This window comes from Acinetobacter sp. NIPH 817 (assembly GCF_000368405.1).
Lineage (GTDB): Bacteria > Pseudomonadota > Gammaproteobacteria > Pseudomonadales > Moraxellaceae > Acinetobacter.
The window spans coordinates 1,533,391-1,764,076 of the sequence record NZ_KB849420.1; the positions used below are offsets into that span (position 1 = coordinate 1,533,391).

At 38.5% G+C, this 230,686-nt stretch carries 200 protein-coding genes, 3 pseudogenes and 1 riboswitch (1 of these 204 cut by a window edge); of the genes and pseudogenes, 59 read left to right on the plus strand and 144 right to left on the minus strand.

Features of this window, described 5'->3' with window-relative positions; translation table 11 throughout:
• On the minus strand, positions 1-704 hold a 704-nt coding region (locus F968_RS20730; protein WP_004793035.1), incomplete at its 3' end, for a KGG domain-containing protein.
• A 474-nt stretch (positions 705-1,178) separates the two neighbouring features.
• On the opposite strand from F968_RS20730, the gene F968_RS10900 reads away from it, so the two are divergent.
• Entirely contained in the window at positions 1,179-1,580 is a 402-nt protein-coding gene (locus F968_RS10900) for a DUF6367 family protein (RefSeq protein WP_004793037.1), read from the plus strand.
• A 138-nt stretch (positions 1,581-1,718) separates the two neighbouring features.
• Positions 1,719-2,597, plus strand: coding sequence for an SDR family oxidoreductase (locus F968_RS10905; protein ID WP_004793039.1), 879 nt, complete (start codon positions 1,719-1,721; stop codon positions 2,595-2,597).
• Between the two features lie 56 nt (positions 2,598-2,653).
• On the opposite strand, the gene katE is transcribed toward F968_RS10905, so the two are convergent.
• Together katE and F968_RS10915 are read right to left on the minus strand one after the other, a co-directional pair.
• Positions 2,654-4,798 (minus strand): catalase HPII, encoded by a 2,145-nt coding sequence (katE, locus tag F968_RS10910; protein ID WP_081399534.1) that lies wholly within the window; start codon positions 4,796-4,798, stop codon positions 2,654-2,656.
• A gap of 43 nt (positions 4,799-4,841) precedes the next feature.
• Positions 4,842-6,260, minus strand: coding sequence for an iron-containing redox enzyme family protein (locus F968_RS10915; protein ID WP_004793043.1), 1,419 nt, complete (start codon positions 6,258-6,260; stop codon positions 4,842-4,844).
• A 316-nt stretch (positions 6,261-6,576) separates the two neighbouring features.
• Here F968_RS10915 and F968_RS10920 point away from each other — a divergent pair, with 316 nt between their 5' ends.
• The 3 genes from F968_RS10920 to F968_RS10930 all read left to right on the plus strand — a co-directional run bounded on the left by F968_RS10920 (position 6,577) and on the right by F968_RS10930 (position 7,983).
• Positions 6,577-7,053: a CinA family protein gene (locus F968_RS10920; RefSeq protein ID WP_004793045.1), complete on the plus strand. Its 477-nt coding sequence runs from the start codon at positions 6,577-6,579 to the stop codon at positions 7,051-7,053.
• Between the two features lie 280 nt (positions 7,054-7,333).
• Positions 7,334-7,552 carry a hypothetical protein gene (locus tag F968_RS10925; protein ID WP_004793047.1) on the plus strand — a complete coding sequence of 73 codons (219 nt, stop codon included), beginning with the start codon at positions 7,334-7,336 and terminating at the stop codon, positions 7,550-7,552.
• Positions 7,553-7,665: 113 nt separating this feature from the next.
• Entirely contained in the window at positions 7,666-7,983 is a 318-nt protein-coding gene (locus F968_RS10930) for a hypothetical protein (RefSeq protein ID WP_004793048.1), read from the plus strand.
• 90 nt (positions 7,984-8,073) lie between these two features.
• Here the strand turns inward: F968_RS10930 and F968_RS10935 are convergent, their stop codons facing one another.
• Entirely contained in the window at positions 8,074-8,502 is a 429-nt protein-coding gene (locus F968_RS10935) for a hypothetical protein (RefSeq protein ID WP_004793051.1), read from the minus strand.
• 266 nt (positions 8,503-8,768) lie between these two features.
• A complete protein-coding gene (locus F968_RS20355) occupies positions 8,769-8,915 on the minus strand; it encodes a hypothetical protein (protein WP_081399535.1) in 147 nt (48 codons plus the stop codon).
• 904 nt (positions 8,916-9,819) lie between these two features.
• Here F968_RS20355 and F968_RS20650 point away from each other — a divergent pair.
• Positions 9,820-10,122 (plus strand): hypothetical protein, encoded by a 303-nt coding sequence (locus tag F968_RS20650; protein ID WP_004793054.1) that lies wholly within the window; start codon positions 9,820-9,822, stop codon positions 10,120-10,122.
• Here F968_RS20650 and F968_RS10945 read toward each other — a convergent pair.
• Positions 10,115-11,020, minus strand: coding sequence for a LysR family transcriptional regulator (locus F968_RS10945; protein WP_004793055.1), 906 nt, complete (start codon positions 11,018-11,020; stop codon positions 10,115-10,117). The genes F968_RS20650 and F968_RS10945 overlap by 8 nt on opposite strands.
• Positions 11,021-11,131: 111 nt before the next feature.
• On the opposite strand from F968_RS10945, the gene F968_RS10950 reads away from it, so the two are divergent.
• The gene (locus tag F968_RS10950) at positions 11,132-12,370 is read left to right on the plus strand and encodes an SGNH/GDSL hydrolase family protein (RefSeq protein ID WP_004793056.1); all 1,239 of its coding nucleotides are present in this window, start codon (positions 11,132-11,134) and stop codon (positions 12,368-12,370) included.
• Between the two features lie 49 nt (positions 12,371-12,419).
• On the opposite strand, the gene F968_RS10955 is transcribed toward F968_RS10950, so the two are convergent.
• From F968_RS10955 to F968_RS10975, 5 genes are all read right to left on the minus strand, one after another.
• Positions 12,420-13,775, minus strand: coding sequence for an MFS transporter (locus F968_RS10955; RefSeq protein WP_004793057.1), 1,356 nt, complete (start codon positions 13,773-13,775; stop codon positions 12,420-12,422).
• Positions 13,776-13,875: 100 nt separating this feature from the next.
• On the minus strand, positions 13,876-15,159 hold the full coding sequence (locus F968_RS10960) for a DcaP family trimeric outer membrane transporter (protein WP_085944193.1): 1,284 nt from the start codon (positions 15,157-15,159) through the stop codon (positions 13,876-13,878).
• A 280-nt stretch (positions 15,160-15,439) separates the two neighbouring features.
• Positions 15,440-16,111, minus strand: a complete 672-nt coding sequence (locus tag F968_RS10965; RefSeq protein ID WP_004793059.1) for a class I SAM-dependent methyltransferase — start codon at positions 16,109-16,111, stop codon at positions 15,440-15,442.
• Between the two features lie 72 nt (positions 16,112-16,183).
• Positions 16,184-17,878 (minus strand): AMP-binding protein, encoded by a 1,695-nt coding sequence (locus tag F968_RS10970; RefSeq protein WP_004793060.1) that lies wholly within the window; start codon positions 17,876-17,878, stop codon positions 16,184-16,186.
• Between the two features lie 109 nt (positions 17,879-17,987).
• Complete coding sequence (locus tag F968_RS10975; RefSeq protein ID WP_004793061.1) at positions 17,988-18,605, minus strand: TetR/AcrR family transcriptional regulator; 618 nt, start codon at positions 18,603-18,605, stop codon at positions 17,988-17,990.
• A 144-nt stretch (positions 18,606-18,749) separates the two neighbouring features.
• Between F968_RS10975 and F968_RS10980 the strand changes: the two genes are divergently transcribed.
• The 5 genes from F968_RS10980 to F968_RS11000 are packed head-to-tail and all read left to right on the plus strand — an operon-like array spanning position 18,750 to position 25,263.
• Complete coding sequence (locus tag F968_RS10980; protein WP_004793062.1) at positions 18,750-19,922, plus strand: isovaleryl-CoA dehydrogenase; 1,173 nt, start codon at positions 18,750-18,752, stop codon at positions 19,920-19,922.
• Positions 19,923-19,946: 24 nt separating this feature from the next.
• Entirely contained in the window at positions 19,947-21,548 is a 1,602-nt protein-coding gene (locus F968_RS10985; protein ID WP_004793063.1) for a carboxyl transferase domain-containing protein, read from the plus strand.
• A 9-nt stretch (positions 21,549-21,557) separates the two neighbouring features.
• Complete coding sequence (locus tag F968_RS10990; protein WP_004793064.1) at positions 21,558-22,361, plus strand: enoyl-CoA hydratase/isomerase family protein; 804 nt, start codon at positions 21,558-21,560, stop codon at positions 22,359-22,361.
• A gap of 11 nt (positions 22,362-22,372) precedes the next feature.
• A complete protein-coding gene (locus F968_RS10995) occupies positions 22,373-24,364 on the plus strand; it encodes an acetyl/propionyl/methylcrotonyl-CoA carboxylase subunit alpha (RefSeq protein WP_004793066.1) in 1,992 nt (663 codons plus the stop codon).
• Positions 24,361-25,263, plus strand: a complete 903-nt coding sequence (locus tag F968_RS11000) for a hydroxymethylglutaryl-CoA lyase (protein ID WP_004793068.1) — start codon at positions 24,361-24,363, stop codon at positions 25,261-25,263. Before F968_RS10995 ends, F968_RS11000 begins: the two co-directional genes overlap by 4 nt.
• 252 nt (positions 25,264-25,515) lie before the next feature.
• Here F968_RS11000 and F968_RS11005 read toward each other — a convergent pair whose 3' ends face one another.
• Positions 25,516-26,457, minus strand: a complete 942-nt coding sequence (locus F968_RS11005; RefSeq protein WP_004793070.1) for a LysR family transcriptional regulator — start codon at positions 26,455-26,457, stop codon at positions 25,516-25,518.
• Between the two features lie 204 nt (positions 26,458-26,661).
• Here F968_RS11005 and F968_RS11010 point away from each other — a divergent pair, with 204 nt between their 5' ends.
• Positions 26,662-30,144 (plus strand): indolepyruvate ferredoxin oxidoreductase family protein, encoded by a 3,483-nt coding sequence (locus F968_RS11010; RefSeq protein WP_004793072.1) that lies wholly within the window; start codon positions 26,662-26,664, stop codon positions 30,142-30,144.
• Positions 30,145-30,217: 73 nt separating this feature from the next.
• Here the strand turns inward: F968_RS11010 and F968_RS11015 are convergent, their stop codons facing one another.
• Both F968_RS11015 and F968_RS11020 read right to left on the minus strand, forming a co-directional pair.
• Complete coding sequence (locus F968_RS11015) at positions 30,218-31,021, minus strand: thioesterase family protein (RefSeq protein ID WP_004793073.1); 804 nt, start codon at positions 31,019-31,021, stop codon at positions 30,218-30,220.
• Between the two features lie 196 nt (positions 31,022-31,217).
• Entirely contained in the window at positions 31,218-33,020 is a 1,803-nt protein-coding gene (locus F968_RS11020) for an acyl-CoA dehydrogenase C-terminal domain-containing protein (RefSeq protein WP_004793075.1), read from the minus strand.
• A gap of 302 nt (positions 33,021-33,322) precedes the next feature.
• On the opposite strand from F968_RS11020, the gene F968_RS11025 reads away from it, so the two are divergent.
• On the plus strand, positions 33,323-33,772 hold the full coding sequence (locus F968_RS11025) for a PaaI family thioesterase (RefSeq protein WP_081399537.1): 450 nt from the start codon (positions 33,323-33,325) through the stop codon (positions 33,770-33,772).
• A gap of 20 nt (positions 33,773-33,792) precedes the next feature.
• Here the strand turns inward: F968_RS11025 and F968_RS11030 are convergent, their stop codons facing one another.
• From F968_RS11030 to F968_RS11055, 6 genes are read right to left on the minus strand one after another with little or no spacing between them, the layout of a single operon-like run.
• A complete protein-coding gene (locus tag F968_RS11030) occupies positions 33,793-35,010 on the minus strand; it encodes an MFS transporter (protein WP_004793079.1) in 1,218 nt (405 codons plus the stop codon).
• Positions 35,011-35,028: 18 nt separating this feature from the next.
• On the minus strand, positions 35,029-36,345 hold the full coding sequence (gene dcaP / locus F968_RS11035; RefSeq protein WP_004793080.1) for an outer membrane trimeric porin-like protein DcaP: 1,317 nt from the start codon (positions 36,343-36,345) through the stop codon (positions 35,029-35,031).
• Positions 36,346-36,383: 38 nt separating this feature from the next.
• The gene (locus F968_RS11040) at positions 36,384-37,037 is read right to left on the minus strand and encodes a 3-oxoacid CoA-transferase subunit B (RefSeq protein WP_004793083.1); all 654 of its coding nucleotides are present in this window, start codon (positions 37,035-37,037) and stop codon (positions 36,384-36,386) included.
• Positions 37,037-37,705 carry a 3-oxoacid CoA-transferase subunit A gene (locus F968_RS11045; protein WP_004793084.1) on the minus strand — a complete coding sequence of 223 codons (669 nt, stop codon included), beginning with the start codon at positions 37,703-37,705 and terminating at the stop codon, positions 37,037-37,039. Before F968_RS11045 ends, F968_RS11040 begins: the two co-directional genes overlap by 1 nt.
• Before the next feature lie 47 nt (positions 37,706-37,752).
• A complete protein-coding gene (locus F968_RS11050) occupies positions 37,753-39,036 on the minus strand; it encodes an MFS transporter (RefSeq protein ID WP_212749651.1) in 1,284 nt (427 codons plus the stop codon).
• 58 nt (positions 39,037-39,094) lie between these two features.
• Entirely contained in the window at positions 39,095-40,249 is a 1,155-nt protein-coding gene (locus F968_RS11055) for an acyl-CoA dehydrogenase family protein (RefSeq protein WP_004793088.1), read from the minus strand.
• A gap of 311 nt (positions 40,250-40,560) precedes the next feature.
• Between F968_RS11055 and F968_RS11060 the strand changes: the two genes are divergently transcribed.
• The 6 genes from F968_RS11060 (at position 40,561) to F968_RS11085 (ending at position 47,132) form a co-directional block, all read left to right on the plus strand.
• Positions 40,561-41,349 (plus strand): enoyl-CoA hydratase, encoded by a 789-nt coding sequence (locus tag F968_RS11060; RefSeq protein ID WP_004793090.1) that lies wholly within the window; start codon positions 40,561-40,563, stop codon positions 41,347-41,349.
• A gap of 29 nt (positions 41,350-41,378) precedes the next feature.
• Positions 41,379-42,140 carry an SDR family oxidoreductase gene (locus F968_RS11065; RefSeq protein WP_004793091.1) on the plus strand — a complete coding sequence of 254 codons (762 nt, stop codon included), beginning with the start codon at positions 41,379-41,381 and terminating at the stop codon, positions 42,138-42,140.
• A 61-nt stretch (positions 42,141-42,201) separates the two neighbouring features.
• Positions 42,202-43,725, plus strand: coding sequence for a 3-hydroxyacyl-CoA dehydrogenase (locus F968_RS11070; RefSeq protein WP_004793094.1), 1,524 nt, complete (start codon positions 42,202-42,204; stop codon positions 43,723-43,725).
• A gap of 14 nt (positions 43,726-43,739) precedes the next feature.
• Positions 43,740-44,945 (plus strand): 3-oxoadipyl-CoA thiolase, encoded by a 1,206-nt coding sequence (locus F968_RS11075; RefSeq protein WP_004793095.1) that lies wholly within the window; start codon positions 43,740-43,742, stop codon positions 44,943-44,945.
• A gap of 107 nt (positions 44,946-45,052) precedes the next feature.
• Positions 45,053-45,895 carry an IclR family transcriptional regulator gene (locus tag F968_RS11080; protein WP_004793097.1) on the plus strand — a complete coding sequence of 281 codons (843 nt, stop codon included), beginning with the start codon at positions 45,053-45,055 and terminating at the stop codon, positions 45,893-45,895.
• Between the two features lie 64 nt (positions 45,896-45,959).
• The gene (locus F968_RS11085) at positions 45,960-47,132 is read left to right on the plus strand and encodes an MFS transporter (RefSeq protein WP_081399538.1); all 1,173 of its coding nucleotides are present in this window, start codon (positions 45,960-45,962) and stop codon (positions 47,130-47,132) included.
• 39 nt (positions 47,133-47,171) lie between these two features.
• On the opposite strand, the gene F968_RS11090 is transcribed toward F968_RS11085, so the two are convergent.
• Complete coding sequence (locus F968_RS11090; protein ID WP_004793100.1) at positions 47,172-48,143, minus strand: NAD(P)H-dependent flavin oxidoreductase; 972 nt, start codon at positions 48,141-48,143, stop codon at positions 47,172-47,174.
• A gap of 221 nt (positions 48,144-48,364) precedes the next feature.
• On the opposite strand from F968_RS11090, the gene F968_RS11095 reads away from it, so the two are divergent.
• Entirely contained in the window at positions 48,365-49,174 is an 810-nt protein-coding gene (locus F968_RS11095) for an enoyl-CoA hydratase (protein ID WP_004793101.1), read from the plus strand.
• 66 nt (positions 49,175-49,240) lie between these two features.
• Here the strand turns inward: F968_RS11095 and F968_RS11100 are convergent, their stop codons facing one another.
• Both F968_RS11100 and F968_RS11105 read right to left on the minus strand, forming a co-directional pair.
• Positions 49,241-50,086, minus strand: coding sequence for an IclR family transcriptional regulator (locus F968_RS11100; RefSeq protein WP_000996083.1), 846 nt, complete (start codon positions 50,084-50,086; stop codon positions 49,241-49,243).
• A 185-nt stretch (positions 50,087-50,271) separates the two neighbouring features.
• Entirely contained in the window at positions 50,272-51,489 is a 1,218-nt protein-coding gene (locus F968_RS11105) for a CaiB/BaiF CoA transferase family protein (protein ID WP_004793103.1), read from the minus strand.
• Between the two features lie 331 nt (positions 51,490-51,820).
• Between F968_RS11105 and F968_RS11110 the strand changes: the two genes are divergently transcribed.
• Entirely contained in the window at positions 51,821-52,972 is a 1,152-nt protein-coding gene (locus F968_RS11110; RefSeq protein ID WP_004793105.1) for an acyl-CoA dehydrogenase family protein, read from the plus strand.
• Positions 52,973-53,033: 61 nt separating this feature from the next.
• Positions 53,034-54,284 (plus strand): MFS transporter, encoded by a 1,251-nt coding sequence (locus tag F968_RS11115; protein WP_004793106.1) that lies wholly within the window; start codon positions 53,034-53,036, stop codon positions 54,282-54,284.
• Positions 54,285-54,490: 206 nt separating this feature from the next.
• Here the strand turns inward: F968_RS11115 and phnX are convergent, their stop codons facing one another.
• The 8 genes and pseudogenes from phnX to pobA form a co-directional block, all read right to left on the minus strand.
• Positions 54,491-55,306, minus strand: a complete 816-nt coding sequence (phnX, locus tag F968_RS11120) for a phosphonoacetaldehyde hydrolase (RefSeq protein ID WP_004793108.1) — start codon at positions 55,304-55,306, stop codon at positions 54,491-54,493.
• Positions 55,307-55,340: 34 nt separating this feature from the next.
• Positions 55,341-56,528: a 2-aminoethylphosphonate--pyruvate transaminase gene (gene phnW / locus F968_RS11125; RefSeq protein ID WP_034596264.1), complete on the minus strand. Its 1,188-nt coding sequence runs from the start codon at positions 56,526-56,528 to the stop codon at positions 55,341-55,343.
• Positions 56,529-56,554: 26 nt separating this feature from the next.
• Positions 56,555-57,709: pseudogene (locus tag F968_RS11130) on the minus strand (TIGR03364 family FAD-dependent oxidoreductase).
• A 103-nt stretch (positions 57,710-57,812) separates the two neighbouring features.
• Positions 57,813-59,522 carry a putative 2-aminoethylphosphonate ABC transporter permease subunit gene (locus tag F968_RS11135; RefSeq protein ID WP_004793114.1) on the minus strand — a complete coding sequence of 570 codons (1,710 nt, stop codon included), beginning with the start codon at positions 59,520-59,522 and terminating at the stop codon, positions 57,813-57,815.
• Complete coding sequence (locus tag F968_RS11140; RefSeq protein ID WP_004793116.1) at positions 59,516-60,718, minus strand: ABC transporter ATP-binding protein; 1,203 nt, start codon at positions 60,716-60,718, stop codon at positions 59,516-59,518. The genes F968_RS11135 and F968_RS11140 overlap by 7 nt, the downstream gene beginning before the upstream one ends.
• A gap of 22 nt (positions 60,719-60,740) precedes the next feature.
• Entirely contained in the window at positions 60,741-61,778 is a 1,038-nt protein-coding gene (locus tag F968_RS11145; protein ID WP_004793117.1) for a putative 2-aminoethylphosphonate ABC transporter substrate-binding protein, read from the minus strand.
• Positions 61,779-61,869: 91 nt separating this feature from the next.
• A complete protein-coding gene (locus F968_RS11150) occupies positions 61,870-62,592 on the minus strand; it encodes a UTRA domain-containing protein (RefSeq protein ID WP_004793120.1) in 723 nt (240 codons plus the stop codon).
• A 174-nt stretch (positions 62,593-62,766) separates the two neighbouring features.
• Positions 62,767-63,981, minus strand: coding sequence for a 4-hydroxybenzoate 3-monooxygenase (gene pobA, locus F968_RS11155; RefSeq protein WP_004793122.1), 1,215 nt, complete (start codon positions 63,979-63,981; stop codon positions 62,767-62,769).
• Positions 63,982-64,122: 141 nt separating this feature from the next.
• Between pobA and pobR the strand changes: the two genes are divergently transcribed.
• Positions 64,123-64,938 carry an IclR family transcriptional regulator PobR gene (gene pobR, locus F968_RS11160; protein WP_004793124.1) on the plus strand — a complete coding sequence of 272 codons (816 nt, stop codon included), beginning with the start codon at positions 64,123-64,125 and terminating at the stop codon, positions 64,936-64,938.
• A 55-nt stretch (positions 64,939-64,993) separates the two neighbouring features.
• Here the strand turns inward: pobR and F968_RS11165 are convergent, their stop codons facing one another.
• Positions 64,994-65,590, minus strand: coding sequence for an NAD(P)H-dependent oxidoreductase (locus F968_RS11165; protein WP_004793126.1), 597 nt, complete (start codon positions 65,588-65,590; stop codon positions 64,994-64,996).
• A gap of 98 nt (positions 65,591-65,688) precedes the next feature.
• On the opposite strand from F968_RS11165, the gene F968_RS11170 reads away from it, so the two are divergent.
• Positions 65,689-66,600: a LysR family transcriptional regulator gene (locus tag F968_RS11170; RefSeq protein ID WP_004793128.1), complete on the plus strand. Its 912-nt coding sequence runs from the start codon at positions 65,689-65,691 to the stop codon at positions 66,598-66,600.
• Between the two features lie 104 nt (positions 66,601-66,704).
• Here the strand turns inward: F968_RS11170 and F968_RS11175 are convergent, their stop codons facing one another.
• Positions 66,705-68,084 carry an L-serine ammonia-lyase gene (locus F968_RS11175; RefSeq protein ID WP_004793131.1) on the minus strand — a complete coding sequence of 460 codons (1,380 nt, stop codon included), beginning with the start codon at positions 68,082-68,084 and terminating at the stop codon, positions 66,705-66,707.
• A 450-nt stretch (positions 68,085-68,534) separates the two neighbouring features.
• On the opposite strand from F968_RS11175, the gene F968_RS11180 reads away from it, so the two are divergent.
• The 3 genes from F968_RS11180 to abaF all read left to right on the plus strand — a co-directional run bounded on the left by F968_RS11180 (position 68,535) and on the right by abaF (position 73,292).
• Positions 68,535-70,106: an APC family permease gene (locus F968_RS11180; RefSeq protein ID WP_004793134.1), complete on the plus strand. Its 1,572-nt coding sequence runs from the start codon at positions 68,535-68,537 to the stop codon at positions 70,104-70,106.
• Positions 70,107-70,259: 153 nt separating this feature from the next.
• A complete protein-coding gene (locus F968_RS11185) occupies positions 70,260-71,840 on the plus strand; it encodes an aldehyde dehydrogenase (NADP(+)) (protein ID WP_004793136.1) in 1,581 nt (526 codons plus the stop codon).
• A gap of 162 nt (positions 71,841-72,002) precedes the next feature.
• Positions 72,003-73,292, plus strand: coding sequence for a fosfomycin efflux MFS transporter AbaF (abaF, locus tag F968_RS11190; RefSeq protein WP_004793138.1), 1,290 nt, complete (start codon positions 72,003-72,005; stop codon positions 73,290-73,292).
• Positions 73,293-73,358: 66 nt separating this feature from the next.
• On the opposite strand, the gene F968_RS11195 is transcribed toward abaF, so the two are convergent.
• The 6 genes from F968_RS11195 to F968_RS11220 form a co-directional block, all read right to left on the minus strand.
• Positions 73,359-74,111: an AraC family transcriptional regulator gene (locus tag F968_RS11195; RefSeq protein ID WP_004793140.1), complete on the minus strand. Its 753-nt coding sequence runs from the start codon at positions 74,109-74,111 to the stop codon at positions 73,359-73,361.
• A 44-nt stretch (positions 74,112-74,155) separates the two neighbouring features.
• The gene (locus tag F968_RS11200; RefSeq protein ID WP_004793142.1) at positions 74,156-75,418 is read right to left on the minus strand and encodes an FAD-dependent oxidoreductase; all 1,263 of its coding nucleotides are present in this window, start codon (positions 75,416-75,418) and stop codon (positions 74,156-74,158) included.
• Positions 75,418-75,648, minus strand: a complete 231-nt coding sequence (locus F968_RS11205) for a 2Fe-2S iron-sulfur cluster-binding protein (protein ID WP_004793144.1) — start codon at positions 75,646-75,648, stop codon at positions 75,418-75,420. The genes F968_RS11200 and F968_RS11205 overlap by 1 nt, the downstream gene beginning before the upstream one ends.
• Positions 75,649-76,752, minus strand: coding sequence for an NAD(P)/FAD-dependent oxidoreductase (locus tag F968_RS11210; protein WP_004793146.1), 1,104 nt, complete (start codon positions 76,750-76,752; stop codon positions 75,649-75,651).
• Positions 76,749-77,681, minus strand: a complete 933-nt coding sequence (locus tag F968_RS11215; RefSeq protein ID WP_004793147.1) for a 4-hydroxyproline epimerase — start codon at positions 77,679-77,681, stop codon at positions 76,749-76,751. The genes F968_RS11210 and F968_RS11215 overlap by 4 nt, the downstream gene beginning before the upstream one ends.
• Before the next feature lie 179 nt (positions 77,682-77,860).
• Positions 77,861-78,544, minus strand: coding sequence for a GntR family transcriptional regulator (locus F968_RS11220; protein ID WP_000174668.1), 684 nt, complete (start codon positions 78,542-78,544; stop codon positions 77,861-77,863).
• A 420-nt stretch (positions 78,545-78,964) separates the two neighbouring features.
• Between F968_RS11220 and F968_RS11225 the strand changes: the two genes are divergently transcribed.
• Positions 78,965-79,870 (plus strand): DMT family transporter, encoded by a 906-nt coding sequence (locus F968_RS11225; RefSeq protein ID WP_004793150.1) that lies wholly within the window; start codon positions 78,965-78,967, stop codon positions 79,868-79,870.
• Positions 79,871-79,926: 56 nt separating this feature from the next.
• Here F968_RS11225 and F968_RS11230 read toward each other — a convergent pair whose 3' ends face one another.
• Positions 79,927-80,862: a dihydrodipicolinate synthase family protein gene (locus F968_RS11230; protein ID WP_004793151.1), complete on the minus strand. Its 936-nt coding sequence runs from the start codon at positions 80,860-80,862 to the stop codon at positions 79,927-79,929.
• 544 nt (positions 80,863-81,406) lie between these two features.
• Between F968_RS11230 and F968_RS11235 the strand changes: the two genes are divergently transcribed.
• Entirely contained in the window at positions 81,407-82,030 is a 624-nt protein-coding gene (locus F968_RS11235; protein ID WP_004793153.1) for a hypothetical protein, read from the plus strand.
• A gap of 74 nt (positions 82,031-82,104) precedes the next feature.
• Here the strand turns inward: F968_RS11235 and F968_RS11240 are convergent, their stop codons facing one another.
• The 3 genes from F968_RS11240 to F968_RS11250 all read right to left on the minus strand — a co-directional run bounded on the left by F968_RS11240 (position 82,105) and on the right by F968_RS11250 (position 83,659).
• Positions 82,105-82,539 (minus strand): I78 family peptidase inhibitor, encoded by a 435-nt coding sequence (locus tag F968_RS11240; RefSeq protein WP_004793154.1) that lies wholly within the window; start codon positions 82,537-82,539, stop codon positions 82,105-82,107.
• 159 nt (positions 82,540-82,698) lie between these two features.
• The gene (soxR, locus tag F968_RS11245; protein WP_081399172.1) at positions 82,699-83,166 is read right to left on the minus strand and encodes a redox-sensitive transcriptional activator SoxR; all 468 of its coding nucleotides are present in this window, start codon (positions 83,164-83,166) and stop codon (positions 82,699-82,701) included.
• Between the two features lie 199 nt (positions 83,167-83,365).
• Positions 83,366-83,659, minus strand: coding sequence for a hypothetical protein (locus F968_RS11250; protein WP_004793158.1), 294 nt, complete (start codon positions 83,657-83,659; stop codon positions 83,366-83,368).
• 439 nt (positions 83,660-84,098) lie between these two features.
• Between F968_RS11250 and F968_RS11255 the strand changes: the two genes are divergently transcribed.
• Positions 84,099-84,758: an epoxyqueuosine reductase QueH gene (locus F968_RS11255; protein WP_034596265.1), complete on the plus strand. Its 660-nt coding sequence runs from the start codon at positions 84,099-84,101 to the stop codon at positions 84,756-84,758.
• Positions 84,759-85,035: 277 nt separating this feature from the next.
• Here F968_RS11255 and F968_RS11260 read toward each other — a convergent pair whose 3' ends face one another.
• Positions 85,036-86,514 (minus strand): MocR-like pyridoxine biosynthesis transcription factor PdxR, encoded by a 1,479-nt coding sequence (locus F968_RS11260; protein ID WP_004793164.1) that lies wholly within the window; start codon positions 86,512-86,514, stop codon positions 85,036-85,038.
• Between the two features lie 111 nt (positions 86,515-86,625).
• On the opposite strand from F968_RS11260, the gene F968_RS11265 reads away from it, so the two are divergent.
• Positions 86,626-87,081 carry a GNAT family N-acetyltransferase gene (locus tag F968_RS11265; RefSeq protein WP_004793166.1) on the plus strand — a complete coding sequence of 152 codons (456 nt, stop codon included), beginning with the start codon at positions 86,626-86,628 and terminating at the stop codon, positions 87,079-87,081.
• A 38-nt stretch (positions 87,082-87,119) separates the two neighbouring features.
• Here the strand turns inward: F968_RS11265 and F968_RS11270 are convergent, their stop codons facing one another.
• From F968_RS11270 to F968_RS11360, 19 genes and pseudogenes are all read right to left on the minus strand, one after another.
• Entirely contained in the window at positions 87,120-88,277 is a 1,158-nt protein-coding gene (locus F968_RS11270; RefSeq protein ID WP_004793168.1) for a winged helix-turn-helix domain-containing protein, read from the minus strand.
• 77 nt (positions 88,278-88,354) lie between these two features.
• Positions 88,355-89,308 carry a M15 family metallopeptidase gene (locus F968_RS11275; RefSeq protein ID WP_004793171.1) on the minus strand — a complete coding sequence of 318 codons (954 nt, stop codon included), beginning with the start codon at positions 89,306-89,308 and terminating at the stop codon, positions 88,355-88,357.
• Positions 89,309-89,315: 7 nt separating this feature from the next.
• Complete coding sequence (locus F968_RS11280) at positions 89,316-89,939, minus strand: hypothetical protein (protein ID WP_004793173.1); 624 nt, start codon at positions 89,937-89,939, stop codon at positions 89,316-89,318.
• Positions 89,940-89,951: 12 nt separating this feature from the next.
• Positions 89,952-90,758 (minus strand): type IVB secretion system protein IcmH/DotU, encoded by an 807-nt coding sequence (gene icmH / locus F968_RS11285; RefSeq protein ID WP_004793176.1) that lies wholly within the window; start codon positions 90,756-90,758, stop codon positions 89,952-89,954.
• Positions 90,759-90,775: 17 nt separating this feature from the next.
• Entirely contained in the window at positions 90,776-92,140 is a 1,365-nt protein-coding gene (gene tssK, locus F968_RS11290) for a type VI secretion system baseplate subunit TssK (RefSeq protein ID WP_004793177.1), read from the minus strand.
• 16 nt (positions 92,141-92,156) lie between these two features.
• Complete coding sequence (gene tssA, locus F968_RS11295) at positions 92,157-93,251, minus strand: type VI secretion system protein TssA (protein WP_004793180.1); 1,095 nt, start codon at positions 93,249-93,251, stop codon at positions 92,157-92,159.
• Between the two features lie 21 nt (positions 93,252-93,272).
• Positions 93,273-95,954 (minus strand): type VI secretion system ATPase TssH, encoded by a 2,682-nt coding sequence (gene tssH, locus F968_RS11300; protein ID WP_081399539.1) that lies wholly within the window; start codon positions 95,952-95,954, stop codon positions 93,273-93,275.
• Positions 95,955-96,102: 148 nt separating this feature from the next.
• Positions 96,103-96,366 carry a PAAR domain-containing protein gene (locus F968_RS11305; RefSeq protein ID WP_004793184.1) on the minus strand — a complete coding sequence of 88 codons (264 nt, stop codon included), beginning with the start codon at positions 96,364-96,366 and terminating at the stop codon, positions 96,103-96,105.
• 16 nt (positions 96,367-96,382) lie between these two features.
• The gene (locus F968_RS11310; protein WP_004793187.1) at positions 96,383-97,150 is read right to left on the minus strand and encodes an OmpA family protein; all 768 of its coding nucleotides are present in this window, start codon (positions 97,148-97,150) and stop codon (positions 96,383-96,385) included.
• Between the two features lie 2 nt (positions 97,151-97,152).
• Entirely contained in the window at positions 97,153-98,112 is a 960-nt protein-coding gene (tagF, locus tag F968_RS11315) for a type VI secretion system-associated protein TagF (protein WP_004793188.1), read from the minus strand.
• A gap of 37 nt (positions 98,113-98,149) precedes the next feature.
• Entirely contained in the window at positions 98,150-101,971 is a 3,822-nt protein-coding gene (tssM, locus tag F968_RS11320) for a type VI secretion system membrane subunit TssM (RefSeq protein ID WP_004793190.1), read from the minus strand.
• A 30-nt stretch (positions 101,972-102,001) separates the two neighbouring features.
• Entirely contained in the window at positions 102,002-103,411 is a 1,410-nt protein-coding gene (locus F968_RS11325; RefSeq protein WP_004793192.1) for a hypothetical protein, read from the minus strand.
• On the minus strand, positions 103,408-104,406 hold the full coding sequence (tssG, locus tag F968_RS11330; RefSeq protein ID WP_004793195.1) for a type VI secretion system baseplate subunit TssG: 999 nt from the start codon (positions 104,404-104,406) through the stop codon (positions 103,408-103,410). The genes F968_RS11325 and tssG overlap by 4 nt, the downstream gene beginning before the upstream one ends.
• The gene (gene tssF / locus F968_RS11335; RefSeq protein ID WP_004793197.1) at positions 104,370-106,181 is read right to left on the minus strand and encodes a type VI secretion system baseplate subunit TssF; all 1,812 of its coding nucleotides are present in this window, start codon (positions 106,179-106,181) and stop codon (positions 104,370-104,372) included. Before tssF ends, tssG begins: the two co-directional genes overlap by 37 nt.
• A 16-nt stretch (positions 106,182-106,197) precedes the next feature.
• The gene (gene tssE, locus F968_RS11340) at positions 106,198-106,674 is read right to left on the minus strand and encodes a type VI secretion system baseplate subunit TssE (RefSeq protein ID WP_002048404.1); all 477 of its coding nucleotides are present in this window, start codon (positions 106,672-106,674) and stop codon (positions 106,198-106,200) included.
• 78 nt (positions 106,675-106,752) lie between these two features.
• Entirely contained in the window at positions 106,753-107,256 is a 504-nt protein-coding gene (locus F968_RS11345; protein WP_003651052.1) for an Hcp family type VI secretion system effector, read from the minus strand.
• A gap of 49 nt (positions 107,257-107,305) precedes the next feature.
• On the minus strand, positions 107,306-108,787 hold the full coding sequence (tssC, locus tag F968_RS11350; protein ID WP_004793199.1) for a type VI secretion system contractile sheath large subunit: 1,482 nt from the start codon (positions 108,785-108,787) through the stop codon (positions 107,306-107,308).
• Positions 108,780-109,283 carry a type VI secretion system contractile sheath small subunit gene (gene tssB, locus F968_RS11355; protein ID WP_003651049.1) on the minus strand — a complete coding sequence of 168 codons (504 nt, stop codon included), beginning with the start codon at positions 109,281-109,283 and terminating at the stop codon, positions 108,780-108,782. The genes tssC and tssB overlap by 8 nt, the downstream gene beginning before the upstream one ends.
• A 16-nt stretch (positions 109,284-109,299) precedes the next feature.
• A pseudogene (locus F968_RS11360) lies at positions 109,300-109,990 on the minus strand (hypothetical protein).
• An 823-nt stretch (positions 109,991-110,813) separates the two neighbouring features.
• Here F968_RS11360 and F968_RS11365 point away from each other — a divergent pair.
• Positions 110,814-111,818, plus strand: a complete 1,005-nt coding sequence (locus tag F968_RS11365) for a formylglycine-generating enzyme family protein (RefSeq protein ID WP_004793204.1) — start codon at positions 110,814-110,816, stop codon at positions 111,816-111,818.
• Between the two features lie 2 nt (positions 111,819-111,820).
• Here the strand turns inward: F968_RS11365 and F968_RS11370 are convergent, their stop codons facing one another.
• From F968_RS11370 to F968_RS11405, 8 genes are all read right to left on the minus strand, one after another.
• Positions 111,821-114,784, minus strand: a complete 2,964-nt coding sequence (locus tag F968_RS11370) for a hypothetical protein (RefSeq protein ID WP_004793206.1) — start codon at positions 114,782-114,784, stop codon at positions 111,821-111,823.
• Positions 114,785-114,787: 3 nt separating this feature from the next.
• Positions 114,788-117,574 (minus strand): DUF2345 domain-containing protein, encoded by a 2,787-nt coding sequence (locus F968_RS11375; RefSeq protein ID WP_004793208.1) that lies wholly within the window; start codon positions 117,572-117,574, stop codon positions 114,788-114,790.
• Between the two features lie 438 nt (positions 117,575-118,012).
• The gene (locus tag F968_RS11380) at positions 118,013-118,471 is read right to left on the minus strand and encodes an SUKH-3 domain-containing protein (protein WP_004793213.1); all 459 of its coding nucleotides are present in this window, start codon (positions 118,469-118,471) and stop codon (positions 118,013-118,015) included.
• 73 nt (positions 118,472-118,544) lie between these two features.
• The gene (locus F968_RS11385) at positions 118,545-118,853 is read right to left on the minus strand and encodes a hypothetical protein (RefSeq protein ID WP_004793214.1); all 309 of its coding nucleotides are present in this window, start codon (positions 118,851-118,853) and stop codon (positions 118,545-118,547) included.
• A gap of 149 nt (positions 118,854-119,002) precedes the next feature.
• A complete protein-coding gene (locus F968_RS11390) occupies positions 119,003-119,308 on the minus strand; it encodes a hypothetical protein (protein ID WP_004793215.1) in 306 nt (101 codons plus the stop codon).
• Positions 119,308-124,113 carry an RHS repeat-associated core domain-containing protein gene (locus F968_RS11395; protein ID WP_004793216.1) on the minus strand — a complete coding sequence of 1,602 codons (4,806 nt, stop codon included), beginning with the start codon at positions 124,111-124,113 and terminating at the stop codon, positions 119,308-119,310. Before F968_RS11395 ends, F968_RS11390 begins: the two co-directional genes overlap by 1 nt.
• A 9-nt stretch (positions 124,114-124,122) precedes the next feature.
• Positions 124,123-127,320: a type VI secretion system Vgr family protein gene (locus F968_RS11400; RefSeq protein WP_004793217.1), complete on the minus strand. Its 3,198-nt coding sequence runs from the start codon at positions 127,318-127,320 to the stop codon at positions 124,123-124,125.
• Between the two features lie 104 nt (positions 127,321-127,424).
• Entirely contained in the window at positions 127,425-128,321 is an 897-nt protein-coding gene (locus tag F968_RS11405; RefSeq protein WP_004793218.1) for a LysR family transcriptional regulator, read from the minus strand.
• Positions 128,322-128,419: 98 nt separating this feature from the next.
• Here F968_RS11405 and F968_RS11410 point away from each other — a divergent pair, with 98 nt between their 5' ends.
• The 4 genes from F968_RS11410 to F968_RS11425 all read left to right on the plus strand — a co-directional run bounded on the left by F968_RS11410 (position 128,420) and on the right by F968_RS11425 (position 132,075).
• A complete protein-coding gene (locus F968_RS11410; RefSeq protein WP_004793219.1) occupies positions 128,420-129,760 on the plus strand; it encodes an MFS transporter in 1,341 nt (446 codons plus the stop codon).
• Entirely contained in the window at positions 129,753-130,154 is a 402-nt protein-coding gene (locus F968_RS11415; RefSeq protein WP_004793220.1) for a hypothetical protein, read from the plus strand. The genes F968_RS11410 and F968_RS11415 overlap by 8 nt, the downstream gene beginning before the upstream one ends.
• A 95-nt stretch (positions 130,155-130,249) precedes the next feature.
• A complete protein-coding gene (locus tag F968_RS11420) occupies positions 130,250-131,194 on the plus strand; it encodes an ABC transporter permease (RefSeq protein ID WP_004793221.1) in 945 nt (314 codons plus the stop codon).
• Positions 131,194-132,075, plus strand: coding sequence for an ABC transporter ATP-binding protein (locus F968_RS11425; RefSeq protein ID WP_004793222.1), 882 nt, complete (start codon positions 131,194-131,196; stop codon positions 132,073-132,075). Before F968_RS11420 ends, F968_RS11425 begins: the two co-directional genes overlap by 1 nt.
• Before the next feature lie 50 nt (positions 132,076-132,125).
• Here the strand turns inward: F968_RS11425 and F968_RS11430 are convergent, their stop codons facing one another.
• The 5 genes from F968_RS11430 to F968_RS11445 form a co-directional block, all read right to left on the minus strand.
• On the minus strand, positions 132,126-133,148 hold the full coding sequence (locus tag F968_RS11430) for an ABC transporter substrate-binding protein (RefSeq protein ID WP_004793223.1): 1,023 nt from the start codon (positions 133,146-133,148) through the stop codon (positions 132,126-132,128).
• Positions 133,145-134,956: an allophanate hydrolase gene (atzF, locus tag F968_RS11435; protein WP_004793225.1), complete on the minus strand. Its 1,812-nt coding sequence runs from the start codon at positions 134,954-134,956 to the stop codon at positions 133,145-133,147. Before atzF ends, F968_RS11430 begins: the two co-directional genes overlap by 4 nt.
• Positions 134,957-134,968: 12 nt before the next feature.
• A complete protein-coding gene (locus F968_RS11440; RefSeq protein WP_004793227.1) occupies positions 134,969-135,403 on the minus strand; it encodes a CopG family ribbon-helix-helix protein in 435 nt (144 codons plus the stop codon).
• A 4-nt stretch (positions 135,404-135,407) separates the two neighbouring features.
• Positions 135,408-135,533, minus strand: a complete 126-nt coding sequence (locus tag F968_RS19810; RefSeq protein ID WP_001000625.1) for a hypothetical protein — start codon at positions 135,531-135,533, stop codon at positions 135,408-135,410.
• 192 nt (positions 135,534-135,725) lie between these two features.
• Positions 135,726-136,079: a winged helix-turn-helix transcriptional regulator gene (locus tag F968_RS11445; RefSeq protein WP_004793228.1), complete on the minus strand. Its 354-nt coding sequence runs from the start codon at positions 136,077-136,079 to the stop codon at positions 135,726-135,728.
• Between the two features lie 92 nt (positions 136,080-136,171).
• Between F968_RS11445 and F968_RS11450 the strand changes: the two genes are divergently transcribed.
• Positions 136,172-136,708: an NAD(P)H-dependent oxidoreductase gene (locus F968_RS11450; RefSeq protein ID WP_004793230.1), complete on the plus strand. Its 537-nt coding sequence runs from the start codon at positions 136,172-136,174 to the stop codon at positions 136,706-136,708.
• A gap of 40 nt (positions 136,709-136,748) precedes the next feature.
• On the opposite strand, the gene uca is transcribed toward F968_RS11450, so the two are convergent.
• From uca to F968_RS11475, 5 genes are all read right to left on the minus strand, one after another.
• Positions 136,749-140,354 carry an urea carboxylase gene (gene uca, locus F968_RS11455; RefSeq protein ID WP_004793233.1) on the minus strand — a complete coding sequence of 1,202 codons (3,606 nt, stop codon included), beginning with the start codon at positions 140,352-140,354 and terminating at the stop codon, positions 136,749-136,751.
• Positions 140,355-140,356: 2 nt separating this feature from the next.
• A complete protein-coding gene (locus tag F968_RS11460) occupies positions 140,357-141,010 on the minus strand; it encodes an urea amidolyase associated protein UAAP2 (RefSeq protein ID WP_000217380.1) in 654 nt (217 codons plus the stop codon).
• Between the two features lie 15 nt (positions 141,011-141,025).
• A complete protein-coding gene (locus F968_RS11465; protein WP_004793234.1) occupies positions 141,026-141,766 on the minus strand; it encodes an urea amidolyase associated protein UAAP1 in 741 nt (246 codons plus the stop codon).
• Between the two features lie 28 nt (positions 141,767-141,794).
• Positions 141,795-141,890: riboswitch (guanidine-I (ykkC/yxkD leader) on the minus strand.
• 188 nt (positions 141,891-142,078) lie between these two features.
• Complete coding sequence (locus F968_RS11470; protein ID WP_004793236.1) at positions 142,079-143,242, minus strand: zinc-dependent alcohol dehydrogenase; 1,164 nt, start codon at positions 143,240-143,242, stop codon at positions 142,079-142,081.
• A 236-nt stretch (positions 143,243-143,478) separates the two neighbouring features.
• A complete protein-coding gene (locus F968_RS11475; RefSeq protein WP_004793237.1) occupies positions 143,479-144,429 on the minus strand; it encodes a 3-hydroxyacyl-CoA dehydrogenase NAD-binding domain-containing protein in 951 nt (316 codons plus the stop codon).
• Between the two features lie 203 nt (positions 144,430-144,632).
• Between F968_RS11475 and yddG the strand changes: the two genes are divergently transcribed.
• The 3 genes from yddG (at position 144,633) to F968_RS20465 (ending at position 146,779) form a co-directional block, all read left to right on the plus strand.
• Complete coding sequence (yddG, locus tag F968_RS11480; RefSeq protein ID WP_004793240.1) at positions 144,633-145,565, plus strand: aromatic amino acid DMT transporter YddG; 933 nt, start codon at positions 144,633-144,635, stop codon at positions 145,563-145,565.
• 127 nt (positions 145,566-145,692) lie between these two features.
• Entirely contained in the window at positions 145,693-146,124 is a 432-nt protein-coding gene (locus F968_RS11485) for an SRPBCC family protein (protein WP_004793242.1), read from the plus strand.
• A 421-nt stretch (positions 146,125-146,545) separates the two neighbouring features.
• A complete protein-coding gene (locus F968_RS20465) occupies positions 146,546-146,779 on the plus strand; it encodes a hypothetical protein (RefSeq protein WP_004793244.1) in 234 nt (77 codons plus the stop codon).
• A 54-nt stretch (positions 146,780-146,833) separates the two neighbouring features.
• Here the strand turns inward: F968_RS20465 and F968_RS11495 are convergent, their stop codons facing one another.
• The 16 genes from F968_RS11495 to F968_RS11575 all read right to left on the minus strand — a co-directional run bounded on the left by F968_RS11495 (position 146,834) and on the right by F968_RS11575 (position 165,587).
• Entirely contained in the window at positions 146,834-147,388 is a 555-nt protein-coding gene (locus F968_RS11495; RefSeq protein WP_004793246.1) for a TetR/AcrR family transcriptional regulator, read from the minus strand.
• Positions 147,389-148,017: 629 nt separating this feature from the next.
• A complete protein-coding gene (locus tag F968_RS11505) occupies positions 148,018-148,326 on the minus strand; it encodes a hypothetical protein (RefSeq protein WP_034596269.1) in 309 nt (102 codons plus the stop codon).
• A gap of 97 nt (positions 148,327-148,423) precedes the next feature.
• Positions 148,424-153,109 (minus strand): RHS repeat-associated core domain-containing protein, encoded by a 4,686-nt coding sequence (locus tag F968_RS11510; RefSeq protein WP_004793248.1) that lies wholly within the window; start codon positions 153,107-153,109, stop codon positions 148,424-148,426.
• A gap of 13 nt (positions 153,110-153,122) precedes the next feature.
• A complete protein-coding gene (locus tag F968_RS11515) occupies positions 153,123-153,449 on the minus strand; it encodes an EexN family lipoprotein (RefSeq protein WP_004793250.1) in 327 nt (108 codons plus the stop codon).
• A 324-nt stretch (positions 153,450-153,773) separates the two neighbouring features.
• Positions 153,774-154,994, minus strand: coding sequence for a chloride channel protein (locus tag F968_RS11520; RefSeq protein WP_004793252.1), 1,221 nt, complete (start codon positions 154,992-154,994; stop codon positions 153,774-153,776).
• 302 nt (positions 154,995-155,296) lie between these two features.
• Positions 155,297-157,015 (minus strand): acetyl/propionyl/methylcrotonyl-CoA carboxylase subunit alpha, encoded by a 1,719-nt coding sequence (locus F968_RS11525; protein ID WP_034596271.1) that lies wholly within the window; start codon positions 157,013-157,015, stop codon positions 155,297-155,299.
• Complete coding sequence (locus F968_RS11530) at positions 157,015-158,598, minus strand: 5-oxoprolinase subunit B/C family protein (protein ID WP_004793256.1); 1,584 nt, start codon at positions 158,596-158,598, stop codon at positions 157,015-157,017. Before F968_RS11530 ends, F968_RS11525 begins: the two co-directional genes overlap by 1 nt.
• Before the next feature lie 32 nt (positions 158,599-158,630).
• Complete coding sequence (locus tag F968_RS11535) at positions 158,631-159,446, minus strand: putative hydro-lyase (RefSeq protein ID WP_081399540.1); 816 nt, start codon at positions 159,444-159,446, stop codon at positions 158,631-158,633.
• A 2-nt stretch (positions 159,447-159,448) separates the two neighbouring features.
• The gene (locus F968_RS11540; protein ID WP_004793259.1) at positions 159,449-160,213 is read right to left on the minus strand and encodes a LamB/YcsF family protein; all 765 of its coding nucleotides are present in this window, start codon (positions 160,211-160,213) and stop codon (positions 159,449-159,451) included.
• A gap of 34 nt (positions 160,214-160,247) precedes the next feature.
• The gene (locus tag F968_RS11545) at positions 160,248-161,501 is read right to left on the minus strand and encodes an NRAMP family divalent metal transporter (protein WP_081399177.1); all 1,254 of its coding nucleotides are present in this window, start codon (positions 161,499-161,501) and stop codon (positions 160,248-160,250) included.
• A 340-nt stretch (positions 161,502-161,841) separates the two neighbouring features.
• Positions 161,842-162,753 carry a LysR family transcriptional regulator MumR gene (gene mumR, locus F968_RS11550; protein WP_004793262.1) on the minus strand — a complete coding sequence of 304 codons (912 nt, stop codon included), beginning with the start codon at positions 162,751-162,753 and terminating at the stop codon, positions 161,842-161,844.
• A gap of 90 nt (positions 162,754-162,843) precedes the next feature.
• On the minus strand, positions 162,844-163,023 hold the full coding sequence (locus F968_RS11555) for a zf-HC2 domain-containing protein (RefSeq protein ID WP_004793264.1): 180 nt from the start codon (positions 163,021-163,023) through the stop codon (positions 162,844-162,846).
• Positions 163,017-163,637 (minus strand): RNA polymerase factor sigma-70, encoded by a 621-nt coding sequence (locus F968_RS11560; protein ID WP_004793266.1) that lies wholly within the window; start codon positions 163,635-163,637, stop codon positions 163,017-163,019. The genes F968_RS11555 and F968_RS11560 overlap by 7 nt, the downstream gene beginning before the upstream one ends.
• Entirely contained in the window at positions 163,634-164,395 is a 762-nt protein-coding gene (locus F968_RS11565) for an HvfC family RiPP maturation protein (protein WP_004793267.1), read from the minus strand. Before F968_RS11565 ends, F968_RS11560 begins: the two co-directional genes overlap by 4 nt.
• Positions 164,346-165,209 (minus strand): HvfB family MNIO-type RiPP peptide maturase, encoded by an 864-nt coding sequence (locus F968_RS11570; RefSeq protein ID WP_004793271.1) that lies wholly within the window; start codon positions 165,207-165,209, stop codon positions 164,346-164,348. Before F968_RS11570 ends, F968_RS11565 begins: the two co-directional genes overlap by 50 nt.
• Before the next feature lie 69 nt (positions 165,210-165,278).
• Positions 165,279-165,587, minus strand: coding sequence for an HvfA family oxazolone/thioamide-modified RiPP metallophore (locus tag F968_RS11575; RefSeq protein ID WP_004793273.1), 309 nt, complete (start codon positions 165,585-165,587; stop codon positions 165,279-165,281).
• 162 nt (positions 165,588-165,749) lie between these two features.
• On the opposite strand from F968_RS11575, the gene F968_RS11580 reads away from it, so the two are divergent.
• Positions 165,750-166,352, plus strand: a complete 603-nt coding sequence (locus F968_RS11580; protein WP_004793274.1) for an HvfX family Cu-binding RiPP maturation protein — start codon at positions 165,750-165,752, stop codon at positions 166,350-166,352.
• Here the strand turns inward: F968_RS11580 and F968_RS11585 are convergent.
• The 12 genes from F968_RS11585 to F968_RS11645 form a co-directional block, all read right to left on the minus strand.
• Positions 166,349-167,146: an SDR family NAD(P)-dependent oxidoreductase gene (locus F968_RS11585; protein WP_004793277.1), complete on the minus strand. Its 798-nt coding sequence runs from the start codon at positions 167,144-167,146 to the stop codon at positions 166,349-166,351. The genes F968_RS11580 and F968_RS11585 overlap by 4 nt on opposite strands.
• Before the next feature lie 92 nt (positions 167,147-167,238).
• Entirely contained in the window at positions 167,239-168,183 is a 945-nt protein-coding gene (locus F968_RS11590; protein WP_004793279.1) for a DUF4424 family protein, read from the minus strand.
• Positions 168,184-168,305: 122 nt separating this feature from the next.
• Complete coding sequence (locus F968_RS11595; RefSeq protein ID WP_004793281.1) at positions 168,306-168,650, minus strand: hypothetical protein; 345 nt, start codon at positions 168,648-168,650, stop codon at positions 168,306-168,308.
• A gap of 315 nt (positions 168,651-168,965) precedes the next feature.
• Positions 168,966-169,424, minus strand: a complete 459-nt coding sequence (locus tag F968_RS11600) for a hypothetical protein (RefSeq protein ID WP_004793283.1) — start codon at positions 169,422-169,424, stop codon at positions 168,966-168,968.
• A 252-nt stretch (positions 169,425-169,676) separates the two neighbouring features.
• Entirely contained in the window at positions 169,677-169,871 is a 195-nt protein-coding gene (locus F968_RS11605) for a hypothetical protein (RefSeq protein WP_004793285.1), read from the minus strand.
• Between the two features lie 172 nt (positions 169,872-170,043).
• The gene (locus F968_RS11610) at positions 170,044-170,361 is read right to left on the minus strand and encodes a hypothetical protein (protein WP_004793287.1); all 318 of its coding nucleotides are present in this window, start codon (positions 170,359-170,361) and stop codon (positions 170,044-170,046) included.
• A gap of 160 nt (positions 170,362-170,521) precedes the next feature.
• On the minus strand, positions 170,522-171,214 hold the full coding sequence (locus tag F968_RS11615) for a hypothetical protein (RefSeq protein WP_004793289.1): 693 nt from the start codon (positions 171,212-171,214) through the stop codon (positions 170,522-170,524).
• Positions 171,215-171,216: 2 nt separating this feature from the next.
• Positions 171,217-171,774, minus strand: a complete 558-nt coding sequence (locus F968_RS11620) for a hypothetical protein (RefSeq protein ID WP_004793291.1) — start codon at positions 171,772-171,774, stop codon at positions 171,217-171,219.
• 176 nt (positions 171,775-171,950) lie between these two features.
• Positions 171,951-172,655: a hypothetical protein gene (locus F968_RS11625; protein WP_034596275.1), complete on the minus strand. Its 705-nt coding sequence runs from the start codon at positions 172,653-172,655 to the stop codon at positions 171,951-171,953.
• Between the two features lie 284 nt (positions 172,656-172,939).
• Entirely contained in the window at positions 172,940-174,235 is a 1,296-nt protein-coding gene (locus tag F968_RS11635; RefSeq protein ID WP_004793295.1) for a serine hydrolase domain-containing protein, read from the minus strand.
• Positions 174,236-174,247: 12 nt separating this feature from the next.
• Positions 174,248-175,414 carry a carbohydrate porin gene (locus F968_RS11640; protein WP_004793297.1) on the minus strand — a complete coding sequence of 389 codons (1,167 nt, stop codon included), beginning with the start codon at positions 175,412-175,414 and terminating at the stop codon, positions 174,248-174,250.
• Between the two features lie 267 nt (positions 175,415-175,681).
• Positions 175,682-176,233 carry a TetR/AcrR family transcriptional regulator gene (locus tag F968_RS11645; protein WP_004793299.1) on the minus strand — a complete coding sequence of 184 codons (552 nt, stop codon included), beginning with the start codon at positions 176,231-176,233 and terminating at the stop codon, positions 175,682-175,684.
• A 677-nt stretch (positions 176,234-176,910) separates the two neighbouring features.
• Here F968_RS11645 and F968_RS11650 point away from each other — a divergent pair.
• On the plus strand, positions 176,911-177,669 hold the full coding sequence (locus tag F968_RS11650; protein ID WP_004793301.1) for an HD domain-containing protein: 759 nt from the start codon (positions 176,911-176,913) through the stop codon (positions 177,667-177,669).
• Positions 177,670-177,732: 63 nt separating this feature from the next.
• Here the strand turns inward: F968_RS11650 and F968_RS11655 are convergent, their stop codons facing one another.
• Positions 177,733-178,332: a TetR/AcrR family transcriptional regulator gene (locus tag F968_RS11655; protein WP_004793303.1), complete on the minus strand. Its 600-nt coding sequence runs from the start codon at positions 178,330-178,332 to the stop codon at positions 177,733-177,735.
• A 180-nt stretch (positions 178,333-178,512) separates the two neighbouring features.
• Between F968_RS11655 and F968_RS11660 the strand changes: the two genes are divergently transcribed.
• Genes F968_RS11660 through F968_RS11670 form a run of 3 tightly spaced genes read left to right on the plus strand, consistent with a single transcriptional unit; the run spans position 178,513 to position 181,384 of the window.
• Positions 178,513-179,565, plus strand: coding sequence for a sugar phosphate isomerase/epimerase family protein (locus F968_RS11660; protein ID WP_004793304.1), 1,053 nt, complete (start codon positions 178,513-178,515; stop codon positions 179,563-179,565).
• A 21-nt stretch (positions 179,566-179,586) separates the two neighbouring features.
• On the plus strand, positions 179,587-180,486 hold the full coding sequence (locus F968_RS11665; RefSeq protein WP_004793307.1) for an alpha/beta fold hydrolase: 900 nt from the start codon (positions 179,587-179,589) through the stop codon (positions 180,484-180,486).
• Positions 180,470-181,384 carry an alpha/beta hydrolase gene (locus F968_RS11670; protein ID WP_004793308.1) on the plus strand — a complete coding sequence of 305 codons (915 nt, stop codon included), beginning with the start codon at positions 180,470-180,472 and terminating at the stop codon, positions 181,382-181,384. Before F968_RS11665 ends, F968_RS11670 begins: the two co-directional genes overlap by 17 nt.
• A gap of 142 nt (positions 181,385-181,526) precedes the next feature.
• On the opposite strand, the gene F968_RS11675 is transcribed toward F968_RS11670, so the two are convergent.
• Positions 181,527-182,900 carry a putative bifunctional diguanylate cyclase/phosphodiesterase gene (locus F968_RS11675; protein ID WP_004793310.1) on the minus strand — a complete coding sequence of 458 codons (1,374 nt, stop codon included), beginning with the start codon at positions 182,898-182,900 and terminating at the stop codon, positions 181,527-181,529.
• Positions 182,901-183,209: 309 nt separating this feature from the next.
• Here F968_RS11675 and F968_RS11680 point away from each other — a divergent pair, with 309 nt between their 5' ends.
• Entirely contained in the window at positions 183,210-183,908 is a 699-nt protein-coding gene (locus tag F968_RS11680) for a DUF1826 domain-containing protein (RefSeq protein WP_004793312.1), read from the plus strand.
• Positions 183,909-184,248: 340 nt separating this feature from the next.
• The gene (locus F968_RS11685) at positions 184,249-185,871 is read left to right on the plus strand and encodes a WD40/YVTN/BNR-like repeat-containing protein (RefSeq protein WP_004793314.1); all 1,623 of its coding nucleotides are present in this window, start codon (positions 184,249-184,251) and stop codon (positions 185,869-185,871) included.
• Between the two features lie 159 nt (positions 185,872-186,030).
• Here F968_RS11685 and F968_RS11690 read toward each other — a convergent pair whose 3' ends face one another.
• A complete protein-coding gene (locus tag F968_RS11690; protein ID WP_004793316.1) occupies positions 186,031-186,489 on the minus strand; it encodes a DMT family transporter in 459 nt (152 codons plus the stop codon).
• A gap of 24 nt (positions 186,490-186,513) precedes the next feature.
• Entirely contained in the window at positions 186,514-187,902 is a 1,389-nt protein-coding gene (locus tag F968_RS11695) for an amidohydrolase family protein (RefSeq protein ID WP_004793318.1), read from the minus strand.
• Positions 187,903-188,036: 134 nt separating this feature from the next.
• Between F968_RS11695 and F968_RS11700 the strand changes: the two genes are divergently transcribed.
• Complete coding sequence (locus tag F968_RS11700) at positions 188,037-188,951, plus strand: LysR family transcriptional regulator (RefSeq protein WP_004793320.1); 915 nt, start codon at positions 188,037-188,039, stop codon at positions 188,949-188,951.
• A gap of 124 nt (positions 188,952-189,075) precedes the next feature.
• Here F968_RS11700 and F968_RS11705 read toward each other — a convergent pair whose 3' ends face one another.
• Positions 189,076-189,504, minus strand: coding sequence for an MAPEG family protein (locus tag F968_RS11705; RefSeq protein ID WP_004793321.1), 429 nt, complete (start codon positions 189,502-189,504; stop codon positions 189,076-189,078).
• Between the two features lie 95 nt (positions 189,505-189,599).
• Positions 189,600-190,070, minus strand: coding sequence for a Csu type fimbrial protein (locus tag F968_RS11710; protein WP_004793324.1), 471 nt, complete (start codon positions 190,068-190,070; stop codon positions 189,600-189,602).
• Between the two features lie 515 nt (positions 190,071-190,585).
• Between F968_RS11710 and F968_RS11715 the strand changes: the two genes are divergently transcribed.
• Positions 190,586-191,023: a DUF2147 domain-containing protein gene (locus F968_RS11715; RefSeq protein ID WP_004793326.1), complete on the plus strand. Its 438-nt coding sequence runs from the start codon at positions 190,586-190,588 to the stop codon at positions 191,021-191,023.
• A 224-nt stretch (positions 191,024-191,247) separates the two neighbouring features.
• Here F968_RS11715 and F968_RS11720 read toward each other — a convergent pair whose 3' ends face one another.
• From F968_RS11720 to F968_RS11760, 10 genes are all read right to left on the minus strand, one after another.
• Positions 191,248-191,631: a carboxymuconolactone decarboxylase family protein gene (locus tag F968_RS11720; protein WP_000064100.1), complete on the minus strand. Its 384-nt coding sequence runs from the start codon at positions 191,629-191,631 to the stop codon at positions 191,248-191,250.
• The gene (locus tag F968_RS11725; protein ID WP_004793328.1) at positions 191,628-193,085 is read right to left on the minus strand and encodes an NAD-dependent succinate-semialdehyde dehydrogenase; all 1,458 of its coding nucleotides are present in this window, start codon (positions 193,083-193,085) and stop codon (positions 191,628-191,630) included. The genes F968_RS11720 and F968_RS11725 overlap by 4 nt, the downstream gene beginning before the upstream one ends.
• A 138-nt stretch (positions 193,086-193,223) precedes the next feature.
• Positions 193,224-194,393 carry a hypothetical protein gene (locus tag F968_RS11730; protein ID WP_004793329.1) on the minus strand — a complete coding sequence of 390 codons (1,170 nt, stop codon included), beginning with the start codon at positions 194,391-194,393 and terminating at the stop codon, positions 193,224-193,226.
• Between the two features lie 25 nt (positions 194,394-194,418).
• A complete protein-coding gene (locus F968_RS11735; RefSeq protein WP_000081163.1) occupies positions 194,419-195,825 on the minus strand; it encodes a purine-cytosine permease family protein in 1,407 nt (468 codons plus the stop codon).
• 38 nt (positions 195,826-195,863) lie between these two features.
• Positions 195,864-196,007 carry a hypothetical protein gene (locus tag F968_RS19825; protein ID WP_075382724.1) on the minus strand — a complete coding sequence of 48 codons (144 nt, stop codon included), beginning with the start codon at positions 196,005-196,007 and terminating at the stop codon, positions 195,864-195,866.
• 122 nt (positions 196,008-196,129) lie between these two features.
• On the minus strand, positions 196,130-197,599 hold the full coding sequence (tgnC, locus tag F968_RS11740; RefSeq protein WP_004793331.1) for a (Z)-2-((N-methylformamido)methylene)-5-hydroxybutyrolactone dehydrogenase: 1,470 nt from the start codon (positions 197,597-197,599) through the stop codon (positions 196,130-196,132).
• An 11-nt stretch (positions 197,600-197,610) separates the two neighbouring features.
• Positions 197,611-198,648, minus strand: a complete 1,038-nt coding sequence (tgnB, locus tag F968_RS11745) for a flavin-dependent trigonelline monooxygenase oxygenase component (protein ID WP_004793333.1) — start codon at positions 198,646-198,648, stop codon at positions 197,611-197,613.
• 2 nt (positions 198,649-198,650) lie between these two features.
• Entirely contained in the window at positions 198,651-199,583 is a 933-nt protein-coding gene (tgnA, locus tag F968_RS20150; RefSeq protein WP_004793334.1) for a flavin-dependent trigonelline monooxygenase reductase component, read from the minus strand.
• 30 nt (positions 199,584-199,613) lie between these two features.
• Positions 199,614-200,405, minus strand: a complete 792-nt coding sequence (locus F968_RS20155; protein ID WP_004793335.1) for an alpha/beta fold hydrolase — start codon at positions 200,403-200,405, stop codon at positions 199,614-199,616.
• A complete protein-coding gene (locus tag F968_RS11760) occupies positions 200,374-200,976 on the minus strand; it encodes an amino acid synthesis family protein (RefSeq protein ID WP_000420415.1) in 603 nt (200 codons plus the stop codon). The genes F968_RS20155 and F968_RS11760 overlap by 32 nt, the downstream gene beginning before the upstream one ends.
• Before the next feature lie 152 nt (positions 200,977-201,128).
• Between F968_RS11760 and F968_RS11765 the strand changes: the two genes are divergently transcribed.
• Together F968_RS11765 and F968_RS11770 are read left to right on the plus strand one after the other, a co-directional pair.
• Positions 201,129-201,791: a GntR family transcriptional regulator gene (locus F968_RS11765; RefSeq protein ID WP_004793336.1), complete on the plus strand. Its 663-nt coding sequence runs from the start codon at positions 201,129-201,131 to the stop codon at positions 201,789-201,791.
• A gap of 62 nt (positions 201,792-201,853) precedes the next feature.
• On the plus strand, positions 201,854-202,138 hold the full coding sequence (locus F968_RS11770; RefSeq protein WP_001277471.1) for a DUF1330 domain-containing protein: 285 nt from the start codon (positions 201,854-201,856) through the stop codon (positions 202,136-202,138).
• 67 nt (positions 202,139-202,205) lie between these two features.
• Here the strand turns inward: F968_RS11770 and F968_RS11775 are convergent, their stop codons facing one another.
• The 10 genes and pseudogenes from F968_RS11775 to F968_RS11815 all read right to left on the minus strand — a co-directional run bounded on the left by F968_RS11775 (position 202,206) and on the right by F968_RS11815 (position 211,619).
• Complete coding sequence (locus F968_RS11775; RefSeq protein ID WP_004793338.1) at positions 202,206-202,850, minus strand: glutathione S-transferase family protein; 645 nt, start codon at positions 202,848-202,850, stop codon at positions 202,206-202,208.
• A gap of 104 nt (positions 202,851-202,954) precedes the next feature.
• A pseudogene (locus tag F968_RS20365) lies at positions 202,955-203,212 on the minus strand (TetR family transcriptional regulator); the annotation flags it as partial.
• Between the two features lie 134 nt (positions 203,213-203,346).
• Entirely contained in the window at positions 203,347-204,663 is a 1,317-nt protein-coding gene (locus F968_RS11780) for an MFS transporter (RefSeq protein ID WP_004793340.1), read from the minus strand.
• Between the two features lie 113 nt (positions 204,664-204,776).
• The gene (locus F968_RS11785; protein ID WP_004793342.1) at positions 204,777-205,715 is read right to left on the minus strand and encodes a hydroxymethylglutaryl-CoA lyase; all 939 of its coding nucleotides are present in this window, start codon (positions 205,713-205,715) and stop codon (positions 204,777-204,779) included.
• A complete protein-coding gene (locus tag F968_RS11790) occupies positions 205,712-206,905 on the minus strand; it encodes a CaiB/BaiF CoA transferase family protein (protein ID WP_004793343.1) in 1,194 nt (397 codons plus the stop codon). Before F968_RS11790 ends, F968_RS11785 begins: the two co-directional genes overlap by 4 nt.
• A gap of 111 nt (positions 206,906-207,016) precedes the next feature.
• Positions 207,017-207,943: a LysR family transcriptional regulator gene (locus F968_RS11795; RefSeq protein WP_004793346.1), complete on the minus strand. Its 927-nt coding sequence runs from the start codon at positions 207,941-207,943 to the stop codon at positions 207,017-207,019.
• Between the two features lie 277 nt (positions 207,944-208,220).
• Positions 208,221-208,811: a cytochrome b gene (locus tag F968_RS11800; RefSeq protein WP_004793348.1), complete on the minus strand. Its 591-nt coding sequence runs from the start codon at positions 208,809-208,811 to the stop codon at positions 208,221-208,223.
• A gap of 12 nt (positions 208,812-208,823) precedes the next feature.
• Complete coding sequence (locus F968_RS11805; protein WP_004793350.1) at positions 208,824-209,888, minus strand: catalase family peroxidase; 1,065 nt, start codon at positions 209,886-209,888, stop codon at positions 208,824-208,826.
• Positions 209,889-209,921: 33 nt separating this feature from the next.
• Positions 209,922-210,554 (minus strand): hypothetical protein, encoded by a 633-nt coding sequence (locus tag F968_RS11810; RefSeq protein WP_004793352.1) that lies wholly within the window; start codon positions 210,552-210,554, stop codon positions 209,922-209,924.
• A 204-nt stretch (positions 210,555-210,758) separates the two neighbouring features.
• Entirely contained in the window at positions 210,759-211,619 is an 861-nt protein-coding gene (locus F968_RS11815) for an EamA family transporter (RefSeq protein ID WP_004793354.1), read from the minus strand.
• Between the two features lie 118 nt (positions 211,620-211,737).
• Here F968_RS11815 and F968_RS11820 point away from each other — a divergent pair, with 118 nt between their 5' ends.
• Positions 211,738-212,205 carry an Lrp/AsnC family transcriptional regulator gene (locus tag F968_RS11820; RefSeq protein WP_004793356.1) on the plus strand — a complete coding sequence of 156 codons (468 nt, stop codon included), beginning with the start codon at positions 211,738-211,740 and terminating at the stop codon, positions 212,203-212,205.
• 87 nt (positions 212,206-212,292) lie between these two features.
• Here F968_RS11820 and eat read toward each other — a convergent pair whose 3' ends face one another.
• Positions 212,293-213,708, minus strand: a complete 1,416-nt coding sequence (gene eat / locus F968_RS11825) for an ethanolamine permease (RefSeq protein WP_004793358.1) — start codon at positions 213,706-213,708, stop codon at positions 212,293-212,295.
• A 180-nt stretch (positions 213,709-213,888) separates the two neighbouring features.
• On the opposite strand from eat, the gene F968_RS11830 reads away from it, so the two are divergent.
• The 3 genes from F968_RS11830 (at position 213,889) to F968_RS11840 (ending at position 217,633) form a co-directional block, all read left to right on the plus strand.
• Positions 213,889-214,890 (plus strand): phosphotransferase enzyme family protein, encoded by a 1,002-nt coding sequence (locus F968_RS11830; RefSeq protein ID WP_004793360.1) that lies wholly within the window; start codon positions 213,889-213,891, stop codon positions 214,888-214,890.
• 74 nt (positions 214,891-214,964) lie between these two features.
• Positions 214,965-216,290, plus strand: coding sequence for an HAD family hydrolase (locus F968_RS11835; RefSeq protein ID WP_004793361.1), 1,326 nt, complete (start codon positions 214,965-214,967; stop codon positions 216,288-216,290).
• A gap of 308 nt (positions 216,291-216,598) precedes the next feature.
• Complete coding sequence (locus tag F968_RS11840; RefSeq protein ID WP_002157169.1) at positions 216,599-217,633, plus strand: AraC-like transcriptional regulator QhpR; 1,035 nt, start codon at positions 216,599-216,601, stop codon at positions 217,631-217,633.
• Between the two features lie 150 nt (positions 217,634-217,783).
• Here the strand turns inward: F968_RS11840 and F968_RS11845 are convergent, their stop codons facing one another.
• The 4 genes from F968_RS11845 to F968_RS11860 form a co-directional block, all read right to left on the minus strand.
• Complete coding sequence (locus F968_RS11845; RefSeq protein WP_002157177.1) at positions 217,784-219,124, minus strand: aspartate aminotransferase family protein; 1,341 nt, start codon at positions 219,122-219,124, stop codon at positions 217,784-217,786.
• Between the two features lie 245 nt (positions 219,125-219,369).
• Positions 219,370-219,924, minus strand: a complete 555-nt coding sequence (locus F968_RS11850) for a TetR/AcrR family transcriptional regulator (protein ID WP_004793366.1) — start codon at positions 219,922-219,924, stop codon at positions 219,370-219,372.
• A 662-nt stretch (positions 219,925-220,586) separates the two neighbouring features.
• Positions 220,587-221,048, minus strand: coding sequence for an Imm26 family immunity protein (locus tag F968_RS11855; protein WP_004793368.1), 462 nt, complete (start codon positions 221,046-221,048; stop codon positions 220,587-220,589).
• 110 nt (positions 221,049-221,158) lie between these two features.
• Entirely contained in the window at positions 221,159-221,389 is a 231-nt protein-coding gene (locus tag F968_RS11860) for a hypothetical protein (protein WP_004793371.1), read from the minus strand.
• A gap of 227 nt (positions 221,390-221,616) precedes the next feature.
• Here F968_RS11860 and F968_RS11865 point away from each other — a divergent pair, with 227 nt between their 5' ends.
• The 3 genes from F968_RS11865 to F968_RS11875 all read left to right on the plus strand — a co-directional run bounded on the left by F968_RS11865 (position 221,617) and on the right by F968_RS11875 (position 223,411).
• Entirely contained in the window at positions 221,617-222,198 is a 582-nt protein-coding gene (locus F968_RS11865; protein ID WP_004793373.1) for a histidine phosphatase family protein, read from the plus strand.
• A 61-nt stretch (positions 222,199-222,259) separates the two neighbouring features.
• Complete coding sequence (locus F968_RS11870) at positions 222,260-222,682, plus strand: hypothetical protein (protein ID WP_004793375.1); 423 nt, start codon at positions 222,260-222,262, stop codon at positions 222,680-222,682.
• 222 nt (positions 222,683-222,904) lie between these two features.
• Entirely contained in the window at positions 222,905-223,411 is a 507-nt protein-coding gene (locus tag F968_RS11875; protein ID WP_004793377.1) for an SMI1/KNR4 family protein, read from the plus strand.
• A gap of 89 nt (positions 223,412-223,500) precedes the next feature.
• On the opposite strand, the gene F968_RS11880 is transcribed toward F968_RS11875, so the two are convergent.
• The 4 genes from F968_RS11880 to paaX all read right to left on the minus strand — a co-directional run.
• Positions 223,501-228,654, minus strand: coding sequence for a DUF4011 domain-containing protein (locus F968_RS11880; RefSeq protein WP_004793379.1), 5,154 nt, complete (start codon positions 228,652-228,654; stop codon positions 223,501-223,503).
• Between the two features lie 198 nt (positions 228,655-228,852).
• Positions 228,853-229,236 carry a PaaI family thioesterase gene (locus tag F968_RS11885; protein ID WP_004793381.1) on the minus strand — a complete coding sequence of 128 codons (384 nt, stop codon included), beginning with the start codon at positions 229,234-229,236 and terminating at the stop codon, positions 228,853-228,855.
• A gap of 75 nt (positions 229,237-229,311) precedes the next feature.
• A complete protein-coding gene (locus tag F968_RS11890) occupies positions 229,312-229,917 on the minus strand; it encodes a DapH/DapD/GlmU-related protein (RefSeq protein WP_004793385.1) in 606 nt (201 codons plus the stop codon).
• Positions 229,904-230,686, minus strand: the 3' portion of a protein-coding gene (gene paaX / locus F968_RS11895; protein ID WP_000062822.1) for a phenylacetic acid degradation operon negative regulatory protein PaaX. It continues 183 nt past the right edge of the window; 783 of the gene's 966 nt are visible here — the last part of the coding sequence; the start codon falls outside the window, past its right edge — the gene reads right to left on this strand; its stop codon occupies positions 229,904-229,906. The genes F968_RS11890 and paaX overlap by 14 nt, the downstream gene beginning before the upstream one ends.

A 230,686-nucleotide genomic window follows, 5' to 3' on the forward strand; every position in this document is an offset into this window, starting at 1 on the left:
CCTCGACCTCGTCCGCTAGAACGGCTACCGCGATCGTCATCATCATCGTCGTCACGGCTGCGGCCACGGCCTCGGCCACCTGAACGGCCGCGATCGTCATCATCATCGTCATCATCACGGCTGCGACCTCGGCCTCGGCCACCTGAACGGCTACCGCGATCGTCATCATCATCGTCATCACGGCTACGACCGCGACCACCTGAACGGCTACCGCGATCATCATCATCGTCATCACGACTGCGGCCACGGCCTCGGCCACCTGAACGGCTACCGCGATCGTCATTATCGTCGTCATCATCACGGCTACGACCGCGGCCTCGACCACCTGAGCGGCTGCCGCGATCGTCATCATCATCGTCATCACGGCTGCGACCTCGGCCTCGTCCGCCTGAACGGCTACCGCGATCGTCATCATCATCGTCGTCATCACGGCTACGACCGCGACCACCATTTTTATGGCTTAAGGCACCCGCTTCACGAGCTTCCTCAGATGTAAATTCATGTGCATTACCGCTTGCATGCGCAGCTCGACCAGCTTCACGAGCTTCTTCAGAAGTAAATTCATGCGCATTACCACTGGCATGGGCTGCTCGCCCACCTTTGCTTGCTATTTCTTTAACTCTTTCAGAATCCATACTTGCAAATCCACGATTTGAAGTACCTGTTCTATTGTTATCATCATCTTCATATCTAGTATTAGCCATAGTTATATCTTCCTATATTTATTTATAGTCACTACCGCTTTTGGTTAACGGATTTAATTAAGATAGAAGATCTATAATATTTTCCTACCGATGCTGTGTATCAATCAATTTAAATGTATATAAAATGAAAGAGTAAAAATTTTATAACTTCATTATTTAAATAAGAATTTATACATTTTACTTTTCTTCATATTTTACTCTTTAAATAATTAGATCACTTATTATTACTTAACTGAACATTACAATATATTTTTACAAACAGATTTAAAATATTTATACAAACAACAAAACAACTCAGCTATAAACAAAAAGTAAAATAATGAAACATACCTAATTAAATAAACACAGATAAAAACACTTATTTTCAATAAAAAACAATAATATATATCATTACATTTTCAAATTGAATTTACTTGAGAGATTAATATTAATATTTAAAACTGATTTTATTAAGACGATTTGAGTAGTTTAGCCATGCAATTAAAAGATCAAGAGTCAACACTACAATACATCCATATTTCTATCCCCGAAATTCTATTAGGTCATATTAAATCTAAGAATTCATGGCAAAATTATGATCAAGAATGGAGTTATAGATTAGATCCCCCACATGCAAGCCATCCCTTCCAAAGAGACTTATACATTATTAAATCAAAAGATATGAAACAAGAAGATATAAAATTATTGCTCGACAATATAGTACATCAAGATAATAAAGCTCCACACAATATAGAGAGAGCAAAAAAAGTTATTCAGGAAATATTAGATTTATCTAACAATATACCAATAGAAAATTGGTTAGACGACACAGGTAACCGCTCTATTATTGAGAGTATGATTGATAAAAATAAAATCAAATTAATGGATATTATGTAATTCTAAATTTAAAATATTTTTTTACATCCTTATATATAAAATAACAAAGAAAACTTATTAAAAATTCATTTTACTTATATTTACAAAACAACAGTTCACCCTAGGAAAATTAGATATTCATACAGAGGTATTTAAAACATGGAAAACTCAACAAATCAGTATCCGACTTCTGCTCCAGCACAAGTTCAATCTCATCAACCAGGCGATCAGGAAAAAATGCATCCTGAACCAGAGATTATAAAAAGCTCCCATAAAGGTAGCGAGAAGTTAAAAGGTAAAGTTGCAGTTATTAGTGGTGGTGATAGTGGGATAGGCCGTTCTGTCGCTGTATTGTTTGCCCGTGAAGGTGCCGATATTGCCATCCTTTATCTTGAAGAAGATGAGGATGCCGAAATCACTAAACAACTCGTTGAAAGAGAAGGACAACATTGTCTTTTATTAAAAGGTGATATTTCTGACCCAGATGTTGCAAAACTCGATATTGATAAAGTTCTACAACAGTACGGCAAAATTAATATTTTAGTGAATAATGCCGGTGTGCAATATCAACAAAAGGAAATTGAAAGTATTAGTAATGAGCAGTTAGAAAAGACATTTAAAACTAATATCTTTCCAATGTTTTATCTTACTAAAGAAGCTATTCCTTATATGGAAGAAGGCGACAGTATTATTAACACGACCAGTATTACCAGCTATCAAGGTCATGATGAGCTGATCGATTACGCAAGTACTAAAGGTGCTATTACTACTTTTACGCGCAGCTTATCGAACAATTTAATGAAACAGAAAAAAGGAATTCGGGTAAATGGTGTGGCACCAGGTCCGATCTGGACACCCTTAATTCCTAGTAGTTTCGATGCGGAAACCGTTGCAGAATTTGGTAAAGACACACCAATGGGAAGAATGGGACAACCCAGTGAAGTTGCACCTGCTTATCTATTCCTTGCCTCAGATGATGCAAGTTATATTACAGGTCAGGTAATTCATGTAAACGGTGGTCAAATCGTAAATGGTTAATCCCTAAGATATAAAAAAGCCCTGAAAGATTTATCTTTCAGGGCTTTTTTTGTTTATTAAGCTGGTACCTGAGCGGCTATTTGTTCTCGTGACCAAACACGATGATCCATAATCAGTTTTTTGAATTTTTCAGCAATAGGCTGGAATTCATCTTCAACTAAAGTGCCCTCATCGGCAACTAAACCTAGCGGTTCAAGCAAGTCAGATTTATTACCTAAAAACGCAATTGGTTTTAAATGCTTATAAGCTTCGAGTACATAATGGCGCGCTACGCCATCTTGCAGCACAGCATTTAAGTTTTCGCCATCAGGAATAATCACCGCATCATAAGCAATTGAAGGTTCAGCCATTTGCATACCATCAGCCACAATAATGTTGTCTTTATGGTCTTTTACTGGAGCCAAGCTCGGTGCTAGTAAATGAACAACCGCACCTTCTTTAATCGCCCAATTTTTAATAGCTTCAAGGGTATCTGACTTCACAAGGTTATGAATTAGTACAGCAACTTTTCGGCCTTGAATATCTTCTGGTGGGAAAGCTAAGAAAGATAATTTAACCGATTTTTCAACTGCGGTTTTCTTATAATCTAGAGTCAAATCAGGAACTTCAATTCCTAAATTAGCGCCTACTTGTCGAGCTAAGTCGAGATCAATATTTGCCAAAATTTGTTGAACTTGGCGCTCACGAATGTGTTTTCGTTGTACTTTACTTAATTCAAAAGTATAGGCATCGACCACATGCTTTTGCTCATGAGGCGCAAGGCTCTTGTAGTAAAGGCGCGGTTGTGAAAAATGATCGGAGAAGGTTTCACTTCTTTGACGAAGTTTGTGTCCACTAATTTGTTCAGGATAGCTTTCAAAACCACCATTTGAAGCAGCGGGTGGTGTTTCTGCTGGCCAATCATTATCAATTGAGTTTGGTTGATAGGAAGCCTGCCCTTTGTGAATCGTATGTTGGTGGATACCATCACGTTGATTGTTATGGAATGGACACACTGGTTTATTAATTGGAATTTGATGGAAGTTCGGTCCACCCAAACGACTTAACTGTGTATCGGTGTACGAAAATAGGCGTGCTTGTAAAAGTGGGTCATTTGTAAAATCAATACCTGGCACAATGTGTCCCGGACAGAAAGCCACCTGCTCTGTTTCTGCAAAGAAATTATCTACATTTCTATTTAAAACAAATCGGCCGATTGGTGTTACTGGAACCAACTCTTCAGGAATGATTTTAGTTGGATCTAGCAAATCGAAGTCAAAGTTCATTTCATCTTCTTCTTCGACAATTTGTACACCCAACTCCCATTCAGGATAAACTCCATTCTCAATCGCTTCATAAAGATCTCGACGATGGAAATCTGGATCTTTACCTGCAAGTTTTTGAGCCTCATCCCACACTAAAGCACTTAAACCTTGTTTAGGGGTCCAATGGAATTTCACAAAATGTGATTTCCCTTGGGCATTAATAAGACGGAATGTATGAACACCAAAGCCTTGAATTGAGCGTAGATTACGTGGAATAGCACGGTCCGACATTGCCCAAATTACTGCATGAGCTGACTCAGGAACTAAAGATACAAAATCCCAGAAAGTATCATGGGCAGTTGCTCCTGTTGGCATTTCTGTATCTGGTTCAGGTTTTACCGCATGAACAAAGTCTGGAAACTTAATACCGTCTTGTACAAAAAACACTGGTGCATTGTTGCCGACTAAATCGAAATTACCTTCTTGGGTATAAAATTTAATCGCAAAACCACGAATATCACGAACGGTATCAGCAGAGCCACGAGGTCCCTGCACTGTTGAGAAACGTACAAAAATTGGTGTTTGAATGCTTGGATCAGTTAAAAATCCTGCTTTTGTTAAGCGCTCATTTCCTTCATAAGCTTGAAAGTAACCGTGCGCACCGACACCGCGCGCATGCACAATACGTTCAGGAATACGCTCATGGTCAAAATGAGTAATCTTCTCTCTTAAAATAAAGTCTTCTAATAGCGTTGAACCACGAATGCCCGCTCTTAAGCTATTCTCATTATCCGCTATTTTAACACCTTGGTTTGTGGTTAATGCTTCATTGGTTGCATCGTCTCTGACTGAGTCTAATTGTTCAGTTTTTTGGGTAGTATTGGCTTTATTTGCAGCGTCAGCACCAGCCATTTCACTTGTTTTATTTGTTGATTTAACATTATCAGTCATGTTCATTACCTATGTTTTTAAAGTTAAACGTGGGGTGAGTAAAAAAACTTCAAGAGTTAGTTTTGTTAAAGGAACTTAAATATGGAAAAAGGAGTTCGACATATTTACGCGTGCTCCAAAGTCCAATGCTTTTATGATGTGAATCTGGGGCCAAAAACGGGGTCAGCTTGCAAATTTTTATGGCAAGATCATGTGACTTCTGAACACGCTCTTGGAGTGCATCTAGTTCGCCATCGGAAATATAGCTAAAGAGATAATCTTGAATGCGCTGGCTATTCTTTAATTCCCTGCTATAGGCCAAGAAGTTAGAAGAATGATCACTACCTGCAATCCAGTCATGAATAATTTGACGTTCTACAGGGTTAAATACCCCAAACATTTTTCCATTTTCTTCATTAATCATTCGCCAGAACACACTTTGTTCTGGGTCGGTATTAAATTTAATCCACTTGTGATCAATAAGATGTGTAACCAGCCCTTTAACGTCTTCTGGATTTGATAACCATTGATTAATCGTTTTACATCCAAACTGTCTAGTTTCGTTATGAATGAGCTGACCCACGAGCGCTTTTCTTTTTAAAATTTTAAGGACCAAATCTTCAAGATTTAAATTTTTAATAATTTTTGAAGATGAAACACCATGACCATTAAGCGCAAAACCGCGCTTCAATTTATTAAAGAAAAGTTCTTTATCTCTGTATTTATCGTAAATATTCTCTATAACTTTAATTGCTTTATCTGCATGCCCGTTATCAATGTTATCGATAGTGATGTGCAAATTAAAATATTTAGAATCAATACCCAGTTCCGCAAGCTCATAATTACTGATGAGTAGGTGCAGTGGCAGTTGCTCATAACCTAAATTAAAGCCGACAATTTCAGGAATGAACTCAGGTGGAGCATAACCAAGCGCCAGCTGAATCACGGCATTATGATAATATTCGTCCTCTAAAAGCAGATCAAAACTATCAAGTCCGAGACCACGTAGCAAGTCATCATAGATACAGACATGGTTTGCTTTCGGCTCACCTAGTCCGAGCTCTTCCAAATAAGTAATAATGAGGTCATGAAAAACCGGATCATTCCAGTAGTGAACTGAACTATATAGCCATGCACCATCTACTTTTTTAGTTGGAGAAACCTTAATTAAAAATTCGAATGCCTGACCAACATTCTTAAAATACTCTCTCTCACCCCCGTTTTGTCTACGGTTTAGGTAAGTCTGAAATAATTCACAATTTTCTTTATTATCATTCTCACACCATTGTTTAACCGTATTTATAGTGGCAGGAAAATCAATTTCCTTTTGATCTATTTTATCAATTTCTTCATTAAGAAAATCTTTTGCTTTCTTTTCTTTTTCAAAACAAGAAATATCAGGATCAAGGAAAAAAACAAATAATTCGTAATAGTTTTGTTGATTATCTTGTAATAAGTCTAATAATCTTTCTTTCACTACAACAGGCATTTCTATTCTCCTTTAGTGAGATATAAATCACCATACTTCAGCTAAACTATAATCCCAGACTATCTTTGTTATATTACGTTATTAAGAAATAATCTATAATTTTAAAATCATTAAATTTCAATTAGATAAGAAATAACACAAAATTACATTCTCACCTTTAGAATTATTTAACCATCTGTTTTTATAAAAAATATATAAACAATAAATTTACATTACATTTGAGTTACTTTAAAAATCATAAAGTTTAAAAAGTTAACAAAAATAAATTAAAAATAATCTTATAACTAAATTAAAAACAGTTTTAAGGAGAAAACCAATGTTTAATTCATGTTGCAAATTACTCGCACAAGAAAAAATTAAAATTGCACTTTTTGAAAGTGCTTCGGCGGGCTATTTAGCTTATCGCTTCTCTTTAAGCCCCTACTCAGGTGATATTCTTATTGGAAGCTTAGTCAGCTATGACTTACATGTCAAAGAAAATACACTTCATATCTCACCTGAACTTATTGAAAAATATACACCTGAATCGATGCAAGTCACTATAGAGATGATCAAAAAAGGCAAAGAACTCCTACATGCCGATCTTTATATTGCCTGCACAGGCCTCTTAAAAAAAGGAGGTTCTGAGACTAAAGAAAAACCTGTAGGCACCTTTTTTTATTCTATTTATTATAAAAATAATTTTTATAACTTTAGAAGACTATTTAAAGGCCCACCATGTCTTAAAATTAGACAACTTATTTATTGCATTTCTAAAGATATAGAATACATAATATTAGATAATAAAAAATAAATTCATTTTAATAAAAGATAACATATACACATTTAGAAATGACCATAGCATTTATTTAACACCATTTTGCCCAAATGTAATTTTATCTATCTTCATATTAATTATGTTTACTGATAAAAATTACACTTTATAGAAATCAAGGTTTTATTTAATTTTCAAAGTTACAGTTAAATATAGGGTAACACCCCAAGGCTACACATTAAAAATTTTCATGTTTTAATAAAGCTATCTGAAGCTCTCAGATAAAACACACATCATAAATGATATGAGGTAATTAAAGATGAGCACTACTAATAATCAAAGCAATCAACGCGATAATCAACAGCAACAACAACAGCAAAATGACAACCGTAACAATCAGCAACAGCCAAACGGCAATCAACAGCAACAAAACAATCAGCAGCAACAACAGCAAAATGACAATCGCCGCCAACAACAAGGCTCGAATCAAAAAGATTCAGGCCAACAAAACTCAAATAACAATAATCAGCAACGCTAATCCGATGCTGACTTAAATGTCATTTGATGCGGTCATTCATTTTATTTAGGAAGGTGCCCTCACCTTCCTAAATTTACCATAAGCATAAAATTAAATAAGATGAGGAAAAACTGATGACAGATCAAAATAGCGATCACGCACGACTGCCAGCCGGCGACCATAATTATTCTGACACTTATTGGCGCGAAAGTTACCTTACTCGTCCTTATTATCAAGAAGCTCAGCTTACTACTCCAGATCTCGATTATGACCGAGACTTTTCGACAGCCTATGAATTAGGTCATCGTGCACGTGCTGAATCGGAACAAGGCACTCAGTTTGAAGATGTCGAAGGCGGTTTGGAACAAAAATGGGAAGAACTCAAAGCTGAATCTCGTTTAAAATGGGAACATGCTAAACAAGCAATTAAAGATGCTTGGAATGGAAGATAAGTTGTTTTTATAACATTCTCTTTTAGTCCAAAACTAAGAGCCTACTTCCGATTGGCCCTCGGAAATAGGCTCTTTTTTATATATCACTATTTAACTTTCTTTTTTCTTAAAATATTCAATAATTTCTTCTCCATTATTAACTGGTTTTACCGGAGAAGAATGTGTTTCTTCATAGGCGTAGTCAGGTAAAGCAACTTTAGTTTGAATAGGCGGTAATTTTTCCTGCCCGCCTGTAGTAATTCTTTCAATAAAACCTGCAAGCCACAGTACAAATTCTTGTGTATTTTTGCTCTTTGGAATAAGGCTTAAATCCAATTTAATTTTAGATTCTTGCAAGGGTTTAATCAGTAATTCAGCAAAATCAATGTAATTGTATAAAAGCTTAAGCTTTGTCCCCTTAAGCTCATGTCTGAGTTCAATCATCAAATTGTTAAGATCCTCCATAGGTTCATCTGTAAAGCCTTTTTTTTCTTTAACATTTTGATAGATTCTCTCAGCTATTCTTAAGTACTGGGGCATATCCTTACCTTTATAAAACTCTCATCATTAAAATGAATTTTGGATGAATATAAGTAATTTATTGTATTTATTTTATTAATTTTTTGAAACTATAATTTAATAACGAAACAATTCAATAACAACAAATTTTTAAAAAGATAATATCAACCTAATTCATTGATTAATTTTATCTTTTTATATAATTATCTTTTTTATTGTGTTACATATTTTATAGAAAATAACGATAAAAAAACTCACGTAAAAGTGAGTTTTCTTTGAGGAAATAATTATGAGTTTTTATCCATTTGTTGAGGAACGGTCGGATCATTAGAGCCATGTGTTCCATCATCATCTGTTGAATGTCGATCTTGGCAAGCGCTCATACCCATCGCGATTGCAAATACTGTACTCACTGCCCAAAAAATTCTTAACATTGAGATCACCATGATTAATCTTAAAATCTAAGCTTATGAATAACATTATCTTCTGTTGACCTACCGCAGTGGTTCTCTTAACTTTTGTAGATTATGCAAGCTTTTGTAAAAATCAAACTTAAATAAATGATCAAAAAATATCATTCTTGCAATTGATATTTTAATTAAATTTTGGCATTAGCTAATTATTTCAGTTTGTCATATTCATGAAAGTAAAATTATTCATCCTTTCCGAGTTTGTGTCTTATTAAGTCAATGATTACAAACAATATATAAATTAACAATTAATAAATATTTGATATATAAACATTAAAACTCAATTATAAAGATTAGGTATAATAATTAATCAAACCTTTAAATACCAAATAATCAGTTATTTTATTAATCAAAATTTAAAAATATTAATATTTGTTTATATAAACCAATCTTTTATTTTTGCAATTGACCCGCTTTAACGCTCAGCTTATGATGCTCCCGCTGACCTATTTTGTCAGTCGGTTTTAGCAGACCGTCTACCTAAGTGCACTAAAAACACGTTTTTTGGTGTGGAGCCCCTCGTGCCTTTGACGGAGGAACGGGAGTGGGACACCTTCGGGTGTGCTGGTTTCTTAGGTATCAGTCTGCTAACCCTCTTTCGTTTCACCACCATAATTAATAGCAGTGATTGGGCGTAACTTCTTTTATCAAGGAGTCTCTAATGACTATTATTTTATATCATTTTATTTTTCTTCATCTTTATTATCTTATCGTTCAGTTGAAAACACTTTTAAAGAATTCTTGCCATCTTTTCACCTATCCAAACTTTTATCTTTATACGGAAAAAATCTCAAGATTTAACGCCAATTAAAGATTAGAACATCTCTATACCAAATCGAACGATAACAACAACCAACTAAGAGCAATTATGATGTTTTTTTTATATCGTATTGTTTTAATGTGCATCCTATTAATAAGTTCTATAAGTTTATTAGGTTGCAGATCTATCAGTAAAAATGAATTTAACAGACATTGTGTTTGGGCAGGACGTGCACTTTCACAATGTAATTGTATTTATAACTCTTTAGAAGAACATTATTCGCCACAATTTGTAGAAAACTTACCTAAAGTAAGCTTACAAAATATTGATGCGGATATGCACTTTGTGGAAACAATGAATGAAACCATGCACCAATGTCAGTTAAGTGCCAGAAAAAACTTAATTAACTAATCTTTGCCTGTTCTACCAAGAAATCTAAAAATGCCCTTACGCGTTTAGGGACATATTTGTCATGTCCTATCCAAACAGCATGAAATTCTTCAGAAGCATTGATATTCCAGTCTTCAAGAATTTTAACCAATAGTTTTTGCTCTAGAGCTTTTCTGATTTGGAACTCATTGAGCTGTGCAACGCCCAGACCTGCAAGTGCTAACTGTAAGATTGCTTCTCCATGATTTACTCTCAGCACTTGAGTAGGTGCAAGCGTGATTTCTTGCTCGTCTTTTTTAAAGAACCATGTTTTATTCTGGCGCTGATAACTTACATCTAAAAGCTGATGTTCATAAAGCTCTTCTGGGTGCTGCGGACAACCATACTTTTCAATATATGCAGGTGAACAGACGTAATGTTTCTGCGTGCTTCCGAGTGAGCGAGCAACCAAATTTGAGCTTTTTAAAGGTCCTGTCCGAATTGCAACATCAATCCGTTGCTCAACTAAATTAATAACTTCATCACTCAAATGAGCCTCTAATTCAATTTGTGGATAGCACTCGTTAAATAGCGAAATACAAGGCAATAAAAAATGCGTCCAATATGAAAAACTGGTATGAATTCTAATTCGCCCTTGCGGCATATGATTTGCGGTAACTGATTGTTCTAGTTCATCTAAGTTATTGAGTATGTGAATGCCTTGCTCATAAAACTGACATCCTTCACTGGTAAGCTGAAACTGGCGTGTTGAACGGTTAAGCAACCTAACGCCAAGTCTTTTTTCCAACCGAGAAATTAACTTACTGACCGCAGACGGCGTCATGTCACAAGCTCTTGCAACGGCAGAGAAACTTCCAAGCTCGACCACTCGAATAAAAATTGCCAACTCGCCAGACCGATTAATATCAAAATATGACATAACAAAAGCTATTTATGAATTTCATTCACAAATCTTATTCCGCTTATGTCGCTATAACAAGCCAGCAATTTGTTTCAAGATAACTTTAATTCGTTTTAAAGAGTTCACAAAATGAAACTTTATCAACCCACCCTATTCTCTCTCATTTTATTTACGAGCTTTGCACAAGCAGAAGTAAAAAAGAGCCAATGGATTACCACTTGGGCAGCCAGCCCCCAAAAAGTCTGGAATAAAGATTTCGTTTTCCCGACCAATATTCCAGATCAAATATCTAATCAGACCATCAAACAAATCAGTCAAATTAGTTTAGGCGGTGAAGCTGTTAGGCTTGTTTTCACAAATCAATATGGGGATCAACCGCTTTATATTGATAAAACTACTGTAGGACTAATCAAAGGAGAAAGTCTTAAATCAAAGAGTGCTTATCCAGTTTATTTTTCTGGAAAACTTAAAGCACAAATTTTACCTGGCAAACAACTGATTAGTGATCCAATCCAATTACCAGTTCCCGATCATGAACAGTTAATGGTAAATACCTTTATCCAAAAACCAACGGTCTTTAAAACTTTTCATTGGGATGCGAAACAAACCAGTTGGCTCATTACGGGTAACCAGACCACGAACTTAAATACGCCTAGCAGTGCAAAAAAAACAACCGCACGATTATTATTATCGGCTGTAGAAGTAAAACCAAAGCGTAAAGCCCATGTTGTTGCAGTCGTTGGAGACTCCATTACTGATGGAGCAACTGCAACTTTAGACGCAAATGCAAGATGGACCGACTTTTTAGCTAAGCGCTTATCGCCACATCAAGTGGCTGTCATTAATAGTGGAATTTCAGGGAATCGACTACTTACAGACGGTATGGGCGACAGTGCTTTAAAACGTTTAAACAGTGAAGTATTTCAATATTCAGGTGTGAAAACATTAATTGTTTTGGTGGGTATTAATGATATTTCATGGCCCGGTACCGCATTTGCACCTAAACAACAAATACCGACTTTTGAAGCACTCACTCAAGGTTATAAACGTGTTGTAGATGAAGCACACCGCCAAGGTATTCAAGTGATTGGAGCAACCTTATTACCATTTTCGGGAGCTTTACCAAATACTCCTCTTGATAACTATTATCAGCCTAACAAAGATAAATTACGCCAGCTTATTAATCGCTGGATCAGAACCAGCCATACATTTGACGGTGTACTTGATCTTGAGCAAGGCTTAAAAGACCCTAAACATCCTGATCGATTAAATCCAATTTATGATTCAGGAGATCATTTACATCCTAATGACCTTGGTAATCAACAAATGGCAAATCTAGTTGATGTAAACCAGTTACTTCATAAATAAAAAGTCCAGATACAGGTAGGAATTTACTCCCTACCTGTATCAATATTGATTAATTACCTTCTAACTCGGCGGTAAGTTTCGGCGTAATAGGCGGTTTTTCAACGGTATGTCGTCGAAGCACCATAACGGCGAAAAGTGCTAAAATCGCAGGGATTGCGATCATCACGAAATTCATCTTATGTGGCAACTCTAGTACTAATAACATGCCCGTTAAGATTGGACCAACAATTGCCCCAATACGACCAACACCAGAAGCACAGCCAATTCCAGTAGAACGCACACTTAATGGATAATATTGCGCTACATAGCTATAAAGCAGAATTGAGGTACCAATCGTTGCCGCTCCTGCCACAGTGACCAAACCATATAAAACATAGGCTGGAGACTTAAAGCCTAAACCGATTAATGCTAAAACACCCGCAAGTAGCATTCCCATAATTACCGGTTTTAAATGGAATTTATCAGACAAAATACCGCCGCCGATTGAACCGATCATTGCGCCAACATTTAGAGCAAGCAAGAATAAAATACTTTTGCCCAATGAATACCCTGCTGCCAGCATGAGTTTTGGTAACCAGCTACTTAACGCATACACCATGAGTAAGCACATGAAGAATACGAGCCAGAACATGAGTGTATTGAAAGCACGGCCTTGTTGAAATAATCCTTTTACAGAACTGCCTGTGGGAACATTATCTTCATTAAGCACTAATTGCGTATGGGTTGTTAGTGTTTGTTCAGGAGAAATTTTTTGAATAATTTTATGTGCCTGTTCAGTTTTACCTGTTTTAACTAAAAAAGTTAATGACTCAGGTAAAAACTTCCAAATGACAGGTAATAGAAATAGTGGAATACCAGCAATTAAAAACATAATTTGCCATCCCTGACTTTCAACCAAATAACTACCAATTAAGGCTGAAAGAATTCCCCCAATCGCATAACCACTAAACATAGTCCCCACCAGAGTACTGCGTATACGTTTAGGTGCGTATTCCGAGGTCAAAGCAACTAGATTTGGCATAACCCCACCAATGCCTAGTCCCGCCAAGAACCGAAGCACCCCAAACTCAAGTGGGCTTGATGCAAAAGCACCTAAAAAGGTAAAACCACTAAAAAGAGTGACACAAATTAAAATCACATTTTTACGGCCTATTTTGTCTGCCAAAGTTCCAAAGAACATTGCCCCAAACATCATTCCGCATAGTGCTGTACTTGCTAACATCCCCGCCTGTACAGCTGTTAATGACCACTCTTGCATTAGCAAAGGCAGTACAACGCCATAAATCACCAGATCATAACCATCAAAAACAATAATTAATAAACACCAAAGCAAAATGCTCCAGTGAAAAGGGGTAAATCGGGCCTGATCAATAACTTCATTTACATTTAATTTAGATGTTGTCATTTACTCACCTCCTCTGTGAGATAAATTCATATTTAATTTTTTAAAACGACATATTGCACCCTAAAGAAAAAACAGATTATTCAAGGTTTTGTTGAATAAATTAAAAGTCATAACTCGCCATCATATTGAAGCGGTTATCAATCCCGTTACGGCCATCAAAAGTTTCTCGCTCGCCATACACATATTCGACCCCCAAGGTAATTGGCTTGTAAGGGTTATACAGTGCATTTACCCAGCCTTGCCAAAGCTCTTTGTTTTGAGTGGTGTTATTACGTTGTAATTCGGCAAAACGGTTGTCATCTTTGGCTTTCATATAGCCATAAGCTAAGGTTGAACGAATTTGTGGCGTAAATTGATGAGTGATACCTAAAGAAATGGTGTCAAACTCATTGCTATGCATATTATTTTGATCATCTATTGCATAGCCGCTATTACTCCATAGCAAGAAACGCCCATCTCCTTTGACATGGTAATAATCGGCTTTGAGTAATGTATCGGGCATAATTTGATATTTACCGCCGAAGCCCACGCCCCAAGCGACTTGCTCATCATTATTCGTTCTTTTTTCGGCAACTAAACTACGGGCAGATAACATCGAACCATTGGCAAACTTATGATTTAAGCGTCCTACCAAAGCTGGTAAGCGCATTTTATTGTCAGGGTCAGTTGTCGCAGTATATTTCGGGTCTTCCACACTGACTGCAAAACTGGTATTTGCCGTAATGTTATCGCTGTATCGAACCAACGGCGATCTTAATAATGCACTGCCTACAAATGTACCTGCATCAATCGTTTCCGGATAATATTCAGGTGCTATAAATGTTGACCACGTTTGACCGATGAGCCATTTATCAAAGGTTAAATAAGCATGGCGTATCCGAAACTGATCACGAGTTGCAGCTCCAAAGAAGTCCATTTCCAGTTTCCCGCCCACATCACCCATAGCAGTTGGGGTTTTAAAATTCAACCCGAAACGTGTCACATTAACGGTACTGTGTAATTGGTCTTTTTGAGCAGATTCTTCTGGCGTATTTTCGAGTGGAACCCCGCTAATATTGTTATACATAGCCGATGCACCTTTCATTTGATAAGAAGCATCCGCACGTATATAACCGTATAAGTTAAATTCTGCACCAGACTTGGTTAAACCTTGCTGTATTGGCGATACGGCTCGAGGAGTTACTGAATTTGCTAGTTCCACTCGCCCTGGCGATAAAGATTTTTGCGCCTCCATGTTAGCTTGTAACATAGCCCGTAACTCTTTCACTTCTTGGCGAAGTTGTTCTATTTCAGGATCTGTTTGACCTGCAAAAGCAGAAGACACAAACAGAGTCACAGAAATTGCCAATAGACTTTTTTGAACCGTTGTATTTAAAGCATTTATCATAAAACTTTCCTTTTTTGATCTTTAATTAGACTTAAAGATCTCGACATCCTTTTTGTTATGTACCTATCTAAAACAGGCCCTTAAACATCAGACTTTCTTCCTCTAGAAAGTCTTCCATCATATTTTTTAGACAAAACCTCCCTTAAGCAGCATTGAGGCCACTTTTTAATGTGTTATAGGTAAAGCTAGTTCTTCTAATTTTTTTTCGTTTTTTATATTCTCTTCCTCATTGAGAATATTTAGGTGTTAAGACAACATTCCTTTGCCTCTACTGACATTATTTTTTTGCAATAAAACCCTGATAAGTCAAAATTTGCGCATACGACTGTATGCTCTCGAAACCAGTTTTTTGCAAAAGTTTTATATATCCTTCAGTAGTTAAGCTAAAAAAGTCTTGTGCCATACGCTCTAACATTTTCTGACATTGCTCTTCCGTTAAACCTTGAGCCAAGCATAAATAACGTAGTGCTTGAAGCTGTTGTGGGTTTACACACGTCATTAAATCGTAGGTAAGTAAAACTGCTTTTTCTTTTAAACGATCATAAATATCTTTAAAAAAAACAGGTTTTATATCATCTGCAATAAAATGCGCCACAAGAATAGAAAGTGCAGCATCAAAGCAATTCTCAAGAGATAAAGCTGACGTTTCACCGTGAACAAAGGTGACTTGAGCAGATTTATCTAAAAGTTCAACCTGTTCTTGGGCTTTTTGCAGCATGGTCAAAGATGGATCAACTGCTGTAAATTTCCAGTGAGGATGTCTTTTAAGTAAATATTCAAGTTCATAACCCGTACCACAGCCCACAATTAAGATATGAGCATTTGGTGGTAACACCGATTGCAAAATGGCATCCACCTGTTGATGGATGACTTCATAACCTGGAATTAATTTACGAATATGTTCGTCATATCCTTCGACTACTTTGGGGCTATTAAAGTCTTTTGCCATTTTGTTTTATCCTCTATTTAAACTGCCTTTAAATTTATAGTTTGCTGCACTTTGAACGGGCTTTAGACTTCTTTAATCAAAGACATTTCCAGTTAAATTAAGCTCAGCTCGCATAATTTCCTGCAATTTAAACTTTTGTGCTTTGCCCGAAGCAGTCATTGGAAACTCATTAAAGAATCGGACATAGCGCGGCACTTTATTATGAGAAATGTGCTCTTTGCAGAATTGGCGAATACTGTTTTCATCAATTTGATGATGTTCATGCAAAATAATACAAGCACAAAGTTCTTCGCCATATCTCGCATCTGGTAAACCAATGACTTGCACATCGCTTACATCGGGATGGGTATATAAAAAGTCTTCAATTTCTTTTGGAAAGAGATTTTCCCCACCACGAATCACCACATCTTTAATACGGCCTTTAATTTTAATAAAACCGTCTTGGTCCATTTCGGCAATATCACCCGTATGCATCCAGCCAGCCGAATCAATAACCTCTTTGGTCTTTTCCTCTTCGCCCCAATAACCAGCCATCACGGAATAACCGCGAACGCATAGCTCACCCAAAGTTCCTTGCGGAACAATCTGCCCTTCTAAATCGACAATTTTAATTTCAACATGCGGGTGAACATGCCCGACTGTGCTTACTCGTTTATCAATCGAATCATTTACCGAGCTTTGTACACTCACTGGCGAAGTTTCAGTCATGCCATAACAAATGGTGATTTCAGACATATGCATACGGTCTATCACACGTTGCATAATTTCACGTGGACAAGGACTACCTGCCATAATGCCCGTTCTTAAACTCGACAGGTCAAACTCATTAAACTGTTCATGCTCTAAGGTGGCAATAAACATGGTTGGCACGCCATAAGCTGCCGTACAACGTTCTTGATGAATCGCTTTTAAAGTTTCTAAAGGATTAAATACCGCCGATGGATAGACCATGGTTGACCCATGCGTTACACATGCCAGATTCCCCATCACCATGCCAAAACAATGAAACAACGGCACAGAAATACACACTTTATCTTGAGGGGTTAAGCGAATCCCTTCACCAACAAAATAGCCATTATTTAAAATATTATGGTGGGTCAACATGGTCCCTTTAGGGTTACCTGTTGTACCTGAGGTAAATTGAATATTAATCGTTTCATCAAACTGATGTTGCTTCGCTAATTGTTTTAATTGTTCAAGCTGCTCAGAAGTTGGTGTAGTAACTAAATCACTAAAGCGATGAATGCCCGTATGTTGTTTGTCATCAATTTTAATCACAAATTTTAAATGTGGCAGTCGCGCTGAACTGAGCACTTTGTCTGGACTATTGGTTAACTCAGGGGCAATTTTCGTGAGTAGTTCTTGGTAATCAGTCGTTTTGAATTGAGAAGCTATAATCAATCCTTTGCATGAGACTTTATTCAACACATATTCAAGTTCATGACTTTTATAAGCTGTATTCAGGTTAACTAAAATAATCCCTGCTTTAAAAGCTGCGAATTGGGTTACCGTCCATTCCACACAGTTAGGCGACCAGATGGCTAATCGGTCTCCTTTTTTTAATCCCAATTTTAAAAGGCTACAAGCGAAAGCATTTACTTCATCCTGTAAAGCTTTATAGGTTAATCGTCTGTTTTGATGAAAACTGACGATGGCTTCCTTTTCTGCATATTGCCGACAGGCCTGATCGAATTGTTCACCAATGGTCATACCCAATAAGGGCTGTGTGCTTGGTCCCGAGGCGTAGCTTAACCGTTCTTGTTGCATTGAATCATTCTCCTTGATTCTTCTAATTCTCTTCTTACCTGATCTAATTGTTGTTACTGCAACTACTTTTCCAAACCGCCTACTTTGTAATGTTTATCCTTTATATGCCCTATTTCTTCTGCACAGCATCTACACAAAAGTCAGCAATCTGTTTTGAAAAATAGTCTTTGTGCGCATGATCAAACTTTGTATTTTGAGCTGGGTCTAGGGGTTCAACCACCACATAGGTCATGGCACCGACCACACACAGTGCTGCTGTATTTAAATCATCCAAGACAAACTCACCACTTGCATTTCCATCCGCAAGTATTTTTTTAATACTTTGTTTAATCAATTGCTTTACACGAAAACGCTCATGTTCAACCGTTGAATCGACGGGTTCAAACATGAGTGAATATGCAAGCTGAGGACTATTTAGTGCCCGTTTTACAAAGGTTGCCACCGCCTTATGTAATTTCTGCTTTGCCGATAACTCACTTTCAGTAATCGAATCAATCACCAATAGTTCTGTATTAATAGCTTCAGACAAAACTTCAATCAGCACTTGGCTCTTATTATCAAAGTAGCGATAAACCAGTCCACTAGATACACCCGCTTGCTCTGCAATTGTTTGTATTTGCGCGTCTTTAAATCCTCCCTCTGAAATTATTTTTCTGGCTGAATTCAAAATCGATTTACGATTTTGCTCCATCCGCTCCTGCATTAAAGATGATCGTTTATAGCTCATAATTTATTCTCTAACAAATAAAATGAATTGTAAATCATTTTATGAATATGTATTCACTTTTTCAAAAAATCATTGTATGTTACTTATCAAATACCCACAAAATATTTTATGGACAACAAATATAACCAATAGGATGAAAATATCATGAACCTACGCAGCTTGAATTTCGGTCTAGATGAAACTTTAATTGCGCTTCAAGATTCAGTGGCCGCTTTTTGTGCAAAGGAAATTGCACCAATTGCTCAACAAGTTGATCAAGACAACAAATTCCCTGCACATCTCTGGAAAAAATTCGGAGATATGGGCCTTTTAGGTATGACGGTTTCTGAAGAATATGGCGGTGCCAATATGGGTTATTTAGCTCATATTATTGCCTTGCAAGAAATTTCCCGTGCTTCGGCAGCCATTGGTTTGTCTTACGGTGCTCATTCTAATTTATGTGTAAACCAGATTAACCGTAACGGTAACGAGCAGCAAAAACAAAAGTATTTACCAAAACTGATTTCTGGTGAATATGTGGGTGCCCTTGCCATGTCTGAACCGAATGCGGGTTCTGATGTCGTTAGCATGAAACTACGCGCAGAGCAAAAAGGCGATCACTTCGTTTTGAACGGTTCAAAAATGTGGATTACTAACGGCGGTGATGCAGATGTACTCGTGGTTTACGCTAAAACTGATCCGCAAGCTGGCGCGAAAGGCATGACCGCTTTTTTAGTTGAAAAAGGTATGAAAGGCTTTAGTCACGGTAACCATTTAGACAAACTCGGTATGCGTGGCTCTAACACTTACCCACTGTTTTTTGACAATGTAGAAGTGCCTGCTGAAAACGTACTCGGTGGTGTCGGTAACGGCACAAAAGTACTGATGAGTGGTTTGGACTATGAACGTGCAGTTTTAAGTGCTGGACCTTTAGGCATTATGGATGCCTGTCTAGATGTGGTCATTCCATACTTACACCAACGTGAACAGTTTGGCCAAGCTTTAGGTGAATTCCAGCTTATGCAAGGCAAACTTGCCGATATGTATTCAACTTGGTTGGCATGTAAAGCACTCGTTTATGCTGTTGGTGCTGCCTGTGACAAAGCTGACCATGACCGCAGCCTACGTAAAGATGCTGCAAGTGCCATTTTATATTCTGCCGAAAAAGCAACATGGATGGCTGGTGAAGCAATCCAGACTTTAGGCGGCAACGGTTATATCAATGAATTCCCTGCTGGTCGTTTATGGCGCGACGCAAAACTTTATGAAATTGGTGCAGGAACTTCTGAAATTCGCCGCATGCTGATTGGCCGCGAACTCTTTAATGAAACCAAATAATAATTATAAATAAGGACGCATCTTATGAACCAATTACAAAGCAAGATTAATGTTCGAAGTGAAGACTTCAAAACAAACCAGCAAGCCATGCAAACATTGGTCACAGATCTAAAACAAGTTGCCCAGCGTATTGCTTTAGGCGGTGGTGAAAATGCCCGTCAAAAACACTTGGCTCGAGGTAAACTTTTACCCCGTGAACGTATTGATCAACTGATTGATGTCGGCACGGCATTTTTAGAAATTGGTCAGTTGGCAGCGTACAACGTTTATGAAGATGATGTTCCTGCCGCGGGTGTGATTGCGGGTATTGGTCAAGTCAACGGCATCACTTGCATGATCGTTGCCAACGATGCAACGGTAAAAGGCGGAACGTATTACCCACTTACGGTTAAAAAGCATTTACGCGCCCAAGAAATTGCTGAACAAAATCACTTGCCTTGTATTTATTTGGTGGACTCGGGCGGTGCCTATTTACCAATGCAAGATGAGGTTTTCCCAGACCGTGATCACTTTGGGCGTATTTTCTATAACCAAGCACGCATGTCGAGCCTAGGTATTGCCCAAATTGCTGTAGTAATGGGTAGCTGTACCGCAGGTGGTGCTTACGTTCCTGCCATGTCTGATGAAACCATTATTGTACGTAATCAAGGTACGATTTTCTTAGGTGGCCCTCCTTTGGTAAAAGCGGCAACTGGTGAAGTGGTAAGCAGTGAAGACTTAGGCGGTGGCGACGTGCATACACGTCTTTCGGGTGTAGCTGACCATTTAGCCGAAAATGATGAACATGCGATTGCCATTGCACGAAACATTGTTGCTAACCTCAATAAAAAGCCAAATGACTTAAGTAAACAAGTTGATGAACCATTGTTTGATGCATCGGAACTCTATGGCGTGGTGCCAAGTGATGCACGTAAACCTTTCGATATTCGTGAAGTGATTGCCCGCATTGTAGACGGTTCTCGTTTTGATGAGTTTAAAGCACGTTTTGGTTCAACACTCATTACTGGTTTCGCTTCACTCTATGGTATGCCAGTCGGCATTATTGCCAATAACGGGATTTTATTTTCAGAGTCTGCACAAAAAGGTGCGCACTTTATTGAGCTGTGCACTCAGCGCAATATTCCATTGTTATTCCTACAAAACATTACGGGCTTTATGGTCGGTCGCCAGTATGAAAATGAAGGAATTGCAAAAAACGGCGCCAAATTGGTGATGGCTGTTGCAACCGCAAATGTACCAAAACTGACCCTGATTATTGGTGGTTCGTTTGGTGCAGGTAACTACGGTATGTGTGGACGTGCTTATTCACCACGCTTTTTATGGACTTGGCCGAACTCTCGTATTTCAGTGATGGGTGGCGAACAAGCAGCAAGTGTACTCTCGACTTTAAAACGCGATCAAATTGAGCAAAAAGGTGCCGAGTGGTCAGCTCAACAGGAAGACGAATTTAAACAACCCATTCGTGAACAATACGAGCGTCAAGGCCATCCTTACTATGCTTCTGCCCGCCTTTGGGATGACGGTGTAATCGACCCAGCTCAAACTCGTCAGGTACTTGGTTTAAGTCTTGCTGCTGCTATGAATGCCCCAATCCAGCCAACCAAATTTGGCGTGTTCCGCATGTAAGAGGTGTATATGAGCTATCAATTTTTACAACTCGAACAACAAGATCAGGTTGCCTATGTTTGGCTGAATCGCCCTGAAATGCACAATGCTTTTAATACGACAGTCATTGAAGAGCTGCATGCTTGCTTTAAGCAAATCAATACACGTGATGACATTCGTGTTGTAGTTTTAGCTGGTCGCGGTAAAAGCTTTTCAGCAGGTGCCGACCTTAACTGGATGAAACAGGCAGGTCAGGCATCTTCAGCAGAAAATGAAGCAGATGCATTAAAACTTGCCCAAATGTTGGATGCACTCGCAACACTTAAACAACCGACCATTGCCCGAGTGCATGGCATTGCCTTTGGTGGTGGCATGGGCTTGGCATCAGCATGTGATATTTGCATTGCCAGCACAGATGCCAAGTTTGCAACCTCTGAGGTTCGTTTAGGACTTGCTCCATCTACCATTAGTCCTTATGTGATTCGTGCGATTGGTGCAAGACAAGCCTCTCGTTACTTCTTAACTGCCGAGCGAATTTCAGCACGTGAAGCTAAACAAATTGGTTTGGCACATGAAGTGGCAGATGCCGAAGACTTAGATAAAAAAGTTCAAGAAATTATTGATGCTCTATTACTCGGTGGCCCGCATGCTCAAGCGGCTTCAAAACAACTCATTCAAATGGTGAGCAACCAGACCATGAGCAATGATTTGCTACAACAGACAGCACATCATATTGCTCAAGTTCGTCAAGGTAGTGAGGCAAAAGAAGGTCTGAGTGCCTTTTTAAATAAACAACAGCCTGCTTGGGTTTCTAACTCGAATAACAACAATTAAGGACGATCATCATGTTTGAAAAGATTTTAATTGCGAACCGTGGCGAAATTGCCTGCCGCGTAATTCGTACAGCTAAAAAATTAGGGATTGCCACAGTTGCCGTTTACTCCGATGCAGATGCAAATGCACAACATGTCAAACTTGCAGATGAAGCCATTTATATTGGTCAGTCCCCTGCAACACAAAGTTATTTACAGGTTGATCGTATTATTCAGGCAGCAATAGATACGGGTAGCCAAGCGGTTCACCCGGGCTACGGTTTCCTTTCTGAAAATGATCAGTTTGCACTCGCTTGCCAACAACACAACATCTGCTTTATTGGCCCACCAGTAGACGCCATTTTAGCGATGGGTTTAAAAGCGACCTCTAAAGCCTTGATGGAAAAAGCAAGTGTTCCTTTAACACCGGGTTATCACGGAACCAACCAAGATGCCGACTTTTTAAAACAACAGGCAGACCGAATTGGCTATCCTGTTTTAATTAAAGCCAGTGCGGGCGGCGGTGGTAAAGGCATGAGTCTGGTTGAACGCAGTGAAGACTTTTTGCATGCCTTAGCCTCTTGTAAACGTGAAGCCAAGTCGAGTTTTGGTAATGATGACGTGTTAATTGAGCGTTATGTGATTCAACCTCGACATATTGAAGTTCAAGTGTTTGGTGACACACATGGCAATTATGTGCATTTGTTTGAACGTGATTGTTCCGTACAACGCCGTCACCAAAAAGTGCTAGAAGAAGCCCCTGCTCCACAAATATCAAGCGAAAAGCTCGATGCAATGCGCCAAGCTGCAATTGATGCGGCACGTGCGGTAAATTATGTCGGTGCTGGTACGGTTGAGTTTATTGTGGAACAAGACGGTACAGCGTATTTCATGGAAATGAATACTCGTCTACAAGTCGAACACCCAGTCACTGAAATGATTACAGGTGAAGACTTAGTTGAATGGCAACTTCGTGTAGCTTATGGTGAACCTTTACCTAAACTACAAAACGAATTACACATTCAAGGCCATGCGCTCGAAGCACGTATTTACGCCGAAGAACCAGAAAAAGGCTTTTTACCTGCAATCGGAAAAATTGACTATCTGCATTACCCAACGCAAAACCAATATGTGCGTGTAGACAGCGGTATTGTTGAAGGCGATGAAATCACGACGTATTACGACCCAATGATTGCCAAACTGATCGTATGGGGTAAAAACCGTGAAGCTGCGCTTATTCAAATGCAACATGCTTTAAGCCAATTCCATGTGGATGGCTTAGGCAACAACATTGCTTTTCTTGAAAAAATTGTTCGTAGCGAATCTTTTAAACAAGCCAAGCTTGATACTAACCTGATTCAACGTGAACAAAACTTCTTGTTTAGGCCTGAAGAGATCAAACCAGAACTTGTGGTGGCAGCGGCATTTATTGAGTTTCTAAGCAAACTTAATAACAACAGCTCAAGCCAAAAACAGCTTTGGCAGGCTCAACCACTTTGGCGTTTAAATATTGCTTATCAGCACAGTATTAAATTGAACTATTTAAACCAAAATATCCAAATTAAATTTGCCTCAAATGAACATGGCTTCACCGCAGAATATAACGGTCAAAGCTACCCAATTTCTGGTCAATTGATTGATGCACATACTGCCTCTGTTCAAATAGGCGGGACTCAGCAAAAGCTGTCTTTTAACCAAAGTCAGCAAGGCATTACATTGTTCCAAAATGGGCAAAGCTATAAGTTTGCTTATATTCGCCAAGACTTTAATCAAGCAGATAGCCAAGCCGATGAAGGTCACCTAAAAGCACCAATGCCGGGTGTGGTCACGCAAGTACTGGTGAGCGCAAATCATAGCGTTAAAAAAGACGATATTTTAATGACGCTTGAAGCAATGAAAATGGAATACACCATTCGTGCCCCTAAAGACGGCCTAATTGTAGATTCCTATTTCCAAGTCGGTGACCAAGTCAAAGCTGGCGATGAGCTTGTAGAATTTCAGCCTGTACAGGAGGAAGTTGCATGAGTGAGTTTGTCAAAATTGTGGAGGTCGGTCCCAGAGACGGCCTCCAAAATGAAAAGCAGGCTTTAACTGTCGAACAACGCTTAAACTTCATTAATGACCTGATTAATGCAGGTCTGAAATGTATTGAAGTCGGTTCATGCGTTTCGGCAAAATGGGTGCCGCAAATGGCTCAAAGTGATGAGTTATTTAAGCTATTACCCCAAACAACCGATGTGCAATTTAGTCTGCTCACGCCGAATATCAAAGGTTTTGAAACTGCTCAAGCGGTAGGATGCAAAGAAGTTGCGGTTTTTACCGCAGCTTCTGAGAGTTTTACTCGTAAAAATATCAACTGCTCAATCGATGAGAGCTTTGAAAAATTTAGCGATGTCATAAGTGCAGCAAAAGCCCATAACATTCGTGTACGCGGTTATGTCTCTTGTATTGTCGATTGTCCCTATGAAGGTGCTATTGCCCCTGAACAAGTGGTAAAAGTTGTTAAACGACTCTATGACATGGGCTGCTATGAAGTGTCTTTAGGTGAAACTATTGGTACAGCAACACCAGATCGCGTTCAAAAGGTTTGGCAAGCATGCCTTGCTGAACTCGACAGCAAGGTTTTAGCCGGGCATTTCCACAACACCTATGGTATGGCGATTGCCAATATTTATCAGTCTTTACAGCAAGGTATTCGTGTTTTTGACTCCTCTCTTGCAGGACTCGGTGGTTGCCCTTATGCCAAAGGAGCTTCGGGTAATGTATCGACCGAAGATCTGTTTTATTTGCTGTCACATATGGGGTTTGAAACTGGTATTGATTTAGAAAAGCTAATGCAAGCCAGTCAAAATATTAGCAATGTATTAAACCGAAAAAGCTTGTCGAATTATGCAAATGCTTATTGGCAAACCAAGTGCGCATAGTCATAAATTAAAATAGCTCAGCATCTGGTATAAAGCTTAATATTAGGCTGAGTACCAGATTATCACGTCTAAACTTTATCTCATTTCGTTCAGAAATTGGGACTCAGTTCCTCATGCAATTTTTTTGAAAATTTATCATTTATCTCTGTATCAAATGCCTCTCTCAACAGAAGCATTTTCTACCCTATTTTTATTCTAAATCCGTATTATTCTTCATCCTTTTCTATCTTAATCCTTAAAAAATTTATCTCATTATTTATAAAAATAAGATGCATCCATTTCAATTCTTGGGGAAATATATTCTTCCACCCAATCTAACCACGCACGCGTTTTGGCATCAATAAAATGGCGTGAAGGCAATAAGGTATAAACTCCGATGTCGGGTGAACGCCACTCTGGCAAGATATGACATAATCTTCCATTTTGAACCGCATCTAAAGCCGAAAACATCGGCAATAACGCCACGCCCATATCTTGTTGCACCACATCTAACAATAATTCAGGGTTATCTGCAATGAGTTGCCCGCCAGTATCAATTTGGTAAGACTCACCCTTTGCATTTAATAAGTGCCAATCTGGTGTAATAGACGGGTTTACTAAGCGTAAACAGGCGTGGTTTTTTAAGTCTTCAGGGGACTCAGGCACACCATGTTTTTCTAGGTACGCTGGTGAAGCACATAAAACAGAAAAGATGGTGCCAATTCTGCGTGCAACAAACCGAGAGTCTGTTAATGATTCAGTGAGATAAAGACTGACATCGACCCCTTTTGCCAACAGGTCTGGGACGTATTGTGAAGTCGTATATTCCACCGTTAATTCGGGGTAATGCTTACAAAACTCGGCCATCACTGGAAAAACATAATGATGCCCAAAGCTTCCCATGCTTAATACACGTAAACGACCTTTGGGTTTAGATGCCGTTCCTGTTACTTCTGACTCCGCTTCATCCACCATTGAAATGACTTGGCGACAGCGCTCAGCGTAAGTCGCACCAATATCGGTCAGTGCCTGCTGGCGCGTGGAGCGTTGTATTAATTTTGTACCTAAGCGTGTTTCTAGCTCGCTGATAAGACGTGAAACCTGTGCTGTGGTCAGATCCATCTGCTCAGCTGCTGCTGTGAAACTCCCGCTATCAATCACTTTCAGGAATGCATGCATTGCATGCAATAGTCCACCATCGAGATTTTTGCGCATAACGTAAATATGTTTTCCTAAATTACGGATTGTTGCACCAGTTTAGTTCAACCACAATGACTAAATGTACATACATTGGCACTAATTCTTTTTAAGAAGAGGAACCGATCTTTTTTTATTTCGTATGTCACTTGCTCCAAATATTCAACTGGATGTTGAAAAAAGAAAGTAGTCCGAGCTACTAAAAATTCTAAGGAGATATAAATGAATATAGCTACAAAAGTCACTCCAAATATTATTGCAACAAAGGATGTGTCACTTGAAGATAAATATGTAAGTGATAACGGTACAGCATATATGACCGGCATTCAGGCACTTGTTCGGTTGCCTCTTGCCCAAACTCGCCGTGACGCGATTAATGGTTATCATACTGCTGGTTTTATTTCTGGTTATCGCGGTTCTCCTGTTGGTAACTATGATAGTTTCCTTTGGCAAGTTCAAGGATTACTTAAATCCCATAATGTTGTATTTCAACCTGGTGTAAATGAAGACTTGGCTGCTACCGCAATTTGGGGTACCCAACAAGTTAACCTTTCAGGCCAAGGCAAATATGATGGAGTGTCTTCATGGTGGTATGGTAAAGGCCCGGGTGTTGACCGTTCAGGCGATGTACTCCGCCATGCTAACTTAGCTGGTACCTCTGAACGTGGTGGTGTCGTTGCTTTATTTGGTGATGACCACTCATGTAAATCTTCTACAATCCCTCACCAGTCTGAACATGTCATGATTGGTTGCGGTATTCCAATTTTCTACCCAACATCCGTTCAACAAATCTTAGACTTTGGTGTTCACGCCATTGCAGTTTCACGTTTTTCAGGCCTTTGGTCTTCAATGAAGCTAGTCAGTGAAATTGTAGAAACTTCTGCTTCTGTACATGTTGACCTAGACCGAGTGACTCCGGTTATACCAGAAGATGTTAACTTTCCAGAGGGTGGCGTTAATATTCGTTGGCCAGATCACGGCATTCAACAAGAAGAACGTCTTTATAAATATCGCTTACCTGCTGTTTTGGCCTATGCCCGCGCGAATAAAATCAACACCGTTACATGGCCTTGTGAAAATGCCCGTATTGGTATTGCTGCAAGTGGTAAAGGTTATTTAGATACCATTGAAGCCTTACGTATTTTAGGTATTGAAGATGAAACTGCCCAACAGCTTGGGCTACGTGTTTATCAGGTTGGTCTGATTTGGCCTTTAGAACCTCAAGGTGTTCGTGAGTTTGCTGAAGGTTTACAAGAACTGATCGTTATTGAAGAAAAACGTCCAATTATTGAAACACAAATTAAGGATGAGCTGTACTCACTGCCTGATGGCAAACGCCCACATGTGATTGGTAAAGCAACTGACGGTAAAGGTGAATGGAGTACCTCTATTGAAGAAGCACCTCTCATTGGTCACTATGAATACCAGCCTGAACCGATTGCAAAAATGCTGGCTGCTCGCTTCTTAAAACTCGATATTCCAGAAAGCTTAAAAACGCAAATCCAAAGCAGAATCGACTTACTGCTAAAAGCAGAGCAAGAATCAAAACGTGTTATTGATCTTGCTGAACGTAAACCCTATTTCTGTAGTGGTTGCCCACATAACTCATCAACCGTAGTTCCTGAAGGTAGCCGTGCGCTAGGTGGTATTGGTTGTCACTATATTGCTGTTTCACTTGACCGTGGTACCGAAACATTCTCTCAAATGGGCGGTGAAGGCGTAAGTTGGGTTGGTGCATCACCATTTACCAATGAAAAACACATTTTTGCTAACCTTGGTGATGGAACTTACTTCCACTCTGGTTACTTAGCAATTCGCCAATCTATCGCTGCAAAAACGAATATTACCTACAAAATCCTCTACAACGATGCAGTCGCTATGACAGGTGGTCAGCATGTAGATGGGCATTTGAGTGTTGCGCAGTTAACTCGTCAACTTGCTGCGGAAGGTATTAAAAAACAAGTCATCGTGACTGATGAAGTTAAATTATTAAACGAAGAAGACGGCATTGCACCGGGTGTAGAAATTCGCCACCGTAATGAACTTGATGCAGTTCAACGCGAATTACGTGAAGTTTCAGGTGTAACCGCTTTAATTTATGTACAAACTTGTGCCAGTGAAAAACGTCGTCGCCGTAAACGTGATGTCTACCCTGACCCAGCTGAACGTTTATACATTAACAGTGATATTTGCGAAGGTTGTGGCGACTGTTCGAAAAAATCAAACTGTTTATCTATTGAACCAGTAGAGACAGCTTTAGGTACTAAACGTCAAATTAACCAAAGTAGCTGTAATAAAGACTTCACTTGTGCTGAAGGTTTCTGCCCAAGTTTTGTGACTGTTCATACCCGTGATATGAAACGTCCGGCTAAATTTGAAGGAATTAGCACAGGTTGGCCAACATCACCAATTATTCCTCAGTTATATGACGTTCCAAGTCGTATTATGGTCGGCGGTATTGGCGGTACAGGTGTTGTGACTATTGGTGCACTCCTTGGTATGGCAGCTCACCTAGAAGGCAAAGCAACCCGTGTTATGGACATGGCTGGACTTGCCCAAAAAGGCGGTACGGTTTATTCATATGTACAACTTGCAGCAAGTGATGAGCAAATTTCTTCCACCAAAATTCCAGCAGGACAATGTGAATTACTGATTGGTGCCGATGCCGTAGTTGCTGGCGGTAGTGCCGCACTTTCTCGCTTAAGAGATGATGCTTTGGTTATTGTGAATGAAGACAGTACCCCTACTTCTGAGTTTATTAAATCTCGTGACTGGTATGCGCCTATTACTGATTTAATTGATCGCCTCCGTGGTCGTGTTCGTCAAGGTCAATTGGTTTCATTACCAGCAGCTCGCATTGCAACACAACTATTAGGCGATGCAATCTATACCAACCAGTTATTACTCGGTATGGCATGGCAGTCTGGTCGTATTCCGCTCTTACGTCAAAGCATTGAAAAAGCAATTAAGTTAAATGGTACTGCTGTTGAAAAGAACATCGAAGCTTTCCGTGTGGGTTGTCATCTTGCAAGTGACCCGACTTTAGCTGCTCGTTTACTTGCGGCAATGCCAAAAACCAAAACGCCGCAAACGTTGGCTGAACTTGTTGAAGACCGCTCTACTCGTCTTACAGACTATTGGAATGACGCTTATGCAACTAAATACCGTACGCTGGTAGAACTGGCTGCTAAAAAGTTACCAGAAGAATTAACTGGTACCATTGCAACCCAGCTTTATAGAGTTATGGCGTATAAAGATGAATATGAAGTTGCACGTCTTTTAACAGGTAAGAGCTTCAAAGAATCGATTGAAACCCAGTTCGGTAAAGGCTTACGTTTAACGTATCATCTTGCTCCGCCAGCGTTACTTGGTGGCCTGAAAAATGTTCGTAAACGTGCGTTTGGTTACTGGATGCGCTTCCCAATGATGATGCTTGCTCGCTTACAATGGCTTCGTGAAACTTTCCTTGACCCATTTGCACGTCAAGAAGAACGTCAACACGAACAAGCATGGCGTGACCGTTACATCGCATTTGTTGAAGCACTCGTTGAAGCACCAGATAATCATAATTTGGCGGTTGCTGAACAAATTGCGAAATTACCAGCAGAAGTTCGTGGTTATGGTCATATCAAAATGAAAGCAATGGATGCTGCAAAACAGCGTTGGGATGAACTTACACCAACACTCATTAAAGTACGTAGCTAAGAAATTGCTTAAAATTTAAATCTGAAAATAAAAAAGTCATCCTAAGGGATGACTTTTTTATTGGCTCAAATATTTATTTAGCCATTTTACGCAAAGTCAAAATCTGCTCACTGCGTCCAAATGGACCATACACGTCATGTAAAACTGCACTGGTTAAACCAATGCCATCCGAACCATATTGCTGAACAGTTTCCAGACCTAACCATTTCCCTTGCGGATAACGGTGCATGTGAATCTGTAAATCTAGATTTGGAAAACCCCAAGTAAATTCGCCTTCTTGTCTTGGTACAATGCCGTTTGCAGTATCTACCATACCAATTAAATGCGCAAAATCTGTCGTTGGCTGACCTTCCACCATTTCGTTATCGTTATTGAGCCAAACAATGCCTTTGCCAGCTCGGTGCTGATCACCAGTTTTAGTGACGAGTGTCTGAATAAAGCCACCCGGCCATCTTTTCATACCTGTCCATTCTGTAAAGGTATCTGGGTGATGAACTGGATGATCTTCAAGTCCAGCAATATCGGAACTGTCTTGAGTACACATTCGCCATGCTCTAGCCACAATGCAGGTTTTACCTTGTGCCTGCATTTCAGCTTCAATCAGTTCAATCGTTTTACCAGCACGAATTACATGGGTCTTAATCGTAAATTCACCAAATGCAATCAATCCAAAAATATCAAAACTAATTCGGCCAATTCTCATATCTTGTCGTGGTGAAAATTGCTCTAACTCTGCTGCAATTACGCCACTTGCAGGTGCCATGTGTTGTTCATGAGGGTTCCATGCCCCTTGTGCATGAACAGTTGAGCAATAATGAGCAATGACTTCACCTTGAGGACCAATTGTTCTATTCAGTAATTGATAATAAGCATTCATGATTTTCTTTCCGTAGTCCTTATCCAACATCAATATTTGATGAAAATTCACGTTTTAATGCTTATGTTAACCCTCTATTTCTTTAGCTCAACTGGTTTTTCCTACCAAAAACTGATGAGTCTAAAATTACAAATTGAATCACTAGGTAAAATTTTGCATGTAAATTTCACCTAGTGTTTCCAACAATGACGATTCACTAAAATGCAAAAGCATCTTGATCGAGCTCCATCACAGCGTCAGCGCCAGACTCAACAGAAGCAGCATGACTTTGTGTGCGATGTAAAAGTTTCTGATAGAAAAACTTAGCTGTTGTTAACTTCGCTTTATAAAAAGCTTGCTCTTGTGTACCCGATTCTAATTTTTCATGGGCAACTTGTGCCATTCGCGCCCATAAATAAGCGAACACAACGTAACTGGAAAAATAAAGATAATCCACCGAAGCGGCCCCTATTTCTTCTAGGTTGTGCTTGGCTTTCTCTGCAATCAATTTAGTCAGTGACAGCCATTGCTGCTTAAGCTCAGCTAATTTTTCTAAATAAGGTTTCAGCACTTCATTGGACTGCTGTTGACTAATAAACTGATCAATTAGATCCGTCATATTTTTTAGAAGTTTGCCTTCTGACTTGAGAACTTTACGTGCAAGTAGATCTAAAGACTGAATTTCGGTCGTTCCTTCATATAATGTGGAGATACGCGCATCACGTACAATTTGCTCCATTCCATGCTCAACAATAAAGCCATGACCGCCGAATACTTGAACACCATGTTTGGCAGACTCATTACCTGACTCGGTTAAAAAGGCCTTAGCAATTGGTGTTAAAAAAGCGAGTAACTCATCAGATTGTTTTTGTTGCTCCTGATCGGCTGAACTTTCCACAATATCGACATGCTGAGCTAAAAAGTAAGCCAGTGCACGTCCACCTTCAGAAAATGCCTTTTGGATCATTAACATTGAACGCACAGCCGGATGCACAATAATTGGGTCAGCATTTTTTTCTGGATATTTAGAACCAGATAGTGAACGCATGGCGAGACGCTCTTTGGCATAATTTAATGCCCCTTGAAATGAAATTTCAGAAGCTGCAAGCCCTTGTACTGCCGTTCCAATACGTGCGGTATTCATAAAGGTAAACATACAATTAAGCCCGCGATTTTCCGGACCAATTAAGTAACCTTTTGCGCCATCAAAATTAAGTACGCAGGTGGCATTTCCATGAATCCCCATTTTATGTTCGATCGCGCTACAGACGACTTTATTACGGTCTTCTAAATTACCTTCATCATCTACATTAACTTTAGGCACAATAAATAAAGAAATACCTTTTGTACCTGCAGGTGCCTGAGGTAAACGAGCTAAAACAATATGAATAATGTTTTCGGAAAGATCATGCTCACCCGCCGAGATAAAAATCTTTTCACCCGTAATGGAGTAGCTACCATCCGGATTTGGTTCTGCTTTAGTTCTAATTAAACCAAGATCTGAGCCTGCATGTGATTCGGTTAAACACATGGTTCCGGTCCAGACACCGCTAATGAGTTTAGTCAAATACTGCTGTTTTTGTTGCTCAGTACCATGGTGCTCAATGGTTCTCATCGCGCCATGAGACAAACCCGGATACATTGCCCACGCCCAATTAGAACCACATAACATTTCAGAAATGGCAATCCGCAGCAGTGTCGGTAAGCCTTGTCCGCCATATTCTGGATCGGCGGTTAGTGAGGTAAATCCAAGCTCAGCATATTTTTGGTAGGCTTCTTTAAAACCTTTCGGCGTTGTGACTACGCCTTGATTTAAATGGCACCCTTCCTGATCGCCATTTTGGTTAATCGGCGCCAACTCATTTTCACAAAAATCTGCGGCAGCCTCTAAATATTGATCAATTAATTCTCGATTTATGCTTTCCTGATATTTGCTTAAACCTTGGTAGCTCTGTTCTGTTTGAAGCATTTCATGCAACACAAATTGCATATCGCGTAATGGAGCTTTGTATAAAGGCATAGTTTTTTCCTTTCACGGTACTGCCTGTGTGATAGACAGATGTCGTTTTTTCCTTGAATAGAGTTTTATTATTTCAATCATCAAAATATCAAAAAATTTCTTATAGCAAAATATATTTTCACTAATTTAATAAGAATATCGTAACTCAGAAATGGATATAAAATATAAATACATGTTTTAAAATAAAAATATAGAATAAAAAGTAATTAGCATCGCTTAATAAGAATAAATTTAAATTTTGTATTGCAAAACTTTATTCCGTAAAAATTCAATTTATAGTATGGTGATTACATTGCTTAATCATCCAAGGACGATTCATGGAAAGCCCGAAATACACAGGTCTTGAGTTTTTAACCGCTTTAAAAAATGGTGAAGTTTCACCCTCACCTATGGCTCACACCATACCGATGGAACTCGTTGAAGTTTCCGAAGGTAAAGCAACTTATAAAGTTACTCCTCGCAAAGAACATCGGAATATACAAGGCGGTGTACACGGCGGTTTTTGTGCGACAGCGCTAGACACCGCTACAGGCAGTGCAGCTCATACCTTACTTGAACATGGGGTTGGCTATGGAACCATTGATTTAAATGTAAAAATGATTCGCCCCATGCAGGTTGATACGTCTTACTATGCGACAGCCGAATTAATTAATGCGGGACGCAATATTATTAGTACCGAAGGTAGAATCATAGATGAAAATGGCAAAGTGTATGCTTTTGCCTCGGCAACATTAATGATTATTCGCAAATAATAAAATATTGAAGCTCCTGTTTATGGAGCTTTTTCTTGCTTTGCAAGTTTGCCCATTTCATAAAAATCTAAGCGATCAATCATAAAACTTAATATTGCCATCGCTAAACCTAAAGCGGCACAAGCTTCCCAGCCCCAATGCTTCCATGCATAAACTGCAATAAAAGAACCTAAGGCAGCTCCACCGAAATATAGAGTCATATAGATTGAATTAATACGGGAACGAGCTTCTGCTGAAATTCGGTAGACCAAATTTTGGTTCAACACATGAAATGCCGATAACCCAAAATATGCCATGATCACACCGACTGCGTAAGCCACTAAAGATTGCTGTGCAAAAAATAGAGGAATCCAGGCGCTAATTAATAACACCATACAAATCACAGCAATTTTATTTTCAAGTCCTACCGCAATTTTCTTACCCGCCCAAGGCGTCGCAAATACACCTGCCAAACCAACAATTCCAAATAAACCAATTTGAAAATCATTAAAGTGATAAGGCTCATTCGCCAATATAAAAGTCATGGTAGTAAAAATGAGCGCCAAAATACCAAAGCCAATTCCACCTGCCAAACCACGGCGCAGTAAATGGGGCTGATGAACAGCTAATGAAAATAATGAGCTATAAATCTGTAGAATATTGAGCTGGTGGGACTTACGCGCAATTGGTAACTTCACCCACATTACCCAAGCAAACACCAAAATGACAATTCCGCTAATTAAATAAACTGCATGCCAAGACCAAACTGTAGAAAGTAAGCCTGCAATAGAACGCGCCAATAATATTCCCAAGAACAAACCACTCATGAGAGTGCCTACAACTTGAGGGCTTTTTTGTGGGCTGGCTAAACCGGCTGCAAATGGCACTAAAACTTGAGTTGCAATCGAAAAGAATGTGGCTAAAAAAGTAAAGCCATATAAGGCTGGCAAAGATTGACTTAAGGATAGCCCTACTTGTGCAAGCCCCGTACAGCACATGAGCAAGCATATATAACTACGCTTTTCAAAGAAGTCGCCTAAGGGAACTAATATAAAAAGGCCAACTGCATAGGACAGTTGGCTAATGACAATGGTTAAAGCGACTTGATCGGCATTAACTTTTAATGCTTCAGCAATTGAATAGATTAAGGGCTGGTTATAATAGTTTGAACCCGCACAAATTCCACATGTCATTGCCATGATAAAAATAAAGCTTTTTGACAGTATATTTTCTGCATTGGGCTCAACTATTTTTTCCATTTTTAATTACGCCCTATTTTAAAATTTATACATCGACACAAAGTTTACGCGTGATACATCAGCGGTTCGACCATCAAAAACCTCTCGTTTGCCTTGATGATATTCCATACCAATATCCATTTGCTCAATTGGTGAATAAAAGACGTTCGCGGCATAGTCAGTTAAGCGTTTGTTGGCATCTGGGTTGAGTTTGGCATAAGCCGTGTCGTCATCATAATCAAACATTGAAGCCGATAAGTTTGCACGCCATTGCTCGTTGAATTTATATGAATAACCAATATTGATGCTATTCAACTTATTCATCACCAAATCTGTTTTGTCTTCGTTTAAAGAAAAATCACCCGCTGCATTTAAACTTGCTGAATTCGCCAAACCACCTTGGGTGGTGTAAGGCATAAATTTTTGATCACCAACAATATATTGATAATTTGCTTGTACCGACTGCTGAGGTGTTAATTGATATTTTAAGCCGCCACCAGCTCCCCAGCTTACTTTCTTAACAGTTGCAGTTGCGACATCCGTAGATTTTTCATTAATAAAGCCTTGAGCAAGCGCCGTTAAAGGACCTTGTTTAAAGCTATAGCGCCCCGTTAAAGTTGGAAATGCTGAGACTCTCGAACCTGTATATTCCAAGGCTACTTTTAAATCATTATTAGCATCGATTTTCCAGTCATAGCGAATTTGAGGAGTACGTGTATAAGAGGTTCCCACAAACTGGGTGTAATCGACGGCCTCTGTACGGGTTTCCATGTTGGACATGAGTGACCATGTTTGGCCAAAGGTCCAGTCTTTATAGGTGAAAAAAGCATGACGAATACGGAATTTACCATCCCCTGTTCCCATGTTAGAGCTATCAAAGAAATCGGCTTCAATATTTCCCGTCACTGCTTTATTTGGGCTATTAAAATAAACGCCTAATCGGCTTGCATTAATCATGGCATCGGAACGTGCATGGTTTGAACGTTTTTCACTTTCAAAAGGTGTTCGGTACAAACTGCTGGTCGTTCTACCACCCGAGTCTGGTGATGATTTAAAGTCGACCGCTGCATCAACACGGGCAATACCGTAAACCTTTACATTATCCGTCCAAGTCACCCATGAAGGAGCAACGGGCTTTTCTGTTACCGTTGCTTTAGTTTTTTCGATGTTCTCTTCAATCTTTACCTGTTTGACTTGTAAATTATTTTGGGTTTGTTTCTGAGCAGCAAGTTCTGCTTTTAATTTTTGCAGCTCGGTTTCTAGCAAATTAATTCTTTGTTCTGTCGTGTCTGAAGAATTTGCAAAAATAGTCCCTGAAGCCGCAGCGCAAGCTGCAGCTAAAATTAATTTTTTCATCTCTTAATCCTTAAAGAAGCGTTTTTTCCATGTGTAATCTAGGCTACACGTGCATCGATTAGTTCACAGTCTGTAACTGCCTGTAATTCATCAAAACTTAAGCCTTCCACCATTTCTGTGACATAAGCTTTTTGATCTTTGAGTTCAATAATGCATAAATCGGTATAAATGCGATTTACACACTGCTCACCTGTAATTGGATAGCTCAATTCTTTTACAATTTTGGACTCACCTTTTTTGGTGACATGTTCCATATAGACATAAATTGTTTTAGCGCCGACTGCCAAATCCATAGCACCGCCAACTGCAGGTACATCATCTGCTTTACCGGTATGCCAGTTTGCTAAGTCTCCATTTACCGCAACTTGGAATGCTCCAATCACACAAATGTCCAAATGACCGCCACGCATAATGTCAAACGAGTCACCATGATGCATAAAGCATCCACCATCTAATAAAGTGACAAGTTCTTTTCCGGCATTCACTAAGTCTTCATCTTCCTCACCCAGTTGTGGTGGAGGCCCAAAAGCCAAAACACCATTTTCCGAATGTAAAAAGATTTCCTTGTCTTTTGACAAAAATTTAGCAACGTTGGTCGGTAAGCCAATCCCTAAATTGACATAAGAACCTTCAGGAATGTCATTGGCAATGAGTTTGGCAATATCTTCACGAGAACGTTTTTGAACTGACATTAGATATCTCCTACTTTTACAACGTGCTGAACAAAAATTCCCGGTGTAATAATGCACTCTGGGTCAAGCGTTCCTAGCTCTACGGTGTCATTCACTTGAACAATGGTGGTCTTAGCGGCTTTTGCCATAATTGGTCCAAAATTGCGGGCCGCTTTGCGGTAAGTTAAATTGCCCCAGCGGTCGGCTTTATCGGCATAAATCAGTGCAAAATCAGCTTCAAGTGGATATTCAAGCACATAGTTTTTACCGTTAATGGTTCGGGTCTCTCTACCCTCGGCAACTTTGGTGCCATAACCAGTCGGCGTAAAAATAGCACCGAGACCCGCACCTGCTGCCTGAATCCGACAAGCCAAATTACCTTGCGGAACCAGTTCCAACTCAATTTTTCCTGCTCTATATAAGTCTTGAAAAACGGTTGACCCAGCAGATTTTGGAAATGAACAAATCATTTTTTTAACGCAACCCGCAATAATCAGATTTGTTAAACCACGATCACCAGAAGCCGCATTGTTATTTACAATTGTCAGTTCTTTTTTTCCTAAATCGATTAAGGCTTCAATTAATTCAGCAGGTTGCCCTGTCACACCGAACCCACCTGTCATGATGGTTGCTCCATCAGGAATAGCTTTTAAAATCGGTTCAATGTCACTGGTGATTTTATTTATCATCTCACTTGTCCCTTTTCATCCTTAATTTAAGGTGACAGATTGATCTGTCACTCTGCCTTTTGCGGGTTAAATAGTCGGTCTTTAATAAATAACAATGGAATTACACCGCAGATAAAATAAGCCGCAGCCATCACCAAAAGCCCTAAGCCAATAGAACCGTTTTGTGATAAATAACCAATTGTTAATGGAGAGAAAATTGAAAGTACTTTACCAATATTATAAGCACCACCCACTGCCGAACCTCGGATGGACGTCGGAAAGCTTTCCGTCATGTAAGTGGCATTAATTGCGTATGGAATACCGTAAAGGAAACCGAAGAACAGCATCATCCATAAGATATTCGTTGGTGTATTTAAATAAACAATAACTGGAATAAATAAGGCAGTCCCAATGGTTCCGAAAGCGAATACAGCACGGCGTCCTAATTTATCGGCAACAATCCCTGCAATCACTTTGGCAAACATCATAATCAGGAAAGTACCGACCATATACATGGCCATTTCTTTAAACTTGATGCCAAGATCAGACTCTAAGTAAGCCGGTAACCAGTTACTTACGCCGTAATAACCGAACTGCAATGCACCGGTACTAATAATCCAAAGAACAAACATGGTGCCATGTTTCTTATCTCTTAAAATTTCAAGATATGGATTTTGACGTTTTTTAGGCTGGTTACTTTGAGCGACTTCTAACGCTTTTAATTGACGAGATTTTTTCCAAGACTCTGGTTCAGGTACACAAAAGTGCATCAAAATTGACAACACCACAGGTGTAATTGCAATCCAGTAGAGGAAACGCCAGCCATGTTCAGGAATAATATGTCCTGCCAATAAGGTCGCTAGCAAGGATCCTAGGGTATAACCCGTCATCAGCGTAGCCAAAACAGTCGAACGATGTTTGGTTGGCACCATTTCTGACATTAAAATATTACAAGCAATATAGAGCGCACCTAAACCCATTGCTCCAAAAGTTCTTAAAACTGCAAATTGCATATAAGAATCAGTAAAACCCAGTGCGCTGGTTAAAACTGAAGAATAAGCAATAAAGAACACAATAATGCGGACCCGCCCAAAACGGTCACACGCCCAGCCACCAATCAGACCACCTATAGCCGATCCAAAAAGCGTTAAGCTACCTAGTGTTCCAGCTTGTACACCCGTTAAATGAAATTCTGTTTTAAGACTGGTCAGGCTTAATGCCAAAAAACCTAAGTCTGCCCCATCACATAACAATGTTAAAAAAGCGAATATAAATGCTGTAATCCAAATCTTTTTTGGTGTCTGGATAGCTTCACTGCTAGCCGTATTTTGCGTAATTGTTTCTGTTGTCATGTCCATATCCTCAGAAGGAACATGAGGCATCCAATGCCTCATGGCATTTGATTTTTTATTAGGCTGTAGCTTCCCTAATCATATTTTTGGCAATAATAATTTGTTGAACTTGCGTGGTTCCTTCATAGAGACGGAACAAACGGACATCGCGATAAAAACGTTCAATGGCATATTCACTGATATAGCCTGCGCCACCATGAATCTGTACACAGCGGTCAGCAACGCGTCCGCACATTTCGGTTGCAAACATTTTTGCGCAAGACGCCTCTGTACTAATATTTTCACCATTATCACGGCGGCGGGCTGCATCTAAAACCATACATTTAGCGGCATAAATTTCGGCTTTTGAGTCAGCAAGCATGGCTTGAATCAGCTGGAAGTTTGCAATAGGCTGACCAAACTGCTTACGTTCAATCGCATAGTGCAATGCATCGTTTAACATGCGTTCAGCAACACCCACACTATAGGCACCAATGTGCAAACGCCCTTTATCAAGTACTTTCATGGCCGTTTTAAAACCGACACCTTCTACCCCACCAATTAATGCAGAAGCAGGTACACGGCAGTTATCAAAAATTACATCACACGTATGTGAGCCTTTTTGCCCCATTTTTTGGTCAATTTTTCCCAAGGTAATACCTGGGGTATTGGCCTCAACTAAAAAAGCTGAAATACCGCCTGACCCTTTAATTTCCGGATTGGTTCGCGCCATTACGGTGAAAGTTGCAGCGTGAGGTGCATTGGTAATAAAACGTTTGGTACCGTTTAATACATAAAAATCGCCATCTTTTACGGCACTGGTTTTTAAAGAAGCAGCATCGGAACCAGATTCAGGCTCGGTTAAACAAAATGAACCAATAATTTCGCCACTTGCGTAACGAGGTAAATATTTTTGTTTTTGCTCTTCTGTGCCATCAATCAAAATTGCACTTGAGCCAATACCGTTATTGGTACCAATTAAAGAACGGAAAGCCGGTGAAGTTTGTCCAAGTTCAAATGCAACTCTGACTTCTTCTTCCATGGTGATACCTAAGCCACCATATTCTTCTGGAATTGTGAGACCGAACAAACCAAGCTCACGCATTTGCTGCACAATGTCATCTGGAATTTTGTCTTTCTCTACCACTTCGTTTTCACGAGGGATCAATTCATTTTTTACAAAATCTCGAATTGTTGAAAGTAACTGCTCCAACATCCCTTCATCACGGATCATCTGTGATCTCCCTTTTTATGTATTTCCATCGTACCCATCAGCCATCTCCAGCTTGTCTGGATACCATGTTTTAAATCTTGTTTACTGCGGATGTGTTTCATAGTACGAGAACGAAAATACAAATTTCAAGCTTTTTTGAAAATTAATTTCGTTAAACGAAATTTAAAAACACACCATTACGGAATATCAAATACTTAGCTTATTTAATAAATCCTAATTGCTCTAATGGGCTAAATAAGACTTGAAATAAATTCCAAAATAAGCATCATAAAAGGAATATAGTTTTGATATGCGAAACAAGGAATTCAAAAATGAGTGTATTAACAGGGAATAATTTCGTAGAAGTCGACTTTTCTATTCAAAAAATAGCGATTGTAAAAATAAACCGACCTGAAGCAAAAAATGCACTGAATACAGAGGTTCGCAAACAATTAGCACAAGCTTTTACCGAATTAAATTTTAACGATGAGATCAATGCAGTTGTGCTCACAGGTGGCGAAGAAGTCTTTGCCGCAGGTGCAGATTTAAAAGAAATGGCAACCGCAACTTCAACTGAAATGTTATTAAGACACACTGAACGTTATTGGAATGCGATTGCTCAGTGCCCTAAACCCGTGATTGCTGCTGTAAATGGTTATGCATTAGGGGGTGGCTGCGAACTTGCAATGCACGCTGACATTATTATTGCAGGTAAAAGCGCAACCTTTGGTCAACCGGAAATTAAAGTCGGTTTAATGCCAGGTGCTGGTGGGACACAACGTTTATTCCGTGCGGTTGGTAAATTTCATGCCATGCGCATGATTATGACGGGTGCTATGGTGAAAGCCGAAGAAGCTTATATCATTGGTCTTGTTTCACAAGTCACAGAAGACGACCAAACCATTCCAACTGCGATTCAAATGGCACAAAGCCTCGCAAAAATGCCTCCTATTGCCCTGCAACAAATTAAAGAAGTTGCACTCATGAGTGAAGACGTGCCATTAAATGCAGGCTTAACTCTAGAACGAAAATCATTCCAGTTACTGTTTTCTACCGAAGATAAAAATGAAGGCGTTCAAGCTTTTATTGAAAAACGTAAACCGTCTTATCAAGGTAAATAATTTAAAACGATAATAACAAAGGAATGAAAATGAGTAGAAAAGTATTAATTAGTGCAGGTGGTTCAGGGATTGGACGATGCATTGCCGAGGCATTTTTAAACAATCATGATGAAGTTTTCGTTTGTGATATTAGTGCTAAAAGCCTAGAACAATTTCAACAAGATTATCCTAAGCTGCATATACATACGTGTGATTTGGCTGATCATGAGCAAATTAAACTCATGTTTAATGAGGCAATTCAGAAACTTGGTGGTATTGATATTTTAGTCAATAACACAGGCATCTCAGGCCCGACTGTTGCCGCAAATGAACTAAGTTTTGATGATTGGAACACGGTGATTAATTTAAACCTGAATAGCACTTTTTTAATTACCCAGTTAACCATTCCCTATTTAAAGAAAGCGCAGGCAGGCGTGATTATTAATATGTCGTCTATTGCCGGCCGCTTAGGCTATCCATACCGATTGGCTTATTCCACTTCAAAATGGGGGCTGATTGGTTTTACCAAAACGCTTTCTATGGAACTCGGTGCAGACAATATTCGAGTTAACGCTATTCTTCCGGGTGCAGTAGATGGTGATCGAGTTCAACGTGTATTACAGGCCCGTGCCGATGTAGCGCATACCTCACTTGAAGAAGTGACTCAAAACGCACTGAAAAATCAGTCGCTCAAATATTTTGTAAATCCAAAGCATATTGCAGATTTATGCCTATTTATAGCCTCAGATAGTGGACGCTCTATTTCAGGTCAAATCTTGCCGATTGATGGTGATAAACAATGCTTAAGCTAAATCACCAAGCCCTATTTTTCCGTTTAATTTCAAATATAGATTAATTATCAGGATGATCGACATGACTTATGATATTAAAAGCATGGCTGTGATTGGTGTCGGTATTATGGGCAGTGGTATTGCTCAAATTGCGGCGCAGTCAGGTCATACTACTTATTTATATGACGCCAAAGCAGGCGCAGCAGAACAGGCTAAAGAAAAACTAGCTGCCACATTTCAAAAGTTAGTCGACAAAAATAAAATTACATCTGAGCAAGCAGCAGCGGCAAATAACCATTTAATTGTTGCTCAGCAAATTGACGATTTAAAAAATTGCGATCTGATTATAGAAGCAATTATTGAACGTCTCGATATCAAACAAAGTTTGATGCAACAGCTTGAAGATATTGTTTCAGACAATACCATTTTAGCCTCAAACACTTCTTCTCTTTCTATTACAGCCATTGCTGCAAACTGCAAAAAACCTGAACGTGTTGTGGGTTATCACTTTTTTAACCCAGTTCCACTCATGAAAGTGGTCGAAGTCATTCGTGGTCTAAAAACTGACCCACTTATTATTGATGCCTTAAACGATCTATCGCGTGCATTTGGTCATCGCCCTGTTGTTGCGAAGGACACCCCTGGATTTATTATTAATCACGCTGGTCGAGCTTATGGCACCGAAGCGCTTAAAATTTTAAATGAAAACGTCTGTGATATCAGTGAAATTGACCGAATTTTACGTGACGGCGTTGGTTTTAGAATGGGTCCTTTTGAATTACTCGATTTAACTGGCCTTGATGTTTCTCATCCAGTCATGGAGTCGATTTATCATCAGTATTATGAAGAAGCCCGTTACAAACCAAACCCGCTGACTAAGCAAATGCTAGACGCCAAGCAACTCGGACGTAAGGTTAATCAAGGTTTTTATAACTATGAAACCGGTTCAAAAACAGGAGAACAACCTGCCAAGTTTGTAGAGCGTTTAGCGCAATATCCAAAAGTTTGGATTGCGGCAGATTTCTTAGACGATAAAAAACAGCTTGAAGATTATTTAACTCAGCAAAATATTGCCCTAGACATCAACCCCGAACCTCAAACAGATAGTTTATGTTTACTCGCTTGCTACGGTGAAGACACAACCCAAGCGGCTACCCGCTTAGGGATTAACCCAGAACAAGCCGTTGCTATAGACATGCTTTATGGCATTGCAAAGCACCGCACCTTGATGCCTTCACTTGTTACCAAACCTGAATACCGACAAGCCGCTCACTCTATTTTCAATCTAGATGGAAATCTGGTGAGTATGATTAATGAAAGTATTGGCTTTGTTGCTCAGCGCGTTTTAGCGATGGTGATTAATCTAGGCTGTGATATTGCCCAGCAAAATGTTGCCACGGTAGATGACATTAATGCCGCGGTGCGTCTTGGTTTAGGTTATCCGTTTGGACCAATTGAATGGGGCGATCAAGTCGGTAGCGAAAAAATCTTACTCATTCTGAACCGTATAACAGCGCTTACGCATGACCCGCGTTACCGCCCTAGCCCATGGTTACAGCGCCGTGTCGCACTTCATTTACCTCTTACTTTTACTCACGAGTCTTGAAAAGGAATTTCTCAATGTTAAATGCATATATTTATGATGGTTTACGTAGTCCATTTGGCCGTCATGCAGGTGAACTTGCCTCAATTCGTCCTGATGATTTAGCTGCAACCGTCATTCAAAAGTTGCTTGAAAAAACTGGTGTGCCGGGCGCGGATATTGAAGATGTGATTTTAGGCGACACCAACCAAGCGGGTGAAGATAGTCGTAATGTAGCGAGAAATGCCCTGTTACTTGCAGGTTTACCTGTCACTGTACCGGGCCAGACGGTAAACCGCCTATGTGCGAGTGGTTTAGGTGCGGTAATTGATTCAGCACGCGCTATTACTTGTGGTGAAGGCGAACTCTATATCGCAGGTGGTGTAGAAAGTATGTCTCGCGCACCTTTTGTAATGGGTAAAGCCGAAAGTGCTTATAGCCGTGATGCAAAAATTTATGACACCACCATTGGATCTCGTTTTCCAAATAAAAAAATTATTGCTCAGTACGGCGGACATTCAATGCCTGAAACGGGTGATAACGTTGCTGCTGACTTTGGTATTACCCGCGAGCAAGCTGATTTATTTGCAGCTCAATCACAAGCCAAATATCAAAAAGCCAAAGAAGAAGGTTTCTTTGCTGATGAAATTACGCCAATTGAAGTTTTCCAAGGCAAAAAATTACCGCCTAAACTCGTTTCAGAAGATGAACACCCTCGCCCAAGCTCAACTGTTGAAGCACTCACAAAGTTAAAACCTCTATTTGAAGGTGGTGTGGTTACAGCTGGTAATGCCTCAGGGATTAACGACGGTGCAGCAGCACTTTTGATTGGTTCAGAAGCTGCCGGTCAAAAATATGGCCTAAAACCAATGGCAAAAATCTTATCAGCCGCAGCTGCGGGTATTGAACCGCGCATTATGGGTGCAGGCCCGATCGAAGCTATTAAAAAAGCCGTTGCGCGTGCTGGTCTTACTTTAGATGACATGGATATTATTGAAATTAATGAAGCTTTTGCTTCACAAGTTTTATCTTGTTTAAAAGGCTTAAATGTTGATTTTAATGACCCACGTGTGAACCCAAACGGTGGCGCGATTGCAGTTGGTCATCCACTTGGTGCATCTGGCGCTCGTCTTAGCTTAACAGTAGCACGCGAGCTAATTCGTCGTAAAAAGAAATATGCCGTGGTGAGCCTATGTATTGGTGTAGGTCAAGGTCTTGCGATGGTGATTGAAAACGTTTCATAAACTGCACCAGATATCCATTCATCACAACAGCGCAGTGATGAATGGATTTATTTTGCAGAGCGAAATATAATGGCAAAACTATTGCTTTAATTATATTTGAGGATCGAATGTCTCAAAACACGGAAACTGAAAAACCAATAAATTTTGATGAGATACGTTTAGATCCTATTTCGCATATACATCGGGAAAATAACCCACAATTTATTGCTTCTTTAGCACGCGGTTTAGAACTTTTAAGATGCTTTTCTGCAAATAATCAGGTGCTTGGTAACCAAGAATTAGCAAAAATGACAGGTTTACCTAAACCGACCATTGCACGTATTACCAATACCCTTGTGTCATTAGGTTATTTAAAACAATTGCCTAATTCGACCAAATACACACTAGATATTGGTGTCTTATCTTTAGGATACGCAGCATTATCTAACATCTCGATTCGTAATATTGCTCATCAATATATGGAAGAGTTGAGTCAGTACGTCCAAGCCCCTGTGGCGATGGCAACACGTGACCGCTTAAATATGGTGTATATCGATGTTGTGCAAATTGAAACTGCATTAAATATGCGCCGTCCAATTGGCTCAACTTTGCCAATTCATAGTAGCTCAATGGGTCGAGCTTGTTTGGCTGCAACTCCTGAACGTGAGCGCAACTTTCTACTCGATGCATTGAAACAAAAGAATCCCGAAAACTGGCCAGCCATAAAACGCTCTTTAGAACGAGCTTTCCGTGATTATCAAGATTATGGATATTGTTTGTCTTTAGGCGAGTGGCATAAAGAAGTGAACTCAGTGGCTGTACCTTTGGTCAGCTCCAAACATGGTCTTTATGTTTTTAACTGTGGTGCGCCAAGTTTTCATTTAAATCCAGAAAAACTTGAAGGTGAAATTGGACCACGTTTAATCCACATGGTGCACAATATTCAAGATGCCTTGAATGAAACGCACTAATAACCATAGTTAAAACAGTCATGGTTGTGTTGATTAAAGTTCCACTTTCATTATGACTATAGGCATGATGAAAAACGCACTCTATACCCCAACCATTATTTTAATGGCAATTGCAGCAGGCATTTGTACAGGCGGAAATTATTTTAGTCAGCCACTCATTCATTCAATTAGTGTAAGCCTAAATTTAACCGAAACAACTACAGCGTGGGTGCCAACTCTAGCCCAAATCACCTACGCATGTGGCTTGCTCTTTTTAATGCCGCTGGGAGACATCATAGAAAAGCGCAAGCTACTATTTATCTTTATGTTATTGGCTTCAAGCGGATTAATTATTAGCGGTTTTTCACACAATATTTATCTTTTACTGCTTGGCACCGTCATTACTGGTCTATTTTCAAGTTCAGCTCAACTGTTATTACCCCTTGCTGCAAGTCTGGTTCCAATTCAACAAAGCGGCCGTGTGGTCGGCTTTTTACTGAGCGGACTGATGATGGGGGTTTTACTCGCCCGCTCTCTTTCAGGGCTGATGTCTACGCTTTTTGCATGGAATATTATTTATCTGGTCAGTGGCTTTCTGTTACTTATCATTGCCATTATTTTGCATCGTAATATCGGGTTATTTCCACCAACCAAATCTGAAAACTATGCAAAAACTATTCGCTCTTTACCACAGATTTTTATTCAAAGCCGACGGTTAAGAACCAGAACTTATATTGGTGGTTTTACATTTGCTTGTGTAAGTTTAACCTTTACCACCATGTCGTTGCTTCTGGCTCCAGCGCCCTATTTTTTTAGCGACTTTACCATTGGCCTTTTCGGTTTTGTTGGCGTATTAGGAACTTTCGTTGCCAATTTTTCAGGCAAATTTATTGATCAAGGCTACATTCATAAAATTTCAATTTATTGCGGCATTGGGCTTATTTTAAGTTGGATTCTTTTTTCACTTTTACCCTACCATTTCGCTTTTTATATTATTGCCTTACTTATTCTCTACGCTTCTCTTTCTGCTGTGCATGTCACCAACCAAAGTATTGTATTTAAACTTAATCAAGAATTACGTTCGCGGTTTAATGCCATTTATATGACAGGTTACTTTGCTGGCGGCGCTTTAGGCACAACGGCAGGAAGTTATGCCTGGAAACACTACGGTTGGACAGGTGTCTGTATTTTAGGTTTAATTTTTGCCGTTTTATGTCTTTATTATTGTGTACGTGATGCAAAAAATCAGCACAATTAAAGCTTGTGCTGATCTTGTATAAAGTAGGCTAATGGTTCGTTATAAAAGCCTTAATAACCGACCACGAATAATATCTTCTGCCTCTTTGACAATTCGGCTGACCAGTTCATCACATGTCGGAATATCATGGATTAAGCTTGCCACTAACCCACATGACCATGCGCCTGCATTTACATCGCCATCAATCATGACTTTTGGATAAACGCCAGCCACTTCTTCAATAATATCTTCAAATTTAATGTTATCGCCAAGTGCTTTTTCTTTTGCCACGATTTTTTCTACAGCAGCATTATTCATGACACGTTCTGTATTTCGCAAAGCACGCATAATTAAACGCGTATCTCGTTCAGTTGCATTTAAAATCGCCTGCTTCACATTTGCATGTACAGGAGCTTCCTGAGTCGCAATAAAGCGGGTTCCCATATTAATTCCATCGGCTCCCATCGCTAAAGCCGCAGCAAGTGAGCGCCCATCTGCCATACCACCAGAGGCAACAAACGGGATGTCTAATGCATCGGCTGCTAAAGGTAATAAAATCATATTTGGCACATCATCCTCACCAGGATGCCCACCACACTCAAAACCATCTACAGAAACCGCATCACATCCAATTTGCTGAGCTTTTAAGCTATGTCGAACCGAAGTACATTTGTGAATTACTTTAATACCAGCAGCCTTTAAATATGGCATCACCTGTTCAGGATTACGCCCTGCTGTTTCTACAATCTTTACGCCACCTTTAATAATTGCCTCTACAAAACCCGGATAATCAGGAGTATTTACGGTAGGTAAAAAGGTTAAATTTACCCCAAAAGGTTTATCGGTCATTTCTCGGCAACGTGCAATTTCTTTTGCCAGATTTTCAGGTGTACGCTGAGTCAAGCCAGTGATAATACCTAACCCGCCCGCGTTCGAAACCGCAGCAGCAAGCTCTGCAAAACCAACATAATGCATACCGCCTTGAATAATTGGATGCTCAATTTCAAATAGTTCTGTAATTTTGGTCTTCATATTCTTTCCACTCACTGTTCTATAGCCAGCCTCTTATTTCCCTAGCAGGGCTAGATGCTTATTTACGCATAAATACTATCAGTATTTAAAGTAATTTAAGTTAAAAATTTCACAATACAAAATTTTATACCACAATATAAAACAAAATAATTGATAGCGGAATTATTTTTCGATAGCATCAGTTTAAATTTTAGACGGAAAATTATTTAAAGGAATGAATGATGCAGCAGAACAACAAAACCCAAAGCGAGCTTAAAACAGGCACAATTCATAAGTATTTTGATAAAAATATACTAACCCTCACCATGAGCAATCCCGCTAAAAAAAATGCAATTAATTATGAAATGTATGCAGCTTTAAGTCAGGCATTAGATCAAGCTGCAACCAATCAAGACATTCATGTGGTTGTGCTTACTGGTGAAGACTCCGCATTTACCAGCGGCAATGATGTAAACGCATTTGAAAAACGAGATACCACCACTTCAGAACCACCCGCTTCGATTGTTTTCTTAAAAAGCTTAGCAACCTTTCCAAAACCAATTATTGCTAAAGTAAATGGTGTGGCAATTGGCATTGGCAGCACCATGCTTTTACATTGCGACCTTGTGTATGCAAGCCAAAACTCTATTTTTCAGTTCCCCTTTGTGAATTTGGGGCTTATACCTGAAGCGGGTTCAAGTTACATCTTGCCAAGATTATTGGGCTTTGCTCGAGCTTCGGAAATTATTTTACTGGGTGAAAAATTTTCGGCGGAACAAGCAAAAAATTATGGTCTGGTAAATGAAATATTTGAAGCCAATGAGCTGGATCAGGTAGTTGAAGATGTGGCAATTAAACTCGCTCACAAACCAAGCCAAGCCTTACAGCTCAGTAAAAAGTTACTAAGAGATATGCCAATTGATGATCTACTCAATCGTATTGACCATGAGTCGACTATTTTCTCGCGTTGTTTACAAGGCTCCGAGTTTAAAGAAGCATTAAGTGCTTTCAAAGAAAAACGGAAACCGAACTTTCACAACCAAACAGCCTAAAGCTTACCCACTAAAAAGCCAGCCTTGAAAAAACAAAGCTGGCTCTTATAAATGAATCAAATAGGTTTAGCTAATTTCAGTGCGAATATTATTCACCATATGTAAAAGACGTGGTGCAATATCTTCTTCAAGTTTTTCACGATTCATAATGAAACTTGGGCCACCACAGTTGAACACCAGCAAACCATGTTGTTCATGAATGAGTGGAACAGCAACAGAATTGACATCTTTATGCCATTCGCCAATTGAAAAACAGTATCCAAAATCTTGGTAATCTTTAAAGGCTTTGTCTAGATCACGGTTAATTTTGATCCAGTCTTCTTTGTGCTTGTTACGAATGGCATTAAGCAAGAACTCTCTTTCATCTTCTGGCATGGCAGCTAAACATGCACGTCCCATCGAACTTAAATGAATCGGTAAATACGTTCCGACTTGACGGCGCATGGTCATATTGCCTTTGCCTTGCACCACGTCAAGATAAATCATATTGAGTCGATCACGTGTTGCCATGGCTACAGCAGCGCCAGCATAGTCTGCCAAATTTTTCATATATGGATGAGCAATAGAGCGAATCGATACGTTAGACAGCATCGAATAACCAAACGCAAGAACTCCAACTGAAAGCTGAAATTTACTTGAGTTAGGTACTTGTTTGATATAACCCAAACGCGACAAGGTATGTGTGAGGCGAGTAATGGTTGGTTTTGGTAAACCTGTCATCTGAGCAAGCTCTTGATTGCCCAAATGCTGATGTTTAGGCGTAAAACAACGTAATAGCTCTAAACCACGTGCTAATGCAGTAATAAATTGGCGATCATTTTCATCCTGCATATCTTCAATCGGATGTAATAATTCATGCCTTAAAGGCGCTAATAATTTTTCTGTCTGTTCTGCATCAACTGCATCGTTCATTGTCATACCAATCCATATTTTGTTTCGCACTGCGAAAATTATAATCTATTTTTTCTATAAATAGCAAAAAAGCAAACATCCTAGTCTGCGTCTAAAACATAAATTCATTTAACTCGTTAAAGCAAAAGGTTAAATATTTTATTTTCTGATTTTAAATATAATTTTAACCTTCCGCTTTAAGCCACTTATCCAATTACGCCCTTTTCTTTCAACTCAGCCAGTTTTTCTGAAGAAATCACTCGACCTAAAACCGCCTGAGTATGTTCTCCTAATAACGGAGGTGCTGTTTTGTACTCAACAGGTGTTCTAGAGAGTTTGATTGGTGATCCAATTACCTTCAATTTTTCACGTTGAGGATGATTCATCTCGACCAGCATTTCTCGGGCTATCACTTGCGGCTCTTGGAAAGCTTGTTCCAAGTTATTAATCACACCAACTGGAACTTTAGCAGCGTAGATTGCATCTACCCACTCATCTGCTGTTTTAGTTAAAAAGTGTTTTGATAAAATCCCGATAATTTCCTCCCGGTGTTTGATTCGATCTGCATTTCGGGCAAAACGTGCATCATTTGGTAAATCGGGTAATCCAATACTTCTACAAAGCTGAATAAACTGAGTGTCATTTCCACACGCGATAATAAAATCACGATCAGAAGCTTTAAATACCTGATAAGGCACAATATTGGCATGTGCATTGCCATAACGCTTCGGGATATTATCCGATGAAAGATAGTTCATTCCCTGATTTGCCATTGTGGCAATTTGAACATCAAGTAAAGCCATATCAATGTATTGGCCTAAACCCGTTACATGGCGGTTGAGTAAAGCAGCTTGTATGGCAATCGTAGAATAAAGACCTGTGGCTAAATCGGAAAATGCGACCCCTACTTTTTGTGGACCGCCACCCGGCAAATCATCACGTTCACCCGTAACTGACATGAGGCCGCCCATGCCTTGAATAATAAAGTCATAACCGGGTTCTTCTGCTCTTGGGCCAGTTTGACCAAAGCCTGTAATCGAGCAATACACCAGTTTAGGATTAATCTCAGATAAAGACTCGTAATCCAAACCGTATTTTTTCAGAGAACCCGCTTTGTAGTTTTCAATCACGACATCGGTGTCTTGAATGAGGGCTTTAATTAGCTCTTGTCCATCAGAACTGGCAATATCGATGGCAACCGATAACTTATTGCGGTTAGTGGACTGGTAATAAGCGGCTTCTTGGGTGTCTTGGCCTGAGTCATTTTTCATCCAAGGTGGCCCCCAAGAACGAGTATCGTCACCGACTTTCGGTCTTTCAATCTTGATTACTTCTGCACCTAAATCGGCAAGAATCTGTCCACACCAAGGCCCAGCCAATACCCGACTTAAGTCAAGTACCCGAATTCCATTTAAAGCACCCATCTTCATCCCACTATATTTTGTGACTTATTTCCTATAGGAAAACTTATCCATTTAAAATTTCGCATAGCGATATATATTTTTAATATACACAGCTCATTTTAAAAATCAAACTTTAATTTTCCACTAAAAATAATGATTTTTTATAAGAAAATATAGCTTAAATAAATCAATAAATTAGGCAAACATAAAACAATAACAAAGTATCGCATTGCGAAATTAATTTTCAAAATATATTGTTTTACGTTCATCCTTTGATTACTATCGCTTCAAATATTGATGATTTTACGAACATCACATTGATGTTTTTTGCATGTAGTAAAAGGACGAGACTATGATTCGAGATCAGGAAACCTTAGATCAACTTGTTGATATGATTCGACAATTTGTTGAAGGTGTATTAATTCCTCATGAGAATGAAGTCGCTGAAACGGATGAAATTCCTCAACACATCGTTGAACAAATGAAAGCGCTGGGCTTATTTGGTTTAACCATTCCTGAAGATTACGAAGGTCTTGGGCTAACGATGGAAGAAGAGGTCTATGTCACTTTCGAATTAGGCCGTACCTCTCCTGCTTTTCGCTCTCTGATTGGAACCAATAATGGTATTGGTTCAAGTGGCCTGATTATTGACGGGACCGAAGCACAAAAATCATTTTTCTTGCCGCGTTTAGCGCGTGGTGAAGTGATCAGTTCTTTTTGTTTAACCGAACCAGACGCAGGCTCGGACGCAGCCTCTTTAAAAACCAGTGCAGTAAAAGATGGCGATTTTTATGTGTTAAACGGCACTAAACGCTTTATTACCAATGCACCCCATGCTGGCGTATTTACAGTCATGGCACGTACAAATTCTGATATTAAAGGTGCTGGTGGTATTTCTGCTTTTATTGTCGACAGTCAAACCCCAGGCATTTCACTTGGTAAACGCGATAAAAAAATGGGACAAAAAGGTGCCCATACCTGTGATGTGATTTTTGAAAATTGTCGTATTCCTGCCTCAGCACTCATTGGTGGCGTGGAAGGTGTTGGTTTTAAAACGGCCATGAAAGTGCTCGATAAAGGCCGTTTGCATATTGCTGCTTTAAGTGTCGGCGCAGCAACCAGAATGCTAGACGATTCTTTAAATTACGCCATCGAACGCAAGCAGTTTGGACAACCTATTGCCGAATTTCAACTCATTCAAGCCATGCTTGCCGACTCAAAAGCCGAAATTTATGCGGCTAAATGTATGGTCTTAGACGCTGCACGCCTACGCGATGCCGGACATAACGTGAGCACTGAAGCTTCATGCGCAAAAATGTTTGCGACCGAAATGTGTGGCCGTGTCGCCGATCGCTGTGTACAGATTCACGGCGGTGCGGGTTACATCAGTGAATATGCCATTGAACGTTTTTATCGCGATGTCCGTTTATTCCGTCTCTATGAAGGGACCACTCAAATTCAACAAGTGATTATTGCCCGAAACATGATTCGCGCTGCGTCTTAATCAAATTTTAAGCACTTTAAAACGACTTGAAGTGCTTTCAATCAAATGTAGGTAATGGATTATGGCTACAAATTACAAAGAAGGTCTTTCTCGTATACAACCTCATACGTGGAAAATAGCATTCATTTTTGCCTTTCTGGCCCTATTGGTAGATGGTGCAGATTTGATGCTGCTGTCTTATAGTTTAAATAGTATTAAGGCAGATTTTGGATTAAGTTCAGTGCAAGCAGGTATGCTTGGCAGTTTTACATTAGCAGGTATGGCTGTTGGTGGCATTTTTGGGGGATGGGCATGCGATAAATTTGGTCGCGTCCGCATTGTGGTTATTTCTATTTTAATTTTCTCACTTCTCACCTGTGGCTTAGGTTTTACTCAAAGCTTTCTTCAGTTTGGTATTTTAAGATTTTTTGCGTCACTGGGTTTGGGTTCACTCTATATCGCCTGTAATACCCTCATGGCCGAATATGTACCAACACGTTACCGCACCACAGTCCTTGGAACCTTACAAGCTGGCTGGACTGTTGGATATATTGTTGCGACTTTACTTGCAGGTTGGATTATTCCTGATCATGGCTGGCGTATGCTGTTTTATGTTGCCATTATTCCCGTTGTTATTGCTGTTCTCATGCATATTCTGGTACCAGAACCAGAAGCATGGCAAAAGTCTCGACTACAACAACCTGTTTTGGCGCAAAACCCTCCGAAAACTTCAGCATTTAAGCTTATTTTCCAAGATAAACAAAACCGTAATATGTTTATCTTGTGGGCGTTAACCGCGGGCTTCTTACAGTTTGGCTACTATGGTGTAAATAACTGGATGCCGTCATATCTAGAAAGTGAACTGGGTATGAAGTTCAAAGAAATGACGGCTTATATGGTAGGTACATATACCGCCATGATTTTAGGTAAAGTCCTTGCAGGCATGATGGCTGATAAATTAGGGCGTCGTTTTACCTACGCGTTTGGTGCAATCGGTACTGCTATTTTCTTACCTCTCATTGTTTTTTATAACTCGCCAAGCAACATTCTCTATTTACTCATCACCTTCGGCTTCCTCTACGGCATCCCTTATGGTGTAAATGCAACCTATATGACCGAAAGCTTTGCGACAGCTATTCGCGGTACGGCCATTGGCGGCGCTTATAATGTTGGACGTTTAGGCGCTGCGTTAGCCCCTGCAACTATCGGCTTCTTAGCCTCTGGCGGATCTATTGGTTTAGGTTTTGTCGTAATGGGTGCAGCTTATCTGATTTGTGGTGTGATCCCTGCTCTATTCATTAAAGAAAAAATATACGACCCACAAAAGTCGTAAAGAGATTCATTACATATATTTATATGTGGTGATGGAACTAACTATTGGAGCATATGTTTAGATAGTTAGAGGAAAATAGGAGTTTAATCTGCAAGGTTGCTCCTTATTTTCAAATATGTGGAGTTTATTACTCTTCATTTTAATTTTTTAGGTAAGCTTAGCTCTCAAGGGAGCTAAGCTTAAAAATATATTGACCTAAACTATATTTAAGGTCGTTCACCCTGTCCCAAACGGCGTTCAATATCGTCCAGTACATTTGGCAAGTCCGCGACACTATCAATCACATAGTGAGCACCCGAGGCATTCATTTTTCGATAGGCCTTATCTTTTAGAACAATCTGTTCGTCAGTCGATAATGCACTCCACTCTTCATAGCTTAAACCGACTTCATTGCCGCTAATCGCAAGTCCTACGGTCCAGCATCCCGCATTTAAACCTTCATCAATACCCATCACGGTATCATCCACTTTTACAACAGTTTTGATGTCAGATACGTCGAGTTGAATTAAGTTTTTCCATAACATTTCAGGATATGGACGGCCAAATTTCACATCACTGGCAGTAACGATACAGTCCGGTCGATAGCCCTGATCGGCAGCATCTTTAACCAATCGCCCAATCATCATTGATGCATAGCCTGTGTTACTGCCAATTTTTGCACCACGGCCTTTAATATTTTCAAAAGTCGCCAATGCACCCGGAATTAAAGCAGAACATTTGGGAATCGATTTTAATTGGTAAGGAATAAAGTCTTTATATAAACGGTCAATATCTGCCTCTGTTGCAGCCTGCCCATATACTTCCTGCCATGCTGCTGCTACACGCGGCATTTTTAAAACAGCAGCTATATGGTCGCGTTTTTCCAAACCCATTGGTGCACGAGCTTCTTCAATCGTAATTTCAACTTTATTGTCTTTAAATAAAGCCATAAAAGCCAAGATGGGTGCGCGTGAGCCAAAATCTACTGTTGTACCAGCCCAGTCAAAAACAACAGCCTGAATTTGTGTATTGTTCGTCTTCATGATGTATTAACCTTTAATTTAAATGATTTAAAAACTATGCTGTTACAGCTTGATTTAGATGGCTTTTGCAATAGCTGGCAATTGCAGCAAGAAGCTCTTCAATGTCATGAACATAAACTTCGCCAATATTGCCAATACGGAAACAGTTAAGATCGGTGACTTTGCCCGGATAAATCACGTAGCCTGACTTTTTCAAAGTTTCGTAAAATGACTGAAAGCTAAATGTTTCAACTGTCGGGTAAAGGAATGTGGTGATAATTGGTGATTGGGGTACTTGATTGCCTAATACCAATTCAAAACCAAGCTGTTGCATACCTTGAGATAAGGTTTGTTGGTTTTGTAAATAACGTTGATAACGTGCAGCAACTCCGCCCTCTGCCTCAAGCTCAAGCAAGGCTTGGTAAAATGCACGTACTACATGGGTTGGCGAGGTAAAGCGCCATTTACCGTTATGCTGCTCCATGGTATTCCACTGGTCATATAAATCGAGGCTGACCGAACGAGCCAAACCTTTACACGCTTCTAGGCAATCACGTTTCGCCAAAATAAAACCAAAACCCGGCACACCTTGAATACATTTATTTGCACTTGAAATCAGAAAATCAATTTCAAGCTCCGCGATATCCATAGGCACACCGCCAAATGAACTCATCGCATCTACAATCCAGATTTTCCCTGTCGATTTAACTAAACGACCAATGTCTTGAATCGGGTTTAAAATTCCCGTGGTGGTTTCACAGTGCACACAAGCAACATGGCTAATAGTTTGATCTTGTAAAACGCGCTCAATCTCTTGTAAATCTGGTGTTTGGGTTTCTAAATAGTTCAGCTCTATCACTTCAATATTTAGGCAACGCGCCATTTGCACCATACGTGCACCGTAAGCGCCATTATTGATAATCAAGATTTTGCCATCACGTGGAATAGCCGAACCAAGCACAGACTCCACCGCAAAACTACCACTGCCTTGCATTAACACAGCCGTATATTTTTCAGGTTGACTGGTTGCCAAATTAACCAATCGAGAGCGGATATCTTGTACAAGCGAATTATATTCTTGGTCCCAAGTACACCAGTCTTTTTGCATGGCACGGCGGACCGTTGCAGATGTTGATAATGGTCCTGGTGTCAAAAGCAGATATTTGTTTTCTAAATCCATATCGAGTTGTGGTTGCATGTTCATAAGATTGCTCACTTCGTTCACGTTAATTTCAATATACACTAATCTGGTTTAAACCAGATGACAAACTAGTAAATATTTTGTTCTAATATTTCTTTCATAAACCCAGCCCCAGTGGTCATGCCTTTACCGGCAATCGCACTCACCAGAAAGATGTTTTTTTCAGCTTCAGTGACACAGGCCAACTCATGTTCATGGGTCAAGTAATAACCATTCCAACGTTTTTGAATTGGAGGTAAAGTCAGCCCCAGTTTTTCGTGGCAGTAGGCTTGAATAAATTGATTAATGTCTTCGCGTTGCTCAAACTGAGGTGCTTCATCAAGCGGATGTTATTCGTGACTATCCCCTACGATGAGTTCGCCAAATTCGTTTTGTTTAATCAGAACATGAATCCCAAATTCTTTAACAAATCCTTGTTGTGACGCTTTAATCAGCTCATGATGACTTGGGCAAATCTCAAAGGCTGGATAGCGCGAAATCGACAAACCTGAATAAAGAGAAGTATTTAATTTTTGTTGAAATGGTTGAGTCAGCGCCATTTGTAAGCCACAACGTTTCAGATTCAAACTTTGCAGCAACTCTGGATATAAAATATCGATGACCTCACCGTGGCAGATCAAAACTTTATTTGCCCGATGAATCTCGCCATTTGCTAGACGAACTTGACACTTTTCCTGCTGGCATTTGGTTTGTACTACACAAGCATTGGTATAGATCACCACACCTTTACTTTCAGCATATGCCAACAGGCGCTGCCCAATCACATGCGGTTCGACCGAATAATCTTCTTCAAAGATTAAGCCGCCTTCGAACTGCTGCTCGGGATTTAAATATGAAAATTGTGTGGTTAGTTCTTCATGGCTGAGCAGATGAACCGGAATCTGGTACCTGCCTGCACGCTCGGCAAACTCATTTAAAACCTGCCATTCAAGTGCAGTATTTGCCAGATATACGCCCTGCCTTTGTTTAAATGAAATATCGGTTTCAGCCTGAATACGCTGGTAAAAAGAGCGTGTTTCAAGTGCATACTTTCGCCACGGTTGTTCTGGATGGGTTAAAGTCGATGTTCCAACCATGCCGAAATTACGGCGAGTTGCACCTACAGGCTTGGCATTTTTCTCGAAGATACAGACTTTTAAGCCTTGCTCTTGTGCCTGTATAGCAGCGGACAAACCTAAAATTCCGGCACCGACAACAATTAAATCAAACTGTACGTTATTCATAAGTCTTCCAATTTGCGAAATTTAGGATGAACAAACCCTTGCCTTGTTGAACAAAGCATTTCTTTCAGTCGGTTCAATAAAAATTGTTTTAGCTAAACATCACTTAGTGAGAGCTTTCACGCCATTGCTGACTTCTTGCCATAATTTTTCGGGTAAATAACCAATGAATGAGTTTGACAACACATGAGGTTGTTAAAATCAAAATACTCATCGCAACAGCAGCAACAGTATCGCCTGCATCATCCATATTTAAAACGGCCACCGCCGCTAAACTGGTGTCTGGTGAATAGAGGAAAATTGCAGCCGATACGGTCGTCATGGCATTTACAAAAACATAGACCGACACATCACACAGCGCTGGAAAACACATAGGTAAATACACTTTCCAAAAGGTTTTCCACTTCGATGTACCTAAAGTTTGTGCTGCTTGATCAAGCTGTAGCGGAATCTGTTTAATGGCATTGGTTAAAGTGAGGTGTGGCACGGTGTAATAATGCACGATGGTTGAAATCACCAAAATGGTCATGGTTCCATACAGTACATTTAACGGGTTGCTTTGCTGGTTAAAAAACAAAATGTAAGCAATACCTAGAACCAGCCCCGGCACTGCAAGAGGTAATAGAACCAAAGCTTGCACATAATTTTTAATGAGTGGATGCGCCTTAAAACGTTCAGTTAATAGTGCCACCATAAAAATAAGTGCCGTGCCCACAACCGTACTAAAAAAAGCCATGCGAACCGAGTTAAAGTACGCTGCCCAACCGCCACCATCGACATATTCAAAACTGTAGTGTTGCAAGGTCAAAGACAAATCATAAGGCCAAGACTGGATAAATGACGCCAAGACTGCCGTTAAAATAATGAGTAAAATCGAACCCGAAACCAAGCCACAAAATAAAGTCAAAACCGTTTCAAGCTTTTTATTACGCGCAGAGACATAAGGCTTAATTTGAAAGGCTTGAAAGCGTGCATGGCGTTTGCTTTGTATACGATCGAAAATAAAAACAAAAACAGCTGGTAGCAATAACAAGATAGAGATGACCGCACCCATGCTCATGTTTTGCTGACCAATAATCTGTTTATAGACATCAAGCGCCATCATGTTAAATGAACCGCCAATGACTTTTGGAATACCAAAATCTGTTAGGACATAAATAAAAGCCACCAGACTTGCGCTGATTAAACCATAACGAATTGCAGGTAAAGTCACATGATAATGTGTTTTCCAGACATTTTTACCCAGCGACAAAGATGCTTCAATTAAACGCTGATCGACACTTCTAAAGGAGACCATCATCAGCATTAAAATTGCTGGAAATAGCCAAAAGCAATAACTGATTAAAATACCGATTGGGCCATAAATCTGTACATCACCTAATAAAGGCTTGAATACACCTTGCTTGCCAAATAAATAAACCAATGCCAAAGATGGCAAAAGTGACGGGGCCAAGATCGGTAAAAATGCCACCAATTTAAACAAGCCTTTGCCTTTAATATTGACATTGGTCAGTGCAAACGCATAAATACTGGCAAGAAAAACTGTAATGACAGTAGCAGTACAAGCGATCCACACAGAGTTAAATACAGAACTGAGTAAAGCGGAACTACCAAAATAATTATAAAAGTTTTCAAGGCCGACAAAATTTTGATTTTCATCAAAAAATGCACTTTGAAACAGCATTATTAAGGGAGCAATAATCGCTAAAGTCAAAGCAATTGCGACGCTCGCCAAAGTAATATTTGACCTTAATGAATATTCAGTTTTTTGACGCGGCTGTGTTTTTAAAACCGCTGAAGCAGTTTCATTTAACATAGTGCATACCCTTGATCGTCAAAAACATGGATGAGCTGATTAGGCACTTTTATAAACATGAGTTCTTGCAAAGATTTGAACTTTGTATTTTCAATTTCAATTTGCAAAAGGTGTTTTGCCTGCTCAATTCCATCAATATGAATGGCGCAAAACAAACGGCGTTTTGCACCTAAAAATTCAGTGCTTAATACTTTAACTGGCAAATACAGCGATTCTTTATCACTGCCAAAATCATCTACCAACTCGACTGCTTCGGGTCTAAAACCCATACTGTAGTTTTGCCCAGTTTTTAGCTTTTGCTGCTCCAGATTTAGAGGGATAAAACCTAAAACATCGAGCTGATTCGGTACTGCACAAGTGGCTTTTAAAAAGTTCATTGTGCCAATAAACTTTGCAACGAATTGGGTTTGTGGTTTGTAGTAAATATTGTGCGGCGTATCGATTTGCTCAATCACGCCATGATTCATCACTACAACACGGTCAGAAATGCTTAATGCTTCTTCTTGGTCATGCGTCACCATAATGGTTGGCAAATTAAGCTGCGATTGAATTGAGCGAATCTTTTGTCTTAAGTTCAAACGTACCTGAGCATCAAGTGCTGAAAGCGGTTCATCTAGCAATAAAATATCCGGATTCGGTGCAATTGCCCGAGCGAGCGCAACACGTTGCTGCTGCCCACCCGACAATTGATTTGGATATTTTTTAGCAATATCGGGTAACTCAATCAGATCTAATAACTGCAGAACCCGTTGATTACGCTGTGCTTTATCCCACTTTTTTTTGTCTAAACCGAAAGCAATATTCTTTTCGACATTTAAATTTGGAAATAACGCATAGTTTTGAAACACAATGCCACAGTGCCGTTTTTCAGCACTTAGCAACGTTATATCTGTTCCCTTTTTTATAACCTTTCCATAATCAGGTTTTTCAAGACCCGCAATAATGCGCAGCAATGTGGTTTTACCGCACCCTGAAGGCCCCAAAAAGCTGACGAACTCACCAGCTTTCAGATCTAAATTAATATGCGTTAGAGCCTGAAAGTGTTGAAACTTTTTTTGAATATCCACCACTTCTAAAACCGAAGGGCCATGTTCAGGATATTTATAGGTCGTTTGTGTCGACAATAAATGCCCTGCTAACTCGGCCTTTTGGTTTTGACCTAGCAGCGATGATTGCAATGACGAAGGTATTTGCATAATGAGGCCCTTATTCAAAAGATCACTTTTCAAAACGCTTTGACCATTCAGCCAAAATACGTTCACGCTGTTCGGCCGCCCAATAAAAATCATTTTTTACAAGCAGTTGAGGAAGATTTTTCGGGAAACTCATAGTGGTATTCTCAATGCCTTTATAAGCGACCATTGAAAAGTTATGTGCATAGGCTTCATTTGCCGCTTTGCTTACCGACCAATTTATGAATTTTTGTGCGCTACTTAATTTCTTGGTTCCTTTTACAATTGCTGAGGCTTCCATTTCCCAACCTAACCCTTCAGTTGGATAAACCACTTCCAAAGGTGCGCCATCTGCTTTTAATTTAAATGCTGGATAACCGAAAGAAATACCAATTGGAATTTCGCCTTGTGCGGCCATTTTGCAAGGTTTTGAACCAGAGTGAGGATATTGCGAAATGTTTTTGTCTAAAGCCTGCATGTAATCCCACGCCTGCTTTTCACCCCAGATCTGCATCCAAGCAGTCACATCTAAATATCCTGTACCACTTGAAGCCGGATTTGGCATCACAATCAGGTTTTTATAAATCGGGTTGGTTAAATCTTTCCAAGTTTTTGAAATCGGTAACTTACGTTTTTCTAATTCGACTTTATTGACACAAATCGCAGATTCCCATGCATCCATACCCGTCCAAGTTGGTACAGGTTTTTGACTTACAAATTCGGGTTTTAAATTTTGGAAGCCTTCAGGTTTAAAAGGCTCAAGCATGTCTTTCTTTTCCATGACCAGCAAACTGGTTAAAGCCACACCAAAAACCACATCCGCTTGCGGATTTTTCTGTTCTGCCAAAAGTTTTGCGGTGATTACACCTGTTGAATCACGTACCCATTTTACTTTGAGTTCTGGATAGGCTTTGTGTAATTCTTCTTGGTATTGTTTAAGCTGGTCGGCTTCCACTGCCGTATAGACTGTAATTTCTTCTGAGTTTTTTGATGTTGCTGATGAACATCCCATTTGAAAAGCGACCACTACACCTAAAACTGATGCAGTGCCAAGTTTAATTGTCTGTTGAACATACTGTTTCATCTGCAAACCATCGAATGCAATTATTTGATGATCGTATTTCAACAGGTTTATATGACAGTTTGATTAATCTGGTTTAAACCAGATTGTATTTTTATGCTCGTGCTTCGAAATGTAAATCTAAGACATCGTGTAGCCAATATTCTTGGTCAACATCGGTAATCACGCCCTTTTCATTTCTGTTACTACGGCAAATATATAAACCGAGTGCACCAACATTAACATGAAGCGCTTTGGCCTGTTGTTCCGATAAAGCTGTTGGATAGAGGTTAATGTCGGCTCTGGTGATATGGCAGTTATATTGATTTGCCATTAGTAAAGTAATGGATTGCTTGAGATCATGAGTTAAAAAATCGGGAAAAAGCTCGGCGTTCACACGTAAATGTTCAACCAACACAGGACGTCCATTAATACAGCGACGACGCCAAACTGAATAAATCGGATGCCCTTTTTCAACTTTTAAATGCTTGGCATCCCAAGAAGTTGCAGTTGTTAGCTCACTGGAAATCACTTCTGTAGAAGGTTCATAGCCTTGTTCAATCACAAACTGGTTAAAGTTTTTTGTAGATTGGGGGTGATAAATAATACGCGGAGAACGAACATACCAGCCACGGCGGTCTAATCGATAAATCAGACCATCAGTTTCCAAAGCCAGCAAAGCTTCACGTGCAGCCACGCGAGTGGTTTGGAATTGCTCAGATAGCACTCTTTCCGATGGGAGTTTTGCATGAGCGTCTAATACGCCAGATTCGATGTCGTGGGCAATTGCATCGCGGATAGGAATATATTTAGGTATGCGTGCTTGGTCCTGTTCCATACAAACTTAGAATTTATAAATAAAGAAATTAATAGCAATATACTGAAAAAATGTGACAAAAGCTTTTATTAATGCTGATCTTTTAAGCAAAGCGCACCGCATCTCAGACTTTTTCTAACTAAATTTTTCCATAGAAAAAGGGCATCTATGTGCCCTTTTATCTTTTTTTAATTATTAACTCGCATGTTTAAAACTATCAATTTGCTTAATCTCATAAGGCAAACCGACATAGTTTTCGGCTAATGTAGTTTTACCCGCAATCGAACCGAGTACATAACTTAGCTCTGCTTGCTTAATCTTATGATCAAACTCACTTTCAGTTTCAAAACGATGCAACAAGTGAGTCATCCACCAAGAAAAACGTTCAGCTTTCCATACACGTTGTAGGCATTTTTCTGAGTATTCATTTATACCTTGTTCTGAACCCTCCATATAATATTCAACAAGTGCACTTGATAAATAAGCAATATCAGAGGCAGCGAGATTGAGGCCTTTTGCCCCTGTCGGTGGAACAATATGCGCAGCATCGCCTGCTAAAAATAGTTTTCCGAAACGCATTGGCTCTGTTACAAAGCTACGTAACGGCGCGATACTTTTTTCAATAGAAGGTCCTGTCACTAGCTTTTCACGGCTTTCAGGGTCTAAGCGGTTTTTTAACTCATCCCAAAATTTTTCATCGGACCAATCTTCGAGGTGATCAGTTAAAGGGACTTGTAAATAATAACGGCTACGTGTTTCTGAACGCATACTGCATAAAGCAAAGCCACGTTCTGACTGTACGTAAATGAGTTCATCGGCTACAGGTGGAACATCGGCCAATACACCCAACCAGCCAAACGGATAAACTTTTTCAAAGGTTTTAATTTTGTCTTCTGGCACACTGGCACGGCAGACACCATGGTAGCCATCACAACCAGCAATAAAGTCACACTCAATTTGAAAGGCTTTACCTTGGTACTCAAACTCAACTTTTGGTGCCGTGTAGAAATCTTTCACTTGTACATTTTGGACTTCATAAAATGAAGTGAGCTGTGCTGCTTCACGGGCAGTCATTAAATCTTTAGTCACTTCGGTCTGACCATATACAGTCACTTGTTTTCCACCTGTGAGTGCGGCTAAATCAACCCGATGCAATTCACCCTTGGTTAAGATTTCAATGCCCGAATGCGGTAAGCCTTTTTCTTTTAAGTTTTGGTCAACGCCTGCTTGTTTCAGTAAGTCGACCGAAACTTGTTCTAAAATTCCTGCACGAATCCGTGAAGCCACATATTCAGCACTACGTTGCTCAACAATAATATGATCGATGCCAGCTTTATATAGAAGTTGCCCAAGCAATAACCCTGCTGGTCCAGATCCAATAATTGCAACCCGTGTCTTTAAAATATCCATAACTTCATCCTTGTTTCATCCTGACTTTTAAATTACTGGCTTTAAGTTTTGTGCACTATGTATCCAAGACGAAAATAACCGTTTATCATTTAGTTTGTCCGAATAGCGGACAGAAACAACCAAAATAACAGGAATAAATGGATGCCTTCTCTCGATGCTTTTTTAGAGCACCCGACCTCGCATGAGAAAATTCGTCAAGATGACTACATCGCAGGATTAGCTAAAGGCTTGGCTTTACTGGAAGCTTTTGGAACAGATCGGCAACGGCTTAATGTCACTCAAGTGGCTGAGCGAACTGGTATTAGTCGTACAGCGGCAAGGCGTTATCTAAAAACTTTAAAATACTTAGGCTATTTAGAAACTGATGAACATTACTTTTGGCTCACTCATCGTGTGCTGCGCTTTTCGAGTTCTTATTTAAGCTCTGCCCATCTGCCTAAAGTTGCTCAATCATTTTTAAATCTTTTATGTGCGCAGACATCTCTTACTTTTTCTATTGTGGTTCTGGACGATAACGAAGTGGTGCCGATTGCCCGTAGCTATTTACCGCAGCAAGATAATTTGCGTGTTAGTCCTTATGGCATGCATTTAGGAAATCGATTACCTGCTCATGCAACTTCGACAGGGAAAGTATTGCTGGCAGCACTGTCCGAAGAAGCCCAGCATACGTGGGTAAAAAATTATGGTTTAAAACGCTTAACCCCTTTTACCATTGTAGATGAGTCAAAGTTTTTTGAAGTGCTTAAAGGTATTTCGTTATCGGATTATTGTCTTTCCAAAGAAGAACATGAGCTTGGCGTGATTGCGATTGCAGTGCCCGTTTTTAATGCGCAAGGTCAAGCCATAGCAGCACTTAACTGTATGTCTCAAACCAACCGTGTACAAGAAGATTATTTGGTTCAGCAAATTTTGCCATTGCTGCGCAACACGGCAAATGAACTTAGAAATGTGATTTAAATAGACTTAGAAACTCTTGTCATCAATTAGAGGTACAAGAGTTTCAACTCATAATTTAAAAGGCGAATTCTTTAACTCGCTGGTTTGCCAAATCTAAAGCATTGCTACGATAGGCTTGCATGTCTAAGCCTTCTACATAGATAAATTCGACGTCATGAATGCCCATTAGCCCTAACACCGCTTTGAGATAAGGCGTGACTGCCTCAGTTTCTTGGCCAACATGGATCCCCCCCCGACTACTTACCACCACAGCTTTTACTCCTTCAACCAAACCTTGAGGGTAAGTTTCGGTGTAGCGGAATGTTTGTCTTGCTCGTGCCACCAAATCAAACCAGTTTTTGAGTTGAGTCGGGACATTTAAGTTGTACATGGGTGCGCCAATCACGAGTAAATCGGCACTTTTTAATTCGGCAATTAATTCATCAGACAAAGCAATGATTTGCTGAATGTCTTGATTGTTATTTTCAGCCCCACGCAGCGCCTGAAAAATTTCCAGATCTAATACAGGCAGGTTCATTTCAGCTAAATTGCGTATGGTGATGTCATCTTGCAAACCTTGGTCTTTTCGATGTTCAAGCATTACATCGATTAGACGATTGGTTTGTGAAACCTCACCCATAATGCTGGATTTTAATACCAATATTTTAGCCATGACCATCTCCACGTTTTCAATGAAGCCATATTAACTCCACAATAAATTCAACAGTGGTGATATTATTTCTTATCATTGGTTCCCTTTAGGCAACAACCATGCAACATGAGCTAAGTGCAATTTCTATATTTGTGACGGTGGTTGAAGCTGGAAGTTTTGTAAAAGCTGCCGAGCAATTGCATTTAACTCGCTCAGCCATAAGTAAAAATATTGCTCGGCTTGAAGAGCAGCTTGGTGTTGTTCTATTTAAAAGAACAACACGTTCGCTCAGCATGACTGATGAAGGCGCTTTGTTTTATGAGCATAGCCGCCGAGCGTTAAGTGAAATACAAAACGCAGCGGCCCTGCTAGACCAAAGAAAAATCAACGCAACGGGGCGTTTACGAATGTCTGTGCCTGTACTTTTTGGACAAGTCTTTGCTGCCCCACTCATGGTTAAATTTGCTCAACAGCATGCGGACTTACAGCTAGAAATTTCATTTAATGATCGGACTGTAGACTTGGTCGAAGAAGGTTTTGATTTATGTATAAGAATCGGGGCATTACCTGACACCACTCAACTCGTTGCCAAACCGATTGGTGAGCATCGAATGTTACTTTGTGCCTCACCTAACTATTTAAATGAAGCAGGTCCCTTAGAAAATATTGAAGACTTAGACCACCACGCCACGATTGCCGACCCGCATTTTGGTCAAATGCAAAAATGGCGACTTCGACAGGAAAATACCGAGCCTTTATTTATTAAACCCAAAGCAAAGCTTCTTTTAAATGATCTGCAAGCTATTAAAAATGCAGCACTTGCTGGAGCAGGTATCGCGTGGTTGCCCGATTGGCTCATTCAAAATGAATTACAGGATGGTACGCTTGTGCAAGTATTAGAAACCATGTCGAGTATTGCTTTTCCGATTCATTTGGTATGGCCTACACTGCCCTTTATGCCTCTAAAAACCCGTCTTGCAATTGATTATTTGGCGCAGCATTTACCCCCTGAACTAAACATTCAAAAATAAAGTTAAAACAATAATGGCCACTCTTTCATCTGGTTTTTATAAATACGTTGCTCGCTAGGCTTAATGTTCAAAATAAGATGGGGCATCTCGCCCCATCTTATTATTTAGCACTCAATTGCATTAACAGCGAGGCCACCTTTTGAAGTTTCTTTATATTTCTCAGACATATCTTTGCCAGTTTCTTTCATGGTCTGAATCACTTTATCGAGCGTCACAAAATGCTCACCTTCATCATGAAGTGCCATTTGTGCTGCATTAATGGCTTTTACCGCTGCAATTGCATTTCGCTCAATGCAAGGCACTTGAACCAAGCCACCAATCGGGTCACACGTTAAACCTAAGTTGTGTTCAAGGCCAATTTCGGCCGCGTGTTCTACTTGTTCAGGTGATGCATCTAAAATCTCGGCTAAACCAGCCGAAGCCATTGCACACGCTGAGCCAACTTCTCCCTGACATCCTACTTCTGCACCAGAAATAGATGCATTGAGCTTACATAAAATACCAACTGCTGCCGCACTTAGAAAAAAGCGAACAACTTTGTCTTCAGAAAAATCTTTAGAAAAAGTCACGTAATAATATAAGACAGCTGGAATAATTCCAGCTGCCCCATTTGTGGGTGCAGTCACTACTCGGCCACCAGCAGCATTTTCTTCATTTACCGCTAAAGCAAATAAATTGACCCATTCCATAGCATGAAAAGTCGTCACAATCAGGTTTGTGTTTTTCTTATTTAATAACTTATCGTGAATTTTTTTAGCTCGACGTTTTACGTTTAATCCACCCGGTAATATCCCTTCATTAATTAATCCGTTGTGAATGCACTGCTGCATCACTTTCCAGATGTCCATAATTTTGCTACGAATCTCACTTTCACTACGCCAACTTTTTTCATTTTCAAGCATTAATTCACTTATCGACAAATGATGAGTTTTACATAAGCTTAAAAGTTCAGCCGCGCTATGAAATGGATATGGAACTTTAACGTCACTGGTTTCAGATTGGGTTTGTGTTAATTTCTTTTGACTAACAATAAAACCGCCACCAACCGAATAGTAAGTTTCGGTATATAAAACTTCTCCAGCTTCGTTGTACGCAATTAATTCCATTGTATTGGGGTGATAAGGCAAAGATTCATCCAAGAAAAGTACATCGTGCTTATAGTCAAAAGAAATATTCTTTTGCTGATTAAGCTGGATGGCGTTATTTTCAAGAACATCTTCAATCAAGCTTGTAGTTGCTTGAGTATCGACATGTTCAGGGTCAAAGCCCATTAAGCCTAAAAGAATAGCCTTATCTGTCGCATGACCAACACCGGTTGCTGCAAGCGAACCGTATAACTTCACCTGAACTCTAACCGTTGCTTGTAAATTGTTTTGTTTTAATAAATCATCTACAAAACTGTATGCCGCTCGCATGGGTCCAACTGTATGGGAGCTAGATGGGCCGATGCCAATTTTAAAAAGATCAAATACACTAATAAACACGTGGTCCTACCTTCAATTCATTATTATTCGTATGTTCGTCGTTATTGTGTCCTTTCGGATAACATTAAAATTATCATTAAGCTGCCCATAAAGCACTGAAAATAAATGGGTCATTGCCTAAAAACAACACAATCAATTTCTAACTCAATATTTTCCAAAAAATGGAATTTTCCATTAATTTTAATGGTAAATTACTCAACAAATATTTAAGAATTGTTCTTTTTAATAAATAAAATAGTGAACCTTTCCCCAATTTTTTATAAAAAAATTTAGTTTTTAAGCTATTTACTTGGAATTTAAATTATTTAAACAAAATTAAAAACAATAACTTACTAAACTTATAGTTCATTCGTTGCCATTAAATAGAATAAAAATTCCCCTATTTACCAATAACCATATATCGTATACGATATATGAAAGAACAATAGTTCTGTCGTTAAGGAAAACGTAATGACAAGTCAGTTTAAAAAGCAGTTATCTCTAATGGATCTTACATTCATTGGCTTAGGCGCCATTTTCGGTTCTGGATGGTTATTTTCAGCAAGTCATGTGGCCTCCCAAGCCGGCCCCGCGGGTATATTGTCATGGATTATTGGGGGCTTTGCCGTTTTAATTCTGGGAATTATTTATTGTGAGTTAGGTGCAGCCTTACCTCGAGCAGGCGGCATTATCCGTTATCCCGTATTTTCACATGGTCCTTTACAAGGATATTTACTTGGTTCTGTGACCGTCATTGCCTTTTCAAGTTTAATTGCAATTGAAGTCGTTGCTGCCCGTGAATATGCAGCGGCATGGTTCCCTTCACTTACAGAAATACACGATGGCATCCGATCTCCAACTACCATTGGATGGTTATTTCAGTTTGCACTTTTATGCGTATTTTTTGCATTGAATTATTACAGTGTAAAAACCTTTGCAATTGCCAACAACCTCATCAGTGCATTGAAGTTTGCTGTTCCAGTTTTAGTGATGGTTGCACTTCTATACCACTTTAAACCAGCAAACTTTTCAATGACCGAGTTTGCACCAATGGGCGCTCACGGCGTACAAGGTGCCGTATCTGCTGGCGGTATTATTTTTGCGTATTTAGGTTTAACGCCGATTATTTCGGTAGCTAGTGAAGTAAAGCGTCCTCAATTTACCATTCCTTTTGCACTCATCTTATCAGTCGTTTTAGCAACGATTATTTATGTAGTGCTTCAAGTTGCTTTCTTGGGTGCAGTACCCACCGATATGTTAGCAAATGGTTGGTCAGGACTCAGTGATAAGTTCCCATTACCTTACCGCGACATTGCCATGTTATTAGGTTTGGGATGGTTAGCGCTTTTAGTTGTTTCAGACGCCATTATTTCTCCATCGGGCTGCGGCAATATCTATATGGCTGCAACTCCACGTGTCATTTATGCATGGTCGAACAGTAATACGTTCTTCCGTATTTTTACTCGTGTAGATCCAAAATCAGGCATTCCACGTTATGCATTATGGTTAACATTTGCACTTTCTGTATTTTGGACTATGCCGTTTCCATCTTGGGATAAATTAATTTCTGTAGTTTCGGCAGCGTTAGTTTTAAGTTATGCCCTAGCTCCTGTCACAGTGGGTGCCTTACGTCGTAATGCTCCTGAGCTTGAACGTCCATTCTATGTAAAAGGCTTTACAGTTCTTGGCCCACTCGCCTTTGTCATTGCTTCTTTTATTGTGTATTGGTCTGGCTGGAATGTCATTTCATGGTTATTAGGCGCACAAATTGTATTATTTGCACTCTATGTCATTTTTAAACGCTATGTGCCAACCCAAGAAGTCAGCCTAGCTCAACAATTAAAGTCATCAGCTTGGCTTCTTGTTTACTACATTTTAATGATTATTGTTTCTTACCTTGGCAGCTTCGGTGATGGTGCATCACACCTATTAGCAGCTCCATTTGACACACTTTTAGTTATGGTGATTTCCCTTAGTTGTTACTACTGGGGAATACATTCAGGTTTACCAAAAGCACTGATTAAAAATGATGATGAAGCTTAGCGATCACTTGCTTAAATATATATAGGTTGAGGTTTTCTTTCGATTAATAACGTATACAAAATACTATATTTCTCAAAAGTAAAACCTAGGCTTCGATAATTCTCCAACGTCAGAAGAACTACTTTTGACGTTCACTCTAAAGTGAGGTTGATAATGTTAAATATTACTGGTCAAAATTTTATTGCAGGTCAACGTTCAAGTTCAGGCAGTAAATTTGTCTTAAGTTACGATGCTGCAACAGATGAAGCATTACCCTATCAATTTGCTCAGGCAACTCCTGAAGAAATTGATCAGGCAGCTCAAGCAGCTGCATTGGCCTATCCAACTTTTAGACAAACTACGCCAGAACAGCGCGCGGTTTTTCTAGAAACAATTGCCAGTGAAATTGATGCACTTGATGACCAGTTTATTGCCACAGTCTGTCAAGAAACTGCTTTACCTGAAGCTCGCATTCGCGGTGAACGTGGGCGAACTACAGGCCAATTACGTCTATTTGCTCAAGTATTACGCCGTGGTGATTATTTAGGTGCCCGTATTGATTTGGCTTTACCTGAACGTCAGCCACTTCCACGTCCAGATTTACGTCAATATAAAATCGGTGTTGGGCCAGTTGCTGTATTTGGCGCTAGTAACTTCCCTCTTGCCTTTTCTACTGCTGGTGGCGATACCGCTTCAGCGCTTGCGGCTGGATGTCCTGTTATTGTTAAAGCGCATAGCGGCCACATGGCAACCGCCGAATCAATTGCAAATGCGATTTGTAGTGCAATTGAGAAATGTACTATGCCAAAAGGCATCTTTAGCATGATTTATGGTCAAGGTGTTGGTGAACCACTGGTAAAACACCCCGCAATTAAAGCAGTTGGATTTACAGGTTCACTCAAAGGTGGCCGTGCTCTCTGCGATTTAGCTGCTGCACGCCCTGAACCAATTCCTGTTTTTGCCGAAATGTCGAGCATTAACCCAATGGTTTTATTACCCGAAGCTCTAAAAGTGCGCGGTGATAAAATTGCAGCTGAACTTAGTGGTTCAGTGGTTTTAGGTTGCGGTCAGTTCTGTACCAATCCAGGTTTAATTATTGGAATTAAATCAGCTGAATTTAGCCAATTTCTTGAGCAGTTCACGGCTGCAATGGCTCAGCAGCCACCACAAACCATGCTTAACAAAGGCACTTTAAGAAGCTATGAACATGGCCTTAAAGCATTACTCGCACATGACAAAATTGAGCATTTAGCGGGTCAACCACAACAAGGCCAGCAAGCCTATCCTCAGCTCTTTAAAGCTGATGCATCTCTTTTACTAGAGCAGGATGAGTTACTTCAAGAAGAAGTATTTGGCCCAACAACGATTGTGATTGAAGTTGAATCGGCAGAGCAACTTGCTCTAGCGTTAAACGGACTTCGTGGTCAGCTTACCGCATCATTAATTGCCGAGCTGCAAGATTTTGAAAACTTTTCTACCCTTATTCCATTACTTGAAGAAAAAGCAGGACGTTTACTTCTAAATGGTTACCCAACAGGTGTGGAAGTTTGTGATGCCATGGTACATGGCGGTCCTTACCCTGCAACTTCAGATGCACGTGGTACTTCGGTAGGAACATTAGCAATTGACCGATATTTACGACCAGTATGCTATCAAAACTATCCAGATCACTTATTGCCACTTGCCCTTCAAAATGCCAATCCGCTTGGTATTGAACGCTTAGTGAATGGTGAAATGAGTAAAGCTACACTTTAATATTTTTGAAGGAGTTTATCCAAGAGATGAACTCCTTTTTATTTAGATCAAAAACGCACAACCTAACTGCACATTACTCAAATAAAAAAGTGCAAAAAAATGAATAGCAAGATGCTCAAACAAACTTATGCGTAACATATTTTTAAATAAGGATATTGGTATATGACGACAACATTAAAAAAGGTAGTGGCGGCCTCTATGGTCGGCTCCGTAGCTGAATGGTATGAATTTTTCCTTTATGGAACTGCTTCCGCCCTTGTCTTCGGTGAACTTTTCTTTCAACAAACGGGCAATGCTATAGATGGTATTTTGGCGGCGTTTGCCCTGTATGCCGTTGGCTTTTTAGCGAGACCTATTGGTGGCCTTGTGTTTGGTCATTACGGCGATAAAATTGGTCGTAAGAAATTATTGCAAATTAGCCTGATTATTGTCGGTATAACTACTTTTTTAATGGGCTGTATTCCGACCTTCCTTCAAATTGGCTATTGGGCACCTACACTGTTGGTTATGCTGCGTTTAATTCAGGGCTTTGCTTTTGGTGGTGAATGGGGCGGCGCAGTCATTTTGGTTTCAGAGCACAGTCCAGATGATCGCAGAGGTTATTGGGCAAGCTGGCCACAAACTGGCGTGCCACTCGGCAATTTAGTAGCCACCCTGGTTTTATTATTACTTTCAAAAAATCTCTCACCCGAACAATTTCTAGATTGGGGATGGCGCTGTGCATTCTGGTTTTCGGCAGTCGTGGTACTGATCGGTTTATGGATTCGAAAAAATGTAGACGATGCCGAGGTGTTTAAAGAAGCACAGGCCAAACAACAGCTTCTTGAAAAGCAACAACTCGGGATTATTGAAGTTTTAAAATATCATAAGAAATCTGTTATCGCGGGTATCGGTGCCAGATTCGCAGAAAACATTTTGTACTATATGGTGGTTACTTTTTCGATCAGTTATTTAAAGTTGGTCGTTCATAAAGATACTTCACAAATTTTACTGCTCATGTTCGGCGCTCATCTGATCCATTTCTTTATTATTCCTTTTATGGGGCATTTAAGCGATATATTTGGCCGCAAACCTATTTATCTTATTGGGGCTGTACTTACTGCTTTTTGGGGATTTATCGGCTTTCCTTTAATGGATACAGGCAATGACTGGCTCATTATGTTGGCAATTGTGCTCGGTTTATTTATTGAGTCCATGACCTACTCGCCTTACTCTGCGTTAATGACCGAGTTATTTCCAACTCACATCCGCTATACGGCGCTTTCATTTTGTTATCAAGTTGCGCCAATTATGGCAGGTTCGCTTGCTCCATTAATTGCCCTAACATTACTCAAAGAGTTTAATAGCTCGATTCCGATTTCTTTATATTTGGTTGCCGCAAGTTTGATCTCTATTGTCTCGATTTTGCTTGTGAAAGAAACCAAAGGTCGGTCATTGGCTTTTAAAGATTAGTCTTTAAGATATAAATTAAGCACTTAATAATCATTTTGGGTTGTTCTATACAACCCAATTTTTTATCTAAATATTTTTGGTAGAAGCGCGATACAAGGTAGGTGACATGCCTGTATGCAGCTTAAACTGACGACAAAAAGCACTATGGTCGGTATAACCACAGCGCAAACCAATTTGAGTAATGGGTAAATCTGTGGCCAATAATTCAGTGGCGACTTGAAGACGAATTTTGCTAATCATTTGCCGAGGCGTTAAATGGTATATTTTTTTGCAATACCGTTCTAACTGAGCCACAGATACACCTGCAATTGCAGTCAAATGCGCCAATGTAATCGTTTCGGCATAATTCTTTTTAATATAGTCCTCAACCTGAACCATTTTGTAAAAAGCAGGGTGTGTATTTTCAGGAACATTTAAATCATTAGAAATACCTGCTATTCCTACTAACTTTCCATCCGCATCAAATAAAGGTTCTTTATAAGTCAAACACCAACCCGACTGGTTCTTTGCATATAAATGCAGCTCTAATTGCTCGGTTAACTTTTTACCACGGCGAATGACTTGTAAATCTTGCGAAGTATATATTTTTCCAAGGGAATGAGGAAAAACCTCTTCTGAAGTTTTCCCAATCAAAGCAGATTTATCTTTTAGACCGCAACGATTTACTAATGTTTGATTGACAAACACATAGCGCGCTTCAGTATTTTTGATAAAAAACACCACCGAAGATAAAGCATCAAATAATGGTTCTATACTTTCCAGATTTTTTAAGAAATCTTCCAAAGTTGTGGTTAGTTTCGGAATTTGAACCAAAGTCATGAGCTAGAGCGGACAAAGTTATAACTTGTCTACTCTAGAACATTTCATTTTTGATTTAAAGGAGAAGTAGACATCGCCATGAGGCTTTTTACACGAGTAGGAAGTAATGGCGGTCGAGAGTTAGGCAACTGCCAATCAAATAGGCAGGCCGCTGCTGTTGCACATGTGCTTCCCTGACATGCTCCCATTCCACAACGTGTATGTAATTTTGCATCAATCCAACTACTACGCACGGCAACTTTATCAAAAGTTACATCTTCACATCGACAAAAAATAGTGTCTGGACGCGCAAGCGTTTTTAACTCAGTCCGTAATTTGAAGCTTTTCTCAAGAAGATTTGCAAATAAACGATACCGTTGTCTTTGAGCAAATAATTGTCTAGCTTTTTCATTTTGACCTATAGCAGCATAACCTGCGATGCTACCTTCAACCATCGCCAACTCACTTCCGCTAAAACCTGTACACTCGCCTGCTGCCCAAACCTGCGGCTGTGATGTACGTTGATAGTCATCGACCGCAATCGCATTGTCCTTAATTTGACAACCCATTAACTGGCCTAATTGAGTATTCGGCACTAAACCAAACCCGCACGCGAGGCGATCACACTCAATTTCAATGATTCCTTTCGGCGTGTTTAGTTTTACTCGTTCAAGACGCTCTTGACCAATCGCTTCAATCACATAACTGTCAGGTTGATATAAACGATGAGGTAAAGATAACGCCTGTATTATTTTCGCAGGCCAGCGCCAAAGTTGTAATGCAAATTTACGAACAGAAGATGAAGCTGCCTGTTCGGCAACATAGAGAACCTGAGCCTCTGCTTTTTTTGCTGTGTCCGCACTTGCTAAAAGTAATGGTCCGGAACCCGCAATCACAACACGTTCATTTTTGACTGGTATGCCTGCCTTAATTAAAGCTTGCAAACCACCTGCCCCTGTTACACCAGGTAAGGTCCAACCAGGAAAAGGCAAAAACAGTTCTCTTGCTCCCGTACACAATATAAGCTGACGATAAGACAAGTTTAGGCTGTCATGAGGTCGCTCAACGAGTAATTGGCCTACAAAAGGTGCAGCGACAATCTTGGCACCAAACATAAATTCAATATTAGGATAAGCCTTGATTTGTTGATATTTTTGCTGCGCCATTTCAGGTAGAGGAAAAATCGGTCCGCCCCGCCAGATTTGACCACCCGCCTGTGGGTTATTATCTAATATTAAAATTCGCCCGCCACTCTCGGCGGCTGCAATAGCAGCTGACAACCCCGCAGGCCCAGCACCGGCAACCACCACATCGTATTGTTTTTCCATTATTGTGTTTCCACCTTCATGTCTTGCTGGCACAGCGTCTGACAAGCAAGTACTCTGAATCCATTAATATTGACACGGCATTCCTGACAAACTCCCATTCCACAAAATGGAGTGCGTTTTTCCCCACAGACAGACCAACGGCTATAAGACTTCGCTTGTGCTAAAGCAGCAGCAACACTCGTACCTTCAATCACAGAAACCGCTTGCCCGTTAATAAAAAGCTGAATCATCTATGCAGCTCCTATAAAGCGATGAGGTAAAAAAGGTTCTGGATCTATATCAAAAGTTAATCCACATATGTATGAGGCAATAAGTCTTGCTGTACCTGTTGCTGTGGTTACACCTAATCCTTCATGACCTACCGCTAAATAAACCGATTGAAATGCAGGATGTCGTCCAATTACCGGAATACCATCTGGTGTGGCTGCACGAAAGCCAGTCCATGCCCGAATAACATTAAGATCAGCCAAAGCTGGAAAATAATCCGCAGCTTCTTTAAGCACCCGAGTAAAGACTTCCAGCTCTACACTCGGATCAACCGTATTAAACTGACGAGATGACCCAATAAAAAGCTGGCCTGTCGGTCTAGGCTGAATATTACAAGCCACCGAAATTCCACTTGTCGCTTGAGTGCTGGCTGCATAGGCCAAAGCCACCAATGTATGTTTTACATTTAATTCGGGGTAACGGTCAGTAATAGCCAAATGACCTTTTTTAGGTTCAATCGGTAGCTTTGGAAAAAAATCTGTCGCATGAATGCCATTAGCCAAAACGATATGCGCAGCTTCTAGCCATGTTCCATCACCTAACTGAACCCGATTTTCTTCAATATGAATAACTTTAGCTTGTTGAACCTGAACCTTGTGGGGAAATTTTTTTAATAACCATTCAGCGGCACAGGGTGCATATAAAATTCCATCATCAAAAACTTCTAAACCACCATAAAGACCCTGCTTTAAGTGAGGCTCAAGCTGACCGATTTCATCTGCATTTCGAAGTTGGCAACGGACGCCTTGTGCAGTGAGACGTTGATATTTTTCCTCAGCAATCTGCATTTCTTCTGGGCTACTTGCCAGCCATAAAGTTGGCGTTTGGCGATAGGCACATTCTTCCGAAAGCTCGTGCCCTAATTCATGCCATAGTTGAACTGACCAATGACTAAGTTCTAATTCAGCTTCCAAGTCATCCATAATGACCAAATGCCCCATGCCTGCGGCTGTTGCCCCGCCGATACGAGCATCTAGAACTTGCACATTTAACCCTTGCCGAGCTAACTCATAAGCACATGCGGCACCTACAATGCCTGCCCCAATGACGATGGCATCGGTTCTCATAGCTGAATACCCCAAGCAAATGGATCATTTTCATCCATAAATAGAGTTGCTTCGGCACTCATGTAAGCTTCACCACGAATGGTTGGAATCACATATTCCCCTGCTTGCTCATACGAGGCAATAAATTGGCTACCGATAATGCTGGCTTGTTTCCATAACTTTCCTGGCTCAAGTTTGCCATCTGCTGCCAAGCAAGCAATTTTCGCACTCGTTCCGGTTCCACATGGTGAACGGTCATAGGCCTTACCGGGGCAAAGTACGAAATTTTTGCTGTTTGCTTCGGTGTCACTTGCAAATAACTCGATATGGTCAATTTCTTGTCCATCTTTGCCAGTTATTCCTTGTACCGTAAGCGCCTGTCTGACTGTCCACGCATAGTCAGTCAGTTGATCCAAATTATCACTTGCAACACTTTGACCATGGTCATTAATCAAGAAGAACCAGTTACCACCCCATGCAATATCACCAGTAACTTTTCCATATTTTTCAACATCAACTTCGACCGTTTTTTTATAACGATATGCTGGTACATTTCGCACACTAACTGAATGATCTTCATGCAATGTCGCCTCAACATCGCCGACCGGAGTTTCAATTAAATGTGTACCTACTTGTATTTTTCCCAAGTGTGCTAACGAAGCTACTAAACCAATCGTGCCATGACCGCACATGCCTAGATAGCCTGTGTTATTAAAGAAAATAACGCCTGCACTCGCTTTAGGATTCACTGGCTTACACAATAATGCGCCAACCAGAACATCATTACCGCGCGGCTCTAACATGGTTGCTCGACGGAAATGGTCATATTTTTCTGATAATATTTTTCGGCGGCTTTCCATATCTCCTGTGCCTAAATCAGGAAAACCTTCAAGCACTAATCGTGTTGGTTCACCACCAGTATGAGAGTCCAAAATTTTTACTGTTTTCATAGAAGTATCCTTACATTTTCCTTTAGGATGACTGATCTCAAAACAGCAAGCTTGATCATTTTCTTACGAATCGATGACGAAATCAGCATAGTGAAAACTTGCTTCAGCTAAAAAAAAGACAAAAAAATTAGGCCATTGGCCTAATTTAAATAACACTGAAATGATTAAGAATGGAGCGCTTATTTTTTCACATTTTTATGGTGAGGTAGATGTTCATAAAGTGATTGGCAAACACCATTAATATGCTCTTCAATTAATTTAACCGCTAAATCAACATCTTTAGCTTTGCAGGCTTTCACGATTTCTTTGTGTTCATCATTTGCACGCGATTTGCCTTCTGAAACATTCATCTGCAATCTTAAATATCGCTCAATTTTATCGTAAATAGAACGAATTAATCCAAGCATATAGGGCCGCTGTGCTGGTTCATAAAGGCATGCATGTAACTGCCAATTGAGTGTGGTCCAGCTTCCAATATCCATGTTATCGATAAAGGCATTACAAATTTCATCTGCCTTTTTATAAGTTTCTTCCGTCATATTCGGCACGGCGAGCTGAATCAGCTTCGTTTCCAACATCACTCGGACTTCAAAAATCTGTGCCAACTCTTCTTCAGAGATGCGGGTCACAATTGCGCCACGATTTTTTATAAACTCAACCAAGCCTTCAGCTTCAAGTTGCTTTAAGGCTTCACGTACGGGAATTTTGCTGACATTAAAAAGTTTGGCAATTTCATCCTGACGAATAGGCTCACCTTCAGCAATATGCCCTGCAATAATTGCTTCTCTAATATATTTGACAATAACTTCAGATACCGAAGGCATTGCACCAAGATTTGATACATTAAAAGATGGTAGCGTCACGAATATTCTCTTAACCTCAAAATATGACACAAATAAAAGGATGATAATTTTTATTCATCCGCCATAATGAAATCATTGCTTTTCAAGCATTATTTTCGGCACGGCTTACCTTTATTTCAATACTGCTAAAACTCATTCTCTCTATTTATTGGAGCTAATAATTTTTAACTGCATTAATAGCTAAAGTATACTTTATACCATTTAATTCACAAAACTATTATTAGACTATGCTGAAATCGTCATCTTTTTATTGTATCTAACCAAGCAAATCATAATAAATAGCAGCATACTACCCTGTTCTCTTGATGGGCAACTGTCAAAAAGATTCCTATCCATTTAGCTAAGTTATTGCCTGCAAGATAAAATTTTATCTTGTAAAAATCATGCTGCATAAAACTTTTAAAGTTTGAGTCACTTCATATGAGTACGCCAACAGAAGCAAAATTTTCCCTGAATTATTATACGGGTTTCTTATCTGTACTATTTGCTGCTTTTCTATGGGGTACGGCAGGTACAGCTGCATCTTTTGCAAAAGGCATTAGTCCACTTGTAATTGCTACCATTTCCGTGGGCTTCGGTGGATTAATTCATACATTTTTAAGCTTAAAAGCCATTAAAAAAAATTACCAAAAACTATTTAACTATAAACCCCAAGTTTTTATTGCTGTCATTGTTTCAATTCTTTGTCCATTTGCATTTTATTCATCTGTCTCTTTGGCTGGTGTTTCTATTGGCACCGTAATTTCTATTGGCTGTGCGCCTTTGTTTTCAGTGCTTTTGGAATGGATTTTAGATAAACGAAAACTTTCGTTAAAATGGCTCATCAGTTTTATTCTCGGTTTTTTAGGCATTATTTTACTCTCTTATGCAGGAGATCATGCACAGCATCAAGTCGTGCAATCTGATCGTATTTTAGGGGTGTTTTTTGGCTTACTTTCTAGCCTGAGCTATGCAACATATTCTTGGATAATGAGAAACCTAATTCGCCAAGATGTCGACTCAAGAGCTGCCATGGGAGTGATTTTTGGTATCTCCGCAGTGCTGTTATTACCTACATTGTTGATTACTGCACAAAACCTTTTTGATTATCCAACTAACATTTGGGTTGCGATTTATATTCCGATTGTTCCTATGTTTTTAGGCTATTTATTTTTTAGCTTTGGTCTTAAACGAATTCCAGCAAGTCAGGCTATGACACTAGCTTTGGTGGAAATTCCTGTTGCAGCATTATTAGCAGTTGTTGTAGTGGGTGAAAGTTTAACAATGCATAGTTATTTAGGTTTAATTCTCATTTTCCTATGCGTTATTGTTTTGACCAAAAAGTAATTCATAGAAATAAAAAAAGAGGCTTAATTGTTAGCCTCTTTTTTATGGATACTTACTTAGATTTCAGCTGACCAGTTACGATACCACGTGCGGAATAACTCATACTGAGTTTCAACATATTTACGTTGCGATTCGCTCAATGCATCAGTCTCATTAAAGTGTAAGGTATATTCTTTATCACCGTTAAGTACCATTAAGTATTTATAGTAAAGAACAAGATCCGTTCCTTCGTCAAAAGAAGATAAAACTTCTAATGCGCTTGATAACTCTTGTGCTAAGCGACGGGCTTTTGCATCACCTGCTGCAGCTTTCTTACTAAGGTCAACCAACAGCAAAACTTCTTTAGGTAAAGCATTACCAATTCCTGTAATCGCACCAGTTGCATTACAGTTGACGAATCCATGGAAAACTTGAGTGTCTACACCAGCCATTAAGGTGACTGAATCATCTTGTGAAGTAATGAACTCAGCTGCGTAACGCATATCGGCAGCGCCACCAAATTCTTTAAAACCAATTAAGTTTGGAAACTCACGGCGTAATTCAAAAAATAAATCTGCACGAGTTGCAAATCCATAATATGGGCTATTGTAAATCACTGAAGGTAAGCTTGGAGCTGCTTTTAAAATGGCAGAAAAGTGAGCTTTTTGTGCAGTTGGTGATGCCCCGCGTGATAGTACACGTGGAATAACCATAAGCCCTTGTGCACCTACCTTTTCTGCATGAGCTGCATGAGAAACTGCTTCTTTTGAATTAACTGCACCAGTACCAACAATTGTTGGAATGCCAGCAGCAACAAGTCGTGCTACACCTTCTTGGCGTTGAGCTTCTGTCAGTAAAGGCCAATCACCCATAGAACCACAATACACTACCGCACTCATGCCCGCTTCAATCAGCTCATGCCCTTTTTTCACAAGCGCGTCAAAATCTGGCTCACGGTTAGGAGTACATGGGGTCATTAGCGCCGGGATACATCCTGTGAAGATATTACTCATAATTATTCCTCAGTAATACAAATAAAACTCTTGGTAGTCGTACTTTCGAGTTAATCCATCTCAAAAGTTATGGAATGGGATTAATAGCTGCTTAATCACTCTTCATATATCGTATACGATATACAACAAAAAGAATAGTCTTCCTTTCCAAATTCTTTACCGACGTAAAAATCCATATAAAACAAACATTAATTTTAATAATCGAATTAAAAAGCAAAATTTAACTCACTTTTTTTTTAAAAATTGAATCTAAAAAATTTATGGAATTTAAAAATTAGTGCTCAGTATAGAAATTAAATCCGAGTTTATAGGCGCTCAAAAAACAACCGTAGAACATTAGCCATTAGTCGCACCTCCCTATTTTTATTCATTTTTGCTGGTAAAGTGCTTTACATGGTTTGATACAACCTACTTAACTCAGATGCATAATTCACCTGTTCTTGCATCTGATGTTTTTCTGCCTCTAGTCCGCTAGAGGCTTTTTTTTATTATTGATTTAAATGCTGATATATTAAATTTCTATACATAATGAAAGACAAGAAAAATGGATCGAATTTTCAAATTAAGTATTTTAAGTTTTCCTGTTTTATTGTTAAGCGGTTGTATTGGCTGTTATAACCCGACAGGCTGTAATCGTGATGATTCCCCTTATTTCTATACAAAACAAATCACTCAAGTCAAAGGCGTAACAGTTCCTGTTGGAACAAAACTGGTTTATAAATCTCAAAAACCCAAACAGAAAGATGAGCAAACTGCACCACTTAAAGAAGAACATATAACAGGAATAAAGCTACCAAAAGATAGCGCTATGCTTTGGGGAGGAATGCCTACCAATCATCTCCTTCAATTTGCTAATTCCCAAATGCAGGGATTTACAGCCTACCGAGCACAAGAAGCTCCCGCTGTATATTCCAATCAATTTTTAAAACTCTGGAAAGAATGTGATAGCGATTTAGATGTTTCTATCAAAAATAAAAATGACTGGAGTTTTAATCCTTCAAATATGAAAATTATTGGATGCGGAATTAACTATCAAGAAAGAGCTTCATACAACACCAACAATCCAAGTCAAGATAAAGTTGATATTTTTCTCATCAAAATTAATCAGGCTTTACAACAACTGCCCCAACAAAAAGAGTATCCAGTCATTCATTATTCCCAAAATTAAAGTCATAAAAAAGCCTGCATCTCAGCAGGCTTTTTTACTTTAAGATTTGGTTTAACAAACTTTAATTAAACAAATTAACCACAAGTTGCCTGAGTAATTTTCTTAGAAGCAGGATCAATAGTAACTGTAACTCGGTTTGTACGATAATCCATTGTCATCGGTTGACCTGGAGCCACTTTACGCACAATTTCTGATTTAGTTTTTTGTTTAATTTGATCATCAGTCAGGCCAGATTGCCCCACTAATTTTTGAGCTTCTTCTGCTACACAGTTCGCTTGATTATCACGGAATAATTTCCATTCTTCAACGACTTGGCCATTTGGTAAATGACAATACCCAACCTGACCATTTGCTTCATTTCTAATTTCTAATTTGCCACCTTGTTCAACACAATATTGACTAGCTGGGTTTGGTGAACCAATTTTTGGTGGAGTTGAATCTTTATATTGTACAGACGAACAAGCCGTTAACGAAACAAGCGCTAAGCCAAGAAAGATCATTTTTTTCATAATTTTTTGCTTCTTACTAAAAAAACTAAAGATATCAAAAAAATTCATGTTCCATATGACTTGCTTACAATAAAAAACTCACTTGAATGTTCTAGCAAAATAAATTTAATTTATTGGAAATTAAGATATTCCCAATTAAAAGCCATTTTTTGAACTATTCTATTCAGGTCTTTCTAAAATCCGGGCCCCTGATCCGTCTTGTCCTAAAATATCTTCAGGATTTCTTAATGGACATTGCTCTAATGATAAGCAACCACAGCCAATGCACCAGTCCATTTCATCTCTTAAGCGAGTTAATTTTTGAATTCGATCATCCAAATTTTCTCGCCAATGACTCGATAAATCCTTCCATTGCTTAGCTGTTAATTTGCTACCAATCGGATATTGACTTAAAGCTTCTTTAATCTCATTTAAAGGAATACCTACCCTTTGAGCAACTTTGATAATCGCAATATATCTTAAAATAATTAAAGGATACCGACGTTGATTACCATTCGTTCTTATACTTTTTATAAGTCCTTTCGCTTCATAAAAATGAAGGGTTGAAACAGGAACCCCGCTCCTTTTTGCAACTTCACCCACAGTCAAAACGCGACTAGGGTCAGCTTTTTTATTTTCACTCATCACATTTGACCTCAACTTTACTTGAGGTTTATAAGAGTACGTCTTTGTTTTGTCAAATAAATAATGGTTGTTTTGTTATATGTTATGAGCCGCTTTTATCAAGTTATAGGTCTTATCTGTAAAAGTAAAAGATAAAAAATAGATCTGATGATTAATCCAGTTCAATCTATAAAATAACTTGCTATCAGTCAAATTTAAGTAATTAGTTTTGTAGAGTACTCGGACATCCACAAATCCAAAACATGTTGTAAACGAAAGGCATTGGAGCGCCTAAGGGATAGACTTTAATTTGCTCGATCTTATAAGTTTTTTTACGTGATTCAATGTGAAGTATATTATCGTGACGTGCAATCACAATTCCCTTTTTATATAATTTTTTCCTTTCATTCTTTGCGTCAAATTTATATACCAAAAAGTAAACTTTTTCTCCTACGCTAATCTTTGAATGATTAACCATAATGTAACCGTTACAATACTTACATTGCCAATCTTTCATATCTCAAATTATCACACGCTTAAATTAAAAAAAAACACTGAATTTTATAGTATAAATTTATTAAAGATATAAATCTAAAGAAATACTTTAATTGAAAAAATAAGGTTTATTTGTGACATATATCACAATAAAAACTTAAAATTATATTCAGATACATCAATCACTTATCAAAAAATATTTAAGGTTTATTATTTTTTAACATATAAAATCCACCCATAATCTATTTAATCATATAGTATATTTAACAATAACTTTAAGGTTAATTATAAAGATGACTTTAATATTTAATACAATATTTAATTCATTATATTTAGCTTAGTATTAAAAATATTAATAAATAACATTAAATTAATTTCACAGTAAGATTGAAAATAATTCATTTCACATTATATAAAAAATAAATATATAATGAATTGCATTACAATTTAATTTTTTTATTATGTCAACTCAACGTTTAAAATTAGAACTCCCATCTGGACACGATCAATTATTACTTCATTCTTGTTGCGCTCCTTGTTCAGGAGAAGTGATGGAAGCCTTGATTGACTCAGACATTAAATTTTCAATATTTTTTTATAATCCTAATATTCATCCAGTAAAAGAATATCTCATCCGTAAGGAGGAAAATATTCGTTTTGCCGAAAAGCATAATATCCCGTTTATTGATGCAGACTATGACACTGACAATTGGTTTGCTCGAGCAAAAGGTATGGAAGATGAACCCGAACGTGGTATTCGTTGCACCATGTGTTTCGATATGCGATTTGAACGAACTGCCCTTTACGCATATGAAAACGGCTTTAGTCTCATCAGTAGTTCGCTAGGAATTTCTCGCTGGAAAAATATGGCGCAAATCAATGACTGCGGAATTCGTGCTGCTGCGCCCTATCCTGAAATTCAGTACTGGGATTACAACTGGCGTAAAAACGGTGGCTCAAGCCGTATGATTGAAATCAGTAAACGAGAAGAGTTTTATCAACAAGAGTATTGTGGCTGTGTATATTCTTTAAGAGATACTAACCGCTGGCGTATGGGTAATGGGCGTGATCGTATTAAACTGGGTGTTAAGTTTTATAGTAATGCTATGGAAGAAGATTAATTTTTATTTCTCTTTAAGAATTAATTAAGTTATTCCGAACTATATTTATTTTTGATAAAAAAACGGCCACATCTGGAGAATGTGGCCAAAAGGTGTACTAAATAAGCTTTGATGTAGTTAGATTAATTGTGCTAGCTTAAAATAATATTAATTAAAATCAATTTTTAAAAATTTTAATAACATCTCTATTTTTATATAACCAATTGATCATCATAGAAATTCATATTCAAGCATTTAAAAAATGATTAATTTTATCTAAATAACAAAACCTAGGCTATTATTTTTCTTGTAAATAATGTGCAATTTTTTGAATGTTTTCAATAATTTCATTAGGTGTGTGAGCTGCATAGCCAAAAAGTACCGCGGCCTTTTTGTTTGGCATCTGACAATATCTTGACAATGGCTGAACAGCCAAGTTTAGAGCTGAACACTGATCAATAAATTCTTGCTCTGTCCACTTACCTTTTAACCAGCACACTGCATGGATACCTGAATCTGTAGGTTGAACACTAAGCACATCTGCAAGATGCTCATCAATCGCTTTAATCAATGCTTGTTGGCGCTCATAGCAAGCTTTTCGAACTTTGCGTACATGCCGAGCATAGTGACCTTTTTGTATAAATTGAGACAAAGCCACTTGCTCTAAATAAGAACTTCGAACATCGGTATAGTATTTTGCTGCACTAAAGGTTTCGATCAATGCTTCAGGCACAACCATAAATCCTAACCGAAACTCTGGAAACATCATTTTGGTAAAAGTACCAGAGTAAATAACTCTTTGCTGCTGATCTAAACCTTGTAGAGCTTGAATAGGATGTGTGCCATAGCGAAACTCACTATTATAGTCATCTTCAAAAATCCATTTCTCTTGTTGAGATGCCCAATCGAGTAACGAAAAACGGCGGGCGAGACTTAAGGTTCCACCTACAGGAAACTGATGTGAAGGCGCTGTATAGACCAGTTTGCTTTTTGAATAACGACGAATAATGTCTGAGACTTGCATTCCCTCTTCATCACTTTCAATTAAATTTACCTGTGCACCAAAACTTCGGAAAATATTAAAAGCAGCGTCATAACCTGGGTCATCTAAACACACCTCATCATTTGCTTGAAGTAAAGCATAGGCCGTTAAATGAATAGCTTGCTGCGTCCCATTTACGATAATAATTTGCTCTTCGTTGCAATTCAGCCCTCGGGTGGAGCGGACATATTCACAAATTGCCTGACGCAGAGGCAGATAGCCACGCGGGTCGTGAAATTGACCAAGTTGATAATACGACTGCCGCCAAGCTTGATTTAATAACTTTCCCCAAAGTTGATGAGGAAATAAATCAACACAACCTACACCCACATGGAACATTTTTTTCTTTTGACTTGACCACGACTGCTCTCGCCATGAGGTTAATAAAGCTTCAATATTCGGATTAATATTTAAGGATTGATGATTATTTTTAGACGTTTTTTTTGAATTTTCTTGAACATGTATTAACTGATCTGGCACAACCTCAGCAACATAGGTGCCCGAACTTGGTTTGGTAAATAAATATCCCTCATCAAGTAATCGTTCAAGAGCTGCCAATACAGAGTTTCTTGAAATTGACATCATCTCTGCTAGGGCACGACTTGAGGGTAATTTTGTTCCGGCAGATAGCCGTCCATCTAAAATAGCATCACGCAAAGCCGAATATAGCCCCTCTTTAATCTGCCCTTTTGGCAAAATCAAATGTGGAAACGATGCCGAAATCGAAGCTGCCATAATAAACTGGTACTTTAAAAAATATCAAAAGTGTACCTTATAAAAATACCACTATCAAAACTACACTTTAGTTGTCCATTTTCCATTACTTTAAAATAGAGTGTAATTATTATGCAAAATCAAGCTATTCAAATCATCCCTGTTCAACAGCAGGACTATTCACAATGGGAAAAATATTGGCTTGCTTATCAAAATTTTTATCTGGTAAATTTACCTCTTCATGTCACAAAAGTGACTTGGGAACGCTTTTTCGATGAAAATGAACCCGTTTATTGTGCTGTTGCCAAACAAGGCGAGCAAGTTTTGGGAATTGTGCATTATGTTATTCATCGTTCAACATGGGCAGAAAATAATTATTGTTATTTAGAAGACCTCTATGTTTCCCCTGAAGTTCGTGGACAACACATCGGTAAGCAACTGATTGAGTATGTGCAAAAGCAAGCAATTCAACACAACTGTGACCGTTTATATTGGCATACTCAAGAAACCAATGTAACAGCACAAAAGCTTTACGACTGGATTGCACAAAAACCAGGGATTATTGAATATCGTATGCCTTTGAACTAAAAAAGCAAAAACACCAAAAGCCAGAGTGCTTTTGGTGTTTAAATTTTAGTACGAATGAGCTTAATCACTTTGTTATTAATCGTTAAGCACTGGTTAAATGCTGCGAAACGTTTGAGCTCTTGATCTAGTTCAAAAAAGAAATGCTCTTTATCTTTGATTGTTTTTTCTAGATGCAAGCTAATCACTTCTAATTCTTTGATAGACCGATGTGCTTTACAATCTAGTCGGCCTACTAACTCATCTTGATAAAGTATAGGTAAGCAAAAATAGCCATATACCCGTTTAGCCGCTGGCACATAGCATTCAATCCGATAATCAAACTCAAATAAAGAAGTTAAGCGGTCACGATGAATAAGTGAGTTATCAAAAGGCGAAAGTATTTTTAAACCAAAATCAGTCTCCACTTTTTGTTCTATTGCAGCTACATCCACATATAGGGTTTGACCATCGGCAAGTTTAACCGCTGATACAACACCAGCATCAACCTGCTCTTTTAGCACAACACGCATAGCCTCTTTTAAATCATTTTTCTTTAAATGAACTAATTGCTTCCATGTAAATGCCCCATGTGCTCGAAGCGTATTATTAAATAAATACTGCGCATATTCATAAAGCGTAGGCATAGTTAAATCAATATTTTCAGGCAAGCAGCGCTCGGTCAAATCATAGACCTTTTCCATTCCGTTACGTTCACAGATCATCAGGTCACCCTGCATATATAACTGCTCAAAAGCACGACGGCCTGGTCCAGTATTCCACCAGTTTCCTAAACTCTTTTTATTATTCTTATCAATATCTCTTAATCGAATTTTACCTTCAGCACGAACACGCGCCAAAATTTCATTCATGAGCTGCTGATCGCCTCTATTAAAATAACGGCTTTCCCCTTTCCTAACAGACATCATAGCAGGCAGTGCATAGCGATAATCTTTCATAGGAAGATAAGAGGCGGCATGATACCAATATTCAAAAATCTGGCGCTCGCGTACCAAACTATTTAAATGATTTAAATCATAGTCAGGCACTCGGCTCCACAATATATGGTGATGAGCTCGCTCTACAACCGATATGGTATCAATCTGTACATATCCTAAATGCTCAATAGCCTGTAAAGTTCCATCCACACCTTTTGCAAATGGACTAGTTTTACCTAAGCCTTGATTAAATAGAGCCAAACGTTTTAAAGATGAAGTCATAGAAAGCTCAATGGGCTAATCACTGAATCAATTTTTATGTCCTGTATTCTAGGTTCTGTAAACATATTCTTCTCTTTTTAATTTATATCATTCAAACTTTCGGCAATCAGTTTTTCTGCCATTTCCTGTGTCTTTCTTAAGCCCGGCATACGGAACTCTGTATGACCATAATCTTGAATAGATTTCCAACGTCCGCCCCAGGTAAGCCCAACCGATTCAGCAACTTGCCCATATAAACGATAGCCCTGCATAGCCCAAGGGTCTCTTTCAGAAATAACCACTTTTCCATTTCGTTTAAAGGCGACATCTGCTGCCAGACCAAATTGATGATAACTCTGATACCCTTTTGCTCTTGTCGTGTTCGGATTACCTGCCAACATATTCTGACGCACAGGACTACGATATCCCTCTAATAGAACCAACTCATAACCATATTGTTCTTTCATGATTTTAAAAACCATGAGTAAACGCTGCTTATAACGGGGGTTCATTTTGCTCCATTTACGATCTACTAAACTGGTATCTAAAATAGCTCGCCCATCAAAACTCGTATTATCAATAGGTGAAGAATTAATGGTTCCACTATTTTGAGCAGAATATTGTTGCTCTAATTGTGTAGCCTCTACAATTGCGGCTTCAATTAGGCTTTCATCCACTTCTGGTGGTGGCGATAGTATTTCACCGTTCAAAAGCGCGTAGATTTGAGGATCTGTTTTTTTGAGATATTCAGCTTCAATTCGAGTTGAGCTAATAGGTCGAGTAAAAGCAAACACTAAAATACTGGCAAACAAGAAAAATCCTGCAATAACAATCCACCACTGCTGTAAATGCCAATGGGATTGCAGCTTTTCAGGTGCAGCTGCCTGATTCATTGTTTGAGCAAATTGTCTAACCTGATTAAGCTGTTTACGGCCTTGCGGCAGTAATGACAAAACAAAATCTTTGCTTCTCGTCCTTAGCTCATAAGACATTAAAAATGCTAAACCAATTGCTAAGCATGTAAAGCAAAAGAAAATGAGAAAAATCATCATTTGTTCATTAATTCACAGCAAAAGGACTTCGTGTAATTTTAATATCTACCGATGCTTTAGGTGGTTCAACCTCAGCTTCGGGTTCGGCTGGAGCTTTATTCTCAACAACAGGTTTAGCCTGTGCCACTTGTTGCTGCGGCGTTTTAGTCACTGGCTTTTGCTGAGCCGGCTGTACCTTCGGTTGAGCCGTTTTAGCTGCACCCGTCTGTAGTTGAGGCACAACCTGAACTTTCTTTTCACCCGTGAGCTGTTCGTCAAACGGAGAAACTCGCTGTTGATTGACAGTAGCAGGCTTATGCTGAGCAGGTTTAAAGATATTACTTAATTCATTATCTTTAGGTTGTTCAAAACCATCACGGCTCATTGAATCTGTTTCGTTGTCTTGACTGACAGCAACCTGATTTTGTTCATCAGAAGAATGAGCAGTTTCTTGATTTAAAATCTGTTCTTCTGTTGATTTACTCTCAATTGCTATTGATTCTGACGAATGCGGTTGAGACAAGAACAGGAATAGCGAGATGCTGACAAACACCCCGGCAATAACACCAATGACAATATAAAGTATTGGTGATTTCGGCTTTTTTTTATTCGATTGTAAAACTCGAATAGAAGTTGGTTTTTCCTGAGCCATTTCGTACCATCATCAAGGTAAATAAATTGTAATATGTGCTTGCTCTTGAGGAGCAGAAATCACATTTTGATAATTAGATAATGCTTTATCATTTTGATTATTCAGCATAAATCTTAACCCAGCAAAGGTAAGCAATGCAAAAATCAATAAAAAGATCAAAATCCAAAAGAAAGGTACTTCGCGATGAATAATATTTCGTATCTGATCGGGAATGGCCGAGAACGGCGAAAAGGCAACTTTTTTTCCTTTCAAATAGTCAATTTCGTCACCTACTCTTGATACTAAATGGTTGAGACTTTCCGTAGATTCGATTCGGTACTTACCCTGAAAACCTAATAAAAGGCAGTAATGAAATACTTCTAGAGCAGCTAGACGTTCTTTTCCACGGCTACGTAATTGCTCCAATATTTCAAAGAAGCGATAACCCGCTAACTGAGAACCAAACAAGCTCAATTGTAACGGGCTAATTAACCAAGCATTTTGCAAATTAAAATAACTAGGGTCTTGTTGCGTTACGATCGTTTCATCAATCAAAGCACAGAATGCATATTTAGCATCATGAATATCATCAGCTGAAAATTGTAACTTTTTAGCTTGCTGCTCAAATTGATTGAGTAAATTTAAGATTTTTTCACGAAACTGCTGAGCGTCTGCTGGCACATACTGATTTCGAATTAAAAAAACCAAATAAAAGCCGTCATGCAATAAATCAATAAGATTGATTGCCTGTAGTTTTGCTTGAGACTGGCTATTATTGTTCCCACCCGTTCCAATTTGTCCATCATCAAATAAAGAAGGAGCACCTGTGGATTGTGACATTTTTCTCTCCTTTACCCTTAAGCGTTCATAACCGCAATCAGTTCAATACTGATATCTTGGAAACCAGCTGGAACATAAATACAAATCGTTTCTGAATCTAACATGCGCTGATAAAGTTCATGATGTGGTTCAATCTCGAAATAGCTCACCCCAGAACGTACTGGTATTGCAGTTGGAACTTGAATTAAGTGATGCAATGGAATCGCAGGCAATGCAGCAACTACACGTTGTTCCACATCTAAAGTGCTACCGATCTTGAATCGTAAAGGCACAATCTGGATTAACTCATGTGTCTGCATTGCGCTACTTGATACTGCAATATAAAGTCGAGTATCTCGAGTAATCTTATCAGTCTCAAGACTTCCCACCCAATATGAAGGTCGGATTTCTTTAAGCGCAATGCTGATATAACGACTCGAAATAATCGTATCGAGTAAATCACGTAGAATCGTATCTAACTGAGTAAAACTTTCTTGTAAATTATGGTGTTTATAAGCAGGCAGCTGATCAACATCATAGGCTGTCGAGAAAGTTAATAATGAACCTGCTAAACGTAATAATTCGAAAAACAACCGTTCTGGATGGATTTGTGGATATTGCACAAAGTGATTTAAACCAGCGTGAGCTGTATTTAAAGCATTCACTAACCAGAAAGAAACGATATCACCGGAACGGAATTCAATTAATTTCTGTTCATTTTCTCGGTTATTGGTTTGAATCGTCTTAATTTTTGCCTTAATAACATTCAGAGTTCTTTTTAAGTTTGAAATGAGTGTTTCAGAGGCATCCACGTGCAAAATTGGTGGAATAAACTTTCGGTCAATTTCAAAAGCACCAGAGCTTTGACGTTTAATCTTTCCAATCGGCAGATATAAGAAACCATCCAGATTATGATCTGGATTACTATGCACATCTAATAATTTAAAAACAGCACGGCGGCGTAGCAAACTAATATCTGCTTCGGTAGCGTTAGTAAACAGATCATGCGTTTCGACAAGGTGGGATTGATATCTGCCCTTTTGTGCTTGGTTTTGATCAATTAGATTTTGCTTATTTGCTTGTAAGAGTGGTAATGCTAAATAAATTAGCATCTCACCCCGTAAATTAAGATCATCCAATAAAATTGGTTCAGGCAATAAATCATATGCAGGTGCCTGATAAATTTCACCGTCTTGCCAGATCATCTCGACAGACTCAAGAGCAAGAATATGTGTGCTCAATTGAGCCTCATCGAAACTTAATTTCTGAATACCATATGAAAAAGGTACGACCGCACGAACCGTATGATTCAAGCGTTGTTCATGGTAGGTATCTTGAATTTGGAAATGTTGAGGTCTTAAAAATAAACCTTCGCCCCAAAGGACTTTTTCAGCTTTAAACATATGTCTTTACCAATCTTTATTCATATTCATTTTTAGGCTGCACACCTAACATTTCCTGAACCATTTGTAATGGATGCTCATCTTTGATGACTTGCGCTAACCATTCATGTAATGGCATTTGACTCCATTTAATGGTTTTTTGGAGCATATAACTCACAGGACTATGCGGCTCGTTTGCCTGAAAGTAATCCGCAATTTCTTGCAGCACTTTCATTGCTTGCTCACGGTTCGCCAAGTGTGTTTGTGCTTGAGGCTGAAAAGCAGGCTGATCTGAAACAACTTGTACAGGCACTTGATTTTCCATAGATGAACTCGTGATGACAGTCGCCTGCTCTTGGACTGGCGTAAGTCCAGTACCGAAAGCTTCTGCTTTATAAATCTTGCGTAATGTGCTGTGAATAGTTTCAAATGCTGAATCAATTGCACCAAAACTCGGTGAGTCTAGCCCCATTAAATGGTCAAGGGTTTGCTTTAAAACATCCCACTCGGTTAAGACTGAGCTAAAATCTTGATAATTAGAATATTGAAAAGTTTTAGACGTATTAAAAATAGCTTGATCGAACTGTTCTAACTCCGATGGTCCCGACTGACTATCGTACTCTTCAGTTTGTTTACGACGAATGTTCTCGTGATATAGAAAATTATCGTAATCAAGCAAATTGTAATAAGGCACTGTATTGGTTAAAGAGACTTTCTTCAACAAGCCAGGTAACTGATTAATTAAACCCTGTAATAAACCAATGCGTTGATCTAAGTCATCATCTTCAATAACAGGATGAATTTCCTGCCAATATTGATTAAGCATGGTATGGCTTAAAGTTAAGCCTTTCGCCATACCTTCAAAACCGTAAAGATGAGTCCAAGCCTCTATGAGCCAAGTTAATAGACGAATATCTTTTGTATTCTCTTTTAGCAAAACACTCGTTTTATTTGATACAAAATCCCAGTCGGCTTGTTTTCGCTCAGCAACCCAATCGCCTTGATCTAGCAATAGATCATCTTGTGTTTTCGCCTTTTTGATTTCATGAAATTCATTAGAAAATGAAAAGTCATCACCACAAGGTAAGCTATCGCTAATGGGTTCAAGGAGTTCAGAAATATCAATATTCATCTAATTTTAGCTCTATTCAATTTAAACTTCTGACTTCAACTTTTTACTGGTCCTTTTTTTAGCAGTTTTTGCAACCGGATCTAGTAAATATTGAATTTCGTCATCTTTAGCATCAATCATGATAACTTTTGGCAACTTTTGCTCTGCTAAAGCCACTAAAATTTCTGTAGCCAATGCAGGTAACACCGTAGAATTTAAAATATTATCAACATTACGTGCACCACTATCGACTTCTGTACAGCGACTTAAAAGTAGCTCTACCAAATCTTCAGAATACTGGACTTGTGTACCGTATTGTTTTTCAATTCTTGCTGTGATCTTGCCTAACTTATGTTTAATAATTCGTACAAGTAGATCGTCATGCAATGGGAAATATGGCACAACTCTCATTCGACCTAAAAATGCAGGCTTGAATTGCTTATATAAACTTGGTTTTAAATGGTCAATCAACTCTTCAGCTGTAGGCCATTCTTCGACTGGCGTATTTAAGCACGCTTGCATAATCGCACTTGAGCCAGCATTTGAAGTCAACAAAATAGTGGTGTTTTTAAAGTCAATTACTCGTCCTTCACCATCTTCTAAAGTGCCTTTATCAAATACTTGATAGAATAGTTCCTGAACATCACTATGTGCTTTTTCAATTTCATCAAGCAACACAACACTGTAAGGGTTGCGACGAACAGCTTCTGTTAAAACCCCACCTTGACCATATCCCACATATCCAGGAGGTGCACCTTTAAGCGAAGATACAGTATGTGCTTCTTGATATTCAGACATATTAATGGTGATTAAATGCTGCTCACCGCCATATAATTCATTTGCCAAAGTTAATGCAGTTTCAGTTTTACCTACACCACTTGGCCCGACCAAAAGAAATACACCTTGTGGCTTATTCGGATCTTCAAGTCTTGCTTTTGAAGTTTTAATACCCTGAACTAATTGTGTAAGCGCATAATCTTGCCCCATTACACGCTCGCCCAATTTATCTTCAAGCGTTAATATCTGTTTAATTTCATCATTAACCATTTTTCCAACAGGAATTCCGGTCCAATCAGAAATAATTTCATTAATAATTTGAGAATTTACTCTTTCAAATACTAATGGTTGCTGGCCTTGAATTTCAGCAAGATCTTTACGCAGTAGATTAATCTGATCATAAGCTTCAGATTCATTAGAATGATTCTGTGCTTCTAATTCCTGAATTTTATGAACAAGTTCTAATTCTTTTTTCCACTGCTCTTCAGTTTCATGAATCTCTTTTTGCAAAGATTCTAAATTAGCTTTTAAAGTTTCTAATCGTTCATGATGAATTGGAATCTGACGATGTTCATTTTCTAAAATTTGCTGTTCAAGCTTTAAGTTGTGCTCTTGAGCCTTTAACTGATCAAGCTTTACAGGTTGGGCATTTTGGGTCAACGCAACACGTGCTGCGGCCGTATCAAGAACACTAACTGCTTTATCCGGAAGTTGACGACCACTAATATATCGATGTGAAGAGTGAACCGCTGTAACAATCGCCTCATCATCAATTTGTAATTTAAAATGCTGCTGCATGACAGGAATCATCGCACGCAACATATCTACAGCAACTTCTTCGGTTGGCTCTTCAACTTTTACCACCTGAAAACGTCGACTCAATGCAGCATCTTTTTCAAAATATTGTTTATATTCTGCCCAAGTAGTCGCAGCAATCGTGCGTAATTCACCGCGTGCAAGTGCTGGTTTTAAAAGATTTGCAGCATCATTTTGCCCAGCTTGTCCACCTGCACCAATTAAAGTATGCGCTTCATCAATAAATAAGATAATAGGATGAACCGAGGCTTGGACCTCTTGAATCACTTGCTTTAGACGATTTTCAAACTCGCCTTTAACACTTGCTCCAGCCTGTAAAAGTCCCATATCCAATACATGTAAATGCACGTTTTTTAGGGCATTAGGCACTAAACCTTGAGCAATTTTTAAAGCTAAACCTTCGACCACAGCTGTTTTACCAACACCCGGCTCTCCAGTTAAGATTGGGTTGTTTTGGCGTCTACGCATTAAAATATCGAGCATTAAGCGAATTTCATATTCACGCCCAATAACTGGATCTATACCGCCTTTTTTTGCTTTTTCAGTGAGATTAATCGTATATTGATCAAGTGCTGGTGTTTTAGCAGTTTTAGTATTTGCTACATTCGCGTCTGCTGCTTCAGCTTCACCTAAAGATGCTTTTGTTTCATCTTGTTGTTCAACACTCTTCTCACAAATTTCAAGAAACTTATGTTTCATTGAATCAATTGGTAAGAGATCAAATAAACTCGAAGCACGAGTCGCAATTTGATATAAATCAGGTGCAGTTAATAATGCAACTAATAAATGACCACTACGAATAACTGGATTTTGCTCAGCCGAAGCTAATAACCAAGCTTGTTCAAACAAACGAACAATAGATTTAGCAAAAATAGGAGTTCGGGTATTACCTTTTGGTAATTGAGAAATTGTTTCTTTTAAATCATCAGCTAAAGCTTCAGATGAAATTTTATATTTCTTTAATAAAATTTTTAAATCATTCTCTAAAGATTGATTAAGTAATTCTAAAAATAGATGCTCAATTTCAATTTCGTAATTTTGTTGAATAACACAAGCATTAGCCGATTTTTCTAAAGCAGTTCGTGCAACTGTAGAAAGTTTTGTAATTAAAATTTTTAAATTACTCATCATTACTCTCAATATTTTTAAATAATTTAATGCTTAAAATCATAATGCCTGTATATTAACAAAATTCAGCTTTATCAGACAAACTACTCATCATTTCAAGCGTTAATATGTTTTAGTAGATATTTATATCTATATAAAAATATCTCTACCCTTATCCTTGATTAACTAAACTCTGTTTTGGCAATAATTTACAGCCACATGATAATGAATCATTTACACGTGCTGCGGATTTTCCCATGACAAGCATATTTGGGTCTCCCGATACAATCGTAGAAACCGTTTTGTGTAACGGACAAGTAGCCTTATCTCCTACACAGGCAATTGCAATTCCATCAATTAAAAATGTACTGTTTCCTGAAATGACTTGCCCTCCACCAGTTGTTGGGCATCCAATCGTAATGTAAGGGCTAGCCATGTTCTTCTCCTTATATTTATTGAACAGTAAACTCAATTCGACGGTTTTTCTTTCTGCCTTCTGGAGAAGTATTATCTGCAACAGGCTTAGATGAACCTAAACCTTCCGCAGATAAATGGTCGGCAGGAATACTTTTACTAATCAAATAGTTTTTTACTGCTAATGCACGATCTTGGCTAAGTTTTAAGTTTTTAGTCGCATCGCCTGAACTATCTGTATGTCCTACGATTTTGACTTTTTTGCCTCCTACTTTATTCAAGGCAACAGCCATCTCATCTAGAATTTTTTGACCTGCATCAGTTAAAACAGCACTACCAGATTCAAACTCAATAATTCGATTTTTAAGTGCGTCATCAATGATTTTCTGCTCAGCCTGATTGACTGATAACTGTGAATACAGTTGATATGGTGGCTGTACTAACCCTTGAAAAGACTGAGTTGTAGGTTGAATATCTGCTGGATTCAGCATTTTTCCACTTAGCTCAAATCGTGTACCATTTACGCTTAATTTGCCTTGCGAAACTTTTTTTAAGTCAGGTGTAATAACTCGTGTAACAGAATCACTCCACCCATTTGGAGCAGCGACGGGTCTCACTTGTATTTTATCTACTACCTGATCAGCGCCATAAACAGATTGCATTTTTAATAAGATAGCCTGTTTGCTCGCCTCATTTGGAACCACACCTTCTACAACAATGGGCTGAGCCAAAGCATAATTAGCAATCGCATAGATAAAACAGCCTTTTATGAGCTGTGTAAGTTTAGTTTGATTTCGTTGATTCATTATTATTCACCCAAAAAAGTCTGTCTAAATAGTTTTAAGCCTTGATTTAAACTTAATTGGCGTTGGCATAATGATTGTTCTAGCGTAGCTAAACCAGCATTTTGCTCCAAATAAGTATCAATCCACTGAGCTTCTATTAAAGAAACCCAATGTTTACTATCCATATTCTGAGTAAAAATATCACTAAGGGCTAAAATATCAGCCCCTTGAAAACCGAAAAATAATACGGGTTGTTCTCGATGTAACAAACCTATCAACACCTCAGTATTATGTTCCTTTAAAAAGCGACAAATAATACTGACCCAAAAGGCTGCTATTTCATAACTGTAAGCAGGATTATTAATAGGCAAAATTAAAACTTTATTTAAGCGACTGGTTCCATTTTGTAAAATTGGCTGAAGTAATAATCCTAGCCCAATCATACTTTGCGCTAACTCATAAATACTGAGTTTCATTAATTGAGCAAATGAATGCATCGTATGATTTTCATAGAAACCTACACACTCGCGTTCAGTTAAAACCTGAATTTGATTTTGTAAGTGACCTAATTTTCCAAGTAACAGATCTGAATCTTTAATTCCTTTTAAAGTACGATTGTTTTGGAATAAATCAACGAGTACATGCTTATAGCTATATGGTGCATACAGTAAATTATCGTACGGTAAATCAATTTCTAATAAATGGCTAAGTACCATTGGAAAAGATCGCCCCGAACTATCTTCACTTGCAAGAAGGTTCGCCGCTAAAAACATATTTTCTTTCGGATTCGCAATAAAGAAGTCGAGCGAAGGCAACGTGTTATAAGCTTCTTTAAAGCTACCCGATTGCATTGCGTATTCCAATGCTTCAGTAATCCACTGATCAAGCAACTGTATTAAAGCATTCTGACCTTTTGTTTTTAAAAAGTCGCCGCGTGCAGGACTTTTGCCGTAATACAAAGGCGTTGTTTTTAATGTTTGCATTATTGCTCCTCCTTTCGCATAGAGGTTATTTTCCATGTCATGGTTTAACTCCCGCAGAAGGCTGAGCAAGTGCTGAAACAGGATTTTCTGTTTTTGCTGGAGCTGCTGCTTGAGCTGGCGCCTGCTGAGCAGACACCACACGAGCTGCTTTATCAGCAGTGACTTTATCCACTAGTTGCATACCTGCATAACCACGGCTTGAACCAATACTGCCTGAATTACTGCTGATCAGACGGAAATTCATTTTTACAACTAATGATGGATCAGTTTTACTACGCCAAAGCATTTCAAATCCGCCATTTTGTTCTTTACGCTGAGCACTATCAATTAAGCGGTTAATACCGTATTCACCTGGCTCATCAAAAATCGTATGCGTTTGACCTTGTAAATCTACAGCGGTAATACGAGCACCTGGAATACTGCCTTGATTCGGCCAAATGAAGTTCACCCACTGTTGCACACCGTTCTCATAAGTCATGCGCTGACCATCAATATCCACGGTATATGAAAGCAATTGTGGATTTGGAATTGGATAGAACTGGAAGTTAGATTGATTAGTTGCAGGTGCAGCAGGAGCTTGACTATTCAACTCACCTGTTGCCATACCATTAGATGGAGTAACGTATCTTTGGAAATTCATAACGAATTGAGGATTTAAACTAATTCCTAAATCCTTCCATGTCTTAGACGTTAATGTATAACCACGACGAATCACAAATGGATCAAGATTTTCTTTTACAAAACGAGAAATGCTGCCGTTTTCGCCCAAGATTTGTCCAATTTCACTACTTGTTGCCTGTAAAGAAGCTGATGAATTAAATGGATATTTCTTAGCAAGATTTGCTGTAAATGGCTGATACGCCTGCATGACCCATAATTTATTAATTTCGTCTTGCGTCGGCGTAATTAAGCTCTCGAAAGCCTGTGTCAGTGGGCTAACTACTAATTTTTGTAGTAATCGCTGATCAATTTCACTAAAACCAACCGCCATTTTTTCATCTACAATTTTTTGCGTTTGGTTAAATACAGAAGTTTGCTCATTCAGGGTTTGCTTGACTAATGTCATCGCATTAGGCCCAACTTCCCCTGCATTCTTAAGCTCATTAAACTTGCTACGAACTAGGGCTAAATTTGTCATATATTCATCAAGCAATGATTTACCCTGTTGATCATCGCGTTTGCGAACCAACTGATAGAACATTTGATATTCTTGAGAAATAGCGCCCTGAGCATTAGTTGCTACTTGATTAGCAGCCTTATCATCATGATTTAAAACCTTACGTTTAAACCATGCAACAAATCCTTTTTGTGGAGCTGCCAACTCAGCTTGCACAACTGGATTATCCCAGTTTGTTTCAATTGCCACTCTTTCAATTAATGTTCTAATTGGAGAGTTCTGTGGCTCACCTAAAACATCAATATTTTTTACTTGCTGAGCAAATTGGCTAGCTTTAGCATAATGAATACCACTTAAGAATTTTCTCCATTCCGTAATATATTCTTGCTTATAGAGCGCTGTCAGTTGCTTTCTAATTTGCTCTGGACTACCTGAGAAAGTTAAATCATCAGATTGACGGCTATTTAACACCCAATCTTTACTATCTGTTGGCTTATCTGCGGCTTCTTCAATCGCTTTTTCTACATAGTCATTCCATGCCTTTTGGGTAAATACGCCAGGCAACGCATAACTACCTAATACAATATTTTTATTTGCTTCACCCACAATCTGACTTACAGTCAACGCAGGGAAACGTACTGCTGCACGCATTTTTATTTCATTATAAACACGATCACGTGCAGGCATTCCTCGAACAACAGAGAGCAATACTTGACGTGTTTGATCAACAATTTGCGAATCTGCATCTAAAATTGGGAACTGTTTATCATTCGCTAAAGTCATTGCGTATGACAAGATCTGTTCAGCTTCCTGAATCATATCTGCACGTGGCATTTGACCTTTATTTGCGTCTAACCAAGAACGCCAGAAACGCGTAACCTGATCACTCAGATGACTTGCATCCATGTATTGTGGATTACTCATCATTAAATAAGCTTTTAATGCATTATAAGCATCTTGAGGGTTGGTATCTGAAGGTTCTAAATATTGTTGAGTCTGAGCAGTTTGCTTGATTTCAACATTCGTGTGATTCGCTTTTAATGTCGCTTCATTATTTTTTACGCGTTGCAAATATTGAGCAATATTTTGCTGTGTCGGTGTTAATACAATTTGCTTAACACCTTTTAAATATTCAGCTTTTAGCTTTTCACGAAGCTCATTGCCCTGATATAAACCAAAACTAAACTTAAGTGGTCTATTTTCATCAAACTCGTCTAACTGCTGTAGACGTCTTTGAAGAATAAGTAAAGCTTCTAATTGGGTAGACAATTGCTGACCAGAAGCTCTTTCTAATTGAACTACTTTATTTAGATCTGCTTGAACTTCGCCAATTAATTGTTGGTTATTACGATAAGACCAAACCCATACGCCAAGAATAATTGAAACGCCCGCCAAAGCACCAATAAATGCAATATAACGCTGACGTTTTCTACCCGTATTTACGTGCTGCTTAACAAGGTCTTTATCTTTTAAAATAACATCTGAAAATAGGCCATTTAAGAAATAGCCATGGTTAGGAGTAATTTTTGAATGATCTTTTGAATCACTTTGAGCAACCTGTGTGAGCTGGAATTCTTGTGCAATTTGTTCCGTCATTGGACTTTCAATCACACCTTCCTGTAAAGCACTGGTGAAGTAAAACCCACGGAAAACAGGTTGAAATTGATATGGATTATCTTCAAAAAGTGTACCGATAAAGCTTTTTAAAGCGGGTTTTAATGTTTTAAATTCTAATGGGAAGGTCATTACACTTGGTGAGATATTTTGCGAATGACGGCGACTCAAATGAGTCGAACTTACCCCTTTTAGACCATCATAAAGAATGGTGTAATGTTTTTCGAACAAATCTACCGCGTTATGAGAAGAACTCTGCTCATATGGAAGCGTTGCTCCCCAAGCTTGGTTATATTCTTGAGCTTCGTAAAATTCAAAAAACTCGGTAAAACCTGCAATCAAGTCCATCTTTGAAAAGACTAAATAAACAGGTACAACTACTTCTAGACGTTCAGTTAGATCTTGAATACGAGCACGTAAATTTTTAGCAAGCTTTAATGAGTTTTCAGGACTTTGACTAATGAGCTCAGCAATACTAACAATTAAAATCAAACCATTAACTGGAGCTTTAGAGCGGCTCTTTTTTAAAATATTTAAGAAACCTAACCACTCAGAATGGTCTTCACTATAAACAGAATAACGGCCCGCTGTATCGAGCAAAATACCTTCTGTAGAGAAAAACCAATCACAATTTCGAGTACCACTTAAACCAGCAGATACCATTTTTTGATGTGTTTCTTCGAAAGGAAACTTTAAACCAGAATTATAAATAGCTGAACTTTTACCTGCAGCTGGGTTACCAATAACCATATACCAAGGAAGCTCATATAGTGCAGCATTCCCTTTTTTATCACCCAACTTAGATTTACGAATCAGTTGAATTGATTCTTTCATTTGTTGACTAACAAGCTGAAGCTCTTCTTTATCTTTATTTTTGCCATATTCAGCTTGGTTATCTTTTTCAATTGCTTCAGCTAGCTCTTCGCCTTGAGCAGCATGCTTTCTTCGTTGAATAAGCCAATAGATACCATAAACAATAAGACCCAAAGCATAGGCAGTTGCTAAAGCCCAGAATATATGACGAGGAATTGAAGTATATGAAGACATCAATGCCACGAACAATGACAAGGCGATAATTGCTTTAGGATTCGTGATGTACTGCCACAAGTAGCCTAAAATTGTATGCATTCTATTCTCGTTCTAAGTCCAAAGTTTAAATTAGTTATTCAACACCATCACATCATCTTCTGAATTTTCAGTGACACTTTGCACAAATGTATGTGCTGACACTGTATTTTCACCAAAGACAAAAGGAATGATATGTTCAGGGAAATGCATGCTCAGCATAAAGCCATAAATATCAGCTAAATGTTGGGTATGCCCTAATGAAGATTTCACATAAATATAGTGATGGGGTTCTACAGGTGTTTGAAGAAAGTGTTGCTGCAATTTCTTCGAAACTTTTATATCGGTCTGATCTGACAATATCAGCACATAAGGTTCCTCACCTTCATGCTGAGGTAAATCATGAAATTCAAAATTAGTAAAAAGCTTTGCCGTATCTTGTTGGCCCACTATAACTTTTAGATTTTTTGTAGGTTCTAATTCTTGAATTTTTACTAAAGGATCAGCAAGTAAACAGCTTGCTGCAAATTCAGCAGGAATATAATCTTTAATCATCCAAGACTTTTCATCGACTAGATCCTGATCAATTTCGGAATCGGCGACGAGCAAAAAGAACATCTCATGCTCCCTTTTATGAATACCCTTTAATAGATGTATCAGTTCTTGGTAAGCCAGTTGCTCTCCAAAAAAATGATATTCAATATGGATCTTTTGAGCAGGAATGCCGATCTCAGCAAAAAACTCTAAAATTAATTCATTACTTTGTTCATCATTCCAGATATGTAATAAATCCTCCGAAAGAAGGATATGTAGATTTAAGCGATTTAAACGATAAACTTCTACTATCGGCATTTGAACATCATCATATTCAGACTCGGGATCAACCCATGCCGGATGCATATGATATTCACGGGCTTGTTGTGACTCATAAAATAAAGTCGAACGTTTTACATGCTCTGCAAGAAGATATAAGTTTTCTATATTTTGTTCTAATTGCTGTTTTATTAATAACATCATACGAACTTGTCGTGGAGATGCGTACTCGCTCTCCTCATGATTATCTTCATCCAAATCTTTAATACGATAAGATAAAAGAGGCAATCCATAAGAATTTAACAGTTGATCATCCAGCTCTGGACTTTTAAAGTTTTGTAGCTCCGCAATAATGCTTTCATTTTCACCAAGTGCATGGAGAGCAAAAGAAGAATAAATATTAAAATCTAACTGTTCCAGTGGTGCATCTGTTACTACATTTTGTTTTTGACTAGCATCATCTTTATCTTGATTTATAGCTTGTTCTTTCTTTTCTTTATAATTTTTATAAGCGCTATAAATTAACCAAGGCGATAAGATCACCAAGGTAATAACTGCTGGTAGCATCAAGAAATAAAGGAAAAAATCTCCTTTATCAGGGCTATATTGAACGTCACGCCAGTAGAAAATAATAATTCCACTAACCACTGTAAAAATAGCAATAAATGAGAGTAATATTTTTTTAATCATATTTTCTCTCCAATAAGGCTATAGCAAGTTTCATGACTATGCACTTTAGGTTGTTGTGATATAAGAAAAGAACCTTGCCCCAAACCATTTTGATTATGATGGGTTAGACAAATAGGTTGTATTTCTGACTCATCCAATACGAGTCGAAGATCTATTGATAAAGTTGGACTACACCAAGTTTCTACAATTTTTTTAAGCTTTAAACTTAACTCTTGATTTGGTAAGAAACTGAGATATTGCTGACGCTTTAATGGCCCAATTTGAATTTCAATTTTCCCATCAATTTGCTGAATAGTTTCACCACAAAAAGTATTAACACCAAGTAGACTCGGCTGAGCTCCACCTAAAGTCGTTAACTGGTCACTCACTAACTTAAAAGATTCTTGTATAAATTCTTTAATCGTAATTTCATGTTTAAAAATACAAGACAACATCGTTTTTAATGCATGAACTGTATTGTTCTGGCCCTGCATTAATCCTGAAAACTCTGCAAAATAGTCATCAAGCTCTGTTTGCTGATGTTGCGACCGTACATAGCCATTTAATGCATGCAAAATATCGAGATAATCATTTTTATGCTCGATCTCATATCGAATTGGCAAATTATAGGTAATGCTCGACTCTACATATTGAGCAGTAAGCTTATGGTTAAATAAGCTCAGAAACTCTTTAGTTTCAGCTCTTTGCTGACGCGGGGCCTGCTTAATCTTATTCGTATATGTATAAGGCAGAGCGCCTTGTATGCCCGTAAGACCAACAATTAAATTCGTGATATAAATCCGCTCGTCCGTTAATTCTAAATTTTCAATTTCTGTAGCAGGAAAATTTAAATTAAAGGATGTCTCAAACTTAAAATGATCACTCCAAGATGTACTAACTGTGCGACTTGAATCGTGTCTTAATAGCCGTGTTGCTTGGATAAATTCAAAAGACTTTGGCTTTGTAAAGAGCTCAGCTGTTATAGAAGAGTCTTGCCACCAACGTTCTGACTGCATTGGTATAACTCCTGCTGAGATGAATAATCCTTAACGACCAAATCAACGAAACTATTAATTTGAACCTTTAAATTAAAAACACGACTTAACAATTGGCTAAAAATGTATAGGCTATGCCCTCTAAATACCGATGAATCAATTTGCAACTCGGCCTTCACCCCTCTTACAAACATTGGAAATGGCTTTCCATCTACAAGTTTGTGAGTAAGTGAAAATTCAAGATGCTTAATTGATTCAATAATTAAATAATTTTCTTTTGATAATGGTAAATTGTATAACGCAAGTAACTCTTTAATATGGGATACCGCATCACCTTTCATTAAAGCTAAACTATTTAATGAAAGATGCGAAATAACACGCCACTGCTCACTCTGGCTTTGACCAAATTGATAAGGTTTTGTAGGTCTTTTTAAAACAATGGCACGGCGAGCCAAACTACTATCATTTAGATTTAATATATTATTGGACTGTCCTAATGCTTCATGTGGTAAGTCACGATTTGAGCATAATAGTTTAGTGCTAATAAAATCCGAACGTGTTGAAGAAGGATTTAAATTTTTAGAAATAATTGAATAACCCATTTCGACGAAATTGGGTTGTAGCTTTTGATAATTCACCGAATAGAAAAAACGTGCCGTGTCAGAATGATAGTGGCTCATCGCAAAAAAAGGCAGTACTGGAACATAGCTTTCTTCTTGACCCGTTTTTTCGCGAACCATATTCATTTCAATAATTGAATACACCTGATAAAACTCAGGATGATGAGCATCTGTAATCAGCGGGTATTCTAATTGTTTATGTACAATTTTTTGAGGTTCAGCATATTTTTCAAATAAATTAATGACTGGTGTAGTAAACAACTTAAAATTAGCGACATTTAATTCAGAATAATTTCGGACTACAGCTTGATCATTTAAATTTAATTTAAAATGTATAAGCAGCTCAAAACTACTCTCTTCTAAAGATAGAAGCTTTAAAAAACTTAAATCGAGTTTTAGATAATTAAATTTTTCAGGAAAACAAAAATATTCCATCAGTAATCGATAGGCATGATGGGTATGCTGATCGAGAGGTAATAGACTTTCTTGCTCTGTAAAGCCAGTTAATTCAAATGGATTTTTATTCAGCTCAACAACTTTCTGCCCTATTTTAATAGCAAAAGTTGTCCCCTTCTTAAAAATGCTGTCTAGTACTTGAAGGGGAAAATTAGAAATCGCATCTAAATAAATAGGTAGTTTTTCATCTTTTAAACATAGATGAGCATTGTTAAAAATTTCGAATTTAAAATTTAAAGTCGCATTTTGACTTAAATGAATATGTGCACTAGGTGTGCTTTTGAACTCTAGCGCTTGCAAATTTATCGGGAGTAATTTGACTTCTTGTGTAGTATTAAACTCACACTGAACCCCTTTAAAACTACGCGACTTTAAGATGGTATGTGTAGGAACAATATGCGCTTCCGTGAGCTGCTTTATCTTATTTATATCTTCGAAACTGACTACCGAACAAGCAGGAAAGTGACGTAAATATTGAGGAAACATCACTTCAAATAGAGAGCGCGTAAATACGTCATAGCTATCAGCAAGCTTTTTATCAATGCGGGCAGCAATTAATGAAAACGCCTGTATAAGACGCTCAATATGCGGGTCATCAATCTGCTCTTGATTTAAAGATAAGCGCTGAGCAATTTTCGGATATTTTTGTGAAAATTCACGAGATTGCTGACCAAATTCTTGTAGTTGTTTTTCGTAAAACGGTAAAAGCTCTTCTATCACAACACACCCACTACGCTTAGGTTCTCGCTGAAATTACATATTGCTGCGTTGTCGGTTTTAGCAATGCATCAAAAACGACAGGTTCATACAGTGGATGAATATTTAGATAAGCCTGAATACTTAAACATAGCGCCCCCATATTGTGCCCATCTAACAACATCTCTACCCGTATTTGTCTTAATCTAGGTTCATGAGCTGCTATTGATTGTTCAATGGATTGGCAAATCTTGTCTCGATCTAGCGGGTTGGCTGTAGAAAGCCCCACAAAATCAATAATCCCGAACTGAAGTATAGATTTTTTAACTAGCGGATAATCATCAACCACATGATCCAATTTAGCGACTCGACTATTCAGCAAGTCTTCTAAATCTTTTGCTACCGATTCTCTTAACTGCTGAATAGAAAGACCCTTTGCATAATCTTCACTTTCAGGAATTAAGCGATCAAACAAAGTTGAACGAAATCCGTATGGATAAAGCCGATCTAAATTCATTCGAGTTCACAACAAGCATGCTTAAAGACAGCAGAGGCTAACTTTATGTCAGCCTCCACCAAATATTCACTTAAATAATTATGCTGCGTAAGAAGCAGTATTATTAGAAAGTGACCATTTCTTAGTAACAGCACCTTTAGCAGTACCGTTAATATCTTGTTGGTTATAAGTCCACTCAACAGCTGCGTATTTCAAACCAAACGCTTCAGTTGGAACACCTTCTTCGTTAACAGTTGGAGTTACACTAGAAACTAGAACATGCTTCAATTTAATTTGTAAGTACTTGATACGTTTATCGCCATTTGCACGATAAAAATCAATTTGTACTTCATCAAATGTATAACCAGCTGAACATGCTTCCCATAATTTCGGGCTAGTTGCATCTAGGTCTTTAATAAAAAGCATATCTGAATGTTCAACACGTTCAGCAGTATGACCACCAACACTACTTGAAGTAGCAGATTTAGGTTGACGAATGTTGTGAGACCAAGAGTTAACTTCTAACCAGCCTTTGTGCTCAGAGTCACGAGACTCGCCATCAACTTTATATTTACCGCGAAACTCAACGTATATATCTTTCATTTAGAACTTTCCTATTTTTAATTTAAAGTTATTCTTTCGCTGACCTTTATTAATTTGAGGACTGAGGTAACTCAGTAACAAGTCGCAAAGAAACTGACAACTCATCCAGCTGGAAGTGTGGTCGCAAGAAAACCACAGATTTGTAGTGACCTGGTTGAGCAGGATCTTCTACAACTTTTACAGACGCTTCGCGCAGAGGGTATTGAGCTTTCGCTTCTTGAGAAGCGCCATCATCAAGTAATACATACTGTGACAACCACTCATTTAAGAATGCTTCAACATTTCCAGCAGAAGCAAAGCTACCCACTTTGTCTCTCATCATTGCTTTTAAATAATGAGCAATACGTGAAACGGCCATGATGTACTGAATTTGACTCGATAAAGCAGAGTTAGCATTTGCTGTATCGTTGTCATATTTTTTAGGTTTTTGAGTTGATTGCGCCCCAAAGAAAGCAGCGTAATCGGTATTTTTACAATGCACTAAAGGAATAAAGCCCAAATCGCTTAATTCTTTTTCGCGGCGATCAGTAATCGCAATTTCTGTTGGGCACTTGAATACCACTTCGCCATCTTGTGTTTTAAACGTATGAACAGGCAAGCCTTCGACCAAACCACCGCCTTCAACACCACGAATTGCAGCACACCAACCATGCATATCAAATGCATTTGTTAAACGAGTACCGAAAGCATAAGCAGCATTCATCCACAAATACTCATTATGGTTTGCACCCGAAACATCTTCAGCAAAGTTAAATCCTTCTGTAGCTGTTCCTTCCTTTGGATGATAAGGAAGACGACCAAGCACATGCGGCAAGGTTAAAGCGACATAACGAGCATCTTCACTGTCACGGAATGAACGCCATTGAACATATTCAGCTGTTTCAAAGATTTTTGACACATCTCTAGGTCGATCAATATCTGTAAATGATTCAAGACCAAGAATGCTTGGACTAGCCGCCGAAATAAACGGTGCATGAGCCGCTGCAGCAACATGAGAGATTTGCTCAAGTAAATACATATCAGAAGGCGTACGGTCAAATTCAAAATCACCAATCAGTGCTGAATATGGTGCACCACCAAAAGATCCATATTCTTCTTCATAGATTTTTTTGAACAAAGTACTTTGATCAAAGTCTGTAGCACCTTGAAAATCTTTAACCAGCTCTTTTTTAGTCGTATTCAACATACGAATTTTAATGAGAGGATTAGAAGGCGTTTCTTGACAGAAGTAGTAAAGACCACGCCAAGTTGACTCAATCTTTTGGAATTGTTCATTGTGCATGATCTGACTTAATTGATTTGAAATCAGAGCATCAATTTCCGCAATACGCTTATCGATTGATAAAGTCATATTTTCAGAAACTGTAATTGTGCCTGCCATTACTTCTTTGGCAAGTTCACCTATTAAGCTTTTTGCACGCGAATGTTCTTCTTCATTTCGAGCAATACGACTCTCTTCAACAATCGAGTCTAGAAGATTAACTTGTTCATTTTCAGCAAGAGGCATTGCTGCCGATTGAGCATTATTCATGATCAGCCTCCGCACTTAATTTACGGATTTGATCAGTACTCTTAAGCACTTCATCAAGTAAGTCTTCTAAACGCTCACTGTTAGAAATCTTATTTCTTAAATCTGTTAAACGCTCACGTGCTTCAACAAGTTTCTTTAATGGGTCAACCTGTTGAACAACATTTTCTGGGCGAAAATCTTCCATTGACTTAAATGTTAAATCAACTGCAATTCTTCCACCCTCTTCAGTCAGCGTATTATCTACTTGAAAAGCAGCTCTTGGAGACAATGACTCCATAACTTCATCAATATTATCTAAATCGACATTAATGAATTTTTTATCTTTTAATTTTGTACGTTCAAGCTCAGAAGCTGCCGAAAAATCACCCATCACACCAACAACAAATGGTAGTTCCTTCGCTTCTTTTGCATCACCAATTTCGACATCATATGTAAGCTGAACACGTGGAGGTCGAATTCGCTGAAGCTTCTTTTGTACGCTTTCTCTCTTAGCCATAAGATTCTATTCCTGATTATTTAATTAAAGGGTCAAAAGGCGAACTTTTTGATTTATTAACATTGGCTACAGGGGCAGTTTTTGGTTTAACCGCAGTTGCTTTTGCTGGAGTTGCTACTCGTTTTGTTGCTGCTCTGGAAGCTGTAACTCTGTTGCGTGTTACAGTTTGTTTTTTATAACTTCTTCTTTCATTATCAACTGAGCCACCTTCTGTAGCCGCCTTAACATTTGAAGTATCTGGCGCAGGCATTGAAGTATGGATATTTTCAATTAATTGTTTAGCGGGTGGATAAGTTACATCATTGCTTAAATAACGCATTTCCTGACTTCGCATTTGCTGCAAAGAGTTATTTGCAATGCTTACACCAGATAAAAATAAAACATCTGTTATTAATGAACCGCGTATATTTTGACTTTGCAATTGACTTGCCAAATTTAATGCTTTAACTGGTTGATTGGTTTGATAAAAGCGCATAGCTGCTTTAGCTAATAAATCATTTTTTTTGAGTCGTATTATCACTATCACAAACTTGTTTAAAAATATTCAATAGCTCAGGGTCATTCTGACCTTCTGCTAAAGGATTTTTTTTAATACAACTTTTTTTAAGTTTTACAGGCTCAAGTTCTGCTGCATGAGCACCTGATAGACCGATAATGTTTCCAGTCAGAGAAAGTATCAAAATACTTCGTTTCAACACAACTTTCATTCCTCTGTTTTCTTATTTATTCAAGGCTTTACTGAAAAGTTAATATTGATAAAACATTAAAAAATCAGTCTAAAAACCTTATATTCAAAAAATTTACGCGCAGTTTATCATATAAACAAACATATTTTATATAAAAATCATATCAACTTAAACTAAAAGTAAATAGTTAAGATGGTTATAAAATATAGCTTAATAAAGTTATTCTTATAAAAATATAATATTGTTATTTTTTGTAATTAAAAATAAGTTGTTGATTTTTATATATTAAATAAAAATTAAAACTAATTAATAAATTATCATAAATATCATTCATTTAGTTTTTATGAAACATTTGCTTAACAATATTTAAATTTATATTAACCAGAAGATATTTCTATTTGGTTATGAACACATCATCAAAACGTAAAGTAAAAATTAAAGTGCAAAAAACATAAAACTTGTCAAGACTAATCTGTCTATCTATTATGCTTATTTATATAAATTCAATTTTCTGGTTAAAGGTTAAAAAGTGCCACACCCTGCCCTAAGCATGCTTTTAGACAAATTATCAAAAAAATAGAATAAAAAATTTAAGTTTGTTTTTTGTAAATATATCATTAGGAATTATAAATCTCTCTTTTAACTACCCAATTGGTTCATACCTGATTTCTCTCCCCAAAGAGCATCTAATCTATTTTCACTTATAAAGTATCTGAGTTCATTTTGATTCTTCATAAACTATAATGATTATTCGCTAAGTTGAATAACAAAACCGCTCTTTATATCTTTCAAGTCTCTCACTAAAATAGTTTCATCAATATTCAACCTAATGATTTCCTAAAAAATGATGAAACGGAATATAGCTGTTGTTTTATTTTCAAGTTTTGCTTTAAGCGCTTGTGCTAAATCTACTGAAACAAATCATAAGTCATCAAAGCCCTCACCAGAACTTCAACAAAAAATTCAGAAATTGGTTGAGAAAACCAAAAAGAATATGATCTTTGTTGAAGGTGGTAGCTACCTAATGGGTGACTTTGGACTAGTAACTCCAGAATTAGAAAAAATGGTTCCAAACAGTATGGCAGTGAAGAACCCGAAGGGTAATACTGAAAAACCTAGTAACCAACCATTCTCTCCAGGGGGGGATAATAAAACACTTCATAAAGTTTCCCTTAGCAGTTTTAATATGAATGCTTATAAGACTACCTTAGAGGACTTTAATACTTTTACTGAAGCTACTGGACAAGTTGCGAGTACGGATAATAAACGTTATGGTTCAAATATTGCTCACGAAGTAGCAACTGGTATGGCTTGGCAACAAGCCAAAGAATACTGTCAGTGGCTTGGGCAACAAGTAGGTACACCGATGGACTTACCTACTGAAGCGCAATGGGAATATGTAGCCCGAAATAAAGGACAATATACTTTATTTGCAACAAATACAGGTAAAGTAGAACCAAAGAAAAACCTATGGGGATTAGATCAATATGATAACTACAGACATTTACATGACTTACAAACTGTCGCGAATATTCCGGTTATAGGTCAAACACCACCAAACCCTTTAGGTTTTTATGATCTTGTTACTAATAATTATGAATGGATGAATGATTGGTACGATAAAGATTATTACAAACACTCACCTAGCAATAACCCAATAGGACCAAAAACAGGTACTGAAAAGGTTTTACGAGGTACTCTAGCAATGGGAGCCGATAACTTAATGATGGCTGATGGTTTTAATATAGCTAGAAGTAAAGCCTTACCTATTCCAAATGATGAAAGTAAATCAAAGTATCGCTTATATTCCGTTCGTTGTGTTGCCAATATCCAGCAACCGATTAAATAACTTTAAGCCATATATGAACCATCAGAGTTTTGTTGATAATTTGCTGCAATAAACAATTCTGCATCAGTACCATCGACTTCAAGCGATGGTACAGCTTCCGTATTTAAAGTAACTAAAGTATCCGCATTAACAATACTTGGGTCTTCAGCCATTTTCTCTCTTAACTTTTTCAACTCCCTTGGATTATTCATTGGTGCTTTTTCATGTAAAGGAATTGTTTTTACAACTTTTGAGCGTAATTTTTCATATTGCTCTACATATTCACTTCCACGTCCAACTGTATCTGAATTAAAAGCATATTCTTTTACAATATCTGAGACCTGAGACCAAACACCATCATGTAAAAAAACCAAGAGTTGTTTTTCTAATTTTTTAATACTATTAGTTGATTTTGAACCATCAAAAGACATTCTTTGGAGAACATTTAACCATTCATTTTCTGTTGTAATAGTTTCAAAAATTGCAATAACAGCTTGCTTATGGCTAGGTAAATATGGAGACGTTAAAGATGACGGGTAGTCGGCTAAATGAGTAACTTTATTGTGTCTAGTCATTTGGTAGATTAGCATTCCCTTAGCTTCAGGGGTTGCTTGTTTTAGCCACTCAGGTTGTCTTTTAATTTTATTGGCTAAATCAACTGAATTTTTCGCATCGGAATACTTACCATTAAAATTATCAAACTCCTCAGCAATGTCATTGAGAGTTTTAGCAGTTATAGAGTCATTACCCAGAGCAATTACAGCCAATTGACTTAAATTTCTAAAAGCATCTTCCGCAATAAAACCCAATATTGTGAATTGAGCGCGTATAAGCTGGTAGTGCACCCATTTCAACACTTCAAGCATCTGACTAAAATCAATAACGAAATCTAATGCACCTTTTGCCCCTAAACCAACACATAAGGCTGCTTTGGCCCTAAAACGGAATTGATTTTCTTGTGCCCAATAAAATAGTTTAAAATTAACTCCCGCTCCCAATCCAGCACTAACAGCAAAATCCAATGCCAAACTCGCCAAAGCCTTGAAATCTTTAGCTTCCGGTGAAAGCCACTGAAATTCACCCGATGGTTTGATACCTGCCTCAGCCCCAGCAAATGCTTCAATTTGCCCCTCAGAACTTGCACCGCTACCAGGAATAATACTTTCATCACGATCCATTGGTACAAATCTTGGGCGGTTTTCCCCCATATTATTGGCAAGTGAGGGATTTCGGTTTCGCCTACCATTGGCAGCTAATTGTTGTTGACCATCTTTACTGTAGCTGATCTCTAAACCAATTCCTGCGGCCACTTTTGCACCAGCAAAACCATAGAGCTCCATGCCAACAATAAACCGGAATGCCCCTAAATCAATATCTTCAAAGTTCAGCATCCAACCTTTATCACATGGAATAACATAGGTAGTTTTTGCCTTCCCCTCAAACAAAACCAACTTACCTTGGGCATTCACATTTGCCTTAGCATTCACTTCTCCACTTTCAGGTTTCCAACTCGCACTTGATGAGAAACCAGCACCACCAACACATCTTAACCATTGAGATTGAATATCTACCGTTAAACTATCTGAAATTTTAATTTGTTCAACAAAACCTGCACTAAAAGCAGAGAAGTCCCAAACCTTTGTTCCAGTTTGCTTAGAATATTTAGCCAAATCCAGACTGACTTTTTTAAACTCATTGTGAATAGCCTGTTCATTAATTTTCTTAAAGTCTTGCTTTATATCTTTAAGCTTCTTTAATTCAGTTCCTAAGACTGTAACCTTAAAACTTTCTTTATTTTTTTTCTTTTGTTGTAATTGCATATATCTATCAGTACGCAAATATCGACGTCTGAAATCAAATTCTTGCGTGTTACCACTTGGATTTTTCTTTCGACGAGCCTCAAAAGTAATAACCTCTGTCAAGTCAGCTGCTTTTTTAAAGTTTTTATTTAGCTCCTCTTCAATTTTCTTCTCTGCTTCTTTTATTTCATCTTCTGCTTTTTTAACACTAGAAACGCTACCAGATTTTATTGCCTCTGCTAATTTATTTTTAGCATCAAAAGAATTACCAAATAATTTATCTAATTTCGAACTTTCTTTCTCAAACTCAGCATAGTCCTCTGCTGAAAGAACAATCATTTCCTCTCTATGCATATTTAAAATAACAGGGGGTTTTCCATTTCCCTGCAATGTTACTGTCGTATTCTCTTTTTGCTTAGTGGTTTTAGCAACCGACTTCAATTGCACAGTGACATAATTATTTTTACTAATTGTGGTGAAATGTTGTATATCTTTTTTGTCTGGTTGGATATCCATATTTATAAACTTAAATTTTACAAATATAATTTCACCTTTTGGCGAATACAGAGGTGGTGTAAAACCATTTTTATCTACGATTTTCACTTTGACATTCGTTAAACTAATTTTCTTTTCTTTACCCTCTTTGTCAAAAGTGAAAGTTTCAAATGAAATATTATCAGATAATTTAGAGCCTCTAAAACCCTCTATTTTATAGCGGTAATATTGCTTAATCTGGTACTCTATCGTGGTTATTCCTTGCTTTTCTTGTTTTATCTGAATGCCTGACGTACCATTTATATTGATGGCCTTTTCCCATTCAGAATCATTACGCTTAATCCAAAGATCATATTCTCCAACTGGCAAATACATTTCTTTGGTAAAACCCTTCAAATCAGTTCTGTCTTCTCTGTTATGAACAAGGGTTATACTTTCTTGTGCATCTTTATACTTTGCCATATTTTGCGCTATTGCTTGGCTAGTAATCGGTTTGTTCTTATATATGGATTTCATATCCAATGGCTGCATAAGAGGCTTAGGAGTTTTTGTACTCGCTATTGCTATAGCAAGTTTATTTGCCTCGCCAGGTCTTCTACCCTTTTCTGTTACAGAATAAAGCATGTCATGACAAGGAATCGCGTCATTATCAGGCAACACGTTAATAAATAGTTTTAATTTAATTTTATTCATCACTTATTCTTCTTCAAAAGTTACAAAACCATCGTGAACATGATCTTCTAAGCTAATCTGGATTTTCTGAGGACCTTTGGTTGTGATTTTCCGAGTTTTACCCTGACCATCCGTTACACCACTAACCATTTCTCCATTTTGTAAAATCATCAAATACTTCTTATTTTTCAAGGGATTTCCATCTAAATCTTTTGCTATATAAGTTAAATGGTAGTCAGGTAACATCACCAATTCAGGACTTAGCGTTGCCACCTTAGCTCCTCCCACAAACAAATGTTGCCCTGCTTTCACCTCAAGCTTACCGCCGGTGACAGGGAAAATACCCGAACCATTCAACTTAACTTGAGATCCACTTGCAGTCAGATTAATTTCAGTTGGACTAGTAATAAAAACCGTGTCTTCGGTTGACGTAATCTGTACGCCCTTTCGAGCAATCACATCTAAGCCATCACCTTGTGCCTGAATTTCCACTTTACCTTGACCAGCAAAAAGCCGAGCACCTTCTTGGGCGGCAAATAGACTTATTTTTTGACTCGCATGACTCACTATATTCTTTTGCGTACTGATATTAATGCTATCTCCAGCACTTTGAGTGAGCTGACCATTTGCACTGAGGTGTATATCTTCATTACTAGTTACAGCAATACTTTTTGGAGAAGCTAACAGCATCACTGCCGATTGAAACTCAGCAGCCTTTTTAGGGTCTTCTTGCTTGAGGATTTCTAAGAAATTCTGAATATTCTCAAGCATATCTAACGGGTCAGTTTGCTGATTTTTAGCAACCTCACTGAGTGCCTTGGCATTGTTGAGACCGCCTTCTATTTGTTGTTTGGCCTCATTTGCATCGAGGTGTACGCCTTGAGCTTGATCCTGTTTGTGGGTACTAAGGAGTAAGCCGCTGCCTGCTCTGACTGCCCCCCACTGGTCTGTTCGTAGCTCGAAACCTTCACCACGACCGTCACTTTCGGCTTTATCTTTTGGATGGCTTAAGTTGCCCATGTTGAGCTGACTGGCTGCATGACTACTTTGTAGCTGGGCACTGATTTGCCCTGTAGTGTCGTCAAAACGAAGCTGGTTAAAGCCTTTACCATCAACTTCTTCAGAGCGGATGCCACTGAGCTTTTTAGTGTCCGGTAGCTGGCCTTTCTGGTCGAACTGAGTTGGGTGACGTTCAGCTTCATGAATGCGTCCTACCACAAACGGGCGATCAATGTTGCTGTCAAAGAAATCGATCACCACAATCTCACCGACACGTGGTAAGAAACGCGCCCCATAACCCTCACCTGCCCATGGGGTGAGTACATCCACCCAAGCCGAGTCGGTGTCATTATCATTACTTCCTGCACCACCATCATGGCTATGGTCGTCAGTTCGGGTAAATAGGAAGCGAACTTTAATGCGCCCCCATTGGTCGACATGAATGCTTTCACCTTCCAATCCCACAACTCTAGCGCGCTGTGGGTAAGCTGCTGGTCGGTGCCCTAATGGATCATACTCAGGAACAGTTTTAATATTTCTGCGTGACAAGATGAGCTCATTACCCTGACGCTCAGTCTGGTCATTTAACTCAGATTGACATTTTTGCCATTGGCTTTGACTAACAAGTTGATTGATTTGTTTTTGCAAATCTTTAGGCAAATTATTTTGCAGATAGAAGCTTTTCCCAATAATCAGAAATTCTTTGTCTGATCCGCTATGAGTATCTATTTCTGGATGTTCATTCAATTCAAACCAATAACCGACTTGCGCATCACGTACCGTGGTTTGTGCACGAAAATATTTTGATTGAGACGCATAATAATCCGATAGATTTTGATTGAGTTTTTCTAGCTGCTGGTGACCCGATGCAGTGGCTTGGTCTTCCCCATTTAAATCTTGCATCCAAGCAGGACTAATATGCCATGCATGTTCTAGACTTAAACTCGCATTATCCTGATTAGCACTATGACTATGCTTTGACTGAACACTACCCATGCCTTCTTCTTGACTTAAAGCATCAGCCTGCCAGCGTTGCACATGCACGGCTGTAGATTGCAAGCTTCGAGTTGGCACAAGGCTCGTCATACTGTCTTGTTGTTCAACTGCGCTACTACGGTGATAACGGATATTTCTTCGGTCTAATACTAAATATGATTCATTACTATCAATTAAACGTAACTTTTGTGATTGAATCTCATCCGAGCTATTAGTGACAAACAACTGAGCTTCATCAATTAACCAGTTAATGCCTTCACTACGCCAAAGTCGGGTTAAAAACTCATAATCCGTTTCGTTACTTTGCATGACAAAAGGTCGAACATCGTAGTCTTGGGTTAGGTTTTTTAAATCCAAAGTTAATGCAGAAGCAAACAATGGGCTTTTGTTCTGCCACTCATTAAATAGAATTTCAGTAATGTCCCGTACACTTTTATTCATAAACACACGGCTATTTCGGCGTTTATGCCATAGCGCGGTCGGATCTTGTAATCTCAGTTTATACAATGTTAATGAACCATCACTCTGCCCCTGACTGGCTTCTGTAATAATTCCTGTAGTTCTAAATAGCCGCCCCTGATCAGTTACTTGATCGACTGCAACCTGACAACCAATAAATTGTTTTAATGAAATATGGGCATTGGTAGAAAGACAAAATAAATCGGCAGTCAGTCCTTCATTTAGCTGATGCTGCCCTTCAATACTTTGTAAAAAGACTTGAGTATTCAACGACGGATTAGAAAACTGAACGTGAAGTACGCGTTTTTGCGAACTGATACCCAAATCTTCTAGAATTCTATGTATATGAGATAACATCTTTTTATGAAAACTTTGTCAGGATTGGCATTATTTTATAAAATACAGAAACATCTGTCTATTTTGTAAAGAAAAACTTAACCATATGAATACACGAATGAATGAGAATGCTATCCGTAATAAATATAAAAAATGAATTAACAACTTACGCTATTAATTCACTCTTAAAAGTTGTTAATATTTTAGTATTCTAAGAAATTCATTTTTAATTTAAATTCATTAATAGTATCCACAAATTTTTGACTTACTACATAGATATAAGGTTTATCCGTATCTCTAGCAATAAAAAAGTCATCTATTACAAGATCTTTTTTTATGAAGTCATCTTCATCTAATAAATTGTTTTTCCTCTTAATATACATAGCATTAATATCTACCTCTATACATTAATTAACAGTCAAAACTTTTAGACTATTTGACTGTTAACTTTTTAATTACTTACAATTTAATAAAGTTTTTTTCATAAAAAATATTATTAAAAAAGCTATTAACTGAATCCCCAATTTTGCAAAAATAGTCATCATAACCACCATAAAACTTAAATGATAGATCTATAAAATATGTTAAATGTTCACTATAGCCCAATCCAATTGGTAAAAGGTCACTTCCTGCCTTTAATGAATACTCCTCAAATATCCAGGCAGGATCTATACCTTCTGTTGCTTTAATACAATTGAAATACGAAAAATCTTTTTCTTTTCCTCTATATGCCTCATGAGCTATATTTAATCCATTAAAACTTTGGACAAAAACTATAGCAGAATTAAAAATTTTATATTTATCCGCTTTCCATGCTTCTATGATGTGTTCACTATCTATTTTTCTTCCTGTATACCAACCACAATTGATTAAATACTCCCCAATATTGGCATTCAAATCAAAATTGGATTCTTGCATCCGCTTTTTTCCTATTAATACTTTGTATATTAAAGAGGGGGCCCCACCCCCAAATTAGTAACGTGTTCACTACCTAAATATTATTAGATATAATATTTGATATATTTTCCTTTAAACTGCTTATATCCCTACACTCTTTTTCAATTATAGGTGAGTCCCAATTCATATCTTTTATCAATACAATTTTTAAAAAACCACCTACCTCTAGATCTGGATACCATCCGACATCCAATATTTTATTGTTATTAAAAGAAATCTGTAATAAATCTTCAGACAAGTCAAAAACTGTATCATCATTTATTTCAAAATTATCATCAATCCAAGAAATGGAATCATGACTAACAACTCCATCTTTAATATCAATATTCCACCAAATATTCATTTTTCACTATTAAGCCTAATATTTATATAATTACTTAAACTGTAGCGTTACTTTATGTTTTTCCCAAACAATTATTTTAAAAAACTCTATGATATCTAATTAATAACTTAAATTAATCATTAGATATCATAATTAAATTCTTTTTAAGTTTACTTTCTAACCTCCCAGAAATCTATATTTTCCAATGCTCTTTCAATATCAGACATATCATCCACACCTAAATCATTATTAAATTTACAAGATAAAACTTTTCTAATATTAGCCAACCTATCACATACATTATTATTGTCTATAAAGTTAGTGGTTTCTTTTGCATACTCTTCATAAGAATTAGGCAGAGTTTCAGCATAATAGGACCCAATTTTATGTAATGAAATTAATATAAACTCTATCTCTTTTAAAACACCCAAAACTTCATCACCTGAATATACCAATTTTTTGTTAGCTTCTAACATTACCTTCTCCTATTAACAACTAAATTACATGGATTAATTACATCACCTTTAATGGTAAGTTCTTCTCTATGGTAACGTGGATTCTTAACCCATTCAGTTCTACTTTCTAAAACATCAAACTCAACATAATCTCTCCCTTTACCTTGTTTAATCTGATATTTGTCTTCAGCCTCAATTTGAGATAAAGGTTTTTTATTCGCTGGCTCAACATATACTCTATTATTATCAACAGCAAGTATTTTCTGTGTTAGCTCAATTGCATTCGAACCCTTTCTATTCGTGTAGTGTCTTACACGAATCATCTTACCAATTGTACAGTTAGTATTACTATTTTCTTTTTGACTACTCCCTTTTTTAGGTGATAGCCCAAGTGGATCAATCCAATTATTAGGATTCGGCACATAAGAATACACATTAAATCCACCCAACAATCCAATCGGGTCTTTACTAATAAACCGCCCTACATACGGCGAATAATAACGATAGCGGTTGTAATGAAGCCCTGATTCACCATCAAAATATTGACCTTGGAAACGAATGTTATTGCTTATAATCTCTGAATTTTCAAAGAAATCTGACTTAGCCTGTTCTACCTTACACTCACCCCAAGCTTTATATTGAGCTTTCCAGACAATGGCGCCTGTCTGATCACTCATTTCCTGCGGTGTGCCTAAGTGATCACAATGATAAAACCATACATCATCAAAACCTTGACTTTGTTTTACTGTATTCCAAAGAGGGTCTTTATAAATGCTGTATTTTTTATCTTTCCAGTCTTGGGTGTGATGTAGCTCAATGGGGTGATGATACGCCGCTTGCAACAAAGGCACGAAACTATCTTTTTCGTAGAAATAGTGTTTAGTTATATCAGCGCTAGATTCATAAGCTAAAGTATCACCATCCCAACCATAAATAATGTTCTGTTCTTGCCCAGTATGGTGGTGCTTACTTCTTTTTTGAATGCGTCGGCCTAAAGTATCGTAACGATACTCTGCCGTATATTGATTATTTCGGCTACGAACAAGACGTCCCAATACATCCCACTCAAGATTTAAATCACCTTGTGATGACTTTTGTCGAATCAGTTGTCCAAAAGCATCATATTGATATTGTTGGTCAAGATATTCCTGCACGACGTTATTAACTATGCGGTTATAACCAAGACCCTTTTCAGTGGCAGTGGGTTGTAAGGATTGCTCTTTGGTACTGTTATATCGATCTAGAATATTACTTGCCGGGTCAAAATTAAATGTCTCTTTTCCAAGCTTACTGGTTGCCTCTAATAAGCGTCCGACAGGATCATATTTATAGTGAATAGTTCCACGACGTGTATCTTTAATGAGCGTTAACTCACCTGTTTTATCGTAGTGATATAAGCGCTCAATCAATTGGTTGGTATGCTGGATAGCATTATTTTGAGTTTGGGCCTGATAGCCTTTGTCATGCCCATTCAACATTAATTGCTGAGTTAAACGTCCAACTTCATCATAACGTTGTTGTTGGCTAAGACCATTTGCATAGTGTCGCAACGTCTCTCTATGTAAATCGTCACGCTCAAAACTAACAACATCTTCACCATTTAAGGCCATGCCATAGACATGCCCACTTCCATAAGTTAGCCAATCTATTTTCTGTCCATCTGGTCGAATGGTGGTAGTTCGATTATTTAATTCATCATAGACATGTTTCCACACCGCAGTTTTCTGAGTCACAACATCTTGATGATGTTCTTTAATTAAATTGCCTGCGGCATCATAAAACCACTGCAAGTTAGTTTCGGCATTTTTAGCCTGAACTAGATTACCTAAGCCATCATAAGAAAATTCTTCTGTTTGCTTTTCTTCAAGCTCTTGCCCTTGATAGCCATATCCTGCTGTACGTTGTTCTAAACGTCCCATGCTGTCAAAAATAAATTGCTGAATACGGTCTTTAGGCGCAGCACGATCTTTGAAATCTTGACCATAGGCAGAAGCGACCTCAATACTACTAGTCAAACGACCATTAGATTCATCGTACGTATAAGCAGTTTCTTTGCCATCAAAATCAATTTCTTTTACTAATCGACCTGCAGCATCATAAATAAATTCATAACTTGCGCCATTTTCATTAATTAAACGTTTTAAGCGACTCAAGCGGTCCCATTGATATTTTAAAGTTTGATTTAATGGGTCTGTACGCTTGGTAATTAAACCAGCTGCGTCATATTCATAACGTGTCTGCTGTCCTTTAGAGTCAACATGAACTAATAAACGACCTTCTTCGTCATGAATAAAATGTTCTTCAGCACCATCAGCATGCTTAATTTTTTCGAGCTGTCCAAAAGCATTTAGCGGTAAGCCTTTTTTTAGAGGCTGTCTTGGTTCAGCAGTTAATTCCGTATAGAAATATTCAACTTTTTGCTTTAAAGCATTTTCAATAAATTTGACTCGCCCGCGCTCATCATAGTACCAGTGCGTTTCTTTACCAGAACAATCTGTATAAGTAACTAAGTTGCCTTGATCATCATATTTGAGTGTCTTCTTACCGCCTTTAGCATCTTTAATGGAAGTTACCAATCCCATTGCATTGTAGGCATAGGTTGTTTCACGCTTCAGCGGATCAATTTCTTTAATTATATTTCCTGAAGCATCGTATTCTTTAAACCAACGCCCCTGTTCAGCGTCAACAAAACCAGTCAGATTATCTTTTTCGTCGTATTCATAATAAAAGGTTGAGCCATCGGCCTGAACCATACTTAAGACATTACCGCGTTCGTCGTAGGTATACGATGTTTCTGTTCCATCTGTAGCAATATGCGATGTTATATTTTTTGCTTGGTCTCTAAAGAACCATTCTTGCAAATTGTCTGGATAAATAATTCGATAGGTATAACCCGTAATACCATAATAGTATTCAGTCACGTTACCATCGATATCCATGACTGAAGTTACGCGAATGTTTTCATCCCAATCTAATTTAGTAGCGGAACTATAGTCATCGGCCCACTCTTCAATCGCTTTTGAGCTAGGTAAAGCGCCATCCCACTTTAAGTTCATTCCTCTTTGAGTAAGATCGGTATAACGAGTCAATAAATGAGCTTGGTATTGATATTCATAAGAAGCAGCAAACTCATTGGTTGCCTTAATTAAATCACCTTGCTCGTTATATTGATATGCGGATAATTGTCTAATGAGGTGACCATCTTCCACCAACCAAGCAGCAACAACTTTTTGCACATCATTAATTTGTAATGCTACATGCGCCAAAGTTTGTTGTTGCTGTTTAAATATAATGTCGGATAAATAGCTATCACCATTTTCTAATTCATAGTCATAACGTAGTCCGATACTAAATCCATTTTGACGTTCTATAGAGACTAAACGAAACTCATTTTTATATTTTTGATAGAAGCGAGTTTCTGAAACACCATATGAAATTGCTCTAATTTCAGGTGAGACAACTGTATAAGTAAAAGTTTCTACTTCATCATAGTAACTCTGCCCAACTTTTAGCTCTGGTAAGCGAACAGGACGTCCATCGCTGCCAATATACTCCCAGCCCTCTTGCTCAATCGGTTCTTTAGGTTCATTAATGTTGTAACTAGAACAACGAGCAATCTTAGTTGTAAAAGGTGTAATCCACCGCGCTCCGAAAATCGATTGATCATACTGATATAAGTTCGAAACGTACGTTCTCGAAAATTGCTCTATTAATAGTGGATGAATTTGCGCATCTGCATGATTTAAAAACTCAGTACCCAAGGCAAAAGTAATTGATCGTTTAGTCGCACCACCTTTACAGTTTTTACATGCATTCGCATTATGAGTCGCGTCGTGTTCAGTATTCGCCTTTTCTAATTTATTATTTTTCTTGTCATGTTTGACTTGTGTGGTTTGAGTTGGCTTAACTTGAGCTGCTTTCTTTTTCCTAAATTTAGAAGCACTCATTCTCAACACATCAAATAGCCACCCAATTGTTTGCGGCTGCGCTGCATTTCCCAAGCCTTTAATTTTAGTATTGGCAGTGATACCAATTTTATTAATCGTTGCACCTACATTTAATATCGGCTGCTTTAAATGTGCAGGAACTAAAGAAGTAACAACTTTAGCATTGGAGTTTGCTCCTGTTTTAATAAGAGCTTTCCCCCAGTTTTCAGTCATGTAAACCAAGTTTTTTCCAGCTCGCGTTAAATCGCCACTTTTTATTCCTTTAACAACACCAGCAGCTTGCTGTTGAGCTCGGTTTGAATTTGATCCAGCATTTGTAAATACTTGGCCTTTTGTTACAACTCGAACGATTCCACCATTAATTTGTGTCGTGGCATTTTGGACGGTTCCACCACAAGTGGCTAAAATTGAATTTAACTGTTGTAGGCCGGTTTTACAGAATTTATCAATTTGTCCGGCAACATGATCGTTTAAATGGTTAGAGATCACCACAATAACGGCTTCGCCTAAAGCAGCTTTACCCACACGTTTAACTTCTTGACGGACTAGAAACAGGGCTGGACGAGCAGACATACGAATTGCTGATGTTCCTGGTACAGGTGCAATCCCAATAAGGTCAATACCCATTGTGGTCCAATCCATAATATCGGCATTTTGAAAACCTTTATCGTAGATATAGCAAATGTCGGAAACCACATCTATGGCAGCCATCACATTTCCAATAATTGGAATTGTCCCCATTACACTTACCAATAAGTCTAATGTCACAATTTTATGCGTATGACTTTTTAACCAATCATCTATTTTTTGTTTTGAGTGACTAACATCTTTAAGGGCAACTTCTGTTAATGGTTTAACAACTTCTGTTTTTCCAGACATTTTATTTCTCTACGAATTCTTTTTAAAAGGGCTTTGCAAATATTGAGGAAGAGCATTAGTTACCAAGCTACCGCCATCAACAGAACTTAATTTGCTTAAGTCATTTATTTTTTGAATTGATGCAAGATCAATGTTGTTCCCTATTTTTTGGCCTACTTCTGAAATGGGTAAAAAGCTTTTCACTTGATCAGTCACTAATTCCTGCGCCTCTGTTTTTAACATTGGCATTAAAGCCTTTGCCCCTTCAGATTTTATGCTTTGTGCAGTTTGAATATTTTTCATAATATTCGCAGGATTGGTTAATTGTTTAGATAATTCACCAAGTTTGGACTGGGCTGTTTTACTCATTTGTGCAATTAATGAATCTGATTGTTCAGTATCCGCATCATTCTTATTCGGCCACTCAACTGGACGTTTAAAATCACTTGCTGCATCCCAAGGATCACGGTGATCTGGTTCAAAGAAGACTTTTACTGCACCTGTTGCTAAGCCAGAAACTCTTGCAAATCCCTTATCATCCAACTTGCCAGTGACTTCTTTTCCTAAGTTATCAACAACCGTATAACTTCCACCTTTAACAAACTCACCATGCGCATAATCATGGATGAGCTCTAAATTTCCTGGACTACGTTTTGGCGGAGGCGGTAGTGAAGAACTAAAATTCGCACTTCCTCCCCCCATAAACAAATGCTGCCCAGCCTTCACCTCAAACTTTCCACCAGTGACAGGGAAAATTCCCGAGCCATTAATCTTGATTTGAGACCCACCTGCCGTGATAACGATTTCTTTAGAAGCACTAATTTCAATTTTGTCTTCTGTTGAAATAATCTGAACAGCTTTACGGGCAATTAAATCTGCTCCATCGCCTTGTGCTTGTATCTCGACTTTGCCTTTGCCTGCATAGAGTCTTGCCCCTTCTTGAGCCGCAAAAAGGCTAATTTTATTTTGGGCATGTGCAATCAAGTTCTTTTGGGTAGACAGATTAATGCTGTCGCCCGCAGTTTGACTTAACTGAGCATCTGCGCTGAGGTGAATGTCTTCATTACTGGCTATGGCAATGCTGTTAGGTGCAGTTAATATCATCAAGGCTTGCTTAAAAGCAGCAGCTTTGTCTTGATCTTTTTCTTCAATCTGTTCCAAGAAAGTTTTTAGATTCTCAAGCACTTCCAATGGATCAGTTTGCTGGTTTTTGGCTACTTCACTGAGTGCCTTGGCGTTGTTAAGGCCGCCTTCAATTTGTTGTTTGGCCTCAGCGGCGTCTAGATGTACACCTTGAGCTTGGTCCTGTTTATGGGTACTAACGAGTAAGCCACTACCAGCTCGAACTGCGCCCCATTGGTCTGTTCTGAGTTCAAAACCTTCACCACGGCCTTCACTTTCCGCTTTGTCTTTTGGATGGCTTAAGTTACCCAAGTTGAGCTGGCTTGCTGCATGACTACTTTGTAGCTGGGCACTGATTTGCCCTGTGGTGTCATCAAAGCGTAGCTGGTTAAAGCCTTTACCGTCGACTTCTTCTGAACGGATGCCGCTGAGCTTTTTAGTGTCGGGTAGCTGGCCTTTCTGGTCGAACTGGGTTGGATGCCCTTCAGCTTCATGAATACGGCCCACCACAAATGGACGGTCAACATTGCCGTCAAAGAAGTCGATCACAACAATCTCACCAACACGTGGCAAGAAGCGTGCGCCATAACCTGCGCCTGCCCATGGAGTCAGCACATCGACCCAAGCCGAGTCGGTGTCATTGTCGTTACTTCCCGCTCCACCGTCATGACTATGGTCATCTGTTCGGGTAAACAAGAAGCGGACTTTAATACGTCCCCATTGGTCAACATGAATGCTTTCGCCCTCTAATCCCACCACTTTAGCGCGCTGCGGGTGAGCGGCTGGTCGGTGTTCTAGCGGGTTATATTCAGGCACAGCTTTAATGTTGCGCCGAATGACATTGAGCTCAGCAAAGTGGCGCTGCTCGGGGTTTTGCGTGTCGAGTTGGGCGGCCTTAAGCTTGTCTTTTGGCAACAGACGCTCAAGTTGCTGTTGTAATTCTTTCGGTAAATTATTCTGGTTATAGTAATGCTTGCTTAAGATTAAGAACTCTTTATCGGCACTATCATGTTGGTCGAGTTCAGGATGGTCATTGAGTTCAAACCAGTAACCGACCTGTGCATCACGGACATTACCTGAAACGGTAAATTGTTTAGAGTTCAGGTGATGGTAAGCATTGATGTGCTGGTTAAGCTTTTCAATCTGGCTATTACCAGAAGCTGTTGCTTGGTCTTCACCGTTTAAGTCCTGCATCCAAGCGGGACTAACATGCCATGCATCTTCAAGGTTTAGGCTAGCATTATCATAGTGTTCGCTGTGCTTTTGGGTACCTTGTACGCTACCGCTGCCTTCTTCTTGGTGGAGGGCATCGGCTTGCCAGCGTTGTACATGTACAGACGTCGGCTGTAAGCGGCGCTCAGCTTTGACTTGGGTAACGGTATCGAATTGTTCTGTGGCACTGCTGCGTTGGTAGCGTAAGTTACGGCGTTCAAGGGCTTGATAATTTTGGTTATCGTCAATTAAACGTAGCACTTGTGGCTGAATGGATGCATTCGGATCAGCGACCAAAAGTTGCGATTCATCGACTAACCAGTTAATGCCTTCACTACGCCACAAACGGGTTAAAAAGTCGTAGTCACTTTCGTTTGACTGCATCACAAATGGACGCACATCGTAGTCTTTCGTTAAGCCTGCTGTGTCGAGCGTTAGACTTGAAGCAAATAACGGGCTTTTGGCCTGCCATTCTTTAAACAAAATTTCGCTAATATCTCGTACGCTTTTGTTCATAAACACGCGGCTATTACGACGTTTATGCCAAAGTGCAGTTGGGTCTTTTAAGGTTAAGTTATAGATGGTGAGTGAACCGTCGCTTTGGCCTTGGCTCGCTTCGGTAATAATGCCCGTAGTTCTAAAGAACTGGCCTGTATCCGTCACCTGATCGACAGCAACCTGACAGCCGATAAATTGTTTTAATGCAATATGCGCGTTTGTCGACAGACACAGTAATTCAGCAACGCTACCTTGGTTGAGCGTATGTTCACCCTCAACGCGTTGTAAGAAGACTTGATTGTTTAATGATGGGTTGGAGAATTGCACATGAAGAACGCGGTTCTGTGCGACTAAACCTAAACTATCTAAAATTTGAAATATTTTATGGGACATCATTATTATAAAAACTGAGTCATAATCGCCGTTATTTTATAAAAAACAGACAGAATTGTCTATTTATATAAAATAGTTTAGCTTCCATAACTTACATACATTTTAGTTTATCTAAAAGAAAGACGGGTTACTAAATAATCTATAAAGGCACGAGTTTTGGCCGGTAAATTAGAGGTATGAGGATAAAGTAATTGAATACTTTGCAGAGGTAATGAAAAGTCAGGAAATAAACGAATTAGGCGATTTTGTTGAATATCTTCATCAACTAACCATGCAGGACAAATCGCCACACCTAAAGATGAAAGAGCCATTTGATGAATTGCAGTCACCGAGTTTGATTCATACTGACTTCGAATAAAAGGTAATGAATATTGCTCCCCTAAACTGTTTTGCAAAATATATTGTGAATCTTGCCAATTTAATAAGGTGTGGCCAATCCAAGGCACATCCGCTAAATCAGATATATTTTCTATAGGATGGTCTTTTATAAACTGTGGAGTAGCCACAAGATAAATTGGATATTCTCCGATTTTCCGTGTTTTTAGAGATGAGTTTTTTAAATTCCCTAGTCGAATAACCAGATCTAATTTTTCAGTCACTAAATCATCGAAAGATGAATTAAACGAATACTGTAAACGTAAATCTGGGTAAAGCCGACAAAACTCAGGAAGTAAAGGCAAAATGAAACGTTGGCCAAACTCATTGGTAGACGAAAACCGTAAAGTGCCTGTAATGCTTGTACCTAAGTGTTGGCTTCGTTCAAATGCCTCATCAATCTGAAGTTGGATTTGTTTAAAATCCTCATAAAAATGCTGACCGATTTCAGTTAATGCAATATTACGGGTGTTGCGAATTAACAGGCTTGTATTGAGCTGCTTTTCTAATTGTTTTATATCAATACTCACCATTGATCGGCTTAAGCCTAAAATTTCAGCAGCCTTGGTAAAAGAACCGGAATCAACGACTTGTAAAAAACTGGTAATTTGCTTGAGGTTTTTTTGCACAATTAAGCCAATTGTTTAAAATTATCAAACAATGATTTTACTTCGCTTGCATCGACAATAAAAGAGCTGGATCTTACCCTGCCTGCACGGAGGTAGGTATGTCTTATCGATATAAAATAGCAACAGTGTTTTTACTTGGGTTCTTTATTGATTGCATCAACATTTTTATGTCTGCAATTGCATTACCTAATATTGCATCGTCATTTTCAGTTAGCCAATCCATGGTCACTTGGGTAACAAATGCTTATATTCTCGGCCTCATTTTAATTATGCCCATGAGTTTATGGTTAGCCAGCAAACTTGGGAACCAAAAGTTATTGTGTTATTCGATGCTTTTATTTTCGATAAGCATTTGCTTTATTGGCTTTAGTGAATCGATTTATAGCTTAATTTTTTGGCGATTTATTCAAGGTGTAGCTGGAGGTTTATTAATTCCAGTCGGGCAAGCACTCGTATATGCATTATTCCCGAACCAAGAACGCCAACGCATTTCTACATTAATTATGGCAATTGCATTGATTGCGCCAGCTTTTTCACCTGCGATTGGTGGAGTGATTATTGATTCATTTAACTGGCGATGGGTATTCTTATCTAACCTTCCTTTTTCTTTACTTGCCTCAGCTCTGGCATGGTTATGGATTAAAAAAACAGAGAATGTTTCGTGTGAAGAACCAGACATCAGAGGCTTAGTTATTTTTAATATAAGCCTTTTATCTTTATTACTGTCCTTTTCATTTTATAGTGATTACCATAACGCCTTATTCGCTCTAACTAGTTTTCTAATTTCAGTGGGAATGCTTATTTTCTACATTCGACATGCGAAAAAAATTTCCCATCCTGTTCTGAATCTTCAGTTATTAAAAAATAAAAATTTACGCAATGCATTTATTGTCTATTACGCCGTTCCGGGTATTTTTACAGGCGTTAATTTACTCAATATTTTTAATTTACAGCTTAACTTTGGCTTTAATGCAAAACAAACTGGTTTATTCATGTTGCTCTATGCAACTGGGGCACTCGCAGCCATGATTAGTGGCGGTCTGCTCTATCAACGGTTAGGAAAAAAGTCTCTTCTTATTATTGGAATAACACTACACAGCTTTGGCATATTTCTTTTATTTTGTATTTCAAACACTAGTCCCGTCAGCTTTTTAGTGATTGCTTATTTATTGATGGGTATGGGTGGCGGTCTAAGTGCCAATATCGCCCAAATTAGCTCACTGATTGATTTTTCAGGCCAAGATTTATTACAAGGAAGTGTGCTCTGGAATATTAATCGACAAGTTTCATTTAGTGTCGGTACTGTTGTTCTCATTTCGATATATAACTTGATGTCTGGCTCAAGCAATTTGCTTCGCTATCAACATACTTTTTTAATTGCAGCTTTGCTCTGCTTACTTTCACTCATTCCCGTTTTAAAGGAGAAAACCCATGTCTAAACAAATGGATCAAGCCATTCAAAGTGTTATTGACCTACATGTTTTAATAGAAAATGTATTTACAGGCAAAAATGCAGAGCAAAGTCTGAGCCCGCTTTTAGGTAGCTTTGATCAAAATTTTAAGATGGTAACGGTTCAAGGTCACAGCATTGGTTTCGCGGAAGTAAATAGTTTATTTAGCCAGAATATCGGGGAAAAACCTTCTTTAAAAATCGACATTATTAAGAGTACAGCTTTATACGAATTTGAAAATTATTGTTGGGTGCAATATCAAGAACATCAACAAACTGATGAAACCGAAACATTACGCACTTCAACAGCCTGCATTAAAGTAGAAGGCGAAAAATGTTATTGGGTTTATTTACATGAAACTTTAGTTCCCTCGTCTTCTTAACTCGTCGAGAGCATCATAAAGATGGCACCTATTTTGCTTAACAATATTACGTTTTATGAAAATCGTAATACTGATCAAAATGGGGAGCTCTCGATATGGGTTATGTTGCAAAGGAATTTACGCGAAAGAACAAGCTGATTCTCAGTATTTGTTCTTTCGTTATTCCAATATGTCTTTGGTGCGCAATCAGTTACTTACCTTTTGTTTGGCATCCTCAAGTACAAATCACGAGTTCGGGAAGTGTTTCTTACTTACAAGTAGGAAGTCGCATTGATAAAAATGTGTTCTATCTCGAAGCACAAAATGCAGTCAATCGAAATTCTGCACCACCACAAGGTATTTTAGTCAATCCGATTTATTTACCCGCTCCCCACGAAGTCGCTAAGGCTTTAGTCACCGCCTTTACCACACCACCAGAACAACCTGACTCACCGTGGTTTCATCAAAGTTTATGGCACAGTATCAAACTGGTTTTTTCAGCCTTTTTTATCTCTTCACTGATTGGGATTCCACTGGGTATTTTATGTGGTTTTTCTAAGCGTATATCTCTGTTAACAGAACCGTTTGTTGAGTTTTTCCGTTATTTACCCGCACCTGCTTTTGGCGCACTTGCAGTGGCAATTTTAGGGATTAATGACGCGCCTAAAATTGCCATTATTGTGATTGGTACGCTATTTCAACAAATTCTGATTATTGCTAATACCACTCGAATGGTAGATCGAAACTTAATTGAAGCTGGCTATACGCTTGGCACCAATAAGCTCAAAAGTTTATTTCATGTGGTGATTCCTGCTGCCTTACCTGATATTTACCGTGACTTACGTGTATTGCTGGGTTGGGCATGGACCTACTTAATTGTTTCAGAGTTGATTGGTACGACGTCAGGTATTACATGGTTTATTACCCAACAGGCACGCTATCAAAACTTTGACAATGTCTATGCAGCTATTTTGATTATTGGGGTAATTGGTCTGGTCTGTGATTGGATATTAATGAAGTTAGGTGAGCGGATGTTCGCTTGGAAAGTAGGAGTAAAATAATGAACGATTCAACATTTAACGCACATGAATACTTTCAAAAAATTTATGAACGTCCTGTTATTTTGGAAGCCAAACAACTGAGCCAAGTCTTTAAACACGGTCAAACTGAACGTACCGTTTTAAATAAACTCGATTTAAAAATTCACAAAAGAGAATTTATTTGTGTGATTGGTCCTTCTGGCTGCGGTAAGTCGACACTCAGCCGTGTCATTACGGGTTTAGACCCATACCATAGTGGAGAAGTTTTAGTGGACGGCGAATGCATTACAGGCCCATGCCCTGAACGCGGCATGGTATTTCAGGGTTATACCCTTTTTCCATGGAAAACTGTAAAAGAAAACGTGATGTTTGGTCCGCAAATGCGCGGCGCTAGTCAAATGACAGCCGAAGCTCAAGCACGCGAATGGATTAATATTATTGGTTTGGAAAAGTATGAAAATCAGTATCCACACCAACTTTCTGGTGGTATGAAACAGCGGGTTGCGATTGCTAGAGCTTTAGTTAATCAACCTAAAATTTTACTGATGGATGAACCTTTTGGTGCACTCGACCCACACACCCGTCAAAAAATGCAAAAGCATTTAATGGATTTATGGCAAAACATTGATATCACCATTATTTTTGTAACCCATGACATGGATGAAGCTATTTTACTGGCAGACCGGATTGTGGCACTCAAAGCCAACCCAGGTGAAATTAAGGAAATTATTGAAGTTAATTTGCCGCGTCCACGCTCACTCGACTTAATGAGCACACCTGAGTTTAAACAGCTCCGTTCACGGGTAGATTATTTAGTTCATGCTGAAGAAGATGAGCTTGACCCTGCTTTACAAGACTTACCAAAAATTCCACGTATGACTCAGGTCAGTACAGAAAAATAAGAAACACATAAAAAAGCCCAAGTTGAACTTGGGCTTTTTATTTATTTGGCTTATTTGAATTGTTCTATGAGTGTTGGATAAATTAGCCCATCTACATTTTGCTCAGTTTTATAAATCCCATTTTCGACGTTAAATTTATTGACGTGATAAGTAGAGCCATAAATCGAATCAAAGCCTTGAGATTTAGCAAATACTTTTTGATTGGCATTGATATCTAATAGATGTGTACCGCTAACCATCAACTCATATTGTTTTGGGTCGACCCCTGATCGGTTCGCCATGATTTTAACCGCATCGGCATGGGTTGCAGGGTCATTAATATATTTAACTGTTTTGTCCCACACCTGAATGATTTTTTTCCATTCTTCTTGATGGGCAGTTAAGTGGCTCATGTTGACGGTCAAGGTATCGTAAATTAAACCCGGTTTGTCTTTAGAGCTATAGATAATTTTAGAACCCACTACTGCTTTTAAGGCCTGACCCGCAACAGGTTGCCAAACGGCAATGGCAGAAATATCGGGACTATTAAACACTTGAGGTAATTGGTTCGTCGCCGAATTTACTAGCTTTACCTCATTCGCTTTAATGTTATTGTCTGTTAAAGCTGTTGCTAGTAAAAGATGATCAACCAAGCCTTTTTCGACACCGATTGATTTTCCTTTTAAATCTTGAATAGTGTTAATACCCTCTTTTGCAATAATGACATCATTACCTGCAGAATAATCCGTTGCCATAATCATCATGCCTTGAGTACCACCCGAAGCTGTTACCAAGTTATCGCCATTGGTGACTAACACGGCATCGAGCTGATTTGCCGAAAAGGCCGAAAGCGAAGCCGAATAATCAAACCATTTAAACTCTACATTTAAGCCTGCTTCTTTTAACCAGCCTTTTTCAATAGCCACTTGCCAAGCTACCCAACCCGGCCAATCGCTATAGCCAATGGTAATTGGTTTTGTATTTGTGGCTGCCTGAGCGTCTTGTTTGGCCTCAGGAACTTTAGCTGTATTGTCACATCCACCCAATACAACTGCCGATAAAATGGATACGGATAAAAACGCTTTTTTAATCATATAGAAACTTCCCCAACATTTTTACTAACAACACTTTGAGCGGTTTGATTGAGTGACTGTATATAGGCTCGCCAGCCTCCCAAATGGCTAATATCGGTTGCATCTTGAATGGCATACGCTTCACAAATAAAGCCTTTGACCCATGTACCATCTTTTAATTTCAAGTTCCCAATACCAAGGGGTGCAGGCACTTCGGCCACAATGGCTCCAAAATTTGCTAAGGGAACATCCCACACTTCGACTTCAATTGATGTCCCTGCTGTATCACATTGCAGCCCCGGCTTTGGTGGCGTGGTATTTTTTAAGGCAAAGAGTTTATAAGTCTCTGCGGTCTGGGTTTTCTTAAGCAAAGTGGCATTGCGGCTAGTGAGCTGAAAATTAAGCGGCATGCCTGTTAAGTGCGCTCCCACCACAGCTAGCTGCACTGAATGATTCGAGTGGATCTTTATACTTTTTTGATAATGTTGAGTTGATTTACCCAGACTCAGCGATGTTTCGGTTTGCCAAAGCTGCGCAAAATTGGCGAGTGCCTGATCGTGCCAAGCAGGTGCAATAAAAGTTACCCCACTTGGTAGGCCGTCTTCACGGAGTACATTTGGTAAAGCTAAAGCCGAAAGATCGGCAAAATTAACAAAGTTGGTATAGGCTCCCATGTGCGCATTTTTAGTTAAAGGATCGGCTTCAACTTCTGCAATGGTATAAATGGTTGGCGCTGTCGGGACCATCAAGGCATCAAAAGGTTGTAAGGCCAAATTAATTTTTCGAGCCAGAACGGCGCGGTTATATTCAGCTTGAAGTGCATCTGTTGCCTTGAATTTATCTGCCTGCGCAATAATTTGAGCAATAACCGGATGAGCATTTTCACGTGTTGTCATGCGTTCAACAGCAACTGTTCTTTCCGCTACCCATGCATCATTATACAGTGCAGCAGCAAGTTCATTAAACGCGCTAAAATCAATACTCTCAATTTCATAACCGAGTTTTTTAATGCGTTCAATTGCAACTAAAAAGGCTTGTTCAGATTCAAGATCGCCATAAAACTCAAGCTGAGCTGGAATAGCAATTTTTTGTTTAGAAAATTGAGTCGGCACATTGGCTGGATGCGCTCGTGAATATTCATCTCTTTCATCATACCCCTGCATTAAATTGGCAACTGTCCAAGCATCATCAATATGCAGCGCAAAAATAGAAATAACATCAATAGTGCGACAAGCAGGAATTAAACCTATGGTGGAAAACCAGCCTTTTGTCGGTTTAAGACCCACAATATTGTTATGGCCCGCAGGTACACGCCCTGACCCCGCTGTGTCTGTACCCAGACTAAAAGGCACGATGCCGTTGGCAACCACTACCGAAGACCCTGAACTTGAACCACCGCTGATATATTCGGGGTTAAAACTATTTTTTACTGCACCGTATGGCGACCGAACGCCAACCAGTCCTGTTGCAAACTGATCGAGGTTAGTTTTACCAATTACAATCGCCCCAGCTTTTTTAAGCTTCGCAACGGCGCTTGCATCTTGCTTAGCTAAATACTGGATTTTTTTACAGGCAGCAGTGGTGTGAAAGCCAACAACATCAATATTGTCTTTGACTGCAAACGGTACACCGTATAGTGGTAAGTCAGCAATATTCTGGTTTTTTAAAACATCAATTTGCGATTGAATCTGCTCGTTCGATGCAATTTCAATCCATGCATGGTCATCATTTTTAATTTCTGCAACATAGGTAATCAAATCTTTAAGATGGATTTGCCCGTTTTGATATGCTGTTTTCCAGTCTTGGATGGTCCATAAATTTTTCAACACGCTACTCCTCATTTAGTCATTTTGCTGTATAGCCGGCATGACAGCATCCATCAGTTCTAAATGCCCTTTGATCACCCCTTTAAGCACAATAAATTGCTGGCTAATTTGTCTGAGCTCAGAACTCGCGCCCTGCATTAACATGACCTGCAATATCTTTTGTTGGTCGAGTTGAATATGAAGTGAACTAATCACCTGCGCTAAAAACTGTTGTTGTAAATCGACCAATTGATTACGCAGGGTCATTTGGCTAGCGTCATAAAGTAGCGTCAAGGTGCCCACCATGACTTCATTGGCCTGTGCTTGCTCTGCAATTAAGTGTTTATTAATCATGTCGACAATGGCTTGCGAGCGACTTTCATAGTTCTGCTCGACAATTTTTTGGTCGAGTGCGTTGAGGGTCGTTTCAGGTACAGTAATACTGATTCGAGCCAACTTTTGTTTTGCCACAGTCTTATCCTTTTGTTTTAGGCGGCTGATTGTTTTGCTTGATATATACGCCTGCACGTACGCTAAGCAATTCGACTAAAAAAGCTTTTAAAGTTGGCTTTGGTTGAACCACAGGTTTTACATCGTTCATATCGCACCTCCAGTTTGGTATTACCAAATTCAGTTTTTGTATTACTGATAAGAGATGCAGAAAATGTGCCAGTTTTAAGGTTGGTTTTAATGGATTTGGGGGTTATTTATGAGTGCTTTTGGGGCAAAAAAAAGCCCCATGTACAGGGATAGGGCTAAAAGTTTACGTTTTTTAAAAACTAATTTTTTAATACTATTTCGGACTAATCATCGTATGTGCCCATACCGATAAAGACTCTAAAACAGGCTTAAAAGACTGGCCTAATTCAGTCATTTCATAGACCACTTTAATCGGTGCTTTTTCACCATAAACGGTTCGAGATATTAAGCCACTTTGCTCTAATTGTTTAAGTTGAAGGCTTAAGGTCATTTCTGTGATGGTGGGTATTAATTGATTGATTTCATTAAAACGTTTTGGCCCATCTTTTAAGTAATACAAAATAACGCCTTTCCATTTTCCACCCACCAAATCCATAGCCATACTGATATGACATGGATACGTTTTTCCATTCATGCTGATTTCACATTTATTTTCAGTATTTGCCATTTTTAACGCCACCTATCAACTTTGATAGTTATTGTACACCCATACTATAAAAATTATAGTGACTATGATTTTTATAGCTACAAGGCATTATTATGGCTTTACTTATTTTGGCCCATCCCTACTACGCTCAATCAATTGCAAATAAAACGATTGTGAATGAACTTATAAAAACCTATCCAGACCTTGAAGTGCGAGATATTTTCCAGCTTTATCCGGACTATAAAATTAACGTGATTGCTGAACAAGAAGCGTTACTACGCCACGACACTATCATTCTGCAATATCCAATGTTCTGGTTTAATATGCCGGCAATTTTGAAATTATGGTTTGATGAAGTTTTTACTTATCAGTTTGCCTATGGCTCTCAGGGCGATAAATTAAAAGACAAAAAAGTCATTATTAGTATGACGGTTGGCCAAACAGAAGCCAACATGGTGAACGACCAAGAAAACTTAATCGACAGCTTTTTAAAAGCGGTTCAACATTCAATTCAATATACGCAAATGCAGCTAAGCGGTACTTATTTGCTTTATGACGTATCACCTTTATCAGGCAATTCAGAGTCTAAAATTGAGTTAAAAGCAGTTGAACACGGTCATAAAGTATTAAAGCATTTGACCGAAGCATAAGATTTAAAGAGAGCATCAATATGGATGCTCTCTTTTGGGTTTAAGCCACAGGTGCCAAGGTAAAGAGTACTTGTCCTGTTTTTACGGTTTGCCCTTTTTCAATGGTAATGGTTTCGACCTTCATGCGTTCGGGCGCAATAATTGGAATTTCAATTTTCATTGCCTCAATTACTGCAAGGGTTGCACCTTCTTCAACTATATCTCCCGATGCACATTCGATTTTCCAGATTGACCCTAGCATGTGCGATTCGACTGCACAGCCGCCTTCAGGAATAACTACGGTTTCACCTTCATCAACAGCATCTAGACTTTCAGAGATATATTCTTGTAAGCCCGCTTCATGCCAACGGCGACGTTCAGCCTCGAAATTGGCTTGTTGCATATCTTTAAAGGCTTGAATGCTGTCTTGATGTGTTTTTAAAAACTCGTTGTATTCTTTTAAATTGAGTACACCGTCTTCAATACGAAGTTGTAGCCGACCCGCCTTAAAGTCTTCACGCATTTGCAAAAGTTCAGCTTCAGAAACTTCATAAAACTTAACTTGGTCAAAAAAGCGCAGTAACCACGGTTTGCCTTCTTCGAAGTCGGCATTTTTACGGTAACGACTCCACATTTGAGTAGTACGGCCAACAAACTGGTAGCCACCCGGTCCTTCCATACCGTACACACACATATACGCACCACCAATACCTACAGCATTTTCAGGTGTCCAAGTTCGTGCAGGGTTATATTTTGTGGTGACTAAACGTTGGCGTGGGTCGAGTGGTGTTGCAACAGGTGCTCCTAAATACACATCGCCTAAACCCATCACCAAATAGTTTGCGCTATAGACCACATCTTTAACTGCTTGCTTTGACGCTAGGCCATTAATACGGCGGATAAACTCGACGTTATCTGGGCACCACGGCGCATCTGGACGAACAATTTGTGTGTAGCGCTCGGTGGCAAGTTGAGTTTGTGAATCTTCCCAAGCTAAAGGCAAATAGACCGTCCGTGAAGGCACCTGCATATTTTGAATATCGGGTAACTCGGCTTCTGCTTGTTGAAGTTTCTCTAAAAGCTCCAGTTGATCGAGTTGAATTGAATCAAAATGAATTTGTAGTGAACGGATGCCCGGTGTTAAGTCGATAATGCCCTGAATGTTTTGATCTTTGACCCATTGCATGAGCGCATGAATACGGAAGCGTAAATTTAGGTCGAGTACTAACTCGCCATATTCCACCAACAAATAGCTATTTCCTGCTGGTCGATAGGTCACGCTTGGTAAGTCAGCTTCACCTTCTAAAGTGGCCAAAACCGCATCTTTTAAAGTGTCGGGTTCTGCTTGAATGATTGGATTAAAATCGATCTGAGTCGTATCAGCCGTGGTTAAGCTTTGATGATATTTTTGATCGAGTGCTTTCGCTTGCGCATAACTTACAGGTACAAATTTGACCTTATCGCCTGCTTTAAGTTGTCCAATTTTCCAAAGCTCGGAATGAATCACTACCGCAGGACAGACAAAGCCACCTAAGCTTGGACCATCTGGACCCAAAATAATTGGCATATCGCCCGTAAAATCAATTGCCCCAATCGCATAAGCATTGTCGTGAATATTGGAAGGATGTAAGCCTGCCTCGCCACCATCTTCACGTGCCCACTCAGGTTTTGGCCCAATTAAACGAATGCCTGTGCGGCTTGAGTTGTAGTGAATTTCGAACTCATTGGCAAAGAATGTATCAATATCTTGTTTGGTGAAAAAATCTGGTGCGCCATGTGGACCATACATGACTGCAATTTCCCAGTTTTGGGTAAAGCTAGGAATTTGTGCTTGAGCTAAAGCGGTGGTCGATTGAGCGGAATATTCAGTAATTGGCAGCATATCACCAATTAATAAATTACGGCCTGCGTGCCCACCAAACTGTCCTAAAGTGAAAGTCGCCTGTGATCCTAAATAGTCAGGAACATCGAAACCACCTTTCACACCTATATAACTACGGCAACCTGAACGGATAAGTCCACATTTTAAAATCTGGCCTTTTTTCACATTGATGGTTTGCCACATCGGTACCAGTTCACCATCAAGTTTTGAAGGCATATCACCGCCCGTAATCACAATTTGGCTGTCGCAGTGAAACTTTAAAGTTGGCCCTTGCAAGGTACATTCAAGCCCTGCCGTATTTGGTTCATTGGCTAAAAGCTGGTTTGCCACAGTTAAACTAAGTGGATCGATCGCACCTGATGGCGGCACACCAACATCCCAATAACCTAACCGACCTGTTACGTCTTGAATGGCGGTTTGAATACCAGCTTGCAATACCTCAATTTTTTGAGTTTTCCATTCAAATGTATTTAAAAAACGAGTGGTTTGAGTACCTAAAGCAAACACATCGCAAGCAATAATGTTTTGCAAATATTCCAGATTGGTTTCAATGCCTGCCACTTGCGTGTTGGCAAGACTAGCACTCATTGCCTGTATGGCTTGATCCCGTGTTGCAGCAGTCACAATGATTTTAGCAATCATTGGGTCATAAAAAGACGACACCGTTGAACCTGTTTCTACCCATGTTTCGACTCGTGTTTGTGGGTCAAATTTAACATGTGTGAGTAAGCCTGCACTCGGCTGGAACTGTTTAATCGGGTCTTCGGCATAAAGACGAACCTGAATGGAATGTCCTGTTGGCTCTAACTTTTCTGTTGGTGCAGACCAATCGCCACTTGCCAATGTAACCATCCACTCGACCAAGTCGACACCAAACACTTGTTCAGTCACGCCGTGCTCGACTTGCAAACGCGTGTTCACTTCTAAGAAATAAAACTCTTGGGTTTCGGTGTCCATGACAAACTCAACTGTGCCTGCCGAACGATAGTGCACCGACTGCATCAGTTGAATCGCAACTTTTTGAAGGTAGTCACGTTGCTGTTCATTTAGGTGTGGCGCAGGTGTTTCTTCAATCACCTTTTGATTACGGCGTTGCACCGAACAATCACGCTCACCCAAGGCTAGAACTTGCCCTTTCCCATCACCAAAAATTTGCACTTCAATATGGCGTGCATGTTGTACAAATTTTTCTAAATACAATCCTGCGTCTTTAAAATTGACCTGCGCTAAATAAGATACAGTTTGGTAGGCATCTTTTAACTCGGTTTCGTTCCAGACCAGACGCATGCCAATACCACCACCACCCGCGGTACTTTTCAGCATGACCGGATAACCAATACGGGCAGCCTCAAACAAGGCCTCGGCTTCATCGGCAAGTAGTGAACTGCCCGGAAGTAAAGGCACATTGCTTTTAATAGCGAGTTCACGTGCTGTATGTTTTAAACCAAAATCGAGCATTTGACTTGAAGTTGGCCCAATAAAAGCGATGCCTTGGCTTTCGCACAGATCACAAAACTCGGCATTTTCAGACAAAAAACCATAACCGGGATGAATGGCTTCAGCTCCCGACTGTTTTGCAACCTCAAGGATTTTTTCAATATTTAAATAACTTTGGTGCGCAGGTGCAGGTCCGATCAAGAAAGCTTCATCGGCCAAAGTCACATGTAATGAATCACGGTCGGCTTCGGAGTAAACAGCCACCGAAGCGATCCCGAGTTTCTTAAGGGTGCGAATCACGCGACAGGCAATTGCACCACGGTTGGCAATTAGAACTTTTTTAAACATGCTTACACCCCTTCCGCTTCACGGACAACCAGTTGAATTTTGGTTGGGTTATAGGCGTTACATGGGTTATTGAGCTGAGGACAATTGGAAATTAAAACAATCAAATCCATTTCTGCCCGAACTTCTACGTATTTACCCGGCCCTGAAATTCCATCATCAAATTTAAGCTGACCGTCTGGCGTAACAGGTACATTCATAAAAAAGTTAATATTTGGACCGATGTGACGGACATTTAAGCCATGCTTTTTTGCAATTGGGTGTTTTGCCAAGGCATACATAAAGTTGTTACGGCAACTATGCATAGGATACGTTTCATGTGCATAACGAACCGTATTACTTTCACATGAACAGGCACCGCCAATGGTGTCATGGCGACCGCAGTTATCATCATGAATAACCGCAATTGGACGGCCAAAGTTACTGTAGAGCTTGGTGCCCTTTTCTAAATAGATTTGTTGGTTGATGGCCAAAGTATCCATTGCGCTATAACGCTCAGTTGGGTTTTCGGCGCTCATAAACAAAGTATCGACCGCTTGGTTTCCCTCAAGATCAATAATTCGAAAATATTGGCCCTTTTTAACCTCGCACATCCACGCTTCACCCGCAGGACAAACTTCATTTAAAACTGCTTTTTCAAATGATTGTAAAACTGTCATGATGCTTCTCCTGATTTAAATATTGCTAAGCGCGTAGTAGCGGGCTGTGTTTTGAAAGGCACGCTGATTTTGCGAACATGCATCACGACAAATATCGCTGTCTGTTAGAGAGTTGGCTTTAAATAGACTGAGTTGAATATCAGCAGGTTGATAGATTGGGCTGGTGTCTAAACCATGCGGTGCAGCAGATAAAAATATTAAGCAGTCCATTTCAAAGCGCAGTTCAATGCTTTGATCGGTGTTGTCAGAACTGACATATGACAAGGCGCCGTTTTCATCTGGCACAACTTTAGAAAATAGGTTAACGGCGGCACTCAGGTCTTGGCTGGCAAGTCCGTATTTACACATTTCAATGAGTAAGCTGTCTAAGCCATTTTGGTACATATCATTGCGGGCATCTTGAAATGTACGCTCACCGAATTGCTTTTCAATTTGCTCAGGTCGGCTTGGGCTACAAAGCGCATCATTCCAACCATGATCGTCATGAACAATGGAAGCCATCACACGGCCTAGGTCTGAGTACAATACATTGGAAGCTTTTAAATAGGCAGTATGTTGCCCTTTTAAACTGTCGGGCATGTTAAAACGTTCAAGCACATCGGCAGCATTTACACAAAACAAAGAAACATTTGCCTGAGCGCCAAGCGATGTAAATCTAAGAATAGTTCCTTTTTGAATACGACCCGACCAGTGATGTCCGCCGGGTAAAAGTTCAGTCCAAATCGCCTGATTGTTATGATAACTTGCAGTGTTCATAGCTACTCCTGTCGGATAGTTTTAGACTTCCTCCCGGGCTTTTATCCCTCCGTGTAGTTCGCTAGGAACCGTGAACTCTCGGTCCAGTCATACGTGAAGTATCGGAACCCTAGATCACTTTTGATTGTTTATGACTATGCAAAGGACATGCCAGCTTAGTATTACGATTTTGGTTAAAAGTAATACTAAACTTGGGCCGTTTAGGTGCAATTTGAGTTCAAAATAAAAAACTGCACTGAAAATTGTGCATCTTGAAAATAAAAAAGCCCCTTTCACTAAGAGGCTTAAAACTAAATTAGAAGATTGAGAATCTTAAGGAAGCAGAATTACCTTACGGCAGTCCTCTTCTCTTTCATTAAAAATGCGATATCCCTCTGCGGCATCTTCTAATTTCATTCGATGGGTAATAATCGTTTCAGGTGACAAATCACCACGCTCAATCAATTCCAAGAGTTGCGGCAAATATTGATGCACATGGGTTTGGCCCATTTTAAAAGTCAGCCCTTTATCAAAAGCATCGCCAAATAAGAAGCCATGAATTGGGCCTGCATATACACCCGGTACGCTGACTACACCACCACGACGAACTGCGGCAATACATTGACGAAGCGCTGCACCACTTGAACCTTCAAGCTTTAAATTAGTTAGGACAGTTTCAATCACACTGCCTTTTGCCTCGAAGCCAATCGCATCAATCACAGCATCGACACCGCGGTAATTGTCGGTATGTTGAATAATAAATTCGGCCGCATCGACTTCATCAAAATTAACTGGAATGGCACCGTATGTTGCCGCTGCATAGTTCAATCGATAGACATTGTGATCGACCATAAATATCTTTTCTGCGCCGAGCATCTTAGCGCAAGCAGCACTTAACAGTCCGACTGGTCCAGCACCATAAATTGCAACGGTCGAACCACGTTTCACTTGGGCATTAGTCACGGCTTGCCAAGCAGTCGGTAAAATATCAGTCAAGAAAAGTACTTTTTCATCTGACAGTGAAGTTGGCACTTTAAAAGGGCCTTTATTGGCTTTTGGCACACGCACATATTCCGCTTGCCCACCCGGTATACCGCCGTAAAGATGACTATAGCCAAATAAAGCTGCACCTGGTGGAATTTGTTTTTTATTAATAATTGCGCCGCGCCCTGTATTGGTGGTTTCACATGCAGCAGTTAGGTCAAGTTGGCAAAAGAAACATTCACCACAGGCAATCACAAAAGGAACAATCACTCGATCACCCTTTTTCACTGCGGTGACAGCTGGACCGACCTCTTCAACCACCCCCATAAATTCATGCCCAAAGATATCACCCTGTTCGGTTCTAGGGATTTTGCCTCGATATAAATGTAAATCAGAGCCACATATCGCTGTGGCAGTCACGCGTAAAATAATGTCATCCGGTTCTTGAATAATAGGGTCTGCTACTGTTTCTACTCGAACATCTTCTGCACCGTGGTAAGTAAGAGCGCGCATTTTATATTCCTCTATTTTCTGTGATGTCCTTTGATTATGAGGAGGCTTTCTTTACGGTTTGCAACGATTCTTACTCTTCACGTAAGGCATATAGTTCAAATGCAACGCGACAGAGATTTCAGTAACATTTAATGAATATAGGATTGTTTCAGCTAGGGGGTTTTTTATTATTTGCCCCAACAAAAAAGCCAATCATCTCTGAAATAAAATGATTGGCTTTGTCTTAAAAATTTGAATTAATCTAACTTAAGTTGCTGTCTGAGCTTTAAGATATCGACCAAGCCTTTATCTCTGGTTTGATATAAGTCGATATCCTTATATTGGGTTAAAAGCTGATTGGTTTCTGCTTCTAACAACTCTGTTGTCTCGTCTGAATGTTGAAATGCTTGCATATCGTTCCACCATTCTGTCATTGGTGGGCCTAAATGATGAATTGCCTCTTTAAAACCCTTTTGGTTGGCAAGCTGCATATTAATGTAGGGACCAAATAGCGCCCATCTTAAACCCGGCCCACTGGTAATCGCGACATCGACATCTTCGGCAGAGCACACGCCTTGTTCAACCAATGAAAAAGCTTCTCGCCATAGCGCAGCCTGCAAACGGTTTGCGACATGCCCTTTTACTTCTTTATTTAAAATGATTGGGTTTTTGCCCAGCTGTTTATAGAACTCAGAAGCCTGTTTTAAAATTTGAGGATCTGTCAAATTACCGCCAACGATCTCGACCAAAGGTAAGAGATGAGGCGGATTAAAAGGATGACCTAATAAAATACGTTCTGGATGTTGCGCCTCTTTTTGAAAGTCAGACACTTTTAAGCCCGATGAACTTGAAGCAATAAGAGTATGTTGAGGGCAATATGCTGTGATTTCTTGATATAACTGTTGTTTTACATCGAGACGTTCAGGGGCATTTTCTTGAATAAAATCTACGTCTGAAACTGCATCTTTTAAATGATTAAAAATTTCCAGATGAAGTAGCACATCTGATAAGGAATGGGTGTGTTCAGCGTTTTGATCTAAAGCCAATAAATCATTTAAATTTGCAGATATTCTATTTTTAAAGACCGCTTCATCTATAGGATATGGGTCGTAAACCTTAACTTTAAATCCTTTATATAAAAATAAGGCCGTCCAACTCGCACCTATTACACCTGCTCCAACAACACCAACCGTTTTAATGACTTCCATATTTTCCTCGTAAAAATGTTGTTTTATTCGAAATTTCTTTACTCAATTGAATGCTAAATAAACATAGCAGATTCAACCAATCAATAAATTTAATTGTTTATATTTTATATAATTTGTCCTATATTCCTTAGCTTGAAAATTGAATCCTTTCATTAGTACAACTTAATCTTTTACCATTTTTTAACCGTTATTTACTGAATTTTATGTCAAAAAATCTAGCAACATTGATTGGTTTAAGTGCCATTCTCATGTGGGCATCTCTGGTCGGTCTGATGAAACAAGTCAGCGCCGCCCTTGGACCTGAGCTAGGTGTTACGCTTATTTATTCTTTAAGTGCGCTACTGTTACTGGCCATTTTCAAAGTCCCAGACTTTAAACAGATCTCTAAAAAATACTTAATATTTGGCACAATTCTATTTGTCGCGTATGAGGTATGTTTTTCATTTGCGATTGCTTATTCTCAGACAGCGCGACAAGCAATAGAAATTAGTATTGTTAACTATCTGTGGCCGAGTTTAACGGTTTTGGCTTTCGTGATTTTTAAGGAATTAAAGTTTAATTTTCTTATTATTCTCGGCTTACTTATTTCAATTTCTGGCATTATTTTTATTCAAACTGGAAATGGTGATTTTAGTCTAAATAGTATTGTCGATAATTTTCACAGCAACCCACTGAGCTATATTTTGGCATTTACAGGTGCCATCATTTGGGCTTTTTATTGTGTACTCACAAAAAAAATGAGTAATGGGCAAAATCCAATTTCCATTTTCTTTGTTGGTGTCGCGCTCACTCTCTGGCTCAAGCTGCTTGTATTTGGGCAATTCGCTATTCCATCAATCGATATTCCAGCAGTCATCACCCTTTTAGTTGCATCCGCTGCCATGGGTTTTGGCTATGCTGCTTGGAACATTGGCATCATTCATGGAAACATTACCATACTTGTGGTGGCTTCTTATTTCACCCCAATTATCTCGTCCATTTTGGCAATGTTTGTTTTACAAACTCAATTATCGATGAGCTTTTGGCAAGGAACAGCAATGGTAACGGCTGGTTCTTTTATTTGCTGGGTTTCAACCAACTGGTCTGTGATTCAGCCCTTATTTAAAAAATTAAGAAAAGACCAAAAAGCATTGTAGATTTATCGCAGTGCTTTTTTCGGACTTAAGATAACTCCGACGAATTAGAATTCCCCCACCACCAAAAGCGTGCTAACATCCAAATTCTGACAATCGTCCATGTCAAAATATTTTCAGAGGGAATAAGATGTTAAAAACTCAAAAAATCAACATCGTACAAGAATTTGATGCACCCGTAGACAAGGTCTTTGCAACCTTAAGTGAGCATGAAAACCTAAGCAAACTTTTCGCTCCGGCTAAAGTGACTCGTATTAGCAACGGAAAAGACGCCCGCAATGGTGTTGGCTCTGCTCGTAAAATGTCTATTCCACTCACCCCTTCATTTGTAGAAACAAATTTAGTCTACAAAGAAAATGAACTTATCGAATATGCAATCACGAGCGGCATTAGTCCAATTAAGGGTCACCGTGGTGTAATGAAATTTACTGACTTGGGAAATAACCGTACCCGTTTGGAATACACCATTAGCTTTAAAGGTCGCGTTCCTTTTATTGGTCCAATTATTAAGGCAGCCTTACAAAATGGTGTGAGCCGTGGGCTTAAAAAACTTAAGTTTTAATCAAAACATATCAAAATAAAAGCCCTTTATCGGGCTTTTATTTTTAAGTAGATGTATGGATGAACTGCCGCATCAATTTCTATAAATAGGAAATTTAAAAACCTAACCACAAAAACAAAAGCCGACTCGTTAAAGTCAGCTGAATACTACAGTTTGAGAAAATTGCTTAAATCGTTATTGTTCGTGGCAATCTTCTATCTATTTTCTTTTTCTAAAATTAATTTAACCGTTAATTATGACTGTTTGATTAAAAAGAAAACAAAAACATTATATAAAAAGCAAAATAAATCACCATCTATAAAATTATTGCAATTCAAATCGCATTTAATAAATGTAATGTATATGAACTGGATCTTTAGAAAATTTCTAAAGTTTAGTATGCTAAAAATAACTTACTAATTAATAGAAAATAATCAATCCAATGGAACATCAAAGTTTGTTAAAGGAATTAAATTCACTTATTGAATATTATTCCAAAAGAACAGATTGTCCACCTACCCGAATTCGCATAGGTTACAGAGCCTATGCAAAACTCATGCAAAATCCAAAGTTTGCTGATGAAGTGTCAAATTCTGCTTTAGATCCCAACAAACGTAAATATAAAAAGTTGAAAATCAAAGTCACTAAAGATGACGATCAGCTTGAACTCGAATAAATGAAAAGCCCAGTTACGGGCTTTTTTCCTTTTAGAATGTGTTTGAATTTATCGCTAAGACAGCATTATGAAAAAATATTCAAGTAGCTTGTCTCGCTCATCTACACTGTTTTTACTTAAAAGCTGCACCATTGCCCCATCAATCACAAACAAAAACATGTGGGCATCTTTCATTGAAGCCGTAGTTTTGATAGTTAAAAGCAGTTTATAAATTTCGTTGATTAGCCAAGTTCTATATTCAATAATCACGCTGTAGGCCTTTGGGTAGAGCTTTTCAATTTCAAAAATTGCTTTAAAGGGTAAACGATAAAAGCCATTTAAATCGGCATGAAGAAGGTAAATCTGTTTGAGTTTATCAAGCACCATTTCTTCACGGTAAGATTTGAGAATTGAAAACACTTTTACTTTGAGCGCATCTTTTTGAAAAGTGAGACACATCTCGATGAGTCGTGCTTTTGAATGAAAGTCGTTATAGAAAGTCGCTTTGGGAATTTTGGCTTCTGCAATAATTCGGTCGACACCGACTTTATTAAAACCATCCTGATTAAATAGATCTTTTGCTATGTGAAGCACGCGCAGTGCTCTAAATGAAGATTCTAAATTTTTCATGTATACCGCTTAAAATAATTTTTTGTTGTATCTAAAAGAGATAGAAATGCCGTCACTCTTAAAATGAGTGCTAAAAACAGGCATGCAAAAGCGGCACAAAAAAGGTGTGCTCGCCTATCTCGGTTTTATTGTTACTATGATTTTTTAGTCGTAACGATTTAAAGTCGTAGAAAACCTACAAACGGTTAGAGCGTTTTAAAGACCAGTTTGGCGGTATGGATAGAAAGAGTTTGGCAAAGGCCAAAAATTGAGAAGAATTAGTACGCATAGCGGACTCCTTTGGCTATAAAGAAGTTTCACCGCATTACTGCTAAATAATGGTGGCGAAACGAAAGAGGGTTAGCAGACTGGAGCCAAAGAATCCAGCACACCCGAAGGTGTCCCCCTCCCGTTCCGCCGCAGAGGGGGCACGCAGGGATTTCCACAAAAAAGTTACTACTTTTTCGTGTACTTTGGCTGATGGTCTGCTAAAACCAACTGGCAATGTGGCCAGCACGCAAAGGATAGTATTCGCACTTGTTGGCGTCAAGCGTGTGAAATGACATTTGCTTTAAAATAGATCATTAAAAAGAAATGGGAATATTAAAAGTATCATTTCCGATCTCTACAATTATTAATACAATTAAATTTTAAAATTTATTATTTTCTGGATGAAATCCAAAAAATATTGCTCCGACTACCCATCCCATAAAATATATAAGCTTACCTAGTTCTGTTATTCCACCACTAAGAGCGTGCCACAACATCAATCCTCCTGTTAAATAAATAGAGAAAAAGAGAAAGCAAAAAATAATTGATAATAAAAGAACAAAATATTTGTTCAAAAATTTATTAACAACATATAAAAAAATAGATAAAGACTTTTCAATTAAAAATATAGTATATCGGCCAACAAGTGAACCCACAAAAAAAGTAAGTATTATAATAAATATTGACACAGTTTAATTACCCCTATCTTGAAAATTTTATCCTGCTCTAAACTAACAATTAATTGAATATTAGAGAGTGCTTTTATATAAAAGCACTCTCTAAAAATTAGATAGGTAGTATACAATTTCTAGTACAAGACCAACTTATTGAGGATCCATCAGGATATATAGCACTTATTGTCCAACTAAGGTTACTCGCATAAAATTCAGCCCATTGATAATCTCTCACACTACCGAGTAAATTATTATTATTTCTCTGTTCTATATATTTTGTTGATTGTGCTGATCCCTCACCAAAAAATGAAATAACAGCTGAACGTAATAACTCTCTATCATTATACATTTGATTTACCAACTTATTATTATTGACCCTCAAGGCTTCTGCTTGAGGAATATAAAGGCCACTTGTGTCTGTAGGATACTTAAGATCTCTAGTAGTTAAACCTCTGCTTAGACCACCTGTCACCATACCAATTATTCCAGAACTTATTACCCCAGTAGTAGTAATTGGCAAATTATCTACATATTGACCAGCAGCATATTGCCCCATACCACTTAATGAACCTAAGCCAGCAGCAGCAATTCCAGTCGTTGCCAGAGGTGCTAGTGCACCAGTAATTGCTCCACCTAGAGTGGCTACACCTAATGATTTCCAATTAAAAGAATTTGACTGATTTGTGGACATACTAAATAACTGTCCAGCAATATTCATTCCACCACCAATAGCACCGCCAACAATTGCTCCTATTAACATAACTGGATTCTCACCTGTCATATCAACATACATTATTGGATTACTTAAGGCATAAGTATAAGGATTTAATCCACCAACTAATCCAATTGGATCGGGTTCCATATAGCGCCCTAACTCAGGACTATAAAAACGACGATGGTTATAAAATTGGCCAGTTGCAGCGTCAAAATACTGTCCTGGAAACCGTAAATTAAATGTAACATTGCCTGTTGGGCTACCTAAACCAAAAGCAGTACTGTCCCAACTCCAAGCAACATTCCCGCTAGTATCAACTAAACGACGCGGAGTATTTTGTATGTCAGTGACGATATAGTAAATCTTTGTAGCTGAACCACTGCCATAAATGGCTACAATAGGCTTATCGCCTAACCAAACATACTCCACAATAGGGGAACCAGATGATGTATATTCACCTACAAGATGATTTTGTTCATCATAAATAAACTGGGAAGTGTTATTTACCCAACCACTTGCAAGGCTTGTCAAAGTCCTTTCGTTATAGGCGTTATAACTCATATAACGATTAATCGTTGTAGCAGTTCCTTCACCACGACGACGTCCAGCATAATCATAGCTTGGTACAGTCGAACCAATATAAAGTTCAGCATTTGCCGTATAATTCATAGATTGAGCAGTGCCGTTTTTGGTTAATGATGTCAACTTATTGCCTGTATAACCATAATCCACCGTTGCTGCGGGCTGTAAATGATTACCTGATGCTCTTAATGTTAAACGATTACCATTTTTGTCATAAGTATATGCAATGCTATATACAGCAGTTGAACCATTTGCGCGACTTTCAGTAACCAATCTATTAGTATTATCATAACTATAAGTATCATTCAGATTGTTATTTCGACTAACGCTTGTAATTCGCCCATCTTTGTCAAATCCATAATTCAAGCTATAGGTAATTGCTCCAGTACTCGACTTATTTATAATTTGTTTGACTACACCATTTTTCGAGGTGTTATATGTCCATGTATAGCTACCAGCATTCCCCCCCCAAGTCCAGCCTGTCATTTGTCCTGCGGCATCATAACTCACATTACTTATAACAGCAGATCCATCAAGATTAATCCCTGTTATTTGTCCCTTTAAAGCTAAGTCGTAGTTATAAATTAATTTACGACCTGAAGGTAAAGTGAGACTTGTTAGTTTATTTCCATTACTCCATGTATAACCTGTAGTAAGAGTATTTGCACTTGCCCCCCAAGCCGATAAGGCTTTATTTATTTGAGATTTGCTCGTCACACGATCATAAAGGTCGTATCCATAGCTATTATCTACACCGTAACTTTTATTTGATGTAATTTTATCTAAGCGATCAAAACGGCTTGAATCGAATGTATAAGTATCATCATAACTAAGCATATCAGATGTATTAGAAGTACTGTTTTGACACAGGACAGTTTTATTTCTTCCAACTTCATCAATATTTGAATAATCACATTTGCGATTACCATGTAAACTTTGAGTCAATTGATCCGCTTCATTATAAGTATAACTTTTGGTACCATAATCTTTATTTATTTCTTTAGTAAGAATACTACTATTACGATATGTATAAAGGTTCGTACCTGAATCTATTGCATCCATAGCTGTAATTGTATTATCTAAAGCGTCATAAGTTTTAGTATCAATATTATTTGTACCATCCGTATGACTCGTCATTCTATTTAATGCATCATAACTCCAGCTTTCAGAGATTCCAGAAGCTGTCTTTATTTGAACTATATTACCATTCGCATCATAATTTAGTGTTCTCCAGTTTGATGTAGTATCAGACCCTATTTGTAATTTAGCAACTCTCCCATTTGCATCGAGACTCCGGTATATCCCTTTATATATTGTCGTTAATATACTATCTTTCAGCTCATCACTGCTTACAACGTTATTATTAAAATAAGTTTTTGTATTCACACTTCCATCAGGGTTGTTTATCTTTATCAAACGCCCCAAATTATCATAATTATAACTAGTTACTTGTCCATCGGGATTAATTATTTTGATCAACTGTCCCAAAGTATCATATGTATATGTGGTATTTAGACCAGTAACAACACCAGAGGTAGAACCACTCCCCAAAACAACGCTACTCAACGTTCCATCGGTATTATAAACATATTTTTGAACCATTCCATTTGGGTAGACAATCCTTTCAGGTTGTCCAAACGAATTATAGCCAACATATTGAGTAGTTCTAGTCGCGCCATTTACAACGCTCGAAACTCCAGATAAATTCCCATAATTATCATAAGTATAACTAATCTTATCAGTAGTACCAGAACGTGGACCATCTTCGCTACTTAACAATCCATTATTAGGTTTTGAGCTATCAGAATAATACGTGTATGTGGTTACTTTTGTCGTGCTACCTGTCTGTGTAGAGGACAGACTCTGCTGAGTAATCTGTCCTTTATCATTTATAACATTATCTGTTGTAAGATTCCCTCTTTGAATCTTAACAGGAATATTAAATGGGTTAGTAGCTCCATTTAATAAAGTACCGTATATATATGTGGTTTTCCTACTTAATGTTGACCCTGATGCTTCTATGATTTCCAAAATACGATTTAAATTATCGTATGCATAAGTTGTAATATTACTATTTTGATCAGTAATCTGCATTGGTCGGATATCAGCAGGTGCATAAATTATTGACTTAATTGGCCTATTATCTTTTGTTGTTAAACATGGATATCCTGATACATCCACATTTGTTTTCGAATAATCTGGGCTTGTTGTATTAATAACTGAATTTGCAACTTGATTTGTAGTCAATTGAAAATTGCTAGAAATTTTACTATCAGTATATCCGTCGTCATATGTAGTTGATGTATCAAAAGAAGTATTTCCAGTTTCTTCTCCAAGAAATGATCTTAATATAACTTTAGTTGCACTAAGCTGTTTATATAAAGGGTCATAGGTATAGCTTGGATATTCAACTTTCCATGTTTGTACAACCTGATTTAAATTATCAATTACTGTTTTTAATACAGGCCTTTGAGCTGTTACTTCTGGATTAGAAATATTATTTGTTTTTGCAGCCTCGTAGTGTGGCAATGATAAAGTGGAGTCATAGGTATAACTTTCTTTAACCCCTGTTTTAGTATTTTTCATTTGAGATAGTTGTGGGTAACTTGTAGAACCTGCCACTACTGAAGAGTAAGTTAAATCATATTGCTGAGTATCACCTAAGGCACCTCCACTAAATAGTACAGAAGAAACCTGTGAACCATTTCTAGTTAAAGTAAGTTTATTACTCTTATTATCAGCTACCGTATTTAAATTTAAATTACTATCGTAGGTTAGGTTAATAGTTCTTCCATCTGGATAAGTAATTTTAGTAAACCTAAATAAAAGTTCTCTATTGACTGATTTTGAAACAGTAGCATTATATGTAATCCCATTTCGAATAACTGTCATGGAATTAGAGCCAACTATAAATTTAATTTCACCATAGTCAGTTGAACCATAACCACTAGATGCATCTCTTCCAGGTAATCCAGAAGCTGGTGGTTCTGATGTTGTATAAATTCGATATAAGCCTCTATTTATCTCATTAACATAGGGTTCTGGATAACCTACTTCTTTAATATTTGTAGGCCCCTCTTTAAAGTAATAACGATGACTATCATTTGGCAATTTAATTACATAATTAGTAATAGGTACAGACAAATGTAGACCAGCCGTAAAATATGTTCCATAATAGACATTTACAAACCCATCATAATTATCTGACCATGAGTCAGCACCTATAGCATCCTCTTCATCTAATATTTGATAACGAGTAGCTTTACGATAAGAAAGAGTATAAGGAAGAGCACCTGAAACAAGATTTTTCTTATAAGAAATTTGCCCTGAAAGAAGATTGTATCCTACTGTGCAAGACTTAATATTATTATCATATGAAATATAAGAGTTATTATCTGCCACCAACATTCCAGCAGAGCAATAGAAACTACTACTTAATATGAAGATAAAGAAAGCATATAAAAAATTTAATATATTTGATTTAAAGAATATTTTTTTCATAATAAATCTCTTTCTATTTAAGGTTATTTTCTTTTAAGTATTGACGATCTAAATTTAATCTTAAGTTGTTACTTAAATCTGCATTTGATTCAATCAAAATTAAGTTCAAAGCACTTTTAGCATTAATACAATCTGATCTTTTAAAATACTTAGTAGTATTACTATCACAGGCTAATTCTATTTCCATACTAACATTAGGCCTTGTTTTATACCAATCTATTGACCTATCCTTATCTTCTTTTGGAATATCTTCACTATCATCTAATACTTTCTCAATGGGATCATGACTACATGCTACTAAGAAAACAAAACATCCCACAATCAAAATAATTTTTCTCATTTCTCATTTTCTCATTTTTTTAAAATTAGTTATTTAAAGCATTTAATATGCCAATTTCACAAATAATAAATTTTAATATATTTATTTTAATTATTTATTTTTTAAGCTCATTAGATGTGCTATGTGCACCAAAATACTGCTTAAGCGCTACAAAAAGAACCAAATAATTAATTAATACCTTATCTTATAGACACTATTGAGCGGCCTATAACTTTAAGAAAAATTAAATGCTAAAATTTTATATTAATTATCTATTTATATAAAAAATTCTTATACCTCATCTGCCCCCCAACTAAACAAAAATTCCATCTATAATTCCCCCCTCTAATCCATCAACTTTTTACGGCGATATAACCCACAATTTCCAGAAAATAGCGCTGCCAACAAACAAGTAATAATCGCATACGTGGCAACATTCATTCCAAATAGCTCAACAGCTAAAATAATAGACGTTAATGGTGCCTTACTCGCCCCTGAAAACAGACTCACCAAGCCTAAGCCTGCAAGCAATGAAATTGGTAGATTTAAAACCGCCCCTAAAGCATTACCTAATGTCGCGCCAACATAGAACAACGGCGTAATTTCGCCACCTTTAAAACCTGAACCTAGAGTGATGGCAGTAAAAACGGTCTTGTTAAAAAAGTCGTAAAACTCAATCGGCACATAAAAAGATGCAATGATTTTATCTGTACCCAAACCATTGTATTGCTGATGCGCGGTAAACAACGTAAGTAGCATAATCACAATACCACCTACCATTGTTCTTAATGGTAAGTAGCGAATGTATTTATAAAAGACATCACTCGCCAAATGAATGGCAGCAATAAAGAAACGTGCAGCTAAACCAAAAACTAACCCTGCCGCAATTAAACTCATGAGCGTGCCAAAATGAATGGCTGGAAACTCACTAATGACATAATAAATATGCGGATGAACAATATCGAATAGCTCAGGAATGGTCGATGCAATAAGCGCCGACACAAAACATGGGAAAATGGCTGAATATCTTAAGTTACCTAAAGCTGTAATTTCCAAACCATAGATTGCACCTGCCAGAGGTAAGCCAAACACCCCTGCAAAGCCAGCACCAATACTCGCGATTAAACAGATTTTTCGGTTGTCTTCCGAGATTTTTAATATATGGCTTAAGTGGTCAATTAAAGCACCCGAAAGCTGAACCGCTGGTGCTTCACGCCCTGCCGAACCACCAAACAACTGCGTCAAAATTGAGGTGATAAAAATGATGGGGCTCATTCGTTTAGGAATAAAGGACTTAGGCTGGTGAATTTCATCTATGAGTAAATGTGTTCCCCGTTCAATCGGTGAACCATATTTTTTAATGAGATAACCAATGCCAAACCCAATAAAAGGTAAGAAATAGATGAGCCAGTGATGCAGACTTCGGACTTTGTTTGAAATATCAAAGGCCACAAAAATTAAAGTCGAGGCTAACCCTGCCACGACTCCAATCACAATCGAAATGACGAGCCAATAGACACTGTATTTTAGAATTTGATCATATTCAGATGAAGGTAGAATTTTCATTCGCGTTCTTCAATTAGCCTTTAAAATGGATGATAAATTCTCAATTTTTTTATGCAGCCAGCTCATTAAGTGAGAAATGCTTAAACTGGGCTAAAAATTAAAGCTCGCATAGGCGAGCTTTCAATACAGTGATTAATTTTGATATCACCAAACAGGGCGAAATATCTCATAACCCTTTCTGGCTTTCAAGTTGAAAATGGTTAACGAGTACTATGAAAATAGCTGACTGAGTTAATAAATAAGCAATTGATTTGACCCGATCAAACTAAAAACAAAATCAGGTCAAATCATTTATTCAAAACTTAATTAATGCTACCAATCACAGTTTCTGCATGACAGGTTGCGCCCTTCTCTGCACTAATCTGAATAACCCCACTGCGATGCGCCAGTACCTGCACTTCCATTTTCATAGCTTCCATAATGGCAACCACTTGACCTTCGGTGACGTGCTCACCATTTTCGACTTTCCAAGCACTAATCACACCATTAATTGGGGCAAGTAAATGCTCGGCACTCACTTCTGGTTCAGCGGTTTGGGCTTGAACTGCGGTTGCTGAGCCTTGTGCAAACATGCCCGCAGGTAAACCTAAACGGTGTAACTTGCCATCAATTTCAATGTAGCTGAGCAACATTGGTTGTTGATGGTTTGGAATGCCGCGTTTAGTCGGTTTCAACTCTTGTTTAAAATCATTTTCGATCCAACGCGTGTGTACATTAAACTCATCGGTAAAGTCAGGTTCATTGAGTACAGCGCGGTGGAAATCTAAAACAGAAGCCACACCTTCAATTTTAAATTGCTTCAAAGCACGTTTAGCTCGGGCAATTGCAATTTCACGGGTTGGACCAGTCACAATCAGTTTTGCCATAAGTGAGTCAAAATGGCTAGACACTAATGAACCCGTGCGAACACCTGTGTCGACTCGTACACCGTTACCAAATGGTGCTTCAAATAAACTCAACACACCAAATGCAGGAATGAAACCACGTGCTGGGTCTTCAGCATTAATACGAAACTCAATCGCATGGCCTTGTGCTTTTGGTGTTTCTTTAATAGAAAGCTCATGACCCTGTGCAACACGAATTTGCTCAACCACCAAATCGACTTTTGAAGTTTCTTCAGTCACTGGGTGTTCGACTTGCAAACGCGTATTTACTTCTAAGAATGAAAGCTTGCCGTCACGACTTAGTAAGTATTCAACTGTTCCTGCACCCACATAGTTTGCAGCCTGACAAATGTTTTTTGCCGAGGTTAAAATTTGCTGGTAAATCTCATCGCTAATAAATGGCGCAGGCGCTTCTTCGACTAACTTTTGGTTACGACGTTGCAACGAACAATCTCGTGTACCAAGCACCACAATATTGCCATGTTGGTCAGCAATCACTTGCGCTTCTACATGGCGCGGTTTATCAAGATATTGCTCGACAAAACATTCACCACGGCCAAAGGCAGCTTTTGCCTCTCGTACTGCCGACTCATAAAGCTCTTGAACTTCTTCGAGTTTCCACGCAACTTTTAAGCCACGACCACCACCACCAAATGCAGCTTTAATGGCAATCGGTAAACCATATTGCTTGGCAAATTCTAAAGCTTCCTCTGCATTATTAAGTGGGTCTTGTGTACCTTGAACTAACGGCGCACCGACCGAAGCAGCAATTTTACGTGCTTCGATTTTATCACCTAGTTTTTCAATGGCGCTTGGTGATGGCCCGACCCATTTTAAGCCAGCATCAATCACAGCTTGAGCAAACTCAGCACGCTCAGATAAAAAGCCGTAACCAGGATGCACCATAGTCGCTTTCGATTTCTTTGCAACTTCAATAATCGCAGGAATATTCAGGTAAGTCTCGCTAGCAGTTGCACCAGCCAAGCCCCATGCTTCATCTGCAAGTTCGACATGCATGCTGCCAATATCGTCATCTGCATATAACGCGACCGATGAAATTCCCATATCACGGCAAGCATGAATAATACGAACGGCAATTTCACCACGGTTAGCAATCAATAATTTTTCTGTATTCATCATTCATTCTCAAAATCTGTAAATTCGGCAATTTTTTTAAATTTGATGCGGCAACCTGCTGGAATCTGTGCCACCAAGTCCCAATGGTGTTTAGCAACAGAGCCAATGACTGGATATCCGCCCGTTAAAGGGTGATCATTCATAAATAAAACGGGCTGCCCACTCGGTGGAATTTGCAAAGCGCCAATGCAAGTGCCTTCACTTTCCAGTTCATGGGTAATTTTGCGAGTTAAAGGCTGTGCACCTGAAAGTCTTAGCCCGACCCGGTTGCTTTCATTGGTTACCAGCCATTCTTGCTGACAGAGCAGCTCAATACTGTCTTGTTCAAACCAGTCTGTGCGTGGTCCCATTACAATATCTAACTCGACCACTTCGCCAGCTCGTGGCAAATCGCTTTTGCCCACTTCATTTACGCTAATGTTGGCTGCCTTCACCTGTCCTTGGTAAATGGTATCTCCAAGCTTTAAAGGTTCAGGCCCTAACACCGCCAAGCTGTCAAATGAGGCACTATTGAGTACAGGTTCAACGTCTATACCACCGCGAACGGCCAGATAGTTTCTTAAGCCTGCTGTTGGTGGCTGAATTTGAAATTCATCACCTTCATCCAAATCAATCGGTTGATAGCTTGCAAAATCTGCGGTTTGACCATCAGCAAATTTCACACGGATGTTTGAAATAGCACCTGCAACTGCAATAACGCCCGCATGCTGCATTTTGGCTTTTAGACCGCCATTTAAAACTTCAATAACGGGTGTATCGGTTGGGTTACCCACAATACGGTTAGCACTATGCATGGCAGATAAATCCATTGCACCAGCCACGCCAACACCAATATTGGTCTGGTTTAAGCGTCCTTCGTCTTGAATAAGCATCTGTAAACTTGGCGCAGTGATCGTAAATAGTGGCAGAGATTGTTTCGGCTCAACTGTACGCGTGATTTGCTTCGGTACACTTACAGTGGTTGGGTTCTGCGTGACATCTTCAAAATGTACAGTCATGCCCGGTAACAGCAATGCAGGATTTTTACGCCCTAAATCCCACATTTTTTCTGATGTAGTACCAATCAGCTGCCAACCGCCCGGACTGTCTTTTGGGTAAATACCAGAGTATTTTCCAGCCAAGCCCAAAGAGCCTGACGGTATTTTTTTACGCGGAACCGTTAAACGTGGAATATCAGTAAAAGGTCTGTCAGGACTGCTCATATAAGCAAAACCCGGCGCAAAACCAATAAAAGCGACATTCCACACGCTTTGGTGATGTTTTCTAATCACATCAGCCACAGACAAACCTTGTAGCTCGGCAACTTGCGCAAGGTCTTCACCGTCGTAACGAATAGGTACAATCACTTCTTGGCTGCTACGTTCAAATCCAGAATCAACTTTGAGGCTCTGAATTGAAGTAACCAGCGTTTTAAAGTTGGTTTCGATCTCGTTGAAAAAAACCAAAATTGTTTTTGCAGCGGGGACTAAATCTTTAATTCCATTCAATTGCGTATTTTGCAATTTATTGTATAACGCCAAAGTTTCCTCTAGGCTCGCAAGCTCAATCAGAAAACAGTCGGCGTTTACCGATAAAAAACGCATTTGCTTATCCTTTTAATTCTTCTTTAGTCCAATTAGCCAATCCAAGCGCGGTCAGGAATGTCGGTAATAAACATGTGACCTGGTGCATGACTAATCGCAAAAGGAATTCTCGAGTTCATGACGGCGGCTTGCGGTGTTACCCCACATGCCCAAAACACTGGAATTTCACCTACTTCAATACGGGAAGCATCACCAAAGTCAGGCTTGTTTACATCCGAAATTCCCAAGCTTTCAGGGTGACCAATATGTACAGGTGCACCGTGCACGCTTGGCATACGTGATGTAATTTTTACCGCTTCACTAATTTGATGTGATGGAATTGGTCGCATGGAAACCACCATGTTTCCTGAAATACGCCCTGCTGGTTGGCACTGAATATTGCTTAAATACATTGGTACATTGGTATCGTCATGAATATGGCGAACTTCAATACCCGCTTCTTGCAAAGCGGTTTCAAACGAAAAACTACAGCCAATTAAGAAAGTCACCAAATCAGGATGGGCGTTGTAAATCTCGCTCGCATCGGTTACTTCATCAACCATTTCGCCATCTTTCCAAATTCGATAACGTGGGAAGTCGGTTCGGATGTCTGAGTCTGCGGCAAGCTTAGTTGCATAGATGCCTTCTTCGAGCACATCAAGCACTGGGCAGCTTTGCGGGTTGCGATGTGCATAGAGTAAAAAGTCATATGCCCACTCTTTTGGCACCGAAATCATGTTGACCTGCGTCATGCCCGCGGCCATGCCTGCCGTCGGTTTATCAAAACCTGCACGAATTTTTAAACGCGCATCTAAAGCGGCTTCAAGTTGAGCTGGGTCGACTTTAATATCCTTATACATTGTGCTCATCCTTATGCTTTGTTTACAAACGGGCGGATTTCAATATTGTTTTTTACAAGCTCGGCTTTAATGGCTGCTGACATTTCTAATGCACCGTCGGTATCGCCATGTAGGCAAATGGTGTCGGCTTGAATTGGGGTAAATACACCATCAATTGACTCGACCCCACCATTTTTAAGCATAGACACCACACGGCTCGCAACAAATGCCGAGTCGTGTAAAACCGCACCTTCTAAACGCCGAGACACCAATGAACCATCGCTGTTATAAGCGCGGTCTGCAAATGCTTCAGACACAACTTTTAAGCCAGCTGCTCGTGCTTGTTCCACTAAGTTTGATCCAGCCAAAGCTACTAAAACCAGTTCAGGGTTATACATTTTAATCGCATCAATCACTGCGGCTGCCTGAGCTTGGTCATGGGCAATGGTGTTGTAGAGCGCGCCATGCGGCTTAACGTATTGCACTTTTGAGCCTGCCACTTTAGCCAAGCCATCGAGTGCAGAAATTTGGTAAAGCACATCGGCAATCAGTTCGTCACGCGACAAATCCATATTACGGCGGCCAAAACCCACAAGGTCTGGATAAGACACGTGAGCACCAACGGTCACACCAAGCTCAACTGCTTTACGAACCGTTTTTAAAATGCCGAGCGGGTCGCCCGCATGGAAGCCACAAGCAATATTGGCACTGGTCACGACAGGTAAGATCTGATCATCATTACCCATTTTCCATGAACCAAAGCTTTCACCCAAATCACTATTTAAATCTACAAACATGGCATTATTCCTTTATCACTTCACGCAGTCTGGCTTAAAGCTTGGTCAAATAGTTAAATACTGTCGTAAATGACATATAGCCCATCCACCACGTCAACAGACATGTTAATCCACCCAAAATAAGCAACCATTTTGGATAGTTGTAATTACCCATTAAATCTTTACGGCACGCAGCAACATACACAAAAATTGTAAGACCAATTGGCAACACCAAACCGTTAAAACCACCTACAAAAATGAGTAGACCTGCTGGAGTTGCACCCAATAACACATAGAGCAATAAGGCCAATGCAATGAAGGTAATGGTCGTATAGTTGGTTTGTTTTGGTGTTAAGTTCTTTTTAAACGCAGTAAAGAATGACACTGAAGTATATGCTGCGCCAATAGTGCTACTAATACCCGCTGCCCAGAAAATTAAGCCAAATAATTTAAAACCAAATGTACCCGCTGCATATTGGAATGCTTGAGCTGCCGGATTGGCATCATGGCTGGCTAAATCAATCGTTGCACCGCTTACCACCACACCTAAAAACGCTAAAAACAATACGTAGCGCATGATGCCGACAACAATAATGCCCTTGGTCGCAGCTTTAGCAACTTCATCAATATTTTCAGGGCCAACAGCACCTTTATCAAGTAAACGATGGGCACCCGCATAGCAGATATAGCCACCAACCGTACCGCCGACAATGGTGGTAATAATGGCAAAGTCGATCTGATCTGGAGCAAAGGTTTGATGTACAGCTTGCCCAACTGGAGGCATTACAATGACAGCAACGATAATAATCAGGAGGATTTTAAGCAATCCCAACACGATCATACTTTTATCCATGGCAAGCGTTGCTTTTCTTGATGCAAAAATCAAAATGGCTAACGCACCACTTAAAATACCGCCCCACTTTGTGTCTAGGCCAAAAAGCGCATTTAAACCTAAAGCTGCACCTGCAATGTTACCAACACTAAAGAAAAAACCGCCCAAAATCACCAGAAACGCCAGTAAATAACCACTACCCGGTAATGCTTTATTGGCAATGTCTGATGCACGCATTTGAGTAAGTGTGACCACTCGCCAAATATTTTGTTGAACTACATAATCAATCAGAATGGAAACTAAAATTGCGAAGCCGAATGCTGCACCTAACTTGACTGTAAATACAGCGGTTTGGGTTAAAAATCCTGGCCCCATTGCAGAGGTCGCCATCATAAAGATCGAGGCTACAATGGCCCATTGGCGATCTGATAAAAAAGAAGATTTCAGTAAAGACATATTAATGCGTTCCTCATCCATTTGAGCTTAACAACGCTATTTTCAGGTTGAACCAAGAACATCATTTTTCCCAAACAATATTCTTTAATCCTTTAAAATGACAAAGATTCCCTGTTCCCCAATCAGCACAATCGGTGATCAAATCTTGTATTTAAGATAAAAACATAGCTAATCCCTACGAACAATAAGACTTTTTACATAAAGTTAAAATTATAAGTTTTTGATTTTTATTTATTTTTAAATTACTTATAAACAAGGATAAATTTTACTTATCGATGTAGATAAGCTGCTTTTATGATTTCACATAAAAAACAGCTTCTTAAAACAAGAAAAATAGTGACTTAAGATATTCAAAAACAGCCTAGTTTTTAATTTGTTCATTGAGTCTTTTCATGGCACTTTCCGACACCCTAACTGCAACTTCGGTTAGTTTTTCTTTCAAAGCAACATCATTTCCTTGAATATAGATTGAAGTGAAATGAAACGTCTTTAACTGAATAGGTGTGTTTAAAATTTCTAATCGGCCATCAGTAATTTCTTTTAAAGCGGTTAAAGTCGGCACAACAGCAATGCCTAGGCCCTGCTCGGCTAAACGCAATAAAGTCGCTAATGAATAACTAGTAATTGAGAGTGGTTCATCAATTCCTTGTTCTTTCATTCTGGCTTTCAATTCTTTATAGGGATAGGTAATTTTGGGGTAAGTTAAAATGGTATGTGACATTAAAGTTTTAAATGACATTTGCGCAACCCCGCCTTTAAATGAAGGTGATGCCAAGAAACTTAGTTCAAAGTCACATAAAGTCTGTTCAATACATTCAAAAGCTAAAGTTGGTCCAAGTAAAAAGGCCATGTCTAAATCCCCTGTGCGAACACCTTCTTGTAAGTTAGGCGTCAGGTCTACCACAATTTCTACTGAAATTTTTGGGAACTCTTGTTGAACCTTTTCGATATATTCGACTAACCACGTATAAACAATGGTTTCGGAAACGCCTAAACGAATGGTGCCAGTCAGGTGTTGGTTTTCGGTCAGTTCAGCCACTAGATCTGTTTCTAGGCGCATAAACTTTTCAGCATATTTAAAAAGTGTTATGCCTTTATGGGTCAATTTAAATTTTCGCAAACTTCGGTCTAAAACTTTAAAACCTAATTCATTTTCAAGAGATGTGATTTTTTGAGAGACCGCAGGCTGGGTGGTTTGTAATTTAGTCGCAGCCTTATTGAAGCTATTTAAAGTCACAACCCAATAAAATGCTTCAAGATTCTTTAAATTCACGTTTCATCCTGTCTTAAAAATTCCTTCACTTTTATAGTATGTAAGCTTTTAACACGTTAAGGCCAGCAATAAATAAATTTTTAACTAAAGTTAGTCATCCAAATTTTTAAATACTTTAGAAAGCTGACTAATTGTTTTGATTTGTTTTGCATAACGGCGGCATGATCTACACGCCAACAAATGCAATTGCAAACTACTTTGCTCACGTAAAAACAGCGGTCTATCTTGCTTTTCAGACAATAGTTGAGTGGCTTGTCGGCATGTCAACATGAACAATCCTCCTTCAATAACCATTTATTTTCTAAGCATTCGCGTAATCGGGTGCGGCTTCTATACATCAATACATTAAAATTTGAGATAGAAATTTCCAGCTTATTACAGATTTCATTAGAACTGAGTTCAATCACTTCTCTCATCATAAAAACTTGAGCATATTTGGCTGGCAAATGATCTAAACAGGCTTCAAAAATTATCCAGAAATCTGACTGCTCTATCATTTCTTCGGGACTTTGCCATGTGTGAGGTGCTTCATATTTGTGCCAGTGTCCTGACGCATCGAATAACTCGTCAACACTGAGCTCGCTTTCCTCATCTTTAAATAATTCAGACATTGCAACCAAACGTGACTTTTGTCGAACTACATCAATAATTTTATTTTTTAAAATCGCGAATACCCACGTTTTGAACGCAGCCCGCCCTTTAAATGAATCTAAATTTTGAAAAGCGCTCGTTAACGCCTCTTGCACTACATCCTCAGCTTGCGGAAGCGACGATAACTGTAAAAAAGCAAATTTAATCATTTGCTGTCTTAAGTCTTGTAAAAATACTGGATTATGCAGTTGATCCCCTAGGTCGTCATGAGGTGATGCCGCGGCTGAAGTCATCTCTGTACCTCTTTAAAACTATGGGGAGTTTGAATTAATCGTAATCGAGTTAATAGATTTTTTAGTTCTTGAATTTGCAGATAAATTTCAGGCTCAGACAAGTCAGTCAATATAGATTGAATGAGTATGTAAATATCATGCTCAGTTAACATTATATTTTGAGTTAACTGTTCAATTAGCATAGCAAACAATGGAGAAAGTTGTTCAATACATACTCTATCCTGATCATCGCGCCAGACCATGATTGCACCTGGCATAATTTCAACTTGTTCTTGTGTAGTTAAAGTCGTCCACATATAAACAGGATATTGATAAACCAATACCCATACTTTAGTGCTTAATTGCCATGCGTAATTTTCATGCAAAACGACATCTTCAATTTCAACAGTATCTAAATACAATTCAAGCCATTCAAATTGCAATAACTCAGCCAACCAAGGGTATTCTTGCAATATTGGGTGCCGCTGATCTGTCAAATATTCTCTAAACTCAAGAGAAATATCATTATACAAAGGTGAACGACACTTAGCTTTTTGAAAAAACTCCGAGAGTACTTGTTGCCACTTTAACTCGGGTAACATCGCGCGAGCTACAGGATAAACTAAGTCAATAAATGAACTGACATTATTAAAAAGTAAATCCCGATAAATTTGCATTCTTTCGACAGGAAGCTCTTGAGGGATTTCCAAATCAGGATCTCTAATCCATTCACAAAACTGTTGTTGCATGGTTTGGAAGGGTGTTTGATTTCCGTTCATAGCCACTCTCCTGTTGTTGAATGAGTTTAATTTTAGCGAGTTCCTCTTCTAATTCTTGCCATGACGGAATATTAAAGTCACGCTCAAGCAAAGTTGGTTTCACACCACAGACTTGATAGGTATATCTCAGTAGTTCCCACACACGGTCACAAACCTCTGCCCCATGTGTATCAATTAACAAATTTTTCTGAACTTGTTCATGTCCGGCAATATGTAAATAACGGATTCGTTCTTTTGGCATGTCCCCAATAAATCCAAATGCATCACTGCCATGATTAATACTATTGACGTAGACATTATTTACATCCAGAAGCAAATCACAGTCTGCAAATTGAAGCACTTCACGAATGAACTCAGCTTCACTCATTTCGGCATTTGGCATTAAATACGTAGAAACATTCTCTATAACTAATCTTTTCCCTAAAATATCTTGCACACGTAAAATACGTTCAGCGACATATTTAACCGCGGCTTTCGTCATGGGTATTGGCAACAAATCATATAAATAGCCCCCATCATTTGTATAACTTAAATGTTCAGAATAAATTGGTACTTCGTATTGTTCTAAAAAGCTTTTTATTTTGCCGATAAATTCAAGATTAAGTGGATGCGGTCCTCCAATAGATAATGACAAGCCGTGACAAATTAAGGGCGCTTTTTCAGCACACTGTTCGAGTAATTTTGCATGTCGTCCACCAAAACCAAACCAATTTTCTGGGGCAACTTCAATAAAGTCTGGATATGTTTTTGCAGCTAGAAACGAATCTATAAAATCACGCCTTAAACCAAGTCCTACACCTGACAGCTCCATCATGGTGATTTCTCCTTTTGGAAATGATGCCGACACTTACTAGAAGGCCGACATCATCCATGATTAGATTGTTTACTTAGCGCCACACTTACCATCAGCGACTTTTTTATCTGCACCGCACTTGCCATCTGCTGCTTTTTTGGTTGCTCCACATTTACCATCTGCTGCTTTTTTATCTGCTCCACATTTTGCTTCAGCAGATTTTTCATGTTTTTTCATTTTGTTAGCGCCGCATTTTGCTTCGCCACATTTACCATCTGCTGCTTTGGTTGCATGCATTTCAGTTGTTGTATTAGTTGCTGCCACAGTCACTTGTGTAGCGCCTACCACAGAAAGTGCCAATAATGCTGCCACTGAGGTCATTGAGTTGAGTTTGTTCATTTTTGTATTCCTTTAAAGATAATTTCTCGGTTTGTACACATGTACATAAAGTTAGACGGACCAAATCCTTTTTTATTACACCGTAAATAAAATTTTTTTATGTAAGAAATACAGTTTTCATCCGACTAATTACTATTCAATCGTATTGGGTGTGAAATTATCATGAAGAACTTTATTTATGGCTTATCTAAATATTATCAAAATCTCGGTAAGTCTCTACAACATATTGATGGCATTGCGGCACTGGCTATTCGATTGTATCTCGTTCCAATATTTTGGATGGCAGGCACAAATAAATTGATGCATTTCAGTGATATTGTAGAATGGTTTGGCAATTCAGATGGAGGTTTAGGACTTCCTTTCCCCTATTTAATGGCCGTCCTTGCAACATCAACTGAACTAGCAGGCGCCATACTCTTAACATTTGGTCTGTTTACCCGTTTAATTAGTATTCCCCTTATTATTACTATGCTGGTCGCTATATTTACGGTACATCTGCCAAATGGCTGGCAAGCAATTGCTGATCCAAATGCACCTTTCGCCAACATGCAAGTATTAGCCTCAGCTGAAAAATTAGAAAAAGCCCGAGAGATCTTGCAAAACTATGGCAACTATGACTGGCTTACGTCGAGTGGTTCGTTTGTTGTTTTAAATAATGGAATTGAATTTGCCGCGACCTACACGGTTATGCTGCTTGCTCTGCTTGTACTTGGAGGTGGCCGTTATGTTAGTTTAGATTATTGGATTAAAAATAAATTGCGCTAATCAACTATTGCGCCCGCGGTCATATTTACAACAGTTGCCGTCATTGAGTTCGCATGTTCGGATGCTAGAAAAGCAACAGTTTCTGCAACCTGAGAAAGTGTCGGTAGCCGTTTTAGCAAAGTGCCCTGAGCAGCACCCTCTAGCCATTGTCCTATGCTGAGCCCCATTGCCTGTGCTTTTGACTCAAATAGTTCACGCGTGTAGGAACCAGCTTGAACAGCATCAACAATTGCATGTGAGCGAACACCCAGTACTCGTATATTCTTAGGCCCTAGCTCGCTGGCAAGTGCTTTAATAAAAGCTTCGACTCCAGCACAGCCCACAATATGGCCTAAATGACCCGGTATCGCCATCCGAGCTGAAGGTGCCACAATTGAAATCATTGTTCCGCCACGATCGCCGCCCATATAAGGAACCACAGCTTTAGATATATTAAACTGCGCCGTTAAAAATGGATTTATTCCCCCGACAAACTCATCAAGGTTTAATTCCAAAATTTCTTTGCCTTGATTATGTATAAAACTGGTCGCATTGATGACTAAATCTAGTCCACCTGTATCTTGAGCTATTTGAGCGACGGTATTATTTATTGACTGACTGTCTAGCACATCAACGCTGACCGTATGAACCACGCCCCCAAGTTGTTGTAGTTGTGCCGCAATATTTTGAAGTTTATTGAAATCTCTTGCACACAAATAGACACGAGCACCTTCACGAATAAAAACCTTCGCAATTGCAGTGCCAATTGCCCCACTGCCTCCAAAAATGACAGCCACTTTTCCCTTAAGCAACATTGCGGCATCCTCTTGTTATTATGTGCCATCATTAAGTTATGTCACACAATCAAGAGTGATGCAATTTTATACAGTTTAGAGTTTGTATGCGCTTATCTAACTTTGACAAAAATAATATCTAGGTCTTTTTTTGGTACAAACTTGGTTTTAGTCATTTGAAATTGAGTTGGGCTAATCTTTTTAACTGGTCCCTCCCAACAAAATGAAACCAGTTCGTCTTTATCACGCTCAATGGTTAACTTAAAGTTTTCAATCGACTGTGCCCAATTTGCACCCGTCGTCAAAATATAGCCCAAAGCACTAAACGGCGAATTTTCTGAACTGGCTTTTTTTAATCCCTGCTTAAATTGTTTATCCATACAAAATTGCTGGTTATATTCGTCTGGATAGAGAGCAACTGAACCACCCACCAAAGGTTTATATTCATGCTGAATTTTAGTCAAACTATTGGCTTTAAAGGTCTGCTTCCAACTATAGATCACTTGAGATGACCATGGAATTACATCATCTTTTTTAAAACTAGCTAAAATTTTCTGTATTTGTGGCTTATTACATTGTTTTAGCTTATCTACATAATATTCATAATCATAGTTATTACGTAGCCACGGGTTTAACATGTCTTTTTCACTAAAACCACACTGCTTAAACTCATCCGTTGCATCAATCAGAGGTGATTTCTCATCTTTTTGAATAAAGGTTCGCACGTGCATTTCTGGTTTAATATTTTTACCATCCACCACAATCTTAAAACTTTTTAAAAGTTCTTCGGTGTGAGCAAAGTCAGACTCAAAGAAATTATCAATACGTGGTAGCGGAAATAAGATCGTTTCAGTGACATCTTTATTGCTTAGATTTTTATAGACATAATCGACTTTAATTCGTTTTTTACTAATAAATAGATCTTCGCTTTGCATGGCAATCTGCGAGTTTTTGAGATATTGAATCCCACCTGTACCTACGTAACCCGTAGAATCATTGGCTAAGCCATAGGTCGATAGTTGAACCAAAACAGCAAAGGTTATTGCAAGCTTTTTCATTTTGAGTGCTCTATGTCATTTTCTAATTATGAAATGTCGATCTGCAATAAAGCATAACTGTTTAGCTGTAGGTGTTGTTAATCTTTTAGTGGCGATTCATATATCTCTTTAAAAGCTAAATTTTAGTGAAAGCTCAATTTCTGTTTCGTCATCTTTTTAGGCACACTTATTTTCCCAATAAAGTTAGTCAGCCATAAAATGCATTCATCACGGTGTTCAAAGTGAGGAATCAAACTGAGGTCAATTTTTATATCTCGATCTGCCAAAGGTAAACTCAAACAATATTCAAAATCGATTGATTTATATTTCAACCTCAGGTCTTTTTCTTCGGCCTGTTTTTTGATTTCCGCCATAATGCGGTTCAGGTTAATAATCAAATCATTTGAAACTTGATTGTTCTCATAGACACGTTCATAGACATTTTCAGCAACGTCTATATATTTTATAAGCTCTGCATTTTCATTCATATCGTTCATGCTCTCTTTTTTTAAAGATTATGAACAGCTAAATGTTTAATTGCGTTAATAGACACATGGCTTATGTGAAAAGCGTATATTTTTCTTTATGAAAGAATAAAGCTAATATATTGTTATCTATAAAAATTAGTCAATCTTGACTATATTTATATACATTTAATATTCTCGAAAATATACTTTTACTCAAAAAAGAAAAGTTAATTCAGACTTTATTTCGGAATAAAAAAAACCGCCCCAGAAGGCGGTCGCTGAACTTTAAAACCAGCAGTATATAGAAGCAAGGTGGACGTTCACTTCTATATTCTTTTATGAAGGAGTTTTATTAGTTTTAATAAAATCCTCAGATTTAAAATAATTGATAATCATGTCTGCATGCTCTTCTTTTACAGGAGCAACAGTCACAGGAAATGCATCTTTCGACATCTTAAAACCTGGTGGTAAAAAGTGTGAAATTGGCGGTAATTTAGGTTTTCCCCCTTCTGTGATTCGCTCAATAAAACCGGCTAACCAAAGAAGATACTCACCTTCATTTACGAACTTCGGCATAACACTCAAATCAATCTGGACCTTGCATTCACTTGACGGTTTCGTTAAGTTTTCTTCAAAGTCTATATAGTTGTATTTGAGTTTAAACTCCGTTCCTTTGATAGCTTTTCGAATCTGACTAATTAAACAGTTAAGGTTCTGAGTAATGTCATCAGTGAATAAGCTATCTTTTTTAATATTTTTATAAACCTTTTCGGCTACAGCTAAATACTTTGGCATTAACCTCTATCTCCGTACTATTGTTATAAAGTGCTGATCTATGAATGTTTTCTAACTTTAATTATGCTTAAAGTAATGTAATAAAAGGTATACTTATCAGAGCGGTTTGTAAGTAATACAAACTTTATGTAAATTGCACCATAAAAACACCTAAAAATTTTATGGTTTTGATAACTCATCCGCAAAATGAATGGTTGAATAGAGATAATTAGAAATATTTACTTTCATATTATTTTTTATCGTTTGGTAAAATTAATATGTTTTCATTTGCTTATCCCGTCGAACTAACCCTAAAACAGCACGACGCACTCGTATCTCTTCTTCAGAAAAAGGTAATTGTTCGATGAGTTGCTGAATTGAAAGAAAGTTATTTTCGATCAAGAAACAGTCTTGCTCTGTGGTCCAAGTGGAAGTTGTTGATTGAGTTGGTTTTAAATAACGTTTCATATTTCCTAGCAGATCTGTTTACACATACAAAAGCCTGCCTTTAGAACAAGCTTAAGTTAGATTTTGAATTGATCATTATTATAGCAGTCTGTAGACAATATGTTCAGTTGAACTTGTAGCTGTTTAAATAAGCTTCATAAAAAAAGCCCACAGTTTGTGGGCTTACTCTAGCTTATTTTGCGGCATTCACCCCAACAATAAACTGACTACAATTAGAACCTTCAGATGCATTGCCTAATTGCTTTTCAGAAAATTTAAATTTAGCTGCAACTGACTCGTAATCTTTTTTAAGGCTTTGACCTGTTAGCTCACCAAGCTCTTTTACTTGTTCAGGTTTCAAAATGCCGTGTTCAACCGCTTGATTTACCATAACACAGGCTGTGGTCATTGCGTCATAACGCGCAGCAGTTTTAGAGTAACCTAGAGCACCGATTACACCACCAACAATTAAACCAATAATGATTGCTACAGTTACATGCATTTTATTCATTTTTTAAATACCTAAAAATCTAACTAAAAGAGGAACACTTCAAAAGGAGGTGTTCAAGTCCAATTAGGATAGTCGTATTTACATGCTATAAAAAGTTAGAATCTGTCACAGTTATTGATAGATTTAGTGAAATGTGTTTAATCAGTTCAAAAAGAAAATATCAGACCTTCCTACTTCGCTTTTGTTTTTTGCTTGGCACTTCTAAAGGAATAGCCACCTTACCTGTACCTAACCCGCGGAAAAAATAATTAATGATATATAAGAATAAAAGCCCAAAATAAAAAATCGGGAAAATACTAAATAAGCTGACTGCTATTTCCCAGAACATCACCCCCACTCTGTAATTATAACTAAATGCTATAAGTCCACCTTTACGTCTAGGTCTGTGCTGAGAAATATCATCATCAATAAAATGAAAAATTCCGATAATCAAACATATAGCAAATGTACTTGAGACTAAAGTCTTTTTAATTAGAGGCTTTTCTAACCAAGGGTATTTTTTTGAAGATTCAAACTCGGCTTTAAAAAAGAATTTATAAATTTCTTCTTGATAAGCTTTGTTAATCCCGTGTTCTTTAATAAAAAAATAGCATACTGCACAGCCTAAAAAGAACATGACTATGGTTATGTAAATGCTATAAAGAGTCGTAAAAAACGGTAATGGCCCTTTCGTACCAACAGTTACATGCATAGTTTTTGTAATGTATTGATATAGCTCGTACTGCCATTCATTTTTTGGATAAGCAGGAAATACAAATAAAGGAATAATAAAAAGAATAGAGCATAAGACTATATTTCCTTTGTTCTCCTTACTTTTCCGTGCAAGCGTAGAAAGAAAATTTTTAGAAGCCATGTCTATATCTTACAATTTGGAATCATGTGTTTAGCTTTATAAAACTCATCAAAAGCCTTCATGTCCCCTAACCATGGAGATATAATTTCCAGATAACGTTGATTGATATTTTTTGATGCCGATAACCTTGGTGAAGAATAATTTTCTTGCTGAATTTTTTGATTATATCGTTGTACAAACATAAGCTTTAAGCATAATCCTCGAATGCCCTTATTACCAAAATATGAATACTCAGAATATTTATTTAAGACATCTTTCATTTCTTTAGAGTCACCATTCCAAGTGTAAAATGAACTTAATCCATTCAGATCTTTAATATATATCTCATCATTAATTGGATTTAACTCTAGGCCTTCTTTTAAAATAATACTGTTTATTTCCACTTCATCAGATAAGTCCATCCAAAAAAAAGAAGCCATGACCTCTTCTGAAAATCTTATTCTGGCTTGCTCTGTATCCTTAGGATATACAATAAAAAAATAATACAATCCTAGAAAAATAATAAAACCTAATATGATAGAAAGTAATCTCCAAAAATTAGTACCTTTTATAATATTCATAACAAGCCATTCATTTTATTTAATATCTTGTGAACGAACTTTACTTTATGTTTTAGATGAAATCAAAAGAAGAGAGAGAAATTTTCCTTGTATGAAATATACACTTATTTTATTTATGCTCTTTTATATTCAAAAGAGCACTTTTTTAAAGGGAACTTTGAGATATTTCTAAGTTATTAAGGCAAAAATGGCTTTGTTAGAAATACAAATCCGACAGAGAAAAAAGCATTATCGTGATGAGACATTTGATTGCCATAACTTGCATTTAATTGCACAAGATCCTTATAGATCATGTATTTAAAACCTGCTTGATAAAAGGCGTTATTTCGGTCATTACCATATACTTCGGTAGTTAGCGTTAATGGATTGGCAAGTTGTATTTCGGTACCAATCCCCCATGTGGTCTGGTTTTTATGGGTAGTATTTTCACGTAACCAGCCAATATTGGTATGGATTAAAAATTTATCATCCAACATAGAAACACTTAATGGAACATTAACCGTCCAATCTTTTTTTGAAGAATCTTTAGTATTGATTTGAGTTCCAAAAGAAAAACCGATTCCCCAATCATTAGTCTCTAAGGGTTTTAATAAGGTTTTACCTTGAAAAGTTGCATAACTGACGTGCTCAGTATCATCGTTTACTCTTCCCACACCTACAGCCAATTCAAAATTTCCACCAAAATTACAAGCTGGCATCGCCCAATATTCTTTGCTGTCAGAATTATGCTGCATCCAAGTTTCAAGTTGGCAGGTTTTTGGAGAAACAAGAGCCGCATCGTCAACAACCATTGGTCGTCCACTATGGCTAGCGTTAGATAAGGCGAATAAACATAAACCAGAAATAAGTGAGCGTTTCTTTAAAGTAAATAACACTGGCATCACTCCCATAAGTTATGGAGCACATGCAAGTACTGCAACCCGTCATGAGTAAATCATGGGTTAATAATAGAAATGAAAAGATGAAAATAAAAAACCTCTTCTTGTATCCACAAAAAGAGGTCTGTCAGGACTTCAGTGGATACTTAGACTATTACCGATCGACTAGCGTCACTCGAGCAAGTACTCACATTGAAGCTCCTAAAAATTAGTTGGGCGGATTCTAAAATTACCTTTGTTAAATATCAAGTTAAAATTTAATGACAGTCTAATCCATAGAAAATCATTTATTTTTGCTGGGTAAGATGCTGAGTTACCGCATTAAAAAATAAACTTTTTTCATTATCAAGTTGAGCAGAAGGCATTGCAGTTTCCCATGTACTCCATTGCATCATTACAATCTTGTCTTTAGGGTTAATAGCGAGCATCTGCCCAAAAATACCCAGTCCCCAGAAAGTTGCATCAGAATTTTGAGTCGTTAATGGTGAACCTTTTTTGGCATGTGAATTCCACCATTGAAAACCATATATCCCGTTTGGATAGTTTTCAGATACCGAACCTTTCGCCTGATTCCATTCAGTTGCTTGCGCTGTCCAACCTTCAGGTAGCATTTTGTCGCCATTAGCAACACGCCCGTCATTCAATATAAATTGTCCGAAACGTGCGTAATCACGCAAAGTTGCATTAAACCCATGGCCACCCATATCAACTTGATTGCGGGTATACGACTGCCAAACACCTTCTCGCTCCATACCTACCCGTTTCCAGACATTGTCCTCGAGATATTTAGCAATATTTTCATGGGTTGCAGCTTCTAAGACTTTACCCACCAGATATGCACCACCCGTGCTATATGACCATACCGTTCCTGGTTCATATTTAGATTTCAAATTTTTCACATTTTTATAGACACAAGCATCTGGATCCTTAGCTGCTTCACAATAGGTCATTTTTGCAAAATCTGAATTTGGATCTTTATAGTTTTCATTCCATTCAACACCTGAGGTGTGTTGTAACAGTTGTTTTAATGACACTTTTTCCCAAGCAGTTCCTTTCAAATCAGGTAAATATTGAATGATTGGATCATCTACTGATTTGATTTTACCTTGTTGAATAGCGACTCCTATCAGTGTTGCCACAATAGATTTTGCGACTGAACGAGAAGTCCATAGAGTTGTCTTATTATTGCCTTGGCCGTAGTATTCATAAGCAACTTTGCCATCTTTTAATACTATTAGACCTGCCACACTTTGGCTTTTTAAGTAATCATTTAAATTATAGTTTTTCCCGTCTACCGAATAATGAATATCCTTATTTTTTATACTGTTCTTTAATTTTGGTAGTTCAAGCACGTTTTTCTTATCAGGATGAAAAACACTGCCATCATAACTACGGAAGGTATTTCGAAAGCCAACCACCCTTTGTTGTTGTGTCCATGTCAACATATCATGTGGATCAGGTAATTTTTTATCAACTATGGTTGGACAGTCTGTTAGTTCAAGCTGCTGACAACTATATTCAGCGCAAGCGACACTACTGACGAATAGACCTGTGAATAGCAGGCTCATTTTTGTAATCTTCATCTCTTTTTTCCCTTAGTAGAGCTTAATTTGAGTGACTAAACCCACAATCACATTGCTATTGAAGGTTTTTCCTGTAGAACGGTAGTAGTTATCTGGGTTCCAGATGTATTGTACGAATGGGCTTAAAGTTAAACGTTTGTAATTAATATCGGTGTCTAAAGAAAGAAAAGAGGTTGTTTTATTATCATTACCATTAATTTTTTGAGTCATTAAAACATAATCATCATTGAGCTGAGACTGACCAAACTTCACACCTAAATGATTCTTACCTTGATTAATTTTATAGCTTAGCCCAAGTTCCCAATAGTTTTTATAAGGTTGGTTTTTCTCATCAATATATGAGTAAGCACCAAATACAGTTGGAATATTCTGATTACTAAAATCATGATTAAATCTAAAATTTAAACCATCTGTACCATCATATTTTTCTTGTGTATATGCATTCCGATATTCAGAGTTATTATAAAAATATAATAACTCTGCTTTACTATTTTTGTCTTTATATCCCACCCCATATACTTGGGTGTAACCTAGTTGGTGATGAAAGGAGAAATCTAATCCTTTCTTCTTATAAACATAATCATCTGTGTTTACTTCAAAAATTCCTGCATGCATGTAGATATTTTCTGAAAAATTATATTTGGTGTAGCCGCCCCAATACGCATAGTTAGTAGGCAATGAACCCATTGCCCCTTTAATCGGGTCAGTACATAACAGAATATTTTGACAGTTGTTATAGAGGAAATATCTTCTTAGGTTAGTACGCCCAACAGAAGTATATAATGTCTTATCATTCCAATACTTATCCCAAGTAAGTAAACTGAGTTGGGATGAAGCCAAATCATTGGCAGCAATTGCTCCTCCGACATAACTTCCAACTCCCCCAAACCAGTTGTTTGAGGTATTTAGCTGTGCATCATCATTTAAACCATTAAATACATATTGTGCTTTTAAAACACCTAAATCATAATTTTCATTCGCCAATTTAATTTCAGTATTTAGAAATAAACCTGCTGAGTTAGTAAAATTATCATCTACCGCACTTTCTTGGCTATACATGGCTAAATCAATAAAATTTGCCGTGAACTTAAAATTGTCTTTTAGGGTAACTTCTGCATTTGCACTTATGCTATATAAAAGCACGAGTGTACCTATACATCCTTGTTTAGATATATACATAGAATCCTTTCCTTTAAATATAATTAATCATCTTTTTAGCTTTATGTTTTTATAATTAAAAACTTAGTAAGATGATTATTTTTAGCTCAGCTCAAAATTTATTTAGCTGGATCATTTTAGGCTTACTCACCCATTTCAACCTTATTTGATAAATCTGATTTCAACATAATTATATTGTTCCGACTTGTGCATTAATGACATTAATCTTGTCTAAAAATGACATAACATGCTCCAACACTTAGGCTATTAAATAATCAAAAAAAATTATTAAAATCCGAACAAAAAACAATCCACCATACTCTCCTGCTCGATTGCCGTATTCGAGCCTAAAAGCTGAATAATTGCGCCTTCAATCAGATATAAAAATAGCTTTGCATCCTGAAAAGTCGCATCATTTTTGAGTACTCTAAGTTGGCTATAAATTTCATTGATGAGCCATGTTCTGTACCTAACTGCGATTTGATAGGCTTTGGGATAAGTCAGTTTTATTTCAAAAATGGCTTTAAATAATAAATAGTAAGGCCCCTCTAAATCGGTGTGTAAGAAATAAAGTTTCTTTAATTGATCAATCACGTTCGTGTGGTTTACGTGCTCAGCAATTGAAATTACTTTTTCTTTTATACGTTCTTTTTGCACAATTAAGCAGATTTCAATAAATCGTTCTTTAGAATGAAAATAGTTATAAAAAGTCGCTTTCGGAATGTTTGACTCTTTCACAATTCGGTCGATTCCAATCGTATGAAATCCGTGATGGTGAAATAAATCAATCGACTTGTTGATGACTTGTATGGCACGTGTTGGGAGAGCTAAATTTGGCATCTTTTTACCGTTATAAATTCTTGTTTTTCAAATTGAGATACTTTTTTGGGAGAAAAAAGGCATAGCAAAGCCCGTAAAGACTGTGCGTGGCACATCTCAAGTTTTATTGTTAGTTAAGTTTTTAGACAAAATGATTTAAAGCCTGAAAACCTTACGGCGATCAAACTGCTTTAAAAGTTTAAGTAGTGTCGTTATAGCTTTTGGCAAAGGCTGCCAAGAAATAATGGATGTGCAAAGCCAACTCCTTTTTATTGGGAGTTCTGCCAAAGCATTATAAATTATGGTGGCAGAACGAAAGGGGTTCGCAGACTGGTCAAACGAGGCCAGCACACCCGAAGGTGTCCCCCTCCGTTCCGCCATAGAGGGGGCACGAGGGCTCAACACTAAAAGTATGAAACTTTTAATGCTCGTTTGATTCGGTCTGCGACAACCGACTGGCAATGTAGGCCAGCAGGCAAAGGATAGTGCCCAACCTTTTTACAGTCAAGCACACAAAAAGCCATTTGTTTTAAATTAGATCATTAAAAAGTAAAGATAAATAATTAAAATTTATTGTTAAATTGGGGTTTATAAAATGCCTATCAATCAAAGCCCTATCGATGTCTTAAAAGAGAAAGCTTGCAAAAAAACATCTATGGCAATATTTTAGAGTAATTACTCTAAAATGAGATCTAATAATGAAAAATAAAAGAATTGGCTCGTATCACTGGATGCAAGCTACCAATGGTCAGCTCAGCTTCAAAGACAAAATTAAGTTAATTCAAAAAATTATGCTGCCAAGTGTTATGGCCTCTCTAAAAATAAATTACTTTCGGTTCAAAACTTCGGATGATTTTGATATCGATCAGATCGTAATACCAGATACTCAAATGGTTAAAGTCGCGCTTGATGAACTAGAGGCTAAAGCAAATATATCTATCTACAATCATTCATGGCGCACTTATTTCTGGGGGGCTGCTTTAGGCAATATACAAAAACAGCAATTTGATGATGAGTCACTTTTAATAGCCTCACTTTTTCATGATATTGGCTTAACTGAGCAACATATTCATATTAAAGGTTGTCACTGTTTTACCTATGAGAGTGCTAAACAATTTGAGCAAAAGGCTAAAGAACATAGCTTCGATGAGAAAAAAAGTGAAGTTATTAAAGATGCTATCTGCTTACATATGAACGGCTATATAGACCATTCTGACCCAGCAGAAATTACGCTATTGCAGCAAGGTGCATCCTGTGATGTGATTAGCGACGGTCTATATAAACTCCCCCTATCTTTTCAAAAGGAAATTTTAGAAAAATATCCTAGAAAACAATTTAATAAAGAATTTATCGAGCTTATTAATTTAGAAATGAAGAATGTACCAAATTCTCGAACGAGTTTATTAAGTAGTCTTGGCTTACCCCTCATGATTAATTCAAATTTATTTAAAGAGTGAATTTGATTAGAGCTATTAATCATAAAAAAAATCTCTTAAGACTTTGCTTGAAACATCAATTGATTAAACACTTACAACATATTGCTCTAGATTTTTTAATGCAAAATGAATCACTTGAGAAAGCTCTTCTTTGGAATATCCATCTCTTGCTTGAACAGATAGCCCGTGGAGAACAAGTGCGTAGTATTTACCCAACGTTTCGGGGTCTGCATCTGCAACCAATTGACCATCTGATTTTGCTTGAATAAATCGTTGGACTAGACTTTGGCCCCGTGCAATGCGCTGTGCTTTCATCCATTCCAAAACAGCTTGATTTTCTTCGCCTAGCACACTCGCTGCCGACACGACCATGCACCCATACGAATGGTTGGTTTGCGTGTAAAGCGCTAGTGCATCTTGAAATAATTGGTTGATTGCATCTTTAATATTTTTTTGTTTTAAAGCGTTTAAGGCGAAATTACCTTCGTTCTTTTCATAGTGATTTACAGCCTCTCTAAACAAGGCCTCTTTTGAGCCAAATGCTTTATAAATTCGAGCTGAGGCAATCCCCAAAACTTCAACTAAATCTGACATGGATGTGCCTTCATAGCCGTGAAGCCAGAAAAAATCTCTCGCTTTTACGAGGGCTTCTTCTCGATCAAACTCTCTTGGTCTGCCAGCCATAATGACCCTTCATCAAATTTAGTACGTCTTTTCATTATTATTCGAAAAAAATATTTTCACAAATAAATCAATGAGATTTATTCAAAATACTCTCATTTTGTTTTGATTTTTAAATAAAAAGTTGTTTTTATCAAAAATTAAGCCTATTGTTTGTCGATCGACAACTAATTAGGTTTTATTATGAAAACCATCAAAGGTCCAAGTATTCATCTTGCTCAATTTAGTGATGATGTTTTCCCTTTTAACCGTCTAGAAGATATTGCTGCTTGGGTAGCAAACCAAGGCTTTGAAGCGGTACAACTTCCTGCTTGGGATAAGCGTTTATTTGATGTCAATTTGGCAGCAGAAAGCCAAGATTATTGCGATGAAATCTTAGGTACTTTAAACAATCATGGCTTAAAAATTAGTGAGTTAACGACTCATATTTTTGGGCAATTAATGGCTGTGCACCCTGCTTATGACTTAATGTGCGATAACTTTGCCCCATCTCATTTGCATGGCAATTCAGCAGCTAGAACCGAATGGGCCAAACAACAAATGCTCGCTTCAATTCAAGCATCTGCCCGCTTAGGCCTTAAAGATATGGGGACATTTTCAGGCTCGCTAGCATGGCCTTACGTGTTTCCGTTTCCACAAAGACCATCAGGGCTTATTGAAACGGCTTTTGATGAATTAGCACGTCGCTGGCTTCCTATTTTGAATGCTTGTGATGAACAAGACATCAACCTTTGCTATGAAATTCACCCCGGTGAAGATTTGCATGACGGCATTACATTTGAAATGTTTTTAGAGCGAACCCACAACCACCCACGTTGCCATATTCTTTTTGACCCAAGCCATTTTGTTTTGCAACAACTGAACTATGTGGAATATCTCGATATCTATAAAGATTTCATCCGCATGTTTCATGTTAAAGATGCCGAATTTAATCCAACAGGCCGCCAAGGAATGTATAGCGGCTATCAAAGCTGGGAAAATCGAGCGGGTCGATTCCGTTCTACGGGTGATGGTCAAGTTGACTTTAAAGCAATTTTTTCAAAGTTAGCATATTACGACTACGAAGGTTGGGCAACATTAGAGTGGGAATGCTGTCTTAAAAATAAGGATGATGGTGCACGCGAAGGTGCAGAGTTCATTAAGCAAAATATTATTCATGTCACCGATAAAGTATTTGATGACTTTGCTGCGGCTCCTGTAAATCAGACTCAAATTAATCAGTTATTAGGGATTTAAGGAACCGTAAGAGAACTCAACATGAAAACTCACCAATCCAATGAAAACTCACATAACGAATTCCATCATTCTTACATTCACATCGAGAGTAAAAAACTGCATTACGTCAGCTTAGGTGAAGGTCCAGTTGTATTACTAATTCCGGGCTGGCCGCAAACATGGTACGCATGGCACAAAGTCATGATTGAACTGGCGAAACAAGGTTATCAAGCCATCGCTGTTGATTTACCCGGAACAGGAAATTCAACTCCACTGGATGGAAGTTACGATACGGGGCGTATCGCCAAAATTTTATCAATGCTCATGACTCAACTTGAATATCCAACTTATTCGGTTGTTGGCCACGACATTGGCATGTGGGTTGCCTATGCGCTTGCATCTGACTTTCCTGAATCAGTGACTCGTCTTGCGGTCACAGAGGCTGTGATTCCCGGTTTAGCCCCCGCACCTCCTATTTTTGTTGAACCGAGTGAAAACATTTTTCTTTGGCATTTCATGTTTAACCAAACCCTAGACTTACCCGAAGCCTTAATCGCAGGCCGTGAAGATACTTATTTAAATTATATGTTTGATAAATGGTCGTGGCACAAAGATAAAGTGGCGACTGAAACTTATATTGAAGCCTATAAAATTCCGGGTCGTTTAACGGCGGGTTTTAATTATTACCGCTCTATTCCAGAGACCATACGTCAAAATAAAATCAGAGAAACTAAAAGTTTAGACATGCCTGTTTTAGCTATAGGCGCTGAACATGCTACGGATAATGCACCTTATGAAACCATGAAAAAGGTTTCACCGCATTTAACCAGTGCGATTGTAAAAGACTGCGGTCATTTCATTATGGAAGAACAGTCAGAAATATTTAGCTCACTCATTTTAGACTTTTTGCAGCAGGAAAAAAGCGATGCCTCTACTTGCTGAAATTGAAAGCTGGCTTAAATCTAAACCAGCCCCACAAGGTGCAAACTCGTTACAAGCGTTAAGAGAACACGTAAATAAAGACATTATTGATCAGCAAGGCATTCAGCATGATGCAAGCTATCAACAAAGTTTTTATGTTGCTGTTTCTGATGACACCGAAATTGAAGTGCGTGTTTATGTTCCCTCTTCACTCGAAAATGCTGAGCAACGGCCTGCTTTAGTTTTTGCGCATGGTGGAGGTTGGTGTTTGGGAAGTCTAGACGCATGGGACCGCACTTGTCGGCTGTTAGCAGAAACCACTCAACAGGTTGTATTTTCTGTGGACTATCGATTGGCTCCAGAGTTTAAGTTCCCAACACCTTTAAATGATTTTTTTACGGCATTTCGCTATATCCATGAGCACGCTTCACTATTTGGAATTGATCAAAACTGTATAGCTGTAGGTGGAGATAGTGCGGGCGCAAATATAGCTGCGGCCACATGTCTATTGGCAAAACAACACCCAGAAATTAAGGTGAATCATCAACTTCTTTTCTACCCAGCCTTAGATGCTACGATGAGTAGTAATTCTTATCGCCAATATGCCGAAGACTATGGTTTAGAGTCATCCACAATGGTTTATTGCTGGGATCAATATGTGCAAGATGAAAATGAAAAACAGAATGAATTTGTAAGTCCGTTACTCGCTCAGTCTTTAGATGGATTGCCTGATGCAACCATTTTTGTTTGTGAATATGACTCTGTTCGAGATGATGGAGAAAGATATACTCAAAAACTGTGGGATGCAGGTATTCAAGTAAACTTTCATTTGTTAGAAGGAATGATTCACGGCGCGATTCACATGCTGGCAATTAGCCCCGAAAAGGTAAAATCGATCTATCGTAAAATTCACATGTAGATAGATTCGTTTTTATTATTGAAACATATTAATTAGTTAGGCCACTCTTTAAAATTTTTTAATTACTCTTTTGGAGTGGCCTAGTTTACTTTTAAGTATGGATGTTGGTTACTATGAATTCTTATTGAAATTGCTCTTTTGCCTATTTTTTGAAATAGGCAATCTGTTTTAAGAAGTCATTTAACGGCATCGGACATCCCCATAAATAGCCTTGAAACTCAGTGCATCCATTATTTTTAAAAGCACTAAATTGTTCAGTCGTTTCGATACCTTCTACTAACACTCGAAGGTTCAAATCTAGTCCAATTTTAATAATGCCAGTTACGAGTTTATTACTACGTTTATCATCCAAAGCTGCCTGCACAAAGCTACGATCAATTTTGATTTGGCTGATGGGCATTTTTTGTAAATAGCTTAAAGATGAATAACCTGTACCAAAATCATCAAGGGAAAGCTGAATTCCATTTTTTGACAGGAAATGCATTTTTTCGATCAAGCTTACACAATTATTTAAAGCAATATTTTCAGTGATTTCTAAAATGAGCCGCGATGGATTTATCTGATATTTTTGAACCATTCCAATCACGGTTTGCTCAAAGGTAGCTTGCATAAAATGATCGGCACTAATGTTGATAGAAAGCGTAAGATCTTTTGTCTCGGCTTTTTTGCTCCAGTCTTGTAAAACTTTGCAGCCTTGAGCTAACACCCACTCCCCAATCTCTGGCATTAATCCAAACGTTTCAGCCGCTGGAATGAAATCTTTTGTAGCAACATAACCTAAAGTAGGATGTTGCCATCTTAATAAAGCTTCGGCGCCAATCAGCGTTTCAGAAGAGTTGATTTGCGGCTGATAAAAAAGCTCAAATTGTTGTTTAGCAAGAGCTAAGCGTAAGTCTTTCACCATGCTGTTTTCTATTTGTATCTCTAATTGCATGGTATAAATTGAAATACAAATCATGAGTGTAGCCACACAAGTCGCAATCCATCCGCCATGATCGCGAATATCTTCAGATAGCGGTATAGCACTCTCAAGATTAAAAGAGGTTCCACTAAAAAATATAAAACACCCAATCGACAATAAAATTAAAATGAATTGTAAATAGCTTGGGTCTCTGCGGTAATTCAAATACCCCAATATCGCTCCAGCAGGTAAAAATAAATGAGCTACCTGCGGACGATCAACGGTAGCTATATCAAAAAATAGGCAAAACACGACTGGAAAAACCAGCAGTACGACTTGTGAAAGAAGAATACCCGCTGAAATTCGATTTATATAAATAAGAAAAAGGCTAAATATGGAGATCAATGTAAAAAAGATATCCATGTAAACAATTGACCACATTTGTGCAAATGCAAAATATATGGTCCAGAATAAGCAAAAAATGATGCAAATAAAGATATTTGCTTTGGCTGCAATTGTAAGCTGCTGATCCTTTACGCTACGGTAATTTTTCTTGTGTTTTTTAAAATAAGACGAAGCGAACATAAATAAATCAACCGTAAAATATTTCTTCATAGACCCCCATCTGGATCATTGATACCCCACTTCAAGATTCACCAATAAAACAAAATGTTTTATTCCTTGTTATTTATACGACTCATCTTGAGACTGTTGTTGTTTTATCGTGGTGGTATAGTTTGGTTGTTTAATTGAACGATGTTGCTTATCAAACTCCTTATAATTTTAAAGGATCATCCCCTAACGATACATGTGTCTGCTAGGCTGTACAAGGCTGGAATACCAACAACGATTAACTTATTTTTAGTGAGAAATACCATTCGGTGTATATTATGCGACTCGGTTTCTGGTTTATTTAACTCTCATATGAAGAATGCGTTTTCTGACAGCAAACAAATTAGACAAGTGTCTAGTTTCCCTGAACTTGTAAATACAAAGTTCCAAGGAGAGACAAATGCGATTTGCTGGCACAGGAATTTGGTTGGCGACTTTAAAGAAATTGTGAATAAGCTTCAGTTAAAAGAAAATATTACAGAAGTTTCTGTTAAAGACCTTTTAGCGCTACAACTTTCAGAAAAAGGCAATCTGGCAAGAAAAACTATTTTAGAAGATATCGAGCAGTTAACTGATTTCGGCGCATCGCCAGTACTTAACTTACTTAAACATTATGAACGTGATGAAGAGCTAGATTTCATTTCAACCGATGTATATTCATTCCATGTTGATCGCTCTCCAATTGAAACTGATACATTCTTATGTACCTATCACGGCGCTGCCAGTGATATTGTGCCCAATGATCATGTAGAACAAAAAGTTTTAATTCCAGAAATTAGAGAAAAACTCAAAGAATTACATGATGGTCCAGATGCTGAATTTGAAACCTTTTTGGCAGAGTATTTCTTTGATTTGCATTATCAGCCTAAACCCAATGCTCAACCTGTAAATTTAGGCGTGGGCCATATTTGGCGTTTGGCTGTAGATCATCCCACTCAAAAGGTTTTGCCTTGTGTTCATCGAGCGCCTGTTGAAAAAGATGGTGAATATCGATTGCTATTGATTTGTTAAATGTTTATTCCATATACTTTAATTGAATTTGGCCTCTATAAAATTTAAGTGTTAATTTTATTCTTTTCTTAAATATTTTGATTTAACTCACTTTAAGACAAGCCAGTTATTTAAAACAGGCTTTAGAGCTTTGAAATGGAATTTTTAACTCACACAAGAACACGAAAATAATTTTTATAACTTTTAAGCTCAACGAATCAATTTATTTAAAAATTTATTAGTCATAAACTATCTATAAACATTACATCCATACTATTAATTATAGTAATATCACTTTCGATTAAATATACATCGTAAGTACTTTATTTTAAAATATTTTTAAATTTGGAATCCGCAACAAATGAGTAAATTTAATTTAAGATTAGGGGTTACCTTAATAGCGCTCGTGCTTCTACAAGCATGTGCAACGACACCACAACCGAAAATAACGAATAAACAAGCAAAAGGAGTTCTGGAGCCTATAAAACCAGATGAGAAACTAAATCCTATTGTACTCAGTATTAGTTTTAATAGCGGAATGATTTATCCTTCTTTAAAAATAGAAAGTCTTACAGAAAAAACGGCTATACAGAAAAATAATAAAATTTATGAAATTAAAATAATAAATTCAGATGTCTCTCGCTCTACATTTATTTATAGTGGGCAACTACCAGCTGGTGAATATCGCATTGTTGAAATGAGCAACTATCAGCCATCCCTAAACCCTTATCTTTCAGGTAAGTTCCAATTTATTAATTTAGATGATAAAGATAAACCTCACCCGATGGGTACTTTTAAAGTACTAGAAAATACCACAACTGATTTAGGACGTATTAATTTAACCCATGCTAATGATGGCTATTTGATAGCAAGATCTGAAAAACATTCTTCTAATAAGGATTTAATTAATAAATTAAAGAATAATTATCTAGAAGCAATTTATAAAGATAAAATTTTGAATGGATGGACGCAACCAGTTACAACTTTAGAAAAAAATATAGGCGATGAAAGCAAGATACTTCCCTTTGGTATGCAGTGTTTTAAAGAGCTAAAAGATAATACTCTTATAGCATCAAGCAAAATGGGCTCAGTTTTTTTCTTCCCCCCACAAGACACTAAAAAAGCTAAAATTTTTCAAAGTAATGATAACTTAGCTTTTGATTGTATAACTGTAAAAGAAAATTATAACTTTGATTTTCTAGCTTATGGTGAAATGAATACTCTTTATAAACACTTAAAAGGAAGTGATGTTCTTACCCCAGTTGACAGTGGTAATTTACCAATCGGCGTAATTTCTTCTATCGTTGGTGATGATCAAAACGGATGGTTTCTATCTCATATAGTAGGTCATAAAGCTACAGTTTATAAGAGTAATCGCTTAGAAAATGGTGATTGGCAACCAATTGTACAAAAAGAAATTCTTGATAATTTTTGGGGATTACGTGGGTTTTGGTTGTGGGAGGATGAACAAGGATTTAGCTATGCAGATATGTATGGAAAAATTAACCATTATGATTATATAACGAAAAAATGGACTGAAAATAAAGTACCCAACGATGATAATATATCTCAACTAATAGTTAATCCAGATAAATCAATTAGCGTAATCACATCAAAGCGTGGTTTTGCGGGTATATTCTCAAATTTATTTAACTCTAATGATCATGGTATAACATGGCAAAAAGTTAACAGTCCCTTTAAAGTAAATGTTTTCCCTGCCCAAGTTTCAAAACAGGGAGACTTATATATATCAGGTGCACAATTTAATTGGGACAAATTAGCAATTTCAGAAGATGCAGGTAAGACTTGGAAAATGCATGAAATAATGGCTCCTAGTTCTATCGTTACTTTAAATTCAGGAGCACTTCTTAACATCCTTTACTCTGGTCAATATGCATTGGTTAAAATATCAAATGATAAAGGTCAAAGTTGGAAAACTCTTTATAGTACCCATAACAGAAATTTAAGAGACTTATCAAAATAGTAGTATGTTTAATTTACAAATATAACTATTAGACCTATTACTAAAAAATTAATACTGTTTAAAGAATTCTTTAAACAGTATTTTTTAATTTTCCTAGCTGTTTATTAAAGTGAAATCCCAGATCATCCTTTTATATCAACAATATTGGTTTAAAACTTCTTATCTGTCACCCAAAAGAGCAATTGCTAGGCCTACCAGCATGACCAGTGTTCCACACAGTTTAAATATGGAAACTGGTCGTTCAGATGCTCCCATCAGCCCGAAATGATCAATTAGTAATGACGAGATAATCTGCCCAGCAATTGCCAGCCCCAGCAAGGCAGATAAGCCAATTCTAGGTGCAAGAATGACATAGCTCAGTAATGCGCAAGAACCTAGAACTCCGCCCATAAGGCTCCACCATGGTTGATTAGGAATAGCGATCAGTGAAGAAGCTATTCCGCCTCGAACCAGAGAGTAAAACCCAAGGCATACAGCACCAGCAGTAAATGAAAATAATGCAGCAGCGACAGAATCCCCGCCTATACCTTTAGCCAGTTGGCCATTCAATGTGGTTTGCAGAGTAATCCCCAGCCCCGCACCAAAAGCCATGAGGTAATAGATAACATTTATAGACATATTGTTTGCTTCCTCTTATACAACTTACTCAAGAGGCAGAAATGTTTCGGCGAAAACGTCTGGAACATAACTAGCAGCAGCAAAAAGATGCTGGCGAGATTCATCAATCGCTGCACGAAGTCGCTCGCTGTCTACACCCAAAACTTTACCGTCACGTTTAACGATTCGTCCGCCAATCATCACCGTATCGATATTACTGCGTTCAGTTGCATGAACCACGGTGCCAAAAGCATTATTTGATGGATAAAGATTAATGTCATCTGTTCGAATTAATATCAGGTCAGCTTGTTTACTGGGTGTCAGGCTGCCGATTTTTTCTTGGAGACCTGCACAAGCAGCACCATCAGCCGTCGCAGCTTTTAGAAGGTTTTGTGCCTGAAAGGTCACTGGCGAATGTGCTGAACCACAACATTTGTTTTGGTGCATACCCATTACACGTTGTAAGTAAAATGCTACGCGCATTTCCATGAACATATCGCCACTGTAAGATGTTTCATTATCTACACTCAAACCAGGTCTAATGCCGTGACGTACAGCAGACTGCATGGCAAACATACCATCCTCAATGCCATAGTGAGCATCTGATCGTGGGCATACATTTACTCGCACATCCGCCTCACGCAAAATTTTCCATCCAGCATCTGGCAGCGAGGTACAGTGGTTAAAGATATTATCTGGTCCTAGCAATCCTTGTTGATGTAATCCTTCTAGTGCAGCAGCCATTTCACCACCAAAAAATTCGGTAATGATTGGCAAACCTAGCCTGCGTGCTTCGGCCCAAAGTTCAGGTTCTAACTGAGCCATCGCGGCTAGGGATACCAGACTGTTTTCACTGTTTTTGAAATATTTTTCTTGAAGACGTGCGAGGTTATTAGGCCAGTTCGCTCTGTCCCAATCTCCTGATACTGGTGCACCTGAAGCGTGTACAGCACGAATACCCGCATCAAGTAAGGCCTCAACTGCCGCATCAGAGTGGGCAGCACTGCGGCTATTGTGCGAGTTATCAATCACTGTTGTGATCCCCGCATCTATACAACCTAGTGCTGTCAGCAAATTACCAATATACATATCTGCTGGACGATAGTACTTGGCGAAAGAATAGTGTGTCGCATTGCAATAGTCTTCTAGCGTTTCCGCATTGGGATTAATCCGTCGTAGTTGCCCTTCCCATGAATGTCGATGAGTATCGACCATACCCGGCATCGCGATCTTATTGGATGCATCAATAATAGCTGCACCTTCGGCTTCTAAATTTTCACCCACGGCAGTAATTATGCCGTTCTCGATAAGAATATCTCCGCGAACCATGTTCCCAATCACGCTATCCATGCTTAGGATCGTCGCCCCGCGAATCAGCGTTCTATTTGGTGAAGACCCAGTCAGCTGCACTATATTTCTGTTGTAATCAGTCATCATTATTCCAACTTCTCAAATATATGCTGAAAATCTATCTGAAGCGATAAGGCTGAAAAAGCTGGTTAAACTGTTTTTATTATTCAGTGAAAACGAATAATCTAAGAATATGCGGATAGTATTGGGATAAAGCTATGAGATTGGATCGTATTCATGCAATGCAGATTTTTGTTCGGGTGGCAGAAGCTGAAAGCTTTATCCATGCGGCAGAAGCACTTTCCCTACCTGCCTCGACAGTGACCAGCACAGTTAAAAATCTTGAAAAATATTTACAAGTACGTCTGTTAAACAGAACAACAAGACGGGTGAGCCTAACACCAGAGGGTACAGAATATCTGACCCAGTGCCGAGAAATACTCGACCTGATTGAACATACCGAATCCAAACTGACTAACGCCATCAAACAGCCACAAGGTCGATTACGAGTTGATATTCCTGCGGGCATAGCTCATTCGGTGATTATGCCAAATCTACAAGAATTTCAACGGCGTTATCCCGATATCTACCTCATGATAGGTGTCAGCGATAGACAAGTAGACCTTATTAAGGAAGGTGTGGACTGTGTGATTCGCATGGGAAATTTGGAGAACTCCACGCTGGTTGCCCACCCTCTTGGTGAGTTCCGCTGGGTAACATGCGCTTCGGCACTATATTTAAAAGAGAAAGGAACTCCACAAACTCCCGATGATTTAGCACATCACCGAGCTATTCATTATTTTTCAGGGAACAACAGACATGCGGGTGAAATGCGCTTTGTACGAAACGAAGTGAAAAAAACTGTACAAATGCAAGGTACGGTTGCTGTTAATGAAACTGAACTTTATATAAAAATGTGCCTTGAGGGATACGGACTCGCTCAACTTGCTGAAAGAATTGTGATAGAACACTTAAAAGAAAGGAGGCTCATCGCAGTATTACAAGAGTGGTGCCCACCACCTGTTGCTGTGACTTTACTTTATCCACATCAGCGGTTTCTTTCACCCGCAGTGCGCGTATTTGCAGACTGGATGGCAGAGCTAATAAGTGATCAAAAATCTGGCTCAATTTAAAGGGTTATTTTTAAGGCTTCATAATTAAAAGTATTTCTTTACAGTAAGTTACTACTAATTATATATATTACTTCCAACTGAAAGGACCTATATGAAACAGCCTTATTTAGAAAACATTCACTTCTTAGAAAGAAATAACTCTATATATGATCTGACTCGCCATAATAAATAAACAAAGCACTCCTACACTATATGAAATTGTGCGCCAAGGCTGCATAGAAGCTAGATACGTCAAAGTATGAAGAACTCTAGAAAATGTAAAAATAAAAAATAACCACTTCGTGATGGTGAAATCGGTATTTAAAAAAATGCATAAAGCACCCAATACCCAGAAAATTGGAATATTTTCTAAATCATTCAGCCAAGCCTGTTGGGCTCTAGCCACTTGTGGTAGCTCAGCAGAATATGCTGGTACCTTTAAAAATCCAGCATCTTCTATATTCTTAAAAGCCTTATTTTTAATTCTGTAATATCCTTGATATGCAGATATTCCAAACATTTTTACAAATAGTAAAACCGTACATAATGCGTAAAAATCTACAAGACTATTCATTTATTTCTCTTAGGAAAAAATTATAATTTATATATCTATATAATTTTTATCACATTATTAATAAAATAAATACTCCTTGAGTAATCTATCTACTGTTAATAGATGACATTCACACGGACCCAATCTTCATACTTGGTTGCCTGAACATTGGTACTCGATGTAATTACCCCATGAATAGGAATATTTTCTTTCATTCCTGTGGCAATTCTTGAATGTAGTTTATCTGCCGCCCCGTCCCAAATTTGAGTATGACCAGCATCTTGATACAGTACATATGCAACAGATGCTGTGCTTGCAGCAGATTTAAGTTCAAAGTTATTGTCTGAGGTTACCGCCACTTGATACGGCGTATTTTTGGTGCATTGAACAGATATATTGGTTGCTGCACCAACAACTGGCTGAGAACGAACCACTGAACCAAAATCCAAGTTTCCTTGTGTTGAAACATCACACGTTTCAATAATTGTTAAACTGACCCTTAATGATGTAGATGTATTTCCAGCATCTGCACTAGTTATTATCAGCATTCCCATAAGAGAAAATAATATGGATTTAAGGACTTTCATTTCATCTCCTTAACTTTTTGTTCTAATGTCTATTCATCTTTATATTATGATTTTTCTGTTTCTCTTAAAGAAACAGTTTCAGTATTGTTTAGTTATAAGACTTAATATTACCCACTGTCAATCTATACTAATCACATGATTTCAATATTATTTTTATAATTTGTGATGAATTACACGCAATCTAACTAATTTAAAAATTAGTTGATGTTTTTGTTTCTCTTATACACATATTTTGTCATCATTTATTACAATGTATATCTGCTTACTCACCCATACTTTTAAAACTCTTAACAATTTATAATCTAATAATCAGCCTTTAATATCTTATTTAATAATTCTGTCCTTTCTCGCAATTGCATAAATAAATTGATCAAAATAATATCCCCACAAATAGATTATAACTTTACATATTGTTTAGCTTATAGATTCAATATTAAGAAAACTGTGAAGTTAAATTTAAAATTAATAATTTAGACCTTTAAAACCATCCATTTTTAATTTGAGAAATGATTGATATGAAAAAATATTTACTCTTACTTTTACTTAGCTTTTATTCGATTCATTCATTTGCTTCGGACAAACTACATGGCAGTGTTTGGAAAACCATTGATGATGCAACCAATCAACCGAGAGCACTGGTAAGATTTAGCGAAGATAAAAATGGTAATCTGTCTGCGAATATTGAAAAAATACTTGTTCCGGCTGAAGCCAACAAATGTACGATGTGTGAAGGTACCTACAAAAACAAATCTTTAATTGGCCTAACCATTGTCAAAAATTTAAAAAGTGTGGGTCAAAATAAATATGACAAAGGATCTATCCTCGACCCACAGTCAGATAAGACTTATAAATTTAGCGTAACCGTATCACCAGATGGTGAAAAACTGATTGCTCGTGGATACATTGGTATCTCTGCAATTGGTCGAAACCAAACGTGGTATCGAATTAAATAAATTTGAAGTCTTTAAAAGCTTTTATCTATAAATTGCATGGTTTTTTTGAAGTCATCGCTTAGCTCAAAAGCCATGTAATTTTCTAAAAGTCTTGGTTTGAATAAGAGAGAGCTAATTCATTAATTATGAGTTTTAGCACACTCCTATAGCGTAGGCATCGAGCTTCCTTGAAACTGCGATGCAACACTTGAACAAGGCCTTTTTATAATATTCAAACCGAAAGTTTATTGCTCAGATTCAAACTCTTTGATTGCTTCTTTAGCAATACGAAAGCTATCTACAGCAGCAGGCACGCCACAGTAAATGGCTACCTGTAAAAGCACTTCACGAATTTTCTCTTTAGGTACGCCATTTCGAAGTGCACCTTTAACATGTAGTTTTAATTCATGTGGACGATTTAAAGCCGAAATCATTGCCAAGTTAATTAAACTGCGCTCAGGCTTACTTAACTCTTCACGTCCCCAAACAGCTCCCCAGCAATATTCAGTCACTAGCTCTTGAAGAGGTAGATTAAATTCATCGGCATTATTAATTGAATTATTTACATATTCTTCACCAAGAACTTGTTTACGGATTGCTAAACCCTTTTCAAATTTTTCATTACTCATATATTCAATCCTCCAAACAAGGTGTATTTAATTTCCAGATAATCTTCAATACCGTATTTAGAACCTTCACGCCCCAAACCAGACTGTTTAATTCCACCAAAAGGCGCAACTTCATTTGAAATAAGGCCTTTATTAATTCCGACCATGCCGTACTCAAGCTGTTCACTCATTCGCCAAGCACGGCCTAAATCTTTGGTATAACAATATGCGGCTAAACCAAATTCAGTTGCGTTTGCCATTTCTACCGCTTGTTGCTCGTTTTCAAATTTAAATACGGCTGCTAGTGGGCCAAACGTTTCTTGGGTTGCAACGTCCATATCTGCGGTAACATCTGCAATCAGTGTCGGTTCAAAAAATAACTCACCCGCTGTATGCTTTTTACCACCAATCACAAGACGACCATTTTTATCTAAAGCATCTTGAATATGTGCTTCAACTTTTTTCACCGCATTGGCATTAATTAATGGCCCAATGTCATGCCCTTCTTCTAATCCATTACCAATATTAAAGTTTTGAATTTTTTGGCTCAAAGCAGCAATAAATTTTTCATAAATGCCAGCCTGCACCAAGAATCGATTAACACAGACACAGGTTTGCCCTGCATTTCTAAATTTGGCAATGAGCGCTCCTTCAATTGCTGCATCTAAATCGGCATCATCAAATACAATAAACGGCGCATTGCCACCCAACTCTAAGGAAACTTTTTTCAAGGTTTTTGCTGAACGCTCAAGCAACATTTTGCCGACGGGTGTTGAACCGGTAAAAGTAAACTTGCGTACAACATCACTTTCAAAAATCGCATCACCAATATGAACCGCGTCGCCCGTAATCACACTAAAAATTTCAGGAGGCACGCCAGCTTGTACAGCTAAGTCAACTAAAGCCAAAGCAGTAAAAGGCGTTTCAGGTGCTGGTTTTACAATACAAGGACAACCTGCCGCCAAGGCTGGAGCCACTTTGCGCGTAATCATGGCAGCGGGGAAATTCCACGGCGTAATGGCTGCAACGACACCAATAGGCTGTTTATTTACAACAATACGAGCATCGGGATATGGGCTTGGAATAATATCGCCATATACTCGTTTCGCTTCTTCGGCAAACCATTCAATAAAACTTGCAGCATATAAAATTTCACCTTTGGCTTCAGCTAAAGGCTTTCCTTGCTCACTTGTTAAAATAAAAGCCAAGTCATCTGCATTTGAAATAATTAAATCAAACCATTTTTTTAAAATAATTGATCGATCTTTTGCTGTTTTATTTTTCCATAGCGGCCAAGCTTCTTTGGCAGCTTCAATGGCACGCTCGGCTTCAGCCTTGCCCATATTTGGGACAGTACCAATCACTTCTAATGTCGCCGGATTTAAAATTTCGGATGTTTGTTGATGGTCTGCATCGCACCACTTTCCAGCAACAAAGGCTTGCTGACGAAATAAAGCGAGTTCATTAAGCTGCATGATCATTATCCTGTTGAGATCTTCTGCATTGATAGTGGAGCGATAGATAAATTAAATAGCTCACCATCAACTTTGTATTATGGCATACCAAAAATTAATTTAAAAAAATTTTCGGTATGCCATAATGTTTAAATGTTTTTAGAAATAATAAAACAGCGTTAAGTTAAGCAACTTATTCCACTGGTTATCATCCCCTTGTGCCAATGAATCTTGAGTCCCACCAATGAACGGGTCATTTTTACTCATGATGTATTCAGCCACCAAAGATAGCTGTTTATGGTCAATAGACACACCAATAATATTACGGATCGAATCTTTCATATTGTCCTGATCTTTATCGTACTGACTGTACATAAAGTACGGCGTAATGTTTCCGATCTGCTTAACATTTTTGAAAGAGTAGCCCATGTCTGCGGTATAGAACGTTCCTTTGTTCGCGACATAATATTCAGTGTCGTAGGAACCCATGAGTGACTGATTAGGATTGAGCTGATCCTGATTAGTTACATCATTTTTACCGCCTGTAAGGGTCACATTAAAATTGCCATAATTGGCTTTACCAAAAAGTGCCCATGCATGACGACGCCCATCACTCGAAGCAGCTTTATTTTCAATATCCGATGTCCAATATGAACCACCGAGCTGTGTGGTTAAACCATTAATTCCAAGATTTATATCTTGAGTCACTCGGCCTACCCACATGTTCTTTTCTTGCAAATCGGTTTTATTCGGATCATCTGAACTCACGTAGTTTGCTGTGTAGCGACCTGAATCTTGGGTAGAGCCTGTGTAGTTTCCACCATCTACCGCAAAATACCCCACATCAAATTTGGTTGCTGTCGGCAATTCAAAGTGATAGTTCAAACCAAGATTATGAACATCTTCCAAACCTGCGGTTGTGCTCATACTTCCATATAGGCTATTGCCCCAGAAACGTCCCGGCCCAAATGGAATCGGTTGAACACCTGCCACCACCTGATCTGTTTTATTTAATTTGTATCCTACATACCCATCAACCAATGTAGAAAAATCACATAGACGGTCATATTGATAACAACGATATTCCGCATGGCCAAATAACGGCCCACGCTCGTAGTCCAGTTTTAACTGCGCAGCATCAAAACGAATTTTTTGGTCAGAAGCAGACTCTCCATAGTGTTTATCTTGATAGTTAGCGCGAACATAGCCTGATACGGTGAGCTTACCGTATTCACCATCGGTATCTCCAAGACTTACACCTGCGTAACTTGGATAAATTACGGCCATCAATGCTGTGCTTAGAGCCGCTTGTAAATAGCTTTTTTTCATTGTGGAATTCCTTTCACTACAATGCTTATTGAGGTAATTTTGCGTTTAATGCGGGTGCGGAACATTTAATCTTTCCTAGATTAAAGACGTAATACACCACCAGACTCACCACCAATCCAATGACCCAAGAAATATCCGCATCTGGAATTACATCGGCCAATGCACCTGTGAAAAACGCATTTTTTAAGAATGGAATTTGTACCGCGATCCCAATGAAATAAGCCGTAAGCGCTTTTGCATTAAATTTGCCGTAAATACCACCATCACGTGCAAAGATCGACTGAATGTCATAAGACTTTTTATTCACGACATAGAAATCTAATAAATTAATAGACACCCATGGCACCAAAATAAATAACAAGGCAAAAATCACATTCAAGAAGAAACTAATAAAGTTACTTGATGCCCAAAGTGCCGTTAAAGTCGCTAGAACTAACACAATGATTGATAACACGACTCGGATATTTCGGCTTGGCATCCACTGCCCTGCAAAAGTCTGAATAGAGGTAATACATGACAGAACCGCACCGTATAGGTTCATGGCATTATGACCAATGATATTGCATAAGAACAAAATCATAAGAACATAACCGAATAGCCCAGTACCCGACTTTACCGCTTCCATCGCATCTGTGGTTGAGCCAATGCTGACCGCAATCGTACCAAATGCCATCGCAAAAATAGTTCCTAACGATGCACCTAAATAGGTAAAGATAAAAGGCTTATAAATACCAATCGATTTCGGTAAATATCGTGAATAATCTGAGGTATAAGGCGAGAAACTAATTTGCCATACAGCACACAACCCAAACATGGCAAACCAGCCTTTCATATTAAAAGAGCCTTTAGCGAGTACATCTGCATTAATATGCGGCACCATAATCATGAGGCCGATCAGCAACGAACCACCCATAAACCAAGTTCCAATTTTATTGAACTTATGAATAAAGTGGTAACCGATCACACCAATTGTGGTTGCTGCAATTGCGCCAATCACGGTCGCGGTCGGCACTGGAATGGCAGGAACAACGGTATGAAGGGTTTTGCCTGACAAAATAATGTTAGAGATGAAAAAACCTAAATAAATAAGGGTAGTAAACAGTACTACCAGCAATGCCCCATAACGCCCGAACTGTGCGCGGCTCTGAATCATTTGAGGAATGCCGACCTGCGGACCTTGTGCAGAGGTTAAAGCCAGAATCGCTGCACCAAAAAAATGCCCACAGCAGATCGCAAGCAATGCACTTACAATATTGAGGTTAAAGGTTAAAATTGACATTGCACCCGTAATCACGGCAAGCGGTGCAATATTGGTACAAAACCATAATGTGAATAGATCGCGAACTTTCCCATTACGTTCAGAGGGAGCAACATAATCAATGGAATGACTTTCGATAGCGAAAGCATTATTGCTATTTTCGTTTTGGCTCATATCCTTAATCTCTCTTTGAGGAATTCATTTCCTCAACATCAAAAAATCTGCCCAGCCAAAGTCATTTCAATATGACTCGGCTTCATCTTTTTATTTCCTTTTACAAACAGCTCATTTCTCTGTTTGTGTTGTTTTAGCCAAGAAAAAGGTAAAGCCAGTCCGATCAATACTTGATTAAGCATCGATATATCTAGTTTTACGTTTTCAACTATTTAAAGCTTTAGGCGATTACTGGGTTTGACTGATTCATTTTTTCATCCTTGAAATTAAAATCCCGTTATATTTTCATGCCTCAAGTCATGACTTATCTCATGACAAATGGGTCATCAATTGGCTCATCTGAGGTACGTAACCAAACTGTTTTGGTGGCGGTGTAATCTAAAACTGCATTTGCGCCACCTTCCCGACCATGTCCCGAAAGCCCATGTCCACCAAAAGGTGCAAGTGGTGAAACAGCGCGGTAAGTGTTTAACCAAACAATTCCCGACCCAATGACTTTAGTCATACGGTGAGCACGGCTTAAATTGGTGGTAAAAACGCCAGCTGCCAACCCGTAAGGCGTGCTATTGGCTTTTTGCACAGCTTCCGCTTCATCTTTGAAACTATCTACCGATAACACTGGACCAAATAGTTCTGTGGTAATGCAATCTGCTTGAGGTGCATCGGTGCAATCTAAAATGGTCGGTGGATAGTAATACCCTGCTTGCTCTAGGCTTTTACCGCCAGTAAGAAGTTTTGCACCTTGCTGGATTGAACTTGCAACAACTTGCTCAATTTTTTGGCGTTGGCGTAAGGTACAAAGCGGTCCAAACTCGGTTGTCATCTCATGAGGTAAACCAATTTTTATGGTTTGTACACGCTCAACCAAACGCTGAACAAATTCATCTTTAATGCTTTCTTCAACCAGTAAGCGTGAACCTGCCACACAACTTTGCCCAGTAGCAGCAAAAATAGCAGCGACCTGAGCATTTACCGCACTTTGAATATCTGCATCAGCAAATACAATAAATGGAGATTTGCCACCTAATTCGAGTGAAACTTTTGCAAGATTTTCAGCCGAGTTACGCACAATGTGCCTTGCCGTTTCTGGACCACCTGTAAACGCAACATGGGCAACATCTGGATGACTACTCAACACGGCGCCACATTCAGGTCCGAAACCAGTAATCACATTGACCACTCCAGCGGGAAAACCCGCTTCATGGACCAATTTAGCAAAGGCTAACAATGGTCCAGGGCCGTCTTCAGATGCTTTTAGCACGACGGTACAACCTGCCGCTAAAGCTGGCCCCACCTTCACTGCCGATAGAAATAACTGACTATTCCAAGGAACGATTGCAGCAACCACACCTACTGGTTCACGAACAATCCATGCTTGCATGTCTGCCTTATCAATCGGTAGAAAACTACCCTCTAATTTGTCGGCAATACCTGCATAGTAGCGATAATATTCAGCGACATAGGCAATCTGGCTCGAAGTTTCACGAATAATTTTGCCCGTGTCACTGGTTTCAATTTGAGCTAATTGCGGTGCAGCTTTTTCAATTAAATCAGCCAGTTTATAGAGCAATTTACCGCGCTGTGAAGCAGTTAAACCTGCCCAAGCCGGTGCTTTTAACGCACTTGATGCGGCCTGAACTGCTCGGTTGACTTCATCGGTTCGAGCTTCCGGCATGTGTGCCCAGACTTCACCCGTTGCAGGATTAATACTTTCAAAAGTCGCTGCACCAGATTCAAACTGACCATTAATATAAAGCTGAAAATCTGCTGTCATGATATTCGCCTCTATGCAAATGCCGGCATAACTTCATTGATCATACGTTCTAATGAAGCTTTTTTACGTTCAAAGCTCATGCCCGTATCAATCCAGAAAGAATATTCGTTGTAACCCATCGCTTCATAAGCTTTTAAGCGGTCAATCACTTCTTGGGCCTGTCCAATCACGTTATTTTTGCGCATCGCTTCTGGTGTATAAAAAGGATGTGCAGCAATTTCTTCAGCACTTAAAGGTGCGATTAAACCTTGATTAATTTCACGCTCATTTTTAAACCATGCGCCGAAATAGTTATAGAAGGTATTGATTTCATCTGCTGCCAGTTGAGCATCTTCTTCACTATCTGCCACATAGGTATGGCGGAGCAACATAATTTCAGGGCGCTGAATTTCATTGAACTTTTCGCAAGCCGCATTGAAATGTCCCATAAGCTTCTCAACTTCTTCGTCACCTAAATGCAAAGGCGTTACCTGTACATTACAGCCATTTTGCACAGCAAATTCATGGCTATTTGGATCACGGGCAGCAACCCAAATTGGTGGATGCGGTTGTTGAAGCGGTTGAGGTGCTGAAGTCGTTTTTGGAAACTGCCAAAATTCACCGTTATGCTCATAATCGCCTTTCCAAAGGTTTTTAATCGCGGGAATCATTTCACGTAAACGCTGACCTGCACTCCATGCATCCATGCCCGGAACCATACGTTCATATTCAAACGAATAAGCACCGCGAGCAATACCAATATCTAAACGGCCATTGGTAATAATGTCGGTCATTGCAGCTTCACCAGCAAGTTTAATCGGGTGCCAGAATGGTGCTACCACCGTACCTGTACCTAGACGAACATTTTTGGTTTTATTCGCTAAATCGACCAGATTTAAAAATGGGTTTGGTGCAATGGTAAAGTTCATGGCATGGTGTTCGCCTGTCCAAACCGCATGCATACCACCGCGGTCTGCAATCTGACAAAGCTCAATCATTTCATCATAAAGCTGCTTCTGGGTTTGCTGATCAGAAACACGTTCCATATGCACAAATAATGAAAAACGCATGATTAAACTTCCTCTTTAACGATTTGACGAACTGTACCTGTTGTCTGATTTCCGTAATAAACACCATAAGTTTTCAAATGGTTTTCTTTGCGATAGCGCATCAGCATACTTTCTAAAGCGCTGTCTACAAACTCTAGCTTTTCAAGATCATTTAAATCGACAAATTGACCTTTGGTGGCTTGAGCTACGGGTGTATTGCATAAAAAAGAAATATATTGCTGCTGGTTTTCAACGTTTTCATATACAGAGTAAATGAAGTTGGCAGAAGCATCTGGCTGATATTCTGCAAAGATTTTCTCAAGCGCTTTATCGGCACCGTCTTTATCTACCATGACATGTGGAATAGTCCATTTATGATCGGCAGTTTCTTCAAGTAAAATGGTATTTTCATGACCAATGATCGCACTCATCACCACTTTAGGACCAGAGATGACCTCGGCAGAAAGTTTGGCCGGAGTGAAATATCCACCACGATAATAACCAAGACCTGCAAAACCTGTCGAAGCAAAATCTTCAACTTTACCAATTAAAATGGCATGATCGCCTGCATCGACAACTTGGTAAGTTGTACAGTCAAACCATGCACTCACATGATGGATTAGTGGATTTTGGCAAGCACTTTTTGACCATGAAAGATTTGCAAAACGGTCTTCGCTTGGACGAGCAAAAGTATTCGAAACATCCTTTTGCTCTTCTGCCAAAATATTGATTGCAAAATGAGTGGTATTTGCAAAGTTATGATAATTGCTTGATGTCTTGGCAATACTCACTAGAAGTAAAGCTGGGTCCAAAGACACCGAAGCAAAAGAGTTCGCTGTAAAGCCAAGTGGCGTTCCATCTTCTTTACAGGTTGTGACCACGGTAACGCCCGTCATAAATGACCCGAAAGCATCGCGTAGTTCACGTATTTTATTAATTGTATCCATTTCACTCATTGTTATATTCCTTCAGCAATGTGTGGCAATTTAAACGCTGGTTTCCAACCACGCTTGCATTGCATTATTCACTTTATCAGGTGCAGTTAAGTTCACCATGTGACGTTCATTTTCAATGACAATTGCAGTGCCATGCTTTGCCTGATTCGCCATTTGCACAGCCATTTCTGCAGTTGAGTTCGGATCATCCGTTCCGGTCAACACCAAAGCAGGACAAGTGATCTTTGACCAGTCATCTGCATAGGTTTCATCGCCTTGCGCAAAAGCAGAATATGCTGTGGTATAACCAGACAAGTCGACATTTTCGAGCCATGATTTCACTTTGGCTGCTGCTATACGCTCGACTTCACTTTCGCCAAACCAGCGCTGTAGCGGAGTCTCAACATCAATACGGCCTGTTTTTAACTCTTCAGCTCTTTGGATGACTGCATTACGTGCTTGTGTTGTACGTTTATATACACCATTGAGCACCGCCATCCGTTTAACTAAATCAGGACGGGTAACGCTGACCCCTGTGGTAATTAGTGAGCCCATTGAATGTCCCGCTAAATTTACAGGGCCTAAATTTAAGGCTGTAATAAATTCGATGGTCCATTCAACAAAATCTTGTAATTTTGCGTCTGTCGATAATTTGGTACTTTGACCATGTCCCGGCATATCTACTGAAATGACATGATAATGTTTAGAAAAATATTCAATTTGTGGATACCATGCCGCAGCTTGCATTCCCACTCCATGGATCAGAACCAGAGGCTCTCCTTCGCCTTGCTCAAAATAGTGAGCAATACGGTTATTTGACAGCTGCAGGGTTTTTGACATCATGACCTAACTCTTCCAAATCTTTATAACGATCACCAATACGATGATGTGGTCGACCACCTGTTGCTGCACCAATTACAACAACCAGCTCATCGGCAGCAGGTGCATCTGGAATTGCAAATTGCAATGTTAAGTAATGAGAACGGCGGCCTTCGTCATTTTTATCCATCATTGGAATTAAAATCGGCGCATTTGCCGGGCCACGGGTATTGTTAAATGCCAAATAAGATTTCGCACCGACAGCGCTACGGTAAGTATTACCAAAATGTAAGGTGTGAATTAAAGCCGATGCATGCTCAAGTTCACCATTTAAGCCAACTACTGCACTTTTACCAAAAGCTTCAACAGCTTCACCAGAACCGACTTCATCAAGAATAAGCTTGGTTAAATGTTCGCTTAAGATCGGCGCAATACGGCGAATTTCCGGTGTTAGGTTTTCTACATAACCTTGCCCTGCCCACGGATTTTTAATGACCGCTGCGGCTGCCACCATTTTTAAAGGCTTTGCTGCTTCTTTGCCGCCATCTACATAAGTGGTTTCTACATGAAGCACTGTTTTACGTATGAGTTCCATTGCTCTTCCTTGCAAGTAAATTATCTTGTCATTCGTATTATGGTATACCATAATACATACTGAAATAAAAGCAAGAGTTTGCTATGCTAATTTTTATTGAAAAACATGTGATGAAACTCAACATGTTAAAAAACAGGAAAATTTAATTATTTATGAATCTTAAAATTGAAAACCCGCCCGTAACATTACGAGAGCTGTGTTTAGATAAAGTGCGCAATGCCATTATTACGGGCTATTTCCCTTCAGGAAAAAGACTGGTTGAAAGAACGTTATGTGAAGAACTCGGCGTGAGTCGTTCTGTGGTTCGCGAAGTGATTCGTTATTTGGAAGCAGAAGGTTTAGTTGAGATTTTGCCAAATAAAGGCCCTATCGTTTCTCTACTTAACTGGGACATCGCTTCACAGATTTATGAAATTCGTCTTTTGTTAGAACAAAGTGCTGTGGTTGACTGCACTAAAAACCTCGATGAAAAAACTGCTAAAAAATTAGAACTTCTATTAGAAGATCTTAAAGCTGCGTTTGCTGCTGATGACATCAATCTGATTATTGCGACCTCAACCCAGCTTTATCAAACCATCTTTACCACCGCAAATCATCATATTGCATGGGAAGTGGTACAGCGCTTAAATGGTCGAATTAGCCGTCTTCGTGCCATGACGATGAAATCGACAAAGCGTGAAATTTCAGGTTATCAACGTATTAAAAATATGTGTGAAGCCATCTATCTTCACAAAGACCCAGAAAAGGCAAAAAAAGCGGTTGCTGAACATATTGCTGAAGCTGCTGCTGTTGCAAAAAATATTTTAGATGCGTGAAATCACAAATTTTAGGAAAAGGTAAATATACCTTTATTTAATAAATTATAGGGAAATACGATATGTCTGCTTACTGGATTGCTCATGTCACTATTCATGATATGGAACAATATAAACAATATATGGCCACTGCTCCGCAAGCTTTTCAAAAGTACGGTGCCAAGTTTCTTGCGCGTGGCGGTGCCTCAGAAGTTTTAGAGGGACAAGAGTTTGAACGTCACGTGGTCATTGAGTTTCCAGATATGGAAACCGCACGTGAATGTTATTTTTCACCTGAATATCAGCTTGCCAAAAGTAAACGTCAAGGCTGCTGTGATGTTATGGTGAGTTTTGTTGAAGGGATCTAAATTGCTGAATTGATTTCTCTACTTGAGAAATCAATTCTTTTTTTAAGTGCTTAAGACCATTTCGTTTTTAGGCATTGGTTTGATGATGAAGATTTTGTTCTATAGACATGGCTTTTTGCCAGCTTTCTAAGCTTTCTAGACTTTTTACATATTGTTCAATATTGAGATATTTTGAGCGAATATTTAAAGAATTAATTAGACCATAGACTACGAAACCAATCATAAAATCTGCACCCGTTAAGCTATTGCCTACTAAGAATTTTTTGCCTAGTAATTGTTGATCTAAATACGAAAATACTTTATCCAACTCAGCATGCGCATATTGGTCCAAGAACTTTAATTGAGTGCCATTTTTTAACTCAATCGAATTAAAAATGTTTAATAAATATGGAACCATAGCCGAACTTTCTGAAAAATGAATCCATTGTAAATAATCAAGATAACTGTCTGAATCTTTTGCAGGCATAAGTTGTGGAGCAAACTTTTCAATCAAAATTTCTACAATTGCACCTGATTCTGCAATCACTTTTCCATTGAGCTCAATCACAGGTGATTTCCCTAAAGGATGAATGTTTTTTAATTCTTGAGGTGCAAGATTTGTAGTTTTATCTCGAAAATAACTTTTTAATTCATAAGGTTGACTAATTTCTTCAAGTAACCACAGAATGCGAAATGAGCGTGAAGCATTTAAATGATGAAGAATAATAGACATTAATTTTCTCTTTTAAAATAGAAGGTCAACAAAGTAAGACCTCACTATATAGACCTATAGACGACCGGTCTAATATTTTTTTGTTATCGGCCCAGCATTTTACATCACCTACCTGAACTGCATAAAAAACAATCCAGCACCTTTTCCCTCTCATCCACTTGATTTGAATCTAAAAGCTGAATAATTGCGCCTTCAATCATATATAAGCACAGTTTGGCGTCTTGAAAAGTTGCATCGGTTTTTAGTTTTATAAGCTGGCTATAAATTTCATTGATGAGCCATGTTCGATATCTCACCGAGATTTGATAGGTGTTTGGATAGATCAATTTCGTTTCAAAAATGGCTTTAAATAATAGAAAGTACAGTTCCTATAAATATGCTGACCCACTTAGAATATAATTATAAAAATTACAAATAATCATCATGTTATATCACTTTAATATTAACTACACTCATGCCACAGCCAACTAAATGGCTTTGAGCATGAGTGAATCGTTTAACCTTTCTCTTGTAATCGTTTTGGTGTAGCCCATATCAATAGTGCAATACACACAACGCATAAGCTTGCAATAATATATAGTGCGGGTGTTGTGCTTCCTGTTATGTCTTTAATATGACCAACCATAATAGGACTAACAATTCCCCCCATTTGTCCTAATGTATTAATGAGCGCTGTACCACCAGCAACACCTGCCCCCGCTCCAACCAAGACTTTGGGCGGTAAATTCCAAAAAGAAGGAATTGCAGCAACAATACCAGCCCCTAATAACGCAAGTGAAATCACCACCACAACTGGGTTGGCATCAAAGAAACCTGCTGTAAAGAAACCAATAGCACCTAAAGAGAGTAAACCAGCAGTAAATTTTAAACGCTCCCCAGATTTATCTGCTAAACGTCCAACAATTACCATTGTAATTGCTCCCATGAGGTATGGAATGGCACTAAGAAAACCAATCATTTGGGTATCATCAATACCTGAGCTTTTTATTAACTGTGGCCCCCAGAAATTTAGACCATAAGATGCAATTTGAATCAGAAAATAGATAACGCCTAGAATTAATAATCCCGGGGTTTTAATGGCAGCCCATAATGAATGAGAGGCTTTTTCTGGTTGTTTAGGCTCAACCAAACGTTTCAAATGAGCTTTTTCTGAGGTTGATAACCACTGCGCATCATCAATACGATCTTTTAAGTAAGTAAGAACACAAAGACCAAGTAAAACACAAGGTACGCCACCGACTAAAAATAACCAATGCCAGCCACGCATGTTCATCACACCATCAAGTGATGACAACAATACCCCTGAAATTGGTCCTCCAAAGATGCCTGAAAAAGCAGAAGCAAGGAAGAATAATGAAATAATTCGACCACGATAAGTTTGGGGAAACCAAAGCGTCATGTAATAAAGCACACCCGGTGCAAAGCCTGCCTCCATTGCACCAATCAAGAAACGTAATACGTAAAACTGCCATTCAGTAGTCACAAACACCATTAGGGTCGTTGCAACACCCCAAGAAACCATGATTCGCGCAATCCATTTTCTGGCACCAAATTTATGTAGCAATAAATTGCTGGGTACTTCAAATATTACATAACCAATTACAAATAAACTGGCACCGAGGACATAGGCTGTATTACTTAAGGATAAATCAGCTTGTAATTGAAACTTGGCAAAACTGATGTTGATACGATCAAAAAAGGCAAATAAGTAACACACCATAATTAATGGCATGATTTTCCATGCTACTTTTTTTATTAATTGCTTTTCGGCAATTGCTTCAGCCGATAATTCCATGCTTTGCTTTAAACTCATTTATTTTCTCCTGAAAATGAGCCTCAAGACACGTCCCATCAAGTTTTTAAAGACGAGTTGACCAGAGACGATACGAATATCGTCTTATTTCCAACTATCTTGAATGACGTATCTTAATTAAGTGATTTGATATAATCCGGTATCGGATGTAAGTCTGTATTTCGTCCCGCTTTGGCAAGTTGGCTTGGCGTGTCATGTCCTAAAAGTGTTGGTAAGGTTCTCGAAAGTTGAATGAGAGCATCCAAATCAATAGTGGTCGGTATTCCCATTTCTTCACACATATTGACCAAATCTTCAGTACAGATATTTCCCGACGCCCCCGGTGCAAACGGGCACCCACCTAAGCCCCCCAATGCAGCATCAAACCGTCTTGCTCCAGCCTCGTAAGCTGCAAGAACATTAGTTAGCCCCAATCCACGTGTATTATGAAAATGTAGGGTCAGTTGCTCAGGCGAAATTAACGATAAAACGTGAGAGACAATTCTTTTCACTTGCACGGGGTTCGCCATACCAGTGGTATCTGCCAAGGTAATATTATGAATACCCAACTCTAAATAATGTTCAACTAAGCTAAACACTTCTTTTTCACTAATTTTGCCTTCAAATGGGCAACCAAATGTTGTTGCTACAGTTCCGTTAAACTGTGTTTTACCCTGTAGTTGTTCCACAATTTCGGTAAATCCTGCAAATGATTGAGCTTTAGTTATTCGCATATTGGCAAGGTTATGAGTTTGACTAGCTGAAAGAACAAGATTTAACTCATTTGCATTGGCTTCAACTGCCCGAAGCGCACCTTTTAAATTTGGAATTAACCCAACATAAATAATATCTTTATGGCGCGTAATTCCAGTAAAAACCTCACCGCCATCACGCAAATTCGGAATCGCTTTGGGCGAGACAAAAGACCCTGCTTCAATTCGAGAGAAACCCATGGTTGACAACTGATTAATTAAATCAATTTTCTTATTGGTGGGCACCCAAGTCGGCTCAATTTGCAAACCATCTCGTGGAGAGACTTCTTGTACAACAAGTAAGTCGGAAAATGCTGTCATTGCACTACTCCTGATACACGCAGGCTTTCAATATCTTCAGCTTGATAACCGTATTGTTTTAAAACAGATTCGGTATGCTCACCCAACTCAGGGCCACGCCATTTAACCTGCCCCGGTGTTTCAGAAAGCTTAGGAACAATACCCGGCATTTTCACCACTTGACCATCGGGCAACTCGGTTGAAAGCAACATATCACGTGCATGGAAATGCGGATCATTGACCATATCGGCTACAGAATAAATTCGCCCAGATGGAACCTCAGCCTGTTCAAGCTGCTGCAAAACTTCATCAATTGAATGCTGTCGACTCCATGATTCAATTGCAGCATCTAGCAAATCACTTTGTTGCGCACGTCCATCGTTGTGTTCAAACTCAGGTCGATTCGCCAAATCTTCGCGACCAATCACATGCATCAGACGTTTAAAAATTGGGTCACTGTTTCCCGCAATCACAACAAAAGCATTGTCCTTCGTTCGATAGGTATTTGAAGGTGCAATACCCGGCAATGAACCTCCAGAACGCTCCCGAATAAAACCATGCAAGTCGTATTCTGGGACAACACTTTCCATAATATTGAAGACACTTTCTGCAAGTGACACGTCAACAATCTGTCCATTACCGTTATTGGTTTTAATATTCACAATCGACATTAAAGCGCCAATCACTGCATGTAATGAAGCAAGTGAGTCACCTAAACTCACCCCAACTCGTGCAGGCGCAGAGTCTTGTGAACCTGTGGTATAGCGAATTCCACCCATTGCCTCACCAATTGCACCAAAGCCGGGTTTATCTTTATATGGACCAGATTGCCCATAACCAGATATGCGAACAAAAGTTAGTTTAGGGTTAATTGATTTTAAGGTTTCCCAATCTAGGCCTAATTTTTCAAGGGCACCGGGACGCATGTTTTCGACCAGAATGTCGGTGTCGACAATCATCTTTTTGATTAAAGCAATTGCTTCTGGTGACTTAAGATTAAGCGCTAAAGATTTCTTATTACGTGACTGTAAATACCACCACAAAGACGTTCCGTGATGTAACTTACGCCATTTACGAAGTGGATCACCTTTGCCAATAGGCTCAATTTTTATGACTTCCGCACCGAACTCGGCAAGAATGCGTGTTGCAAAAGGAGCTGCAATTAGGGTACCTATTTCAAGGACTTTTATTTTCTCAAGGGCTAGGCTCATAACAATCCATATTATATCTACTTCCGATAGAGTTAAATTTATGGCGCAATCAGCAGTAATACAATTCTTAAAAGATCAACAAGCCTTCGTGGTTTGCGAAACCTATAAAATTTATTCAGATATTATTTCTTTGTGGGGGTGCATAAAATATTCTTTCAAAAGCAAAGTTACTGGATTTAAAAACTCATCATGTTTGGACACCAGATATAAATCTCTTTTTGCCCAATCATCGGTTAACTCTACACTTGCCAGCCCCAAGGGTTTACCAAAGATTTCGAAAACTTTATGAGGCAAAATCCCAATGCCCATACCAGCCTGCACCATACGGCAAACCGCATCAAAACTCGTCACCAATATCCTGAGTTTAAGCTGCTTTCCTAGCGCTTCAGACTTTTGCTGCAAAATCCGATTAATCGCACTTTGAGTATGCAAACCAATAAAGTCGTAGTCCAGCGCATCTTCAAAGGAAATGATTTTCTGTTCACTTAAATATTGCTGGTTTTGTATAACCGCAACCAGCCGATCGCTACGATAATGATAATAATCCAGATCTTCTGATAAATTCTCAGCAATGCAGATGCCTAAGTCGGCAATTTTATTACTTACATTTTGGATAATTTCTATACTTGGACGTTCTTCAAGCTCAATCTTAATTTGAGGGTTTTCAACAATAAACGGATGCAAACTTTCGGGTAAAAACTGAATGATGGTTGATAAATTTGCCTGTAATCGTACAAAACCTTTAATGCCTATTTTGTATTCTTCTAACTCAACCGAAGCTTTATAAACCGAGTCTAAAATGGTTCTGCAATGATAAAGCAGGCTTTCCCCAGCAGGTGTAATTTGCATGCCTTTACCATCGCGAATAAACAGTTTGGTTCCAATCAAATGTTCCAAATCAGTCAAACGCTTACTTGCAGCAGATAGCGCAATCATATTTTTTTCAGCGGCCTTGCTCAGAGATTTTTCATCACAGACTGTTTGAAATATCTTTAAAGTCACTAAATCTAGTTTTCGAATAATATTTTCAATATGCATTACACATTACCAATCTTATAACTTGAAGCTCATAAGGCTATGACAAATATTTAGAATTATAGGAAATTTATATTTTCCCATTGTTAGACAGATAAAATATATTAAATTTAAATATTATCAATCATTTAAAACTTTAAACCAAAATCGAATGTAACTTAAATAGAACATCTTTCATTCCAAATTTATTTGTTTTAACTCCATCAAAATATGTCACCATTTCCGCTGACTTATCCCTCTTATCCGCCTGATCTGAGCTTAAGAGCTGAATAACTCCTTCTCAATCCACACTCTTCTTTTCATTATCTCTATTAGACTCAGTAGAAGAACCCAAAGCCATACTTGAGAATACGCCATCGCGATAAACCCATGCATGTAATAACGCAGCAGACAGATGACCAATAACGACAGCAAATAACAGCCAAGCCAAAACTCCGTGTAGAGTGCGAAACCATGCATAGAGCGTAGAGTTGGTTGGAGCGATTGGTGGAAGGTCCCAACCCGGAAATAACGTTACAGGCCAATTACCTGCCGAAAGCGTTGCCCATCCGAGCAATGGCAAACTAAACATCAAAAGATAAAGTAGCCAATGTGATGCATGGGCAATAAACGCCTGCCAACGGGGTACAGTCGGCGGCAAAGGTGGAATTGGAAAATAGAGTCGATTTATTAATCTTACGATGACCAACAATAAGATTGCGATTCCTAAAGGACGGTGAATATCGATTAACCACGGACGCCAAGTGATTGAGGTTGTCATTCCTACACCAATAAATAGCATAGCCAAAATTGCTACCGCCATAGCCCAATGTAGTATTCGAGCAGTCAAGTTAAAATGACGTGGAGTATTATCGTTAGATTTGTTTTGCATGGCTGATCTCTCCTATTTACCCACGGCATCCGTTGCTTTGCCAAATCCAATTTCACGTAAGCGAGCATTGTAAGACTGCGCATAGATACCTGCTCTTGCTGCGAGTACCGGATCATCTGATAACTCAATTCCGGGTGGAACCAAGGTTGGGTCAAAGTTAATATCACGGCAAACACCATTTACCTGTTCAGTCACATTTTTGACTTCCAATGTTCCCGCTATAACTTCTTTACGTTCTTTTGGCCAAGGTTGAGATGGGTCATTCACCGTGTCTCCCAGCTCAGCAAGTTGCAAAACTAAATCCCAATACAGCGGCCCTTCAGCTAAACGTTTTTTGATATCTTTAAATAAGAAATCATGGCCAGCTTGATCACGTTGTTCTTTGGTCAGACTAATAAATTTTGAATGAGGACGCATAGACCAACGCACTGGCTGTTCTTGTCCATTCGCAGCCCGCAATATAAAAGCATTTACCACATAAAATTCTGCGCCACTAAAACTACCAGTTAATGGCATCTTTGCCTTTTGTTCAATAGACTTACGCGCTTCGGGATATTCTTTTAAGAAAGCTTCAACAAGGCCTGGATCAGGTTTGCCAGTAGATGGAACTGGTTTAAATGCTTTTTGCTGCGCCAAAAAACCTTCAGCATTTCGCGTAGGGAAATAGGGAAAGTTGTTTAATTTCATGCGCCATTGTGAATGATCAGCTGCGGAAAGTAATAAAGCCATACTCACTGTTGCTGTAGAATTATCTGCCGCATGCGGGTTACCGCTTCCAATAGAAAATCGACCAATTGCTGGTATATCAGACTTGGCAAATACCGTGGCTTTAGAGAATGCTGCCGCTGCACCATTACTGTGGTAAATGCCATCAAAACAAATACCCTTACCGTGTGCACGTCGATATCCGGGATCAAATTTACTTAATGATTCGCCCAAAAATGTTTTGCTAGTGGTTCGATGTCCAAATAGACCAGCGACCCAAGCAAATGCCAATACTAAAGAGCCCGCGATTAAAGCAATACCTACAAATGGCAACCAATACTTTTTTAGAGTTTTAAAATTCAAATTATTCATTATTAATCCTGTGTAAATTGTATGGCTGCATCCCTAAGGAAGATTTTGATTAGGTAGTAGTAAAACAGGGTCTTCAATATCGTAACCAGTTTCTTCTGGAACCCCCAGATATTTAACGACAACCAACCTCTTATTTTGTTTAGGCACGCTATAATTTTGGGAAATTTTTATTGCTTTGGTGTAATGAACCGCAATGTGCGTCTTACTTTGTAAAGATGGCGATTTTACAACATATTGTGTTTTATATTGCGTGATCTTCCCTGAAGGATCAAACCAAGATGTTACTTGTTTCTGATGCGTTTTTAAGGTCTGAATTTTTACAGTCTTACTATTACTTACGTTCAAAGGGGTTAAATTTTTTTTAATTTTATTGAGAGCCTTATCAAACGCTGTACTATCTTGATCATAATCAATCTTATGTGTTTTTGGATTGATATAGAGAGATTTAACTTCAATAAGTTTGTCAGGCGATTTACTATTTAATAGATAATAATATAGTTGTGGTAGGCGTCCTCGACCATCTTCGTAGTGTCTTAATACATAAAGTTTTTTCTCTTTTTGCTGATAACCCAATACTTCAATTTTTTGTCCACCACTCACTGTCGCATAACTATGCGCGGACAACGTAAGAATCGTGCTAAAAGTTAGAAATTTTAGAAATTTCATCAGTTCATATCCTTGTGATCTTGTAATCATATTGTATAAATATCAATCAGATTAAAATTGCACTTCAGTAAGTGATACTTGCTGTTTTTATATTCTATTTGTACAGAGGTAGCCTTTTTAAGGGGGGGCTCTATTTATTATTTCTCTCCCCCTTCAAATCGATTCATCTAGCTTTTAGACCTAAGTCATCATAAATGAATGGTCTTATGCAGTATTACGTTTATAGGAGAAATAAGAACATCCTGCACACGATGCCATAATAATTGCTATTCCAACGATCTGAAAATGATTTAATCGTTCATCTAAAATCAGCCATCCAGCCAAAGCACTCACCGCGGGTGATGCACTCACTAATATTCCAAAAACTCGCGGATGCAGTTTTTTCATCGCAACCATATCTAATATAAATGGAATCGCACTCGCTAGCATCGCCATGAGCAAACATGTAAGAAGAATCTTATAACTATCAAAAATATGGATAAGGTGAGATGCACCTAAAGGTGAGGCAAACAAAGCTGCTAGAAACATTCCAGTTGCAACCGAGCTTCCGCCACCTTGGGCAACTTTAGACCCATAAATAATATATAGCCCCCATCCTACTGCTGCCAATAGAGCATACGTCATACCAATAAAGCTGAAGTTATTATTTGAATTGCCCATGGGTAGAAGAAACAAGCCAATAAGAGATACACCGCCCCAAAAATAATCTAATTTATTTTTAGACATTAAAATAGCAACCGTAAGTGGCCCTAACACTTCGATGGAAATCGCGATTCCAACAGACATATAAGAAAATGCTTTATAAATTAAAGTATTCATTAATGTGAGGATTGCCCCATAAATAATTAGATTTTTCCAATTGGTCTGTTTATTCCAGTCTCTCCAAGGTTTAAAGGCAATCCACAAAAAACATGCTGCTAAAGCAAGTCGAGTTAAGGTCACTCCTTCTGCACTAAGAATTGGAAAAAGGGCTTTTCCTATTGATGCACCTATTTGCACAGAAATTAAAGATAGAAATGCGGCTGCAAATGCCATGCCTTGCTTGGAGTTTGTCTCAATCATCATATTTACCGCTCTGGGAATGATTGAAATTTTAATTCTCTGTAATCAATATATTTCTTCTATTTCACTCAATAAAACGATTAAATAACTCTATATTTAAAGCTTAATGAGAGATTTACTCATGTCAGAAATTTCTTTAGATAATTTTGATTATGCAATCTTAAGAATACTGCAAAAAGACAATAAGACTTCGCATCGAGAAATTTCTGAAAAAATTGGTCTATCTGCTGCGTCTGTTCAAAGACGTATATCTCGTATGGAAGAAAAGGAAATTATTTTAAAAAATTGCGCTATTTTAAATCCGCTAAAATTTGGTGAAAAAATTACGTCTATAATTGAAGTCCGCCTTAGCGAAGACCGCTCTGTAGTTATGGACAGAGCGAAGCAATACTTTGCTTCTGTTGAAGAGATTCAACAGTGCTACTTTGTGAATGGAGGCGTCTCTTTTATCATTATCATGCTGAGCAACAACTTATCTCATTTTGAAAGTTTAGTTAGAAAACATTTTGCGGATAATGAAGATGTAAAAACATATCGGACCTTAATTGTTTTGGACCGTGTAAAAGTAAACTTTGAGTTAAATATCTAAACTTTTTTATTTTGGTTTTAAACATTTTAGTCGTTTTATAACACTTAAAAAGAGGCCGAAGCCTCTTTATTTTTACTGCACTCAAACTCAGTCATCAATCATGGCGAACTCTTGTTCAGGCGTACCTTTCACCAAATGGTGACGGCTATATAACAAGTAATAGAGTATAAATCCGACATAAATCAGCGCGGCCAATAACCAAACTTTTGGATTTACCATTAACCCTGCCACTACAGCAACAGCAGCAAGAATCAAAGCGATACAAGACGTCCATATTCCTCCTGGCGTTTTATAAGGACGTGGTAATTCAGGGCGAGACAAACGTAATTTGATATGTGAGAGCATCATCAACACATAAGAGATTGTTGCACCGAATACTGCCATTAAAATGAGTAAGTCACCCTCACCTGTTAAAGAGAGCAAAAAGCCAATAATGCCCGGAATGATAATGGCCCAATATGGCGCTTTATTTTCATTGGTAAGCGATAAGTTTTTTGGTAAATATCCCGCACGTGACAATGCAAAAATTTGACGCGAATATGCATAAATAATTGAGAAGAAACTTGCGACAAGACCCGCAAGACCTACAAAGTTAACAAAACTTGCCAACCATGTGTGCTGACCATATACGGCAATGAGTGCATCAACTAAAGGTGCTCCTGAATTTTTTAAAGCATTTGAGCCGGCAGCACCTGCGCCTAAAAATAAAATTAAAAGTGCAAACGACGCCAATATCAACATTGAACCAATCAAGCCTCGTGGCAACGAACGTACTGGATCTTTTGCTTCTTCGGCAGCCAGTGGCACCCCTTCAACTGCAAGAAAAAACCAGATGGCATAAGGTACTGCGGCCCATATTCCCATATAGCCAAACGGTAAAAAGCTACTCGCACCTGCATTAGCGCTGACTGGAATATCAAACAAACGTGCGCTATCAAAATGTGGAAGCATCGCGACGATAAATACGACCAGTGCAATACAAGCAACGGCGGTAATTCCAAACATGATTTTCAGCGCTTCACCTGCACCTTTCAGATGAATGCCCATAAAAACTAAATAGCAAATTAAATAAACGGCCCAACCGCCAATTCCAAAGAGTGATTGGCAATATGACCCAATAAATACAGCAATGGCAGCAGGTGCAATTGCATATTCAATTAAAATCGCAGTCCCTGTGAGGTATCCTCCAAAAGGACCAAATGCAACACGGGCAAAACTATAGCCACCGCCAGCAGTGGGCAACATCGTCGACATCTCAGACATTACAAAGCTCATGCAGAGATACATAAACGCGACGATGACTGTTGCAATAAAGAGTCCTCCCCAGCCACCTTGTGCCAGCCCAAAATTCCAACCCGCAAAGTCACCCGAAATGACGTAAGAAACACCTAGCCCCACTAAAAGTAACCAACCTACTGCCCCCTTTTTTAACTGACGTTTTGCAAAATACTCTGCGTCCTGTTGTAAAGCACCAACATCCACGCTTAATTCAGATTCTTTCATTGTCGTATGCCTTATCGACTAAATTTACACCACCAATAGTTGCGCAAAAGATATTCATAAAACTTGACAGCAAAACATCTCCCCGACCACTTGAAGTCAAGTTGATTCATTTTTTCTTTTATAAGATCGACGGCATCTCAACACGAAACGTGTTTAAAAATTAAATTGAGGAGATGGGTTATGTCTGTAGAACAAAATGAATTTTTAAGCCAAGTTCAATTACAAATACTGGCAGAACAAGCAATTAAGCAATATCCATCAGACTATCAAGGACAGGTCAAATTGCTGTGTCAGTCTGAAAATGCAACCTATCAAGTTTCGACTGGGTCTGCCCGATATGCACTTCGAATTCACCGTCCGAACTATCACAGCAAACTCGATATACAAAGTGAGCTTGAATGGTTAGATGCTTTAAATGCAAGTGGAATCCAAGTTCCTGTGGCGATTGCAGATCAGTCGGGTGAACGCGTCATTACCTTGAAACTATCGAATGATATTTATCGGTATGCAGTTCTTTTTAACTGGGTTGAGGGCGACATGCCGACTGTTGAAGTCGACCCCACTGCATTTGAACAATTAGGGCAAATTACCGCAAAGTTGCACGTACATAGTAAGACATGGCAAGCGCCTGAAAACTTTCAACGTATTGTGTGGAATCATGAAACTATGGTCGGTGCAGATGGACACTGGGGAAACTGGAAAAACGCACCTTATTTAAGACCGCAAGATCACGGCGTGATTGAAGAAGCCATTGCACAAATTTCGAAAGATTTAAACTTTTTTGGTAAAACCCAAGAACGCTATGGCCTGATTCATGCCGATTTGCGTTTAACCAATCTATTACTACAACAAGAACGTATCGGTGTGATCGATTTTGATGACTGCGGCATGAGCTGGTTTATGCATGATCTCGCCGCTGCGATTAGCTTCAATGAACATTATGCAAATGCACCTCATTGGGTTGATTACTGGTTAAAGGGCTACGAGCGCGTAGGTCATATTCAGTCTGAAGAATATGAAATGATCCCGACTTTTATCATGCAACGCCGCATTCAAATGATGGCTTGGAATGGTTCTCACGCACAAACAGAAATGGCTCAAAGTCTTGGAGACCAATGGTCCAATGAAACTGTTCGTCTTTGTAAAAAATATCTAAATGGCCAAATGCCTATCGGAATTTGAAAAGTGATTTAGATCGCTTTTCTTCATTTTCAATTTTTAGTTTTTAAATTTTATAGAATTTAAAGGAAGGGTTTATGCAAGCTACCCATCAACTGAGCAAAGTTGCCAAAGCACTATTACTCACCAGTAGTCTGGCAAGTATGCTTGCTCTAAGCGCATGTAACTACAGCCCTCTACAAAACACATCTCCCGCAGTCGCTATTCCCAAAAAGGAATATATACAAAAAGGTCAATGGGACGCTTTTAACTTTGACCAACTTAATCAATTAATTGCTACTTATGGAAAAGATAGCCCTAACTATAATTCTGAAAAACGCCCATATATTGTCACTGACTTTGACAATACTTCGGTATTTTTAGACATCGAAGAAGCAACGTTAATTTATCAGCTTGAACACTTAGCGTTTAATGTCACGCCAGAGCAGCTTAATCAGATTATTCGCAAAGGAATTAGCTCGCAAAATTTTGAAGCAGACTACAACAACCAGCAAGGCCAAGCCGTCAATATTGATAAAATTGCCCCAGATATTATTGCCAGCTATACATGGCTTTATCACCACTATAGCGGTCTAAAAGGTAAGCAAAGTCTGGATCAAATTAAACAAGATCCGCATTATCTCGATTTCATTACTAAAATGAGATATCTATATGCGGCGATTGGAGACACGTTTGACCATGAAGTTGCATATCCGTGGGTCACTTATTTATTTACTGGGCTTACCGAACAACAAGTCCGTAATTTGGTGAAAGCAACGGTGGCTTGGCAAATGCAGCAACCGATTGGACCCGTGACATGGACCTCTCCCGCTGCACTTTCGGGTCAAGCAGGCGTTGTGAAAACCACTTGGGAAAATGGTTTAAGACCATACCGTGAAATGCAAAATCTATTTAAGGCCTTTCAGGATAATGGCATTGATGTCTATGTCTGTTCGGCATCTTTTATTGATGTGATTAAGGAAATTATTTCTAATCCAGAGATTGGCTATAACATTAATGAAAAAAATGCCTACGCGATGGAGTTAGAACGAGATACACAAAATCGAATTTTACCCGAGTTTCGTCATGGCTATGCGCAAACTCAAGGTAAAGGCAAAACTGCAACCATCCAGCGTTTTTTAGTCTCTAAATATGGTTACGGACCAATTTTTATCGCAGGTGACAGTGAAGGCGATCAAAATATGATGCAAGATTTTGCGGCGACTCAGAAGGTTCTGATTATCAACCGATTGCGCAGCCCAAGTTCTGATATTGGAAAGTTTTCTCAGCAGGCTGTGCAGGGCTATGGTCAAGCCAATACTAAGTTTTTACTACAGGGCCGCGATGCCAATACAGGTCAATTTAGACCTTCAATGGCCAGTTTAAGTTATGGCGCACAAACGGCAAAAACTACAAAAAATTAGTATTTCACTTATTTTCTCATGCCTACAATACATGTTGTATGCATGAGAAGCCGCTTAATTTCTTGTTTTAGTTCTGCCCTTTTTGCCTATCTCTAATGCATTTTCTGCCTTCTTTTAGTTCGCTACCCAACGTTAAATACAACTCTTGATCTCTTCTTAAAGAATCAAACCTGAAACTTAAAACAGCAACACATAAGTCATTATTTTATAAAAGCTTTTAATAACACAAAATCAAGGACGCAAGCAAAAACTGGTATGGCTTTTGCTTAATATAAGAATAGTTAGGAATAAATATCATGAGACTTGACATGTTACATCTCAACCCAGCTCATCTTGTCGATTCAAATATGTGTAATCAAGGTGTATTGTCTGCAGCTGCCTCTGGATTAAGCGAGTTTATTCGTCAAAAAGGTGCAGATGTTGATCGCGTTTTAGGTATTAGTGGTATTAATCCTGAACTTCTAATCAGCCCAACATTGAGCTTACAACTGCCCAATTATTGCAAGGTGCTAGAACAAGCAGCGCTGGTTTCTGGTTGTGATAATTTTGGCCTGCATTATGGTCAACAGTTTCAACCGAAATCCTTAGGGCTCATTGGGTACATTGGTCTTTGTTCAAACACATTAGAATCTGCACTCATGAACATGACCAATAATTTTTATTTGCATCAGAAAGATACGCTTAATCGAATGGTAGATTTAGGAGATAGCTGGCGCATAGATTATCAGGTTCAACACGGTGCGATTTTAACTCGCCGCCAAGATGCAGAACTGACCATGGGCATGTTTATGAATGTGATCCGTGAAGTCATGGGTCCTCATTATTCACCACGCGCGATTCACTTTGAACATACTCGGCCTGAATTTTGGCAAGAACACAGCAAACTATTTAACGCGCCTGTTTATTTTGATCAACCTTTTAACTCCATCATCATTTCAAAAAAAGACGTCCAGCATACTATGCCGGGGCGTGATTCTATTTTATTAACAGTGATTTTAGATACGCTGCTTTTACTCAATCGCTCTTCTCAAAGTCAAAGTCTTGCAGATCAGGTTCGCTCTCACATCCAACTTGAACTGAGTGAAGGTGAACCAAATCTTGAAAAAATCGCTCATGATATTGGTTTAACCAGTTGCACCCTTACCCGCCGTTTAAAAAATGAAGGACTCACCTTTACCCATTTAGTCGATCAGGTTCGTTGTGAATTGGCCGAACATTATATTAAACAGAAAAATATTCCAATTTCAGAAATGGCATTCTTATTAGGTTACTCAGAAGTAAGTGCTTTATCTCGTGCATTTAAGCGCTGGTTTGGTGTGACTCCACGTCAATTAAGACACTAAAACATCGCAAATACAGGCCTTGAATAAAGGCCTTTTTATTGTTTAAGCAATTCGAGATAACGTCTAAAGACACATAAGATAATTGAACAACAAAATACCCTTCAAATTAGATTTAACATCCAACTTGAAGGGTATTTTTTATAGAAGGTCTTACTTTAATTTTGTTAATGCTTGATCCAAAGCACCAACTAACCAATCGATGTCTTTTATTTGGAAAGCCAAAGGTGGGCGCAGTTTCAATACATTGCCATAAGGACCTGCAACTGAAGTTAAAACTCGATGAGTATTTCTGAGCTCTTCAATAAGGTTCAAAGCCAATGCTTTATTTGGTTCTTTTGTGGCTCTATCTTTAACCAGTTCAAATCCTATAAACAGACCAGCGCCACGGACATCGCCCACCATCTCATGTTTGTCCATAAGTTTAGTGAGTTCTTTTAGAAGTAGCCCTCCCACATATTTGCTATGGGTTTGCAATTCTTCTTCCTGAATGACTTTAAGTACAGCCTGTGCCGCTGCCATAGAAACGGGATTACCGCCAAAGGTATTAAAATATGGAATTTTATCGCTAAAAGCAGCGAGGACTTCACTCTTGGCTAAAAGCCCTGACACTGGTACTCCATTACCCATTGGTTTACCTGTGGTAATGATATCAGGCACAACATTGTGACGACCAAAGCCCCAGAAAGAATCGCCAGTGCGCGCGAAACCCGGTTGTACTTCGTCAGCAATAAAGATACCGCCATTGGCATGCACAACATCAACCGCTTTTTGTAAGAACCCCACAGGATTAGGCATCACACCGTCAGAAGAAAATATTGAGTCCGCTAAAAAACCTGCAAACTTGATCCCTTTTGCATTCATATCATCAATTTGTTGCTGGATTTGCTGTGCGAACCAAGTGCCTAAATCATCAGTTTGAATTCGATAATAATCGGGTGCCGGAACTAGACGAGTTGTAGCATCTAAAGGCTGCTCAGTTCCAAGCGCTGGAGAGCATCCTGAGGTTAAGCTACTGGTTCCATGATACGACTCTTGAGACACAATGATTCCTGTACCGCCGCTATATTCACGTGCAATACGAATCGCTAAATCATTCGCTTCCGAACCCGTACACATATACATAGCGCGGTCAATTTCATCGGGAGTGGTTTGTAAAAGTTCTTCGGTATAATCCAAAATATTTTCATGTAAATAACGGGTATGCGTATTAAGCATTTTCATTTGCTCATTTACTGCTTCAATCACCGCAGGATGACAATGACCAATGCTGGCAACATTGTTGTAAACATCCAGATATTGATGACCTGCTGCATCCCATAAATATTGCCCCTGTCCTTTCACCAGATGCACGGGATTACGATAAAACAAGCGATAGGATTCACCTAAAATTTTATTTCTTTTATCGGTCAGTTTGCGGGTAGCATGGTCCAGCTCAGCAGCATGTTCTGGACGAAAGCTATTGGTATCCATAATGGTTGAACGCGTACCCATGAATGACTCCTCTATTTATATTCAGCATACTTTTGCACGAGACGATGACTGACGTAGGCAACTCATACGCTGATTCGAAATATTTCAGTATTTGATTGAAGTTACGCAAACCATATTGCTTAAGTATCTTTAAAAAAACTTGACCTTAGACCACTTAAGCCACAATTTGAAGTCAACTCTCAAAGCTCATCCAATCGCTATTTTAGAATTAAGGCTTATGCCTTCCCCCAAATAAGCCGAAACGTCTAAAGAAAAACATTAGAAATCATATTCCAGTGGCTTTCTCTGTTGTCTGCTCCATCTGGGCTTAGATACTGAATAATTGCGCCCTCAATCATATATAAAAATAGTTTTGCATCTTGAAAAGTCGCATCGGTTTTGAGTTTTATAAGCTGGCTATAGATTTCATTCATTAGCCATGTTCGATATCTCACCGCGATTTGATAGGTGTTTGGATAGATCAGTTTCGTTTCAAAAATGGCTTTAAATAATAGAAAGTACAGCCCCTCTATATCGGTGTGTAAGAAATAAAGTTTCTTGAGTTTATTCCTAGCGTTTGCGCCTTGGTCGTACTCAGCAATTGAAACCACTTTTTCTTTTAAACGTTCTTTTTGCACGATTAAACAGATTTCAATAAACCGCTCTTTTGAGTGAAAGTAGTTATAAAAAGTCGCTTTGGGAATTTGTGACTCTTTCACAATTCTGTCGACCCCAACTGTATGAAAGCCAAAATGGTGAAATAAATGAATCGACTTATTTACAACTTTTATTGCACGCGTTGGGAGAACTAAATTTCGCATATTTTTACCGTTATAAATTCTTGTTGTTTCTAAATGAGATACTTTTTTGGGAGAAAAAAAGGCACAGCAAAGCCGTAAAGACTGTGCGTGGCACATCTCAATTTTGTTATTGCTAAGTTTTAAATAAAAAAGACTTAAAGCCTGAAAACCTTAGAGTGATCAAGCTGCTTTAATTTTTTAAGCTGTGTCGTTATAGCTTTTGGCATTGAAAGCCAAGAAATAATGGATGTGCAAAGCCAACTCCTTTTTATTGGGAGTTCTGCCAGACATTAAAATTATGGTGGCAGAACGAGAAAGGGTTCGCGGACTGGTGAAAGATATAACCAGCACACCCGAAGGTGTCCCTCTCCCGTCCTACCGCAACGGGAGGAGACGAGGAGTTCACGCATAAGACTATCCCTCAGAAGGAATAACTCTGATGCGATCTTTCATCACGGTCCGCGACGACCGTCTGGCAATGTAGGCCAGCAGGCAAAGAATAGTGCCCAACCCTATTGCAGTCAAGCACGCAAATGCCCTTTGTTTTAAATTAAATCATTAAAAAAGTAAGGCTAAATAATGAAGGAGTTATTGTTAAGTGGGGTTATAAAACTTGTTTTTTTATCTATTAATGCCATGCTATTTTTATAATATTAATAAGAAATTTGAGATTCATTGCCTCTTTAATATGGCTTTGGTTTTAAATCTTCAACCCATACATTAGGTACACCTGAAAAATAATCTCTCAACCTATCTTCCACATGCTCTGGATCCCAGACCGCTGCACATTCTAAATCTTTAACTTCCTCATATGTTGCAGGCAGAATATTACCTTGGTGATAAATTGAAAACTCCTTGGTAATCACATCCTGCATGAAATATTTATTTGGTATCGCCAAATCTGCCTCAATAGGCTTATTGTCAATCACTACCCATTGACCAGAATTAATAGCATATTTCATTACGGGCAATCGAAATAATTCTTTTGCTGAATAAATCTTATCGAGACCAAGACTAGAAATATTATCTGTAAAAAAGTCATAAAAAAGTGTTTCCTCTTTATTTATGACCCGACCAAATGCATATTGACCATTTTTTAAGTCAATTTGTAATAAAGCACCCTCTTTAAGCCTTTGCTTTTTCATGTATTAAACCCCTTGTACGCTCAGTGTCATAATATTTTCAAGTGAGTCCTAATTAATAATTACCCCCATATTTCCCGCTTGATATCTGATACGCAATCTCCTTTAATATTTTAACTAGATAACATAAATTGATTGAATAACTCTTTAACCTCTGAAGTAGTGTTTGTTTTACCAAAAAAGAATGAAACTTGATTTGTTTCAAGCTTTATATGGAAAAGTACAGAATGCTTTTCTGTTAGAAAATCTTCAAATTGATCTGCAAGCTCCAAATTTCGACAAACTAGTATTACGCCGTATTCAGGATCTTCCATAATTTGTACATTAGAAATTAGGTTATTCATTTACTACTGCTCTAAAGTTAGATCGCGTTTATATCCTTTACTCTTAGGATGAATGTTAGGGTTATAAAAATATTAGATGAAAAATTTGAGCCTTCAAATATTATTAATTGGAATTTTAAACAAAATTCTTGGCATATTAAGAGAAATTGGGAAACTTATAGTAAATAGCAAAAACTCTTTGGAGTTGGGATTAGCTCCACCGCTCCCAAGAGTTCAACGGAACTAATATGAGTATTTTTCTGATCAGACATGCTGAAAGTGAAGCCAACATTAATGGAAAAACCTTGTCGCATGCTTCAATTACTTTAAGTGAAAATGGGCATAAACAAGCTCAAGAACTATGTTTAAAACTTCCAGAGATTGACCATGTGATTGTGTCTCAATATTTGCGTACACATCAAACCGCCGCCCCACTACTAGAAAAATATAATCTCACTTTTGAAGTAGATGAGCTTTTGCATGAATTTAGCTATTTGTCTGAGCGTAAATGTGCCAATACCAATATGGATGAACGTAAAGCTTGGGTAAATGCTTACTGGGAGAAAATGGATTATCAGCACAAAGATGCCGATGATGCCGAATCTTTTGAGGATCTATATATGCGGGTTCAAGCTTTCTATGAGAAGTTAAAGATATTGGCTGAAAATTATGTCCAAAAGAATTTGGCTGTGTTTAGTCACGGACAGTTTTTACAGCTTTTGATGATGCAAATACAACAACCTCAACCAATTTCAAAAGATTTAATGCGGCAATTTAGATACAATCTGGTCTATCAGCCAATTAGAAACACTCAGGTTTTTACTTATTGAACTGATAAATTTCATATAAGCTCCATTCAGTCTTTTAGAAAAATATTAAAGAACAAAATTTATGTGTGAATGTCAAACTATCGGTGAATTTTTTGTATGTCCTGACAGCTTTTCAAATATTTTCAGCAATAGCTATGAAATGAAAAATAGGTTTCCTCACTACATCATTGAAGAAGCTCCATGCGAAAAAACTCTTCCAAAATTTGACTATGGTGAGTTTTATTATGTCTGCTCTGAGTGTGCGCAAGCATGGTATTTTGAGTGTTATCCAGATACACCAACAGCACCTATTTTTGGAATTAAACTTTCAAATGTGAACCAAACGTTAAGCCAAAATCGAATAAACAGTATTAAGCAATTCTTAGTTGTTTTAGCTCATGAAGGCTTTTCAGAAAATAAGTGCATGCATAAAGGCTGTACGGACTACTCACTTAACGGTATTAAACTATGCCTTAATCATTTTGGTTATAAGTTTAGTACCTGATAAGTCCTGCTCTGGATCTAATGCCTATCATGGTGTAAGTCTGTAACAGGTAGATACAAATACAACAATCTCAACCAATTTCAAAAGATTTAATGCGGCAATTTAGATACAATCTGGTTTATCAGCCAATTAGAAACACTCAGATTTTTACTTATTGAACTGATAAATTTCATATAAGGCATATAATTTTAGAAACTCTTTAAAATAATGAATAGGGAAAATATGACTCAATTTCCAGATTTACTTAAGAAGTTACACCAACTAGATTTTGATTATGCTGATGGAGATGGCATTGATTTTGAACCATACCAAGATTTTTTATCGCCCGAAGAAACAACTGAATGGTTAACAGCTTGGACTGGAAATCCTCAAGCTGATGCTAGTACATTATTATTTTTTGGCCAAGATGGTACAGGTGGGTGTGCTGCTTTTTGGATAGTAAATAAAGATAAAAATATATTAGATCAACCAATTGTATTCTTAGGATCAGAAGGAGAAATGGGAGTTGTAGCGAAAGATTTTAATGATTATCTTTGGTTGTTGTCACAAAATCATGGTCCATTTGAATCCATCGAATATCCTGAAGCTAACACTCAAATTAATAATGATTTTCTGACTTTTGCAAAGCAGAATTCTAAATCTAATTCTAGATCAGTTACTGAAATTCTAAATGATGCTCAAAGTTCTTATCCTAATTTTAAAACTTGGATAGAAGACATGATTCGGTAATGAATATACCTATTAAGACAATGGGTATTAGATAAAACGAGATCTGGCAAAAAAACAGATAAGGTCACCCTTATCTGTTTTTATACAATTTAAGCCACATCTTCTTTAGATTTTATCTCTTCTAATACATTTACCAATTTAGTTAAGTTTTGCTCTGGATCTAACCACCAATCTACTGTCCAAACCGATAAAACTTCCCAACCTAGTCCATTTAAAACAGTTGGTCTCAGCTGATCACGGTCTCGTGCGGTAGCTGCTTTAGCATAGTTTTCACCATCCACGATAATACCAGCAATATAACTACCCGAATTCAAATCATCCTTAATAGCTAGTTCTACACAACTATCGCCCTGACCTATTCCAAGGTCCACACTCCAGCCTTGTTCTTGCAGCTTAGTTTGTAGGTACTGTACGAATTCTTTTTTGCTCTGCTGTTTACTTTGATCAGAATAATTTAAATGCAACTGACCACTTCGAGCAAAAATGAGGAAGTCTTTTAGATCCCTTACCCCTTCGCTATTGGTACGTGCCAAGTTAATTTCTTCTGGACTCAAGGCAGAGAAAACATGTAATCCTTGACGGGCACGAGTAATTGCTACATTTAAACGGCGCTGTCCACCTTGACGGTTTAACGCACCAAAATTCATTGATAAGCGACCATCCTGATCTTTAGCATAGGTAATTGAGAAAACGATAATATCGCGCTCATCCCCTTGTACATTTTCTAAATTCTTAACGAATAAAGGTTCAATGCCTGATTTACTCAATGTCTCTAACTCAGGATGATTTGCCAGTTCATTATCCAGTAAATCTTCAATCAGCTTTTGTTGGGTCATATTGAAAGTTACAACACCAAGAGTCAGAGGGTTCTCCTGTCCTAATTGTGACTGTAAATGCTGAATAATAAATTCAACAATTGCTTTCGCTTCATTACTATTGGTACGCGTATCGCCTTTATCATAGACACCCTCAACCATATGCAGTTTTACAGCAGTATCTTTAGCAACAGGTGCAGGGAAAGTAAATAAACCACCTTTGTAATATTTCTGATTACTAAACTGAATGAGGCTTTCATAACGACTGCGGTAATGCCAGTTCAAAGCTAATTCTGGTAACTGAGCAGCAAGACATTCATCCAAAATACTTTCTAAGTCTTCAGTTACTTCCTCATCGACCTCTTCTTCAGAATCTCCTTTACCAAAGAAACTTGTTGGGGGCATTTGTTTATTATCGCCCACCACAATGGACTGCTTACCTCTCGCCAAAGCACCAATCGCATCCCATACAGGAATCTGTGATGCTTCATCGAAAATTACCACATCAAATTTTGCTTCAGTATCCAGATATTGAGCAACTGATAACGGACTCATTAATAAACATGGTTTTAACCCAACTAACACGTCAGGAATCTGACGCATTAATTCACGTACAGGAATATGACGGCGCTTTTTACCTAACTCTTTATTGAGAACAGTCCACTGAGCCTTATGTTTATCTTGTTCACTAAAAATAGCATTCCAACGATGAATAATCTCATGACTCGCAGCAAGCTGGTGATCTTTGTCTTGTTGTGCAAAGGTCTGGATTTTCTGTTCATGCCGTTGACTGTTGAACTGATTTAATTCAGGGTGTTGACTAAATTGATGAGTAATCCAGTGTCTCGCTAAATTAATATTCAAGCGCTTTAAAGCAGCATCCAGTTCCAATGGAGTATCTAAAAGTTCAAAGGCCAAAGGTTTTAACCCCTGTTTAATTAACTGGCTCTTTATAGCCTGCCAATTTAACCAATGTCTCCAAGATGAACTGTGTTGTTGCAATTGCTGCTGTCTTTCAATAATTTCATTAAAATTAATATCTAGGTATGGAGTAAATTGAACATCATTTTTCAGTGCGTGATCATTTAGCAATTGACTGAATGCATTTTCCACTTGAGCTATGTTTTGTTTTATTTCATCCAAACTATTATTTTTACTAAATTCTACGGCTTTTAATAAAGTTGCTTGGTCTGTAATTGTTGATGCAACTATTTGCTTAATTTCTTGCCACTGATTGTGAATAGCTTCAAAACTTTGCCATGCGCTATCTTCACCCTGCCAGTAAGGACCAAGTTTACTTGCCAACTGATTTTCACATTCAGTGAACTGTTTTTGTTGACTTTGGATATGTTGCAAAATTGGTAAGTCATGTGCAACCGCCAAAGCTGTAGGACGTTGAGTAGAGCTTTGATAAGTTTTGACTAAGTTTCTCAGCTGGAACTTAGCGAACCATGAGAATGGGAAAATTTTTGATTCTGCTTCACGCCATTTAAAGGCAATTTGACTTAAATCTGCTTGATAAATTTGAGATTGATATTGTCCAACCAACGAAGAACGCTGCTGTCTTAAATCTTGGACTAACTGCTTCGCTTGCGTAATAGTGTTTAAATCTAAATCTTTAATAATACTTAGTAATTTTAAATCGGTTTGCTGAACAAGAGCAGATAATGCCGTAAAAATAGAAACATCATGTTTAACCTGATTCAGATTTTGCTTTTCACCAAACCCGAAAACTTCTTGCCAAGTAGAAACTGAATTTTGCAAACGTTGTATCTGGTCTACAAGTTGATCTTGTAATATCTGATATTGTTCTTGCCATGCTAAGCTCCAAATCGGCTCAGCCAAACCTTCTGCAAAACCATTCAATATATCTTTCGCATTTCCGTTGACGAGCTGACGTAAACCTATGGCTTGTGTCACGGTCTCATTCAGTAGCTCACGTTTTTCTGCTGTCAATGTTGCAATACTGATATCAAGAAAACGTAAATGCGGTGTATCCCGATAACGAAGTTCATCACTCATTGCTGCATACAAACTCCAACCAATAGGATGTGGTGTATGCAGGTTTTTTACATGTTGATTCAGCTCATCACGGGTTTGAATGAGTCTGTCTGAGAGTTTCTGCCATTCTGTTGTTTTAGGTTGAGCACTTAAAAAGTAAGGATCATTATTTTTCTGCGCTCTTTCTCTCAGTTGATCGAGTACTTCCATTTTTTGAGATTTTGATGAGTGTAGCTGCAAGCACAGTTCACTTAAGCCAATTTGTGTCAAACGGCGATAAACGACTTCTAAAGCAGCCATTTTTTCAGAGACGAATAATACCGATTTACCATCTGCCAAACATTGAGAAATCATATTGGTAATGGTCTGTGACTTACCTGTTCCAGGGGGACCTGATAACACAAAAGTACGCCCCAATGCCGCGGACATGACTGCCGCTAACTGCGAAGAGTCAGATGATAATGGCGTAAATAATTGTTGTGGCTTATATTGTTGGTCTAATTGAGCAGGTTGCGGGAATTCATCTTGTTTAATAAAAGGTTCCCGTGGGGATTCAATCAGATGATTTACCACAGATTGATTTTTTAGTTGATCCATCCGTGAAGACAAATCAAGCCACATTAAATATTTTGAGAATGAGAACTGACCAATTGCAGCCTCAGCTTTTACTTCCCATCCTGCTATATTTACAATCGCCTTTCGTACAATATGTAAAACCTTATTAACATCTATGCCGGAATCATCTGTTGGTAAAGGATTTAAGCCCGCAATATCAAGTTCAAAATCCTGTCTTAATAATTGTAGTAAAGTAGAGTTAAAACGTGGCTCATCATCATACATAAATAGACGATAGCCTGTTTTAGCTGTCTCACGTGTAATCTGTACAGGAATGAGTAGTAACGGTGCCTTAAATGTACGTTTTGAGCGTTCGGACTCTCTCCATTCAAGAAAACCAACCGCAAGAAATAAGGTATTGGCCCCTCCTTCTTCTAATGCAGTACGCGAAGCACGATAAATCTCAACTAAACGCTTGGTTAATGTGCCACTATCTAAAGAACTAAATAGTAATCTTCTTGCAAGGCTCTCATCTACATACTGATAAATATGCTGACTTTCATTTTCTCGTTGTACTCCTTTAAGAGAAATAGTATCAATACTTCCAAAGAAAAATCCCTCTTGATTTGCAAGCGTATCTTCAAGCTTACCAAGCGTTTTCTCAGAACACTGTAATGGGATGCTGTAACGATTATCTTTAAAATTTAATAGCTTGTTTCTTAGACTTAAATCTAACAAACGCCGTAACCAGCGATCTACTCTTGTCACTTTATTTTCGGTTGTCTGTGCTTCTACACCATACGCAGGGGTAGAAGTAGGTATCCATTCAACCTCTGTGTCATCCACATAACTTTTCTTGTCTTGTAATGTAGAGATTGGCTTAATTCCTCGTAAGCGAGATTGTCTCACATCTATTGCAAAATAAAATTTCTCAGCAACATCATTAATATGAACTAATGCAGCATCAAGAGCTTTGTTAAGTTTTGCTTGTTGGGTTAATAATGTTGTCTCAATAAAAACTATTTCCCCTAACACATTTCTTTTTCTAAGTGCTTGAACATCATCAATAATCAGGTCAATATTTGGAGTTTCACTCAACCAGACACCGAGGTACGCATGTCCCTCTTCAATAATAAGTAAAGTATCTAAACCAATTTGTTCAGCTAATGCGCTTAATAGCAATGTTGTATCTAAACAACATGCTAGCTTTTCTTCAAAAATTTGTTTCACTAAACGTACACGTTGCCCGCTTTTAACAAAGCTTGCTGGACTAACAATATAATGAATGTCTTGTTCCAGTAAGGACTCCCAAATTGCGTTCAACTGAGATAAAACAGAATCTCTATCTCGATCCAAATACCCATTTAATGAACCTAATTGTTTTGATTTTAGAATTTCACTCGCTTTAACAAGAATTGGACTAAGTGCTGAAGCATTAGGTTGTGAAAAACTTGCCAACAACTCAATTGGCTGACGTTCTCCGCCCCAAGTATCAATGGTCAATACATCGATTTCTATCTGTTGTTCTGCTAGTAGTTTTTCATTTTCATTTAACCAAACTACTTCGATACTTCCTTTAATATTCTCAGGTATCTCTTGCAATAATTTAATATCAAAAGCTAATTTTGGTTTATCAAGAGCCAAGACTTGATTGGCTTCCAAACTCGCGATATTGATGATGTGTTCTTTGAAATACTCAGGATTAGAACGAATAACGATTCGAGAACCAGAAATTGTTTCAGTTGAAGAGATTAGAACTTGTCGAATAAGGGGCACTGAATTTTGCTGTAAAACAAAGTTCAAAGCTGATGCACAATCAACCTTTAATGAATATTCAGGATTAGGTTGTTGTTTATTATCAATTTCTGGCACTATTGCCCCCTTATCTATTTTATTAAATCTAATTAAAGACGTATTTAAAAAACTAAAGTTACAATATTAAATGATATATGTCTTATTTTGAAATTAAACAAACCGCAATATTGAAATAAACAGCAAGTTCTTGCTGCGTTACTATGTGTTGATTCAGCTATTTTATTTATATGACATGAGACTCATAACCTCATAATATTACGGCGCAAGTCTGTAACACGTAGATGTAAATAAAGCGACTCTATTATTCAAGCCATCTGTTATCACTACTTCATAATGCGCAAATTTTTTACTACTTCCGACCTTGGTTGCCGTTGCAAATAACATTCTATCTTTAACACCGCTCATATAGCGAATATCTGCCTGTAGGCCAGTATATGGCGCATCCCCTGCATTACAAGCCATCGCAAAAGCAATATCGGCTAAAGAAAATATGACACCACCATGCACCCCGCCCAAGGCATTCGTGTGTTCGTCTTTTACATTAAGCTTGCAACGCGCCTCATCAAAACTGCGATGCAGCACTTCAACACCTAATAGCTCTGCGAATTGATCAACCGCAGTATTTTCCATTTTTTGCACAGACGTCTCCCTACTCGTGCGAGTATTCCTTAAGTATTAAACCTATGTGTATTGAAATCGACTAATTAAAAGTCGTTAAACGCTATCTTGTTTAATCTGATAGTTTGAAGAACTAAAGTCCTTATAGGTCAGGCGGTCATCCGACTCTGAGGTTAATGGCTGAACTTCTTGCATTGAGTTTAAGCAGCGCTGTGCAAGCTCAATGTATTCTTGCGTGCCTCTAGTTTTCCACTTTTTTTCTTGTTCTGACAAATCACGTGTAACCTTGGCAGGACTGCCCATTACCAATACATTTGCCGGAATAATATCTTTGGTTTTAACTAAACTATTTGCACCAATAATGGTGTTTTCACCAATTTCGGCATAGTCCAAAATTACGCTGTTCATGCCGACCAAAACATTTTTTCCAATACGGCAACCATGTAAAGTTGTGCCATGCCCAATGTGTCCCATTTCCTCAACTAAAGTCACGCTTTGCGGAAAGCCATGGATGGTGCAGTTGTCTTGTACATTGGCATTTTGCTTAATATGGATACGACCAAAATCGGCACGCAGTGAAGCAAATGGCCCCACATATACGCCCGCTTCAATAATCACATCACCAATTAACACAGCAGTTGGATGTACAAAAGCCTCTGGGCTAACCACCGGAATAACACCGTCAATACTATAACAAGGCATGATTTAACCTCTCATTTGTCGCCACCAAACCTCCGAAACGGCGCCAATAATGTGCTGTAGCATTTGGCATTGGTCCTTCTGCTGTTGCGGCAACAGACAAGAAGTATTCATCGGCAGGTTCAAATACTTTTTTATAAATATTCATTGATAAAGTTCGCGCACTAATCGCAGGCCAGTCAGTTGGCAACAACTCAAGCGGTAATGCAGGGTCTTTCAACAAAATTCTTCGATAATAATGAATCAGCAAAGTTCGAATTTGAAAGGCCTGAACAGGTTCGAGTTGTTCATTTTCTTGCATCAGCAACACACCAATTTCTCTAAAAATATCGAGAAACTGTAAATATCTTTGGCGTAATTCATCGATTGGCCAATTGGTTCTAAGCATACGACCAATGGTATCGACCGAATTATTAAAGAGCTGCAAGGTTTCGGCTTTAAACACTACCACTTGCTCACTCATATTTAAGTCAACCAACAAGCGTTGCAGTTCAATACGGTTACAACCCGGATAAGCCATTAAGTTTGTCGAAATATTGGCAAATCCTAACCATTCGAGTTCTTTCTTTAACAACGCTTTATTTTCAGTGTCGAGGCTAGACATCAGAATAAGATCCCAATAATGGTCCCACTCTTTCATCTGGTCGTTATAAATACGTTGCTCGGCCTGCAAATAGGTCGAACGGCTTGAATCGGTAATTCGATAAAAACTGGTTCTGCCGATTTTGTCTGAACATAACCAATCATTTTTAACTAAACGAAAAACAGAGGT

Coding starts and splice junctions, on each gene's coding strand:
- F968_RS10945 (WP_004793055.1), bottom strand. CDS start 11,020: ATGTCATATTTTGATATTAATCGGTCTGGCGAGTTGGCAATTTTTATT.
- F968_RS11095 (WP_004793101.1), top strand. CDS start 48,365: ATGCAGCAGAACAACAAAACCCAAAGCGAGCTTAAAACAGGCACAATT.
- F968_RS11210 (WP_004793146.1), bottom strand. CDS start 76,752: ATGAGAACCGATGCCATCGTCATTGGGGCAGGCATTGTAGGTGCCGCA.
- F968_RS11600 (WP_004793283.1), bottom strand. CDS start 169,424: ATGCCAAAGTATTTAGCTGTAGCCGAAAAGGTTTATAAAAATATTAAA.
- yddG (WP_004793240.1), top strand. CDS start 144,633: ATGTCAAAAAATCTAGCAACATTGATTGGTTTAAGTGCCATTCTCATG.
- F968_RS11705 (WP_004793321.1), bottom strand. CDS start 189,504: ATGAATAGTCTTGTAGATTTTTACGCATTATGTACGGTTTTACTATTT.
- F968_RS11710 (WP_004793324.1), bottom strand. CDS start 190,070: ATGAAAGTCCTTAAATCCATATTATTTTCTCTTATGGGAATGCTGATA.
- F968_RS11015 (WP_004793073.1), bottom strand. CDS start 31,021: ATGAATGCTTATTATCAATTACTGAATAGAACAATTGGTCCTCAAGGT.
- F968_RS11170 (WP_004793128.1), top strand. CDS start 65,689: ATGCAACATGAGCTAAGTGCAATTTCTATATTTGTGACGGTGGTTGAA.
- F968_RS11690 (WP_004793316.1), bottom strand. CDS start 186,489: ATGTCTATAAATGTTATCTATTACCTCATGGCTTTTGGTGCGGGGCTG.
- F968_RS11030 (WP_004793079.1), bottom strand. CDS start 35,010: ATGGAAAAAATAGTTGAGCCCAATGCAGAAAATATACTGTCAAAAAGC.
- tssA (WP_004793180.1), bottom strand. CDS start 93,251: ATGAATATTGATATTTCTGAACTCCTTGAACCCATTAGCGATAGCTTA.
- F968_RS11835 (WP_004793361.1), top strand. CDS start 214,965: ATGCAAGCTACCCATCAACTGAGCAAAGTTGCCAAAGCACTATTACTC.
- F968_RS10925 (WP_004793047.1), top strand. CDS start 7,334: ATGAGCACTACTAATAATCAAAGCAATCAACGCGATAATCAACAGCAA.
- F968_RS11420 (WP_004793221.1), top strand. CDS start 130,250: ATGGGTTATGTTGCAAAGGAATTTACGCGAAAGAACAAGCTGATTCTC.
- F968_RS11260 (WP_004793164.1), bottom strand. CDS start 86,514: ATGGCAGCTTCGATTTCGGCATCGTTTCCACATTTGATTTTGCCAAAA.
- F968_RS11565 (WP_004793267.1), bottom strand. CDS start 164,395: ATGAACGGAAATCAAACACCCTTCCAAACCATGCAACAACAGTTTTGT.
- F968_RS11185 (WP_004793136.1), top strand. CDS start 70,260: ATGTTAAATATTACTGGTCAAAATTTTATTGCAGGTCAACGTTCAAGT.
- F968_RS11310 (WP_004793187.1), bottom strand. CDS start 97,150: ATGAATCAACGAAATCAAACTAAACTTACACAGCTCATAAAAGGCTGT.
- F968_RS11105 (WP_004793103.1), bottom strand. CDS start 51,489: ATGGGTGCTTTAAATGGAATTCGGGTACTTGACTTAAGTCGGGTATTG.
- F968_RS11730 (WP_004793329.1), bottom strand. CDS start 194,393: ATGAAAAAAAGCTATTTACAAGCGGCTCTAAGCACAGCATTGATGGCC.
- abaF (WP_004793138.1), top strand. CDS start 72,003: ATGACGACAACATTAAAAAAGGTAGTGGCGGCCTCTATGGTCGGCTCC.
- F968_RS11450 (WP_004793230.1), top strand. CDS start 136,172: ATGGCTTTACTTATTTTGGCCCATCCCTACTACGCTCAATCAATTGCA.
- F968_RS11475 (WP_004793237.1), bottom strand. CDS start 144,429: ATGGAAGTCATTAAAACGGTTGGTGTTGTTGGAGCAGGTGTAATAGGT.
- F968_RS11810 (WP_004793352.1), bottom strand. CDS start 210,554: ATGAAATTTCTAAAATTTCTAACTTTTAGCACGATTCTTACGTTGTCC.
- F968_RS11135 (WP_004793114.1), bottom strand. CDS start 59,522: ATGTTAAATGAAACTGCTTCAGCGGTTTTAAAAACACAGCCGCGTCAA.
- F968_RS11760 (WP_000420415.1), bottom strand. CDS start 200,976: ATGGAACTCATACGTAAAACAGTGCTTCATGTAGAAACCACTTATGTA.
- F968_RS11795 (WP_004793346.1), bottom strand. CDS start 207,943: ATGCATATTGAAAATATTATTCGAAAACTAGATTTAGTGACTTTAAAG.
- F968_RS10980 (WP_004793062.1), top strand. CDS start 18,750: ATGAACCTACGCAGCTTGAATTTCGGTCTAGATGAAACTTTAATTGCG.
- F968_RS11530 (WP_004793256.1), bottom strand. CDS start 158,598: ATGCGTTTTTTATCGGTAAACGCCGACTGTTTTCTGATTGAGCTTGCG.
- F968_RS11660 (WP_004793304.1), top strand. CDS start 178,513: ATGAAAACCATCAAAGGTCCAAGTATTCATCTTGCTCAATTTAGTGAT.
- F968_RS20650 (WP_004793054.1), top strand. CDS start 9,820: ATGATGTTTTTTTTATATCGTATTGTTTTAATGTGCATCCTATTAATA.
- F968_RS10985 (WP_004793063.1), top strand. CDS start 19,947: ATGAACCAATTACAAAGCAAGATTAATGTTCGAAGTGAAGACTTCAAA.
- F968_RS11775 (WP_004793338.1), bottom strand. CDS start 202,850: ATGTCTATTATTCTTCATCATTTAAATGCTTCACGCTCATTTCGCATT.
- F968_RS11610 (WP_004793287.1), bottom strand. CDS start 170,361: ATGAATAAAATGCATGTAACTGTAGCAATCATTATTGGTTTAATTGTT.
- F968_RS10970 (WP_004793060.1), bottom strand. CDS start 17,878: ATGCAACAAGAACGGTTAAGCTACGCCTCGGGACCAAGCACACAGCCC.
- F968_RS11410 (WP_004793219.1), top strand. CDS start 128,420: ATGTCTTATCGATATAAAATAGCAACAGTGTTTTTACTTGGGTTCTTT.
- F968_RS11195 (WP_004793140.1), bottom strand. CDS start 74,111: ATGACTTTGGTTCAAATTCCGAAACTAACCACAACTTTGGAAGATTTC.
- F968_RS11850 (WP_004793366.1), bottom strand. CDS start 219,924: ATGCGAAATTTAGTTCTCCCAACGCGTGCAATAAAAGTTGTAAATAAG.
- pobA (WP_004793122.1), bottom strand. CDS start 63,981: ATGGATATTTTAAAGACACGGGTTGCAATTATTGGATCTGGACCAGCA.
- F968_RS11540 (WP_004793259.1), bottom strand. CDS start 160,213: ATGTTTGTAGATTTAAATAGTGATTTGGGTGAAAGCTTTGGTTCATGG.
- F968_RS11445 (WP_004793228.1), bottom strand. CDS start 136,079: ATGGCAAATACTGAAAATAAATGTGAAATCAGCATGAATGGAAAAACG.
- F968_RS11250 (WP_004793158.1), bottom strand. CDS start 83,659: ATGAAAGATTGGCAATGTAAGTATTGTAACGGTTACATTATGGTTAAT.
- F968_RS19825 (WP_075382724.1), bottom strand. CDS start 196,007: ATGCTTAATCAAGTATTGATCGGACTGGCTTTACCTTTTTCTTGGCTA.
- F968_RS10975 (WP_004793061.1), bottom strand. CDS start 18,605: ATGAGCTATAAACGATCATCTTTAATGCAGGAGCGGATGGAGCAAAAT.
- F968_RS11545 (WP_081399177.1), bottom strand. CDS start 161,501: ATGGATGAGGAACGCATTAATATGTCTTTACTGAAATCTTCTTTTTTA.
- F968_RS11840 (WP_002157169.1), top strand. CDS start 216,599: ATGTTACATCTCAACCCAGCTCATCTTGTCGATTCAAATATGTGTAAT.
- katE (WP_081399534.1), bottom strand. CDS start 4,798: ATGAACATGACTGATAATGTTAAATCAACAAATAAAACAAGTGAAATG.
- F968_RS11790 (WP_004793343.1), bottom strand. CDS start 206,905: ATGAGCCTAGCCCTTGAGAAAATAAAAGTCCTTGAAATAGGTACCCTA.
- F968_RS11100 (WP_000996083.1), bottom strand. CDS start 50,086: ATGAACGATGCAGTTGATGCAGAACAGACAGAAAAATTATTAGCGCCT.
- F968_RS11700 (WP_004793320.1), top strand. CDS start 188,037: ATGAGATTGGATCGTATTCATGCAATGCAGATTTTTGTTCGGGTGGCA.
- F968_RS11255 (WP_034596265.1), top strand. CDS start 84,099: ATGTCAACTCAACGTTTAAAATTAGAACTCCCATCTGGACACGATCAA.
- F968_RS11670 (WP_004793308.1), top strand. CDS start 180,470: ATGCCTCTACTTGCTGAAATTGAAAGCTGGCTTAAATCTAAACCAGCC.
- F968_RS11205 (WP_004793144.1), bottom strand. CDS start 75,648: ATGATTCAGCTTTTTATTAACGGGCAAGCGGTTTCTGTGATTGAAGGT.
- tssK (WP_004793177.1), bottom strand. CDS start 92,140: ATGTTTAAAGCTGAAAAAGTCCTTTGGGGCGAAGGTTTATTTTTAAGA.
- F968_RS11145 (WP_004793117.1), bottom strand. CDS start 61,778: ATGAAACAGTATGTTCAACAGACAATTAAACTTGGCACTGCATCAGTT.
- F968_RS11665 (WP_004793307.1), top strand. CDS start 179,587: ATGAAAACTCACCAATCCAATGAAAACTCACATAACGAATTCCATCAT.
- F968_RS11715 (WP_004793326.1), top strand. CDS start 190,586: ATGAAAAAATATTTACTCTTACTTTTACTTAGCTTTTATTCGATTCAT.
- F968_RS11860 (WP_004793371.1), bottom strand. CDS start 221,389: ATGAATAACCTAATTTCTAATGTACAAATTATGGAAGATCCTGAATAC.
- F968_RS10935 (WP_004793051.1), bottom strand. CDS start 8,502: ATGCCCCAGTACTTAAGAATAGCTGAGAGAATCTATCAAAATGTTAAA.
- F968_RS11645 (WP_004793299.1), bottom strand. CDS start 176,233: ATGCCAAATTTAGCTCTCCCAACACGTGCCATACAAGTCATCAACAAG.
- F968_RS10955 (WP_004793057.1), bottom strand. CDS start 13,775: ATGACAACATCTAAATTAAATGTAAATGAAGTTATTGATCAGGCCCGA.
- F968_RS11400 (WP_004793217.1), bottom strand. CDS start 127,320: ATGATGTCCCATAAAATATTTCAAATTTTAGATAGTTTAGGTTTAGTC.
- F968_RS11865 (WP_004793373.1), top strand. CDS start 221,617: ATGAGTATTTTTCTGATCAGACATGCTGAAAGTGAAGCCAACATTAAT.
- F968_RS11620 (WP_004793291.1), bottom strand. CDS start 171,774: ATGAATATTATAAAAGGTACTAATTTTTGGAGATTACTTTCTATCATA.
- F968_RS11075 (WP_004793095.1), top strand. CDS start 43,740: ATGTTAAATGCATATATTTATGATGGTTTACGTAGTCCATTTGGCCGT.
- F968_RS11875 (WP_004793377.1), top strand. CDS start 222,905: ATGACTCAATTTCCAGATTTACTTAAGAAGTTACACCAACTAGATTTT.
- F968_RS20155 (WP_004793335.1), bottom strand. CDS start 200,405: ATGATGTCAAAAACCCTGCAGCTGTCAAATAACCGTATTGCTCACTAT.
- F968_RS11060 (WP_004793090.1), top strand. CDS start 40,561: ATGAGTGTATTAACAGGGAATAATTTCGTAGAAGTCGACTTTTCTATT.
- F968_RS11625 (WP_034596275.1), bottom strand. CDS start 172,655: ATGCCAGTGTTATTTACTTTAAAGAAACGCTCACTTATTTCTGGTTTA.
- F968_RS11430 (WP_004793223.1), bottom strand. CDS start 133,148: ATGATTAAAAAAGCGTTTTTATCCGTATCCATTTTATCGGCAGTTGTA.
- F968_RS11495 (WP_004793246.1), bottom strand. CDS start 147,388: ATGAAAAATTTAGAATCTTCATTTAGAGCACTGCGCGTGCTTCACATA.
- F968_RS11555 (WP_004793264.1), bottom strand. CDS start 163,023: ATGTTGACATGCCGACAAGCCACTCAACTATTGTCTGAAAAGCAAGAT.
- F968_RS11675 (WP_004793310.1), bottom strand. CDS start 182,900: ATGAAGAAATATTTTACGGTTGATTTATTTATGTTCGCTTCGTCTTAT.
- F968_RS11695 (WP_004793318.1), bottom strand. CDS start 187,902: ATGACTGATTACAACAGAAATATAGTGCAGCTGACTGGGTCTTCACCA.
- F968_RS11680 (WP_004793312.1), top strand. CDS start 183,210: ATGAAGAATGCGTTTTCTGACAGCAAACAAATTAGACAAGTGTCTAGT.
- F968_RS11040 (WP_004793083.1), bottom strand. CDS start 37,037: ATGTCAGTTCAAAAACGTTCTCGTGAAGATATTGCCAAACTCATTGCC.
- F968_RS11535 (WP_081399540.1), bottom strand. CDS start 159,446: ATGAGCACAATGTATAAGGATATTAAAGTCGACCCAGCTCAACTTGAA.
- F968_RS10990 (WP_004793064.1), top strand. CDS start 21,558: ATGAGCTATCAATTTTTACAACTCGAACAACAAGATCAGGTTGCCTAT.
- F968_RS11770 (WP_001277471.1), top strand. CDS start 201,854: ATGTCTGCTTACTGGATTGCTCATGTCACTATTCATGATATGGAACAA.
- F968_RS11265 (WP_004793166.1), top strand. CDS start 86,626: ATGCAAAATCAAGCTATTCAAATCATCCCTGTTCAACAGCAGGACTAT.
- tssG (WP_004793195.1), bottom strand. CDS start 104,406: ATGCAGTCAGAACGTTGGTGGCAAGACTCTTCTATAACAGCTGAGCTC.
- F968_RS11590 (WP_004793279.1), bottom strand. CDS start 168,183: ATGAAAAAGCTTGCAATAACCTTTGCTGTTTTGGTTCAACTATCGACC.
- F968_RS11870 (WP_004793375.1), top strand. CDS start 222,260: ATGTGTGAATGTCAAACTATCGGTGAATTTTTTGTATGTCCTGACAGC.
- F968_RS11140 (WP_004793116.1), bottom strand. CDS start 60,718: ATGCAAATACCTTCGTCATTGCAATCATCGCTGCTAGGTCAAAACCAA.
- F968_RS11460 (WP_000217380.1), bottom strand. CDS start 141,010: ATGACAGTTTTACAATCATTTGAAAAAGCAGTTTTAAATGAAGTTTGT.
- F968_RS11725 (WP_004793328.1), bottom strand. CDS start 193,085: ATGCAGCTTAATGAACTCGCTTTATTTCGTCAGCAAGCCTTTGTTGCT.
- F968_RS20355 (WP_081399535.1), bottom strand. CDS start 8,915: ATGTTAAGAATTTTTTGGGCAGTGAGTACAGTATTTGCAATCGCGATG.
- F968_RS19810 (WP_001000625.1), bottom strand. CDS start 135,533: ATGAACGATGTAAAACCTGTGGTTCAACCAAAGCCAACTTTAAAAGCT.
- F968_RS11800 (WP_004793348.1), bottom strand. CDS start 208,811: ATGCAAAACAAATCTAACGATAATACTCCACGTCATTTTAACTTGACT.
- tssE (WP_002048404.1), bottom strand. CDS start 106,674: ATGAATTTAGATCGGCTTTATCCATACGGATTTCGTTCAACTTTGTTT.
- F968_RS11150 (WP_004793120.1), bottom strand. CDS start 62,592: ATGGAACAGGACCAAGCACGCATACCTAAATATATTCCTATCCGCGAT.
- uca (WP_004793233.1), bottom strand. CDS start 140,354: ATGTTTAAAAAAGTTCTAATTGCCAACCGTGGTGCAATTGCCTGTCGC.
- F968_RS11240 (WP_004793154.1), bottom strand. CDS start 82,539: ATGAAAAAAATGATCTTTCTTGGCTTAGCGCTTGTTTCGTTAACGGCT.
- F968_RS11520 (WP_004793252.1), bottom strand. CDS start 154,994: ATGAAAATTCTACCTTCATCTGAATATGATCAAATTCTAAAATACAGT.
- F968_RS11765 (WP_004793336.1), top strand. CDS start 201,129: ATGAATCTTAAAATTGAAAACCCGCCCGTAACATTACGAGAGCTGTGT.
- F968_RS11375 (WP_004793208.1), bottom strand. CDS start 117,574: ATGTTATCTCATATACATAGAATTCTAGAAGATTTGGGTATCAGTTCG.
- F968_RS11070 (WP_004793094.1), top strand. CDS start 42,202: ATGACTTATGATATTAAAAGCATGGCTGTGATTGGTGTCGGTATTATG.
- F968_RS11735 (WP_000081163.1), bottom strand. CDS start 195,825: ATGAGCCAAAACGAAAATAGCAATAATGCTTTCGCTATCGAAAGTCAT.
- F968_RS11110 (WP_004793105.1), top strand. CDS start 51,821: ATGATTCGAGATCAGGAAACCTTAGATCAACTTGTTGATATGATTCGA.
- F968_RS11225 (WP_004793150.1), top strand. CDS start 78,965: ATGAGTACGCCAACAGAAGCAAAATTTTCCCTGAATTATTATACGGGT.
- F968_RS11200 (WP_004793142.1), bottom strand. CDS start 75,418: ATGGAAAAACAATACGATGTGGTGGTTGCCGGTGCTGGGCCTGCGGGG.
- F968_RS11230 (WP_004793151.1), bottom strand. CDS start 80,862: ATGAGTAATATCTTCACAGGATGTATCCCGGCGCTAATGACCCCATGT.
- F968_RS20465 (WP_004793244.1), top strand. CDS start 146,546: ATGGAACATCAAAGTTTGTTAAAGGAATTAAATTCACTTATTGAATAT.
- F968_RS11045 (WP_004793084.1), bottom strand. CDS start 37,705: ATGATAAATAAAATCACCAGTGACATTGAACCGATTTTAAAAGCTATT.
- F968_RS11325 (WP_004793192.1), bottom strand. CDS start 103,411: ATGATTAAAAAAATATTACTCTCATTTATTGCTATTTTTACAGTGGTT.
- pobR (WP_004793124.1), top strand. CDS start 64,123: ATGCCTTCTCTCGATGCTTTTTTAGAGCACCCGACCTCGCATGAGAAA.
- F968_RS11020 (WP_004793075.1), bottom strand. CDS start 33,020: ATGCCTTTATACAAAGCTCCATTACGCGATATGCAATTTGTGTTGCAT.
- F968_RS11890 (WP_004793385.1), bottom strand. CDS start 229,917: ATGCCTTGTTATAGTATTGACGGTGTTATTCCGGTGGTTAGCCCAGAG.
- F968_RS11270 (WP_004793168.1), bottom strand. CDS start 88,277: ATGACTTCATCTTTAAAACGTTTGGCTCTATTTAATCAAGGCTTAGGT.
- F968_RS10900 (WP_004793037.1), top strand. CDS start 1,179: ATGCAATTAAAAGATCAAGAGTCAACACTACAATACATCCATATTTCT.
- tssC (WP_004793199.1), bottom strand. CDS start 108,787: ATGAATAATGCTCAATCGGCAGCAATGCCTCTTGCTGAAAATGAACAA.
- tagF (WP_004793188.1), bottom strand. CDS start 98,112: ATGCAAACATTAAAAACAACGCCTTTGTATTACGGCAAAAGTCCTGCA.
- F968_RS11090 (WP_004793100.1), bottom strand. CDS start 48,143: ATGAAGACCAAAATTACAGAACTATTTGAAATTGAGCATCCAATTATT.
- F968_RS11080 (WP_004793097.1), top strand. CDS start 45,053: ATGTCTCAAAACACGGAAACTGAAAAACCAATAAATTTTGATGAGATA.
- F968_RS11415 (WP_004793220.1), top strand. CDS start 129,753: ATGTCTAAACAAATGGATCAAGCCATTCAAAGTGTTATTGACCTACAT.
- F968_RS11050 (WP_212749651.1), bottom strand. CDS start 39,036: ATGACAACAGAAACAATTACGCAAAATACGGCTAGCAGTGAAGCTATC.
- tgnC (WP_004793331.1), bottom strand. CDS start 197,599: ATGACAGCAGATTTTCAGCTTTATATTAATGGTCAGTTTGAATCTGGT.
- F968_RS11580 (WP_004793274.1), top strand. CDS start 165,750: ATGAAGAACTTTATTTATGGCTTATCTAAATATTATCAAAATCTCGGT.
- F968_RS11525 (WP_034596271.1), bottom strand. CDS start 157,015: ATGAATACAGAAAAATTATTGATTGCTAACCGTGGTGAAATTGCCGTT.
- F968_RS11465 (WP_004793234.1), bottom strand. CDS start 141,766: ATGAACACTGCAAGTTATCATAACAATCAGGCGATTTGGACTGAACTT.
- F968_RS11365 (WP_004793204.1), top strand. CDS start 110,814: ATGATGAAACGGAATATAGCTGTTGTTTTATTTTCAAGTTTTGCTTTA.
- F968_RS11595 (WP_004793281.1), bottom strand. CDS start 168,650: ATGAATGAAAATGCAGAGCTTATAAAATATATAGACGTTGCTGAAAAT.
- F968_RS11425 (WP_004793222.1), top strand. CDS start 131,194: ATGAACGATTCAACATTTAACGCACATGAATACTTTCAAAAAATTTAT.
- dcaP (WP_004793080.1), bottom strand. CDS start 36,345: ATGAAAAAATTAATTTTAGCTGCAGCTTGCGCTGCGGCTTCAGGGACT.
- F968_RS11235 (WP_004793153.1), top strand. CDS start 81,407: ATGGATCGAATTTTCAAATTAAGTATTTTAAGTTTTCCTGTTTTATTG.
- F968_RS11275 (WP_004793171.1), bottom strand. CDS start 89,308: ATGATGATTTTTCTCATTTTCTTTTGCTTTACATGCTTAGCAATTGGT.
- F968_RS10950 (WP_004793056.1), top strand. CDS start 11,132: ATGAAACTTTATCAACCCACCCTATTCTCTCTCATTTTATTTACGAGC.
- F968_RS11005 (WP_004793070.1), bottom strand. CDS start 26,457: ATGCGCAAAAATCTCGATGGTGGACTATTGCATGCAATGCATGCATTC.
- F968_RS11650 (WP_004793301.1), top strand. CDS start 176,911: ATGAAAAATAAAAGAATTGGCTCGTATCACTGGATGCAAGCTACCAAT.
- F968_RS10995 (WP_004793066.1), top strand. CDS start 22,373: ATGTTTGAAAAGATTTTAATTGCGAACCGTGGCGAAATTGCCTGCCGC.
- tssH (WP_081399539.1), bottom strand. CDS start 95,954: ATGATGAGTAATTTAAAAATTTTAATTACAAAACTTTCTACAGTTGCA.
- F968_RS11000 (WP_004793068.1), top strand. CDS start 24,361: ATGAGTGAGTTTGTCAAAATTGTGGAGGTCGGTCCCAGAGACGGCCTC.
- F968_RS11805 (WP_004793350.1), bottom strand. CDS start 209,888: ATGAATAATTTGAATTTTAAAACTCTAAAAAAGTATTGGTTGCCATTT.
- F968_RS11570 (WP_004793271.1), bottom strand. CDS start 165,209: ATGATGGAGCTGTCAGGTGTAGGACTTGGTTTAAGGCGTGATTTTATA.
- F968_RS11815 (WP_004793354.1), bottom strand. CDS start 211,619: ATGATGATTGAGACAAACTCCAAGCAAGGCATGGCATTTGCAGCCGCA.
- F968_RS11165 (WP_004793126.1), bottom strand. CDS start 65,590: ATGGCTAAAATATTGGTATTAAAATCCAGCATTATGGGTGAGGTTTCA.
- icmH (WP_004793176.1), bottom strand. CDS start 90,758: ATGTCACAATCCACAGGTGCTCCTTCTTTATTTGATGATGGACAAATT.
- F968_RS11560 (WP_004793266.1), bottom strand. CDS start 163,637: ATGACTTCAGCCGCGGCATCACCTCATGACGACCTAGGGGATCAACTG.
- F968_RS11605 (WP_004793285.1), bottom strand. CDS start 169,871: ATGAAACGTTATTTAAAACCAACTCAATCAACAACTTCCACTTGGACC.
- F968_RS11830 (WP_004793360.1), top strand. CDS start 213,889: ATGTCTGTAGAACAAAATGAATTTTTAAGCCAAGTTCAATTACAAATA.
- F968_RS11685 (WP_004793314.1), top strand. CDS start 184,249: ATGAGTAAATTTAATTTAAGATTAGGGGTTACCTTAATAGCGCTCGTG.
- F968_RS11820 (WP_004793356.1), top strand. CDS start 211,738: ATGTCAGAAATTTCTTTAGATAATTTTGATTATGCAATCTTAAGAATA.
- F968_RS11390 (WP_004793215.1), bottom strand. CDS start 119,308: ATGTTAGAAGCTAACAAAAAATTGGTATATTCAGGTGATGAAGTTTTG.
- F968_RS10965 (WP_004793059.1), bottom strand. CDS start 16,111: ATGGCAAAAGACTTTAATAGCCCCAAAGTAGTCGAAGGATATGACGAA.
- F968_RS11385 (WP_004793214.1), bottom strand. CDS start 118,853: ATGAATATTTGGTGGAATATTGATATTAAAGATGGAGTTGTTAGTCAT.
- F968_RS11055 (WP_004793088.1), bottom strand. CDS start 40,249: ATGATCCGTGATGAAGGGATGTTGGAGCAGTTACTTTCAACAATTCGA.
- eat (WP_004793358.1), bottom strand. CDS start 213,708: ATGAAAGAATCTGAATTAAGCGTGGATGTTGGTGCTTTACAACAGGAC.
- F968_RS11065 (WP_004793091.1), top strand. CDS start 41,379: ATGAGTAGAAAAGTATTAATTAGTGCAGGTGGTTCAGGGATTGGACGA.
- F968_RS11085 (WP_081399538.1), top strand. CDS start 45,960: ATGATGAAAAACGCACTCTATACCCCAACCATTATTTTAATGGCAATT.
- F968_RS11510 (WP_004793248.1), bottom strand. CDS start 153,109: ATGAAAAAAATATTCTTTAAATCAAATATATTAAATTTTTTATATGCT.
- F968_RS11655 (WP_004793303.1), bottom strand. CDS start 178,332: ATGGCTGGCAGACCAAGAGAGTTTGATCGAGAAGAAGCCCTCGTAAAA.
- F968_RS10915 (WP_004793043.1), bottom strand. CDS start 6,260: ATGCCTGTTGTAGTGAAAGAAAGATTATTAGACTTATTACAAGATAAT.
- F968_RS10905 (WP_004793039.1), top strand. CDS start 1,719: ATGGAAAACTCAACAAATCAGTATCCGACTTCTGCTCCAGCACAAGTT.
- F968_RS11115 (WP_004793106.1), top strand. CDS start 53,034: ATGGCTACAAATTACAAAGAAGGTCTTTCTCGTATACAACCTCATACG.
- phnX (WP_004793108.1), bottom strand. CDS start 55,306: ATGAAGACGAACAATACACAAATTCAGGCTGTTGTTTTTGACTGGGCT.
- F968_RS11470 (WP_004793236.1), bottom strand. CDS start 143,242: ATGCGCGCTCTTACTTACCACGGTGCAGAAGATGTTCGAGTAGAAACA.
- F968_RS11305 (WP_004793184.1), bottom strand. CDS start 96,366: ATGGCTAGCCCTTACATTACGATTGGATGCCCAACAACTGGTGGAGGG.
- tssM (WP_004793190.1), bottom strand. CDS start 101,971: ATGCATACAATTTTAGGCTACTTGTGGCAGTACATCACGAATCCTAAA.
- F968_RS10920 (WP_004793045.1), top strand. CDS start 6,577: ATGTTTAATTCATGTTGCAAATTACTCGCACAAGAAAAAATTAAAATT.
- F968_RS11575 (WP_004793273.1), bottom strand. CDS start 165,587: ATGAACAAACTCAACTCAATGACCTCAGTGGCAGCATTATTGGCACTT.
- F968_RS11845 (WP_002157177.1), bottom strand. CDS start 219,124: ATGGGTACGCGTTCAACCATTATGGATACCAATAGCTTTCGTCCAGAA.
- tgnA (WP_004793334.1), bottom strand. CDS start 199,583: ATGAGTGAAATGGATACAATTAATAAAATACGTGAACTACGCGATGCT.
- F968_RS11280 (WP_004793173.1), bottom strand. CDS start 89,939: ATGGCTCAGGAAAAACCAACTTCTATTCGAGTTTTACAATCGAATAAA.
- F968_RS11010 (WP_004793072.1), top strand. CDS start 26,662: ATGAATATAGCTACAAAAGTCACTCCAAATATTATTGCAACAAAGGAT.
- F968_RS11180 (WP_004793134.1), top strand. CDS start 68,535: ATGACAAGTCAGTTTAAAAAGCAGTTATCTCTAATGGATCTTACATTC.
- F968_RS11720 (WP_000064100.1), bottom strand. CDS start 191,631: ATGAGTAATGAAAAATTTGAAAAGGGTTTAGCAATCCGTAAACAAGTT.
- F968_RS11615 (WP_004793289.1), bottom strand. CDS start 171,214: ATGGCTTCTAAAAATTTTCTTTCTACGCTTGCACGGAAAAGTAAGGAG.
- F968_RS11345 (WP_003651052.1), bottom strand. CDS start 107,256: ATGAAAGATATATACGTTGAGTTTCGCGGTAAATATAAAGTTGATGGC.
- F968_RS11485 (WP_004793242.1), top strand. CDS start 145,693: ATGTTAAAAACTCAAAAAATCAACATCGTACAAGAATTTGATGCACCC.
- tssB (WP_003651049.1), bottom strand. CDS start 109,283: ATGGCTAAGAGAGAAAGCGTACAAAAGAAGCTTCAGCGAATTCGACCT.
- F968_RS11855 (WP_004793368.1), bottom strand. CDS start 221,048: ATGAAAAAGCAAAGGCTTAAAGAGGGTGCTTTATTACAAATTGACTTA.
- F968_RS11370 (WP_004793206.1), bottom strand. CDS start 114,784: ATGAATAAAATTAAATTAAAACTATTTATTAACGTGTTGCCTGATAAT.
- F968_RS11640 (WP_004793297.1), bottom strand. CDS start 175,414: ATGTATATATCTAAACAAGGATGTATAGGTACACTCGTGCTTTTATAT.
- F968_RS11395 (WP_004793216.1), bottom strand. CDS start 124,113: ATGTCTGGAAAAACAGAAGTTGTTAAACCATTAACAGAAGTTGCCCTT.
- tgnB (WP_004793333.1), bottom strand. CDS start 198,648: ATGCGTTTTTCATTATTTGTGCATATGGAACGTGTTTCTGATCAGCAA.
- F968_RS11215 (WP_004793147.1), bottom strand. CDS start 77,681: ATGAAAACAGTAAAAATTTTGGACTCTCATACTGGTGGTGAACCAACA.
- F968_RS10930 (WP_004793048.1), top strand. CDS start 7,666: ATGACAGATCAAAATAGCGATCACGCACGACTGCCAGCCGGCGACCAT.
- F968_RS11780 (WP_004793340.1), bottom strand. CDS start 204,663: ATGAGTTTAAAGCAAAGCATGGAATTATCGGCTGAAGCAATTGCCGAA.
- F968_RS11785 (WP_004793342.1), bottom strand. CDS start 205,715: ATGACAGCATTTTCCGACTTACTTGTTGTACAAGAAGTCTCTCCACGA.
- F968_RS11585 (WP_004793277.1), bottom strand. CDS start 167,146: ATGTTGCTTAAGGGAAAAGTGGCTGTCATTTTTGGAGGCAGTGGGGCA.
- F968_RS11515 (WP_004793250.1), bottom strand. CDS start 153,449: ATGAGAAAAATTATTTTGATTGTGGGATGTTTTGTTTTCTTAGTAGCA.
- F968_RS11380 (WP_004793213.1), bottom strand. CDS start 118,471: ATGCAAGAATCCAATTTTGATTTGAATGCCAATATTGGGGAGTATTTA.
- F968_RS11635 (WP_004793295.1), bottom strand. CDS start 174,235: ATGAAGATTACAAAAATGAGCCTGCTATTCACAGGTCTATTCGTCAGT.